Source organism: Dialister hominis, from assembly GCF_007164725.1.
Taxonomy (GTDB): Bacteria; Bacillota; Negativicutes; order Veillonellales; family Dialisteraceae; genus Dialister; species Dialister hominis.
The window spans coordinates 1737788-1968473 of the sequence record NZ_AP019697.1; the positions used below are offsets into that span (position 1 = coordinate 1737788).

A 230686-nucleotide genomic window follows, 5' to 3' on the forward strand; every position below is an offset into this window, starting at 1 on the left:
TTCTCAAGCCCTGCCACATGCGCGGAAAGTGTCTGCTGCGTCACGTGGAGCTTTTCCGCTGCTTTCGTGAAGCTCCCTTCTTCGGCCAGCACGACGAAGTATTTCATGGATAGAAAATTCATAGGCCCTCTTGTTACAACTATATACTTGTATTATAAACAAGAATTAACAGTTTTTAAATGGTTATGCGCCTTATTATAATTAAAGACAGATAAAGAAAAAATAACGGAACTCGGAAGGCCCGGTCTCCGGGCGCATGTGAGGCGGTATGCATTTTGGCAAAGGTATGGAAAATTCTCATCGGTCCGGCATCATTCTTCTTGTCGGCTTTTCTTCTTTGGGGCACGTTCACGCCCGCGGCCTCGTTCGCCATCGCAACGGCCGTCTGGATGGCGCTCTGGTGGATCATCAGGCCTGTATCTATTTACGTCACAGCCTTCGTGCCGATTGTCGTCAATGCCTTCTTCAACCTGATCCCGAATTCCCACGTCATCAGCCAGTACTTTTCGGAAATCGCCGTCATGCTCTTGGGATCCGATCTCATCTGTCTGACATGGACGACGACGGGCCTCGACAAGCGCGTGTCGGTCAAAGCGCTCTGCTTCATCGGGACTTCGATGAAAAACCAGATTTTCGTCTGGTTCCTCGCATCGACCGTCCTTTCCATTTTCCTTCCAAACGTCGTCGTGGCCGCTATCTTCTGTCCGATTGCCGTCGCCATGCTGCGCTCGGTCGGCGAGGATGACGTGACGGAAAGCCGCATGGCGCTCTCGATCCTGCTTGCCATCGGCTGGGGAAGCGGTATCGGCGGTTTCGGCTCGCCGATCGGATCCTCTGCGAACCTTGTCGCCGTTTCCTACATCGAAAAGCTGACCGGCCATGAATTCATGTACTATGACTGGGTCATCCGTTTCCTTCCGCTCCTTGCGATCGTCTTCCTCCTGAACCTCATCTTCCTCTGGCTCATCCCGGCTCCGGCCAAGGACCTTCCGGGGACGCGCGCTTACTTCCGTGAAATGTACAGCAAGTTCGGCACCATGAGAAGGGGCGAGAAGATCGGCCTTTACCTCTTTATATTAGCGACCGCCCTCGCCTTCATCCGTCCGCTCTTCGCTTCATTCCTTCCTGCCATGAAGCCTGCTTACGTCTTCCTCGTCATCGGCATGCTGATGTTCTTCCTGCATGATGAAAATGGCAAGACGATGCTTGACTGGCAGTACGCAGAAAGCCACGCCATGTGGGGCATGATTTTCCTCTTCGCAAGTGGTCTTGCTTTGGGCCGTCTCGTCATTGAAACGGGCGCCATCGACCGCCTCGCTGTCATCATCGTAGGCCTCCAGCTTCCGCCAGGACTCATGACCATGGCTATTTCCTGTACCTTCGCCTGCTTCCTCTCCGAACTTTCGAGCAACACGGCCGCCGCTTCGATTTCCATCCCTGTCGTGACCGGCATCACAGGCGTCATGGGCGTCAACCCCATCCCGTATATCCTGGGGACCATCGTTGCCGCCAACTGCGCATACATTCTCCCCGTTTCCACAAGAGCGATTCCAGTCGGCTACGGTTTGAATCCATCGCTGCAGATCAAGTACGGCATCCGCCTTTCCATCCTGACCTGCGCGACGACCATCATCATCTGCACGCTCTTCATGAATTATTCGCCGCTCTTCAACGAGCTGTAAATTTGCCCTCTCAATAGAAAAAGAGGCTGTAGAAATGTGCGATCATTTCTACAGCCTCTTTTTCTATTGGAATATTCGATTGGAGGATTATCCCACCCAAGTGTTTCGGGGCTTATAGGACATTTCGTGTTGGTTTTAATGCCGATGGAACCCGTATTTATCGGGATCCATCGGCATTTTAAGATTTTCAGTGATTCTTAAAGGGTGGACAAAACGTGTTGGTAAAAAGTCTCAGACACCTTGTAAATACGGGCTAAAATGGTATTTTATCTTTCCTAGGGAATGAATTATTTTCTAGGAGGTTATTTTATGAAAGAAGTTAGATGTCGTTATTGTGGTTTTACCTGCTACAAATATGGAAAAACACGGGCAGGAACACAACGCTGGAAGTGCCGAGAATGTGGGAATGTATTTACTCTTCCTATTAATCGTGATGCGAAGGATTTCAGTATGTTTCTTGATTGGTTATTCAGCAAGGATACACAGAAGGATATGACAGGTGAAGGGCGTAATTTCCGAAGAGAAACAGCGAAATTTTGGGATATCTGGGCCATGCCGCCGAAGATTGAAGAACTGAGGGAAACTGTATATGTTGATGGCATTTATCTTGCCAGAAAAGCCTGCATTCTGATCCGTTGTGATGAGCATCATGTATTAGGATGGTATTTATGTAGATATGAACGTGCTTTTGCCTGGGAAGCCCTGATGAGTCGTATTGCTGAACCACGTATAGTCGTTTCTGACGGTGGTCCGGGTTTCCAAAAGGCATTAAAAAAAGTCTGGCCAAATGCCAGACTGCAGCGCTGCATATTTCATGTATTTTGCCAGGTACGACGTTACACAACGACTCGTCCAAAAACCCTTGCCGGTGCCCAGCTGTATATGCTTGCCAGGGATTTGTTGGAGATAAAAACTCTTAAAAAAGCAGAAAAATGGGTAAGCCGATTTGAATCTTGGACAATGAAGCATAAGGAATTTCTAAAAGAAATGACAATGGACGATAGAGGCGTAATGCGACACACCCACGAACGCCTCATAAAGGCAAAAACATCGCTCATTAGCCTGATAAAATCCGGGAATCTTTTCACCTATCTGAAAGAGGCTGATGAATTCCCAAGTCCTTATCCGGCGACAAATAATCTCATAGAGGGCGGTGTAAATGCACAGCTTCGAGCGATGCTCAGAAACCATCGTGGATTATCCGTTGAAAGACGAATAAAAGCGGTTTTCTGGTGGTGTTACATGCACTCACCGAAACCGCTTTCACTCTCAGAAATACTCAAGGTTATGCCGACCGATAAAAGCATCTCTACTATCTATAATAGCATAAGCTCACAACAAAGACTGGCAGATTCAATCCCAGCTTGGGGTGATGCCATAATGTGGGACGAATTACATAATTCTGGATTTAATCCCAGCCATGACTGGGATTAATTACCAACACGTTTTGTCCTATAATCCTATTTCGGGCTAATTGAAAACCATACAACCGGACTTCGTCCGTGGAAATCAAGGGGACGCGGACAAAAAGTTGGACCAATTGACAGAGGTGTCAGGAGGTCAATTTATGTATTCGCATGAAGAGCGCTTAAAGGCAGTCAAACTGCACGTCGATTCGGGCATGGGGCTCAAAGGCATTATGAGAACGCTCGGCTATCCTCACGACATAAAAGTGTTGCGTCAATGGTGCCGGGAATTCAAGTTCTCCAGAGAGATTCACGAAGTAGACGGATTTGATGACGGATATTCTCTCAAACAAAAAACATTAGCCGTCAAATACTTCGTAAATTGCGGCGATCTGCGGCGCACCATCAGGGAAATAGGCTATCCCAGCAGCACGCAGAGATTGAAAATATGGGTTGAGAAATACAACCTTAACGAAAACGATCATTGGCAAGCTGACCAGAACCCTGTAAAATGGGGGCAAGATCGACAGACGGGAAGCAGTCCACTGATTCAGGAGAATCCATTCGAAGAAATTGAGATAGCCTCTAACGCTATCTACAAGGACTTAGGCTTCCTCGAGGAATTGTTCCAAAGGAGGCTGGCAACAATGTCTAAAAAGGACTCGGAAGTAACGATTGAATCTTTAAAAGAAGAAATGCAAGTACTGCTTAGAAATATGGAAAACCTCCGCAAAGAGAATAAAGCATTGCTGAAAGCCAATCAGTCACTGGGAGAGAAGACGAAGTCTCTTGATGAAAAGTGCCAGACACTTGCGAAAGAGTATAAGGAGCTTGGCGAGCAGACTCTTATTAAACGGATCGAGTACGAAGCCCTCGAGATAGCTGCAGAAACAATAAAAAAAGAAGAGGGCATCAGTCTAAAAACACTGACCAATCGGGAAAAAGCCATCGTGATTGATGCCCTTCTGAGCCGCAGCAAGTATCCCCTGAAGAAACTGCTGACGGTGCTAAATATGGCTAAAGCCTCATATTTCTACCAGAAATCCGCTATGAAGGCGGGAGATAAATATGCGGAAATACGCGAAACCATCAAAGACAAATTTAAGAAGAACCGGTCGGTTTATGGTTACCGGAGAATCTGGTTAGCGCTCAGAAAAGATGGGAAAATTCTTTCTGAGAAGCTCGTCCGCCGCTTTATGAAAGAGGATCATCTGGTTCCATACCGCAAAAAAGCTAAAAAGTATAGCTCCTACAAAGGAGAAATTTCACCTGCCCCTAATCTCGTTAACAGGAATTTTCATGCCGACGAATTAGGAAAGCTGCTTCTCACAGATATTACGGAATTCCACATATCTGCAGGGAAAGTATACCTGTCAGCTATAACTGACGTCTTTGACGGCAAGATTGTCGCATGGACGATCGGCACGTCGCCGAATGCCAAACTGGTCAATACCATGCTGGTAAAAGCGAGAGAGGCCCTGGGCGATGACAAGCATCCTATCGTTCATTCAGACCGCGGTATACATTACCAATGGCCTGGATGGATCGCCTTGATGAAGAAATTCGGCTGGACAAGATCCATGTCGAAAAAAGGGTGCTCGCCGGATAATGCTGCTTGTGAAGGTGTCTTTGGAAGAGTAAAAAACGAAATGTTCTATAATAGAAGCTGGATAGGTGTATCCATTAAAGAATTCATAGCTTACCTAGACGATTATCTTCATTGGTATAATGAAGACCGAATTAAAATTACCTTGGGCGGCATGAGTCCAGTAGAATACAGAGAAAGCTTAGGGATAATGTAAGTACTACCAGAATGGTCCAAAAAAATATCCGCACCCCCCAACCCTATCCCCCGCGTTCCGCGGTCCCCCTTCCCCGTCTGGGAAGGCAAGTCCGAACTCCTACAGCCCCTTTGAAATTGGTGCTGATCAGTAAAGAATATGAGCGATGATGAAGCCGGCAACGCAGGCTGTGAACACGCCGGTGAGGCCCGGGAGCATGAAGCTGTGGTTCAGTACGAAGCGGCCGATTTTTGTGGTGCCGGAACGGTCGAAGCCGATGCAGGCAAGGTCCGACGGATAGGTCGGAAGGAAGAAGTAGCCGTAGCAAGCCGGAATGAAGGACAGGACCATGACCGGGTCCATTCCTACGTTCAAAGCGATCGGCATGACGATGGCAACGGCTGCGCCCTGGGAATTGACGAGCTTGGATGTCAGGAACAGGACGAGCGCATACGCCCATGGGTATTCGGTGACAGCAGCGCCGAGGAATGTCTTCAGGACTGCCATGTGGTTGGCAAAGTATGTATCAGCCATCCATGCAACGCCGTAAACGGATACGAGTGCGACGATGCCTGCGCGGAAGACCTGGCTGTTGCCGACTTCCTTGGCTTTGGTGTGGCAGACGAAGAGGATAATCGAAGAAACGAAGAGCATGACCATCTGGATGACGGTTGTCATGGAAATGGCTTGCATCTTGCCTTTGGCATCAGCGAAGTGCGGGAGCAGATCCGGGAAATTGCCGAGGACTGCGATGCAGAGGATGCCGACGAGGAAAATGATGGTAGCGTGGTAGTAAGAAGACGGAAGTTCCTTGCCCTGCAGGGATTCGTTTTCACCGTACACATATTTCTTCTGTTCCGGATCTTTGATCATTTCCTGGAATTCTTTGTCGTCAGCGAGGTCCTTGCCTCTTCTGTAGCTCATGAGAGCAGCTGCGATGACGCCGATCAGGGTTGCCGGAATGGATACGGCAAGAATCTGGAGCAGGGAGTAGGTATAGCCTGCAGCTGCCATGAATCCGACGATGGAAACGACAGCAACGGATACCGGGGATGCAGAGATGCCCATCTGGGATGCGATGGAAGAAACGGCCATCGGGCGTTCCGGACGAATATTTTCCTTGATGGAAATATCATAAATGATCGGGAACATGGTGTAGACGACATGGCCTGTGCCGCAGAGGACAGTCAGGAGCCATGTGGTGACCGGAGCCAGAATCGTGATATGCTTCGGGTTATTTCTGAGGAAGCGTTCCGCATACTTCAGCATGACGGTCAGACCGCCGGATGTCTGCAGGAAGCCTGCGCAGGTAACAACTGCCATGATTGTCAGCATAACGCCGATAGGCGGGCTGCCCGGCTTGTATCCGAAAAGGAATGTATAAGCCATCAGACCGATGCCGCTGATGACCGCCAATCCGATCCCGCCATGCTTGATTCCAAGGAACAGGCAGGCAAGGAGCACCATAAATCCTAAAAACATTTCCATAATTGTTTCCTCCTGAATTGAAGAATATACTTATTCCTTCGGGTGATAATGTATAGTATACCGTATGTAAAATTTTTATCAAATTCTCTTTAATCATGAATTTTATGTTATGGATGCCTTTTTATCATCCATACTTGCTCTATGCGGAACTTACCTGCACATGAAATCTCCTTTATTCTCCTTTATCCTTCCATATTCATATCCATCTCTTTGATTTTCATGGAAACAGTTTCCACTTTTCATTTTCGCTTACTTTCGATACACTAAAAATTTTGGGCAGCCAAAAAGAGCCTTATTGGAGAATAATGACTCCAATAAAGCTCTTTCTTTGTACTTTTATTTTTGATTTTTACGCTTTCAATACAGTCAGGGTATGACCATTCTTCAAAATGGTGCCGTGGTTTTCAAGCGTCGTGACAGTGCTGTCGCCGGTGAGCGCCCAGGAGGATCCTTCATCGATCTTGACATTGACAGTTCCCTTGGGATCCGTGGCTGCTGCATTCTTATCAATGGAAAGAGCACCCGTCCAGCGGGTATTCTTGAGAGTAAGATTCAGCATCGAAATATCATCGGCTATGATGTTTCCCTTAATTTTTTCATTTTCAAGGAGAACGTCCGCATTGCCGCCGTTGGCGCCTTTCTTCCCCCAGCCTCTCGATGCGCTGTTCCCGACGACGCAAAGGAGAGCGCCATCTGCATCATCGCTCGTGATTTCCGTATCCTTCAGCTTGATATTGCAGTCCGTATTCGTCACGTAGATGACGTCGCCGGCTCTCGAATGGAGTGTGCTTCCTTCCATAGAGAAATCAGAGCGGCCCTTTTCCGCATCCCCGCTCATGGACTGGTAAATCATGACAGTGTGGACATTTTCTTCGGTCATGGTGCGGTCACCCATTTTGCAGACCGCATTCATGTGGCCGTCGAGCGTGGAATCCTTGAGGGAAATGCTGTTCTTCCCTTCAATGACAGCGCCTTCGGAAGATGTGGCTAAGAGGTCTGCCCCTTCCACGCGGATATCTGCTGTCGAGTAGATGGCAGGCGAGCCGGAACCGCCCGTCTTGAACGATCCGCCCTTCACGATGACCGTGCCGCCTCCGCGGTCGCTCCGGATAGCGGCCGAAGAATTTCCTTCGGTCACGATCGTCAGATTTCTGGCTTCGGTATATCCGCCGCCCGTCGTCTGGATGCCGCCGGAATTATCCTTGTGCGTCGTGATGACGGTATCTTCGACGTAGACCTTCGTTCCCTTGCCATAGCTGAATACGCCGTTCCCGTTCTGCGCATTCGAAGTGACAAAGGAATTCTTCAGGGAAACCTTTGCACCGTCAGTGGCAAGGAGGGCCGCGTTCTGTCCGTAGAAATCGCCTGCTTCGGTATTGGACGTAGCGCCCGATATCTTTTCTGCGACGATGCGGTCAAGAGAAACGTCTGCGCCCGTAATCCGAAGCGCATTCTCATTGTCTCCCTTGGACATGTAAACAGCGCCTTTGACGGTTTCATTTTTGGAAATCGTATTGGCAGAAGTCCCCTGCGTGACTTCTCCTGGCGGATTGAAACCTCCAGGCGGCATCATCCCTTCCGGGGGCTGTCCTTCTGGCATCTGTCCCTGCTGCATCCCCTGCTCCATGGCAGGAGCTGTGGCATCGGCAGCATCTGCTGCAAAAGCAGAACTAAAAGGCAGCGAAAGCAGGGCTGCTGTCACCCATATTGCTAAATGATTCTTTTTCATATGAATTCCTTCTTTCATCCAAAGAACCTTCCCTATCCATCTATTGTAACCCGATACCGGTCATAAAAAAAGACCCGCGGTCAATTCCGCGAGGCTTTTTTGCTGAATTTAGTGTAGATAAGCATATCATACATATAAGTATTATATAATAGCATTTTTACCGGTTAACTCTATTACATGATGTTTCTGCCGCTGCGCGAGGCTCCGCGGCAGCTTCCCCTAACAAATCTCACTTTCTGTTCTTACCAGTTAACTCTATTTACTCCACCCCTTCTGCCACTACGCACAGCTACGCGGCAGCTCCCCCGTGGGGGAGCCTTTTCTAAAGGAACACCCTAGTTCCTATAAACCACCCTAGCATGACGAAGAGGAGGCCGCCGGCGAGCTGGAGGAAGAGGTAGAGGAAGCCCTGGAGGATGTCGCCTGCCTGGAGGTACTGCATGGTTTCGTTCATGAAGGAGGAAAAGGTGGTGAGGCCGCCGAGGAAGCCTGTGATGAGGAAGGCGGCAGCGGCGGGATTGGGATAGGCTTTGACAAGAAGGACTGACAAGAGTCCGATCAGGAAGGATCCTGCGCCATTGACGGCAAGTGTCCCGAAGGGAAAGTAGGTGCCTGCCATTCTTGCCATGTAAATCGTCGTGCCATAGCGGCAGAGGGAACCTAGGGCGCCTCCAAGGGCTACCCAGAGTGGGAATAAGTAGTTCTGCATGTTGTCTCCTTAAACAAAAAACTCCTGCCCCGGTTAAGGGACAGGAGTCATCAGCGCGAAGCGTTCGGCATATGCCCGGCGAACTCCATCGCCGTCTTTCTTAAGTGAGCTCATTATAGCATGCGTGGATGCTTCCTGCAACTAAAGGGAGAACTCGCCCTTCCATTCTGCGCCGGAGAGGAGGTAGCGGAGCGCTTCTTCGAGCCTTTCTCCCCGATGGACGTAGTGTCCGCCCCGGTTCATTTGGAGAATGGCTTCCTTTCCTTCCTCCCTGACGATACCAAGGACATCCTCTGTTCTTTCCAGAATCGTATTCAATGGTTTCCTTCTCGTTTTCGGTTCCTTGGCACCGAGCGACAGGTAGACGCGCCTGACCGCAGGCGACAAAGGATGGCTCCTGTAATAGTCAAGGAGTCCTGTAAACCAGAAGGAACCTGAAATGGAGGCGATGCCGGAGAATGCATCGGTATGGCAGGCCGCATAAAGCGCAAACATGCCGGATAAGGAAATACCGACGAGCTGCCTTTCGGGATTATCAAGACCCGCTCTTTTTTCAGTGTCTGGAAGAATCGTTTCAAGGAAGAATTTTTCAAAGACGTCGGCCCCTCCTCCAAAATCGCCTTCCCTTTTGAAGATGCCAGGCGCTTCCCATGGCGAAAGGTCATTGCTCCAGTCAAGGCCGTCTATGGCAGCAATGGCGATTTCAAGCCTATCCGCCAGACTTTCATTCTCCGAAGCAATATCGGCAGGCTGGATGAAGTAGCAGATCCCCTTCGTATTCACTTCGGGCGTGTAGAGCGTGACCCGGTATGGTCCTTCCTGAAACGATTCCTTCTTCATGATTTCCTTTCTATTAACGTCCTTTGAACTGCGGTTTTCTCTTTTCGAGGAATGCGGTGATGCCTTCCTTGAAGTCTTCGCTGGCAGAGCATTCGCCGACGAGGCCTGCTTCCTGCTTGGAGTAGTCTTCAAAACCCTGATAGAGGCTGATGTACATGAGCTTCTTGATATTCTGGTAAGCAAGGAGCGGTCCTTCGGTCAGTTTCTTGGCAAAGGCATGGACGGTTTCATCCAGCTTCTCCTTTGGAACGACTTCTTTGACAAGGCCGATAGCAAGAGCTTCGTCTGCCTTGACCTGACGGCCGGAAACGAAGAGGTCGAGGGCGCGGTTGGCGCCGATGATTCTCGGGAGGAGGAAGACAGCTCCCGTATCCGGGCAGAGGGCAATGCCTGCAAAGGCCTGGATGAATTTGGCATCATCAGAGCAGATGACATAGTCAGCGCCCAGTGCCAGGTTCATTCCGCCACCGGCGCATGCACCGTGGACAGCGCAGACGATGATCTTGGAAAGTTTCTTCATATGGATGATGTCTTCTGCCAGTTTCCCTGCCAGGGCTGCCATGGATTTCGTGGCAAAGTCCGGTTCCTCGCAGTGCGCTTTCATGTAGCGGATGTCGCCGCCTGCGCTGAAGGCGCGTCCTGCACCTTCCATGACAATGACCTTCACTTCTTCGTCCTTGTCAGCTTTGGTGAGCGCATCTTCGAGTTCCAGTGCCATCGTGAGATCGACTGCGTTCAGCGTCTGCTGGTAGTCGAGTGTAATCGTTTCAATGCCGTCTTCGACTTTTGTCCTGATTCTCGTATAGTCCATGGATATTTCCTCCTGTCATGGCAGATCTGCCAAAAATGATTCCCGGATCTTCCGGGTTTCTCAACTGGATTCACTGTTTTTATTATATCACGGAGGGATTCTTTCATTTCCATTTCTCTATATAAAAAGGAAGGAACTCTTGATTTACCATGGTATAATAATGAGGTATCTCTGTCTCTCTTTCCAAAGGCGCACCGCCCCGGGCGGTCTCCTCTGCGCAGCAGAAAAAATGACGGGGTCGCATCCTTCGGACTTTCACTCCGATGAGATTTCTCCGGAAATGCTTCCGGGAATGATGGTTTTCAGAAAGGATTTTATTATGGCAGAAAAGAAGAAAGTCGTCGTGGCGATGTCCGGCGGCGTGGATTCCACGCTGACCGCGCGCCTCCTGCTCGATCAGGGCTATGAGGTTTACGGCGCTACCATGTATCAGTTTGACGGGCAGGACGAGGAGATCGAAGGCGCCCGCAAGATGGCGGAATTCATCGGGATTCCGTTCAAGGTCATCGATGTGAGAGAGGCGTACCAGAAGTTCGTCCTCAATTATTTCATCGAGTCCTACGCAGCAGGGATGACGCCGAATCCCTGCATGATGTGCGATTTCAAGGTGAAGTTCGGTCTCTTCTATGATGAAGTGAGAAAGGCATTCGACGCGCCTTACTTTGCGACCGGCCACTACGCGCGCATCGTCTACAATCCGGAAACGGAATTGTTTGAGGTCAGAAAGGGTCTGGACATCGCCAAGGATCAGTCCTACATGATGTACCACCTGACCCAGGAACAGCTTTCGCATATTATTTTCCCGCTTGGCCGCACGTTCAAGAAGGATACGCGCCTTATTTCCAAGGAAAAGGGCCTTCCGACTTACAACAAGGCAGAGTCTCAGGATATCTGCTTCCTGACCAGCGAAAAATCGTACGTGGAATTCCTCGAGAACCACGCGCCGGAAGCGTTCCAGCCAGGAAATATCGTCGACAAAAAGGGCCATGTGCTCGGCCAGCACAAGGGCATCCCTTATTATACGATCGGCCAGAGAAAGGGCCTGGGCATCGCTGCCAGGACGCCGCTTTACGTCATCGAGCTGCGTCCTGACACGAGAGAAGTCGTCGTCGGATCGAATGAAGATCTCTTCCGCACGCGCCTTCTCGCCAACGAACTCCATTTCTACGACGACAAGATCCCGCAGGAAGAGTTCCGCTGCCAGGCAAAGATCCGCTATGGCGTCCGTGTCCATGACTGCTCCGTGAAGGTCGGAGACGACGGACGCGCTGTCGTCACGTTCGATGAACCGCAGCGCGCTGTCACAACCGGCCAGTCTGTCGTCTTCTATGACGGCGACCTCCTCCTGGGCGGCGGCACAATCGTCAGAGCGCTCTAAAAGTCATCCCTTGTGGATACCGGATGGAAGATGACTCTCTTTTGAGAGTCATTTTTTCATTGCCCGGACTTTTAAAGAGGATTTTCAGATTATTCTATATGGGTTTATTAGTCACTATAAATTTTTTCCATATCGAAATATATCTTGTGAAACACACGGCAGGAAGGCGTTTCCGGCGTCCTTCTTAAAGGAGCTTCGCCGAACGTTACATTAGAAATAAAAAGAAGGGCTTTTTCTCTATTCCCTTTTTCCGCCTGTTGTTGTAGAATAGATTTCGGCACAAGATATTGTGCGTCATTATGTGCGCTTATCAATATTTTGTATTTATTTTAACTAGAATGAGAAACTTATATAAATAGAGAAAACAAAAGAAAAAATGGGATTTTGAAAGCATTAGGGGTGTTATGAATGGAAGAAATGGAAATGAACGTCAAGATGAATGTCATTAAGAGAAACGGCCAGGAAGTACCTTTTGACATCACCAAGATCGTGAACGCTATCGGCAAGGCCAATAACGAAGTCGATCACGTCCACCAGATGAATGATTACCAGATCCGCGCTGTCGCAGACAACATTGCGCACAAGATCGCAGGCTACTCCCACGCAGCCAATGTCGAAGACATTCAGGATATGGTCGAAACGGGCATCATGGAAATGCGCGGCTATGAAGTAGCGCAGAAGTATGTCCGCTATCGTTACAAGAGAGAAATCTCCCGCAAGAGCAACACAACCGATGACGGCATTCTTTCCCTGATCGACCTCTCCAATGAAGAAGTCAAACAGGAAAATTCCAACAAGAACCCTGTCATCAATTCCACCCAGCGCGACTACATGGCCGGCGAAGTGTCCAAGGATCTGACAAAGCGTCTGCTCCTCCCCGAAGAAATCGTGAAGGCGCATGAAGCAGGCATCATCCATTTCCACGACGCTGACTACTATGCGCAGAGAGAACATAACTGCGACCTGATCAATCTGGAAGACATGCTGCAGAACGGCACCGTCATCAGCCAGACCATGATTGAAAAGCCGCATTCCTTCTTCACTGCCTGCAACGTAACGACACAGATCGTCGCTCAGGTAGCATCCAACCAGTACGGCGGACAGTCCTTCACACTGGCGCACCTGGCTCCATTCGTAGATATCAGCCGCCAGAAGATCAAGAAGGAAGTCATCGCTGAACGCAAGGAAACCGGTGAATCCATGGACGAATCCATCATCGAAAAGATCGTGGAGCGTCGTCTGAAGGAAGAAATCAAATCCGGCATCCAGACCATCCAGTACCAGCTGATCACCCTCATGACCTGCAACGGCCAGGCTCCATTCGTCACCATGTTCATGTACCTGGACGAAGTTCCGGACGGACGTACCCGCAAGGATCTGGCCATGATCATCGAAGAAGTCCTCCGCCAGAGAATGCAGGGCGTCAAGAATGAAAAGGGCATCTGGATCACTCCGGCATTCCCGAAACTGATCTACGTTCTCGACGAAGACAACATTCATGATGATTCCCCGTACTATTACCTGACCAGACTTGCTGCTGAATGTACAGCAAAGAGAATGGTTCCTGACTATATTTCCGCCAAGATCATGAAGAACCTGAAGCACGGCGACGTTTACCCATGCATGGGCTGCCGCTCCTTCCTCACCCCGGATACCGAGGGCCTTGGCGAAAACGGAAAGCATAAATACTACGGCCGCTTCAATCAGGGCGTCGTCACCATCAACCTCGTCGATGTGGCATGCTCCTCTGGCGGCGATATGGATAAATTCTGGGAAATCCTGGAAGACCGCCTCGAACTCTGCCACAGAGCGCTCCGCTGCCGCCATGAAAGACTGCTCGGCACCGTCTCCGACGTGGCTCCGATCCTCTGGCAGTACGGCGCTATCGCTCGTCTCAAGAAGGGCGAAACGATCGACAAGCTCCTCTTCAACAACTACAGCACCATTTCCCTCGGCTATGCAGGCCTCTATGAAATGTGCGTCCGCATGCTCGGCGTATCCCATACAACGGATGAAGGCAGAAAATTTGCCCTCGCTGTCATGCAGAAACTGAACGACAAGTGCTCCGAATGGAGAGCTGCTGAAAACATCTCCTACTCCGTATACGGCACACCGATGGAATCCACCACCTACAAGTTCGCTAAATGCCTCCAGAAACGCTTCGGCATCATCCCGGGCGTAACGGACAAGAACTACATCACCAACAGCTACCACGTCCATGTTTCTGAACACATCGACGCATTCCATAAGCTGAAATTCGAATCCGACTTCCAGAGACTCTCCCCGGGCGGCGCTATTTCCTACATCGAAGTACCGAATATGCAGACGAACATCCCGGCAGTCCTGACCGTCATGAAGTACATCTATGAAAACATCATGTACGCAGAACTGAACACGAAGAGCGACTACTGCATGGCATGCGGCTATGACGGAGAAATCCGCATCATCGAAGATGAAACCGGCAAACTCATCTGGGAATGCCCGAACTGCGGCAACCGCGACCAGCACAAGATGAGCGTCGCAAGAAGAACCTGCGGCTACATCGGCACCCAGTTCTGGAACCAGGGCCGTACACAGGAAATCAAGGACAGAGTCCTCCACCTGTAATCTGAATATCTGAAGGGCGGCGTCCGCCGCCCTTTTTCTTTCTTTCATTCCAACATTTCAAAGGAAATCAACATGAACTACGCCAATTTCAAAGAATATGATATTGCAAACGGCCCCGGCATCCGCTTCTCTCTCTTCGTTTCCGGCTGCACCCATCACTGCAAGGGATGCTTCAACCAGGAAACATGGGACTTCAACTACGGAAAGCCTTTCACCAAAGAAACTGAAGACTACATCTTGAAGGAAGTCGGACAGGAATTCTATGAAGGCCTCACCCTCCTCGGCGGCGAACCGATGGAACCGGCCAATCAGAAGGCGCTCCTCTCCCTTGTCACCCGTTTCAAGGAAATGTATCCGCAGAAGAACCTCTGGTGCTTCACCGGCTACCTCTATGACAGGGATCTCCTTGATAACTTTGCCAAGAAGATGCCTGAAACTATGGAACTTCTGAAACGCATCGACGTTCTGGTAGATGGTGAATTCGTCCTTGAAAAGAAGGATGTCACCCTCCTCTTCAAAGGCTCCTCCAACCAGAGAACCATCGACGTGCAGAAGAGCCTGGCTTCTGGCACCGTCGTCCCGTGGGATCCGAGAGACACCAGCATGTCCCCGAACTCGAAGATCTGATTTACCAACTGAAAAGGAGCTGTGGCAAAATGATTACACATTTTGCCACAGGTCCTTTTTCTATTGGAATATGCCATTAAAGAATTATCTAGCATCTATATGCATTGATTTTGTTTGAACACCTAAAAACCTCGCTACGCTCGAGAACTACTGTATTCCCCGGCTTCGCCGGGACCTTCTCCTTCGGAGCAAGGTTAACACCCTTAAACCTCGCTTCGCTCGAGAATAGAAAAAAGCACCGTTTTAACGGATTTTGTCACAGCCCCTTTTTAATGTCTTCACTTATTCTTCTACTTCAAGGTCAGGCAGTCTTTCTGCTTTATCTCCGCCGCCTTTTCTGCCGCGCATGACGGTACGGTAACCTTCTACGGCAAGTTCAAGGGCAAGGACGATGAGGAGGGTGCCGATGCCGGCCTGTGCGTACGGGCCCCAGTCTGCTCCGCCTTTCATGATCATGCCGATCTGGTTCCTGACGATGATGACGAGGGATGCAAGGGTGACGATCATCATGAAGGTCATCGAGAAGAGGAACATCTTATTGTTCTTCCCTGCATTGCCCAGCCATGCGGCTACGGCAAGGAGGCCGATTCCGGCGAGGAGCTGGTTGGCTGCGCCGAAGAGACCTCAGATCTTCATGAAGCCGTTCATGCCAAGAAGGACGCCCAGGACAACGGTCAGGATCGTAGCAAAGTACGGATTGACCATCAGTTTCTTGAATCCGCCCTTGATGTCCTTCGGTGTTTCGCCTGGTTCGAGCCAGAATTCCTGGAACATGAAACGGGCCAGTCTTGTCGCTGTATCAAGGGATGTCAGGCAGAATGCGGAGTATGTCAGGACAAGGAGCGTGTACATCATCGTTTCTGCTCCTTCCAGGCCCGGAATCTTGGCAATCATGGCAGCGATGCCGCCGGCGAAGATATCCGTTGCGCCGTGGATATGGCCTGTTTCCCTGGCATACGCAATCGCGCAGAGGGTAATGATGGCAAGAACACATTCCAGAAGCATGCCGCCGTATGCGATCGGCTTGGCGTCGGATTCCTTATCGAGCTGTTTGGACGTCGTGCCGGAAGATACAAGGGAATGGAAGCCGGAAATCGCGCCGCAGGCAACGGTCGTGAAGAGGATCGGGAACAGGTACTGTACGCCGTTTCCATTGTCCACGGAGAAGCCTGTGTAAGCCGGGAAGAGGTTCGGATCGATATCAGGATGCGCGCCTACGATGCCGACGACGGCAACGATGAGCATCGCATAGAGAAGGAACGAACTCAGGTAGTCACGTGGCTGGAGCAGGATCCATACCGGAGTGACGGAAGCAATCGTAATGTAAAGGCCGATCAGCCACATCCATGTCGTCTAGGAGAAGTAAATCGGATGGAAGTTCATGCCGATGCCCATGCAGAGGACGATAGCGCCGATAGCCATCACTGTGGATACTGCCATGGATACATGGAAACGGTATACGATAAGGCCGAAAATGACGGCAGCCACAATGAAGAGCATCGAAACCATGGCAACGGATGCTTTGACAGCACTCTTTTCCATATTGACCGCGCCGTTTTCAATCGTTGCGCCGAACGTGGAAGCAACGATGGCAGCAAAGACTGCAACGACAAGGATCAGTGTCAGGTAAGAGAATATGATGAAGAGCTGCTTGGCTCTCTTAGACATATTCGCTGAAATGATTTCCCCGATGGACTGCCCGTTGTGGCGGACAGATGCAAAGAGCGCGCCGAAGTCATGGACGCCGCCAAAGAATATGCCGCCGACGAGAACCCAGAGCGTGACAGGCAGCCATCCGAACATGGCAGCCCCGATCGGTCCCGTGATAGGGCCTGCGCCTGCAATCGAGGAAATATGGTGCCCCATGAGCGCCGGAGCTTTAGCGGGGACTAGTCAATCCCGTCTTCCATTGTATGAGCAGGTGTCGGGATATTTCCCTCACCCACGCCCCACTGTTTCACCAGCCAGCGGCCGTAGAAAATATAGCCGCAGAGGAGAATAGCGAGACAAACCGCGAGCAGTACAAGCGTATTCAATGAAGTGACCTCCCTTCAAATCCCGGCCTCACGCGAGACCGGCCTTCCGTCCTTCCCACACCTTCATCATTTCCGGCTGCATTCTCCGCCCTGCCCTGTTGAAGAGGAATTTTTCCCTCGACAGGTCCAGGCAGCTGGCCCGGTACTCGAGCCATCCGTGGATCATGAAGCAGAACGTTTTCGTGTAACTTGATTTCTTCAATGCCTTTTCTGCTGCTTCATCAGCATCATCACAGATGATGACAGAGGAAACTCCTGTGCACATATGGCCCGGTCCTATATGAGCCATCTTCTTGCCTTCCCGGCAGACAAATTCCTTCACGGCCTCATGGACCGCCTCCGTCAGACGCGGGCAGGTGAAGAGGAAAATGAACTCCTCCTGCTCCGACGTCCATAGTTCGTTGGACCGAAGCAGGAAATAGCCGCCGTCCCTCTCATAGTATTCGCACACAGCCGTAAGCTCTGCGCCGCCCGGCAGGAGCGGAACAGAAAGCTTTAGAGCTTCCCTGACTCCTTCCGTCTCCGGAGCGTCCATCCCGTCGAAACGGGTGATTCCGTAAAATCTGCTGTACGATGCAAGCAGCCTCTCAGCAGCGTTTCTTCTTCGATCCATCGCGTCCTCCTTCCTTATCTCTTAATCTCATTATTTGATGAGATATAATTATATTAACTTGATTATACCTTACTTCAAATAATTTCTGTAATAAAAGATACTTATACCTATTCGCAAGTATTGAAAAGTATACTATATTTTAAAAATCAAATTTAAGTAGACATATGACATTTCACCACAGAATGTCTTGCAAAACATTTCTATTTTTATTTCTCTATATATCTAAAAACTTGAAATTTTCAAGTTTTATCCCCTTGTACATACTTCAAAATATGTTATAATAGTCATATAGAAAGAATTAAATGCAGCGTTGCTTTTTGAAGCGCGGACGAAAAGGAGCGATCGACTTATGATCACAGAAATTCACAACCAGGCAGATTTCGAAAGAGAAATTGTAAACCACAAAGGTTACAGCATTATTGACTTCTGGGCAACTTGGTGCGGCCCCTGCCGCATGATGGCCCCGGTCATGGACCATGCCTCCGAGCTGCTCGGAGATAAAGTCAACTTCACCAAAGTTGATACCGATGAAATGCAGGAACTCGCAGGAAAGTTCAACATCATGTCCATTCCGACCATCATCCTCTTCAAGGACGGCCAGGAAGTACACCGCATGATCGGCGCTGTACCGCAGGAAGCATTCCTCGAAGAACTGAAGAAGTTCCTCGCTTAATGAATTGCACTAAAAAGGAGTCCGGATATCCGGGCTCTTTTTTCATGCCTGATTTTATTCATATGTCTTTCGCTTCATTTCCATCCCCATCCATAGATTTTGATGCACATATACTCCATTATATATGCAATTTATTCGCATATTACAAATTTTTATAACTTAGAATCTTCCTTTAGTATTTTTTATGTAAAGTTTTGTTTATACTCTTGATTATTTGATAATATTTATTTATACTGATAATAGTAATTTAAGAATTTTCCGTATCTGAGTGGGTGACGATATGCCATTCATTCGCTTCACGGCCTGTATCACCGCAGTCACCCATTCATTCTGATTGATGTGCATGTATTGTTCGTTAAAAGATATGGATGATTTGCGGGCTTTTTAATTGTATCACCTTTGCACCACCGGTCATTCTGCCTGAAATTCTCAGCTGAACCGGTTTGTTTCCTGTCATGGAATTTCAAGGAGGCAATCGCTATGACACTTAATCAGCTGGAATACTTTTGCGCCGTGTGCCGTTATCACAGCATCACCCGCGCTGCGGAATCCCTTTTCGTTTCACAGCCGACAATATCGACTTCGATCCGTAATCTGGAAAAGGAGTTTCACCTTAGACTTTTCACCCATGGCCAGAACCGGATCACACTGACCAATGACGGCTCTCTTTTTTATAAGAAAGCCGAATATATCCTTCACAGAGCGCATGAGATGTACACGGATTTCTCTGACAAGGACACGAACAAGGCACCGCTTCGGATCGGCATCACTTCGACCCCGAGCGCCCTGCTTCTGCCGTCCCTTGCCATGGAGTTTGAAGAGAAATACGGCATCCCCGTGAAGCTCATGGAATGCTCTTCCATGCACGCCCGCGAGCTTGTCGATAATGATGAACTGGATGTGGCTATCGCCAATCTGGATTTCTACAATCTGGATAACTACGATTACCACACCGTCATTGAAGATACGTACGTGTACTGTGTAGACAAGAATCATCACCTGGCTAAGGAACCATCCGTTTCCTTCGAAACACTGAAGGAAGAGCCGATCATTCTTTTCAACACGGACTCCGTCCAGTCTCACACCGTCATCACCGGCTTCCGTTCCGAAGGAGCAACTCCGCATATCAAAATGTACTGCAGCCAGCTGACGACAGTCCTCAACTGTCTTTCTGCCGGCAACTGTGGTGCCTTCCTCTACTCGGCAATGACCCTTCCGGAAAACATCGTGAAGATTCCTGTCGAGCCAAGGATCAGCAACCAGTTTGGCCTGCTGTGGAAGAAAGGCGTCTTCATCACCGACCACCTCGGAAAATTCATCCAGTACATGGGAAATTACAAATTCACTTCTACGAATCTTCGCCCTGTCATTGCAGAACCTAGCGTTGCTGCAGCCAGTGCTGAGGCTGAGTAGAAGGGAAAAACGTCCGCTGAAAGGCGGGTGTTTTTGCTTTCCCTTCATATCCATTTTCCCCACAATAAAACTCTGCTGGTTTTCCAGCAGAGTTTCTTTAACCCCCGCGGCGGTCACTTTTTGTGGTTTGTATACAGGTCGTATGATACTTCTCTTTCATCAAAGCGGTTCAGTACGACTGGTTTCCTTTCGGCATAGCCGATGACTACGATGCAGAATGGATCAAGTTCAGTCGGGATATCGAGGATGTTGCAGAGGTGGATCTTTCTGTCCTGATATGGATAAACCTGCAGCCAGAGGCTCCCCAGCCCCAGGTGTTCCGCTTCGAGCAGGATGTTTTCTGCGGCAGCTGCGCAGTCGAAGGACCATTCGTCAGGGAAGCTGACGCCTTCTTTCTTGCCTACGATAACGATTGCAGCAGATGCTTTTCTCGCCGGGCCTGCTACGATGCTGTTGTGAGAAATGGCTTTGACGAGGTCTTCTCTTGTTACGATGATGAAGTCTCTGTCTTTCTGATTTCCTACGGATCTGGCCTGCATGCCTGCCTTGACGAGTGTCAGGAGCTGTTCATCCGGTACTGGTGTCAGCTCTTTGAAATTACGGCATTCGCCTCTTCTGAAAATTTCATCCATGCCCAATCTCCTCCTCCAATAAGCGTTACGCTTGGAAATATATTCAAATGAAATTCTTCATATTGTTATTATGTTTATTATGCCTTTATATTTATTATACCTTTTATTGATGAAACTGTCGACTGCTGAAAGGGACATACGCGCATCAAAAAAGGGGATGTGACAAAATTCATCCCAACAAAAAGGGCTCTGCCCCGGATCATTTGGTCCGGGGCAGAGCCTTTCGTGTTATAATTTTTTACAATGAAAAATAACAACACTAGCAATCATTTTACCGCAGAACAAGGCATTTTGCCAATGTTTCCCTCTGAGATTCTCAATGTCGATGATCCTGTTTTAATGTATGACAGATTTATGGAGGAAATCGATCTTAAAAAGTACCTTCGTTACATACCGACGCGTGGCGCTGGCAGACCCAGGTATAATCCCGTCAACATGCTGAAAACGATCATCTATGGTTTCGCAGAAGAAGGATATTGCTCTTTTAGAAAACTTGAAGATAATTGCAGGGTTAATATCAGATATATGTACCTGATGAATTATGAAGCCCCATCCTATCGGACATTCTGTCATTTCGTGAAGGGCTTTCTTAAGTATTCTCTCAAGGATATCTTTTATTCAATTACGAAAGAACTCTGCGGCAAACTCAACGTGGATTTGCAGCATATATATATTGACGGTTCCAAGTTTGAAGCGAACGCAAATAAATACAGCTGGGTATGGAAGAAATCCGCTGAAAAATCCCGCTACAAGCTTTTTGCCAAGATTACCAGCCTTTTTGAGTTACTCAATGATGATCTTAAGTATGACCATATGAGTGTAAACATCAATACAGAATACGCTCCGGACTATCTGCGTCTGGTATTGGATAAATTAAAAGAAATCTGGCAGATTGATGAGACGGCCTTTGTTCATGGAAGCGGGCATCGCAAGTCCGATCATCAACGCAAGTATGAGCAGCTTAAGGCATATACATCAAAACTTGAAGAATATGTTGAGAAGATACAGATATGCGGTACTTCCAGAAACAGTTATTCGAAGACCGATACGGATGCAACATTCATGCGAATCAAGTCGGACTACATGGGAAATGATCAGCTTCTGCCTGCATACAATGTCCAAATAGGTGTTGCCGATGAATTTATTGCCGTAATTGATGTTAACCAGTATCGTTCAGATATGGATTGCTTCGTACCGCTGATGGAGGAATTCCACGAAGTCTATGGGGCTTATCCTAAGTATCCTGTGGCAGATGCAGGATATGGATCTTTCAACAATTACATCTATTGCGAGCAGCACGGTATGGAAAAGTATATGAAATTCCCCATGTACAAGAAAGAAACGAAAGACAAGAAATACCATACCAATCCGTTTCGGCCAATAAACTTTAGAGTTGATGAGAATGGAACCATCCGTTGTCCAAATGACAGGGCTTTCAAATTTATCTATAGACATCTGGTCAGAGGGAACTTATACGGCAGGCAGGAGGAAGTATTTGAATGCGAAGACTGCCAAGGATGCCCGCTGGCAGAGCAATGTAAAAAGACCCCGAAGAACAAAAGAATCTCATTGAGCAGAGAACGGAATAACATGTACCAGGAGGTTCAGGATAATCTGGAAAGCATCCATGGAGCCCTGCTAAGAATGAACCGGTCAATCCAGGCTGAAGGAACTTTTGGAATCATGAAACATGACAGATGGTACAAAAGAATCGTCAGAAAAGGGATAGATTCTGTAAAAGCCGAGTTATACCTGGTAGCACTTGGCTATAATTTAAGGAAATACATCACAAAAATAATGCGTATAAGGATTGCCGCCTAAGACAATATAATTAAAAGTCTTATGGGGGTAAGGGGGCTTACGCGCATTTTTACGTAAAAGGCTTACAGCAGAGCTAAAAATGATGAAATAAAGACGCAAAAAAGAGGCTGCAACAAAATGATTAACCATTTTGTCACAGCCCCCTTTTATTTGATTAGAGATTTCTAGTCGTTTTGAGACGAACCAGGGCACGCATGAGCGCGAGTCTGGCGCGATCTACATCGACGTCTTCTTTCTTAAAAGCCAGTCTGTCTTCAGCGCGTTTCTTAGCTGCCTGAGCGCGGGCAACGTCGATGTTGTCTGCGAGTTCAGCAAGAGGAGCGATGATGTTGACGTGGTTGTCATTGACTTCAAGGAAGCCGCCGAATACGGCAACTCTCTGTTCCTTGTCACCTGTCTTTATGCGCACGCAGCACATTTCGAGAGCAGCAGCAAGGGGAAGGTGGCGCTTTTCGATACCGAATTCGCCGTCTTCCGCACGGGCAACCACCAGATCCACGCCGTCCTGTGTAAAAATAGGACCGTCTGGACTGATGACTTCGACGTGCATTGGATTTTCAAGGGTATCAGCCATGGCTTATTCCCCTTTCTTCATCTTTTCAGCCTTTTCCATTGCTTCGTCAATAGTGCCGACCATGTAGAATGCGCCTTCTGGCATGTCATCATGCTGGCCTGCAAGGATTTCCTTGAAGCCTCTGATGGTTTCCTTCAGCGAAACGTATCTGCCGGGGGAGCCGGTGAACTGTTCAGCTACGAAGAACGGCTGAGACAGGAATCTCTGGATCTTTCTTGCACGAGCAACGATGACTTTATCGTCGTCGGAAAGTTCTTCCATACCGAGGATGGCGATGATATCCTGGAGTTCCTTGTAACGCTGCAGAATAGCCTGTACGCCGCGGGCTACTTCGTAGTGTTCTTCGCCGAGTACGTTCGGGTCAAGAATACGGGAAGTGGAGTCGAGCGGATCTACTGCCGGGTAAATGCCGAGTTCGGCGATGGAACGGTTCAATACGGTGGTAGCATCCAAGTGGGTGAATACGCCTGCCGGAGCCGGGTCGGTTAAGTCGTCGGCCGGTACGTATACTGCCTGAATGGATGTGATGGAGCCGTTCTTTGTGGATGTAATACGTTCCTGCAGTTCGCCGATATCGGTTGCCAGGGTTGGCTGATAACCAACGGCGGACGGCATACGTCCGAGCAGTGCGGATACTTCAGAGCCTGCCTGAACGAAACGGAAAATGTTATCTACGAAGAGCAGTACGTCCTGTCCCTGCTTATCGCGGAAGTATTCAGCCATTGTCAGACCTGTCAGAGCAACTCTCATACGAGCTCCCGGCGGTTCGTTCATCTGGCCGTATACGAGGGCAACCTTGTTCAGGACGCCGGATTCTTTCATTTCGCCCCAAAGGTCGTTGCCTTCACGGGTACGTTCGCCTACGCCGCAGAATACGGAGCAGCCGTCATGTTCGGTTGCGACGTTGTGGATCAGTTCCTGAATCAGGACTGTCTTGCCTACACCTGCGCCGCCGAACAGACCGATTTTACCACCCTTTGCGTATGGGCAGATAAGGTCTACGACTTTGATGCCTGTTTCGAAAATTTCAGCTGCCGGAGACTGGTCTTTGAAGGCCGGTGCCTCACGGTGAATCGGCCAGTAGTCAGCTGCGTCGACTTTCGTCGGGTCGTTGTCTACTGTCTGTCCAAGGACGTTGAAAATACGTCCGAGGCAGCCGTCGCCTACCGGTGCTGCAATAGCACGGCCGGTGTCAACGGCTTTCATGCCGCGTACCATGCCGTCTGTGGAACTCATTGCAACAGCGCGGACGACTCCGTCGCCCAGATGCTGCATGGTTTCGCAGATGACATCAACAGGAACGCTGGCTTTATCATCTTTTACATGGATTGCGTTATAGATGGCAGGAAGTTCCTTATCATCATCGAAAGCAATATCAACGACTGCGCCGATGACCTGGACTACTTTACCTACCTGCATCTCCTGTTCATTTGCCATGAAGAAGCATTCCTCCTTAATATGTTAAGCGGTTTATTCAAGCGCAGCTGCGCCGCCGACGATTTCGGAAATTTCGTTGGTGACCTGAGCCTGACGTGCTTTGTTGTACGTGAGGTTGAGGTCGGCGATTCTTTCCGTAGCGTTGTCGGTTGCAGCGGACATGGCAGCCATACGGCTTCCAAGTTCGGAAGCAGCGGACTGGAGCATGGCGTTGTAAACCTTGACCTGTACGTATTCCGGAAGGAGTCTGGAGAGAACTGTGTGAGCGTCAGGCATGAAAATGTATGGCGCTTCTTTCCATTTCTTTTCAGATCCGTTGCCGGTTTCCTCATCTGCCTCAGGAGCTTCGACGGGAAGAATCTTCTCGACGAGTACCTGCTGATGCAGAGCGGTGATGAATTTCGTGTAAATCACATAAACTTCGTCCACTTCCTCGGTCACGAAGTAGTCAACCATTTCCTTCGCGAGATCGATGGAATCCTGGGCGGTAGGTTTATCAGAAAAGCCGAAATGATAGGAATCAAGATCGTATCCACGGAATTTCAGGTAGTTTCTACCCTGTTTTCCGCAAACGTAAAGAGCGTATTCGGAACGATCCCTTCCGGAGATTTCTTGCAGTGTCCGCTTCATAACGTTGGAGTTAAAAGCGCCCGCAAGGCCTTTATCGGCGCTGATGACCAGATAGCCGACCTTCTTTACCTTGCCTGTTCTGAAGAGCGAGCTGGTAAAATCGGGAGTTACCGAAGAAGCACGGCGCAAGAGCTCTCCGATCTTTTCAGCATAAGGACGAGAGCCGTTTGCTTTTTCTTCTGCTTTGCGCAGACGGGCAGCGGCAACCATCTTCATTGCTTTTGTGATCTGCTGGATGTTGGTGACAGATTTAATGCGCCCTTTTATATCACGCGTACTTTCCAATCAGATCACCCCTCTACCGTTTCAGACTTATCCTGGGATTTCGTAGCTGCGTAACGTTCCTTGAATTCAAGAATAGCTGCTTTCAGTTTCTCTTCGTTTGCTTCTGTCAGCTTCTTGTTCTTCACGATGTCTTCTCCGATTTCCGGATGGGTGCTGTGGAGGAATGCAAGGATGCGGTGTTCGAAATCAACGACTTCGTCAACTGCAACATCATCGAAGTAGCCTTTAACTGCTACGTAGAGGACCTGTACCTGGTCTTCGACCGGGTATGGGGTGTACTGCGGCTGTTTCAGGATTTCAGTCGTTCTCTGACCGCGGTCAATCTGTGCCTTGGTTGCAGCGTCCAGGTCGGAACCGAACTGAGCGAATGCAGCAAGTTCGCGGTACTGTGCCAGATCCAGACGCAGGGTACCTGCGACCTGTTTCATAGCTTTGATCTGTGCGGAACCACCTACACGGGATACGGACAGACCTACGTTGATAGCCGGACGGATACCGGAATAGAAGAGTGCGGTTTCCAGATAAATCTGGCCGTCGGTGATGGAAATAACGTTGGTCGGAATGTATGCGCCTACGTCGCCTGCCAATGTTTCGATGATCGGCAGTGCGGTGATGGAGCCGCCGCCCAGTTCATTGGAGAGGCGGGCAGCACGTTCCAGCAGACGGGAGTGCAGATAGAATACGTCGCCTGGATAAGCTTCACGTCCTGGCGGACGGCGGAGCAGCAGGGACATTGCGCGGTATGCTACTGCGTGTTTGGAGAGGTCATCATAAATAATGAGGACGTCTTTGCCCTGATGCATGAAGTGTTCAGCGATGGATACACCAGAGTATGGTGCGAGGTACTGCATCGGGGAACCTTCGGATGCGCCGGCATGAACGATGATGGAGTAATCCATAGCGCCGGCCTGTTTCAATTTTTCATATACACGGACAACGTTGGAGTTTTTCTGTCCGATGGATACGTAAATGCAGATAACGTTCTGACCCTTCTGGTTCAGGATGGTATCGATGCCGATAGCCGTCTTACCAGTACCACGGTCGCCGATGATCAGTTCGCGCTGGCCGCGGCCGATCGGAACCATGGAGTCAATGGATTTCAGACCTGTCTGCAGCGGTACATTAACTGGCTGTCTGTCAGCAATGCCCGGTGCTTTGATTTCAATGTCGCGATATTCGTCGGTTTTGATTTCGCCTTTGCCGTCGATTGGCTGTCCGAGCGCGTTTACTACGCGTCCGATAACTGCATCGCCTACCGGAACCTGCATCAGGTGACCTGTTCTCTTAACAACGTCGCCTTCCTTAATGGTTTCGGAGCGACCCAGAAGAACGGCACCTACGTTGCTTTCTTCCAGGTTGAGTGCCATGCCGTATACGCCGTTCGGAAGTTCGAGCAGTTCGCCGGCCATGCAATTCTGAAGGCCGTACACATGGGCAATGCCATCGCCGACTTCAAGAACCGTACCTACTTCATCGACATTGAGGTCTACTTTGTAGTTTTCAATCTGTTTTTTAATGACAGATGTAATTTCATCTGAACTGATTTTCATTTCCTAGAAGTCACCTCAATCTCTTTGTTTCATAATATGTTTCAAAGTCTGCAGCTGTCTAGCCACGGATCCATCGATCAGGCGATCGCCTACTTGGACGGTAAAACCACCAATCAACGCCGAGTCTACCTTCTGCTTCATGACAATCTTCTTTCCAGTGATTTCGGAAAGTTTTGCCTTCAGGGCTTCGACCTGGGTTTTGGTGAGCGGAAGAGCGGATGTAACCACTGCTTCTTCAATTCCCATGCCTTCATTAGCCAGAGCCTCATAGACGTCGACCATTGCCGGGAAATCGGTGAAACGGTCTTTGTCGATGACGACATAGCAGAACTGCAGAACTACAGGCTGAACCTTATCTGCAAATAATTTATTTAATGTATCTTTCTTGACATCCTTCGCAAGCAGAGGATGGAAAAGAAGCTGCTTCAGTTCATCGTTCCCCATGATGGTGTCAGCGATTAAGTGAAGTTCTTCTCCAGTTTTTTCAAGGCTGTTTTGTTCAGCGGCTATTTCATAGATGGCGCGACCGTATTTTCTTGCAAGAACTACGTTCTTATCCATGATTATTTACCCGCTTTTTTAGCATCCAGCTTGGCGATGCTTTCCGCGATGAGCCGGTCGTTTGCGTCCGGTGTCATGTTCTTACTGATGATCTTAGCAGCGATTTCGCAGGAAAGGTCAGCTACCTGAGCCTTCAGATCTTCGAGAGCGTCCTTACGTTCTCTTTCGATCTGCTGGGTAGCCTGGTCCTTAAACTTCTGAATAGCTGCATGTGCTTCGTCAATCTGTGCCTGCGCCTGTACTTTGGCTTCCTTGACTGCTTTGTCTACAATCTCCTGTGCTCTGACTTCTGCGTCACGGAGCTGAGCTTCATAGCTTTCTTTCAGCTTTTCAGCGTCTGCTCTGTTGTTTGCAGCAGAATCCAGATCATTTTTAATGTGCTGCTTGCGTTCGTCCAGCACTTTAATGACCGGTTTGTAGCAGAAATGGCCCAAAATGGCAACAAAGATGAGGAAGTTAACGATCTGAATCAGCAGTGTACCGTTAATGTCTACCAATGAGCTCCCTCCTTAGTGAAATAACTCAATCGTTATGAATTATTATCCAAGGAATGGGTTAGCGAATACGAGGACAATAGCGATGACGATAGCGATAATCGGAATAGATTCGATCAGACCGATAGCAACGAGCATGTTGGTGAACAGGGAGCCTGCCATTTCAGGCTGGCGGGTCATGCCCTCGAGAGCGGAGCTTGCTGCACGGGAGTCAGAGAATGCTGCTGCCAGAGAAGCGCATCCAGAGATGATTGCTGCTGCAATAAGAGAATACTGAACGATAATGGCCTGTTCCATAATGATTAATTCCTCCTGAGGATAATTTGAATTTTCCGGGGCATCCGGATGATTTTAAGTACCGTTTGGACGGACGGCGCCGTGTTAAACAAAATAGGTACCGGTTTACGCAGACGGCGCTGCCATGGACGATCACAAACTATGTTTCAGATACACAGAAGACAATGTCGTGAAAATATACGCCTGTACGCACCCTACAAAGACGCTGAATGCGATCCAGATGATCGGTATGAGCCAGGGGCACAGAGCGTACAGCAGTTCCAAAAGAATTTCGCCGGCCAGAATATTGCCGAATAGACGCATAGCCAGTGTAACTGGTCTTGAGATTTCTTCTACCAAATTGATGAAGACGAATACGGGGAACGGTTCAAAGAAGTGCTTGATCCATTTCCCAACGCCTTGATTGGCAATAAACAGGACGTGAATGAGGAGCGTGACCGCAAGCGCCAGGCCCAGTGTCGTATTGATATCACTGGTCGGTGATGCTGTCAGGTGTTCCGTCGGCAGAAGCCCGAGCTGGTTAGCTGTCAAGATGAACAGGAACAGCGTCAGCAGAGCCGGCACGACTTGTCTGTACTTAGGTCCTACGTTCTTTTCGAACTGGGAAAGCAGGCCCTCAACAAGGATTTCAACGCAGTTCTGAACCCCGGTCGGGACCAGTTTCTTTCCGCGGGATGCGGCAAAGACAACAAGGAAAACAATGAGTGCAGTCAGCCATGTTGTAAAAATGGTGTCCATGTTGACCTGCATCCCAAGCAACTGTTGTACAGCATGCGTACCTGTATGAAGATGCATAATCTCACCCCCTCTCTCTTACTGGAATGTCAAGAAAAAAACAGTTATTCCTTAATAGCACTGGCGATTCGCTCCCAATAGGTTGCAGCCACCAGTGATAGTAAGCCAGCTAAAAAACCTAAAATGTTCAGCGGCGTGAATACCACGACGAGAACACAAAGCAGGATTTCAATGAAAAACCGGCCGGAAGCAAATCCCGCGATGCGGCGGCCGATGAATAAGTTATCTCTGCCGGTTTCTGTCCAGAAGAGATACATTTTTCTAAGAAACAGGAAAAAGGCAGCGTGAAAAAGAGCCGCCAGCGAAAAAGCGACACTAACCCGCCACCCCCAGATCAACTGAGTGACGATCCCGCCAACAGCGGCGAGAACCAGCAGAAGATATGTAATTTTCTTTGTGTAATCCGGAAATGCAGAATCACAGTTCATTTTCAGTTTATTTCCCCAGCATCTGTTTCACGACGGACCAGAGTCCGCTGGCGGCACCTACAATGGACAGAACAATCAATCCGAAGGGCTTCGTGCCAAAATACTTATCACATTTAAGCCCAAGCCAGACGCCCACGCCGATCGACGACAGCAATGTGAATCCGGCGCCCGTAGCTACAGCTATACTATGGAGAGCATCAAAATCAGAAACAGGTTTGTTTTTCTTCTTCGGCTTCTCATCCATATTCGCTCCGGAACGGGATTATCTCATCAAATTGCGCCCCTTCAGTAATGAACAAGACGCAAAAAATTATTTATACTGTTTCAGTATATCATAATGATTCTTTATTGGCTATAAATTTCATAGGTTTTTTGCCGCTGATTCTTTCCTTCCAAAGTAAATAATCAACGATGCGTGCTGCAGATTTGCCGTCGCCATATGGATTGACTGCTTCTGCCATTGCTTTGTATTCTTTTTCATCGGTAAGAAGCTTGTACGCCGTCTGGAATACTTTTTCCTCATCCGTGCCGACTAAGCGGACCGTGCCGGCTTCGACGGCTTCGGGTCTTTCGGTCGTGTCGCGAAGGACGAGGACCGGTTTCCCGAGGCTCGGCGCCTCTTCCTGGATTCCGCCGGAATCGGTGAGGACGATGGCAGCGCGCGCCATGAGGTTTGTGAATGGTTCATATTCCATCGGGTCGACGAGATGGATGCCCGGAACTCCTTCGAGTTCTTCGGAAACAGCTTCGCGTACGAGCGGATTCCTGTGAACCGGGAAGACGACTTCCGTATCCGGCACGGATTCCACAAGGCGGCGGAGCGCTCTGTAGACGTGGTGCATGGGGTCGCCCAGGTTTTCTCTTCGATGCGTCGTCACGAGGATGACTCTCTTGTGTTCTTCAATGGCTTCGATTTCCGGATCTTCGAAATGGTAATCCTTCTTGACGGTTGTAAGGAGCGCGTCGATGACGGTATTGCCTGTTACGAAAATGGAATCATCGCTCTTGTTTTCACGGAGAAGGTTCTGACGGGCTGTTTCTGTCGGTGCGAAGTTCACATTAGCAAGAACGCCTGTCAGCTGGCGGTTCGCTTCTTCCGGGAACGGGGAAAGAAGATTTCCCGTGCGCAGGCCTGCTTCGACGTGTCCGATGCGGATCTGCTGGTAGAAAGCGGCAAGAGCGGCCGTGAAGGTCGTCGTCGTGTCGCCGTGGACAAGGACGTAATCCGGTTTTTCCTTCTTCAGTACATCTTCCAGGCCGCGGAGGACGCGGGCGGTGATGTCATAGAGAGACTGTCCGCTCTTCATGATGTCGAGATCATAGTCGACAGGCAGTCCGAAGAGGTCGACGACCTGATCGAGCATTTCCCTGTGCTGGGCGGTCAGGCAGACCTTGGTATCAATTTCTTCATGCTTCAGCAGTTCCCTGACAAGGGGCGCCATCTTGATGGCTTCCGGTCTGGTGCCGAATATCGTCATTACCTTTAACATATCCCTTATCTCCCTTGATTCCGGTCGCCCGGATTTATTTCAGTGCCGGCTTTTCTTCCGGCCCTTTCGACTTGGATTCTTTACCCTTTTCTTCCTTTTCCTTCTTCATTTTCATCTGGTAAGGGGAAGGAACGATTTCCTTCATGACCCCGAGTTTCCTTGCCCAGAGGATGAAGAGGATGAGAGCAGCTGCCACGATGGCAATCCCTGCCCAGAGGCTCAGGTGGATGACAACGAGAGCGATGCAGGAGAAGAAGGCGGTCAGTGCGTACATGATGAGGACAACCTGCTTCTGATTGAGGCCCTTGGCAAGGAGCCTGTGATGCAGGTGGTTCTTATCCGGCGAGAAAATCGGAACGCCGCTGCTCTTCCTGCGGACGATTGCAAGAAGCGTATCCGTGATCGGCACGGCAAGCGCAACGAGCGGAACGATCAGGACGGCAGCCGCAGCTGTCTTCATAGATCCCATGACGGAAACAGCCGCAATGATGTAGCCCAGGAACATCGAGCCCGTATCTCCCATGAAAATCTTAGCCGGGTTGAAGTTGTACTGCAGGAATGCCAGGCATGCGCCGGTCATGGCGACCATGGCTGCCGCTGCTGTCCACTGTCCCATCTGGAAAGCCAGAAGGGCGATGGCAATGGATGCGATCGTCGCAATCCCGGCAGCAAGGCCGTCGAGCCCGTCGATCAGGTTCACCGTATTGATGAAGCCGATGATCCAGAAAATCGTAAGCGGGATGGAAATGACAGCCGGCAGGTAGACGATGCCATGCCATGGCACATTGATCCAGTCAATATTGATGTTGAAAATCACGACAGGAATCGCTGCCGCAATGATCTGCCCCAGAAGCTTGACCTTCGGGCGCAGGGAAACGACGTCGTCCGCAACGCCGACAATGATCAGGAACGTAGCGCCGGCCATGATGCCGACCATCTCATACGTAAAACCGATCGTCGTGATCGCAGAGACCATGAAGCCCGCGTAAATCGCAAGGCCTCCGAGCCGGGGTACCAGCCCGTGATGCACCTTCCTGGCGTCAGGCTTGTCTACGGCTCCGATGCGGATGGCGAAGTTCTTCACGACAGGCGTCAGTACGAACGTGACGGCAAGCGCGACAAGAAACGTGAACGCATAAGCGAACAACGTAACACCTCCTAAAAAAGACATTTCAAGTCCATTCTACCACAGAGCGCGGTCAAGAGAAATGAGAAAAGCATACGCTTTTTAAATTTCTTTTTCCAAAAAGACAGGAAACATCGGATTTCATTTGCCTTTTCTCCTATCCATGAATACCGCTTTCCCGATAAAATCATAGCATGTAATGTAATTTCGATAATTCTTATCAAATTCTAATTGAAATATATTTTCAAAATCGAAAATTATATGATATACTCTCTTTGAAGGCAAATCCGGATGTACGGATCCTGATTTGTCCTCACAATTAGCAGCCTCTTACGTTTCTCACATAAGAGGTTCACTCCTTATATCCCTTTTCCTTTGTTTTATTTTTGGGGACCGGCGCGAACCGGTCCTCTTTTTCTTTGTCCAAAAGTTGATGAATCCTTCTTCCCATAACCTCCCCGTCATTGTTTTCGCTTTCTGATTGATGAATATGGATTTCTTTTATTTATTATTATCTACTATGTATAATATAAAGCAGGGATGTAAAAGAAATGCAAAAGGGCTGCAGCAGAATGTGAAATCATCCTGCTGCAGCCCTTTCTTTTATTCTTCTATGCCCATATGTTTCAGGACTCTGTCCATGAAAGCGCGGAAGAGGGGGTCCATGGTTTCCGGGTCCATGTTTTCCGGATGCCACTGGACGGCGGCAAGGAGGTCGCCTTCTTCGCTTTCGACGGCTTCGATGACGCCGTCTCTTGTCCTTGCGGCCGGGCGGAGGCCCTGGGCGAGTTTCTTGATGCCTTCTCTGTGGCGGGAGTTGACGTAGAGGCCCTCGCCTAAGATGTCCATCAGTCTTGTATCTTTCTCAACTTCGATATAGTGCGTCGCGATATTTCCCGGTGCTCTCTGCATGTGCTGGATGAAGGCGCCTGAATTCTGCGACTGCATGTCCTGCCAGAGGGTGCCGCCCAGAGCGACGTTCAGGATCTGCAGGCCGCGGCAGATGCCGAGGATCGGTTTTCCTGCCTTGATGCATGCCTGTATGAGGTCGATTTCGAACTTATCTCTCTTCTCATACGTCGGCCCGATGCTCCAGATCGGATCTTCATGGTAGAAGCGCGGCGTCGGATTCGGGCCGCCTGGAAGGACGAGGGCATCGAAGGTGCCGACGAGTTCTTCTGCTTCCGCATAGTCATTGTATGGAAGGATTACGGGAAGGAATCCATTGCGTCCCAGCGCGTCGATCAAAGGTCTTGGCGCATAGTCCGCCATTTTCTGATTGATTGGCTTCATTTCAGCCAGAAGTGTATCGGCCGTAACGGCCACGATTGGTTTTCTCATTTTAACCTCCGTTCCCTTGTAGGGGGCTTTTCCGTTCATTATACAGCAAAACGAAGAAAATGAAACTATAACTTGCGCAACAAAAAAGGATGCACCGCAAATCGTGTGCATCCTTTTCCCGCTTCTTATCAAACCATATCCAGATTCTTCGCAATCTGGCCAAGAACGCCCTTGAAAACTTTCAAATCGCTCTCTAATACGCCTTCATAGAAGGACTGGTCGAGTGTCTTGGCAGCCTGCAGGCTTGCCTTTTCGACCTGTTTTGCCTTCTCGGTCATGTACAGTCTGTACTTTCTTGCATCTTCCGGCACGCGTTCCTTGCGGATCAGGCCGTTGTCGATCATGGATTTGACCATGACAGTAATGGTCGGATTCGTCAGGTGCAGATGTTCTTCCAGTGTCTTCTGGGTGACAACATCTTTTTTATGCGTGGAAAGGTAAGCGATAATCAGCGACTGACGTGCGGTCAGGCCGAACTTCTTCATGATGCCCGACTGACGAAGAAGCATACGCTTGTGCACCTGCCCCAGGTTGTAGGTCAGCCCCAGCTTGTCGCTGTTGTTCAGATCTTCCGCTCTTAAATGAATCTGTTTCTTCATAGCTCTCACCCTTTCGATTATTGATTAACGCTCCATAAGGATAGGTATCCGGTCATGCGCTCTGGTCCATAGTCATGTAAATATGCAAATCATTCTTATAAAACAATTGCAATTATTATACTACGTTCCCCCGAATTAGAAAAGGCGGATTTCATGATTGTCATGAAGTCCCCTGTCACCGGGCCCGGCTTTTGTCAGGCATTCCACGATAATTCTATGGGATCCGAGGCAACGGGAAGACCGCTTTCCGTAACGGTCCACCGGTCATCACGGCCGATTTCAGCGGAATACTCATGTTGACCCATGCGTATCTGAAAATAAACACGTCCATTCGATTCCCTTCTATAGACTGAGAACCGGTGATCCGTGACGCGGCAGCTTCCCTGCCAGACGACGTTCATGTTCTGCCGGATGATCAGAAACATCCTCGCGCCTTCTGTGTACTCATGAAATTCCGTCAGACGGCCGAAACCGTCATTAAAGAAAAACGTAGTCTCCTGCTTTCCCGTCCCGTCTTCCGTGAAGAGTGAACGAGTGCTGAATTCCTGATTTCCTTTTTCTTCCAGATCGTAAGCGGAATGAGCAATCACCGCCCTGTCCCCCGCCGCTTCTGCCTGCGTCCCGGCTGCTGCCAGGCCAAGTATTAGCACGATGCTCCATACACAGCGAAATTTCATGCATACCTCCTGCATGATTGGTATATAAGTATACTGTATATATTATAAAATATCGAACGCGCTATAGGAAGAAAAATATACGATTTATTCACAGCGGATAAAAACCGCCAGAACATAGCTATCTATTATATATTTCACGTTTTCTTGTAATGGGGTATAAATAGATTTTATACAATGTGAAATCCTTTTGCACGTGATATCCTGCATCTTGCCCCTTGATCGTTGACAAATTTAAATTTCCCTAAATTGAGTCATTGTCAACACGGTCAATTCTGTCATTCTCAAAATGTGAGGCGCATCTGGTACCAGGTGACATTCCCGTGGGAGGAGTTTGATTTTCCTTCATTTTCAAAGCCGAACTTTGCGTAATAGTGAATGAGCTCTTCTTTGCAGGTGAGAACGATTCCTTTCCTGCCCTGTTTTTTCGCGTCTTCTTTCATGGCTTCGATGAGGCGGCCGGCAAGACCAAGTCTCCGATAGGATGGGAGTGTGTTCAGCCCGAATATCATCTGCCAGTCCCCCGCTTCATCATGGAGGGAGGCATCGGCATACATCTCATCCCTAAGGTCTTTCTCATTTGTCACCATGCCGTCAATGAAGCCGGTCAAAATTCCGTCCGCATAAAGAAGGAAGAAATGGGAAGGATAGACGGAAAGGCGCGCAGCGATTTCTTCAGCCGTGGCAGCTTCTGCCGGCGGAAAGCATGCAGTCTCAACGTCCGCTAAATCCGCGGCATCGTCTGCTTTCCCTTTTCTTATCATGATTTCCATCATTCATAACCTCCGCCAAACATTAATACATCTCGTATTATAGGTATGTATTCAGATACCCCATGGGTTATAATATACGTTTCATTTATATTGTATAAAATTTTATTATATCGCTTATGAATTTTTGCTATTAAAAATCATCCATTTTGAGTTTGTGGGTTTGTGCTTTCGTCACTCAAATTTCTCTTTGTGTGACGTTCCGTCAAAAGGTAAATCAATGGTACGACGACGAGTGTCAGAAGCGTCGAGGTTGTGAGACCACCGATCAAAACGACGCCCATGGACTGGCGGAGCTCTGCGCCGGCGCCAAGGCCGAGGGCGACAGGTAGCATGCCGAGGATGGTCGAGAGTGTTGTCATGCAGATCGGACGAAGACGGAGCGAGCACGCTTCAAGGATCGCAGACTTCACATCCTTGCCCCTGTCTCTTGCCTGGTTGGCATAGTCGACAAGGAGGATGGCATTCTTCGTGACAAGGCCGAGCAGCATCGTGAAACCGATGAGGGACATCATGTTTGCCGTCTGGTTGGCCAGAAGGAGCGCAAGCACGGCACCGATGACCGCGAAAGGAAGACTCATCATGATGACAAGCGGCTGGCGGAAGCTTTCAAATTCTGCACCGAGCACCATGTAAATAAGGATGATGGCAAGGATGACGGCTTTTGCAATTTCTTTGAAGACGCGGCCCATCATGTCCGAGTCGCCGATCAGCTTGTAATTGTAGCCGATTTCCATATTCATATCCGGAATAATCTTGTTCTGGATTTCACTCAGCAGTTCACCGGAAGAAATGCCGGCAGCATTCGCATAAACGGCAATCTGTCTCTGGCGTCCTTCGCGGCCGATACGGGTCGGGCCCGAGGAGAGCGTGACATCGGCAATATCACCCAGGCGGACGAAGGTGCCGTTCGTCGTGGAGACGCGAAGGTTCTGCACGTCGGAAAGCGTCCTTCTGTCGTCCTTTCCCATCTGGAGGATGATATCGTAGTCATCGTTTCCGATCGTGTAGGAATGACTCGTGCTCTTGCCCTGGAAGGCATACTGCACGACTTTGCCGACTTCTGTATTATCAAGGCCCAGCTGGCTTGCCTTGAGCTGATTCAGGCGAACAACGATTTCAGGCTCCGGAGAGATGCCGACGACTTCGACATCCGTTGCACCCGGCACCTGGCGGATGCGTTCGGCAAGATCGTTCGCATACCCCGTCAGTTTCTTCAAATCACTTCCGCGAAGGCCGATCTGGACAGGACGCGGATCATTGCGGCCGCCCTGGTTTGTGACGACACCGACCTGCATCGTGCCGATGTCCGAGAATTTATTTCTAAGGTCTGCCATGATTTCCGTCATGGAGCGGTCTCTTTCATCGAGCGGCTTCAGCTTGATATTGATGCCGCCTTCATTGACAGGCGTTCTTGTGCCGCCCAGCCACATAGAAGAAACGCGGACTTCCGGCTCTTCCAGAATCGTTTCTTCCAATGGCTTGGACCATTCCTCCATCTGGAGAAGGCCCACGCCCGGAGGCGCTTTCAAGTTGACACGGAATTCACCCGAGTCATAGACAGGCTGCAGCTCAGTCCCTACGAACGGGATGAGGAGCAGGTTGAAACCAAGCGTTGCCACGGCGATGAGGACGATCTTCCACGGACGCTCGACGGCATACATCATGAAACGGTTATAGACAAGACGGATTCTCTCAAACCCGAAATTGAACTTGCGAAGGATCATGCTGACGATTCTCGGCCGTCCCTTGGTACTCACATCAGGAAGCTTCAGCCAGTAGGCGGAAAGCATCGGCGTCAGTGTATAGGCGCAGATCGTCGAGAAGACGACGGCGCAGGCGACGGTCAGCCCGAACTGCTTGAAGTACTGCCCGATTGTCTCACCCATGCTGCCGATCGGCACGAATACCGCCAGAAGGGACATGGATGTGGCAAGGATGGCCAGCATCAGTTCCTTCGTCGCATCGGCAGAGGCAATCTTCGGCCGCTTGCCGAGCTCCATGTGGCGGAAAATATTTTCAACAAGGACGATGGCATCGTCGATCAAAAAACCCACGGCCAGCGAAAGGCCCATGAGGGACATGTTATTCATCGTGAAATCGAGCGTCCGCATCAGGAAGAAGGTCGAGATGACGGACACAGGGATGGCGAGGCCGCCGATGATCGTCGCGCGAAGGTCCCCTAAGAAGAGGTACGTGATGAGGAGCGCGAGGAACCCGCCGAAAATGATCGTGTTCCATACGTCCCCTACGTTCTCGCGGATGAAGAGGGACTGGTCATTGATGATATTGACTTTGATATCCGGAGGGAGGTCGCTCTTCTCGATGGCAGAGAGCTCTTCATTGACGCTGTCGATGACATTGACCGTATTCGTCCTCGACTGCTTCCTGACAGACATGAGGACAGACGGCACACCGTTCGTGCGGGAGTACGTTTCTTCGTCTTCCCAAGCATCTTCGACATCAGCGACATCGGTCAGGTAGACCGGCTTCCCGTTGATATTGGCCACGACGATGTTCTTGAAATCATCGATCGTATTGAGCTTGCCCATCGTGCGGACGGTAATTGTATTGTGGTCGTCACGGATCTTGCCGCCCGGGGTATTAAGGTTCGCATTATTGACCTTGGCCAAGATTGTCTGGAAAGAAATGCCGTATGCTTTGAGCTTTTCCGAATTGACATGCACCTTCACTGCGCGGTCGGATGCACCGTGGACATTGACATCAGCAACGCCCTCGACCATCTGCAGGCGGTCGACGACGGAATCATTCAGGAGGCGGCGGATTTCCCCCGTACTCCTTGTGTCCGAAGAAAAGGAATATGTAGCGACAGGGCTTGATGCCGAATCGAAACGCGCAACGACTGGTTCATCGATGTCGTCAGGCAGACGTTTCCTCACGCCTGCCACTTTTTCGCGTACTTCGGACGCCATCTGTCTTGGATCCGTACCAATCTCAAATTCCAGCACCGTCTGGGAATATCCTTCACGGATGGTGCTGGTGATCGTCTTGATGCCAGAGACCTGGCTGATGCGGTTTTCTATAGGTTTGGTGACGAGCGTCTCCATTTCCTCCGGCGCCGTGCCTTCGTAGGTGACGGTGACGGCGACGAGCGGGAGATCGACGTCCGGATAGAGGTCGACGCCAAGCTTCGGGTACGACCACAGCCCGAATACCACGAAGACCAGGATGAACATGGTCGTGAATACGGGCCTGTTGATGAATGTCTTGATCATAGGCTCCCCCTGAAATCAGCCTTCGCCTGATACTTTGACCTGGCCGCCTTCCTTGAACTTATTCTGTCCTCCCGTGATGACCTGGTCCTTCTCTGAAAGGCCCGACAGCACTTCGACAAGATTCTCTCCGATATAGCCCGTCGTGATGACCTTCCTCACGGCGTGGCCGTCTTCAATGACGTAGACCGTCCTCTGGTCGTCTCTCATGACGATCGCAGACATCGGAATCGTCAGCGCATTGTCCTTCGGGTTCGCCGTGAGCGTCGTATCGGCATACACGCCGCCGCGGAGCCTTCCATCCGAATTGTCTACGGAAACTTCCGCTTCAAACGTGCGGGCAGGCAGCGTCGCCACCGGGCTGATCCTTGTGATGATGCCCTGGACAGTCTTATTGTCCCCGCTCATGGACGGGATATGGATCTCGACAGGATTTCCGACAGCAATGCTCTGGACGTACCCTTCCGGCACATCTATCTTGGCAAGGAGCGTCGAAATATCTGCAATCTGGAAAAGGGCTGTGCCGACCTTGGCATAGTAGCCCTCCTGATAGTACCGTTTCTGGATGATGCCCGGACGCGGCGTCGTCACCCTCGTGCCGCCTGCCTGGGAGTCTGCGGAATTCAGATTTCCCTGTGCTGCATCCAGCTTGCCCTTCGCATTCTCCAGGGCGAACTGCTTATTGTCGAGGCTTTCCTTGGAAATAGCGCCTGCTGCGTAGAGCTTCGTATAACGCGCAAGATCTGCCTGCGCTTTTTCATAATCCGTCTTGGCATCCGCATAGAGCCCTTTGGCATTGAGAAGCGATGCATCCGTATCTGTCCGGTCAAGGATGGCAAGGACCTCGCCCGCGCTGACAGCATCGCCTTCATTGACGAGCACCTGTTCGATGCGTCCGTCCACCTTGGCGGCGACATCTGCCTGCCAGACAGGATCAAGCGTCCCCGAGAAGCGGAACTTCGGGACGATCGTCTTTCTCTCAGGATAAGCCGCCGTCACGACAGCGACCTTCTCCTTGCCGCTTCGGTTCGCCTCGGCTTTCTTCGCCTGGATATTCGCCCAGACGCGCCAGCCGATCAGCGCCAGAATGACCGCGCACACGATGAGCGCAATCGTTGTCTTTTTATTCTTAAAGTCCATGGTCATGCCTCCAGTCAAAAGGCAGCAGCCCGGAGCTGCGAATGCATCAGTTTTATTTATTGTACTATACAAGCCCCTTCTTCCATAGAAGGAAATGGAAATTATTCCATAAAGATTCCATGAAAAAAGAGGATGCACACTTTTCATGCACATCCTCTTCTATTAATTACTGATTACTCTTCGTTACCTCTCCAGATTAAGGGGTGGTACGTTCTTGACTGGCTGGGGAGCGCCCGGTGCCGGAGCATCCTCTTTGGGAGCTTCAGCGGGCGGGGTTTCCGGGACAGATGGAGCAGATGGAGCGGAAGGAGCGGATGGCGCGCTGCCATTTCCTTCGGATGCTTTCTTCTGTTCTTCTACGATGCCCATGAACTGTTCGCCAGTGATGGTTTCCTTTTCATACAGGAATTTCGCAAGAGCATCGAGTGTTCTTCTGTTGTTTTCCAGAATCTGGACAGCCTTTTCGTACTGCTTCTTGATGAGGGCAGATACGGCTTTGTCGATTCTTGCCTGAGTTTCAGGCGAGCATGCGAGTGTCGTGTCTCCGCCGAGGTACTGGTTCGTGACGGTTTCCATAGCGACCATGCCGAATTCATCACTCATGCCGAAGCGTGTGATCATGGCTCTGGCAAGGCGGGTAGCCTTTTCGATATCGTTGGAAGCGCCGCTTGTGGATGTATGGAATACGACTTCTTCAGCTGCGCGGCCGCCGGTCAGGGTAGCGATCTGGTTTTCCATTTCTTCCTTGCTCATGAGGTAATGGTTGCCTTCTTCGACCTGCATCGTGTAGCCGAGAGCGCCGCTTGTACGAGGAATGATTGTGATCTTCTGGACAGGAGCGGAATGTGTCTGCATGGCAGCCACGAGAGCGTGGCCGATTTCATGGTATGCGACGACGCATTTTTCCTTGTCTGTCAGGATCGCATGCTTCTTCTGGTAGCCTGCAATGACGACTTCGATGGATTCTTCCATGTCTTCCTGCGTTGCGACTTTTCTGTGGTCGCGGACAGCGCGGAGGGCTGCTTCGTTCACGATGTTCGCAAGCTCAGCGCCGGATGCGCCGGAAGCCATGCGCGCTACTTTGTCATAATCAATATTCGGAGCTGTCTTGATCTTGGCAGCATGGACCTTGAGGATTTCCACGCGGCCCTGAAGGTCTGGGAGGACGACCGGCACCTGGCGGTCGAAACGGCCCGGACGGGTCAGTGCGGGGTCGAGGGATTCCGGACGGTTTGTTGCCGCCAGAATGATGACGCCTGTGTTTTCTTCGAAGCCGTCCATCTCGGTGAGGAGCTGGTTCAGCGTCTGTTCACGTTCATCATTGCCGCCGATGGAGGTCGCGCCTCTCTTCTGGCCGATGGCATCGATTTCATCGATGAATACGATACATGGTGCTTTTTCCTTCGCCTGCTTGAAGAGGTCTCTGACCTTGGCTGCGCCCATGCCGACGAACATTTCTACGAATTCAGAACCGGAAATGGAGAAGAACGGTACGTTCGATTCCCCTGCGACTGCCTTGGCCAGCATGGTCTTGCCTGTGCCTGGCGGTCCGACGAGGAGGATGCCCTTCGGCATCTTCGCGCCGATTTCCTTGTACTTGGACGGATTGTGGAGGTATTCGACGACCTCCTGCAAGCCTTCCTTCGCTTCATCTTCACCGGCTACATCGGCAAAGCGGATGCCGTCTGTCGGTTTGACGAAGATCTTCGCATTGGATTTGCCGAGGCCGAACTGCATGGCTCCCGGTCCGCCTCCCATGTTTTTCATGAGACGCTTATTCATGTACTGGCCGATCCAGAAGAAAATCAGGATCGGGAGTACCCAGCTGAGCAGGATGGAAAGGATCGGGTTCATCTTGTCCACGATCTGTCCGGTGAATGTGACGCCGGAATCATGCAGACGGCTGACGAGCTGCGGGTCATTCATGAGAGCTGTCTTGTAAGTCTGCTTCGTGTCGCCCTTTTCCGTAAAGAGGATCTGGTTCTCATCCACTTCGACCTTGTCGATCTTCTTCTCATCCGTCAGGTTCATGAATGTCGAGTAGTCGACTTCCTTCACCTGCTGTTCACGCCATGCAGGCATGACCGCGGAGTTGAACAGAATCACCAGAAGGAAGATGATGACGTAGTACATCAAGACTGGCTTCTTCGGTGATTTCACCTCATTCATATTATTCATGGCTTTCCTTCTTTCCTTTACCTTCCACACCGAACAGGAATATGGTCTCCCAATAATCCGCCATCATCGCCGAAGCGATCCGGCCCCGGCTTTCTGCTTCAAACAAAGCGGCCATCTCGCCGCCGAAAATTTCCGCCATCACAGCGGCCGGCACATCGACGCGGAATTCGCCTCGCTGCTGGCCCTTCAGGAAAAATGCTCTCATCCTGTCGTCATACGAGCAGCGGCATGTGTCCACGCAGCTGTCGCCAGGAAGAGCCGAGCGGCAGAGGAACATCAGGTACTCGCGGTTGTCGCAGCACCAGCGCATCATTTCCGAAAGCGCATTGCGGCTCGTGATATCCTTCTCCGTAATGGCAAAAAGGCCTTCGACGACCTCTTCAGCCCTTTCCGTCAGGATTTCTTCTAAATGGTCTTTGGATGAATACACCCTGTAGAATGTCGCTTTGCTGATCCCGGCCGCCGCTGCCAGATCCCTGGCAGAGCCTCCCGGTTTCGTACAGAGCGCGGAAGCCAGCTTCTTCAATTCGTTTTCTCTGGTCCCCGTTTCCATAAAACACCTCTCTCATTTGCAACTATACTGTATCAAATAAGACACTTCTGTCTTAGATGAGACAATCATATCATACACATTGAAATGAGTCAATAGTGTCTCATGTGAAACCTGAGAGTCTTTTTTGAGACCCTCAGCTCTTGATGTGGAAGAAGTCTTCTGTGTTCTTTTTCGCTGCTTCGAGAAGCGGATCGAGGCGCACCTGCATGTACCTGGCAAGCGTTTCTGCCACGTAGGTAATGTTCTGCGGCACGTTCGTCCTTGGCAGGTGGTAGCCCCTCGGTGTGAGGTACGGCGCATCCGTCTCGATCATCACGCGGTCCAAAGGCAGGATGGAAACAGCGTCCTGCAGAGTCTCCCCGCGCCTTTCATCGCAGATCCATCCCGTGATGCCGATGTAGAAGCCCATATCGAGGAAGCGCTCAAGCGTTTTCTTGTCCCCCGTATAGCAGTGGACGATTGCACGGCGGCAGAGATCCTCATGGCCCTTGAAGCAGGCAATGAAATCATCCGCTGCATCCCTTTCGTGAAGGAAGAGCGGCTTTCCCGTTTCCTCAGCCACATCCAGAAGCTCTTTGAAGAAATGGATCTGGTTCTCCTTCTTCGAATACATGTGATCGTAATCAAGGCCCGTCTCTCCGACAGCCACGATTTTCGGATTCGTCATGACAAGCTCTCTGACGCGCTCAACATCTTCTTCCTTCGCCGTATCGGCGCTGTGCGGATGGATGCCCGCCGTGCCCCATACGTCATGATTTTTCACAAAATCTGCCACCAGCTCATTCTCACGCGCTTCCGAGCCGGTCAGGATGCAGCGCACCCCGGCCTCTTCCGCATTCCGTATGATCTTCTCCGGGTCCGGGAAGGAACGGGTGAACAGGTTCAAACCGATATCATAATATTTCGTTTCCATAATTCCTCCTTTTTTATTATTTTACCATGACATGAGGAAATCGTAAGAAACAGAGCCTTGCCGATTTGTATGGAAATAAAAAAGAACTGCGAGAAATGGTCATCCCATCTTTCACAGTCCTTTTATTATAAACTACTTATCATCTTTCTTTTCATCCGGCTTCATTCCCACATGCTTGTTTTTGCAGGGGTGCTTGTCCGAGCTCAGATTTTCAAGCTTCTGCTCGCGGTCATAGAGGGTTACATAGTGCAGGTTGCCGTAGAATGCATTGTGGCGCAGGCGCCCGATGGTTTCCACTTCCCTCACTCTGCCGTCCTTCGTGACGATGCGGTGGTTGACGAAGTGAATATTGTTCTTGTTCTTCTCAAGATGCGTCTGTCTCTTGATTTCCGAGCGGACATACTGGAGGTCTTCGGTATAGATGAGCTTCCAGACAGTGGTCCTGGTGTACTTCATGAAATCGTCCCAGTCCGTGCATCCGAAGAAATCGATGGCCATGTGGCTCGCAAAGAGAAGCTTGCCGCTCTTGTCTGCCTTGTAGACGATCATGGCACCAGGCATGCCGTTTGCCATATCGCTCAGGTTGAAGCCGAACTGGAAACGGTGGCGGAGTTCCGTCAGGGAAGAATCAAACTTCCTCCAGCCGGACTTGCCGTCGATCTTCGCGCCGTAGAGGGCGAAGTCTGCCTTGATGCAGAGGTTGCCGTAGTTGCTTCCCTGTTCAGGGTATGCAGCGCAGCCAAGCGACGAAGTGAAATGGATTTCCTTGTCGTTGAAACCGAAGATATGCGGTTCTTCCGTGAAGCGGCGCATATCATTGAAAACGCCTTCCTTATTATTGTAAGGACAGAAGATGACGAATTCATCGCCGCCGTTTCTGGTGATGATCGCATTGGCGCCGAAGATGCGCTTCATGTCGCGGACGAAGGTCTTCAGTGCAAGATCCCCTGCCGAATGACCGTAGACGTCGTTGATGATTTTGAAATTATCCACGTCGACGGCAATGACCATCGCCGATTTTCTCGGGTTCGTACGCAGGTACTTGTCGACGGCGATGTCGCCGCCCTTTCTGTTGAATACGCCTGTCAGCGCATCTGTCTCGCCGATGAAGCGGAGACGCTTATTTCTCTGCCAGAGCCATGCAATGATGAATGTGGTGATGAGGCCTGCCCATGTGGAAATGAAGAGCAGCCAGAAGTTCACCCATCCGCCTGTCGGATGCATGATGAGGCGCCATTCGTCCCCATCGACGGTGCCGGAGGACTGGATCGTGCTCCATGCATCGATCGCCCTGTGCGTCGAGTTCTGATTCGTGTCGATCAAAGTGTACTCGGACTCACCATAGCCTTTTCTCATCAGCGTATAGACGATGCCCATCTGGTCGAGGCGGTCGATATTCGCCTCGTGGACGAGCTTATCCTGGTCGACTGCTACCACGATGTAGCCCCAGAAGGATTTATCGGCAGTCCTGTCCATGAAAACAGGACGGACGACTGCCATACCCGTCGTGCCGTCTGCCATAGGAACGCCGGATTCAATGACGACGACATCCTGCGCTCTTCCATAAGCTGCGCGCTTGGCAAACTGGTTCTCTCCGAAAAGGTTGAAACCGGAAAGCACACTGCCGCTTTGCGGATAGATTGGGCGCACCTGTCCGTCCGGCGCCGTCTGGATCTCTATTTCACGCAAAGACTGGCTCATCGAGTAGAAGTAGAGATTACACATGTAATCCCCCGGGGGAAGTCCCCTGTTCTCCATCAAATGGTCCTCGATGGCCGCTGAAATATTGATATACCTGTCCATGGCGCGGTTCAGACGCAGGATTTCTGCATCCGCGATCTGCTGCATCCAGTTCTGTAGGGTTTTTTCCTCCTGGACATAGAGAGCCCAGTCGAAGACAATCGTGCAGAGCAAGCCGATAATAATGATCGGCAAGTAAAAGAAGAAACGAAACCTTTTGAATTTGTCCATTTCTCTATTCTCCGCTTGTCAATTTATCAAAAAGGAATACTCCGTATTGCTGAAATAATAAACAAAAAATATACTGATTTATTGGAAAATATTATATCAGTTTTTATCGAAAATTGCTATATGTTAGATTTTCTTCGATAAACTCTACTATGCTTAAAATTTTATAGATTTCTATCAATATAGATTTGAGTTTATTGTTAGTTTATATTTGGAAATAGTATGAATTATTATTGATTTTCATAATTTTTGTAAAATCGTATTCACTTTTCTGAATTCGCGATATATAGATTTCTCGCGTTTTCCGGGACTTAATGAAAATTTTTAGCGCTTTAAAGCATTCCCTGAAAACTCCGGTTTCTTCAAGCTTTATCGCAGCTTTGAGAGTGGGACTGGAAATTTTTCACAAAAAATGATATGATTACTTAGTAATTGAATATGCGGGTGTAGTTCATCGGTAGAACGCCAGCTTCCCAAGCTGGACAGGAGGGTTCGACTCCCTTCATCCGCTCCATGAAAAGCCAAGGAGGGCCCGACGGGTCCTCTTTTTTCTGTTATATCTATCTCGCAATTGTTCAAAAATAAATTGTTAACTCTTTATTCTTTGAATCTGATGAGAAAATAGGTCTACAATTCTTGTCAGCCCTGGAAAATATACTTTTTCTCAAAGAAATGAGCAAAAGCTGCTCCTTTTCTCCTTACAGAAATTTGACAAAATTTTTCTTGACACTCTTCGGTGATAGATGTACACTACTTTTATAGGAGAGCACTCCTTAGAGCATTTCCATAAGTACATAAGAGCGACAAGGGCGTCCGGCAGAGCAGTGCCGGACGCCCTTCTTCGTGGGGCAGAGCGGTCCGCTTCGTGCGGAAGCTCTGCCCCCTTTTCTTATGTAAAGCTCTGTTTTGCTATAAGGAAAAGTTATCCATTTCTATCAAATCTATCTATTTCATTTACAGGAGGCTTGCAAAATGAGAAAGGAACATGATTTTCTGGGAGAGAAACTCGTACCTGATGAGGTATATTACGGCGTGCAGACGATGAGAGCCATGGAAAATTTCCAGATCACCGGCGCGCAGCTTGACCCGGATTTCATCCAGTCCATGGCTGTCGTCAAAAAAGCTTCCTGCCTGACCAATCTGAAGACAGGACGGATGGATCCCGTAATCGGGGACGCCATCATACGCGCAGCGGATGAAATCATCGAAGGAAAACTGCTCGACCAGTTTCCTTTGGATCCCATCCAGGGCGGCGCCGGCACATCCGTCAATATGAACATGAATGAAGTCCTCTGCAACCGCGCGCTCGAACTACTCGGCTATCCGAAGGGCCGCTATGACATCATTTCACCGAACAACCATGCAAACATGGCGCAGTCGACGAACGATGTCTTCCCGACCTCGATCAAGGTCTGCCTCGTCAGGAAGGCATACCGCCTGATGGATGCGCTTTCTTCCATGGCAAAAGGCTTCGATGAAAAGGGAGAAGCATTCAAGGACGTCATCAAGATGGGACGCACGCACCTCCAGGACGCTGTGCCGATCACCCTTGGCGAGGAAATGGATTCGTATGCCGTTGCCGTGCGCCGCGGGATCCGCCGCATTTCCCTTTCCCTTTCTTCTCTGGAAGCGCTCAACATGGGAGGCACCGCCGTCGGCACCGGGCTCAATGCAGAACCGGAATACATCCGCCTCTTCCCGGAAATCCTTTCCCGGCTGACCGGCTTTTCCTTCAAGACAGCGGACAACCTGATCGACACGACGAATACGACAGACTGCTTTGCCGATGTCTCCGGCGCGCTCAAGGTCGTTTCCCTTTCCCTCATCAAGATTGCCAATGACATCCGTCTCATGGCATCCGGCCCGCGCTGCGGCCTCAATGAACTGAAGGTGCCCGCCCGCCAGCCCGGTTCCTCGATCATGCCAGGCAAAGTCAATCCGGTCATTGCCGAAGTCCTCGACCAGACCTGCTACCAGGTCATTGGGAATGACCTTACCCTGACACTGGCCGTCGAAAACGGGCAGCTCGAACTGAACGTCATGGAGCCGGTCCTTTCCTTCAACCTTTTCCACTCCTTCCTCTACCTCACGAATGCAGTCACCACATTCACTGAGAAACTGCTGAAGGACCTCGAGGCGGATGAAGAGCAGTGCAAGAGCTGGGTCGACCACAGCGTCGGCGTCATCACAGCGCTCCTCCCGCATATCGGCTACGAAAAGTGCGCCGCGACTGCGAGGGAAGCTTACACGACAGGACGGCCCGTGCGGGAAATCCTCCTTGCAAGGAAGCTCCTCTCTGAAAGCGCGATCCAGAAAATTCTCTCGCCCTATGAGATGACCCATCCGGGCATCGCAGGCGGCAAGGACGCGCTGGCCCGGTAAGACTTACGAATCATTGATTCATCGTATATAATAGAATAAAAATAAAATAAAGGGGGATGTGACAAAATTCATCCCAACAAAAAGGGCTCTGCCCCGGATCATTTGGTCCGGGGCAGAGCCTTTCGTGTTATAATTTTTTACAATGAAAAATAACAACACTAGCAATCATTTTACCGCAGAACAAGGCATTTTGCCAATGTTTCCCTCTGAGATTCTCAATGTCGATGATCCTGTTTTAATGTATGACAGATTTATGGAGGAAATCGATCTTAAAAAGTACCTTCGTTACATACCGACGCGTGGCGCTGGCAGACCCAGGTATAATCCCGTCAACATGCTGAAAACGATCATCTATGGTTTCGCAGAAGAAGGATATTGCTCTTTTAGAAAACTTGAAGATAATTGCAGGGTTAATATCAGATATATGTACCTGATGAATTATGAAGCCCCATCCTATCGGACATTCTGTCATTTCGTGAAGGGCTTTCTTAAGTATTCTCTCAAGGATATCTTTTATTCAATTACGAAAGAACTCTGCGGCAAACTCAACGTGGATTTGCAGCATATATATATTGACGGTTCCAAGTTTGAAGCGAACGCAAATAAATACAGCTGGGTATGGAAGAAATCCGCTGAAAAATCCCGCTACAAGCTTTTTGCCAAGATTACCAGCCTTTTTGAGTTACTCAATGATGATCTTAAGTATGACCATATGAGTGTAAACATCAATACAGAATACGCTCCGGACTATCTGCGTCTGGTATTGGATAAATTAAAAGAAATCTGGCAGATTGATGAGACGGCCTTTGTTCATGGAAGCGGGCATCGCAAGTCCGATCATCAACGCAAGTATGAGCAGCTTAAGGCATATACATCAAAACTTGAAGAATATGTTGAGAAGATACAGATATGCGGTACTTCCAGAAACAGTTATTCGAAGACCGATACGGATGCAACATTCATGCGAATCAAGTCGGACTACATGGGAAATGATCAGCTTCTGCCTGCATACAATGTCCAAATAGGTGTTGCCGATGAATTTATTGCCGTAATTGATGTTAACCAGTATCGTTCAGATATGGATTGCTTCGTACCGCTGATGGAGGAATTCCACGAAGTCTATGGGGCTTATCCTAAGTATCCTGTGGCAGATGCAGGATATGGATCTTTCAACAATTACATCTATTGCGAGCAGCACGGTATGGAAAAGTATATGAAATTCCCCATGTACAAGAAAGAAACGAAAGACAAGAAATACCATACCAATCCGTTTCGGCCAATAAACTTTAGAGTTGATGAGAATGGAACCATCCGTTGTCCAAATGACAGGGCTTTCAAATTTATCTATAGACATCTGGTCAGAGGGAACTTATACGGCAGGCAGGAGGAAGTATTTGAATGCGAAGACTGCCAAGGATGCCCGCTGGCAGAGCAATGTAAAAAGACCCCGAAGAACAAAAGAATCTCATTGAGCAGAGAACGGAATAACATGTACCAGGAGGTTCAGGATAATCTGGAAAGCATCCATGGAGCCCTGCTAAGAATGAACCGGTCAATCCAGGCTGAAGGAACTTTTGGAATCATGAAACATGACAGATGGTACAAAAGAATCGTCAGAAAAGGGATAGATTCTGTAAAAGCCGAGTTATACCTGGTAGCACTTGGCTATAATTTAAGGAAATACATCACAAAAATAATGCGTATAAGGATTGCCGCCTAAGACAATATAATTAAAAGTCTTATGGGGGTAAGGGGGCTTACGCGCATTTTTACGTAAAAGGCTTACAGCAGAGCTAAAAATGATGAAATAAAGACGCAAAAAAGAGGCTGCAACAAAATGATTAACCATTTTGTCACAGCCCCTTTTATTGTGTATCGTGCATTACGGTTTGCACTTTTGAACGAAAGTCATTAAAATAATAACCATACTTCCGAAAGAGACAAGAAAAGAGGGGAATTCATGAAACTACGCGATAATCACCATATCGTACTGACCACGCCGGACATCGACCGGTGTCTCCGCTTTTATCATGATGTCCTTTCCATGGAAGCGCATGAAAAAGACGGGCAAATCTGCCTATACTTCGGTTCCTGTGAAATCACGCTGAAAGAAGGACTGACGGACTTTGCTCCGAGCGCTGTGCGCATAGGCATCATCAATCTCTGCCTCATCACGGACGATCCAATGGAAGACGTGCTCCGCGAGCTGGAAGAACGCCATGCACCGCTTGTGACCGGCATCGTCGATAGAAACGGCGCCCGCGGACCGATGAAGAGCATCTACCTCATCGACCCGGATGGAAATTTCATAGAAATCGCACGCTATGCGGACAAGACGCTCCGCAAGAAGCCGCACTTTATAGATGAGGACGAGCTCGCAAGCGAATGAGCCCGTCCTGTTTTATTGGGAAAGGAACACTATGACACCTCATCAGGCCAATCTGTTTTTCATTGCCGAATACGTCCTCACCATCCTGATCCTCGCCTTCTTGGCATACAGGAAGAACGCATTCGACTGGAGAAAGACCATACGAAGGAAAACATTCATCAAAAGGATGCTCTTCCTTATCCCCGTCGCCCTCATTGCCATCGGCATCATGACAGCGGCTTATCTGCTCCAGCTGCCGCAGATGACGACGCTCGTCATCATCACAGGCGCGCAGCTCTTCCTGACGCTCATTGCGAACGTCATCCTCTTCTCCTCCTGGTTCCAGCGCTACCGCGTCTACCCCAGGGGAAAGGAACTCGCCGCCGTCGTCGTCCTGATGTACGCCGTCGCCGACCTCTTCATGCCCTCAGGCATCAAGTACGGCGTCCTCGTCGTGGGCATCCTCGTCGGCTGCCTCCTTCCGGACTCATGGAAAGTAGACGACTAAAAATCCCCATCATCTGCAAAAAAGCATCTCCTCAAAACGCGCAGCTGCCGCGCCGGGGAGATGCTTTTGTCTTTGATAATACACATAAAAAAGTACCTCGTCGCCAACGCGTAGCGAATAACGCGTCTATGGTGACAGAGGTACCTTTTGAAGTCAGTATAAAAGAAATGGTGACAAATATCAAGAGACCATTTTACTGGATGACGTAGGTGCCGTTGTCTTCGAGGGTGCCTTTGAGACCGAAGAGGGCAGCTGCTTCGTTGGCATTAACGTAGAGGGAGCCGCCTTTGGAGATGCCCGGTGCTCTTCCGTACTTGGTCCTGACCTGCTGCCAGTTCGGGGACCATTCGGCACGGACGCCTGCCGCATTGGCGACGGGCATGACGGGGATGTAGACAGCGCCGTCTTTGCCGAGGGCCTTGTCGGAAAGCTTCGTTCCTTTGACGTAAAGGTCGTAGACTTTGGCGACGTAGTTCGGCTGGCCGTCGGAGGATTCGATGGCTTCCCTGACCTGGTCTTCATTCACGAAAGCAGAGGCGCCGTAAGGAGCGAGCTTATTTTCGATATCCTTGACGGTCAGCGGTTCTCTGTGGTAACCGTCGGGATAGACGTAGTAGGTCAGCGTCTTGTCCGGCTGCACGTGGATGACGACGCGTTCGTAGATGATGTCGACGGGAATGCCTTTGACAATGTGCGCATAAAGGTCTTCGACGTCTTTTTCATTGAGGCGGACGCAGCCATGGGACGCATAGGTGCCGATGGCAGAGGGGACGTTTGTCCCGTGGATGCCGTAGTTGCCGCCGATGCCGATCCAGCGGTAGCCGATCGGGCAGTCAGGGCCGGATGGGATTTCCACTTCCGGATGGTCCGGATCGATCCATGTCGGATTGATTTCCATATCGACGACTTTTCTTCTGCCGACAGGCGTCGGAGAGTCAGGCTTGCCTGGAGCGACCGGGTACATGCGGATGCCCACGTCTCCCTGATAGAGCGTCAGGAGGCGGCTGGCAAGGTTGATTTCTATGCGCTTGTCTTCAAAGGCAGGCTTCTTCTTTCCTTCCTTTTCGGTCGTTTCTGCCTTGGTCTCTGCCTTGGCCGGCGTGATTTTGACCTGGACAGGCGCTTCTTTTTCAGGCTCTGCCTTCACTGTCTCTGCGGCAGGCGCGCTGGATGTGATCGTAACAATGGGAGCCGGCGCTTGCTTCCCCTTACTGGATGCCGGAGTCTTGGCCTCAATCCCGATGACGGGCGAGAGCGCGATCACGATCGATGCGGCCAGAATGATTTTCTTCAGCAATGCAATTTCCCCTTTTTATGAAAACCCTTCCCGGGTATAAAGAAACGGATGGATTCCATGTCTTGCGACATATTGACAGGATACCGCAAAGGCGGCCCCGTGTCAAAGGAATGCATCCGTTATTTTTCTGTCAGAAATGAGGCCCTCCCGCGTGGCGTTTCTCACGCTCGCCGGTAAGCTCCTCAAGAAGGTTCGGCGGTGTTTCACTCTTCCACACCCAGTCAGGCGCTGCTTCTCCAGCCCTTTCCTTCGCCGCTTTCAGGTCGTAGTAGACCTGCCACTTGGCTTCGACGAGTTCATGGCCGGCCTGGCGCAGGAGGTAGGCCGGATGGAAGGTCGGCATGACGGGTATCCCGTGGTAGTCGATCCAGTGTCCGCGCGAACGGACGATGCCCGCGTCTCTTCCCAGAAAGAAACGGAGGGCGACTTTGCCAAGGCCGATGATGACCTTCGGCTTTACTTGCCGGATTTCTTCAGCAAGCCATATGGATCCGCAGAAATGGCCTTCCTCGATCGTCGGCGTGCGGTTGCCGCGCGGGCGGCACTTCACGATATTCGTCACATAGACATGGTCGCGCGTGATGCCGACGGAGGCGAGAGCTTTGTCGAGGAGCTGTCCCGACGGACCAATCAGGGGTCCGCCGTAATCATCTTCCACACGCCCGGGGCCCTCCCCGACGATCATGAGCGGAGCATCGGCCGGGCCTGTCGAAAGGACGGGGCCGAGGCCTCCCTCATCACGGAGATGGCAGCGATGGCAGGCTTCGATGGCGCGTTTGATTTCCTCATGCGACGCATACGACATCTGCCTTTCCCTTGCCAGGCGGTCTTCGGGATCCTCATGTCCGAATAAATCCATAATATTTCCCTCTTTCCAAGGTCAGGATCACTGCATATCGGGCGGCGGTTCCTGATTCGTGATTTCATAAAACAGCGTGAACTGGCCGGCGAAGTGGAGCTTCACAGTGTCGACCGGACCGTTTCTGTTCTTGGCCAGGATGATTTCCGTTTCATTCTTTCTCGGGTCATCATCCTCGATTTCACGGTTGTAGTACGCTTCGCGGTAAAGGAAGCTGACCATATCGGCATCCTGTTCCAGAGATCCGGATTCACGGAGGTCGGAGAGGAACGGCCTGTGGTCCTGACGCGCTTCGACGCTTCGGGAAAGCTGGGAAAGCGCGATGACAGGGACATTCAGCTCACGGGCAAGGCTCTTCAACGATCGGGAAATCTCGGAAATTTCCTGCTGGCGGTTATCCCCGCTTCTTGCGGCGCTCTTGGCCTGCATCAGCTGGAGGTAGTCGATCATGATGATGTCGAGCCCCTGCTCGGCCTTGAGGCGGCGGCACTTGGAGCGGATCTCGGAGACCGAGACGCCCGGCGTGTCGTCGATATACAGCGGCGCATCCATGAGGACGCTGGCTGCATTGGCGAGCTGGTCCCATTCCTTCTGCGTGGAAATGCGGCCGGTGCGGAGCTTGGCACTGTCGATCAGGGCCGTGGAGCAGAGAAGTCTCTGCACGAGCTGCTCTCGGGACATTTCCAGAGAGAAGAAGGCAACATGCTTGTGCGCCGAGGAAATACTCATATTCTTTGCCATATTGAGGACGAAGGCCGTCTTACCCATGGACGGGCGGGCAGCGACGATGATGAAGTCGCCCTTCTGGAAGCCGCTCGTCAGAGCATCCAGGGACGGGAAGCCCGTCGCAATGCCTGTGATCGTTTCCTTATTGCGGAACTTTCTGGAAATTTCTTCCAGCTCGTTCTGCACGGCTTCCCCGATCGGCGTGAAGTCGCTCTTTCTTTCATCCCTCGTGACTTCGAGGATGGACTTTTCCGCATTGTCCGTGATGTCTTCGACCGCATCCTGCTCGGAATACGCTTCCTCGGCAATGATGCCGGCCGCATCGATCAGGCGGCGCAGCTTGGCCTTGCCTGCCACGATATCGGCATGGCGGTCGACGGACTTCGGGGAGATGACATTCATGGGGAGTTCATTGATGTAAAGAACGCCGCCCACATCGTCGAGGCGCCCCATGCGCTTCAATTCTTCCGTGACCGTCAGGATATCCGCCGGCTCGCCCCTGTGGGACAAGTTCAGGATCGCCTTGAAAATGACGGCATCCGCCTCGCGGTAGAAATCCTCCGGCGTCAGCTTGTCCTCTGCCATAAGGATCGCATCCTTGTCGAGGAGCATAGCGCCCAGGACGGACTTCTCCGCATCCACATTCTGCGGCGGGACGCGGGACAGGATCATCGAGCTCGTGTCCGGCTTCGGTTCACGCCGAAAGTCTCCCTGGCCGCGTTTTTTTGTATCTGCCAAACCAATTCCTCCTTATACCGGCAAAGGCTCCTCGCCTGCCGTCTTGGGTGTCCTGACAAGCATCTTGTCGAGTACTTCCCGGATATTCTTCACCGGCGTGACGGTCAGGCCCAGGTGCCCTTCCTCGATATCCGAACGGTTTCCCTCCGGAATAAGGATGCCCTTCATGCCCGCCTGACGCGCGCCGAATGCTTTTTCATACACGCCGCCGACCGGCTTCACTTCGCCGGAGAGGGAAATTTCCCCTGTCACAGCATAGTCCTGCCGGAGCGGTATCTTTTCCACGGCTGAAATGATCGCCGCCGTGATGGCGCTGCCCGCCGAGGGGCCGTCTATATTTCCGCCGCCCACGATATTGACGTGGAGGTCGTAATCGGAAAGGACCTTGTCCGTGAGCTCGCGCACCACCGATGCCGCCGTTGCGACGGAATCCTTGGCCATGGAACCGGCCGTTTCATTGAAATGGATCGTCCCTTTTCCTTCTTCCCTTGCCGGGAATGCGGTCGCTTCGATTTCGACCGTGCTTCCCCAGTACCCTGCAACGCCAAGGCCGTAAATATGGCCGACCTTCGGCACGTCGCTTGCCACCTTGTCATACCACGGGGAGAGGCGGGATGCCATCGCTGTCTTCTTCATGAGATCGAGCGTGATGACAGGCGCATCGGCGCTCCCCTTCTCATAGACGGCAAGCCCGTAGGCATCCGCCAGAAGGGACACGGCCTTTCTGCCTTCCATCGTGTACTCGCTGATGAGGCGGGCGACGCCGTCGTCCAAGTGCACCTTCAGCTTCTCGGCTGCATGATTGACGATTTCAATGACATGCTCCGGCTGGAGCGGGTCGAAGAAAACTTCTGCGCAGCGCGAGCGGATCGCCGGATTGATTTCCGACGGGTCCCTTGTCGTAGCACCGATCAGGATGAAATCTGCCGGTGCGCCTTCCTTGAAAAGTTTCCTGATATATTCCGGGATGCCCGGCGCATCTTCATCATAGTAAGCCGATTCGAAATGAACCCTCTTGTCTTCGAGCACCTTGAGGAGCTTATTCAGCATCATCGGATCGAGTTCGCCGATTTCATCAATGAAAAGGACTCCGCCATGCGCATCCGTCACAAGGCCGGGTTTTGGTTCCGGGATGCCTTCATCCGCCAGATCCCTCTGCGCGCCCTGATAGATCGGATCATGGACAGAACCGATCAATGGGTTCGTCATGTCCCGGCTGTCCCAGCGGAGCGTTGTGCCGTCGCATTCGACAAATGGCGCATTCTCGCCAAAGGCCGTGAAAGGAAGCTTCTTCGCTTCGTCCAGGACCAGCCTTGCCGCCGTCGTCTTGCCGACACCCGGAGGCCCGTAAAGGATGAGGTGCTGCGGATACGGGGATGCGATGCGGGAAGCCAGCGCCTTCACGGCACGGTCCTGCCCCACGATTTCAGATAAGCTCTGCGGACGGACGACCTGCATAACCGTGGAAGTCAGCTTCACCTTGTCCATCGCCTCGAGCTTTTCCATCTTCTTCCTGTTCGCAGGAGACTCGCCCTCGCCCATTTCTTCTTCAATGATTTCCTGACGGATCTCATTCACATATTCCTGATGACGTTCGTCCAGACGATCAGCGATCTTTTCCTCGAGCTGCTTTTCCACCGCCTGGCGCGCCAGCATTTCTGCCAGCTTGTCCTCCAGTTTATCCAGGATGGCGGGGATCTCATCGTCAGCTGGCTGGTGCGTGTATTCGCGGCTCTCCAGGATGAGCCGCTCCATTCCGATCAGCCGGATTCGCGGATTCTCGTCATGAATATATTTCAAAGCGTTGAACCGGCTCGCCTGCACGATGATCTGTTCCGATCCGACAGCGCTGGCGTAAATGCTGTAAATCGCATTGATCTGGCGGTTCAGATCCTCATCGGAAATCCCGCTTCCATCGACGCGGTTCAAAAGCCGGCCCAGCAAATCTTTCACATCTTCCATCTTGGTATCCCCCCATTCTTTCAGCCGCATGCTGCGACCTCTTCCTACTATTTTACACCATAAGGGAGCATCTATGCATCTATTGTCAAATCTGCCCTCTTCCTATAAGATAAGGGAAACAAGGAGGCCTCATGGAACCACATTTCATAGACAACGAAGAAAGACAACGCCTTCGCGCGAAAATAGAAAAGGAAGTCAGCGCCATGGGCTACCCTCCCGAATTCGGCACCGCCCTCGCCGCCGGACTTGGCACCGAACGCGCCATGGGAAAAATGCTCCACTACCTCACCCATGCCGACATGCCGAGCATGGAAGAAATCGCCGACGAAATGGTCGCCATCTGCGACGACCGCTCCTTCTGGCGCGAAAAGAAAGAAGCGGAATTCTATCAGAACAAGTACAACGAAATGCTCTGGCAGAGCAAATTCGAAGACGATGAAGATGAATAAGAAACAGGAAATAGAAAATAGGAAAGGACTGCGGGAATGATTGCTCATCCTGCAGTCCTTTTTGCTTGCCTTATTTCCCTATTTCCTTATGCATCATGGATGACGAGGAGGGATTTGATGGCTTCTCTTCTGTCCATGGCATCGTATGCTTCCTGGATCTGATCGAGGGTGAATCTCTTGGTGAAGACTTTTCCTGGATGGATGGTGCCGTTCAGGACGGCGGGGAGAAGGATGTTTCTTACATAGGTCGTGACTGGTGCGACGCCGCCTCTAAGTCCTACGTTCTTCCAGAAGAGGATGGAGGTATCGACGTCTTCTCCGTGCGGTACGCCTACGCGTCCTACGATGGCTCCCGGGCGGCATACTTTGGCTGCTGTATCAAGCGAGAGCTGTGTGCCTACGCATTCAAGGGCAGCGTCGGCGCCGGATCCGTGGGTCATCGCCATGACTTTGGCGACAGCTTCATCGCCTCTTTCTGCGACGATGTCTGTTGCACCGAATTCAAGGGCGAGTTCCTGGCGGTCTACGTGGCGGCTCATGGCAATGATGCGCTTGGCTCCGCGCATTCTGGCGGCAATGACGCCGCAGAGGCCGACAGCGCCGTCACCCATGACGACGACGGTATCCCCTTCCTTCACTTCAGCCGAAGCGGCGGCATGGTAGCCGGTCGCCATGACATCGGCCAGTGTCAGGAAGGAATTGAGGTCGGCATCGGTGTAGCCCGAAGCTTCGCCCGGTACTTTGATCAGGGCCCAGCCCGCATTCTTGAAGCGGACATATTCTGCCTGATACCCTGCATTCATTTCCTGCGGCGCATTGAGGCAGTTGCCGTCAAAGCCGGCCTGGCACGCAGCGCACCAGCCGCAGCCGTGGGTGAATGAAGCGATGACGAAATCGCCTTTCTTGACCGTCGTGACAGCGCTTCCGACTTCTTCGACGACGCCGATGGCTTCATGACCCGTGAAGCTTCCATGCGGACGCGGATTGATGCCGCGGAACCACCAGAGGTCCGAACCTCAGACGCATGCACGCAGCACGCGGATCACGGCTTCATTCTCGCCTTCTACCTTCGGGATCGGCACTTCATTATTGACCTCGACACGTCCTGGTTCTACAAATACTCCTGCTTTCATCTCTATTCCCCCCTTACCGGCATTCCTGCCGTAACAAATGCATTCTTTCCTACCTTAAGTATAAAAAGAAAAGACAGCCGAATCAATTCAAATCCGGCCATCTTTCTATAAGAAAAACTTATGAAATTCTATATTCCTTCATCTTTCCGAATAGCAGCAAGGAGTCCTCTGCATCCGTCCAGAATATCCCGGTACGTTTCCTTGAAATCTCCCGTGTACCAGGGATCGGCAACCTCGCCGGGCCTGTCCGTGTAATCCATCAGGAGGTGCAGCTTTTCCTTCCGACCGCCCGTCAGAAGAAGCAGGTGTCGCCAGTTCTCCTCATCCATCCCGATGATGATATCATTTTCCTCATAATCCGCCTTCGTCATGCGGCGGGCTTTCCTCTTCTCGAAAGGCACGCCCATTGCCGTCAGCATCCTCTTGGCCGGCGGGTACATATCATTTCCTATTTCCTCCGACGTCATAGCAGCTGAGGAAACGAAAATTTCCTGAGAAAGCCCTGCCTTCTCCACCAGATCCTTCATGATGAATTCCGCCATCGGCGAACGGCAGATATTGCCGTGGCAGATAAAAAGCACGCGGTACATAGTTCCTCCTTTTGGCGGATTTCCGCCTGACTTCTTTTCTTCCAATATACCACATTTATACTACATTTTTAGATAGTATAGTAAAGATGGTACAGTAATTGCCCATCTCCTTCGATTTATCCATAACTCCTATAATAATATTATATAGCACCAATTACATTTTTTATGGTATCCTTTAGTTGTTGATAGAGATATTTGAATTACCCGACATACCCCCGTATGCAGGTCCGGGACGTCTCTCTCCCGGCATAGACAATCCCCCATGCAGGAAATCCATTCGGTTTCGATCGGGTTCATCACGGCTGCATCTGGCCGGAGCTCTGGAGGGAGGAGGGATGAAAGAAAGGTTCCTTCCCATCCCCAGGTTTCGCAGGCAAGGCCCCCACCTTCCTGTATTCAGCCATTGCCGCGCATGAAATCGTTTCAACTTTCTTCTATTGAAGAGGCCGGAGACCTTTCCGCTTATGATTGTGTTTTCCTTGGTTTCTGGATCGAGGGAGGGACGGCTTGCGAAGAAGCGGCGAACGTGCTTCGCCATTTGACGAACCGTCACATATTCCTCTTTGTCACGCTGGCAGCCGACCCGGAATCGGCGCACGCCATCGCCAGCATGCAAAATGCCAAAAACCTTCTCCCCTCGGACAGTTTCCCGAAAGGAACCTTCCTCTGCCGGGGAGCCGTATCGAAAGAGACGGTACGGAAAATGTTTGAAAAATATCCATTCGGAAATACGGAGACGAGAATCCTGAGTGAGTGCTGCCTCCTCTCAGGTTCAGCGAGGCATCCGAATGATGAGGATTTGGCCAAGGTCGAAACTTTTGCAAGGGTCATGTACCAGCATCTCAAGGATCAGTAAAAAGGAGGGAGAAATGAATCGATTCTTCCTTCTGAAAATGAAAAGGATGTACAGCGGGAAATCCCATGTACATCCTTTTTTTGTATCTCAATTATTTTCTTTTGCTTTTTCGATGGCCTTCAGGAGGAATGCCATGTTTTCTCCGAGGTTCTGCATGTTGGCCATGCCTTCTTTGTCTTTTTCGACTTCGCCCGGGAGTCTTCCGTAGGCCATGTTCCAGTAGGTCGATCCTGCCACGACCATTTCATGGTTCAGGAAGAAATGGTTCATGGTATCGATGGCCTGCAGGGGGCCGGCTCTTCTGGCAGCGGCGACGGCGGCGCCTACTTTGTGTTTCACGAGGCCCGGGTTCAGGTCGCAGACGACGGCCGCTCTTTCGAGGAATGCCTGCATGTTGGCGGATACATTGGCGGAATAGGACGGGGAGCCCAGAAGCACGCCGTCTGCTTCTTTCATTTTTTCGAAGACTTCGCGGAAGCAGTCGTTCTTATGGACGCAGTTTCCTCTTCCTGCGCATGCCCAGCACGCTTTGCACGGCTCTATGACGGTCCCGGCGAACTGGACGAGCTCGGTCTCGATGCCTTCCTTCTCAAGGGCTTCGAAGACCTTCCGCATCATGATTGCTGTGTTTCCGTTCTTTCTTGCGCTTGCACAGATGCCCAGTACTTTCATCATGCCATCTCCTTTTCCCATTCACGAAGCGTGGAAATGCCGGCTTTATCCGCCAGACTTTCCAGGCTGCTGATTTCATCTCCGGTCAGATGGATGTCCGCCATCTTTGCGGCTTCTTCTACCTGATAGACTTTCGTCACGCCGATAATCGGAAGCGTCCCTTTGGCAATCGCCCATGCGCCTGCGATCTGGGATGGCTTTGCTCCATGCGCCTTTCCGATTTCTCTCAATGCTTCGACGAGTTTCCCGATTTCCTTCCAGTACGAATTGTAGGAATTGCCGCGCCCTGTTCCTTCAGGAAATGGATGTGCTTCGTTGTACCTTCCGGATAGCGCGCCCTGCTCCAATACCATGTAGGAGAAGAATGTGATGCCATGCTCTTTGCAGTAATCCAGGATGCCTGCTTTTTCGGAGGAGCGGTGCAGGAGACTGTAATGGTTCTGGATGGCGGAAATGGAAAGTCCGCCTTCTGCCAGGATTTCCTGCGCTCTCTTGATTTCAGCAAGGTTATGATTGGAAACGCCAATTTTCCTGATCTTTCCGCTCTTGGCGAGAGGAATGAGGTCCTTCGTCCAGCGTTCGACGTCCATCGGGTTGTGGATCCAGTAGATATCCACGTAGTCCGTGTGAAGACGGGAGAGGCTTCCCTCCAGCATCTTTTCCATGGCGTCATCCCCGGGGCCTGCAATCTGCGGGGTGAATTTCGTGGAAATGAGGACATCTTCTCTTGGCACATCCTTCACGAAATTGCCCAGGATTCTTTCGGACGTTCCTTCTCCGTAGTCGGCTGCTGTGTCCCAGAGGGTCAGTCCTTTTTCCATGGCTTTATCAAAAACGGGACGGAGGTCGTCCTCGAAGTAGTGATTTCCGAAAACCTGGTCTCCGCCAGCCATGCCGGTGCCCCAGGACCATGCGCCCAGTGCGAGGGGCGGTAATTTCTTTTCTGTCATGTCGTTCACCTTCCATATTTCACTTAGGACTTTATTCTACTCATTTCCGCGAGATATTTAAAATACTCTTTAATTATCCCTAGATATTCATATTTCAAATATCTTCTCTTTCCTGTACAATGAAGAAATAAGGAGGTGTTCCATGGAAATCCGTGTATTACGATACTTTCTGGAAGTGGCGAGGGAAGAGAATATCACAAAGGCGGCGGCTTTTCTCCACGTGTCGCAGCCGACGCTGTCCCGGCAGCTGAAGGAACTGGAGGAGGAACTGGGCCGGCCTCTTTTCGTCAGGAGCAGCCACCGCATCCATCTGACGGATGAAGGACAGCTTCTCCGGAAACGCGCGGAGGACATCCTCGACATGGTAGACAAGACGGCCTCTGAATTCAAATCGCTGGATGAAATCACCGGCGGCGACATCCGCATCGGGTGCGCGGAATCGTCCGGGCTGTCCTTTTTCATGCATGCGGCGCGCGCTGTGCAGAAGCGCTACCCGAATATCCATTTCCATTTCTACAGCAGTGGGACGGATGCCGTGACGGAGCGCATCGACAAGGGTCTCCTCGACATGGCCGTCATCGTGCAGAGCGCCGATCTTTCCAAGTACAACTGCATCACTGTCCCCTACAAGGACCGCTGGGGAATCCTTGCCAGGGACGATGATCCGCTGGCCGGGAAATCCTGCATCACGCTCGATGAATTGAAAGACCTTCCTCTCATCGTCTCCCGTCAGGGCATACAGGAAGAACTGCTCTTCTGGTTCGGGGAAGAAACACCCCGCCTCCACATCGCGGCGACGTATGATCTTCTTTTCAATACGACGCTCATGGTGAAGGAGGGACTGGGCTACCCCATCGGTTTTGACAATCTTGTCCATACAGGAAAAGGAAGCGGCCTCGTCTTCATCCCGCTCTCCCCCGAGCTATCCTCGCCCATGCATGTCATATGGAAGAAATACCAGGCATTCACGCCGGCGTCAAAGATACTGCTGGAAGAGCTGGAGAAGGAGCTGAGGTGAGGGGGAGAAAAACCTTTGAGGATTGGAAAACCGTAAAACCAGCCTTCGGCTGTGGTAATCAACCCTTTTGAAAACCATAAAACCAAGGCTTCGCCTTGAGGAAATGCAACTCATCCGCCCCGTACACTAACTTATGAGACATTTGTGTTGCTACCGCTACTGTCAACTGGTATACGGCGCACCTTCCCTTCCAGGGCAAGGTCAAGGGCATTCTTCCCCGTCTGGGAAGGCGAGTATAGAAACCCATATAAAAAAGATGCACAGCGTTTTGTTGTGCATCTCTTTTTTGTTTCTTTTATCTTCTGCCTGGTTTTCTGAATCCGGGTCTTGGGGGTCTCGGGCCTTTGGGGCCTTTGCCTTCCTGTGCTTTGGCGATGGCTTCCTGGGCTTCGCCGCCTTTGCCCAGACGGCCGGTCTGGACGGAGGTTTTCTTGGCTGTCATGTACCATACGTGGAGTTTGTCTGTCTTGCCTTCTTTGATGCCCTTGGCTGTGGGATCGTACGGGTAGAGTTTCACGTAGTTGGACATGGATTTCTTCGCGTTTTTCTTGTCATCAGAGGAGACGAGTTTGATGTCCATCGCCAGTTTGATGAGGAATACGAGAAGAAGGAAGGGGTAGACGGCCAGGATGTAGATGTCCTCTACGTAGGCAAGGCCGATCATGACGAGAGCGCCTACGATGCTGAATACGCAGACGGCTGCTTTCAGCGTGAGGGATTTCCTGAACATCGGCTCCATAGCGGAGAGCCAGATGTTGCCGTTGGATTTGTAGTAGTGCAGGAATTCCTGGTTCTTGAAGTTTTTATCGCGGCTGTGGGCTGCGACGATCTGATCCACGATGTTCGTCACGTTCTTCTTCATCTGCAGCATGCGGTAGTTCAGAACGAAAAGGACGGTCGTGAGGATAATGACAAGGATGACTGTCAAATTCATGAATGGTGCTCCTTCTTTGGCTTTAGGTGTGAGAAATCCGCCCGCGTTGGCAGGCGGATCCTCATAAGCCTTCAGCTTTTTGATTAAAGTCCGAATCTGGCAAAGATTTCATCGACATGGACGAGCATCGGCTTGTAGTCGAAGCATGCCTTGATTTCTTCTTCGTTCAGATACTTTCTGACGTCTTCGTCTTTGCAGAGGTTTTCATAGAAGTCTTCACCCTGCAGCCAGCGTTTCATAGCGTTTCTCTGTACCCAGCGGTAAGCGGTGTCTCTGTAAGCGCCTTTGGCAACGAGGGCCAGGAGTACTCTCGGGCTGTAAATGAGGCCGCCGGTGAGGTTCAGGTCAGCCATCATCTTTTCCGGATAAACGAGGAGCTTGTCGATCAGGCTGGTCGTCTGGTCCAGGATGTAGTCAAGAGCGATGGTAGCATCCGGAATGATGACACGTTCTACGGAAGAGTGGGAAATATCTCTTTCATGCCAGAGCGGAATGTCTTCGAATGCCGGTACGCTGTAGCCTTGGATGACTCTTGCCATGCCGCAGATTCTTTCAGATTTGACCGGGTTTCTCTTATGTGGCATTGCGGAGGAGCCTTTCTGTTTCGGGCTGAAGTATTCTTCTGCTTCTCTGACTTCGGTTCTCTGCAGGTGGCGGACTTCCAGAGCGATCTGGGAAAGAACGCCTGCAATGACGCCGAGTGTGGAGATGTATTCAGCATGGTGATCGCGCTGAACGACCTGGGTAGCTACGACTTCAGGAGTGAGGCCGAGTTTCTGGCATACGTAGGTTTCTACGAATGGATCGATATCCGCATAGGTGCCAACGGCGCCGGAGAGTTTGCCGACTGCCATTTCTTCAGCAGCACGTTTCATTCTTTCGATGTTGCGGAGGGTTTCGGAGTACCAGAGCAGAATTTTCAGGCCGAAGGTGGTCGGTTCAGCATGGACACCGTGTGTTCTGCCGATGGTTGGTGTGTACTTGAATTCCACAGCTCTTCTCTTCAGAACTTCTGCGAGTTTTTCCAGATCGGCAATGAGGACCTGGGATGCCTGTTTGATCTGGACATTGAGTCCGGTATCCTTGACGTCGGTGGAGGTCAGGCCCATGTGGATGTACTTGGCTTCATCGCCTACGTATTCGCCGACGTTTGTCAGGAAAGCAATGATGTCATGGTTGATTTCATGGTCGATTTCATGAATGCGGTCTACGTCGAAGTTTGCCTTTTCCTTGATGACCTTTACTGCTTCTTCAGGAATGCGGCCCAGTTTCGCGTTTGCTTCGCAGGCTGCGATCTCGACATCCAGCATTGTCTGCCATTCATTTCTTTCGTCCCAAATCTTGCCCATTTCAGGACGTGTGTACCTTGGAATCATTTAAATATCCCCTTTCGGTTGACCAATGCGGGCGCAAATTTCACGACCCACGACTACGCCGGCTGCGGAGGCCTGTGCAAGACCCCTGGTGATGCCGGCTCCATCACCAATAGCAAAGAAATTAGGAATCACTGTTTCAAGCTTGTTTGACAGCTCGATCCGGGAGGAATAGAACTTCACTTCCACGCCATAGAGAAGCGTGTGGCGTGAATTGGCTCCCGGCGCTACCTTATCCAGCGCTTCGAACATCCCCATAATATCCTTTAAGAAGCGATATGGCAAGACCAAAGATAAATCTCCCGGTGCAGCAGATGGCATTGTCGGCTGGACAAGGCCTCTCCTGATGCGTTCCGGCGTCGAACGGCGTCCGTCGCGAAGGTCGCCCAGACGCTGTACGATCGGGCCGCCGCCCAGCATATTGGCAAGGGATGCGATGTACTTGCCGTATTCGATCGGTTCATGGAAAGGTTCGGTGAACTGCTTGGAAACAAGGATCGCAAAGTTTGTATTCTGGCTCTTCTTATTCGCATAAGAATGGCCATTGACCGTCATGAGGCCATTGTTATTTTCCGTGACGACGAAGCCGTACGGGTTCATGCAGAAGGTGCGGACGCGGTCGTCGAAGTCTTCGGAGAAATAAACGAGCTTGGACTCATAGCAGAGATCGGTGATCGGTTCATAAATTTCAGCCGGAGATTCTACGCGGACACCGATGTCGACAGCATTCGACTTCGTCTTGAGGCCCAGTCTCTTCGCCTCGCCGGCAAACCATTCAGCACCGTCACGGCCCGGAGCGGAAACGAGGTACTTGCAGTGGTACGTTTCTCCGCCAGCCACAACACCAAGGGCGCTGCCGTCCTTATCCGCCAGAATCGTGTCGACCGGCGTCTTAGCGATGACAGTCACATTATTCGGCAGGCTGTCTCTCATATGGGAGAGGATTTCGCTGTTCACGTCCGTCCCCAAATGACGGATGCGGGCAGGAATGAAAGCCAGGTCAGCCGCAGCTGCCTTTCTCTTCAGCGCATGGAGTTCCTCCAGATGCTCATCCCCGTAGACCTTCCTGTCTGCCCCGCCGAACTGGCAGTAAATGGAATCTACGTAGGAAATCAGGCGGGACAATTCGCCCTTATTCATGTAATCGTCCAGATTGCCACCGTAATCCGTCGTCAGCGTCAGCTTCCCGTCAGAGAAAGCCCCCGCTCCGCCCCAGCCGGAGACAATATTCGCGCGCCTGTCGCTCGCCGGCGCCGTCCTGTTCTTGTTCAAAGCGATACGATCGCGGATATCCAGCCCTTTTTCAAGAATCAGCACAGAAAGGCCCGTATCTGCGATTTCCAGCGCAGTGAAAATCCCCGCAGGGCCTGCACCAATAATAATCACATCATAATTCTTAGCCATGTAACGCACTTCCGATTTCATCAAATCCGGCGAAAAGCGCCGTTCCCGCCCGCCTCTGGGAAAACAGGCAACAAAAAAGCCCCGCATGGGGGCCGGATCATCTGTAAAAGATTATCCCTTTTTTTATTTTACAGAAGTGAAGAAGGAAATGCAAGGGAAAAGGAAATCTGAAATCGCTGAATGCAAAAAAGGATGGTGAAGGAAATCCTCCCTCATCATCCTCTTTTTATTTTTACTTCATTAGTCGTCGTCAACGAAAATCTGCTGTGCTGCCTTGTAGCTCAGGGAAATATCCCCGATCGGCGTGGAAAGAAGAATCGGACCTTCGTACGGTTCCTTCTCCTTCACAGTCACTTCCATGTCGATGCCGATATTCTTGCCCTGGACATAATCCATCAGCGTGTAATCTTCCATGACACGGCGGATGTGGCTCATCTCGCCCACTTCCAGATCGCTCAGGAGGCGGTGCGTAATGCCGGAACGGCTGCCGTCCTTTCTCGGGATCGGATCACCGCGCGGTGTGTGGACCGGATGATCCAGGAAATTGTCCAGTCTTTCAGACAATGGTTCCGTCGTCTGGTGTTCCAGACCCTCTGCGATTTCATGTGCCTCGCTCCAGGAGAAATCCAGTTTCTCTACGAGGAACACTTCCCACAGAGAATGATAACGCAGCAGGCGGCCTGCCTCGCGGCGGCCCTTCCTCGTCATCTTGCTGCCCTTGTATGCCGTATAGTCCACATACCCCTGCTTCTGCAGCTTCGTAATCATTTCACTAACAGACGGAGGCGATACATGGAGCATGTTTGACAGTTCCTTGTTCGTCACCAGCTCATGGGATTCGCTGATGAGATAAATCGCTTTCAGATAATCTTCCTTGCCGGATGTCATTTTCTTTATACCCTCTTTCTCTCATCATCACCGGGAAAAATAGTCATTCCCTAAATTTTTATACCGATACTCTTGTTTAATTTTATTATATGCCATCCAGTAATTTTTTTACAGTATAAAAATTGATTTTTGGGAAGAAAATCGAAATATAAAGCGGCATCTTCTTCGAAAATTACAGGTTAACCATAAAATGTTAAATAATTAATAAACAAATCTTTATACAGGTTAATTCAGAACAATTTCCATTTCAAGTGCCTTATTCCCCGATATTTTCGAAAGAAATAAAGAGTGCAGAACCATTTCTCTTCGATTTCAGGCCGCTTTCCTGCGTTGACAATCCCTGCCATCCACTTTATAGTAAAAGATACCCGTTTCCATTTTAGCCATGATAGAAAATTTCCTTTTATCAGGCTGGAATATTTTCTGAATCATATGATTCGACAAAGGAGAAGTATATGAAGAAACTCATCGCAGCAGCAATCCTTTTCTCGGCCCTCTTTGCAGGCGCCCAGACCGCATCCGCTGATGTCTATGTCAATGGCTACCGCAATCAAAACGGCAACTACGTCCAGCCTCATCACCGCACGTATCCAGATGGCAACCCAAACAATAACTACAGCCACAGAGGAAACTACAATCCCTGGACAGGACAGCCAGGAGACAGATAACCTGGAATGAAAAAGAGAAGCCTCTTCACGAGACCTCTCTTTTTTTATTTTTACTATTCTCTTCTTCCTGCCTTGATGCGTTTCAGGATGTCGCTCCCGATTTCCAGATTCAGGTACGCATAGCAGTATGCATTCAGGACGAAAATCAAAGCCACCATGATGATGCCCGACGTCGTGAAGACTGTCTTGCCGGGATCCGGGTCGAAGCCGAAAATCTGGGACAGCGGCTGCCATGCCCAGCGGACGAACGTCACCAGACGGTCGATCATCGACGAAAGCGCATCTGCGATTCCCAGAATATAAATGGAGAAAACAATCTTGTACGACATTTCCACGATATAGGCAAGCGCTGTCAGGTTCAGCGTCTTTGCATACGACAGCTTATGGCGGAAACCATACCCCATCGCAAGACCGAGAGCCGCCGCATAGAAAGCCGTCGTCAGCCCGATTTCAGGTCCGCCGAACATATTCACGATCAGAACCTCAGCCACGCAGGTGCCAAGTCCCCATTTCATGCCATGGAAATCACAGATGATGGCAATCGGCACTGCCGCCGCAATCATCGTGACGAAAACCAGGAACGGCGCCAAAAGCTTCAGCAGCACCAGGAGCGCCGCAATCGCAGCAGCCGCCGCTGCCTCCGTCAAATACTTCGTTCTTCTAACAGCAGGATTCACGTTTTCTCCTCTCCGAAAGAAGCCGCCATGGCCTCCTTCTCCTCTTTCTTCATACGTTTCAAACGGTATTCCATCGAACGGGCCTCATGCTCCGTTCCCCACTCACGATACCACGCCAGAACCACAGGAAGCCGGCTCCTCGTATACCGCGCGCCCTTCCCGGAATTATGCACTGCCACGCGCCGATGCACATCATCCACCGTGAATCCCGTATAAAGACTCCCGTCCGCGCACCGCACCATGTAAGTGAAATACTTCCGCTCTTCCTTCTCCGTCGTTTCTTCGCTCATGTCCGTTTCTTCTCATTACCACAGGAAAATAATATCCTTTATTATACCATGGAGTGCATAGAGGAAATTCAGGGATGATTGCTGTCATTAGTAATCGGAATATACTTCATCACCTCTGACACGCATCCTTCCAGGTCTTTCTTGATGTCTGTCTCCCAAAAGCGAAGAACCAGCCATCCCATTTCCGTTAAATTATCATTAACCTCTTTATCCCTTTCGACGTTTCCTGTTAATTTTCTTTTCCAAAAATCCTTATGCGTGTCAATGTGATTCGTCAGGGATTCCAAATTCCTTCCATGCCAAAAATCCCCGTCAACAAAGATTGCAATATGGCTTTTAGTTATGGCAATATCAGGTATTCCTGGCAAGCGCCTGTCATTTTTTCTATAACGGACACCCTTATGCCAAAGTGCTTTTCGTAATAGGATTTCTGCTTTAGTGTCACGGTTCCGAATATGTGTCATATTCTTATGCCGCTGTTCTTTTGTCAAGACGTCCAATGAGTCCGCCCCCCCGTTTTTGCAGGTGTCTATAGCAAAAACCGGCCCTTGCAGGACCGGTCTTGATAACTAAAAATGAAGTTCAGTTTGTGCCTCTTCCTTGTTTCCTTTTACTTTCTTCTCATGATAAATATCAAAATCTCTTTGGTATGAATCAGGATGCACAAAGCACTCATTAATTGCCTTAGCCAGGGAATAAGCAAGTCTTACAGGTACCGCATTCCCGATTTGCCGGAAGATTGGGCCAAATGCGGGCTTTCCCGTCGACGTTTCAAAATGGAAATTATCAGGAAATGTCTGCAATCTGGCTGCTTCACGCGGTGTAATTGACCGGTTCTGTTTAATGTCCGGATGAATAAAGAAGTGACCGTCCTTGGATAAATGTGCGACAACCGTCTGTGCATATGAAAGATTATCTGCAACGACGTTGAATCTGTCCAGGAAAGAAGTGGTATTCTTATGAGTCAACATTTCTTTAGGAAGGTCCGTATATTTCAGGCGCGTTTGATTTCGATTCCATGCCTCGACAACCCTGCGGTAAATGTCTTTATCATGATCATTGACATATCTGGCATAGTGAAGAGTGACTTCTTCCTCATCCTTTTCTTTAATTCCGGCATCATACAGATATTTGCCTTCATAATGTCTGGTTTTAGTAGGAAGCGGCGTTCCTTCATTTGCGTGAAGCGGAGGCAGGTCGTTAAATATTTCACTGACGCAGATTCCATCCTGCTCTGTCGGATGACGTTGAACTAATGGATAGAAGCCATGATCGTCCCCGAGTTTTCCTATCAGAATTAAACGTCTTCTGCTTTGTAGAACACCATAATCAGAAGCAAGAAAAATTTTTGTTTCGACTGAATAGCCGCATTCTTTGAATGTTCTGCACATTGCATCAAAATGTCTTGTTCCATCAGGTTCTTTGGCAGATAGAAGCCCCAGAACATTTTCAAAGAGAAAATATTTTGGTTTATATCTGCGCAAAAATTCTGCATAAATCTTATACAGGTAATTCCTTTCATCACCAATCATATTATTGGCATCTCTGGAACGTCCCGCCAGAGAATAAGCCTGGCATGGCGGTCCACCTATAATCAGATTAATTCGATTGTCTCCCAGACGTCCATCAATTTTGTCAAATATTTCCTCTAAATTATCTTTGGACATCTGATAATTCATGACCGACTCAAGAACATCTTGCGGTATTTTTGCATAAAAGGAATTTCGATCTATACGTCCATGAAGGTAATCGTGATAAATATCCAGTCTGCCCTGCTCTTTAAGCCAATGATAGGCAGCTCTTGTTTTCAGCGTGTAACAAGCGGCCTTATCCATTTCAATATGAGCTGCAGGACTAAATCCTGCCATAACGAAGCCTTCCGATAATCCGCCAGCGCCGGCAAACAAATCCAGAAATTTCATCACATCACCTCCTCTGCAATGTTTTAACCACTGGTTCATTATACCAGGGCTGAAAGTGGAAATAAAGTCCTAATAATGTCTGCGTCTCCACGATATCAGTCCGGATAACTTTCCTCTTTGGCTTTCTGTAAAACCTCCATAATTTTGACTGCCTGCTTGTCACTAGGCACCTTGCCACTTGTTGAAGCAATTTTCAGGAAACTAATATCCCTGTCATTGAAAATATGGTTTGCTATTCCCCAATCCATAACCTTTTTCCAGTTAGCAGTGCCGTAGTTATATACATCAATCAGTGCGGTTGCCTTGTTTATTTCTTTTTGTTCTTTTTCAGCCGCTTTATTCCGCTCTTTTTCCAATTCTTCCGGAATGAGTTCGCTCACGAATTCTGGTGTAAGACCAACTTTCTTATCCTTTAATCCATCCCAGCAAGCAGCCCTCTTTGCCCATTCAGTGACATTGTCTACGCCTCTTGACGGATCCAGCAATGTATCATTCACAATTCTCGAGAGTTCCTGCAGCTGCGTTCTTAAATGAGCGCTTACACTCTGTTTTAACCAAATATCTTTGAAATTTAAAACATACCCTGGATGTTCCTCTTTAATCAAATAGAAGAGCCAGCCCATTGTATAGGCATCAATTTGGGCTTTATAACCGGAGTTATACCAAGGTGCATGACGTACTATGTCATCAATGGTCTTAAACAAAATATCTAAGCAAATGATTTTTGTATAAAATTCATCATTGAAAACCGCTTCATGATTTTTCCATTCATCAGCAGCCCAATTCGCAAACTGTATAAAATTCTTCTGTGCTCCTAAGCTAACCTTATCCGGCTTCATTTGGTAAAGATTATAGTATTTAGACAGATCCGTCTTAGTAATGACTTGTTTGGGAGGATTTTCCATGCGGAACTTATCCTTAGCAGATTTAGTCATTTTAGCCTGATCTTGTTTGTACTGACCACGTATGCGCTCATAATACCAGTGTGTTCTGTATTGATTACCGTTTACTGCAGGTGCCAATAAACGACGTGATATCTCTTCCATACGTATATGGAATGGTGAGTTAGAGAAGAAGTCCGCTTCACTAACTTTATTCTGACTATTGGCATATCTTGAAATTTCAGGAATCAACACCGCAGCATCTTCAGGATCTACAACAGACAATTTCATCGGGACAAATATATTTTCCAAATTGTTGGCTCTTGCCTTATCGACAATAATAGCATTAGCCAATGATGCTGTCGTCTGACCGCCATTTACTATCTGCAATCCGGTAATTTCGGTAATCAAAAGCGAGTGTGTTCCTGGTTGTGTTGAAATATTATATGCGGTTGCGGCTATACCATTGTTATATGCAAAAAATTTACCTGGTTCATTAAGTATGGTATTGCGGATTCCCTTATTGACTTTCCCTTTTGCAGTCAGGAATGACCGAACATTCCCTTCCAGGAGCCTTCCACCGTATTTATTATAAATATCAGCCAGTACCTTGCCTGGAATGTTGCACAAATACGCGGTATAATCATCACCTTTGCTGGCTTCCAGACATGGAATCCCGTCAACGCCGAAATCTTCCAGATTGATAACAATATCCTCTTTCCCCGACTTTGACTCAATTAATCCTTGCAGGCGGGTGATATCCCAGATAAAATATTCTGTTTCTGCATCTTCAAGAGTAGCCCCCTGAATATCTTTGATTCGACTACTCATTATCATATCTGTCAAAATATAAAATTTGAATTTTGATACCGTACTGTACCGTTTTGATATATCATAAGCCAGCCCGTACCCTGCAGAACTTTCTTCCCCATTCTTTAGAATAAAGCCATTTCTTGAATCTCTAACGAAATTCTTCATCCTTCCAAAAAGTGTTTTGGAATCAGTCACATTCAAAGTTTTGGGCTGCGGGCTGTCATCAAACTGGCACAGAAATAGACCCAGGCAGTCCTCCAGCTCATCATAATAATACCCATCAAGTTGTAGTCGTGCATTTCGCGAGCCGGTACTTTCGTATTGCAATAGATTGAAATCGGTAAACTCTTCGGCATCTATTAAGATTTGAACATATTTATTCAAAAACTCTTCCTTTGGATTTGAATCATTCTGCTCACTATCTAAGTGGACATCCTGTAAAAATCCGTTCCTGAAATCATAAACGCTTTGTGCCTCTGTACTCATGTCGCTGACCCGCCTTTTCTGAATCTGTCAATGGCCGAAAGTGATAACTGATACTGCACTTTTGTAATTGCATTGGGTAAATTTTTCCGCCTTATAGCTGGAAAATCGCAGTTAACCTCATAATGATTCTGCTGTTCAAAACGGTATACACATCCATCATAATATGGATTCGGATAATATCCGGCCTCTAACATCTTTCCCTTAAACGAAAATCTGAGTTCCGGATCGTTCTCCAACTTTACTAAAATCCTTTTATATAGTCCATTTAATGTACAGCCAGATGAATCTTTGGGCCCTGTTGGACTTACTTTCATTACCACCAGTTCGCCTGGGACATCAGTATCAAGCTGATCAATGGAAGATATACTAACAACCTCTGCATCGGCTGATACAGTTTTCACTTCAAACCAAGTATTTTCAAGTACAAAATCCTGTTTAGCAAAATCAGGTCCACTCCAGGACAGTACGGCATCTTTTAATCCATATTTTGGCATCATAAAGTCTTGGAGAAATTTCATTTCTCCCAGTAAGCCTTTTATTCTCTCAGTTGAAAGCTTGGTCTTTCTGCCTGAGGCCATAATTTTTAGCCACTGCTCGTATCTTTTTTCAAGAAACGAAACAGCCTTTCTTTCTGAGCTGATATGCGCCGAAGATTCCGCCATATCCATGCAAAACTGGCAAAAAACATCAATTAAATCCGGCTCGTTCAGTGAGAAGGTAAGTGCCCATAATTTATCTTTGCGCCGCCCTACCGTAACATCAATAGCCCCTGTAGATTTCAAAACTTCTGGGGAATACTGCGTCACCAAAAGCAGCATGGGACGCCCTTTTTCATCTAAGCCAATGAACAAACTTCTATTAGGGCAAGTGTCAATACGTGAACAGGTATCATTTTTGGTGAAAGTACTAAATATATTTTCCCCATTCATTTTCGATACATCTCCTAATCTTCCTCGTAGTTCTCAGAAATATCATCATCATCCAAATCGCCATCTTCTTCCAGCATCATTCGCTGCATGGTTTTATTAATTTTATATTTATGTCTGACAGGAGTATGACCTTTGAGGAACGGAATGCCGACGCTAAGACCAATTACCGGTACTTCCGTATTTTCTATCAGCTCAATTTTTTCCGGTGTATCATTATCTCGATTTCTGGAGTAAAGTTCTACCGGATAAATAACTAACATCGGATTTCTTTCAATACCTTCGTCAAAATAGGATTTTTCACTTATCAGCTTCCTTCCGCTGCTCTCTAAAGACTGAAGCATATCTTTAGTTAATCCAGCTCTTGCCATCCCTTTATCTCCCAAGCGGGCCTTTGCTCCGGAAACTTGTATCACTTTTTGATCTTCTTTGTAGACAAAGCCACGGAGTACAGGAGATAGTTCAATTCCTCCCAACTGAATTGTAGTAGAACCCGATTTCGCAGCATCAGTCTTAGCTAACTTATCAGATTTCGCTTTTCTGCCTGTTGCGATTGCAATATCCCATTTCCCAAGTTCTTTTTCTGAATCTTTGATTATTCTGCAAAGCTCTTCCGTCTGAAAATCCATATTCCTTAAATCACTTTTATAATTTCCCAGATAATGTATTACTTTTTCGGCTGGAACATTAAGGAACTGCGGATTGGCTAAAGCAAGATCATCATTATTTCGCTGCATTTCGTATTGACTAGAAATTTCTCTAATAAAGTCCTCGGTTAAGTCCCGATTATCATCTATGTATTCTGTGTTTAAGTATTTAGTTTCGACAACTTCGCCACTGATTACAATGGTTCTCTCATAGTCTCCAGCAGTCCTCATTTTATTTCTGGCAGTAACCATTAATGCAGTTTTGTCCTGACGTACACACAAGCCAAAATCTTTTGGAGTCTTTCCTTGATCTCTCATTACAAGGATCTTATTTCTCAGTTCCTCGGTGGCTACAGTAATTTGTGAATACCAATTTCTGGATTCATCAGACATCCACACACGGCAAAGATCATCATAGTTGTTCCTATAACCAAACCAACGACCCATCTGCATAAGGGTGTCATACATCTTAGAATTTCTATAGAAATAACTTGTGCAAAGTCCTTCAAGGGTTAATCCTCTTGACAGACTGAGTCCGCCAACAGCAATCAGTCTTAATCCTGTTTCCTTATATTCATCATAATTCAGTTTCTTTGTGGCATTTCCTTTATGAATAGACTCAACCTGAATTGGAATTACCGCCGCTTTGAGTCTCTTTTGGATTGTGTCCCAAGAATAAGTTATTCGACTTTTTTCACCATCTACATGAAAATTCAGGAATTCCTCTTCATAAACTTCTTTCAGATTTTGGAATTCTTCATGTTCCAGTGCACGCTTCCCCATCTTGTAATAGCTTTCTATTGCATTTTTATAGTCTTCCACAAAATTGTAGACCTGTCTTTTTACTCTATCCTGGACATCCGTAAACTTTGAAACGTTTATCATCATTGTACGATGAGCCTTTGTATCTCCACGAATATCTCTTATAGCATTTGCCAGGAAGAAGGATAATATGGCACATTTAAGGCTCTTTGGCATATCTTCTTTAACCGGGTGAAAATTGATTTTATGTCTCAATGGTAAATATTCTTCACAGTCATCATTATCTCTTAATATACATGCGTATTTACCGACAGAGCTGCCGTCATCAACCTCGTCCTCATCAAGAAACATGGATTTAGCGCCTATATAATTTGATGGTGTCGTTAATGCATAAATAAAATTTTCAGGAAAAAGATCATCCCCAATCATCTCTTTTTCTGAATCTGGATCTATAAAAATATTGGCATAGGGCGTAGCCGTAAACCCTACATAACTTGTTTTAGAAAATAATTCAAGCAGTTTTCGAATAGATTTATTTATCGCAGTTGGATCTTCTGATGTTTTAGTGTTAATTGATGCATTATCAGCCTCATCATCAATTAACAGCATGGGAAGCTCAATCTTTCCACTTGCTGATTTATTATTTCTGGTAAGCCATTTTACCAAATTATTTAATATCCTATTATTTTTCTTAAGAACAAAAATGACAGGACATTTTAATTGATCAAGCTGGCCAATAATGGCTTTAGCCGTTGAAGCCTTAAAATCTTGTTCTCTCGTCGTTACGGTCCATACCTGGGCATCTGATCCATATAAACCAACCCCTATGTGTCCCGAAACCTGATCACTTTTAGGTGACGAAACGCTATCAGCGCCAATAAATCCTAAATCAATACGTTCCTGTGTTTGTGACCTTAATTTCTCTATACTTCCCGTAAGCAGTATAAAAATTTTATATCCTGCATCAGCAGCTTTGTTGATTAAAGCAATATAATTAGACGTTTTTCCTGATTGAACTTCTCCAATGCATAACCCTCTAACAAGAAAATTCCCTGATTGTTGAGGATTTCCAAGCTCGTCCATCATCTCATTAGTAGCTGAATTAAGTTCCCTGATAACCGGAAGTACCCAGCCACTCATTTTAAGGTATTTTTCGTATCTATTCCAAAACTTAGGATCAATTTCTGCTCTTGCGGAGCTATACCATGGAGCATGCTCTTTTGCTACGACATAGGTCCCTCTGTCTATGTGAATCTGAAAAATCTTCTGAAGCTCCCTTATTACTTCTTGTTTCTGTCCATCAGTCAATCCCCCTGGGATAAGCGCTGAGACTGAGCACTTATCCACTTCTTCCTTTATCTTTTCCTCGGTTGGATTTTCATCCTTACCTAACATATACTGAACAATTGTCATAACATCTTTCTGCGCATCAGTCATCCCCATATACCTCCGCTATTTTATTTATAACTTCAGGATGTTTCGCAAAACGTTCCATATGTCTCATCGCCTCGATAAAAGTAGGAATATCCTCGCCGCAGCTCTCCATATCATGAACCATTGATAATGCCCTATTATAGAGTTCCTTCTCATTATCTTTATCTTTATCGTCTATCATTTTCTCTTTAGCCATACGATAATATACATCGTGATAAGGAAATTCCTCTTCAACCATTTTCAGCATATTTTCAAGAGCATCCGCCTCATCTTCACCCAAATGGTTCATAAGCGCTTTTAATGACGGCATATTACGATTAATCTGATATCGGATTTTTCCCCTGTCATCACATACATCCCATGTATGAATTAAGCCATCATCTTTTTTGGGATTTCTTCCTCTATATTTGATTACCTTTTCACTTTTCCCCATGGCATCTTCGATAACGTTTCGCAACTTATCCCTGATCATATGCGGAATATTTGCTTTCGATTTTTTTACATCAATTCCCCATAAAGTATCTAATGTATTAGGAATATCGACACGAATCCTGGCAAGTTTTCCTACTTCACTTTGGCTGATAATTCTAAACCAGGTTCCCCATATAATTAATCGTTTATTTCTATAGACATAAAATCCCTGGCGCTGCCGGATAGATTCCTTTCCGCCCAATGCATCTATATCCTTTTTCCTTAATTTACTGATAATTGGAAGGATGAATGGTTTAACCAAAATCTGTTCATTACCAACAGGTATCGGATAGTCGGCTAATCGCTGGGTCGCCGGATGATTTTCCAAAAAGGGGTCGATCCCTTCTACTTCATCATTATTGAAGAATATCCTGATTTTTTTTATACCAGGCTCATTCCCCCTTATAAAACGATGGAATACGAGCGCGACGTGTTCTCTGGCCGCCTTCACCTTTTCAAGAAATGCCGTCCCAAAATCTCTCCTTGAATCGCTGCATTCCGTACGAAGATAATCAAATTCCTGCCAAACCACCACAGTCCCCGTATCATGATCCTTTAAATAATCATATCCTAACATTCCTTTAATTTCTTTTTCAGAAAATCTTTTCAGAGCCCAATTATTTTTTTGAATTATGTGGTCCAAATCCCAACTCGCCGCGCTGATGATTCCACTCTTCTTCGTGATAACCGTCATCTTTCTGCATTGGGACATTGAAGCCATTTTCATCCCCAGCCCGAATCGTCCCATATCATTCTTACCACGCGTTTCCAATGAACTCTGACTCCCATATCTCATGGCATTTTCCAGTTCATCCGCTGTCATTCCGCATCCGTCATCAGCAATACAGAAAAAAGGTGAGGTTGTTGAATCAAAAGTTATATTCACTTCACGTGCACCAGCACTGATACTGTTATCTATAATATCTGCAACAGCCGCTTCAAATGAATAACCGACTGATCGGGTTGATTCAACGAGAATGGGAGCATATGGAACAACGATCTTATCTTTCATTACGGTATCCTCAATAATCTCAATAAAGCTAAGAATTAAATAAAGACATGATTAATATAAGTTAATTTAATTATAGCACAGGGATAGGACTGATTCTGTCATATGTATGATCCTCTACGATTTATTACATGAGTTTTAATCAAAACTTTTTAGGTTATTCTCCTTAAATTGCAAAGGCATTATAATCTTTCACAAGAAAAGATTTCTTCAATCAATGTATGAAAAATACAAATCTGTCTTTAAAGGAGTTGTTTAATATGAGCAACCTTGGTCTTACGTTTGATGAACTTATTGATACTCTCGCATATGGGCACGAGATAGACTTCTCGTATGCAGGAAAAAATTATGTACTCATGCCTGACATCAACGAAAAAAATGAATGGGAATATATAGTGTATCAAGTGTTACCACCCGAAAATAAGCCTGAGATTAAGGTTCTGTATCACACGCCTCTTCATCGTGATCCTTCTTTTTCCGAGGATGATGTTGTCTGGTGGCCGGTTGGAGAAAAAACAGCCCGGGCCATGCTGGACGTTAAATGCATTGACGGAAAATCTTTTATGGATTTGATTGATGAAATCCATGTAGATAATATTAATTAGACACATAGACACACAAAAAGACCACATTTGGCACAAAGCCAGTAATGTGGTCTTTTTTATTTCATCTCGGGATTCCTCTATGAAATTTCTTATTTCACTAGAACCATTCGTTGATCCAGTTGCGTTCTCTTGGGAGCATGGCTACGGCGAGGTCCACCGCTTTTTCTGCTGCTTCATCGTCAGAGAGAAGGATCTTCGCTCTTTCTGCTTCGACGAGTTCGGAGAGGTCGGCTGCGCCCATGAAGAGTTCGGCGAGGCTTCCTGCGTCGATGCTGAATACGGGATCGGGAACGGAGCCCAGGCGGAGGCCTGAGATGTCTTCGATGTGGCATTTCAGATCGTAGAAGACGTCTTCCTTCAGGGCATGGATTCTGCTGTCCTCGGCGCGGAGGACGTAGATGCCGCTGTTTTCAGGAAGGAAGGAGTCGATGAGCTGGAATGCGATTTCTCCCTTGATTTCCTTGCTGCAGGGAAGGCCGTCAAAGGCGATGACAGGGTCGATGACGCGTCCGAGCATGAAGGGGAATGTGCGGTTCTTGATATATGTATGCTCGGCGCCGTCCTGCCAGTAACGGAAGGAGTGGTCGTCAAGCGGTTCGTACCATACGCAGGTATCGACGGAGCCCTGATGCCCTGCCATGAAGGCATAGAGCGCTTTGCGTCCTGCTTCGTTCTTGAATGCCATTTCAGAGGCGATCATTTTTCTGTCGTCCAGGGTGTAGAAAAGGTATCCGGATGGGCCTTTTCTGTCATAGGTGACAGCGATATAGCCTTCAAGAAGCTGTGCATCGATGTGCTTTTCCCAGGATTTTTCATCCCTGTAAGCCCAGCCGTTTCTCTTCTTTGTGTATTCTCTGTAAATCGAAGCGAGGTCTTTCCAGTCATTGGAGCTCGTGAGAGTCCGGCAGGATTCAGCTCTTCTTCCCAGAGCTGCGAGCCTTTCAGGTGCTGCGCTTCTTTCCCACTGGTGGGCATAGAAGCCAAAGCCCATCGGAAGGTAGAAGGAAGCGGCCGACGGCATCAGGATGACGAAGGGCTTGTCTTCTTTCAGTGCGAGGTGGAATTCGCCGCGGATGAGTTCCTTGGCGTATCCTCTCATGCGCGCTGCCGGATGGGTCGCAACGCCGACGATGTAGTCGACGGGATAGCGGAGCCCTCTGATGGAAAGGTCATAAGGACGGCGGTGCAGGTCGCATGCGATGCTGCCCTGGTTCTCGCCTACGAGGATTTCCTCCGGCTTGGCAAGCTCTTTGAAGTACCATTGAAAGAACGGATCTGTCGGCGGTTCGAAGCAGTAGCCCCAGAGCGCCTTTACATCAGACTCGTCGGAGAGTGTAGATTTGCGGATTTTCATCTTTCCTCCTTGTCAACAGGTCAGTCAGATGATTTCTTCAGCACGACATCAAACTTTTCAGTCAGATGATCCGGGTTGTAGCCCATCTTCGCCTCACGCAGGCCTTCGATGCCCAGGTCTTCTTCGCGGTTGACGAATTCCGTGTCGGCAAATTCATGGATCAGGAAATCCCTGTTGATCGCCTGATATAATCCCCTGATATTCGGATTTGCCTTTTCAAAAATAATATGCGCCATTCTTTCATTGACAAGGTCGCCATTGGTGAAGGCTTCCACCTTGCCGTAAATACGAATGATCGCGCCTTTGACGCCCAGTTCATCCCAGTTGTCAAAGCAGATCTTCATGGCTTCCTCTTCTTCCTCGATGTCGCCATGACGTTCGAACCATTCATGGATGCCCGCTTTCGCATCTTCCATGTTTTCCTTCGTGATCGATTCGTAGGTGTAATCCCCGCCGTACTGACGGAGGAATGCATTCAGGTGATTCTTCTTCATGCGGAGCTTCTTGCCCGGCAGGCTGATCATGTCAGCGGTACGGTACACGTACTCCTCATTGTCTCTGTCTTCGATGAAATCATACTTGCCCGGCAGCAGTCTTTCGATCTGTTCCGTCACCCAGCGGGATGCGGACTTCAGGCGGAAAGGCATGCCCAGCTTATCGAGTTCTTCATGAATCAGGTCAAGGCCATGCTTGAATTCCTCTTCTTCCTTGGCAAATGGCGGAAGGAAGAAAAGGTCCTTGCCATGTCCTGCACGGATGAAAAGAATATTATCCTGAACAGCCCAGGACGTGTCGTGCGCCTTCTGCCAGATGAAAAGCGTATTGAATGTGCAGTCGATCTGCTCATAATGGTGAATGCGGAAGAATCCGTCGATCATTTTCTTATCTTCTATGCGAAACGGATGAAATTCTATGATGCCCATCTCCTTATAAATTTGTTCTGTATACATTGTTTCGTATATATTTAAATTTTTGAATACTATCTGTTTCTATTCTACCACATATAGCAAGGAAAGGAAAAAAGAAGGCCAGGAAATACGAATGGATGCGGCGCCGAATGCAGTGCAAAAAGCCCGCGCCAAGACAGCACGAGCTTCTCACATTGCATGAATTATGCTTTTATTTATTCAAAGAAAACAGTCATCAGCCTGTTAATGGCATCCTGATCATCAGCGCCCATTGTTTCACGTGCAGAATGCATTCCGAGAACCGTAACACCAATATCCATTGTACGGATTGGAAGATTTGCCGAAAGCAGAGGTCCAAGTGTGAATCCGCCGGCAATATCGGAACGATTCAGGAATACCTGGCAGGGAATATTGTGCCCGCTGCACAGGGACTTAGCAATGGCAATCGCCTCCGCATCGCCTGCATAAGACTGAGAGCAGGCAATTTTAAGTGTCACGCCGCCATTTAGAACTGGGAAATTTGTAATATCGTTTTTCTCAGGTACATTGGGATGCAGCGCATGTGCCACATCCAGGGAGAAGAAGAATGCCTTCCCCAAATCCGCCAGATATTGTTCTGTCGTAAAGCACTGATTCAGATAGATCCTTTCCAGAATATCCGGCAGAACCATTGACGCAGCACCCTGTTTGGATTTGCTGCCTACTTCTTCATTATCAAAAAGTGCAACTGCATGAAGACCATCTTTCTTGCTTCCGTTGATGATGCCATTCAGGCAGGCCATTACGGATGTCAGATTATCCAGACGGGATCCTGAAATAAATTCATTATGAATGCCCACGAGGCATGGCGGATCGCAGGGATACACAGTCAGCTCATAAGAAAAGATATCTTCAACCGGCAGCTTGAACTCGCTTCCAAGGAAGTTCATGAAGAATGGTTCAGACAAACGATTCCCGTCAAGCATTGTAATCAAAGGAAGCATGTCTTTCTGCTGATTGAAGGATTCCCCATCATTCATCTGACGATTCATATGAATGGCCAGATGCGGAATTACCATCAGCGGACGGCGTGCATCTACGAAAACGGTCTTAGGATGATAAGGATCATTCGACTTCAGAACAATCTTTCCTGCAAGAGAAAGCGGCCTGTCTATCCAGGTGCTTCTGATCATACCGCCATATACTTCTACATTGAGTTTGCCATAGTTTCTTGTGGTCGTTTCCGCATTCGGTTTGATCCTGAGACAGGGAGAATCTGTATGAGCGGCTCCCAGGTGAAGACGGCTTCTTAAATTTTTACCAAAATGGAATGCAACCAGTGTGGAGCCATAAACCTTGACAAAATAATCTGTCCCGGGTTCCAGCTTCCAATCCTGATCCAATTCCAGCTCTTCAAATCCATTTTCTTTCAAAATTTCTGCGCTCTTAATCACCGTCTGATAAGGGGATGTCGCCTCAGATAAAAATTTAAGAGGATCAATGAAATGATAATTTTCCATGTCAGAGCTCCTTTCCTTCGTTATATAGTTCTGCAATAAAACGTGCTGCCACTGTGCGCCCGAGAATGGCAGGAATATCTACGGCTTCATGAAGCGCCTGCTTCATAGCCTCTGAATAGCCAATGCAGTCAAGGACAATCATGTCTGCGCCTTTATCTTTCAGACGTTTTGCGGCCTCTGGAACTTTGTCCGCTTCCGTATACGGAGATACTGCCTCGACAAGAACATTCTTCACTCCATTTTCTTTCCATCTCTGGATGGACTGTGGGAACTGGCTTTCATCAGGTGTCAATACGCCCAGTGTCTTTTCACCAATAACCGCTTCCGCAAAGTATTGAAGAAGTACCTGCGGATAGAAAAGTGGCACTTTGGATTCGAAATGAGGAAATTGCCCTGTGCAGAGCATAAGGATAGCTTCCATGCCTTCCTCATTCAGCTCTGTGATGATCTTCTGGATACGAGGCAGAATATGCTTTTCAGCCATTTTGACCGAAGTCCCGTCCTTAAGGCGGGATACAAGAACATAATCGCCCTCTTCCGGTTCAATTGCTTTCAATTCCTCTTTCGTCATTCCATCAAGAGCGCCTCTTTGAACAAGGGTAATTCCTCTGAGAAGCGGCTCTATATCCGGGGTCACATCTACGCGGGGTGCCTGCCCGACTGTAATTGCGCCAATCTTTTTCATGAGAACTCCTTTCACGGGCAGAACCACCGGGAGATGCTCCCGGTGGTCGTCCATATTTTATGATAAAATTACTGATTTCCTCTTGTCTGAAGAACTTTCATGGATCCATAAAGTTTCTGGATCATTTCGAACTCATCCTTATCATAGAAGCTGCACTTCCCTGCCGTAAATTCCTTAGCAGCTTCGACGCAGAATTGAACAACTTCAGCGACGTCAACTTCGTGAGTTGCTCCTGTTGCACATCCCGGTACAGAAGATTCCGTCGTGATTGCCACACCTACGACCGGAGCATCCGTCCCGCAGCAGGGCTGAAGAATGCTGTTCATATGATAGAGCCCATTGCCATATGGTGTTATATCCTGCGTTGTCAGAGCCAGCACGCATGGGAGTTCTCCGGTAGAAGTCTGCTGGATCTGCAGGAGATCTTCGCTGATATGCAGAATATAGCCGGCTTTGACGGTAGGAGTCAGCGCGAATCCTCTCTTATTGAGAATTCTGTTTCCCTTTGTCGTATCAACAGAAAGAATAGCGTCCATGTCCGGATCAACGGTCAATTTGACGTTTGTTGCCATATCAACAGGGGATCCCATAAAAGGAACCGGATCATGCGGCATTGTAGGAGCGGTCGGGCAAATATGAGTGGATACAATAACATCCCCATCGATCTGATCGCCTTTTCCGACCATATCAATCAGCTTAATGGCAGTTGCAACGGCAGAAAGTGCACCGTCACCGTCAGATACAAATCCGATTCTCTCTGGTCTTGCGCCGATTCCGCCGAGCTGGCCGATAATGCCAAGTGTCGGAGCTTTGCCACCGTTTAATTTCCCGTTTCTACCCGGAATAACGAGGCGGATAAAATCAGTCGGACCTTTTCCTTCATCAACGCGAGTGTATGTGGCGTCCAGGATTCCTTTGCTTTTTGCATATTCAGTAACAACTTCACCATTAACGTGGATGTCATCTAAAATTTCATAAACGTCTAAAACCTGTTTTAAAGCCATTATTTTACCTCCCCAAAAAATTCATCTGTATTATTTCTTAAGGCTTACACGAACCAAAGAATTGAAGAAGCCATAGAGTGCATCGCCCGCGATACAGCCGGCTGCCATGACGGTGACCGGTATCATTGCTTCCTCACCCTTAGTCTTAATGATAATCAAGCGGACCAGGAGTCCGGCAACAACGGTCAGTCCGGCTATCGGGCTGACAATCAGGAGCCCTGTCGCCATCATGATTCCCATCTGCCTTGCAGAACCGCCAAAGAACTGAAGCAGTGCACCAGGAATAGCCCAAAGAAGAAGATTCTTGACAATTCCCGGATCAATGCCTGCATTGATTGTTGCCACGAAAACATTAGCAACCGGCGGGAATAAGCTCTGCGAGAAATACATATCATGTGTCAAGGCAACGGTAATAGCACTGACACCAAACCCAACGAAAGCAGAAATGAACTGTTCGCGGCGTCCTTCCATTTCAAATGCAGGATCCTTGCCAAATCCACGAAGAATCCAGCCTGTACGGAAATCGAAGCCGCCGTCGGCAAATGCCGGACCGCCGCTGGAAATGAACCCTACAAGAATTGCCAGAGCAACAGGCGGGAATCCAAGAAGAATTCCGATAATCAGGAAAATAAGGGATGTTGCAAAAGCAGGGAACCATCCGGAATGCATTGCAGAAAGACCGATAATAAATTCAGCCAGGATGCAGGCAACAGCAGCATACAGGATCCAAAGACAGAGATATGGAAGAGACATGCCTGTATAAAGACCTGCTACAAAAGACAGAAGAATTGCAGAAAGAATATAGAGAACGAACCCGCGGATAATGCTGTGTTCAACTGCATTATCGCTTCTTGTGTACTGATAGGGTTCCACATCATCTTCTACTGCTTTCTTGCCTTTCTTCTCCAGGAATACCATCAGGATCTGGAATGCAGCGACGAGGCCGGCACCAATCATGAATCCATGCGGCATGTAGAGCGCATTGAGATCAATCCCGAAGAACATCTTGGAATAGCCGCGGAGCAGAAGGCCAATGGCAAACATCAGCATAGCCCACATATTGGCAATCATGGTGATTCCAAGTGCTGACATAGGAATCTTGAAGAAAGAGCCGACAATGCCGGCACCAATGCCCCACATAAGAAGCATTGCCTGCTTTCCGCCTTTATTTCCTGCCTTAATGGCCTCAGCAGCTGCGATACCTGCCGGCCATGCAGCCTTGCCGGGAAATGCCTTGGAGTCGAAGAGCCAGTACAGCATGCACATATCAATGGACATCCCCAGAACCGCACCCATCAGCATCGGCCATACAAGTTCAGCATGTCCCAGCAGATAAGGAATGGCGATTGGCAGCAAGAGTGAATTCGCTGCGCCGAAAGTCGCACTGGATATAGCAGTCTGCACTAAATTCTGTCGATGCATATCCTTGAATTTCATGAAAGCACCGATAGGAATCCTAGAAACAATCAGCGAGATCAATACCCCGATAATTGCTGTGTTCGGCGTTACGCCCAAAGATGTGATGATTTGCAGGCCTATGATTGCCCCAAAAAATGAGAGGAGCACGTTCATAGTCAGCACGCCGGGCTCTAGGGCACTCGGATGCTTTTCCTGCACGGTCTGTACGCTCATATACTGCCTCCTGAACCATAAAAAATAAGGTACCCTCAGTCTGTCTCAGGAACAAAGGATTCCCATTACATGACCTTAGTGTACCTTAAAACCTTCTTTTCATCCTAGATTGAGATGAATAAAGAATAGTTCAGTTTTTGTGCAAACTGCACAATTATGACCTTTTACTATAATAATTCATGAGCTTTTAAAAGAAGCCAGAGAAGCGTCTTCGTCTCAGCGCTGTCCATCGGCTGTCCAATCAGCTTTTCTATCTGCTTAAGCCTGTACTGCATCGTATTCCGGTGAATGAAGAGCTTCTCCGCAGCTTCAGACACATTGCTGTCACAAGCAAGATAAGTCCGGAGTGTCAGAAGATATTCATCCTTTTTCTTTGACCGAAGAACCGGGGCAAGGAGCGAGTTGGATAAAGAGATCGAATCGATTTTTTCAAGAATCAGGTACAATTCCGCATCTTTCTGGCGGATTGTATGCCCTTCTCCATAAATTTTCCTTGAAAGTGTAATAAGGTGCTGAGCAGTTTTATAAGCATGTGGAATTTCCATGATATTTTTGACATCATTACTGATTGCACATGTTGCAGTCACTCCATTCCCCAGCTTTCCCAGCTTCTCACGAATAATCCGAAGAATCTTATCCCAGTCCATAGAGATGTCGTCACCCGATGGGCAGAGAAGAATAATCTTATCGTTTTGCTGGGCAGTCAGGAAGTTGAGCCCAATATGCCCATAGACGCGTACGGTATCCTGCACGATATGATAGAAACTTCTTCGGAACATCATAGATTCTCTTTCCGTCAGCTTGTTCCTTAAAAGGTAGGCCGAGTATCTGTCAATATCAATTATGCAAACACACTTTTCACCCTCCAGGGAAAAACCGAATTCCGCTGCACGCGCAGAGACCAGGTCCCAGTTTACAGGTTTTCCACTGATTAAATCATCAAGAAGATCACGCCTCTCATTCCAATGAGATTCTGTTGCCAGCTCATAATTGATTCGCTGAAGAGCCGCCAGAACTTTAGCATGCTCGATGGCGATCATTTCTTTCTCTGTCAAAGGAATCAATGATTTTACAGCGATATACCCATAATTGGATGACTTTATCATAATCGGAAAGACCTTGAATTTATCCATGGAAGACAGAGCTTCCTTGCTCAGATTATGCGGATAAATATGGACTTCCTTTCCCAGTATGCCGGATAATTCTTCTGCGATTCTCTCAATGCTGTTTGTTTCCAGGGCTACTTTCGTCAGCTTCTTATATACATCATCTGAATATGCAAGCTCTTCCGCCTGCAAATTAATAATCCCTGTCATAATGGGATGCGTGATGTCGATATACGGAATCTCATCCGGGAGTGCAATGAGCGGAAAGTCCAGTCGGTTGCAGAGTTCAATCATTTCAGACGGCACCTTGCCTATATACCTTCCAAATTTGATAGCAAGTCCTGCTGCATCATCTGCCCACGCCTGACGGGCCAGCCGGAGCTGTGCATCCAGATCTTCCCGAATGGTATACCCAGTCGTAATAATGAGCTCATTCTTGCGAATCCACTTATATGCATCCGGTGTCTCCATGATATCCACATACTGAATCACACGATCCTCACCATTAAGACCTGCCACAACTTTTGCGCTTTTCAGATTATCCAAAGCCAGTGCATCTTTAACCGTGAATGCCATCGGCCCGCCTCCTTCCTTTTCTATTCATTTTCAATGCTTTCCTGCTTATTGTCAATCAAATTCCCTGTCCATTCTTACAGTGGTTCCCCTTTGGGTACTTCTTGCTTTTATATCTATTTAAGGTTTATATTTAGGTCAGAATCTTTATATTTTTCCATTGGAGGGATTTCTATGAAGACTATTGAAACGAAGCATGCTCCGGCTGCGCTGGGACCGTATTCTCAGGCTAAGAAGGTCGGAAATCTTGTATTTTTATCCGGTCAGATCGGAATCAATCCGGAAACGGGAAAGCTTGCTGAGGGTCTGGAGGCTCAGGCTGAGCAGGTTTGCGCAAATATCGAGGCTGTGCTGAAGAAGGCCGGCGCCGATATGGAAGCTGTCGTGAAGACGACTTGTTTCCTGACGGATATGGAAAATTTCGCAGCTTTCAATGAAATTTACGGGAAGCATTTCATCAGCAAGCCCGCCAGAAGCTGTGTGTCTGTCCTGGCTCTCCCTGCCGGGGCGCTTTGTGAAGTGGAAGTCATCGCTCACGTCAAATAAGGAGGATTTCTTATGGATTTCAAGACGCTTTGCACCGGATGCCGTACGTACCGCCGTTTCACGCAGGAAAAGATCGCTCCGGAAGTATTGGATGAATTGATGGACAATGTCCGCATTGCGAACAGCGCGATGAACGGGCAGGTGCTCCGTTATGTGCTGGTGAAGGATCCGGATCTTGTTGCCAAGATGCAGCCGATGATCCACTGGGCCGCTGCTCTTCCAAAGGAGCTCGGCACGCCGAAGGTAGGCGAACAGCCGACGGCTTTCGTCCTTATCTGCAAGGAAGGCCGCGGCAATCCGTGGGCTGATGTGGATGTGGGCATCGCAGCAAGGACGATTACGCTGAATGCGTACAGCTACGGCATCGGCTCGGCTATGCTGGGTGCTGTCGAATTCCCGAAGATGACGGAGCTCTTGGGCGTTCCGGAAGACTGGAATCCGCGTCTCCTGATTGCTCTGGGATACCCGGGCTGCAAGAGCACGATCGTCGACGTTCCTGAGAATGGTTCGATCAAGTATTATCTGGATGAAAACAAGGACTACTGCGTCCCGAAACGTCCGCTTGATGAAATCTGCATCAAGAAATAAGGAAATAGAAAAGGACTGCGGAAATACAGTTTCGTGTATTTCTGCAGTCCCTTTTGGGTGGGGGGGGAAAACCGTTCTTCTGATAAAACCATACAACCGAGCTATGCTCGTGGAACCTTTTCATATTTTAAAAACCAATGAATACTGCACTCCTTTCCCGGCAACATTTTAATGATTAGCCGGTACTCCTTCCCCAATGGGGCAGGTCAAAACCTTCCGTACCGGCGAGAACGGCTATTATCAATCGCAATGTACTGAGTTCTGTTCTTTTCGAGCGAAGCGAGGTTTAAGGGTGTTAACCTTGCTCCGAAAGGAGAAGGGGAACCGCGGAACGCGGGGGATGAGATGTAGTTATCGAGCGAAGCGAGGTTGTACGGTTTACTCTCAGTTGCCGCGCCATCGCTAAAAGTGCCAAGGTACGCCTTATTATCTAAAGGCTCTTATATAGAGACCACACAACCGCGACGGGGCGCGAATTAAAAAACCGTAAAACCAGCCTGCGGCTGTAGAACTGCATCTCATCCGTCAGGCAACAGAAATTCGGAGCCTGACACCTTCTCCTGGCGGCGCAAGGTCAACACCATTTCCTTGCTTCGCAATCTGAAAACAAGCCAACCTCGTTCCACTCGCAGAACCTTTTATAAAAACCAATGAATACTGCACCCCTTTCTCTGGCGATATTAAAAAATTTCACAAAATAAAAACCATACAACCAGACTAAAGTCTGTCCGAACTACTGTATCCACCACAAAAGTGGTCCCCCTTCTCCTGACGGAGCAAGGTCAAAGGCATTCTTCCCCGCTGGGGCAGGTCAAAACCTTCCGCTTCGGCGTGTAAGGATATTATCAGTTTTCATGTTTTATGATTTGAGTGATGGGAACCATACGACTCTTTCTCCTCTTTCTTTTATTTTTTTGTTTCTATGGACATGTCGTACCAGGTTTTGTTGCCGTATTTGAGGGCGTTAATGCCGTCTAATGTGTAGCCTAGTTTCTTATAGAGCGGGATGAGGTGGTCTTCGCAGATGAGGGTGAGGCGGGTGCAGCCGAGGGTTGCCGAGAGGTGTTCGGCTTGTCTCAGGAGCTCTGTGCCTATGCCTTTTCCCTGGTACTTGGGATCGATGGCGAGGTAGAGTCCCATGAAGGTGGTGGGGTTTTCTTCGGGGCGGGCTTTCTTTTCGTACATCCAGCCCTGTATGGATGTTTCTCTGGCACCAAGGCGCAGATGAATCCCAGGATTTCTTTTCCTTCTCTGGCAAGGAGGAAGCCTTGCGGGAAGTGTTCTACGTGGGTGGTGAGGATGGGCTTGGCGTAGTAGACTGTGCTTTTGAATGCCGCGGTTGCGATTTCTTCGATGCGGTCGATGTCTTCTATGGATGCGTTTGTGCTTTCCATTTCTTTCTTCCTTTTTGTTTTTTTATTATTCTAGACACTTTTCCTCAAAATTTGCAAGGAAAAAGGACCGTGGCGAAATGATTATCCATTTTGTCACAGCCCTTTTTTCTTTTTATATAAAATTATCCTCAGGCAATTTCAAAGACGATGGTGACGTGGCTTTCCATTTTGGAATCACTGGGGTCTACGGGTGTCGTCGTTTCCACGTTGTCGCGGGCGGCGGCTTTGAAGGACATCAGGCGGTACGGGACGACGTTCACGCTGTCTTCGTTGACGGAGATGACGTTCACGACGGTGCGTCCGAGGGCTGATGCCAGGATGTTGGCTTTGTTCTTGGCATCAAGGGCAGCGGCTCTTAAGGCTGCGTCTTTGAATTTCTGTGTATCGTTCACGCCGAAATCGACGGAGTCGAGGCGGGTGGCGCCTGCATTGATAGCTGCGTCCATGACTTCACCTGTCCTTGCAATGTTGGTGACGGTGACGTTCATGGTGTTGTTGCAGATGTATTTCAAGTCGGTTTTTCTTCCCTTGTTGTCGTAGTTCTGCTGCGGATAGACGCTGTAGTTCTGTGTTTCGATCTTGGAAGCGTCGGCGCCTGCTGCAATGACGGCGTTTCTGACGGCGGTCATCGTGTTCGCATTTTCACGGACGGCAGCTTTGCTGTTGGCGGATTCTGTCTGTACGGAAATATGAAGGGTGGCAATGTCGCTCTTGGCGGTCACTTGTCCCGATCCGGAAACGGTGATGCTTCTTCTGGCAGGTTCTTCTGCCTGCGCTGTCATGGTAGAGAATACGAGAAAACTTGCGGCCGCAAGGGCCAGCCATTTCTTTTTCATGGGAACCTTCCTTTCGTTTGTAAAATAATTGACTATAAGTCATATTATACACTCTTAGGGGCTCAGGGTCAAATTTCCCGCCAGAGCACCGCTGAAAATGATATAATAATTGAAATTTCCTTTTGAGGAGGCGAAGAGATGGATTTAGCGAATTACTTGTCTTTCCTTGGCGCGGCGATCCTGCTGACGCTGGCTCCGGGGCCGGATAATATGTACATCCTGACAAAGAGTCTTTCGGCAGGACCCAGGCAGGGTGTGACGCTGGCGATGGGGCTCGCAACGGGTCCTCTCTGGCATACGCTTCTTGTCATGGCAGGTGTGGCGGCTTTCATCCAGAGCTCGCCGGCATCTTTCATGGTCTTGAAATACTGCGGCGCGGCTTACCTCCTTTATCTCTCCTACGGCGCTTTCCGCTCGAAGGGCGCTTCGATCAAGGCGGGCGACGTGGTGGATAAGTCGGAAAGTTTTGCACTCTACAAGAGGGGCTTCCTCATGAATGCGTCGAATCCGAAGGTGCTTCTTTTCTTCCTCGCGATTCTTCCGCAGTTCGTCCAGCCAAATGGTTTCCTCTCTCCCAGTCTTCAGATCGGTCTTCTGGGCCTGACGTTCTCCATCCAGGCAGCCATCCTTTTCTCAATCGCCGCCATCTGCGCCGGCCAGCTGAAGGATACCCTCATCCGTCATGAGAGTTTCCCGCTCATCATGAGCCGCGTGGAGGGCACGCTTCTCCTCCTGATCGCCATCGGGCTGATGTTCCTGTAATGAAAATGAAATAAAAAGGAAGTGCGTTCTTTGATAGATGTACTTCCTTTTTTGATGCTTATTTCTCCGGGACTTCGCCCATGTCTATGACGATGAAGCCTGCGGCATAGGGAGCGATGGCGTATTGCTGGAAGACGAAGTAGAGGTGATTGTTTTTGTCAATGTAGAAGGTTTCCGGGAATTTGTTGATCTTGTAGTCCTTGAAGAGGAAGAGGTGGTTGGCTTCTGCCTGAAGGGCGGTCTGGCGGCGGAGTTCTTCCAGAGTGAGGTTCGGCATTTTCTTCTTGAGGTCTTCGAAGGTGACTTTATGTCCCATCTGGTCGAAGGTCAGTCCTTTGGCATAGGTCAGAGGATGCGCCGCATGGTAATAGTAAACGGATTCGAAGAAGAGAAGGCTGGTGTACGGGTCGTTTTCTCCAGTCATGCCTTCTTTGTAATTGATCCATCCCTTTGTGCCGCCTCCGGTGCGCTGATTGGCTTTTGCCACATAGTTTCCAAAGCGGTCGATTTCCGTATCGATGGCGCTGTTGATTCTTGCGCGGCGAAGGAGATTTGCGTCTTTCGAGACGGCTTTGCGTACTTCCATGGTGCCGTCTTTGTAGGATTCAGAAACAATGGCAGGGCCTTGCGCCTGTTTCAGTGTCTCGGCGGTGTACGCTTCAGCGGTGCCAATGGCTGGAAACAGGAGCAGGGCAGCCATAAGGCCGATTTCCAATTTCTTCATCGTGATTCCTCCTTGATGGAATGCCGGGTCAGACTGTCCCTATCGGGACGCAGAAGACGCCGTACTTATAAAGCGTCCTTTCGCCCGGCTGGTAAATGGCATAGACGACGCCTTTCTTCGACACGTAGTAGTTCGTGGGAAGGGCCGCCTTTCTATGAGGAAGCAGCATGATCCCTGCTTTGGATGCATATGCCTGAATCCTTTCCTCCGCATCGCCTGCTGTCATGCGTGGAAAGAGACGCTTGAAGGGAATGAGATTTCCTCCCGCGTCAAAGTTGAGTCCCTTCACGAAGAGGGAGGAGCCGCTTGCGCTCTTCCATTCCTCGATGAGGACGAGGCTTGTGATCCCCTGCAGGTTGCTGTAGTAGTTTGCGATAAGACCTTCATTCCACGTCATGATCCCCGTGATGCCGGCAGGTTCCCTGGAAAGTTCGTCCAGGAAATTTCTTTTCTCCCTGGCAATCGCCGCATTGACGTAGCCTGCGAAGTTTTCATTGATGCCGTGCGCGATCAGGTACGGGCTTTTGAGGTAAGCACGTGTAAGATGGTAGTCGTCGGTGCGGAATGCCCCGGACTGCTCCGCCGGATTTCCGGAAAGTCCTGGAAGGGAAATGGTGGCAGCATCCGCTCCGATGCTTCCCCCGAGTGCGAGTACAAAAACGGCCGCTGCAGCAGCTTTTTTCCAATTCATACAAGGTCCCCCTTTATTTTCCTCATATCTATTTCTCATTATATACTAAAAAACGCTTTGCCAAAACAGGAAAAATTCTCATTTATCATTCTTGTTTCTATTTTAAGTATTGTTTAAAACCGTGTGCCTCTCTCTGAATTATAATAGAGAAAAAGGAAGAATTCAGGAAAGAAAGAAGATTATTATGAAGAAATATACGCCCTCGGATCTTCTCTATTACTTTGCGGGAGAGAAGAAGGTCCTTTTGTACGTGACGATCAGCGGGCTCATCTACAATGTGGGCATGACGCTCTCCCCCTGGTTCGAAGGGCAGCTGGCCCAGTACGTGATCGACATCCTGGGCGGCGAGCGGGCGCCATCGGCGATGCTGCGCCTCGCTTCGCTCTACCTTCTGACGATCATGATCGTGCAGGGCTGCCGCGCCCTCAAGCGTCTTTACGTGCGCCATTTTGCCAACGACATCTCCCTTGCGATGAAGGCGATCCTTTACCGCACGCTCATCCATCAGGAAACGGCCAAGGCGGGCGAGACAGAAGGGTCCCTCATGACGCGCGTCGTCTCGGACGTCGATGCCTGCGTGGAAGGCATGCGCAAATTCACGACGGAAGTCTTCGACACGGGCGTCGTCATGGTCGCTTATGCCGCGCTCCTTTTTTACTATGACTGGAAATTGACCTTCCTCGTCCTTCTCTTCCCGCCGATTGCCTACTTCATTGCCGGCCGGCTCAAGAAAGTCGTGACCGACAGCGCACGCGCCGGGAAGGAATCGAGCGGCCGCCTTTCTGACCGCACGATGGACCGCATCAGGAATGCGCTCACTTACCGCATTTTCGGCGAGGAGACGGCGCAGGACGGTATCTATGAGACGTATCTTGCCGATTATGAGAAGAAGACGGTCCGCGCCAATCTCTGGGGAAATACCATGGAGCCTCTTTATGAAGTCATTGCCATGACAGGCGCTTTCTTTATCATCGTCCATGGCGGCAGGAACGTCATGGGAACGGGCTGGGCTTCCTGGGACATCGCTGCCTTCTCGGCCTACCTTGCCTGCTTTGCCCGCCTGGCCGTAAAGGCCTCCCATGCGGCGCATCTTTTCAATGCCGTGCAGAAAGCGAAGGTGTCATGGGTCCGCGTCCGTCCCTACCTGAAGGATATCGAGGAGACAGAACAAAAGGTGTCCCCGTCTGCCACTCTTTCCGTTAGCCACGTTTCCTTCACCTACCCGGGCGGCGACCACCCGATTTACAAAGATTTCAACCTCGAAGCCAAGCCCGGGGAATTCATCGGCGTCACAGGGAAAGTCGCCAGCGGGAAATCGACGCTGGGCCGCACGTTCCTCTGCGAGTACCCTTATGAAGGCACGATACTTTACGGTGGAAAGCGCCTTGGAAGCGAAATCGACCCCATCGGCACGGTCGGCTACATGGGTCACCGCCCCGAGCTTTTCTCGGGAACAATCGAGGACAACATCCGCCTCGGAAAGCCCGGCGATCTCGATGCTGTCCTTAAAGCCGTCGAGATGGACAAGGAAATTTCCTCCTTCCCGGATGGCATCCACACGATGATCGGAGAAGGAGGCCTCCGCCTTTCCGGCGGCCAGCAGGCGCGCGTGGCTCTGGCCCGTACACTCTACCACAAGCGCCCGCTCCTCATCCTGGACGATCCCTTCTCCGCCGTCGACAGAAAGACGGAAGAGGAAATCCTCACCAACATCCGCCCGATGCTGAAGGATTCAATCGTCATCCTCATTTCCCACCGTCTCCATTTCTTCAAGGACTTCGACCGCGTCGTCTGGATTTCAGGAGACGGGAGTGTAGAGGTCCTTCCCCACGAAGAACTTCTCAGCAGGAACAGGGAGTACCGCCGCCTCTGGAAGATGCAGCACGCCCTCGCGGAAGGAGGGGACGATAAATGAGCCAAAAGAATCCCGTCGACACGAAGCGCCCGCTTTACTCCATTTTCCGCTATGCTGCCCTGCATAATAAGAAGCTGACTATCGGGCTCGTCCTTGCCATCCTCATCTCCGTCACCGTTTCCGTCACGCCGCCGCTGATTCTTAGGCGCATCGTCGATGAACTGACGGCAGAAAATGCGACGCTTCCCTTCCTCATCCAGGCAGGCCTTCTCTACTTTGCCCTGACAGCCGTCTCGGGCATCGCGGACTCGGTCAAGGAAACGATCATCACGATCTTCGGCCAGCGCTCGACGCGTCACATCCGCTCCTTCATGGCGGACAAGCTCTCGCGCCTGCCCTCCTCCGTCTTCATAGAAAACGACAGCGGATCGCTCGCCTCGCTCTTCGTGAACGACGTCGACACGCTCGAAGACCTCTTCGACTCGGGCATCATTTCCATGATTTCCGACGTCTTCCGCATTGTTTCCATCCTCTGCGTCGTCTATTTCCTGAGCAAGGGCCTCATGATCCTGCTCTTCTTATCACTGCCGATTCTCTTCCTCCTCACGAGGACATTCCAGCGCCGCATGCTTTCCGCGCAGCTCGACAACAGGAAAGCCGTCGCGGGCATCAATCAGGCCATCCCTGAAACGATTGCCAGCATCCGCACGATCCGCCTCTACCACCGCGAATCCTTCATGGAAGAAAGGTACGGAAAATCCGTCCGCGCGGGGTTCGACGCGATGAACAGGAGCAACTTGTATGACTCGATTTACTCGCCGATCATCATCACGGTGAGCTCGCTTATCATCGCCATCACGGTCGTCCTCTCCGTCAGCAGGAGCGACTTCCAGGCACTCTTCGGCATGAGCGCGGGCACCGCCGTCGCCCTGATCGCCTACGTCGGGAAAGTCTTCTCTCCACTGGAAAGCATCGGCATGGAAATCCAGAATATCCAGTCCGCCATCGCAGGCTGCAAGCGGATCGGCGATTTCCTCTCCGAAAAAGAAATGGAACCGCCTTCCGCAGCAGTGTCCGAAAAGGAAGAAAATATCCCGATTTCCATCCGCCATCTTTCCTTTGCCTACGAAGATGGAGAGCCCGTCTTCCACAATTTCGACCTCACCATCCATGAAGGCGAGAACGTCACGCTGATCGGGCGGACAGGCTCGGGCAAGAGCACGCTCTTCAAGCTCATCTGCGGCCTCTACCAGCCATCGGAAGGCACCGTCCGCATCTTCGGGCGCGCGCCGGAATCCATCCCTGAAGAGGAAAGGAGAAAGGTATTCGGCCTCGTCGAGCAGCAGTTCAAACCTGTTTCGGGAAACATGAGAGACCAGATCACACTCTCCGATCCCTCCATTTCTGAGGAAGATGTCAGAAGAGCACTTGCCGAGACAGGCATCCTTCCTGCCATCGAAGACTTGCCGGAGGGCCTTGATACGCCTTACGACCCGGGACTCCTTTCACAGGGCCAGTTCCAGCTCCTTTCCATTGCCCGCGCAACCGTCACGAATCCGCCGCTTCTCCTTCTCGATGAAATTACGGCGAACCTTGACTCCGTCACGGAAAAGCAGGTCTTAGACGCCCTCCGCGCCGCTTCTGAAAAGCGCACCGTTCTCTCCATTTCCCACCGCCTCTTCGAAGCCGCAGGTGGCAGGCAGGTCCGCATCGGTCATTGATTCTTGAAGAGACCATCTGATTCGACTATAATACCTGTATACATTCCAAGGCCATGAGCCTTTTACATAAGAGAGGGGATCATTTATGAATAGTACGTATTTTCCGCACTTCACCATCGGCAGCGATGCCTATGACAAGATTCCGGATATTTGCGGCGAATATGGAAAAACCGCTGTCATCATCGGCGGCACCAAGGCCAGAATCGCCGCTGAACCGCTGATCAGAAAAGCAGTCAGCGGAAAGATCGACATCACCGGATCCTTCCTCTACGGCGACGACGCTACATTTGAAAACGCCGAAGCTCTGACAAAGATCCCGGAAATCCAGGAAGCCGACATGATTTTCGCCGTCGGCGGCGGCCGCGCGACCGACACCTGCAAATGGGCTGCGCACCTCCTGAAGAAACCGATCTTCACATTCCCGACGCTCGCATCCAACTGCGCCTCCGTCACTGCCGTCTGCATCATGTACAACCCGGATCACAGCTTCAAAGGCTCCATTTACAGAGAACGCGGTGCATGGCACACCTTCATCAATACGGAAATCATCGCACACTCCCCGCGCCAGTACTTCTGGGCAGGCCTCGGCGATGCTCTTGCCAAACAGTATGAAGTCCCCTTCTCCGCCAGAGGTATGGACCTCACATGGATCCAGCAGACCGGCGTGAACAACGCACAGAACGTGGCACCAGGCATCCTGAAATACGGCAAAGAAGCCCTCGCTGACGTAGACAAGGGAATCGTGACAGACGCTCTCGAAGCAGCCACACTTTCCATCATCGTGGCTCCCGGCATGGCCTCCGTCTGCATCGAAGACGATCTCGACTCCAGCCTCGCGCACGCCATCTACAACAGCCACACCCGCACTCCGCACAAAGGCGAGCACCTCCACGGCGCCGTCGTCAACTACGGCCTGCAGGTCATGCTCACCATGGACGGCCAGATCGAAGAAAGAGACAAGATCTACAACTTCGCCAAATCCATCAACCTTCCGCACTGCCTGGAAGACATCGGCATCGACCCCAAGCATCCCGATGAACTCGTAGAAAACTGCCTCCATACCAAGGATATGAGAGTCAAACCATACGACATCACCTTCGACATGGTCTATAAGGCTATGATGGATGTTGAAAAACTGAAGGATAAGTAAAGATAGGAAAAGATAGGGAAAAAGGACTCTTGGCGGGTCCTTTTTTTGTGGGGGATGGACAAGAATAGGATAAAAATAAAAGTACCTGATTCTATTACCGTGAATCAGGTACTTTTATTTAATTACTTGTTTTAGTAAACATTGCCTTTATAAAAATCAGCAACATTTACTTCATCTAAAAGTTTATTTGTCGCACGGCTATAAGCTCTATCATAGCTGCCAGATGTCTTTCCGATCTCTGTATAACTCTGGTCAGCAAGATAATCTCCAGCTTTCGCATCATAAAGTACAATATTTGTCAGAACGGTAAGATTCTTTCTCTGTCCAGTGAAGAAATTTGCTTTTACTTCTGCGGAAGTTGTTCTTGTAGAAACTAAAAGGACATACTGAACATTTTCTTTTGCAGCTAAAGCCTTAAAATCTTTTGATTTTAATACTACTCCGAGATCCTGTTCACGCTGAGTATCTGTATCGGCTTCTTCACGAAGATAAATACGAAGATCTTTCTGCGCCTGAGCAAATGGTACTACGGTGTGTCCTGCTTTTTTGACCTCATCAGCAAATGAATCAAAAATTCTTTTTTCAATTTCTCCCGGTTTACCAACATAATTCGGATCCAATTGAATAATAAGTAATGTATCCGGTCCCTTAGCAGATGCAGTCTTGGATCCTAAAGAAATTGCCTGTGCTGGTGCAACCTGTAAGAGGAACAAAGCAAATAAAGCCGATAGAAAAATAAATAATCTCTTCATAAATAATTCTCCCTTCCGTTTAAAATTGTTCCGGATTTAGATATTTACAGCATATCATAGGGAATTTGTATTCTCAAAAGCCAAAAAATCATAATTGTTACAATAATTAATAGAATTTTGTTATAGCTAATTTAAATATATATTTCCTATTCACAAACTTTCTTTAAAGGGTTTCGGTTAAATTTGATTAGAGGATTATCTAACACAAATACATTTGTATTAAGCTTAGAACCGCACAACCGAGCTTTGCTAGTAGGAAAAGTAAAACATGAAAAACCATACAACCGGCTTGCAGCCTGGGAAATGAACCTCCTCAGTCGGCTCCGCCGCCAGCTCCCCCTACGGGGCGAGCTCTGACATCCTGAGCGATGATGCTTCGCCTTTTTAGAAACTGCACCCCTTTCGCCCTTCGGGCACTTCCCTCCGTTGGGGGCAGCCCTGCGATGAGAAATGAAAAATATCCAATCTGATTTGTCTTAAACTTATATAACTTCGTTCGTGGAAAAAGAGAAAACCGGACGACCGAGCTTCACTCGAAGGAACTGCACCCCTTTCTCCAGCATCAGTATAAATGTAGGCTGGATCCTTCCCCGACGGGCAGGTTAAAACCTTCCGTACCGACCCTTACCGATATTATCACTATCATTTAAATACGTTCACCGTAAATGAAAACCGTAAGATACTCATTCGATACTATCCGTTAGCATCGTAGTGGAGGAACTTGACCTGCCTCAGCGGGGAAGAATGCCTTTGACCTTGCTCCGTCAGGAGAAGGGGGACCACTTTTGTGGTGGATGAGATGTAGTTCCTCAGCCGCAGGCTGGTTGTGAAGGTTTTTAAAGAATGCATTTTCTAAAGTTGCCAGGGAAAGGGGTGTAGTATTCATTGGTTTTTATAAAAAGGTTTCACGAGCGCAGCGAGGTTGTGTGGTTTTGCACTTGACCTTGCCCTGGAAGGGAAGGTGCCCGACCCCAATTTCTGATGTCGGGCGGATGAGTTGCAGTTCCTTCGAGCGTCAGCTCGATTGTATGGTGTTCAGCCGCAGGCTGGTCGTCCTGTTTTAATTTCTTCATCCCACTAAAAAAGGGGATGTGACAAAATTCATCCCAACAAAAAAGGCTCTGCCCCGGATCATTTGGTCCGGGGCAGAGCCTTTCGTGTTATAATTTTTTACAATGAAAAATAACAACACTAGCAATCATTTTACCGCAGAACAAGGCATTTTGCCAATGTTTCCCTCTGAGATTCTCAATGTCGATGATCCTGTTTTAATGTATGACAGATTTATGGAGGAAATCGATCTTAAAAAGTACCTTCGTTACATACCGACGCGTGGCGCTGGCAGACCCAGGTATAATCCCGTCAACATGCTGAAAACGATCATCTATGGTTTCGCAGAAGAAGGATATTGCTCTTTTAGAAAACTTGAAGATAATTGCAGGGTTAATATCAGATATATGTACCTGATGAATTATGAAGCCCCATCCTATCGGACATTCTGTCATTTCGTGAAGGGCTTTCTTAAGTATTCTCTCAAGGATATCTTTTATTCAATTACGAAAGAACTCTGCGGCAAACTCAACGTGGATTTGCAGCATATATATATTGACGGTTCCAAGTTTGAAGCGAACGCAAATAAATACAGCTGGGTATGGAAGAAATCCGCTGAAAAATCCCGCTACAAGCATTTTGCCAAGATTACCAGCCTTTTTGAGTTACTCAATGATGATCTTAAGTATGACCATATGAGTGTAAACATCAATACAGAATACGCTCCGGACTATCTGCGTCTGGTATTGGATAAATTAAAAGAAATCTGGCAGATTGATGAGACGGCCTTTGTTCATGGAAGCGGGCATCGCAAGTCCGATCATCAACGCAAGTATGAGCAGCTTAAGGCATATACATCAAAACTTGAAGAATATGTTGAGAAGATACAGATATGCGGTACTTCCAGAAACAGTTATTCGAAGACCGATACGGATGCAACATTCATGCGAATCAAGTCGGACTACATGGGAAATGATCAGCTTCTGCCTGCATACAATGTCCAAATAGGTGTTGCCGATGAATTTATTGCCGTAATTGATGTTAACCAGTATCGTTCAGATATGGATTGCTTCGTACCGCTGATGGAGGAATTCCACGAAGTCTATGGGGCTTATCCTAAGTATCCTGTGGCAGATGCAGGATATGGATCTTTCAACAATTACATCTATTGCGAGCAGCACGGTATGGAAAAGTATATGAAATTCCCCATGTACAAGAAAGAAACGAAAGACAAGAAATACCATACCAATCCGTTTCGGCCAATAAACTTTAGAGTTGATGAGAATGGAACCATCCGTTGTCCAAATGACAGGGCTTTCAAATTTATCTATAGACATCTGGTCAGAGGGAACTTATACGGCAGGCAGGAGGAAGTATTTGAATGCGAAGACTGCCAAGGATGCCCGCTGGCAGAGCAATGTAAAAAGACCCCGAAGAACAAAAGAATCTCATTGAGCAGAGAACGGAATAACATGTACCAGGAGGTTCAGGATAATCTGGAAAGCATCCATGGAGCCCTGCTAAGAATGAACCGGTCAATCCAGGCTGAAGGAACTTTTGGAATCATGAAACATGACAGATGGTACAAAAGAATCGTCAGAAAAGGGATAGATTCTGTAAAAGCCGAGTTATACCTGGTAGCACTTGGCTATAATTTAAGGAAATACATCACAAAAATAATGCGTATAAGGATTGCCGCCTAAGACAATATAATTAAAAGTCTTATGGGGGTAAGGGGGCTTACGCGCATTTTTACGTAAAAGGCTTACAGCAGAGCTAAAAATGATGAAATAAAGACGCAAAAAAGAGGCTGCAACAAAATGATTAACCATTTTGTCACAGCCCCTTTTTTTCCCATTTAGAGGACGCGGCCTAGGTCGCGTGCCATTTGTTTGTCCTTTTCCGGGGGACGGCCGGCGATGGTGAGGTAGCCTCCTATCATGGCGCCATTGAGGCCGGCGGCGAGTGCGAAGGACTGCATGTCGCGGAGGCCTCCTTCTCTTCCTGCGCATACGCGGATGATGGCGTGGGGCAGGATGAAGCGGTAGACGGCGAAGTAGCGGAGGATTTCAAGCGGCTGCGGCGGCTTGGTTTCTCCCATCGGGGTGCCCGGGATCGGGTTGAAGATGTTTAAGGGGACGGAGCGGATGTCTCTTTCCTTCAGGGCGAAGGCCATGTCGAGGCGGTCCTTTTCCGTTTCTCCCAGGCCGAAGATGCCTCCGGAGCAGACGTCGAGTCCTGCGGCATGGATGCGGCGGATGTGGTTCATTTTCTCGTCATAGGTATGCGTGGTGCATATTTCGGAGAAATAATCTCTCGACGTTTCCAGGTTGCAGTGGATTCTTTCGCAGCCTGCTTCCTTGAGTCTCTTCAGCTGTTCGTCGGTAAGGAGCCCCAGTGAGCAGCAGACGGAAAGTCCGGTGTGCTGTGTCACGAGGCGTACTGTTTCGACGATGGATTCGAATTGTTTGGGATCGGTCTGGCCTCTCCCGCTGGTGACGATGCCGAATCGTTCGGCGCCATAGGCTTCTGCCTGACGGGCTTCTTTGAGAAGTTCTTCAGGACGGCGGAGCGGATACTCCTTGACGCCTGTGTTGTACCAGCCTGACTGCGCGCAGAAGCGGCAGTTTTCGCTGCAGCGTCCGCTTCTTGCGTTGACGTCGCTGCAGAAGTGCATCTCATCTCCGCAGAAAGTGCGGCGGATGCGGTCGGCGGAGGCTATGAGGAAATAGGGTTCGCGCTTCCCGCAGTCGAGAAGTTTCTCCGCCATTTCCCTTGTTATTTCTCCGCCTTCCAGGACTTTGTCCATATACTCGGTAATGAGCGCTATATCCTGATTCATTGTCCCTCCCATTGGTTCTTCCCGGTATGATCAAGGAAAAAGGCACGCCCTGCGGCATGCCTCTTCCACTTACTGTACGTTCGGCATGGTTCTTGTACGACCGAGGTCGCGCAGCATGGTGAGATCATCATGCGGGTCAGATCCCTTGCTGGTGAGGTAGTTGCCGATCATGACGCCATTCATTCCGCCTGCCAGAGCCATGGACTGCAGGCTTCTTAAGTTCAGCTGGCGGCCGCCTGCTGTACGGATCTGTGCCTTTGGAAGCACGAAGCGGAACATAGCGAATGAACGGAGGATTTCCAATGGAGCCAGAGGCTCGTTGTGTTCATAAGGGGTTCCCGGAATCGGGTTCAGCACGTTGAGCGGAATCGCATCAATGTGCAGTTTCTTTAGATGGAAAGCCATCTCGACTCTCTGGTCGAGGGTTTCGCCCAGACCGAGGATGCCGCCGCAGCAGACGCGGATGCCGGCTTTCTGAGCACGCTGGATGTTCTCAGCTTTTTCCTCGGCGGTATGTGTGGTGCAGACTTCCTGGAAGAAGGAAGGTGCGGATTCAATGTTGCAGTGAAGACGGTTTACGCCGGCTTCACTGAGCTGGTATGCCTGTTCCTGTGTGAGGAAACCAAGCGAGCAGCAGACTTCGATGCCGATTTCCGTGCGGATACGGCGGATGAGATGCAGAATTTCTGCGAAGTCTTTCGGATTTCTCTGATCCCGGCCTGCGGTAACGATATCGAAGCGGGCAGCGCCTGCTTCTTTCGCTTTCTGGGCTGCTTTCATGACTTCTTCTTCCGGCAGGAAGGTGTAATTGTCTATGCCTGTGTCGTAACGGGCAGACTGGGCGCAGAACTTGCAGTCTTCCTGGCAGCGTCCGCTTCTTGCATTGACGATGGCGCAGAGGTCGACGCTTCTGCCGGAGAATTTCTGACGGATCTTATCAGCGCATGCCAGAAGAAGCATGGTGTCTTCGTCTGTCGCACGAATCAGTGCTTTTGCTTCTTCTTCGGTGATTTCTCCGCCGTCCAGAATTCTGTCTGTAATTTTTAAAATCTGTTCACAACCGCTTTCCATGAATGACCACTCCTTAAACGAATACATCCTGTTGTATAGTAACAGGGTCTCTCCTTGGTGAAACCTTACGCGTCAAATGCGTAATTCTGACCTCTCGGAAATCGGGAAATTTCCGTGAGGCTTAAAGCTGTGGCTGGGTTCTGCTTCTTCCCAGATCGTTGACCATGGTCAGGTCTTCTCTCGGATTTCTACCGCCGGTGGTCAGATAACCGCCGACCATGATGCCGTTCAGGCCGCCCGAGAGAGCATGTGCCTGGAGGCTGCGAAGATTGACTTCACGTCCGCCTGCTGTGCGGATGAGCGCTTTTGGAAGTACGAAGCGGAATACTGCAAATGTACGGAGCACTTCCAGCGGAGCCAGACGTTCGTTCGTGTAGAACGGTGTCCCTTCGACAGGGTTGAGGATATTCAACGGAACAGAGTCGATGTGGAGCTTTTTCAGATGGAATGCCATTTCCACACGCTGGTCGAGGTCTTCGCCCAGTCCGATGATGCCGCCCGAGCATACGCGGATGCCTGCCTTCTGCGCTGTCTGGATGATGTCTTCCTTATCTTCCATCGTGTGCGTGGTGCAGATTTCCGGGAAATACGACGGTGATGTTTCGATGTTGCAGTGGATTCTTGTGATGCCTGCTTCGCGAAGACGGATGGCCTGTTCCTCAGTGATGAGGCCCAGGGAGCAGCAGACTTCAATGCCCACCTGATCGTGAATCTTCTTCACGACATCGATGATTTCCTCGAATTCATTCGGATTATCCTGATTTCTTCCGCTCGTTACCAGAGAGAAACGGACAGCGCCCGCATCCTTGGCTTTCTTGGCAGCGGCCAGAATCTGGTCCTCCGGCAAAAGACGGTAAGTCGTAGCTCCCGTCCTGTAATGACCGGACTGCGCGCAGAATTTGCAGTCCTCCTGGCAGTGTCCGCTGCGCGCATTGATGATGGCGCAGAAGTCAACAGCATTGCCGTTGTACTTCTGACGGATCTTATCTGCCATAGCCAGAAGCAGCATGGTATCTTCATCCTTTGTACGGATCAGACGGCCTGCTTCTTCTCTAGTGATCTCTCCCCCGTCCAACACTTTGTTGGCCAGGCGGATGATTTCCTCACAAGAGCTTTCCATATGTAATTCCTCCCGAATAAAAAAATGGTTTCCCAGGTATTGGAGATTAACCTGTAAAATGACCGCAGGAATCTGCACTGTCACTTTATGAAATAGTATATTCTATAAACGGTTTATTTGTCAATTTCAGTATTTGCTTCAGTTCACAATAGGTTGACAAAGTAGACATTTAATCAAGCGTCTGGAATACACTGTGAAATCTTCGGTTTTATCGAAGGAAATGGGACATAGCTCCATAAAAATAAGGGCTCTTCTGACACGTGATGCATTGTCAAAAGGGCCCTTGATCGTCTACTAAGGAAATATGTATAAGTTGTCATACAAGATTTATATAACTTCAGGCGCTGCCTTGAGCGCTGCTGTTTTTGGACGCGAAAAAGTCCCGGCAAGGATTTTCGTCCTTGCCGGGACCTCCTCAGGAGTATATGCATCCGGCGGGAGAATCATCTCCCATGCGGCTCACCGGTCAGTCGATCTGAATTTTATGGGACGGTTCGATTTCAGGTTTCCCGGATTTCGGGAGCTCTACTTTCAAAACGCCATCCTTCAGGCTGGCTTTGATGCCCTCTTCCTTGACGCCACTCACGGCGAACTGACGCTGGAAACCGGCGAAGCTGCGTTCACGGCGGATAAACTTACGATCTGCGTCTTTCGTTTCCTTCGTGTCTTCTCTCTTTGCGGACAGGGACAGGATACCGTTTTCGTAAGTGACCTGAATCTCATCTTTCGTGTAGCCCGGCATGTCACAGGTTACTTCATAGTGATCTTTCAGATCTTCAATATCCGCTTTTGGAACGGAAACATAATCTTTGTAAATGGTCGGAACATCATCAAAGAAATGATCCAGGACCGTATCACCAAACAAACCATCAAATGGAATCAAGCTTCTCATAATAATGACCTCTTTCCTTTTGCGCTTACATTTGCGTTGTCAAACTTTTAGGATTCCCGGGGCCCCTTTCCTCCTGACAACTATAGTATAGCACTTTTAGCACTTAAATCAAGAGAGTGCTAAAAAATTTTTGACTTTTATTTTTCGATTTTTGAAAGTCCGCATATTTACGGAACATTCACGTTCTAAACTTATTGATTTTTTGACTTTTATCTTGTCAAAGTTAGCCATAAAGCACCATTCATTTTTCTTTTGAAAAGGAGAAATTGCATCAAAAAGATAAAAGAAGAAGCTGTGGCAAAATGTACAATCATTTTGCCACAACCCCTTCTTTGTGTTGATATAGCTGCCCAGAGAATTAATCTAACATAGATATACAATCTCTACAATCTAAAAACCTCAAAACCTCGCTACGCTCGTGGAACTACTGTATTCCCCGGCTTCGCCGGGACCTTCTCCTTCGGAGCAAGGTTAACACCCTTAAACCGAACTTCGTTCGAGAAAAGGAGAAAGAGCGTCTTGGCGGATTTTGCCACAGCCCCTTCCTTTTTCAATTCTCAAATCAATCAAATCAGTTCAGCGCAAGTCCTTTGTCGATTTTTTCCAGGTTTTCTTTCATGGTCTTGACATAGTTTGCGTCTTGTTCGCCGCTTTCTATGGTGTCAAGGGTTTCGACTTTGGCGCCGGCTTCTTTGGAGATAGTCTCGGTCAGAGCCGGGCTGATCATGTCTTCGGTGAAGATGGTCTTGACGTTGTGCTTCTTGCAGAAGTCGATGATGTCTGCAAGTTTGGCCGGGGACGGTTCGCCGGATGCGAATGCGTCTTCGACGCTGGCCTGTGTCAGGCCGAAGTCACGGCAGAGGTAGCCGAAGGCTGCATGGCCTGCAACGAGTTCTTTGCTGTGGCCGGTGGAGAGTTTCTTTTTGTACTCTTCGGTCATAGCCGTGAGGTCTTTGTCGAGCTTCTCATAGTTCTTTTCGAAGTATTCCTTGTTTTCAGGAGAAGCGGCAGCAAGGGCATCAGCGATGTTCTTTGCTTCTTTTCTTGCTTCTTCCGGTCCGAGCCAGACGTGCGGGTCAAAGTCGCCGTGTTCCTTGATTTCATCCTCATCCGTCAGGCGGATGGGGTCGATTCCCTTGGATGCAACGACAGCGACGGGGCCGTCTTTCATGCTCTTGAGCATCTCTGGCGCCCAGCGTTCCATGCCCATCCCGTTGTAGATGAAGACTTTGGAATCTTTGACGCGCATCATGTCGGATGCTTTAGGTTCAAATTCGTGGGGTTCTGTGCCGTCCGGTATGATGACAGTGATAGCTACGCGGTCTCCCCCGATGGCCTGCGTGAGCTCTTTCATGGCTCCAAAGGATACGGTGACGGGAACTTTCCCTGCCGGGGCAGATGCCGCCGGTTTCTCTTCCTTGCCACAGCCTGCTGTAATGATGAGGCAAGCTGCCGCGCCAGCTAAAGCCAATTTTTTCCACAATTTCATGATAGAGATACTCCTTTTTCTTCTAATGGCGGCCGGGCCGCCGGATCCGAGTACCGGAGACGCATTCCCTTCCTCCCAGGAAATGCGGACTCATCAGCGCAGGACTTTTTTCGCCAGGATCGTCACAAGGAGCAGTCCGGCGGCAAAGAGCGCTGTGACGCCGCCCGGTGCTGCGCCTATGTAATAGGCTGCGAAGAAGCCCCCCAGTATGGACAGGAAACTGTACACCATCGCGGCGAGGAAGGTTGCGCGGAAACCTTTCCCCAGCTGCAGCGCCGAGGCCACCGGAAGCGTGATCATCGAGGTAATGACTAATATCCCGACAGATCGGATGGAAACGGAGATGACAGCCGCCACAAGGAAGGCGAAGACATAATTCAGTACTTTGACGTGCGCGCCGGCAACGCGCGCTGCTTCTTCATCGTAGGTGATGTAGAGAAGCTGGTGATAGTTCAGGATAACCGTCAGGACGGCGGCAAGGCTCAGGAGCCCTGTGATCGCCATGTCCTCATTGCTGACCGTCAGCATCGAGCCGAAGAGGTAGGCGTCGGCATTGGCATGGAGACGCCCGGAGCTGATCAGCGTGATGGCGATGCCCACGGAGACGGAAAGGACGACGGACAGGATGAGGTCGGTATATTTCTTGAAATACTGCCGGAGAAATTCGATCATCATCCCCGCAAAGGCGGTGAAGACGAAGGAAATGAGGACAGGACTCTCCCGGAAGAGAAGCCCGAGCGTGACACCCGCCAGAGACGAGTGCGCCAGGGTATCCCCGATCATCGAGTACCGTTTCAGCACCAGGAAAAGCCCGATGCATGGGCAGAGAACGGCGATGCAGATGGAAATGATGAGCGCATTCTGCATGAAGGTATAGCTAAACATGGCCGCCCTCCTTTTCTATGTATTCTTCTATATAATGGCGGACACTGCAGAGGTGGCCGTGTCCGTGTTCGACGTGGTAGAGGCGGTCGGATACTTTGCCTGCCTCAGCGAGGTTGTGCTCGACGGCAAGGATGGTGACGCCCTTGTCCTTATGGAGGGTATCGAGTTCCTTGTAGATGTCGCGCTGGCTGGTCAGGTCGACGCCGGTCGATGGTTCATCGAGGATGAGGAGATCAGGGCTTCCCATGAGCGCCCTTGCGATCAGCACTTTCTGATGCTGGCCGCCCGAGAGGCTTCCCATGAGCTGTTTCTTGTACCCTTCCATGCCTGTCACGGAAAGGACCTGATCCACGTCGATTTTCTTCAAATGCAGCAGTTTCCCGTAGGAATGGATGACTTCTTCCACGGTGATGGGAAAGGAGGCATCCGAGGCGGACCGCTGCGGTACGTAGCCGATGCGGCGGGCGCGGCGCGTGACCGTCCCGGAGACCGGTTTCAAGAAGCCCAGTATGATTTTCAGAAGGGTGCTCTTGCCGCTTCCATTATTTCCTACGATGGAAATATACTCTCCGCCCGCCAGATGGAAATCGACGTTTTCCAGGAGCCAGGGAGCGCTCCCCGTGTAGGAAAAATATAAATTCTCAATGGTCAGCATGATGGATCCCTCCGGACCTGCAATGAAAAGGGCGGCTGCCAATCCCGCCGCTCTTTCGTAATCAATCTAATTCTTCTGCCGCTTTGCGGACAGCTTCAAATACTTCATGGAAGGACGCTTCATTTTCTTCCGCCAGTGCTTTCACGGATTCGTATTCCGGATAGTTGCGGACGGTATCGGAAAATGTGACCTGCTTCACAAGTGCCTGCCCGAAAGGTGTTTCGACTTCCCTTTCTTCGCGCTTCAGGATGACGCGCATGACGCTTGGAAATTCGCGGACGCCGATGGTCGTCGTTTCGCGAAAAATGATGTCTTCCAGTGTTTCACGGATTTCCTTCTTGCAGATAACGGTCAGTTCCCATGCAGGACGGTTCTTCTTCATGAATACCGGCGCATAGTGGACGTCGAGCGCCCCTGCCTGCATCAGCTTTTCAAGGGTGTAGCCCAGGACTTCGCCCGAGCAGTCGTCGATGTCGGTTTCAATCTTCAGGACTTCGTCTCTTTCTCCTTCTCCCTGATTGTCGGAAACGAGGAGTGCGCGGAGAATGCCGGCTCTTTCGGTGTAAGCGCGTTTGCCTGCGCCAAGGCCGATGCGTTCGATGCGGAAAAGGGACGGAAGCGTGTGGGATGTAGCCAGTGCGCATGCAATCGCAGCACCAGTCGGGGTGACGAATTCCCCTGTGGCATCCATGATTTCAAGCGGCATGCCGCAGGCAGTCACGATGTTCAGCGTAGCTGGCACCGGTACGGGCAGGCGGCCATGCTGGCAGCGGACAGTGCCTGTGCCTTCGGAAAGCTTTGGCACGATGACTTCGGAAATGCCAAGGCTGTCGAAGCAGACGGCAGCGGAAATGATATCCACGATGGAATCGGCAGCGCCGACTTCGTGGAAGTGGACCTCATCGATCGGAAGGTTGTGTGCTTTCGCTTCTGCTTCCGCAATGAGCATGAAAATCTTCTTTGCGATTTCACGGGCATGATCCGTCATGGAAGCGCCGTCAATGACCGCCATGACATCCGCCAGATTGCGGTGTTCATGATGGTGGTGATGGCCATGAACGTGGTCATGATCATGATAATGGCCCTCTTCGCCATGGAAATGCGGGCAGTGATGTTCTTCATCATGGTGATGATGATGGTGTCCTTCCTCGCCATGGAAGTGCGGGCAATGGTGTTCTTCCTCATCATGATGGTGGTGATGATGATGTTCTTCACCGTCTTCATGGCAGTGGCAGTGGTGCTCGCCTTCTTCGTCATGGTGATGATGATGTTCGCCGTCTTCATGGCAGTGGCAATGATGTTCGCCTTCTTCGTCATGATGATGATGATGTTCGCCTTCTTCGTCATAATGATGATGATGTTCGCCTTCTTCGTCATGATGATGATGTTGTTCGCCTTCTTCGTCGTGATGGTGATGATGTTCTTCCGGGACATCGGAAGAAACGACCGGATCAGGGCCGTAGAGGTATGCCATGTCATGGTCGTGGTTTTCATGTTCTGCATCGAGGATGACATTGAAGTCGCAACAGTTGATGCCGGATTTCTGTACGCGGGAGATTTCTGTCTTGAAGCCCTTCACCGGAAGGGAAGCGAGTGCTGCTTCCAGTGCTTTCTGGTCAGCGCCCAAATCAAGCATGGCAGCAACGAACATATCTCCGCTGATGCCGGAACCGGTTTCCAGATATAATTTTTTACTCACTGCTTTTTCCCCTTTCTGCAAGCCTGTTAATTTGGGTCGCCACGTAGCCGGCACCAAATCCATTATCAATATTGACTGTGACGATGCCGTTCGCGCAGGAATTGATCATCGTCAGAAGCGCCGAAAGGCCGTGGAAGCTGGCGCCATAGCCGACCGATGTCGGAACGGCGATGACGGGATTCTTCACGAGGCCTCCGATGACAGAAGCAAGAGCCCCTTCCATCCCGGCGACGGCGACGACGCAGTTCGCGCTCCTGACCAGGGTTTCCTTGGAAAGGATCCTGTGGATGCCGCTCACGCCCACGTCGTAAATGCGCTCGACATGCGTGCCGAAGTATTCAGCCGTCTGGGCCGCTTCTTCGGCGACGGAAATGTCCGCCGTGCCGCCTGTGCAGACCGCGACGCAGCCGATGCGTTTCTTTCCTTCTTTTTCCTTCTTCAGGATATGGGAGACGGGGTCATAGGAAATGTCGGGGATCCTCTCTTTCACGAGTTCATACTGGTGGGAAGAAGCACGCGTCCCGAAGACTTCCCCGTCCAGCTCATAGAGCTTCTGGAAAATGTCTGCTATGAACTTGTCGGACTTTCCCTGGCAGTATACGACCTCGGCAAAGCCGGACCTTTCTCTTCTGTCCGTGTCGAGCTTTGCATATCCCATTTCCTCATACGAACGCGAAGCAGGGTTGGCGCGGAGCAGCTCTTCGGCCGCTGCCGTATCCATCGTCCCCTTCTTCACTTCTTCGAGTATTTCCCTGACATCCATCGTCTCACCGCTTTCTTACATTTCCAACTGATCCTTGCTCAATACTTCATCCATGCTTCCCATACGGTAGCCCAGAAGATCCATCGTCACATACGTGAAGCCGATCGCTTTGAATACGCGGGAGACTTCATCGTGCAGCTTGAAGAGCTTGAAGAGTTCTCCCGGGAGCACTTCGATACGCGCCAGATTTCCTTCATGCACGCGGACGCGGAGCTGTGTGAAGCCTTTGGAGAAAAGGAAATTCTCTGCTGCTTCGACCATCGCAAGCTTCTTGGCCGTGATGCCTTCGTTGTAAACGAAACGTGTCGCCATGCAGGCAAAGGACGGCTTGCTCCATGTGGCAAGGCCGGCTTCTTTGGAAAGGGCACGGATGTCTGCCTTGTAAAGTCCGGCATGACGGAGCGGGCTCTTGATGCCGAGCTCTGAAAGCGCTGTGAGACCAGGCCTGTACTGCGATGCATCGTTCATATTTGTCCCGTCGATGACGTAAGCGAAGCCTTCTTCTTTGGCAATCTGCTGCAGCGTGCTGAAAAGGAAGTGCTTGCAGAGATAGCAGCGGTTCGTCGGATTTTCAGCGAAGCCTTCGATGGCGAACTGGTCCATCCTGATGACCTTCTGGCGGATGCCTTCCTTCGTGCAGTATTCCATCGCGTCAGCCACTTCCCTTTCAGGAACGGATGCGAGATTCATCGTGACAGCCATGGCTTTGTCGCCGAGGACTTTATGAGCTTCATGCATAAGGTATGTGGAATCCACGCCGCCGGAGAACGCCAGCATGACGCTGCCGAGCTCCTTCAGGTATGCTTCCAGATCGTCTTGTTTCTTCTGTAATTCCTTAGTAAGCATAAGATTTCTCCATTCTTTTTTTGAAAAAGACCGCAGACTTCAGGCGCATGGCCGGAAGGAAAGAGAGCGGCTCTGTAACGCGGGGATTTCCCGTACTTTTTATTATAACATTTCATAGAACAGAGAAAACATGACAGATATGAATGTATAAAGAAAGCGGCTGTGGAAATGTAAAATCATTTCGTCACAGCCGCCTTTCGTGACGGTTTATTTGACTAGAGGATACCCGCAAGTATCTTGGGATTAGCTGAAGACAGAAAACCATACAACCAGCCTTCGGCTGAGGAAATGCAACTCATCCGCCCGACATCAGAATTTGAGGTCGGGCACCTTCCCTTCCAGGGCAAGGTCAAAACTGCCATAAAACTATTTTTCTTCCATCATCTTGCGGATTCGTTCCCTGCGTCTTCTTGCTGCTTCTTCATCGACGATGATATGATGTCCTGCCGGTGTCACGACTTCCATAGGCTTTTCGGGAACGGCTTCCCTGCCATAAGTGCCGTAATCGAAATCGCCGCCAAGTGCGCAGCTTGCGCAGTCAGCGCCTCTTGCACCGCGCCACATGCGGTACAGGCAGTATCCGAACCAGCCTGCAATGACAGCGATGATGAGTCCTACAAATATATTGTTCATAGATGCCTCCCCTAGTATCTTTTGGAACGAAAATTAAGAACAAATCGAGTGAAAACCTTTCTCAATATGATTATAGCACGAAAGGCAACTTGGTCAAATGCGAAACGATTGCAGTTTCCTCAAAATTTCATGCGCGCCTTACTTCGAAATTCATCTATATCAAAGTGGGCAAACTCCCGTCTCTGTCTAATTTCTACGCCCTTTTAACTTGTACTGAAATACAAAACAAGGTATAATGAAATAATTGTAAAACGGAATTTAATGTAAAGGGAGCAAATTGTGAAAAGAAATCAGCACACCATCGGGAAAGATGTCACGTACAAGGGCCTGGGTCTCCACTCCGGCATGCCTGTCACCATGACCATGCATCCCGCCGCTCCGGGGGCAGGAATCATTTTCAAGCGAAGCGACCTGCCCGGAGGACCGGAAGTGCCGGCACAGTCCCGGTACATCACCAATACGCTGCGCGCAACGACACTGGAAAAAGGCGAAGCAAAGGTCTTCACCGTCGAACATGTCCTCTCCGCGCTCTACGCACTCCAGATCGACAACTGCGTGATCGAAATGGATTCACCTGAACCGCCCGTAGGCGACGGCTCTGCGAAAACCTTCTGCGACATGGTTCAAGAAGCAGGCATTGAAACACAGGATGAGATGATCCCGATCCTGACACTCGATACAAGCGCTGCTGTCTACGAAGACAACAAATTCATCACAGCCCTTCCCTATGACGGGCTCCGCATCACATTCACCTCGATCAATCCGCATCCCCTTCTGGGCACACAGATGAGAGACGTCGTGATTGACCACGACTCCTATATGAAAGAAATCGCGCCGGCAAGAACGATCGGATTCACATGGGAACTCGAAGCCATGAGAAAGATGGGCCTTGGCAAAGGCGGCACACTGGAAAACGCCGTCGTTTACTCCGAGACCGAATGCCTCTCTCAGCTGCGCTTCCCCGACGAACTTGTCCGTCATAAGATACTCGACATCCTGGGAGACATTTCCCTCGTCGGCCCGCTTCATGCGCACATCATCGCCGTCCTCGGCAGCCATAAGCTGAACGCCGAACTTTCTGAGAAACTTCAGGCTTTGAAAAAAGACCTCAAGGAATAAAGGAATAAATCCGTACGCACCACCCACATTTCAAGGAGGAAATTATTATGGAAGAAACACAGGAAAAGTTACATCTGAACGTTGAAGAAATCATGGAAATCCTGCCGCACCGCTATCCGATGCTTCTCGTCGACAAGATCACGGAAATGGTACCGATGGACTATGCGATCGGGCAGAAATCCGTCACCATGAATGAACCGTTCTTCCAGGGCCACTTCCCGGGCCGTCCGATCATGCCGGGCGCCCTCATCTGCGAAGCTATGGCTCAGGTAGGCGGCGTTGCCCTTCAGTATCCGGAAGAAAACAGAGGACTCATCCCCATGTTCACAGGCATGGAACGCGTCCACTTCCGTTCCCCGGTCGTACCGGGAGACGTTCTCGTCACCAAAGCTGTCATTGAAAAGATCAAGGGCCGCATGGGCAAAGTCCACTGCGAAGGCACCGTAGACGGCGTCCGCAAAGCAGATGCTGACTTCATCTTCTACCTGATGGATCAGAACAAATCTAAGAAATAAGACTCACCAATAAGCAAGACCGTCCAGGCCGCTTCCCCGCAGCAGGAAACAGCCGATTTCAAAATCATGGACAATCATTCAGGGACCCGCCCGGCTCCGCTGCCCGGCCGCCCGTAAAACAAAGGGGAAATATAAGAACATGGAATTAAAAGTGATCAAACCGATAGATCCGGCGATTCATCCGACTGCCATCATCAATCCTACCGCTATCATTCATAAAAACGTCACCATCGGACCATACGTAGTCATCGGTCCGAGATGCGAAATCGGAGAAGGCACCATCATTGAATCTCACGCCGTCATCGCGGAAAACGTCCGCATGGGCAAGAAGAACCACATCTTCCCGCACGCCGTCATCGGAGAATCACCGCAGGACCTCAAGTATGCAGGCGAGTACAGCACCGTCGTCATCGGAGATGAAAACGACATCCACGAATTCGCTACCATCCACCGTGCAACCGGTGAAAACTGCGAAACCCGCATCGGTTCTCACAACATGCTTCAGGCATACACCCACGTAGCCCACAACAGCAACTTCGGCGATTACATCGTCGTATCCAGCTTCTCCGGCGTTGCCGGCCACGTCACTGTCGAAGACCATGCTGTCATCGGCGCCATGAGCGGCGTCCACCAGTTCGTCAAGATTGGTGCTTTTGCCATGATCGGCGGTATGTCCAAGATCGTTCAGGACGTATGCCCCTTTGTCATCGCTGACGGCAACCCTGCCAGAGTCGTAGGACTCAACGCAGTCGGCATTGCCAGAAACAAGATCCCGGCCGAATCCAAGAGCGCGCTCAAAAAAGCATACCGCCTCATTTTCCGCTCGGGCTTGAAACTCAACGATGCTATCCAGGAAATGGAACAGGAACTCCCGTCCACTCCGGAAATCGAACATCTTCTCCGGTTCCTCAGGAACTGTGACCGCGGCCTCTGCCGTACAAGAGACAGATAATACAGAAACCTCCCGTCGTCCCCTTTCGACCGGGAGGTTTTTTCGTGCCCGGAATACCCGCTATTTCCGACCCGCCATTGAACGTCAAAAAACTGACCGTCTCGAATCTGTAAAAATTTTCACGATTTCATATCGCATCTATTATGATATGATGAGAATTTATCACAATTGCAGAATTATTTGACAAACAGGTCTATAATATAAGAAAGTGTCCGACAGTCAATTTTTAACGTTACTAATGAAATGGGGAATGGATCATGGAACTTAAAGCTATCAGACCAATAGAGCCGGACATTCATCCGACGGCCATCATCGCCCCGACGGCAATTCTGCATCACAACGTGAAAATCGGACCGTACGCCGTCATCGGCCCAGGGTGTGAAATCGGAGAAGGCAGCATCATCGAATCCCATGCAGTCATTGCGGAAAACGTGCGCATGGGCAAAAACAATCACATCTTTCCGCACGCCGTCATCGGAGAAGCGCCGCAGGACCTGAAATTCAAAGGTGAATACAGCACCGTCGTCATCGGGGACGAAAATGAAATCAGAGAATTCGCCACCATCCACCGCGCGACCGGCGAAAACTGCGAGACCCGCATCGGATCCCACAATATGCTTCAGGCATACACCCACGTAGCCCACAACAGCTGCTTCGGCGATTACATCGTCGTATCCAGCTTCTCAGGCGTAGCAGGCCACGTCACCGTCGAAGACCATGCCGTCATCGGCGCCATGAGCGGCGTCCACCAGTTCGTCAAAGTAGGAGCCCTCGCCATGGTAGGCGGCATGTCCAAGATCGTTCAGGACGTATGCCCCTTCGTCATCGCCGACGGCAACCCCGCCAGAGTCGTAGGCTTGAACAGCGTAGGCATCGCAAGAAACAACATCTCTGCCGACGTCAAGAGCGCCCTCAAGGAAGCCTACCGCCTCCTCTTCCGCTCGGGCTTGAAACTCAACGAAGCCATAGAAGAAATGGAACAGGAACTCCCCTCCACCCCGGAAATCGAGCACCTGCTCTACTTCCTGAGAAACTGCGACAGAGGCCTCTGCCGTACAAGAGACAGATAAAAGATTGTAATAAGAAGAGGCTGTGCCAAAATCCGCTAAAACGCTGCTTTTTCCTTTTCTCGAGCGAAGCGAGGTTTAAGGGTGTTAACCTTGCTCCGAAGGAGAAGGTGGTGCGGATTTGTTAATACAGACAAATAAATATCATAAAAAATCTAATCGTACCTTAATCTTAATCATGCAGCCATTGGAGCTGCGTTGAATACTTCCATTGGGGCTAAAAGATGTAATTTGCGCTGAATGCGTTTGTTGTTGTAGAAGTAGATGTAGCCGTTGATCATGCTTACCACTGCTTTGCGGCTGGTGAATTTACGTGTGTAGTAACGTTCGCGCTTCAGCATTCCCCAGAACCCTTCCATCAGACCGTTGTCTGCACAGTAGCCTACGCGGGACATGCTGTGAACCAGTCCTGCTTTTTCAACGATCTTATGGAATCCGTTGCTTGTATACTGGAATCCGCGGTCAGTATGAATCATTGGATGTGCTCCTGGATTCTCTTTAAGCGCCTTTTCCATTGTCTCAAAAGCCAGTGCAGTATTGTTTCTGTCGCCGATGACATAAGAGACAATCCGACGGTTATGGCCATCAATAATGGCGCTTAAATATAACTTATGCAAAACTCCATCAGCCGTTGTGTATTTGAATTCGGTGACATCCGTCATCCATCTTGCATTGGATACGCCTGCATCGAAATCACGGTTCAGCAGGTTTTCAAAAATGTACTTTGGATCCTTTGCGTTACGAGTGCAGCCATCGGTCTTGTATTTGATCACGGACTTAATATTAAGTATCCGCCTGACACGAAGAACCAGACTGTCACTTACCATAAGGTGGCTCTCGCTATACTTCTTGATCCAATCGTTCATCCGGCGGTATCCCATATCCGGATATTCCTGATGGATTTTCACGACCTCCTGTGCGACCTTTTCTCTCAGCAGTTCACGGCCGCTCTTAATATGATTCAGCCAGCCGTAATAAGCTGCCCTGGAGACCTTTGAGAGTCGGCAGAGACTTTCTATGGAGATGTTGGTTTCTTCATGGACTTCTTTTATGGCTTTAAAATCTCTGAGAAGGTGAGTAAGGCTGAATCCTTCGAGGAACGCAACCTTTCCTCTATCTCCATCTTTTTTTTTAGCAGGGCAATCTCTGCTATAAGATCCTTCTTCTCTTCAAGAAGTCTGGCATTCTCCTGACGCAGCCGTTCTTCTTCGGTCCGGGGCGTTTGGAGCCTGATTGGCTTTCCTCTGTAATCCTCAAGACCAACTTCTCCCATCTCCTTGAACTTTTTTACCCATGTGTAGAGTGTTTGGTAGGACATGTTGTACTTCTTGGCTATCTTGTTGTAATCGCATCCACTGGCGATGCACTCCTGAACGATTCTGACTCGCTCTTCCTTGACCGATTGCTGGCGTTTGCCCATAAGATCTCCTCCTTCAGAAACGAGGTCTGTCAACTTATGCTCATTATACGCCTCAATCCATGTTTTAAGGGAGAGAGTGCCGGAAATTCTGTATTTGGCACAGACGGAAAGCATGGAAACGCCGCCTTTAAGATATTCCTTTACGGCCTGGATCTTCATCTGATTGGAGTAGTAAGACAAATGCTGCCTGGGCCGCAATCCCTTAAAGCCCTCCTCTTTATACCGGAGAACCCATTTTCTGAATGTTATGCGGCTCATATGAAGATTTTCAGCTGCCTGGGTAATCGTAACACCTTGATAGAGATATGAAGCAATCTGGTCTAACATTTCCTCCGGGGACGCTTTGGTTTTACATGGCATAAGAATGACCCCCTAATATATTTATGATATTATTCTGTCTTTCTTGTTGAATCATACCAAGGTGTCAGCGTAGCTGACGGATACAGTAGTTCTCGAGCGAAGCGAAATTTTATGGTTTTCAAGCAGAACCAATAAATACAGTTGTTAGATAACCTTTTAATGAAATATCCCAACACAAAAGGGAGCTGCAGAAATGATTGTACATTTCTACAGCCCCTCATTTTTACTGGTTATACGATTCTGATACTGCCATTTCTGTTTTTTCCATTTCGTCTTCTGCTCTTCCAATGCCTTTTGGAATCAGGGTGACGATAGCGAGGATGGCGAGGAGGCCGAAGGCTACGTTGACGAGGATGCCGGCGGTAGCAGCGGCGGCGAGGTTTGTGCTTTCGGCGAAGGCTCCGTAGACAGCGGCGGAGATGGCTACGCCGAAGGCGCCTCCCAAGGAGCTGGCCATTTTATAGACACCGGCCGCCTGGCCGACTTTGTCGGACGGTGCATTGGAGACGGAGGTGTCGGTGGACGGGGTCGCGTAGATGCCGAGGCCAAATCCGAAGAGGCAGAAGCCTACGAAGACGACGACGGTATAGGTGAGGTCCGGGAGGAAGGTCAGGCCCATCATGGCGATGCCTGCTGTGGTGATGGAGGCGCCCCACTGCATCGGTTTTCTGGCACCGACTCTCTGGAGGATCTTTTCTCCGACGCGGATCATGGCAAGGACGGCGACGAGGTAGCCGAGGGAGAGCATGCCGGACTGGAAGGCGGTGAAACCGCGGCCTACCTGCGCATAGGTATTGGCGACGATCAGTGTGCCTGCGACGGCATTCAAAAGGAAGTTCGACGCGGCAGCACCGGCATAGGGCTTGCTCCTGAAGAGTTTGAAATCAAGGAGTGCGTTGTGTTTATTTCTTTCCACTTTCACAAATGCGGCAAATCCGATCAGGATGGTGGCAAGAAGGCCGAGTGTCCTTCCGCTCGTCCAGCCAAAAGCAGCGCCGAAGTTGATGAATATATTCAGTGCGACCATGGTCACGATGAAAATGGAAAGGCCTGCAAAGTCGAAATGGAAGGGTTCGTCGGAATCTCTTTTGCTTTCCGGCGTCGCCCAGAGGAGTATCATGCCAAGGGCAGCGAAAATGATGGAAAAGACGAAGATGCCTCGCCAGCCGAAGCTGGATGCAATGGCGCCGCCCGCGAAGGATGCGATGCCGCCGCCTCCCCGGGAGCCGATAGACCAGAAGCTCAGGGCTCTCTGGCGGGCTTTCCCTTCGAAATAGGCATTCATGAGGGCAATGGTCGAAGGCATGATGCATGCGGCCGACAAACCCTGAATGATGCGGCCCGCGATGAGGAGCACCGCGCCCTGCGAAAGGACGAGGCAGGAAGAGCCGATGATGCTCAGGACAAATCCCAGGTAAGCAATCTTCTTCCTACCGGTCTTATCCGCCAGACCTCCGGCAGCCACGATGAAGAGGCCCGAGAAAAGAGCCGTCAGGCTGACCGCAATATTCAGCGTATCCAGCGGAATCCCAAGATCCGCCTGCACGGCAGGTCCGACATTCACGATGGCCTGCGCGAAAAGCCAGAACGTAATCACGCCAAAAACAATCCCGGCGATCATCCGGTCTGTCCCTTTATACCCCATTTTCATACTTTCGACATTCCTTCTTCTCAGACGGATTTCCAGAAGATCCGCTGAGCTTTGACCATAAGAAATTCCGAAAAAAAGATGTTCCCGCATCCTCTTTCGGTTGTCTAAGGCATCCCGCCTTAGAGCGCATACGTCTATTATATGAAAAAAAAGAGCCAATCACAAATTTGATTTGACAAAAACGCATGATTGCATGGAACGATGTGGGAATTAGAAGGATGGGTGGGGAAATGGAAAACCATACAGCCTCGCTTCGCTCGTGGTAATCAACCCTATCCGCCCTTTTTAGAAACTGCACCTTTGGGAAACCCTAAAACCAGCCTACGGCTGAGGAAATGCTGTTTCCGCCCGGCATAAGAATTTAAGGCCGGGCACCTTCCCTTCCAGGGCAAGGTCAAAACCGGCCTACGGCCCTTCTTCTCCGTCTGGGAAGGCAAGTATTAGCGGCGCTCAGGGAAATACACCGGCCCTACCGCCCATTTCCCTACGCAAAAAGGGCTGTGATGAATGGTTTCCCATTTACCACGGTCCTTCTTTTTATTCTTTATTCTGCTTTGTTTTCGGCTGTTTTCAGTTCTGGTTTGTCGTCTTTGATGTATTCCTTGAGGACGTGTTTGCGGAGGGTCTCGTCGTCCAGGGGCGAGAGTTTCGCGGTGTAGAGGAATACTTTGCCATTGGTCTTCGGGATGGAGATGATGGTGTGGACGTCCCAGGTGAAGTTGCCGTCGGCGCCTTTGGTTCTGAAGTAGTCGGCAATCATGCCTTCGGGGCTGTCTTCGATGCGCTGTTCCATGTTATCGAGACGGACGAATTCGAGGAAGCGTTCCTGGTCATCCGGGTGGATGTTCTGCCTTGCGTAGCTCAGGCGGACTTCTTCAAGGCCGTAGGTCTTCTGATGGAGGAATTCCCAGGAGCTGGCGGAGGCGACGATCGGGTTACAGGAGTTTTCGTCGAAGTTGATGATGAAAACGGTATTGTAGAGGTAGTAGATACTTCTGACAAGGCCGTCGAGCATGTCCTGCTGGCGCTGGTCGCTGTTGAATGTGACGTTGATAAGTTCAGCCCTGTGGATGTGCTTATTTCCGCAGGAGGCGATGGTCTTGCAGCGCAGGCGCATGTACTGGTTCTTGGATGTATAGGTAAGGACCTGCTCTTTCCCGGATTCCGCGATTTCATTGGCAAAATTCCTGAAAAGGTGGGACAGCGGCGAGGCATTGTCGTTGATCGTATGCTCGGACATGTCCGTAGAGGTCGTCCCGGCAGTAGCGAGGGATTTCATGAATTCATTATTGACGAAGAGGTATCTGAATTTCGTTCCGTCGTCTTCCAGAAGGGCAAACGGGCAGTTCGTCAGGAAATCTTCTCTTCCTGCTGCATCATAGTACTGCGCCATTTCTCTTGTTTCCGTGACCCAGTGCTGTTCTTTGATGCGTTCTACGACGTTATCGTAGGGCATTGGTTTTCCGAAGTAGTAGCCCTGGATTTTTTCGCATCCGATGCTCTTCAGGAAATTGAGCTGTTCTTTCGTCTCGACGCCTTCAGCGAGTGTCTGCACGCCGATTTTTTTGGCCATGCGGACGGTGCTTTCGATGACGCTCTTCGCTTTTTCGGTGAAGTGCGCCAGGAATTCCATATCGATCTTCAGTTCATCGAAGCTGTAGTCCTTGAGGACATTCAGCGAGGAATAGCCGCTGCCGAAGTCGTCCATCCAGACCTGGAAGCCTGCTTTATGGAAATTGTCGATTTCTTCGCTGATCTTGCGGAAGTCATGGACGAAGACGCTTTCAGTAATTTCCACATTCAGCATGTAGTGCGGGACGCAGTACTTGTCGGTGATGCGGTTCAGTTCCTCGAGCACTTCGCAGGTGAAGAAGTCGATGCGGGAAAGGTTGAAGGAAACGGGCACAACCGGTTCTCCGCGGTTGACGCGTTCCCTGTAGTTCTGGCAGACATGCTCGATCATGTACATATCGAGCTTGCTGATTTGACGGCTGTCTTCGAGAGCCGGGATGAAGATGCCGGTCGAAATGAAGCCCTTCTCAGGATCTTCCCAGCGGGCCAGTGCCTCCAGGCCGCAGAGCGTGCCGGAAAGGGAACGCATGACAGGCTGGTAGTAGACCTTGATATATCCGTTCTTCAGCGCTTCGTCGATATGGTAGACAGCGTAATTTCTGAGCTCGGACAGGTTCCAGACTTCATCGGTATATTCGAGGATATGGACATCGAGGCGGTCGCGGATGCTGTCGCAGGCAAGCTTGGCCAGATCGCAGGCAAGTTCCGGATTGACATTGAAATCGGTGACATGGTACACGCCGAATTTCGCATCGAGGCGTACGCCGCTTCTGAGGCTCACAAGCTTCTGATAGACCTCGCGGGCCCTCAGCTTCAGATCCACATAATCGGTCAGGACGACGAAATGGTCGTCAGCAAAACGCGCGATGTAATCATGCGGGAATACTTCCTTCAGTATATCCGCCACATCACGCAGCAGCTGGTCGCCTTCCTTGCCGCCGTACTGCACGTTGAACATTTTGAAATTCTTGATATTGAAATAGAGGATTGCCGTCTCGGGCGCTTCTGTATTGAAGCTGCGGTGCTTGAGTTCATTGCCCGCATGTTCCAGGAATCGCTTCTGCCCGGGGAATCCCGTCAGCGAATCAATGTCCCTCGTCAGATCCTTGACACGCGAGTCCATGACAAAGGCGCAGAAAACATCTCCTTCGCCGGGCAGTTTCACCCTGCGTCCGAAGTTTTCCACGTACACAATTTTCCCCGTGATGGTTCTCACTCTGTAATTCACGTAATCATGGAGGTCCTTGCTGGAACGCATCTGTTCGTCGATCTCGCGTTCCACGCGGCCTACATCATCGATATACACAAAATGACGGAATGAGCCGAAAGTGTAATTGATAAATTCATGCGCATCTTTGCACTCCAGCATCTGAATGACGCCCTTGCTCGCATAAAGGATTTCCTTTTCCCGGGTACCCCGATACACAAGCACACCACCCGGGAGTTCGTCCAGAACACTTCTGAACGCATCCGGGATACCGTTGCCCGGATATGTTAATTCTCCCATCGCTCTTCACTTTCCTATTCTTCTGAAATTGACGCCGGCCTTCCCTTGCCGCGTCTTTATAATGTCCGGACTCTTCCGTTCCATGACAGCTTTTTGCCTTTATAAGTATATCGAATTATATCGTTCTTGTATAGGTTATTATCGCTGCCAATACACCTCGCATACCCTTTCCGCGGGAATCCGCCATCCGCGAGAAAACCTCGGAGACGCGGAAAAAGCGGGACAAAAAGCCCCTCCGCATTTCCGGTAAACGTACCGTTCCCTTCCTTATAGAATATTTAAGGAATTAGATATACTAAATGTTTATAACATTTCTATTAATAAATATCTCTAAATAGAATTTATTTACATGGTTCCGCAATAATATTTTTATGAATTATTTATATTTATCTATAGTATATATGTTTTTCAGGGAAATTGCAAAGGAGGAAAGCGCAGCAGAATGAATTTTGCTCAACTTTCCTCCCTTTTATTTCCGATTCCTCAAGATTTCAGCCAATCATAGCCCATGCGGCAGGCACCGGCAAGTCCTGCATCGTCTCCCAAAGCGGGCGGGACGATGTAGTCCGAGAGGTCTCCGTCAAGGATCGGTGCATGGACGTAGCCGTGCATCTGGTCCTTTACCCTTTCCCTGACCATCGGGAAGAGGGATGCCTGGTGCATGACGCCGCCTCCCAGGATGATGATATCCGGCGAGCAGAGAAGCGCGATCTGTGATACGCCCTGCGAGAGATAGAACGCTTCCGTCTCCCAGACTTCGCTGCGGCTTCCCAGGTTTTCCCCCTTCTCGCCCCATCGTTTTTCGATGGCAGGCCCTGCGGCATACCCTTCGAGGCATCCGGCAGGCAGGAAGGAATCCCTGTGGAAGGTGCAGCAGCCTTCATACGTATCTCCAGGCGCGCGGACGACAGGCATGTGGCCGGCCGCCTTCGGGATGGACGAGGCCGTGGAGAGGCTTGCCGCCGATCGAAAGGCCGACACCGATGCCGGTCCCGACGGTGATGTAAGCGACGACGGACTTCCCCTTTCCTGCGCCGTAAGCGCCTTCACCAAGCGCCGCGCCGTTCACGTCCGTATCGAGCACGGCCGGCACGCCGATTTCCTTTTCGAAAGGTCCCAGAAGATCGAAATGCTCCCAGCCCTTCTTCGGTGTCGCCATGATATGGCCGTAAGTCGCAGAGTCCTTCCGGAGATCCAGCGGTCCGAAGCAGGCAACGCCCAATGCTTTGATCGGGAAATCTTTGAAATAGTCCGCCGCTTTCCTGACTGCCTCTTCCGGGCGCCCTGTCGCAAAGCGCATCCGGTCCAGGATATGGATGCCTTCCTCCGTTACCTCTGCCGCTCCGCAGACGATCTTCGTCCCGCCGGCCTCAATTCCTCCGATCAGCATTTCTTTCCTCACTTTCTATATCCATCGGAATCCGTCCTGCTGCCAGATCTTCCTCATCATAGACAGGGATTCCGGCCTCCTTCAGCATCGCGGCAAAGACGCCTTCTCCGGGCACCCTTGTCCCGGAAAATGTACCGTCATAGACTTCATGCACGCCGCAGGTCGGGCTTCTTGCTTTCAGAATGGCAAAGGCAATGTCTTCACCCTCGATTTCTTTCATGATCTTTCTTGCGCCGGCTCTGTAGATTTCATCCATATCCGTCCCGTCTTTCCGGACGATACGGCCGCGTAGGATCTCCACGGGCGGACGCGGAATGGGCATGCCGGCAGCAACTTCGGGGCAGACGGGGATGACGTCCATCCCTGCTACGAAGGAAATGACGCCTTTATCCGTATTCGCGCCTCCCTTGTAGCGGCAGGGAACGCCAAGGAGACAGGCACTCACGATGACCTTCATGATTTTGCCACCGAGAAATGCAGACGGGAAACGGCTTCCGTCAGCGCATCATACGGCAGGTACGTCGCGGCATAGAGGTACGTGTCATTTCCGATCGGCTCGATGTAGTAATTGACCAGTCCCTGCGGTCCTGCCATGCCGTAGCTGAACGTCTCGCCGTCCTGCTTGTAAATGTCTGCTACGCCCATCTCATTCACACGGTCGAGGAGCTGCGCCTTCTGTGCTTTCGTGAGGAATGCGCAGGTCAGCATGACTTTCTTCGCCTGATGGACGATGAGCGAATCGCTCGTATACTCCATCGAATAATCATCCTTCGTGTCGAGCTTGACCTCCAGCTTCTCGCCAGCCGGTGTCTTGAAGGAAAGCGACTGCGTATTCCCGCAGCCCGCCATCATGAAGACCGCCACAAGGACGAGAAGGAAGGACAGCGCTTTCTTCCAGGATTCTCTTGCCAGTTCCGTCATATATACTCCATTTCTATTTCTATTTCTAGTAAAAAGATAAGCTGCGGCAAAATGCGCAATCATCCTGCCACAGCCGCTTTTTCTCTGAAATTTATCTATCGAGGAAATAGACAAATTCAGTCCTAACAAAAATCTGATAAAAATAAGAAGGGCTGGTCTGCTCAAATAAAGAGCGAATGGAAAAATCATACAACCGGACTTCGTCCGTGGTAATCAGCCCTATCCGCCCGGTCTTTTTAGAAACTGCACCTTTGAAAACCATAAAACCAGCCTGACGGCTGAGGAACTACATCTCATCCGTCTCGTACACTAACTTATTAGGCATTTGTGCAATTACCATTATTGTCAACTGGTATACGAGCCACCTAGTACAATAGAAGTGTAGTAGATAGGTCGCTCCTATCCGCTGCACTTATTGCATATAATTAGGGGAGTAGATGGCTTGACGGCGACCCACCGGTCCGTTTACTGGACGTGGAGAAGAGGGTCAGCCTTCCCCTTATTATGTGTGCTCGCGTTAGGCAGGTTTATCTCCGTGTTCGTGTAAAAAAACTAGTTTGAGTGGTAATAAGTGTGTGAAGGATTAGCGTCTACCAACTACAAATATCTTTTATAGGAGGTCACTTATGATCTGTGTAGGTATTGATGTATCCAAGAGAAAAAGTACGGTGTGTTTCATGGCGCCTGGCGACAAGATCATCCGCAGGCCCTTTGATGTTAAGCACACAAAAGAGGAACTTCAGCCTCTGGTCGATGAAATTCGGGTACAAGCAAAGTATGACGAGATAAAAGTCGTCATGGAATCAACAGGTGTCTATCACCTGTCGATAGCCTATTTCTTGCAGCAGAATGGGATTTTTGTATCTGTCGTCAACGCTCTGAAGGTTGCTAATTTTAATAAGGCAGAGAACTTCAGACACACAAAGACAGACTCCATCGACTCCACGAATATTGCCAGATATGGAATCGCTTATTGGGCAAAGTTACCGCAATTCGATCTTAATGGAGATAAGTATTTCCTCTTGAAGAGACTCTGCGATGCTTATCTTAACTTTTCGGAGGAAAGAAGCCGCATCCTTCTCCAGCTGCAAAGTCAATTGGAGCAGACCATGCCAGGAATCTTCGATCTTTTTGGAGGATTCGACATAAACAGCGGTAAAGGCAAACTGCTGGATTTCCTGGAAAGGTATTGCCACATTGAGGATATTATTGCTAAATCGGAAGCAGAATTTGTCTCATCTTATCGCGAATGGGCAAAAGAAAAAGGATACCGTTCCAATGAGAGTAAAGCAGCGACGATCTACGCTCAAGCAAAGAATGGTATCCCTTCCATCCCCAATAATCCAATTGTTAGAGAAACCATCATGTGGTAAGCCGACGAGGCTCTTATGGCTAGTTTAACACGAATGGAAGATATAGCCAAGGATCTGCCGGAATATGAACTCGTCGGCGAGATGGGCGGAGTCGGAAGAGTTACCAGAGTAGCGCTTATTGCCCAGATCGGAGATGTGAGACGCTTTAAAAACAAGCATCCTCTGATCTGCTTTGCAGGCCTGACCCCATCAATACATGAATCAGGGAAATTCCGAGCCTCGCAGAATCACATAGTAAAGAAAGGTCCTGCGCGGCTGCGGAAAGTATTGTATCAAGTAATGATGTTGTTAGTTATGCATAAAATCCCCAAAGATGATGCAGTATATAGGTTCATAAAGAAGAAAGAGGCAAAAGGAAAGTATAAAAAAGTAGCAAAAGTAGCAGGAATGGCTAAGTTTTTACGAATATACTACGGCCGGGTGATGCATTTGTATCGCGACTTAGGCCTTGCTGCGTAAATAAGGCAAACAAGTGAAGAAAAGCGAAAAAAGCCGAGTGTGAGATCGGCTTTTTCGTAGTGCAATGAATTAGTCGGCCAAACTCCAAAATCTAATCAGTTAGGATCAGTCAGGAAATCCGACAAGAAATTCTATAAGAAATTCAAAAAATACCAAAAAATTAAAATTGGGGCTTGTTCTTGTGTAGCAGGTCTTCTCCTTCGGAGCAAGGTAAAAGGCAATTCTTCCCTCCGTGGGGGGCAGCTTCACAAGGAATAAGGAAAAGAGTTCAGTTCTTATTTGTTTTGGACCTTTTGTACCCCATCCCATACGCCCTTCCCCGTCTGGGAAGGCGAGTTTAAACCGGACAGCCGGCTTGCAGCCTGGGAAATGCAACTCATCCGCCCCGTACACTGGCTTATGAGACATTTGTGTCGCTACCGCTGATATCCTTTCCTATTTACTGCACCCCTTTCGTCGCCTAACGGCGCCGCTTCCCTCCGTCGGGGGCAGCTTCACGAGGAATAAAAGAAAAAGCTCGACTCTTATTTGTTTGAAACCTTTCTTAATCTTATCCCGACCTTCTCTTCCAGAGCAAGGTCAAGAGCATTCTACCGCAAGCCCTCCCTCTTTATTCAATTATTCTTTGGTGAATTTGGTTCCTTCTCTCCATGCGCGGCCTGCAACATCGCCTAAACGGATGTAGGTGCCGTGGACGGGGTCGAATGTCAGGGGTTCGATAAGAGACGGGTCGAGCTTGCCGCCGGTCAGGACGGATTCATCAGCCAGGATATTGACGATTTCTCCTACGATGTACCAGTCTTCGCCTTCCTGTGTGGTCTTCACGACCTTGCATTCGAAAGTGAGCGGGAATTCTTCAATGACAGGAGCGTCTACATGCTCGCTCTTGACGGCATGGAAGCCTGCCTTCTCGATTTTCCCTTTTACCTTGTGGCCGCTGACGGTGCCGAAGTAGTCAGCTTCTGCCATCGTCTTCAGGGTCGCCATGCTGACGGTGAAGGCGCCGGTTTCCAGGATATTGTCCGTCGTCTTGTGGTTATGGTCGAGCATGAAGCCAATCTTGTTCGTGTCATAGATGCCGCCCCAGGCAGCGACCATGGCATCAGTCTCCCCTGCTTTGTCCTGGGAAACGATGACGAGCGCCGGCTGCGGATAAATCCATGATGCGGGTTTGAAACTTTTCTTCATAGAAATCCCTCCTGTATCCAAAATTCCCTTTATTTTATTTATACATTCTAAAGATTATTATACCACGGGCGGGGAGCGTGAGCGCCCTTCCCCGTTGGCCCCGCGCAGTAAAAATCCCGATGGAATCCGGGAAGAGATTCCATCGGGAGGAAGGGATTATTTATGTATATCCTCAGGAGAGGAGGTACATATAAAAGGGAATGAAGAAGATCCCCAGCATCAGGGAGACGCAGTTGATCATCGTCGAGTAATCAGCATCGGCGCCGACGGAATTGGCGAGAATCGTCATGTTCGTCATAGCCGGCATGCCTGCCTGCATGAGGAAGACCTTCGCGGACATCGCGCTGACCGGAATGAACGGCAGCAGGATGAAAAGGCAGAGCGGTGAAAGGACGAAGCGCCCGAACATCGCGCCCACAAGATCGCGGTCGAGACGGATCTCGGAGAACGGAATATGCGCCATCTGGATCCCGATGACGATAAGGGCCATCGGCGTTGCGATATTTCCTACGTAATGGCATGCCGTCAAAAGGAAGTGCGGCAGCGGAATATTGAGGAGAATGAGGAGAACGCCTGTGATGAATCCCATGAGCGGCGGTGTGCGCAGCTTCAGGAGCATTTCCTTCACAGTGAATTTATGGTCACCGCCGGCATCCTTGACGATGAGGTACGCGCCAAGAAACCAGAACATCGCGGTATTTGCGATATAGTACAGCATGCAGGAAGGCACGCTCGCTTCACCGAAGAGTGCCATATTGACCGGAAGGCCGATGAAGATGGCATTCGCAATGCAGCAGGTGCAGGTGAAGACGCCGCGGCGGCTCTTCGTGATATTCAGCACTTTGGCCAGGACGCGGCCGGCGAGGTACGCCACGAAAATCGAGGCAAAAGGAAGAAGCATGTCCGGCGCTGTTTCGATCAGCTGGTCATGCGTGAAATTCGAGTATAAAGAGTAAATCATCAGAGGCGGCAGCGCCACTGACATCGTAAACTTCGTCAGATCTTTCCCGGCGGACTCCCAGAAGAAACCCATCCGGCTCAAAAAGAAACCTAGACCCGCAATCACAGCTACTTCAAAAATACCTGACAACCCCTGCAGAATCGCATCCATACCCCAAATACCTCAAATTTTCTAAATTTTCAATAACTAACCCAAGATTTATACAAAATTGCACTGAAATTCTGTTTACAGCATAGCCTATCTTGTCATATAATTCAAATTAAGATAATGAATTTCACTTATAACGATTCAGTATAATTAAACATCTCGATTGTTCTATGTTCATTATTTTTTCGAATAAGCGGAATCGCGTATTCGCATAAGTTCTTTTTTATCAATAGAATAGGGGGGAATTCACTTGAATCTGGAATTTTACAAAAATTTCATTGCGATCGTCGAGGCGGGGGGCCTCAATAAGGCATCGCGCCAGATCCATGTCGCACAGCCTGCACTGACCCGTCAGCTCCAGCTGATGGAAAAAGAATACGGGGCTGCGCTCGTCGACCCAAGAAGAGGCCGGCACAGTTTGAAACTCACGGAAGCCGGATGGATCTTCTATCGCCAGGCAAAACAGATTTATGAGACAGACCAGACAACGCACGCGGAAATCGAAGCGCTCACAGCAGGCCTCACAGGCACCCTGCGCATCAGCGTCTTCCCGTCGTACGCGCCTTTCCTGTTCCAGAAAATCATTCCGCAGTTCCATGAGAAATACCCGGACCTCTGCTTCCGCATCCGCGAATCCTATCACACTACGCTCGTCGACGACATCCGCACCGGCGTCTCTGAAATAGGCATCGCCAATGCGCCGCTTCCTGATCCGTCCTTCTTTAAGATCCTCAGAAAGGAAGAATGCCAGATCATGATCGCAGGCCCGAAGGGAAGCCCGCTTCTTGCAGAAAACGAGACCATCACGCCCGACATGCTCGCCGGACAGCCTCTCGCCGTCAGCAGAAGCACCGAAGAAATCATCAAGAAACTCTTCCGCTCCCACAACATCGTCCCGAGAATCCTCTTCTCCCTCGACACACGCTCCTCCGCCATGGACGCCGCTGAAAGCAAAATGGCATTCGGCATCGTCGTCAGGGACGAAGGCGATATCTATCCGACAGAAACCCTCACCTTCCGTCCGCTCGCCATGCCAGACGTACCGATTGGAAAGACCTTCTTCTGCCAGAAAGGCCACCGCCTGAGCAAAGCCATGGAAGAATTCCTGGCAGCATTCCCGGAAACCGCTGAAATCGAAGAATAATAGAACATAAACATAAAAAGAGCACATAAAGCCAGCCTGCTTTCGTGTGCTCTTTTTGCGTGGGGAATGCGGAGCATCGCGAGTTCCGTATTTTCCTGACCGCAGCGAGGTTGTATGGTTTAGGCGTCCCCGTCAGGGGAAGGAGTATGGCAGGGATGGGGACATAAGGTTTCAAACAAATAAGAGCTGCGCTCTTTCTTTTATTCCTTGCGAAGCTGTCCCCGTCAGGGGAAAGTGGCGCGCATGCGCCGAAAGGGGTTCATTTTTGCCAGCAATGCAAGCACTCGCCTTCCCTGGCAGTAAAGTTCTTCCTTTTACGCCGAAAAGGGTTCATTTCCCCATCTTATCCACAAATATTATAAGTCGCTCCACTAACCAAAAAGGAGCTTTGACAAAAATGATTGCACTTTTTGTCAAAGCTCCTTTTGTGTGGGTATATTCGATTAGAGGATTATCCAACAAAATAAAAACCTGAGCGATGATGCTTCGCCTTCTTAGAAAATGCAACTCTTTCGCCCAGCATCGGAAAAGTGATAGGCTGGGCACTTTCCCCTCCGGGAACAGTTCGGCGATGTGAAATATAAGAAATCAGTTCTGTTTTGTTTTGAACTTATATACCTGCGGCTGAGGAAATGCAACTCATCCGCCCGACATCAGAATTTGAGGTCGGGCACCTTCCCTTCCAGGGCAAGGTCAAAGGCGTTTTGCCACAGTTCCTTCTTCTTTTTCTTACAGTCCTGATTCTCTTATGTTTCCTTCTACCTGGGCTGCGCCAAGCATTTCTGCCAGGTCGTAGAGTTTCTGGTTGAAGGGTTTCTTTATATGTTTTGCATCTTCGTAGGATACTTTTCTGACTTTGCCTTCCCACATACCGACGAGGGCGGCTGTTTCTCCATCAAGGAGTGCTTTGACGGCTGCGGCTCCCAGGGTGGATCCAAGGATGGCGTCTTTGGCGCTTGGCTGGCCGCCTCTCTGGATGAAGCCCAAGATAGTGGTGCAGATGTCGATGTCAGTGCGTTCCTTGAGCCATTCGCCGAGGGCTCTTCCGTCATCGGCGCCTTCTGCGCAGATGATGATGCTGTTCGTCCTGCCCTCTTCCATCTGTCGTTTGAGGCTTCTGGCGAGTTTCTCGCGGCTGAAGGGAACTTCAGGGACGAGGATGTATTCGGCGCCGCAGGCAAGGCCTGAGTCTAAGGCGATGTTTCCTGCAAAGCGTCCCATGACTTCGACGATGGCAGCACGGTTGTGGGCGCTGGCGGTGTCGCGGATGCGGCTGACAGCGGATACGACGGCATTCACGGCGGTATCGTGACCGATGGTTTCATCGGTGCCGTGCATGTCGTTATCGATAGTGCCCGGAATGGTGACGGTCGAAATGCCCAGTTTCGAAAGGACTTCGGCGCCTTTGATGGAGCCGTCCCCGCCTACGACGACGAGGCCGTCGATGCCTCTATGCTTCAGCGTTTCTGCCGCTTTGATCTGGTTTTCTTCTTCCAAGAATTCCTTGCATCTGGCCGTTTTCAGCATGGTGCCGCCATGGAGGACAACGCCGCTCACGGAGGAGGATTCCATGCGGACGAAGTCATCGTCCAGAAGTCCTGCATAGCCTCTGTATATTCCATAAATCTGGCATCCAAGCGCCAGGGCTGTCCTTACGACCGCCCGTACGGCCGCATTCATGCCCGGCGCATCTCCGCCGCTTGTGAGCACAGCTAGTCTTTTCATGAAAATCCCTCCCTGCGGCCGACTACTGGGATCTTCTCCCATGGGAAGAGGGCCGGCCGTTCCGCTCTCTCTTCTCGGTATGTTCCTCACGGCCGGGATACCCCGGTCCCCGCCGTGCTGCAAATCCTATATTGTGCTTGTCAATGTAGCGCGCAATCATGAGCGCTGTCTGTTCCGGATGGCAGTTCGTCGTATTGATGACAAGATCGACCCTGTCTCTCCATTTCGTCCATTTCCTCAGCATCTGACGGACGTATCCGTCCACATCGGAGTAGTCCATCGTCGGACGTTTCCCGATGCGGCGCCTCACGCGCTCGGCCAGGCGGAATGGTTTCGCATAGAGCAGGATGACGACACCATGCTCGGAGAGGAGATGAAATTTCTCCTCCGTCATGGGATAATTTCCGCCCATCGCAATCACCGCCTCATGGTAGAAGCGCACTCTGTTGATGATTTCCTTTTCCTTGGCAGTGAACGCATCCGGCCCCGCACTCTGGTAGTACTCGGCGATGCGCATCCCCGTGTCCTTTTCCATCATGCGGTCCGTATCGGCCAGCTGCCAGTCCAGGCCGTCAGCGAGAATCCTCGCCGCGCGGCTCTTTCCTGTCCCCATGGGACCGATCAGAACTATATTTCTCTTTTTCATAGGTACCTCGGCTTTGGAAGGTACGGATCTCCGCGTCGAAGGACAACTGTCCTCCCTCTCTTTTCAATGATTTGAGATCCATCGCATTCCATCTCTCTTTGCCTTTTATTATATCAAAGCCGCGGACAATTTGGGCAAAGCTTCCGGTACCTTGTACACGTATTTTTTGAAATTTTCCGTTTTCGTCGATAGTTCCTTCACTTTCCGAGATATTCGTCACGGTGGCGCCGCTCTCCTCGAGCGCTTCCGCAAGCTCCGGCGCGCTTGCTTTCCCGAAAAGCTCCGTCAGAAACGGCAGGTACGTCCCCTCTTCCGGCGCCCTGAAATGGAGCGCCTTCTGGTTCTCTGCCGCCATGAGGCCGGCCGATTCTTCCTTGTCCCATGAACGCTCGACGAAAAAGCAGCCCGTCAGGGCGAGGAGAAAGGCGAGCGCGAGGTACTCTCTCTTGTACTTCGTATCATGCAGGATTGGTTCGAGCCTCATTTCTTCACCGTCCTTTTGACTGCTTTTCTGGGCGCATCCGTCTTCGGCGTTTCATCAGCCCTCGTCCAGATGATTGTGAAATCGGTGAGCTTCGTCAGCGGATTTCCCTTCCGCTTCCCGATTCTCGTCTCACCGCCCCAGGAAGAGGCGACGACATCGCGGAGAAACCCGACGGCCTCAGGTGTCTGCGCCGTTCCTTCAAGGCGCACTTCCCCGCTCTCCTCAGCGATTTCCCTCAAGACGACACCGGACGGCATCGATTCTCCGAGGTACGCGAGCTTCTGTTCCCAGCGCATGTTTTCCTTCTCCAGCTTCCGCAGCATGCCTTCGAGCGCCCGCGCCTCATGCTGCTCCTTCTCATACGCTTCCATTTCCTTCCTGACCGGCGAGAGGGAAATGGAAAGCTCCTTCTCATGGAGGAAATCCTTCTCGGCAGAGACGAACATTCCTAGGCCCGTCAGGCAGAAAAGGAACGATAGTACCGCCGCTCCCTGCGCCATGCGAAGGCCGCGGTTCTCTTCCGTGAAGAGCCTCCGCACCGCGCCGGAGGGGATGACCGTCCCTGCCTTATCCGCGCCCATGAGGAGACGGAATGCCGTTTCATGAAGAAATCCTTCTTCCTCGGCTGGAATCATCACTTTGAGATTCGCAGATGATTCTTCTTCCGAGAAATCCCTGATGTCAGGCGCATCCTCATAGGCAAGCACCGCCGAGAAAGTATCCTCATCCTCGTACTCTTCGCTGTCCGGATTTTCCTCAGGGACTTCCCCGCCAGAAATGGCGGCAAGCAGGGCTGCCTTCCAGTACACCATCTCTTCTTCCGTGCAGGAGAAAAGCGGGATGAGGAAGCATGGCACTTCCCCTTCCATGCCGTCTGCCTCCCTCAAAAAGAAGCGGCGTATCTTGTCCCTCTCGCTCTGCCTGGCCTTGAGGCTTCTGACCTTTTCGCCGCAGTAGAAGAAGAGCTGCGCCGTCGATTCCGCGGCGAAGCAGACGCCGTAAGGACCATCTGCAAGCGGGATATCCGTCACGGGGAGAATCGAAACGAGGCGTTTCTTTACCAGACGCGCGCCTTCTATCCAGCGCGTGACCGTGATTTCATAGACAGAAGAAAAGAGGATGTGCCAGGCCTGCGGCGTGTGCGAGAGGACGCGAAGACCGGTCCGGAGCGGCTCATCACCGGGGAATATCCTGTCCTCTTCCCAGGATAGCGACTCGTGCATTTCATCCTCATCCATTTCCGGAAGATTCAGCACCTTCGTTCGAAGATCACGGCTCGTCGCAATGAGCATCAGGGACTTTCCGCGGATGCCCTTCTCTGCGAGCGCTTCCAGAGCTTCGGCAATCTTTTCCGGCTCCTTGTCGTGGGGAAAGGGAACGGAGGCGAAACGGAGGAACTTCCCCTCCTGCATGTCCACTCCATAAAGACGGCCTGCCATCGGAAGGAGTATCGTTTTCTTCGTACCCGAAAAGAAGCGCCTTGCCCGCATGAGCAGCGCTTCCTTCGCAAGAACTGAGGTATCAAAATGGAACACTTGAAATATCCTCCACCGTCAAAATGCGCTTTCCATCCACCGTTTCCGAAGAGAAATCAATCGTCAGGAACCGGCGGTGATCCCCCTTTTCATTTTCCGAGCGGACCTTGATCCTGCCGCTCTCCCCGTCATCTGTGATCCTCACAAGGATCGTCCGGTCTCCCTCCTCCAGCGTGAGCGCCGTGCTTCCGCCTGCGCCTGAGGAAAGGCGAGAAAGAGCCCAGTTCGCCCCACTCTCTGCCGCATAGACCGAGCGGAGCCCCTCTTCATGCGACACCGCCGCGGCGCTGCCCCTTGTGAGGAAAAAGACGAGCGCCGTCGATGCTGAAAGGAGCGCCGAGAAGAGGAGAATCAGGATGATTGAAAGCGTCCCCTTCCTCCTACACATACGGCTGCCCCTTCTTATACAAATCCGCATAAGGAATGACCGACGTCTCGCAGTCCACCTGGTCGATCCCGTTCTTATGCTCCATCAGGAAATGAAGATGCAGCGCGCCCATTTCCTGGGAAAATACCGGATCCTCAGACGGCGAGAAAATGATCGTCTCGCCCGTTCCCGTCTTCTCGCCCGTTACCGGTTCCGAAAGGCCGTTGTAGAGGAGAAGCTTCAGCTTTTCCCTGTCGATATAAAACGTATACCGTGCCTCGACGTCCCTTTCATTCAGATCGTAGTACGTGTACCGGTCGCCGGAGACCGGTGCCTGTGCCATCCGACTGCCGTTCCTGATCTTTTCCGTCATGTAGTCGGAAACCGAGAGCGCCTCGCTCGAAAGCCGTCCGCGCCTTGCAAGGCTATCGATCACCCGCGCCGTCTCCGTGGCCAGCGGGAAGATTGAAAGCGCCAGCGAGGTCAGTATGAAGAGGGAAATCAGAGCTTCCAGAAGAAGAAATCCTTTTCGCTTCATTGCGGATCCTCCATCAGGACGGAAAAAGAAACGGACTTCCCGGACGAATCTGAGACCTCCGCCTTTATCCGCCTCATCGGGACAGATTCGACATAAACGGGCTCCTCAGTCATATCGACCGTATACGTCCGGCCATTTTTCACGATTTCTTTCGGCATAGAAACGGGCTCACCCAGACGCACGCTGGCCTTCATCTGCTCCATGGCATCCTGGGCAATCAACGTTTCATCAAGGGAAATTTCCCTTTCCGCCTCCCGCCTTGCCGCCACGGACACTGAGAGGAAAACGCCCGCGCCAAGTGTCATGACAATCGCCAATGCTGCGGCCGCCCACACCAGAAGAAAGCCTTCTCTCCTCATGCGTCCCTCACGATCCGAACGCGTCCCGTGTACGCCGCCACCACGATCTGGCGCGCATACTTTCCGTCCTTCGTCCTCAAATACATCGAATACTTGCTGCTCTCCCCGGCATAGCCGTCTTTGCGGAGCGTCAGGTTCAGATTTCCCGTTCCGCGGATGTTTTCAGGAAACGAGCCTTTCGGGCGGATCGTCGTCGTGCCCTTTCTTGTGAAATACGAGACGTGATCGCCGTCCTGCGCACAGAAAAAGTACGTCCGCGCCACGACATTTCCATACCGCGACGTCTCGCTCCTTGCCTCTGTCTCTGCCTCACGGATGGCCGAGGCCAGCTCTTCGGCCGCCAGATCGAGCTGCCGCTCCTCCTGCCAGTCGGAAAGCGAGGGGACCGCCATCGCCATCCCCAAGGAGACGATCAGGAGCACGATGAGCGCCTCAGCGAGAACAAAGCCACGATGCCGCCAGAAGCGTAAGCCCCGTTTCCTCGAAGAAGAAAGCCGCGATCCCTCCGGCAGCAAGGAACGGCGCGAAACGGATCCCGTCATCAAGCGACCTCCTTCCTGAAATCAAAAGAGGCAGGGAAAAGAGCGCGCATGATGCCGATGCGGCCCAGAGGAAACCGAGCGTTCCCACCGGCGAAAGCCAGGATGCAATCGCAGCGGAGAGGAATATATCTCCCTCGCCTGCGCCTCCGCCGGACGCCAGGCGCAGCACGAAGAAAACACCGCCGGCCAGCGATGCCGAAAGGATACCAAAGTAAATCATCCCCGCTTCATACGAAGTCAGAAGACCGCAGAGAAGAAGAAGCGCGCTCCAGCCGTCCGAAATATACCCCGTCCGCCTGTCCTCCATCGCGGGGAAGAAGAGCAAAAATGGCAGCAGAAAACGGGCCTTCCCCTCCGTCATGAAAAGAAGACCCGCATACAGGGCGCACGAAATCACGAGCAGAAGGAATCCTCTCCCGCCCTGCCAGACATTCTCCCACAATAACCGGTCTTCCACTCCGCTTCTCATGGGAACCTCTTACGACTGCTGCGTACTTGTGCTCGTCGTTCCGTAAGACGAGTACGTCACAGAATTGAAAACAGCCGTCACTTCACCTTTGGAACCCATCGTGTACGTCACACTCTTATCCGGCGGCTCCGGTATTTTTTTCAGATACCCATTCGCCCCTGTCGTATCCACCAGCTGCGAAAGCGCCGTCGGGTACTCGCCATTCTTCACGTAATACATCTCTGACGCCGTTCCGATCGCCGACAGATCCGCCTGAATACGAGCCGCCTTCGCATCATTTGTCATGCCAAGGATATCCGGCATAGCCACCGCCGACAAAATCCCCACAATCGCCACGACGATGATGAGCTCTAGGAGCATGAAACCTTTCCTTTTCCTTCCCAATCCACTGCCCTTGTAATTTTCCATTGTACCTTCCATCATGGACCAACCTTTCCCACAACACACCGGCCCCGCCGGTTTTTGAGCACAACAAAAAGGCGGCACTTTGACTGGCGCCCGCCTGCAAAAGACCTATCACTCCTCCCCGCACGAAACCCGACGCAGCCTTCCCGCTGCCAGCTCCCTTCCACAGAGCTCGTCAAGAAACATAAACAGAACAGCCAGACCTTCCGCAGCCGGCCAGTCCTTTATTGATACCAGCCCTTCCCTCCATCGGAAAGACACGGATCAATCACGTAATTTTCCTATATTATCCAAAATGCTGTATCAATATTCAAATAGAAAATAATCATAAAGATTATAAACTCCATGAAGCCGATGCATAGCAGAATAAAGATTTGGGAATGAGGAGAAAAGAGTAGCAAGGAAATAAAAAACCGCCCGTGAAGGGCGGTGAAATTATTGTTTTTTATTTTGAACCAGCTTGGAAAGAAGTTTCTCCCACTCATCCCATACTCTTTCAGGAGAAAATTCTTCCATTTCCAATTTTGCCGCATGACCCATTTTCTTCCTAAGCATCGGGTCTGCCATCAGTTTTCTAAGGGCTTCCGCATAGGCCTCCGGCCCATCATCTGTCAAAAATCCTGATACTTCATCCCGAATGATTTCATTCACTGCATCACAGCTTTTAAAACCAACTGCCGGGAGGCCTGCACTCATTGCTTCTGTCATGGCAAGGCCAAATCCTTCAAATGAACTGGGAATAGCAAAAATATCTGAATTCAGATAAACAGAAAGAACATCCGTCGTTACACCACGGAAGAAAACCCGATCGTTTAATCCTAATTTCCCTACGAGATCACTAAGATACTTTTGATAAGATCCATCACCGGGATCAACTCCCCAGAATTCCAAGTCCCAATCAGGAAATTCTTTTGCAAGCAGGCTGAATGCTGTAATTAAAACATGAGGCTGTTTCTGCTCCCTGGTTAAACGGGCAACATCAATAATCGTGTGTCGCGTTCTTTCTTTCCCGGGGTCTGCTTCCTTGCTATATTGCGGAACAGCATTGGGAATACGAAAAGCCCGAGCCTTCGGCAGCCTTTTCTTTAAACTATCGATATCTGCATTCATCAAGACCTGAACTACATCACTGTCTAAGAGAGCCTGTCTTTCCTGCGGATCATCCCAATTCACCGCCATAGCTGTCGGGAAATGGAACATAGTCACAAGAGGGAGATGATTCTTTCCCATAGCATCCAGGAAAAGTGCACTGGAAGAGGCCTCAAAAGAAACGATAACATCAGGATTTGCTTCTTCCAGTGCGCGTTGGATGGACCCTCTCATGCGAAGTGCACGCCCACGGTTCTTCCAGCTCATAGCAGCTCCCTTGCTTACCGGCCTGGCAAGTTCACGCATCACTTTAAAAAGGGCCTGCCTGACAGGCGCCTTTTCTTCTCCATAATCCGCTAAATTCACAAAATGAGTACTTTCATCATATTGGAAATACATCATTCCGCCATCGGGATCATCAGAGATAACCGTAACATCATGGCCGCGTTTAATCATTTCATTAGCCATTCTGGCACAGACATTTTCCATGCCGCCGTTCAAGCCACGCATCTGATGAACACGTCCCAGCACAATTTTCATTAAATTCAGCTCCACTTTATTTCAACTTATGGCGCGCATACAAGCGGCAAATCCATTCCTTGCGATGAACGATTGCATAACGCAGAATTTTGTCTCTTGGGCTGATGCTCGCAGGATGATTCTCCATATGGGAAAGCCAGCGGAAAAGTCCTTGTTTTCTCTTATCCTCAAGATCACGCAGAACGACAGAGATACAATAACTTTTAATTGCTGCTTTAGACGCATTTAAGCAACAATAGGAAAATATTTCCGGGAAGCGGCATTTGGCAATCATGGCTCTTTCCTTCCACATCCAGAAACTTCCCCAAAACTTACGCGACGTAACACGATGCGTTGAAGATGCTTCATTTGCTACATCCTGATAATACATTCCTCCACAGCCATGTACAATATTTCTGGCCCTGTAAAAGAGATGCAGTGATAAGTATCCGTCTTCTCCGGAATATGTTAATTCAACAGGAATTTTTAGACCTTTCCACAGACTCCTTCTAGATGCAAACATCCAAAGGACAGAGCAATCTGCCTGAACAGCCCGGCGCTGCCATCCCCTTAAATCTGATTCAGTAAAGTGAACCTTCCTGATTTTGCCATTATTATCATCTGCAATATCATATACAACTATATCTGCATTTTCTTCTTCAAAAAGAAAATACGTTTTTTCTAGTAGATCTGGACTAATATAATCATCCGCATCAATCCAATAAAGAATATCTCCGGAAGATTTTTCAAAGCCAGCTTTTCTTGCAACACTTACACCGCCGTTTTTCTGATGGAATACATGAAATCGGGAATCTCTTCTCGCATATGCATCACAAATTTCAGGAGACCTGTCTTCTGACCCGTCATCAATGACAATAACCTCAAAATCTTTATATGTCTGATTCAAAATACTGTCAAAACAGCGTGCCAAGTACTCCTCTGCCTGATAGACTGGTACGATAAGCGAAATTTTCGTATTTCCGTTGCTCTCCATCAGATCAATCTCCTTTGGCGGTAACTCTCATAAGCAATATATCCTGCATACCATCCGAGAATCATATAGTACATACGGCCCGGTATTTTATTAATAATTGTCGTATCCACCAGACCATGCAGTGTAAATATCAAAAAAGAAAGCATCATTGCGGATGCAAGGGCCTTATTCTGAGAGGTACGAATAGCTCTATACAAGTATCCATATGTCAAAAGCAGAAATGCAAAGTATGCTGCCACGCCAAATATGCCATCTTCCGTCAGGAAAAGCATAGGCATATCATGCGGCATGGTATGTCCTTTTTCATGCCCGTCTTTCGGATGATACTTGGGACTGTAATAATACTCTCCCCACTTGCCAGGACCTACACCAGTCAGCTTATGATCATTCCACATCTCCCAGCTGGCTTCCAGCATCATAAGGCGTTCTCCGCCGACCCTCTCTGGATCAAGGCCTGTTTTCTTATCATGTGATAAATACAAAAATCCGCCGGCACATACAGCAGTAACAAGTGCAATAACAGCAAGCCCTTTAAAAATCAGGCCTAAATTAAATTTTCCGCGCAAAGCTGCTATGAGAGTGATGCCGGTCAATATCAAGCCACCCGAAAGAGCTAACACCGCACCTCTTGATTTAGAAGTGTAAAGAGCTCCCGCCATCAACACAAGCAAAACAGCCCACATGACTTTTTTCTTTGTATCCTGCGTCCTATACATCATGTACAGTACGAAAGGCCACATGAGATTAATACCTGTGCCTAAATGATTTTGCTGTGCATAACCGGCCATGGCTGGTACATTGGGGTCAGCGTGAAACTGAACAAAGGCCCAGATGCAGTTGACAAGAGCCCCTGCGGCCATACCACATAAAAATCCCTTATCAATATCATAACGAGCACGCCAGAAAAGCATCAGAAAAAACGGTATCGTCAGATTAAACTGCCATAGAACCGTATTAACGCTTCCTTTGGTACCATGGAGAAAAGCAGAAATCAGAAGAACTCCATAAAAAATAACGATACCAGTAAACAGCCATTTAGCTGAACGAACATCTGGAAGGAAGCTGCGGTCAATGGGTCTTGACATATATAAATCATAAAAGAGGAAAAGAAGAAAAGCAGCCAAAGCATATGAGAAATAAGAGGCACTAAAACCATTCTCAGCGATTCCCGCAAAAAGTGCCGCAGCAACTCCTGATGCTTTAATTAAATACCTCTGTTTATCCATGCTGACATCATTCATGTCCCGCTCTCCCTTTTCGTCTATATTGATTACTTATTTTACCACTTTGGGATGACTCCTGATTCTTGCCTCGCGTCGTCTGCACTGCCACTCAACGAGTTTCCCCTGAATTCCGCCGAAAATAGTTATAAATGCACTGTTATTCAGGATCATATTTTTCATCAAATTCATAATAAAACTCATAGGTATATCTTTATGACCGATCACATAGTCATGAATATCCTGAATTTGAACCTCTGTTAGAATAGGAAATCTTTCATTCAAATAATAGGAACGAATCGCTGCATGCAAAGCCTTAGCTGCACACTCTTCAGCATATTTCGGGGCATAAAGGAGTGCGAGTTTTTCATGTTCTCTCCAGGCTAAGTACTTACCATAACGTATTTTCAGATATCCAGTACCCGAAATACTAGTAATACTCCCCGCATTTTCATGACTGTAGTAATAGAGCGGATTCTTTCTGACAACAACCTTATTGGCAATATACATTGCCTTACCTATGACATACATGTCCTCCATAACAACACCAACAGGAAATCGTAAATCATTCCAAATCCAGCTACGGAAGAGCTTGCTGCAGACAAAATTGGGAATTTTATTTCTAAGCACAGCCAGTCTCGCTTCTTCAGTTGAATGAATCTCTGGCCAGACCGCAGCGTCATCACGAATTTCCCCACTAGATTCCACCCGATAATGGCCGGAAATAACAATATCGGCATCTTCATTCTTGGCAGTGTCGACCAAAACAGAAATCGTATTTAGATCTATATAGTCATCTGAATCGAGAAAATAAATAAAGTCACCCTTTGCAGCATCCAGACCAGTATTTCTTGCAGCCGACGACCCTGCATTTTCCTGATGAATGACAACAATCCTATTGTCTTCCTTGGCATGTCGATCACATATATCCCCGCAACGATCCGGTGAACCATCATCCACCAAGACGATTTCAAGATTTTGATATGTCTGGTGGAGCGCGCTTTCTATACAGCGGTCAAGAAACTGTTCTGCATCATAAACAGGAACAATGATTGACACCAAATCCGTTTCCATAAATTCTCCTCTCCTACGCCCCCATTGAGATTTTTATACTTTTATGAATTAGACAATTTAGATCTCGTAGAAGTCTAAATCCAAGAAATTACTTTAAATCCCCTAACAATCAACGGTTTGTCCGAAGGAACTCCGCCATTACAGTTTTGCGGCAAAATACTTCAAATACCAACCAATCATAGCACCATACTGGCCATTCATGCGTGCTGTTCTTGCTGCCTGATGAAGGTTCTTTGTCCCCTTCGGAGGAACAAGAGGTACGTCTTTCCAGGGCGAAGATTTCTGGATAGCAGCATATTCTTTCACAACCGGCCATCCCTGGACCCAACTGTGCCATGGCTTAGCATGCCCGGCAAAATGAATGATGACCTGATTCTTATAATCTTCATTCACTGGCTGTTTCTTGAACAATGACTGGCGATCCAAGTTGTAGAGGTAGTTATATTTCTTTTCAATATAGAGACACTTACCATCCAGCATCTCATTATGGATATCCTGATCATGATGAGAAAGACGGTTGCCTACACGCTTTACATTTTCCTGCGCACGGCGGACAATGTCATCAAAGCAGCCCTGCTCCATCCACGGACCGAGGTTCATCAGCATCATACCTGCATTGAAATAACGACTTGTATGCATGCGTTTCATCTGTGCTTTTTCATTTCTGTCCGATACGACGGCAACAATCTTATCTCCAAAGTCGAGTTCTTTCAGGTAACGAAGCGATCCTCGGCACATCATATCCCCATCCAGGTAAAGCCCACGATCTGTCAAAGGCGCCAGTGTCGGTGCTACCAGGAAACGATAGAAGAAAGCAGGATTGCCATCTGAGAGAAGCAGAGTCTTGAATGCTCTGTCATCGATCAGATGAACCTGCACAGGGCATCCTGTAATCAACGCCATTTCCTCCAAATGCTTTTTCTCTTCATCCACAAGCTGATTCACAAAGAAATGAAAACAAAGCGGGAGATCCTTATTATGCTCACGCACCGTCAAAGCCACAACACCCATATGCGGAATATAGTCTGCTGTCCCGGTCAGCGCAATATGAAAGGCATCTTTCTCAGGCTCTCCGCCAATAAAGACCGTATCTTTCACAGCATGAAGAAGTACATTTTCCATAAGTTAATTAAACTCCTTAATCATATGAGAAAGCATACAATATAAAATGCTTTCTCAAGCATTCATATTGTATACGAACACAGCAGTAGTTGTCATTACATCAAAATTACTGTTGCTTTATGACTCACAAAATCCGTTTAAAGTAAAAAATACCAATTTATATTATCCATAGAGAATCTTCCTTTTTCCATGAGAATATACGGCGCCTAAAGCATATTGCGTTTTCCGCACTTCAAATCTTTCACTTATGAAGATTCATTTCTATGTAATGTGGTATGATAAATGCGTATATCTTAAGGAGGAATCTGAATGCTGAAAAAAGATATAGGCGAAATCCTATCTGTTCGAAATATAACTAAAAAAGATGCTGCGTGGTATTGTTTAGTTTCCATTATTTTTACAGCAGTCCTTTGGGGCTGGTTTGCATTCACCGGAATTAAATTTCTGTGGGAATGGAACCTCAGTTTAAGGGATGCTTTATTAACTTTCGTAACTATATTTTTGCTGGAACTAACTTGTGGTCAGGATATTCGCGGGCGTCTCTGGCATGCGGCATACCCCGGATTTCTTGCTTTAATGCTTGTTTTCCCTTATGTAATCGGTACTGGAAGCGGAAATCGTGACCCGGATTTCCGTCATCTTTTAAATCCATATGTTATGGAAGCACTGGGATTCTTGAGCATTTCTGTCATTACTGCATTCTGGCAGCAAAAAGCAAGACGCCCTTTATCCATCCTGATTGCCATAGGCACCTTTCTCATCACAACATTCCAAATCATTTGCGCTTTGATATATTTCTCATACTTCCTCATTTATGGCAGTACGTTTGCTACGGCTGATTTTCTTCCTTTTGTACAGACTCATCTTTCTGAAGCGATTGGATTTCTCAAATCCTTTATCAGCGTGAAGACACTTTGCCTCGGTGTTATTCTCCTTCTTGTTTTATTTGTGCCAACGATTACACTTCTTGTCCGCAACATAAAAAACGGTGGAATGTCATCCGCGAAATGGCCAAAATGGATCATTGCCCTTTCTGTTCTTCTTTTTGCAGCTGGGATCATCAATGTTCGTCATTGGATTCCACGTTCGTTTCCTGTTCTTGACTACCAATTGTCGCAGGCATACATCCACAGCATTCGTGATGCAAAAAAATTACACACTATCAATGCCGCTAAGCTGGTCTTAGCAAATGGCATAAATAATACTCTTGCATCCCGTGTTCCAGGCACTGTTCTTTTAGTCATCGGAGAGAGCGAGACAAGCGACTTAATGACTGCATTCACCCCTTCTCTTCCTGTTGATACGACGCCCTGGCTTACCTCTGAAAAAGAAAATAAAGATTTTTATCTCTTTAACCATGCTTATACCAATTTCCCAGCAACTGCTGGCGCACTCTCCATGGCTTTGACCGGTATTAATCAGTATAACGAAAAAGAAATTGGTCAGGTTGTCACACTGCTTGATGTTGCTAAGAAAGCAGGTTACGACACCTGGTGGATCAGCAATCACCGTCAGTTGGCAGCCGGCAACCCTAGTGTGGATCTCGTTTCATCCGGTGCTGATCATACGTTATGGACTACACATGCCGAAGGAGCTGATATTGATCTCATTTCTCTCCTTAAAAAAGTACCGAGAAACGGCAATCATTTTATAATCCTTCATCTCATGGGCAGCCATGCTAAATACGACAGCCGCATTCCTGACGACTGGCCCTATCTGTCTCTTCCCGGCGCTGATGAAACGGAGAATGATTATGCAACAACTGTAGATTATACAGATTATGTTCTCAAAAATATCTTCAACTACTCGAAAGAAAATCTTCATATGACAGCCATGGCTTATCTTTCCGATCATGGAGAAGATATGAAATATGGTCACGGTGAAGGGCACGTCACATGGTCTATGCTGCACATTCCTTTATTTTTCTATTTATCCCCTGAGTATGAAACTGCTTTTCCGAATACGGCCAAAGCACTTCGTAATAACAGAGAAAAGATTTTTACCAATGATCTTCTCTTTGATACCATGTGTGGTCTTATCCAAGCACCAAATAATGACTATTCTCCCACGTATGATCTCACCTCCCCTCTTTATTCTTTAAACGCAGATCAGGCTTTGGCAGTAAATGGAAAATGGATTGTAGCAAATGATCCATCCCTGCACGATATAAAGTGAAATAAAAAACGGACGAGCCTTTCCGGGTTCGTTCGTTTTTTTGTTTCATTTATCCCCGCCTTTGCTATAATTAAATCACCATGGGAAGATTATATCTTTCCTTCATCAGGAGGTTCATATGGCTGACAGTTCATTTTCATATACATCCATCTTCAGAGGAAAGACATTGATGGTCGTCATCCCTCATGAGGATGATGAAATCAACGTTGCCGGATCAACGATTCACGGCGCCATTCTGGAAGGGGTTCACGTTATCTGCGTTTTCTCCACATGGGGCGATGATTTATATACGCCAGATATCCGGAGGAGAGAAGCTGTAAAGGCACTGAAAACATTAGGCGTCAAGGAGGATGATGTCATATTCCTTGGCTATCCGGATGGAGGGCGTTATGGGGAATCTGACCCTTACATATACGGTCTAAATGAACCAATTACCGTTCGCGGCCGCCATGAAACGTACGGGACAAAAGCTGCTCCTGATTTCTGTATGGCAGCACATGGATTCCACCGTCCTTTCACGCGGGAAGGCATGATTCAGGATATGGAAGATGTCGTCCTTGCTCATAAGCCGGATGCCATTCTCTGCATTGATTATGACATCCATCCGGATCATCGTGCCTGTTCGGCTGCCTTCGAGACAGCTATGGGACGGATCCTTCAGCGCCCGGGAAATGAATATTTCCCTGTCATTTTCAAAGGATTTGCTTATAAGACCGCTTTTGAATCCGTACCGGATTTCTATGCGCCTCACATGCTGTCCACCGTTTTCGCACGGGATAATCTTCCCGAACCTTCCTGGGAAACGTCAAATCCTGCCTATGCATGGGATGAGAGAATCAGGCTTCCTGTTCCCGAGGAATGCAGAAGGCCTCTTCTTTCTGATAACCTCATTCATAAGGCTTTTTGCTGTCACGTATCACAAAAAGGCTACCGATATGCCGCTAAGGTCGCCAATGGTGATCAGGTCTTCTGGAAACGCCGCACGGATAATCTCTCCATGCAGGCTGCTGTTTCAGCATCCTCTGGAAATATCAAGTATCTGAATGACTTTCTCCTTCTGGGCAGTTCAGACATGGCAAAGCCCGCCATGCCGATGGATGACTGCCTCTGGGCACCTCCCGAAGATGACAAAGTAAAAACCTGCCGCCTTACATTTACCCATCCGGTGACCATCCGCGAAGCGGTTCTCTATGGGAACATTGATACGGAAAGCCGCATCCTTGACGGTACGCTTCGGTTCAGTACAGGATATGAATTCCGCACAGGACCATTCCGAAAGAACGGCCTCCCTAATGACTTTTCCATCGAAGTGCAGAAATCTGTAGACTGGGTGGAATTTACCATCAATGAAGCAGAAGGATCCACTCCTGGTCTCACGGAACTTGAACTCTATGAAGAAGAAGATACTGCTTCAATGATCCATATTCTTGCCGATGGAAACTTTGCTTATGACTGGACCGTTTGGCCTGGTGAAAAGCCCAAGATTTCTGCATGGACTTATGGCTCGGATGATGATGTATCCTGGGAAATGAACGGAAGTCCATCAAGCATCGGGCAAATCCAAGAAGAGCTGAATCGACTAAAGAAACCGATTACCATCTGTGCTTTTCTTACAGAGCATCCAGACATTTGGGATGAAGCCGTTTTTGCTCCGGGCTCTTCCGCTGCTCTCCGCTCTTTACGTTTCCATCAGAAACTGGATCGTTGGAAAAATACATTTGAAAGGTTCCGCCAGAAATCTCAGCATCACGCACTCCGTAAAGAAGCAAAAAAAGAAAAATCGAAGAAATAAGCGCAGCAAAAAATCTGTGATAACTCAAATAAAAGGTTGTGCCCTGGATCATTGATCCGGGACACAACCTTTTTGGCTGGAATGAATTTTGTCACATTCCTTTTTTACTATTATTCTCTCTCCTTTAGTCTCTTGTGAAGAGGTCTCTTGTATAAACCTTTTCCTTCACATCTTCGAGGTCTTTTTCTTCGCGGTTGGTGAGGATGATGTCGCATTCATCCTTGAGCTGCTGGAGGTCTTTCGTGACGGGGATGCCCATGAAGGAGTCTCCCTTATAAGACGGTTCGTAGATGAGAAGGGGAATGTCCTTGTTCTTCAGACGCTCGATGACGCCCTGAATGGCGGAGGAGCGGAAGTTGTCGCTGCCGCTCTTCATGATGAGGCGGTAGATGCCGGCTTTCTTCGGATTTCTGGCGGCAATGCGGTCAGCGATGAAGGATTTCCTTGTCTCGTTGGAATCGACGACGGCGCGGATCATGGTTTCCGGGATGCCTTCGAAGTTCGAGAGGAGCTGTCGGGTGTCTTTCGGCAGGCAGTATCCGCCGTAGCCGAAGGAAGGATTGTTGTAGAAATCGCCGATTCTGGGGTCGTAGCCCATGCCTTTGATAATGTCGGCGGTCTTCAGGCCCTTTTCTTCGGCATAGGTGTCGATTTCATTGAAGTAGGCGACGCGGATGGCGAGGAAGGTGTTGGAGAAGAGTTTGATGGACTCTGCTTCAGACGATCCTGTGATGAGGACCGGAATGTTCTCGCGGACGGCGCCTTCCTGTTCCAGGGCTGCGAATTTTTCTGCTTCGGGGCGGAGGGCTTCTTTTCCTTTCGGGATCCCGACGATGATGCGGGACGGGTAGAGGTTGTCGTAGAGAGCTTTGCCTTCGCGGAGGAATTCCGGTGCGAAGAGAATGGAAAGGTCAGGATAGACGGCAGAAATTTCCTGGGTGTATCCGATCGGAATGGTGGATTTGATGACGACGATGGCCTTGGAACCGACGCGCTGGATCTGGGAGAGGATGGCTTCGACGGCCGATGTGTCGAAGTGGTTCGTCTCCGTGTCGTAGTTCGTCGGAGCGGCGATGACGATCAGGTCTGCTTCCCTGTATGCGCTGTCACCGTCCATGGTGGCGGTGAGGTCGAGATCCTTGTGCGCCAGGTAGTCTTCGATATAATCGTCGACGATCGGGGATTCCTTCCTGTTGACCATATCCACTTTTTCCTGGATGACGTCCACGGCAGTGACCTTATGGTGCTGGGAGAGGAGGATGGCATTGGAGAGGCCGACGTAGCCTGTGCCTGCAATTGCGATTTTCATGGTGAGCCCTCTTTCTGAAGAAATTATCCCTTTTATTATACACTTTTTTCTGGCCTTCAGTCATGAAGAGTCGAATGAAAACCGTAAGGCTTTTACGCTTATGCAAGAAAATATGAGGATCTAGGCCGTATTAATCTGATCATCCCATGTAATATTTCAAAATTATCCGGAACACTAAATCATTCTCCTGCTTGCATAATCAAAAAACTGTGAAATTAGGATTTCTGATTTCACAGTTTTTTATTACCTTTATTCTTTTACCTTCTCTCGCTTGCGTGGTCGAGATTGGCGGCGTCTTCTATGACGGCTTCCTGGCCATCTCTTTCTTCGAGGATTTTTCTCAAGCGTTCTCTCTTGGAGCGGTCGATGAACTGGTGGGCTATGACGTCGGGGAGTGTGGCTCCTAAGGCTATGCCCAGGATGACGAGGGCGGCTTCGACGCCGTTTTGCATGGCTAACATGAATTCATCGGTGGTCAGTGTATGGATACGGATGACGGCGAAGAGGAAGCGGTAGAGGAGGACGCCGGGGATGAGTGGGATGATGGCCGGTGTGGTCAGGACGAATACCGGGGCATGCAGGTTGCGTGCGACGATCAAGAGGAAGAGTGACAGTGTGGCAGCGCCTATGAAAGAAGCGGTGGCCATGCCTGTTCCGAAGTCGACCATGAGGATGTTTCTCATGTCGACGGTGATGATGGCGCCTAAGCATGCGAGCGGTATATATCGTTTCGGGATGTTGAACATGACGCAGAAGCCGGCGGCTGCCATGGCGGCGGCGAGGGCCTGCGCGATGTAGAGGCTTTCAGGGGCGATGCGGACGCCGGTGAAGTTCGGGACGCTTGTCATGACGGCGACGGCGGAGAGGCCGAATGTCATGGCGGTCATGACAAGGATGGTCTGCGTAAATCGTGTCATGCCTGAGTTCAGATAGTTCGACAGGAAGTCATCGACGCAGTTGATCAGCGGGACGCCTGGTATAAGTGTCAGCGCACAGGCGACGACGGGCAGCCACGAGCAGGGCGGCCCCGGTATGTAGAGTGTGAGGTAGGCTGTCGCGGTCGCAAAGAAGGCGCTGGCGGCGATGCCGATGTAAATATTGACACCGAAGCGTTCGCAGAGTGTCTTGACGTAGGCACCCACGACAGCGGCGATGAATGTGTAGAGGGCTTCGTACCAGTGCCCGCCAAAGAGGAGGCAGAAGGCGCTGGATGCCATGCCGATGCAGAAGAGTGTCAGCCACTGGGGATAGAGTCTTTTCCTTGCCATCTGCTGGATGGTCATCATCTGATTCCGGTAGATGAGGTAGGATTCATTGCTCGTCAGTGCGTCCCAGCTGAGCTGGTTGGCGAGAAGCGTCGTCATCATGTTGACGCCGTGCTTGTAGCATTTGCGGAACATGGTTTCCGACGTGACGCCGTCATCCACATTGATCATGATGGTGCTGTATGTGATGTGGATCTGGACGTTTTCCCAGTAAATGCCAAGGTAAGCGGCGGCACGGAGCATGTCTCTGACGACACGCTTGCTGCTGGCGCCGTTTTCCATCATGAGCTGTCCGATGTCGAGGATGAGCTGCATCTTGTCCCTGACGGTCAGCTCTGCTTTATCTGATTTCTTATACAAAAGGCATCACCTCTGATAACCCCTAACGGGATGCGCTGCCTTAGAGCGGCGTATTCCTGATGATATCGAAATACTCCTGGTACTGCCTTGCCTGTTCGTAGTCGTGGAGCGGGAAGCATTCGCTCACCCAGCGGATGAGGAGCCATGCGCAGCCGAAGAATACGAGGAACTGGAGTGTCCTGTGAATGGCGGAATAGGACGCTGTGTCCTTCCTGATCCATTTTTTGTCCAGATTGTACGCGCTCTGGTAAATCCAGCGGGCATAGAGGATGACGAAGGCCAGGATCCCGAGGTTCATCAGGATGAGGCTCATTCCCCCGATGTGCGTCAGGACGACGTGGGAGAACCACTTGCCCGGGCTGTACAGCGCGAAGAACATTTCCCTTGGCGTCATCATGATTCCCATGTATGCGTAATGCGTGAGGAAGATGAAGGCGCTGAAGGAAAAGAAACACACGGCTATGAGGCAGATGAGGACCGCCAGTTTCCGTCCCATGACGACGCGGCAGATGACGTTCATGATGAAGAAGATCAGGAGCAGGATCGCGATCGCTGTCAGGAAGTACGGGCTCAGGTGGTTGAAGGAGGCGTCCTTCAGTCCGTTCACCGCGTGCAGGAGTACGTAAGGAAATATGACTATCCATGAGAAGAAAGGAATGTAGCCGATCCGCCAGAACGGATGGAGAAGGCTCTTCCTTGTCATAAATTGTGTCAGGAAAAGGAGAATGAAGCATTCCCCCATGCTCCTCTGGAAGCGGTACCATTCGAAAAGGCCGGTGATTCCGAGGGCAAAATAGTAAATGAAAACGAGGAACAGGAGAAAAATGGCACCAAAAAAGTACGTCCCGATTTCGCGTTTCGAGACACCTTCCCACCAAAGCTTGAGTTTTTCCTGCTCCTGCTCCCAGAAGTTCATTATGTTCACTCCCCTGTCCTCCCGGAAAAGTGCCGGAAGGGACGGTTATTGTTATCGATTTCTATCTGTTTCTATCTTTAAGTATATAAGGCGCGGGCCCTGCGGGCAATAGCAGGAGGCCTGTCAGGTCAGAAGATGGTCATAAATTTTTCTGACGGATTCGATGTCCTTCATCTTGAAGGGCGCAAGCTGGCGTGTCAGGGATCCGACGATAGAATGCTTCATCAGGAAACGGCGCGCTTCCTCTCTCGTCTCTTCGCCGCCGTTTTTGACGTAGCCCCGTTCAAGGGCGTCTGCTCTTTCGCGGGCTTCAGGATAGTTTTCGCGGTAGATTCCCTGAAGAAGAAGGATGAAATCGAGCGCTTTCTGCGTAGCCGGGTCCTGGGAGTACATGCGGTTTTCCCAGTCAAGGAAATGGATGACTCCGTCGTTCCATGTGATGTCGCGGAGAGCCGGACGGCCATGGACGATGCCGTTCTTGTGGAGGGCAGCGAGCGCTGCACCCGCCTCTTCCAGGATGAGTTCCTTCTCTGCTTCGGACTTGTCCGAGTCGAGCCAGTTTTTCACGGTAGGACCGCCGTCCTTTGTCACCATGTAATCCGGCGTGAGGACTTCGATCTCCGGAACGAGGTCAGGATTATTTCTCCCGGCAATCGTCATGCGGGCGATTTCATAATAAAATTCCTTTTCGACGGAGTACTTCACGAGCTGGTTTCTTCCGTTCCCCAGCTTTCTTTTGATCCAATACTTCTCCCCGTCCAGTGTAAAATTCAGGACGCGGTCAGAGGGTCTTTCCGAGATCACCCTGTCCGCCATCCGTCTCAAACGTTCCATTAAAGTTCCTTCCATCATCCTTTGTCTCCTGTATCTTTCAATCATGCATTTACCCTTTATTTTAACATGTGGAGTGTTTCTCGTCAGCATGGAGGAAGGAAATGGGATAGAGAGAATGAAACGGGAGGGAAATTAAAACCATACTACCGGACTTCGTCCGCGGAAATACAACTCATCCCTTTACTTATTAACTTCTGTTTTCGCGCAGCCCTTTTTAGAAACTGCACCCCTTTCGCCCTTCGGGCACCTTCCCCGTCTGGGAAGGCAAGTATAAATGCCGGCCCCGTTCCTCTCTCTCCGCCCTTCTAAAATAAGGATTTTTTATGGATTGATTGCCTTTTCATAACATTTCTTTATTTATTTTAATCATATAATTTAGTGTCTTATACTCTTTTTCGATTTACATTTCTTTAATCTATGATAAAATAGCATAAAATACGTTTCACTCTGCAGTAAAGATGGGGTATCGCTTATGAAAAAATCATCACAGGAATCTTCCCGAGAGTTTATCTCGATCGGGCTCATGCTTTTCGCGCTGTTTTTCGGCGCAGGGAATCTGATTTTCCCGGTATTCTTGGGCCAAAATGCTGGCTGGAATACGCCCTGGGCTACGATCGGCTTCCTGATTACGGGTGTCGGCCTTCCTTTTGCGGCTGTGCTTGCGATTTGTTATTCGGGCGCAGGTCTTAAGGAGCTGGCTTCGCGTGTCCATCCGGTGTACGGTGTGCTGTTCAGCTCTCTTCTGTACCTGACGATCGGACCGTTCTTCGCGATTCCCCGTACGGCTACGGTTTCTTTTGAAATTGCGGCGGCTCCATTCCTGACGGATGCACAGAAAACAATCGGGCTGTATGTCTTCGTTTTCATTTTCTTCCTTCTGTCCTGGTGGCTGGCTGTCACTCCTTCCAAGCTTGTTCCGCGTATCGGCAAGGTCATCACGCCGATGCTGCTTCTTTTCCTCTTCATTCTGATCGGTTCTTCTATCCTCTTCCCGATGGGACCATGGATGGAACCTTCCGCTGCTTATTCGGCTCCGTTGAAGGCTTTCACGAATGCACTGGTTGAAGGCTACAACACGATGGACTGCCTGGCTGGTCTTGTCTTCGGCGTCATTGTCGTGGAATCGATTCGTTTCTTCGGCGTAAAGACGAATGAGGAAGTGGCTCGTTCTGCTATGAAGTCCGGCCTCATTTCCACATTCTTCATGTTCATCATCTATGCATCCCTGGTCGTTCTGGGCGCTGATGCTGTCAGTGTTCTGGGCCATATGGAAACAGGCGCTCCGGTTCTTTCCGGCGCTTCTGCTTACTACTTCGGCACTTCCGGTGCTGTCCTCCTGGGACTCATCGTCATCCTGGCATGCCTCACGACTTCCATCGGCCTGATTGCTTCCTGCGCTGCTTATTTCCATCAGCTCTTCCCGATGCTGCATCGTCAGACCTGGGCTGCTCTCTTTGCAGGCTTCTCTTTCCTGATCGCTCTCTTCGGTCTTTCTGCCATCATCAAGGGCGCTATCCCGGTACTGCTTTTCCTGTACCCGCTGGCTGTTTCCCTGATCATCCTGGCATTGCTCGACAAGCGTTTCGACGGAAGCCAGAAGGTCTATGCACTAGCAACGGCTTTCACCTTCGTTCCGGCTCTCTATGACGGACTCAAGATGCTGAAGCTCACGACCCCTGCCATGGATCAGTTCATGCATTCCCTGCCGCTTGCTGAATACGACATGGCATGGACACTCTTCTTCATCACAGGCTTCGTCCTCGGATTCATCTGGCACAAGGCCGCTGACAAGGCGCCTGCCACAGCAGAATCCAATTAAGTGTATACTCTTTCAAGTTTCTAAAATTTTTCTAAAATATATGCAATATTCCCTTTGACATTCTCATTTCCTCATGCTAGAATATCTCTAAATCATTAGAGACGATGATCGGAATCAGGCTAGGGATCTTCTCAGAGAGGCGATGGATGGTGCAAATCGCTGAAGTTGAATCAGCCGCGTCACCCGTGAGTTCCTTTTTCGTACTCCAATTGGAGGCAGGGAAAGGCGGGAGCCCCGTTAGCGGCGAATTGAGTAATTGGACAAGGTGGTACCTCACAGCATATGTGCCCTGTCGGAGTTTTTCCGGCGGGGCTTTTTTGTACCTACCGGAAGTAGAAGGCGAGTCCTTCGGAAAAGGAGATGTTATTATGGAGAAATCTAAGAATTCCTTCATCGCCATCGGGCTGATGCTGTTCGCGCTGTTCTTCGGCGCCGGCAACCTGATCTTCCCGGTATTCATGGGGCAGAATTCAGGTGTGGAAACGATTCCCGCTACGATCGGCTTTCTGCTCACAGGCGTGGGTCTTCCGATCCTTGGCATTGCAGCCATCGGTTACTCCGGGGACGACCTGCAGAAGCTGGCTTCCCGTATCTGCACACCGTACGCCATTTTCTTCACCGTCGCCCTGTACCTGACCATCGGGCCGGCCTTCGCTATCCCCCGTACGGCTACGACATCTTTTGAAATCGCCTTCGCTCCGCTCTTCTCGGAAGAAAGCCGTCAGATGGCTCTCTATGGCTTCGCTTTCGTCTTCTTCGCCGTTTCTTGGTGGCTCTCCGTCACCCCGTCGAAACTGGTCGACCGTATCGGCAAAGTCATCACTCCGGTTCTTCTGGCATTCCTTGCCCTGCTCTTCATCTTTGCAACGATCGCTCCGATCGGACCCTGGCAGGCTGCTTCGAAGGACTACATCGATCCGATGAAAGCTCTTTCCCAGGGATTCCTTGACGGCTACGGCACTATGGATGCCCTCGCCGCTTTCGTATTCGGCATCATCGTCGTCAATTCCGTCCGCCAGTACGGCGCCACGACAAATGAAGAAATCGCATTCATGACCCTGCGTTCCGGTCTCATCGCAGGCCTCTGCCTCGGCATTATTTACGTATTCCTCTGCTTCATCGGCGCCTCCTCTGTCTCTGAACTGGGACATCTGGAAAACGGCGCTGAAGTCCTCGTAGGCGTTGCACTTCACTACTTCGGTTCTTACGGCAGTCTCATCATGGGCGTCATCGTCCTCCTCGCCTGCCTAACCACAAGCGTCGGCCTCATCACCGCATGCGCTGAATACTTCGGCCGCCTGATTCCGGTCCTCTCTTACAAAATCTGGGTGACCGTCTTCGCATTCACTTCCTTCTGCGTTGCACTCTTCGGCCTGACCACCATCATCCATGCCGCTATTCCGGTCCTGATGTTCCTCTATCCGCTGACGATCTCCCTCATGATCCTCACCTTCACGGATAAACTTTTCCACGGCCACAGAGCTGTCTATGCCTGCGCTACCCTCTTCACTCTGATCCCGTCCCTCTACGACGGCATCCACACCGCAGGCCTCCAGATCACCACCCTCGACAACGTCATGTCGAACCTTCCGTTCGCACACTACGGCCTCGCATGGGTTACCTTCTGCGCCGCCGGCTACATCGTAGGCCTCATCATCGCCCACATGTCGCCGTCTAAAGAAAAGACTGCATAAGGAAATAGAAAAAGGAGAGGGCTGTGACAAAATGTGTAATCATTTCGTCACAGTCCCTTTTTCTATTGGAATATTCCAGTAAAGGATTATCTAACAAATGTATTTATTGGGTCTATCTGAAAATTTCAAAACCTCGCTGCGCTCGAGAACTACTGTATCCGTCGCCTCCGGCGACACCTTCTACTTTCGGAGCAAGGTTAACACCCTTAAACCGAACTTCGTTCGAGAAAAGGAAAAAGCAGAGTTTTAACGGATTTTGTCACATCCCCTTTTTGTGGGGGAACATGGTAAGACCCGATAGCAAAGAGAGAGTAAGCCGGACAACCAGCCTGATGGCTGGAGAAATGCTCTATCCGTTTACACCTTCCCTTCCCAGGGCAAGGTCAAGACCGGCCTACGGCCCTGGTAATCGTCCCTAACCGTCACTCCTCATTTTCAGTTAATACCCCATTTTTTGTTTTGATTGTTCTTCATTTGCAAATTGTTCCTGCATGATTCTATAATAGGTAAAATATATTACTTTATTAATGAATCAAGATTTCAGGATTTTTTCTTCAAGGAGGAGTTATGGATAGACAGGATTCTCTTCGGAAGTGGATTTTCTCGGCGCTTTTGGTGGCGGCGGGGGTGCTGCTTTCTCCGCTTTTTTCTTTCCCTCTGGGTGTGACGAGGGCTTTTCCTTTGCAGCATATGATTAATATTTTCCTCGCGGTTCTTTGCGGGACAAGGTTCAGTACGTCGGCTGCGTTCGGGACGGCTTTGATCCGGAATATTCTTGGCACGGGCAGCCTCCTGGCTTTCCCGGGTTCCATGATCGGTGCTTTCCTTTCTGGTTATCTTTACAGCAAGACGCAGAAGCTCTGGTGCGCTGTGCTTGGTGAATTCGTCGGGACTTCGATTATCGGCGGCCTGGTTTCCTATCCGATTGCCGCTCTTCTCATGGGTTCTTCGAAGGGTGCGCTCTTCTATGTGTCCCTCTTCTCCATTTCCTGCGGCGCCGGCTGCGTCATCGCTTTCTGTGTTTTAAAAAGTGCTAGCTTAATTCAAACAGAATTACTCAAAAACAGATAACATCTTTATCTATAAGTCTCTATAAACTATTATTTATAATAATAAAATCTCATGCTTAGCGTATATTTTTTCCGCAGAAAACTTCGATTTTCTGCGGTTTTTTCGTGCTCTGACTATGAGTCAAAGTTTTAGCACCTGCTGTTAACTGCTATTGACACCCCTCTAAAATAAAATGTATAATGTTTTAGTTTCTAAAGTATTTTATCACTCAAAGTGAGTGTTTTGTATAAAAATAATCCTGGGAAGGATTGATAAGGGAGTTTCCACTGGGAGGGATATCCCTGGAAAAGAGGGGAATTTTATGAAGCACCGTCTACTGAAAGCCGCGGCCGCCGTCGTATTTACGTGCGCCGCGTTCCATGTACAGGCAGCCAATCCGTTCACGGACGTCGATACGAACTCCTGGGCTTACCAGGCAGTTTCCAAGCTGTCCGCTGAAAACGTCGTCGAAGGATATCCGGACGGCACGTTCCGCGGGGAAAAGAATATTTCCCGTTATGAAGTTGCACAGATCATTGCGCACCTTGTCGCAAGAAAGGACAGCCTGACTGCTGATCAGCAGGCTACCGTCGACAAGCTCGCTCAATCTTATAGAGACGACCTCGCCAATCTTGGCGTCCGCGTCACTGAACTTGAAAAGAAGACCGGTCACACAGAACTCATCACTGAACTCCGTATTCAGGATGTCGACCGCTATGGCAATATCTTCAAAGGTCACACGGAAAAGGACAATGAGCTCAGCACCCGCGTCCGCCTGAATACGATCACCACCGTCAATGACAGAAGCACCGTTTACGGACAGCTCGAAACCTTCCTCGGTTTCTCTGGAAATGATGTGTACAGTGTCAACAAGTACAGCTATAACTCTGATGGCTCCCGCTATCAGAATAATGGCTACGGCGAAGGTGAAGTCCATCTGAACCGCTTATGGACGACCTACCAGTTCGGACCGAAGCAGGATACGACAGGGCTTCCATTCGGACCGTCCAAGAACCTCATCGGTATCGGCCAATTCCCCGTCAAGATGGGCGTCACTGGCTACACCTATGATGGCGAATTCAAGGGTGCATTCCTTACCCTTGGCGATTACAGAGAAGGCGGCCACTTCACGCTCGCATACGGCCGCTCAACAAACATCAACGTCGACTACACGGCGCCAATGATGCATGGATTTGGAATAACGAATGATGAAGTTACCGATCTCGCTAACAAAATGGCAACTCTAACCGCCTACAATCAGGCCGTTGCTGCTGGCCCTAACAGTCAGCAGACCGCAGCAGTCATTTCACAAGCTCAACAAAAGGTTGCAGCCATAACTTCTCAACTTTACAGCAACGACGCTCAGACAAGAGCAACCGCAGCTGCAACGATAAAAGGCATGATTGCAGCCAGCGGCTCTGATCTGGCATCCATGGCCAATGACCTCGTAGCTACCGCTGACGGCAATATCGCTCTCACTCTTTACCCGATGGGCGATAAGGTCCAGATGGCATGGGGCGAAGATGAAGATATACCGATTGCTTACGCATCCTACATCTACAAGAAACCGCAGCAGTATGAATTCCATGTCTACGGCATGAGAGCCGTCGGACCAGTCAGCCACATCGTCGCTGCTTACGGCCTTGCAGGACAGTACTACGTCACCCCGATGTGGAACGTCCACGCTGAATACGTCAAGAACATGAGAAAGCTTCCGCTGAACAACGAGCGCCCGTACTCCTTCAACTACGGCGTCGCTTACGGCACAGCTGATGTACTGAAAGCCAAGTCCTACTCCATCGGCCTTGACTACATCTACAGCCAGGCAGGCACCTACTTCGGCGGATCTACCAATGACATCGCCGACCAGTACATGGGCCATGTCTACAAAGACTGGAGAGGCAGAAGCAACGTCCCGGCTTACTTCGCCGACAAGATGGACGCAGTTCTCGATGGCACCGACAACCCGAACAGAAACTACGGCGGCGCGAAATTCTTCCTCGCCAAAGCAGCCTACGTTCCAATGAAAGGCCTCATCATCGAAGCCAACTACGGCTTCAACGCCCAGGACATGGGCGGCAAGAAGATGGACAACATGTTCCTCCTCAAAGCCACCGCCTATATTAAATAAGAAATAAAAAGAAACCCCGGAAAGCCGAAAGGCCCGGGGTTTTTGATTGTGATTTTTCAGAGAGCGGCACGAGGCCTCATGGTTTTCTATCGAACGTAGTTCGGTTTAAGGGTGTCAGAGCTCACCCCGTAGGGGGAGCTGATTGCCTTTGACCTTGCTCTGGAAGAGAAGGTCGGGATAAGATTACGAAAGGTTTCAAATAAATAAGAGTCGAGCTCTTTCTTTTATTCCTCGTGAAGCTGCCCCCGACGGAGGGAAGTGGCGCCGTTAGGCGACGAAAGGGGTGCAGTAAATAGGAAAGGACATCAGCGGTAGCACCACAAATGTCTCATAAGTTAGTGTACGGGGCGGATGAGTTGCATTTCCCAGGACATGGGCCGGTTGTACGGTTTTATCATATTTTACGTTTCCCACGAGCGAAGCGAGGTCGTGTGGTTTCGAATAAACACCGGACAACCTCGCTAGCGCTCGTGGAACTACACCCCTTTCTGCCGCATTCGCGGCGTCCTTCCCCGACGGGCAGGTCAAAACCTTCCGTACCGGCACTTAACGATATTATCACTATCATTTAAATACGAACCGTAAATGACAATCGTAAAATACTCATTCGATACTATCCGTCAGCAACGAAGCGGAGGACTTTAATCTCCCCGTCGGGGGAGAATGGTCAGCCTATCTTTTTACTGTTGCTGACAAAAGGGGTGCAGTATTCATTGGTTTTTATAAAAAGGTTCCATCGAGCCCCGCGAGGTTGTATGGTTTTATCTTCTTTCCCTCGCATCAGCGAGGTCGTATGGTTTTTCATAGCTGTATGGTTTTATCATATTTCTCCCACGCAAAACCCGCCGCAGTCCAATTCCTGCGGCGGGTTTCCTTACTATTTCCTTATTTCAAGTTTGTCTTGAAGAATTCTGCAATCTTGGCGAATGGGATGACGTCCATATGATCGTAGAGGTCGGTGTGGACGGCGCCCGGGATGATGAGGAGTTCTTTGTTATTTCCTTTCATCTTCTTGTAGACGTCTTCGCTGAAGTAGCGGGAATGGGCTTTTTCTCCATGGATGAGGAGGACGGGTGTCTCGATTTCATCGGCGTAGATATTGATCGGCATGCCGGCGAAGTCCGGGAGGGAGCTCAGTGTCGCACCTGTGGTGGAGCCGAAGGATCTCGGGCTGTAGCCTCTCTTTGTCTGTTACAGGCAATTACGTTTCCCTGGCCTTGTGGGCGGCAGCGACGATATCCGCTGCTGTGAGGCCGTATTTCTTTAAGAGGTCGGCCGATGAGCCCGATTCGCCGAAGGTGTCCTGAATGCCGACGAATTCCTGGCGGACAGGATAGCGGCGCACCAGCGTTTCAGCTACGGCCGAGCCCAGGCCGCCGATGACGGAGGCTTCTTCTGCCGTGACAAAGCAGCCTGTTTAGCGGGCTGCTTTGTCGATGAGGTCTGCATCGATGGGCTTCAGCGTAGGCATGTTGATGACCATGGCCTGAATCCCTTCTTGGGCCAGCGTGTCTGCTGCTGCCAAGGCTTCTGCCGTCATGCGGCCTGTGCCGATGAGGGCTACGTCTGAACCGTCACGGAGGATTTCCCCCGTGTTGATTGTGCCATCAGCCTTCACCTCCCAGTTCCTTCAGTGCCGTTGCGGCATCCTTGGCATCTAAGGCTTTATTGTGCCATTCCTTGTTATTTTCCATAAAATCGACGCCCTTGCCCTTGACCGTTTCGGCAATGATGACCGTCGGCTGGCCTTTGTGGGCCAGGGCTTCCTGCAAGGCGCTTTTGATTTGCGTAAAGTCGTAGCCGTTAATGGTAATCGTGTGCCAATGGAAATCGCGGAATTTAGCGTCGATAGGCATGATGTTCATGACGTCTTCCGTCGTGCCGCCTAGCTGCAGCTTATTATGGTCGATGATGAGTGTCAGGTTATCGAGCTTGAAGTGGGCACTGGTCATAGCCGCTTCCCAGATAATGCCTTCTTCAATTTCTCCGTCGCCGCAGAGGACATACGTATGCCAAGCGGCATGGTCGAGACGGGCGCCGAGGGCCATGCCGTTACCGGCCGACAGGCCTTGGCCCAGAGAGCCTGTAGACATGTCGATGCCCGGCGTGCGGTTCATATCCGGTACGCCCTGGAGCATAGCACCGCACTGGCGCAATTGCCAAAGCTCTGCTTCCGGGAAAAAGCCCTGCAGCATAAGCGTGGCGTAGAGGGCCGGTGCGGCATGGCCCTTGGACAGGATGAGCCGGTCCCGGTCAGGCCAATGGGGCTTTTGGGGATCGACATGCATGAATTCGCCGTATAATACCTGCAGTATTTCGACGATAGACAGAGAACCACCGGGATGGCCGGCGCCTGCAGCAGCCAGCATCTTGACGACGTACGAGCGCACCTCGGCGGCCCTGTGCATCAGTTTTTCGTTAGTCATACGATTCATCTCCTTATGAAAACAAAATCATATATAGCATACGTACAGCATAGACCTTTTTGGCCCTGCCGTAAAGTGTCGGCACGCCGGGATCGGCAGTGTTAAACAAACTATAACTTCCTGGGAAACTGCTTGACAATATGGGCCGTTTAGCCTATTATATGCGGATGATATATGGCGCCGCACGACGGTGCCGGAAAGTTTCAATATCCCTTTCTTTGGGGCAGGAGGAAATATATGGATGTACTGAAATACGGGCGGTCCCTGTCGCCGGCGCAGATCATCGTGTACAGCTTTGCGCTCTTTATCCTGGCCGGGACGGCCCTGCTTATGCTGCCTGCAGCCACTGTCGATGGCGCCGGTGCGACCTTTACGGATGCCCTCTTTACGATCGTTTCCGCCGTCTGCGTAACGGGCCTTTCCGTACAGGATACGGGGACCTACTGGACCTTCTTCGGCCAGGCGGTCATTCTTTTTGCCATTCAGGTCGGCGGCCTGGGCGTCGTCACGGCGGCCATTTCCCTGACCGTCTTTTCAGGCCGTAAGATCGGCCTCATGCAGCGCAATACCATGCAGGAAGCACTGGCGGCGCCACAGCTCAAGGGCATCGTCCAGCTGGTGCTCTTCATCCTGAAGTATGTCGCCATCATTGAGCTCGTAGGCACACTGCTTTTGTATACGGTCTTTGCGCCGCAATACGGCTGGGTCACCGGCTGGTGGTATGCTATGTTCCACGCCATTTCGGCCTTTTGTAATGCCGGCTTTGATATTATGGGACCGGCTGGCGGCGGCTCCCTTACGACGTATGAATTCAACCCTGTCGTCAACACGGTCATCATGCTGCTCATCATCATCGGCGGCCTGGGCTTTATGACCTGGGCCGATGTGCGTACCCACGGCTTCCACATCCGGGCGTACCGCCTGCAGTCCAAGATCATCCTGATCATGACGGCTGTGCTCATCATCGTGCCGACGCTCATCTTTTACGCTACGGAATTTGGCCAGAACCACGATACGATGTACCTCTTCCCGGCCATGTTCCAGGCCGTGACGACGCGTACAGCCGGCTTTAACAGCGTCGATCTCATGACCCTTTCCGAATCCAACCGGGCTATCCTGATCCTGCTCATGCTCGTCGGCGGGGCGCCGGGCTCGACGGCCGGCGGCATTAAGACGACGACGGCCTTTGCCCTCTTGGCATCGGTGTGGGCCATGATGCGGCGCAGCTCCGATATTTCCTGCTTTGGCCGGCGTATTTCCGAGGATACACTGCACAAGGCAACGGTGCTCTTCATGATGTATCTCCTCTTGATCATCTTCAGCACCATCTTCATTTCCGCCTTGGATGATTTTTCCATCCTCGATTCGTGTTTTGAAACGGTTTCGGCTATTGCGACAGTAGGCCTTTCTATCGGCATTACAGATCAGCTGAGCACGCTCTCTAAGTATATTCTGATCTTCCTTATGTTCTTTGGCCGTGTCGGTGCCTTGACCTTTGTCTTTGCCGTTCACTCCAAGTTTGACGGCACGCGCAGCCATTACGTCAAGGAAGACGTCGTTATCGGTTAAGAAAGAAGGACAACCACGTGAAATCTATTTTAATCATCGGCTTAGGCCGTTTTGGCAGCCATATTTGCATGATTCTCCATGACATGGGTCATGAAATCCTCGTCGTCGACACGTCAGAAGAACGGGTACAGAAAATGCTGCCCTATGCGACGAACGGCCTCGTTGCGGACAGTACGGACAAAAGCTTCCTCGAATCTCTGGGGATTCCTAATTTTGATATTTGCCTGGTGACCATCGGTGATGATTTCCAGAGCTCTATGGAAACGGCGGCACTCCTCAAGGACTTGGGCGCTAAGCTCGTCGTATCCCGTGCCTCCCGGGGGATTCATGAAAAACTCTTGCGCCGCTGCGGTGCTGACGTCACGGTCTACCCGGAAAAGCAGACGGCCTTTCTGACAGCCCTGCGCTACGGCTCGGATTCCCTCTTTGAATACTTCATCATCAGCAAGGATTACGCCGTTTGTGAAGTGGCTATTCCCCAGGCCTGGATCGGCAAGACCGTTGGTGATCTGAATATCCGCAAAAACTACCATATCAATATCCTGGCCCTCAAGAAAGGCGAAGAGCTTACGGCTGAAATCACGCCGCAGACGGTCTTTACGGAAGATCACACGATTCTCATCTTGGGTAAAAAGGAAACACTCGAACAATTCTATTGAGCTTAGCATATAGGAAAAGACCTGCATAACGCGCTATGCAGGTCTTTTTGTAAGAAATTCTCAATATCGTTGTAATAACAACAGATTCATTTTTCTCCCTATCGTATACTACAGCCATAAGGATGAAGCAGTCCTAACAAGCTAGATAAAATACCAACCGGAAACGGTGAAGGGAGCGATATATATGAGCTTTATCGATTGGCAGGATAAAATTAAGGATTTTAAAAAAGTAGACGTACGGGGCATTCAGGGAAACTTCTTTCCCGGACTGAAACAGCAGGCAGCCAAGCTGCCCGTTGGCGCCGGCCTGGAAGTGGTCCAAAACTTTGACCCCATTCCCTTGTACGAAGTTATGCAGGAATTAGGCTTTGAATATCATACGGAACAGACCGGTGATGCTGAATTTCATGCGTACTTCTATAAGACGACGGCTAGCAGTGATCCCGGTGACATTCCCATGCGCCCGGCCGCACTGACCAACATGCCCCTCATCGATGATGAACTGGGCAAGCTGTCCGTCTCCTTCTGGGATCTCACCTGGAATGATTCGAAACGCTTTTTGCCCTATGAATTCCGTCTCCTCTTGTCCCCGACCAATGCCGTCGGTGCCGGCCGCATGCGTCAGGCTACGCAAGAATTGGTCAAAGCCTATATCCACGGCTTGCCGTCAGCTGCCCTGGACGACGTCTTTGAACTCTTGGCGTGGAACCAGAGGATCGGCTTCTTCAGTTCTGAAATCGGTCCGTCCACCCTGTTCCAGGCTTATAAGACCGTAAGAAACCTGGAAAAACAGGGGAAGAGCCGGGCAGAAATCGGCGCTGTCCTGAAGGAAAAATTCGGCGAAAAGAATCCCGACATAAAAGTGCAGTAACAACGTATTCTAGATAAAATGCGTGAGATAGTGTATACTAAACAATAAGTATAACTATTGGAATTTCAAAGAGGCAAGTGTTATGAGAAAACATGTAAAAGGTAATGTCAGCTGGATTGGCTATGTCGATTGGGAACTGGAAAGCTTCCACGGCGATGATTATTCGATTTACAACGGCTCCAGCCAGAACGCCTATCTGATTGAAGAAGAAAAGACGGTCCTCGTCGATACGATCTGGGTTCCCCATCGTTTCGACTTTATCGAAAACCTGAAAAAGGAAATCGATCTGCACAAGATCGACTACATCATTGCCAACCACGGCGAATGCGACCATTCCGGCGCCTTGACGACGCTCATGGAAGAAATTCCTGATACGCCTATTTATTGCACGGCCAACGCTGTCCGCAGCATTGAAGGCCAGTACGGCAAACGGGGCTGGAATTTCCACGTCGTCAAAACCGGCGACAGCCTCGACATCGGCAATGGCAAAAAGCTTATTTTCGTAGAAATGCGTATGCTCCATTGGCCTGATTCCATGGCAACGTACATGACCGGCGACAACATCCTCTTCTCTATGGATGCCTTCGGCCAGCACTATGCCGTAGAAGAACTGTTCAACGACAAAGCCGACCAGTGTCTCCTGAACCGCGAAGCCATGAAATACTTCGCCAACATCCTCAACCCCTTTGCCCCCATTTTGACAAAGAAACTCGAAGAAATCGGCAAACTCAACCTGCCCATCGGAATGATCGCTCCGTCCCACGGTGCTATTTGGCGCACCGATCCCTTGCAGATCGTCGAAAATACGCCCAGTGGGCTGATGCCTACCAGGAAAACCAGGTTACCATTGCCTACGATACCATGTGGAACGGCACAGAATCCATTGCCCACAAGATCGCTTCGGAAATCCATGCCCAGAGCCCGGATACAGTCGTCAAGGTCTTCAATATCGCCAAGTCCGATAAGAATGAAGTCATGACGGAAGTATTTAAATCCAAGGCCATTGCCGTCGGTTCGCCGACCGTCGGCTGCAGCATCCTTTCCAGTGTTGCCGGCTGGCTGGAATTCCTGAAACAGCTGAAGTTTAAGAATAAGAGAGCCGCTGCCTTCGGCTGCTATGGCTGGAGCGGTGAATCCGTCAAAATTCTCCAGGCTAAATTGAAAGAAGCTGGCTTTGACGTCATTGACGACAATATCCGGTCCCAGTGGAATCCGGAAGAAAGCGATTACGCCGCTGTACCGGAACTGGTAAAACACCTCTTAGGTTAACACCCATACCTCCTCTCACGTAGTGTCAGGGCACGGTCGTGCCGGGTTATCCCGGCGCGGCCGTGCTTTTTTTGTCAGCCTAAGATGATGTTGTCGATAAGGCGCGTCTTGCCAATGCGTACGGCCAGGGCAAGGAGGCTCTTTTCATCGACCGTTTCGATTGCTTCAAGGGCCGGGAAAGAAAAGAGATCTACGTAGTCGATAGCGGCTAGCGGTTCCCCTGCGATTTCTTTCGTGACCAGCGCCTTCAGGACGGCTGCGTTGCGTTCGCCCTTTTCATAGGCGTCCTTTGCCAGGCGCAGGCTGCGCGACAAGACGAGAGCTGCCGTCTTTTCCTCCGGCGACAGATAGACGTTGCGCGAGCTGCGGGCCAGGCCGCTTTCTTCCCGCACGATGGGGACCATGTTGATATGAACCGGCAAGTTCATATCCTGGACAAAGCGGCAGACAACGACGACCTGCTGGGCATCCTTTTGTCCGAAAAAGGCTTCGTCTGCCTGGGTAATGTTAAAGAGCTTCGTTACGACTGTGGCGACACCGCGGAAGTGGATAGGCCGCTGGGCACCACAGAGCTTGTGTGTGATATCGCCGTCGACGTTGACGTACGTACAAAAGCCCTGGGGATACATGTCTGCCGCTTGCGGATGAAAGACGGCATCGACGCCGACGCTTTCGAGCTTCCGGCAGTCTTCTTCAAAACGGCGTGGATAGGCGTCAAAATCTTCATTGGGGCCGAACTGGGTTGGGTTGACGAAGACCGATGCGATGACGAAATCCGTCGCTTCTTTTGCCGCCCGCATCAGCGTCAGATGGCCTTCATGTAAGGCTCCCATCGTGGGTCCAGGCCGATCCGGCGGCCTTCCTGCTTCAGGCGCAGGGCAAATTCCTGCATTTCTTTGACTGTGCGAAAAATCTTCAAGGTTCATACACTCCTTTTGATGGTTTTGGGGCAAAAGAGTATAAAAAAAGGGTTATAGGACAAAACGTGTTGGTAAAAATTTATATTATGCTTGTATTAAGGGCAGAATACAGGGCATACTGGAATACGCCCGAGTTGCACTGTAATCCATCTCATTACAATTAGCTGGAAGCGTAAAAGGCCCATATTCTCAGCACTTCCAGGTTTGTGTTCAAATGCGCACTTTTCCGCATCAGCAGCAGATAAAGACACAATAAGGGCATCTATTTTTCATAACGATAATCTTTCCAGAAGATTATTCACACTGAAAAGATAAAATCCCATTTTAGCCTGTATTTATCAGGGGTTTGAGGCTTTTTACCAACACGTTTTGTCCACCCTTTAAGAATTACTGAAAGTCTTAAAATGCCGATGGAGCCCGATAAACGCGGGGCTCATCGACTATAAAAACAACACGAAATGTCCTATAAGCCTAAAAAAAGCACCCTTCAGCGCAGACTGAAAGGTGCATGGGACATGCAGACGTCAATACGCGCAACTCTTGCTCCTTTTTTGGCGTAAAAGGGCGCAAAAAGAGCGCGGTCTTTGATGAGTATCCTTTCTGTCTCGGTCTAAAAAGATCCAAGCAGCTGACAATCCATCCATTCAAAATATAAAACCGAAAAGTATAACTCACGTAACGTGATGCTATCTTTTGCCTCGGCCGTATCATATCACACTTATTCTGTTTTAGCAACAAGTGATTGAAATTTTCCGTTTCTTATACAGCTTGCAGAAATATTCTGTCAAAGGGGAGGGAAGCTGCCTGCAGGGAAAAAGGCACAATGGGCACCTTAATGAGGAAAATTTTTTTTCGGCGCCCTTATATGATTAGATTATATACACGTGAAAATTATCACTAATAACCCTCTTGTCAGGGTCAGTCTGTCTGTGTATAATGGACGCGACATGCTGACATCCAACCAATAGTTCCCACGGGAGGAAATACGCCGATGGAATATGTACGTGAGTTGGATACAAGAGCGGCGGGCACTGCCGCCACCCAAAGTGCCTTGAAGGTGCATCGTCTTACCTTTATGGAGGCAGCCATGCTGGTCGTCGGTTCGACCATTGGCTCCGGTGTCTTAGGACTGGCCTACGCGAGCCGTTTAGCCGGCTGGCCTGTCCCATTCGTCTGGCTCGTCGTAGCCGGGATTTTTTCCGGTATTTCCATGCTGTATGTCGCGGAAACAGCCTTGCGGACACAAGAGCCGTTGCAGCTTTCCGGCCTGGCTGAAAAGTACGTGGGGAGAATCGGTTCCTGGCTGATTTTTTTCTCCGTTGGCGCTACGTCCTTTTGCAGTCTCATTGCCTATACGGCCGGCTGTGGCCGGATCCTCAGCGAGTGTACGGGCCTTACGCCGGAGCTGGCCGGCATTCTCTTTGCTGCCGCTGCGACCGTTGTCGTCTGGGGCGGCCTGAAGGTGACCGGTGTAGCCGAAAAATTTCTCAGTCTGGGCATGATCATCATGCTGCTGCTCCTGGCCGGGGCCTCTGTCGTATCAGCCCGCGTGCCTCTGGCAGATATTTTTTATACCCACTGGGCCCATGCCGTCCCGGTTTTTAATATTGCCGTTTTCTGTTATGCCGTTCAATATATTGTGCCGGAGCTGGCTCGCGGCTTTACCCATGCGCCACAAAAATTGGTGCCGTCCATCCTGACCGGCATGGGCATTTCCTTTCTCATCCTGGCCAGCGTGCCCTTGTCTGTTTTCCTCATGCTGCCTGTAGCAGAGATTACGGAAGTAGCGTCTCTCTCGTGGGGACGGGCCCTGCAGCCGGATATTTTCTTTTTCCTGGTCAATGCCTTTGCCTTTTGCGCGATGCTGACGTCCTTTTGGGCTATTTCGGAAAGCTTTTTGACCAATATGGTAAACCGCCTGCACCTGGCCTCGGAAGGGGCTGTAAAGGGCCGTGCCCTGTGCCTGGCCGTCATCGTTATACCGCCTGTTTTTCTGGCGTCAGGCAATCTCGTAGGCTTTGTCAACGCCTTGTTTAGTGCCGGTACCTTTGGCGGTATTATCATGTCCGTCCTGCCTGTGTTCATGCTGCGCCAGGCCCGGCGCCAGGGCAACCGGCAGCCCTGCTGGCAGTGTGGCCGTATTGCCAGCCTGCCTGTGCAGCTCCTGGTCGTGGCCCTCTTTAGCGGTGCCGGCATCTATGCCTTGTGCAGCCTGGCAGGACTGCTGCCGCCGGCGTGGTAATCGATGTACTAGCGAAGTCTGGACTGCGTGTGATGACGCGGACCAGGCTTCTTTTTTCTAAATGAGAAGAATAAGGATGCACGGGCACTGTATTTGTGGTAGGATGGAATAAACATAACGCTATATACTATGCTAAAACCTTCCGGAGGAGGTGCCTCATTATGCTAGGAGATTGTGCGAATTGCAACTGTGGCCATATATGTGCGACGAAAGGTGTGAGCTGTACGCCTGTCGACAAGGAAGCCGTCCTGAGCCAGTATTCGCCAGAGGAACGGAAAATGATGGAAGCCGCTGCCTATGTCGAAGCGACGTATTATATGCAGTATACGCGCATTCAGGAAACGGCGGCCTTTGCCCAGCGCATGGGCTACAAAAAAATCGGTTTGGCCTTTTGCGTCGGCATTAGCCACGAAATGGAGCTCATTGCCAGCTATTTCTCGAAATTTTTCGACGTCTATTCTATTTGCTGCAAAAACTGCGGTATTGCCAAGGACGAGCTGGGCCTGTCCCGGGTCACGCCGGAAAACCCCATCGAAAGCATGTGCAACCCGAAAAACCAAGCCCATTTTCTGAATGAACAGGGCTGTGAGCTCTTCGTCTCTGCCGGGCTCTGCGTCGGCCATGATGCCATTTTCAATGCGTCCTGTAAGGGACCGGTGACCAACCTGATCGCTAAGGACCGCGTCCTGGCCCATAATCCCATGGGCGCCGTGTATTCGAACTACTGGCGCAATAAGCTGGGCCTGAACGGAGAGGACTAGGGCTTGTTGCACCAGCCGTACAGACAAAAAAAGAACTCCACTACAAAGTAGTGAAGTTCTTAGACTTTGGAGCCACTAATAGGATTTGAACCTACGACCCTCTCATTACGAAGAATAACATAATAAAATTGGTTGACAATACGGCATGAATTACTATTCATTTGCACTTAAACAGAAATCGGCTGGTAGAAGTCGTGGTAGTTTCTGACGAATTCAGGCATGTCCGGGGTGACGGTTTCCGGGACGCCGCCTGCCATCTTGTAGGTGCCGTTCTTGTAGTCGAGCGTTCTCTGCGCGCTGACCATTTCACGAAGGGCTTTTCTTTCTGCCTTGATCTGTTCCGGTGTCTTGTCATAGTCGAAGTAGCCGTTGGCGATGACGCGGCTCATGTCGTACATGGTGGATGTCACGGTCGCTTTGATTCTCGGGTCCATGGATGCCGCATTGATGGCAAAGCCGCCCCAGCCGCAGATGCCGAGGACGCCGATTTTCTGCGGATCAACATCAGGCCTGTTGGACAGGTAATCGACAGCTGCCAGAAAATCTTCGGTATCAATGTCCGGGGATGTGGTGTTTCTCGGCTGTCCGCCAGATTCCCCTGTGTAAGACGGATCGAAGGCGAGTGTCAGGAAACCGCGGGCCGCCAGTTCCTGTGCATAGCGTCCGGAGACCTGTTCCTTCACGGCGCCATACGGGCCGGCCACGGCAATGGCATCCAGTTTTTCACCCGGTTTCATGTCTTTTGGCGTATAAAGGTCGCCGACAAGAGTGATGCCGTATCTGTTGTGGAAGGTCACTTTCTTATGGCTTACCCTTGCATCTTCAGGAAATGTCTTGTCCCATGCGTTCGAAAGCTTCGAAGCGTCGATCGTTTCAGCCGGCGCTTTGGAAGCTGCGACGGGCGCGCGGTCCATAGCAGAAGCATTCATCATGCCGCCTGCCATGAGAAGTCCGAATGCAGCGAGCGTGAGAGCGCGTTTCATCATTTTCTTATTCATCTTGGTTCCTCCTGTGGTTGAATTCCATACCTTGCTTCTTTTACGAATAGAGTGTAACATTAGACTTAACTCTAAGGTTGATAGCATTTTCAAAAAAATGGGAGGAAATATGTCATATACCATCCAGCAAGTTTCCAAAATGACGCGCATCCCGGCGACGACGCTCCGTTATTATGACAAGGAAGGCCTTCTCCCCTTCCTCGAAAGGACCGAGTCCGGATACCGCCGCTTCTCTGACGTCGACCTCGCCGCTCTCCAGATTGTCCAGTGCCTCAAGAGTGCAGGGCTTTCCATCGAGGAAATCCGCCAGTTCTCCGAATGGGTCCACGAAGGCGACAGCACGCTTCAGAAACGCCTCGACCTTTTCCTCCGCCGCAAGGAAGAAATGGAAAAGCAGATCGAGGAATGGAAGAAAATCCTCGACGTCATCAATTACAAATGCGAGTATTACCAGAAAGCTGTCGAAGCAGGAACGGAAAAGCATCTCTTCGCCAAGGACAAACTGCCCCACGCAGATGAATTCATCACAGCCATGCCCTCTTTACCAAATCCTCAGACATCTGAAAATTGAGAGCATTAAAAAATCTCCCTTTGGAATCCAAATTTCCTGGACCCAAAGGGAGATTTCTATTTTTACAATTCATGTCTTCCGACGGTTTCTGCTGTCTGGGCGAACCAGTCTGGTTTTTCTTCGTGGATCTGTTCGACGATCCACTGTCCTTCTTCGTGGCTTCCGGGGATGAGGTAGAAAGCGGAGCCTGAGCCGGTCATGACGGCGGGGCAGTCGAAGCTCTGGACATAGCGGGCGGCTGAGAGGAGTCCCGGGGAGTTCGGGAAGAGTCCGAGTTCGAAGTCGTTGGAGAGGGAATCGGCGAGGCCTTCCCAGTCTCTTTCTTCGAGCGCTTTGAGGCAGTCTTCTGTCTTGTCGATGCTGAGTTCTTTTCTTTCATCGAGCTTCTGGTACGCAGGACCGGTCGGCATGAAGAGCGGCGGCATGGCGATGACGAGCGGCAGGCCTTCCCAGGCTCTGGCCGGTGTCAGGATTTCCCCGATGCCCTGGCAGCGCGATGCCCCTCCTTCTACGCAGAAGGGAACGTCGGCGCCGATCCTGGCTGCGACTTTAAGGAGATCTTCTTTGCTGAGCGGATGCTCGTAAGCTTTGGAAAGTCCGCGCAGGACGGCGGCTGCATCGGCAGAGCCCCCTCCCATGCCGGCACCTGAAGGGATTCGTTTCTTCAGCGTCAGGAAGACGCCTCCTTCCAGTTCTGTCACGGCGAAGAATGCTTCAGCGGCGCGGACCATGAGGTTTTCCTGTCCTGCCGGCGCATCGCCTTCGAGGACTGTCAGGAGGATCTCATTCGATTTCTCCAGTGTAATTTCATCTGAGAGCGATATGCTGTGCATGACGGAATCGATCGAGTGGTAGCCGTCCGGCCTCTTCCTCCCGACCCAAAGCGTCAGATTGATTTTCGCGCGCGCTGTTTCCGTGATCATGATTACCTCTTTTCCTGCCATTTCCGGCATTTTTTTTCTTCATTTTATAGTGATCTATCTTCCGTACTCATTATACCATTCCTTTGAATTATTAATATTTAAACATTTAAATTTGTTGTTGTATTTTTCAAGAGAACTATGTATAATAGTGATTGTTAAAACTGTATGTAACTATTTTGTAAAACAGTATCATTAAAATGTCCCACTTTGAAAGGAAATGGTCGTATGCCAGGATTATTTTTTGACGACTACGAAACCCCAGTTTACCGTCCGCCGAGTGAAGCAGAAAGCTTCATCCTCCGCGTGACTCGTGGATGCGCGCACAACCACTGCACTTACTGCAACATGTACCGCGGCGTCCAGTTTGAAAAACTTACCGATGAAGAAATCATGCGCCAGATCGCCATGGCTTACTCCGTCGACCGCGATGGTGTCCGCCGCGTATTCCTCGCTGACGGCGATGCGCTTGTTCTCGAAACCGAACGTCTTCTGAAAATCCTGAATACGCTCAAGAAATATTTCCCGAACCTGGAAAGAGTCGCATCTTACGCCGCTCCTGGAGATATCCTCAGAAAGTCCGTGGAAGAACTGACCCAGCTTCGTGAAGCAGGCCTGCAGATCCTCTACTACGGCATGGAATCCGGCGATTCCCAGACCCTGCGCGATATCCGCAAAGGCGTCGACGGCCCGCAGTCCATCGAAGTCGGCAAGCGCGTACGCGCAGCCGGCATGCAGCTTTCCATCATGATCATCCTTGGCATCGCAGGCGTTCCGGGCAGTGAAAGACATGCCCTGGCCACCGCAAAAGCCATCAATGAAATCAAACCGACCCATCTTTCCGCACTCTCCCTCATGCTCTACCGCGGAAGCGAACTGAAGGACCAGTTCGAACGCGGCGAGTTCACACCGCTCACCCCGGCAGGACTCATGGAAGAGCTGAAGGTCATCATCGAGCACCTTGACCTTCCGGAAACGGAACACATGATTTTCAGAAGCAACCACGTTTCCAACTACATCCGCCTCGCAGCAACATTGCCGAGAGACAAGGACCAGCTCCTTGCGGATATCGATGAAAGCATCGCTTACCTGAAGAAACAGAAGCACTGGGATATCTACAACCACGACTGGAGCAAATTCTAAGTCCGTCGTTTGATTTTTCACCTTCAAACTCCTATAATAAAAACAATCAGAAATGATTCAGAGAGAATGAAATGCCGCGGATTGGAAGACGATCCGCGGCTCTTTTGTTAAGGAGGAATAATATGGTATCCAAGAAATGGCTCGCCCTTTCAGCCGCTGTGCTGATGGGCCTCGCTCGCGTATCCTTCGCATCTGCTGCTGATGAGACGCCTTCAGCAGCACAGGTCTTCAAGACCACAGCTGCCTTTGTACAGACGGCTTCAAAGACAGACAAGGCAGACTCCAAAGAAACGGCCAAGGCTCCGCTCACGGCTGAATCGATCAAAGTGAACCCCGCCAAGTGGAATTACGATGAGAAGAATGATATTTACTACCAGATCGGCCTCGTCTACTGCACAAAGCCGGCTGCGACGGAATATGAGCAGCTCGCTGTCTACGTCCCGGGCGCTTATATGAAGGGCACGAAAAATCAGGACGGCACGTACACGGCCGTTATCAATGACAAGGCAAAGGTAGGAAACTACACAGCTAAGACTGCACCGATCGTCATGCCGGTCAATACGGGCGGATACGCCGCGCAGAAAGCGCCGTCCGCTTACTATTCTAACGGTCTCAATACGTACCTCTCCGAAGGCTTCGTCTATGTCTTTGCAGGATGCCGCGGAAGAGAAAACGGCACGAACCCGGACGGTACGGAATTCGTCGGCGGCGCTCCCTGGGGCGTCACGGACCTGAAGGCCGCTGTCCGCTACCTCCGCTACAATGACAGTCTCATCCCGGGCAGCAAGAACCGCATCTTCACCTTCGGCCACAGCGGCGGCGGCGCGCAGAGTGCACTCATGGGCGCGACCGGCGACAGTGATTTCTTCGGACCGTACCTTTCCTCCATCGGCGCACTCATGACCGATGCAAAGGGAAAGCCTTTGAGCGATGTTATCGACGGCGCGCAGGCATGGTGCCCGATCACGAACCTTACGCAGGCCGATTTCTCCTATGAATGGATGATGGGCCAGTATGCGAACGACGGCGAGAGAGCCTACGGCACATGGACCCGCGCGATTTCTCAGGACATGGCAAGAAATTATGCCGCTTACCTGAACAACATGCAGCTCAAGGATGAAAATGGAAATCTGCTCACCCTTTCGCAGGGCTGGGACGGAAACGGCATCAATGCGAGCGGCACATACTATGACTACATGAGAGGTGTCATTGAAACATCGCTCAACCATTTCCTCTCGGACAACAAATTCCCGCTCACCTTGGGAGGCAGCGATTTCCATATGGACGGCGGCTTCCCGGGACAGGGCCCGCAGCAGCGCCCGACCTCCATGGTCCCTGGCGGCAAGCCTTTCCCGAAGGACACACCGACCGAGCCTCATACCTACCAGACCCCGCAGGACTACATCGACAGCCTGAACGGCGACGACCCGTGGATCACCTATGACGCCAAGACGAATACGGCAAAGATCACATCCATCGGCGCCTTCACGTCCCGCCTCAAGAAAGCATCCAAAGGCATCGGCGCCTTCGACAGCACCACGCTCTCCCAGGCAGAAAACCTCCTCTTCGGCAATGGCAAGGTCAGCGCCATGCACTTCGACGGCGGCATGTCCTGGCTCATGGAACACAACAAGGACCGCTACAGCGCTTACGCGGACTACAATGACAACATCAGGAAATCTTACTATGACGAAATGGACAATGTCGACAGCCTCGGCGTCCCCTCCATCATCCGCCAGATCATGTACGATCCGATGACATTTATCCTCGTTCCGAACGATGAAGAAAAGCCGTCCGTCCTTGCCAACCACTGGCGTATCAATACCGGCCTCTTCCAGGGTGACACCGCTCTCAATACCGAGCTCAACCTTTACCTCGGCCTGAAGCAGAGAAAAGACGTGAAGGACGTCCTCTTCACGACCGTCTGGAACCAGAAGCACACCATGGCAGAACTCACCGGCAATTCGACCGACAACTTCATCGCCTGGGTCAAAGAAGTCACAGCAAAAGAATAAATGCTCACGGAAAAGCCTCCATCGGGGGCTTTTTCCTATGGACCCACCAATGAGGCAACCGGAAATCCCGCACTTTTGCCTGATTTCCTTATTTCCATGCATCCTGCGCCAAATAAAATTACCATGCTTGACATCTTCTGATATAATGAGATGAATGTAATTCCGCGGGCTGCTTTGTTGACTATGGCCTGCGTTTCTTGCGCCCTGCAGAAAGGAACCAAAATGGCAGCTCTTTCGATGTCCGAATACCGCACACCGCTCTTCTGGAAACGTCTGGCTTTCATTATAGCGATTACGATCCTAGGCACTTTCATTTATTCCGTCGGCGTCAATGCCTTCTTCGTCCCGCACCAGTTCCTGGCTGGCGGGCTGACAGGTATCGCCATGATTGTATACTACCTGACCGGCATTCCGATCGGCGTCACGAACCTTGTCCTGAACCTCCCAATCCTCGGTCTTTCCCTGAAATTCATGGGGAAATTTTACACCATCATCACGATCCTCGGGACCGTTCTCCTTTCCCTTTTCATCGACCTCACGGCCTTCCTGGCTGACTACCACGTCGTCAAGGACCCGATCGTCGCTGCCATCTCCGGCGGTGTCGTCCTGGGCGTCGCCATGGGTATCCTTTACCGTTACAACAGCAACACCGGCGGCCTCGACGTCATCGGTGCCATCATCAAGAAGTACTACAACCTGGAAATCGGCTACGTCGTCTTCGCACTGAACTTCATCATCGTCATGGCCAGTGCATGGATCTTCGCTCTGGAACCAGCCATCTGCACCCTGATCGGCATGTACATCAATGCGAACCTCGCCAGCCGTCTCGTCCTTGGTTTTGCCCAGAGAAAAGCAGCCTTCATCGTCTCCGACAAGCCGCTTGAAATCTCTGATGCCATCCTGCGCACCATCCACCACGGCGCGACCCTCCTCTACGGCCAGGGCGCTTTCTCCGGCGCTGACAAGAAAATTATCTTCGCCATCGTCGACCTCACCCAGGTCACCCGCGTCCGCCACCTCGTAGAAGACATCGACCCGCACGCCTTCGTCTTCCTCATGAACACCACCGACGTCATCGGAAGAGGCTTCACCAGCCCCCTCGCCGCCGGCCGCAATATCCCCCAGTCCATCCGCTACACCTGCGACGAAAAAGGCGACGTCGTCCCCACCCGCATGTGGCAGTTCGAAATGGACGCAGAAGCCCATCCCTACAAAGGCGAACAAACACCACCCAAAGTCGACCAGAAATAAAAATGAAGGATGTACACGACAAAATGTACATCCTTTTTTGATGCAGGGAGGATGATCCTGCGAGCGAGGCGAAATACTCGCCTTCCCAGACGGGGAAGTATGCCTTTGACCTTGCTCTGGAAGAGAAGGTCAAAGGCATCCATTTTTACAGTCCCTTTTCCTCTTGACTGAAGTCTGCTTTCACTTTTTATAATAAAGGAAAAGACTACTGAAGGAGGCTCTCATGAACGAATCAAAGGTACCTTACATCACACTTTCAGACGGCGGGATGATCCCGCAGCTTGGTTTTGGCACATGGACACTCAGGGATGATGCTGAAGATGCGGTGGATACAGCCATCAAAGCAGGCTACCGTCTCATTGACACCGCATCCATGTATGGCAATGAAGAAGCCGTCGGCCGCGGCATCCGGAAGAGCGGCATCGATAGGGAATCCCTCTTCGTCACAACGAAGATCACGCCAAGTGAAATGAGCCAGCGCCCGCAGAGCCAGTGGATTGAAGAGAGCCTTGAAAGGCTCGACATCGGCTGGATCGACCTCATGCTCTTCCACTGGCCGGCAGCGAACGAAAAGTATCACAGAGAAACATGGGACGTCCTGGAAGAATACGCAGCCAAAGGCCTCATCAAGCACCTCGGCGTATCGAATTTCAACCCGCGCCAGATCGACGACCTCCTCATCCACGGCCATCTTCCGCCCGTCGTCAATCAGATCGAGCTCTATCCCTACCGCCAGCAGATCGGGAACGTCAAAGCAGACGGTGAAAGAAACATCGCCATCGAATGCTATTCCCCTTTGGCCGAAGGAAGAGCCGCCAAAGATCCCGTCCTTGAAGAAATCGCCAAAGCCCACGGAAAAACCGCCGCGCAGGTCACCCTCCGCTGGGAAATCCAGAAAGGTTTCATCACCATCCCCAAAGGCAGGAACCCCGCCCACATCCAGAGCAACATGGACATCTGGGACTTTGCGCTGACAGAAAAGGAAATGGAAACCATCGCCTCCCTCAACGAATACACCAGCACCGACCCCGAAGACTCACCGTGGTGAGACTGCCGAGGAGCATGCATTCTCGAGAGCGCCGCTAACACTTGCCTTCCCAGACGGGGAAAGGGAACCGCGTGCGGTGGATAGGGTTGATTATTGACAGCCGAAGGCTGGTTGTATGGTTTTCTGCTTTCCTATGACTCCGTACACTTGCATTAGATATTCTTTTAATCTTATCCCACCGCAAAAAGAGGCTGCAGAAATGATTGCACATTCCTGCAGCCTCTTTTTAATATTCCCTACACTTCCAAATCTTCAATTCTTTTTATGGTGTCTTCTCGAATTTCTCTGTATCCTGCGTGGCCGTCCTGACGGAAGAGGATGGCGCCCTTTCCTACTCTTTCTTCCGTGCTGACGTAAGCGCCGAAGAAGCCGGCGATGTCTTCGCCTGTCCAGAGGTAGAGGCGTACTTTATGGTTGACGTGGCTTGCCATTTCCTTTTCGGGGATGATTCTCGGCGCCTGGATTTCGCCGAGGCCGTCGTCATCGAGTTTCTTGAGACGGATGAGCCAGCGGCGGACGGAGCCGTTCCGCATGAATTCGGTGAGGCTTCCTCCGTAGGATTTCTCTGCTTCCACGGCCGCGACGAGAAGGGCCATGATGGTACGGGAGTCGAGGTTTCCGACTTCGGCTTCGCTCATGGATTTCGCGCTCCATGTAATGTGGGATTCCCAGAGGATATCGCGGAAGTCATCGAGTTTCAGTTCAGGATGAGCAGCTTTGAAATCTTCAATGGTCCTCATGAAGCTCTGGCCGGCAGCGGAGTAGGATGCTTCGATTTCCGCATCCTCGTCTTTCTTTCTGGCCGTGATAGCCCATGTGCCTACGCCCAGGCGGTCGAGGTCGTCGAGGTATCTTGTAATTTTTTGGAAAGCCCTGCCATGCCCGGCGGATTTCCTTCGTTTCTGTGCCAGCAACGTCTCGAAGCGGTCGACGACTTCGAGCATGTCTTCAGGTAGGCGGTGGCGGCATTCGGCTATGAGGTCGACGGGAATGATGTAGTAGGCCGATGCCATGGCGCCTGTCATCGCTCCGCTGGAGTCGGTATTGCCGCCTAAGAAAATGACGGTGCGGAGGGCGTCTTCAAAATTTTTGGATTCGAGGAAGGCAGTGATGGCTTGAGGAACCGTTTCCTTGCAGGATTCCTGATGTTCGTAGGTCTTGCGGATTTCTGCGCAGCTGCGGCTCAGGTCATAGCCGAAGATCCTCTGGACGTAGTCCTTGATTTCCTCTTTCGTCGAGCCTGTTCTTGCCATGTAGACGACGGAGGCGACGGCGTCGGCGCCTCGGATGCTGTCCGGATTGACGTGCGTCGTCATGGCGGAGAGGCGTGCCATTTTTCTTGTCTCGTCGATCGTGTCGTAGAGCCAGCCGATGCAGGAAATGCTCATAGCCGCATCGACAGTATCGACGTCGAGGGGCTTGTGATCCTTGAAGAGCCAGCGGAGGTACTGCGCGCTGTAGCCTGCCTTGGGGTATTTCCTGCCCCAGCGCAGCATCGTCTCGGCGATGCATTTCTGGATCTCCTTGTCGCTTTCTCCTTCTGAATCCATCAGGGCTTCCGCCACAGCGACTGTCATGACGGTATCATCGGTGTAGGTCGACTCCGCAGTAAAAAGCGGGAAATCCTTCGTCTTTTCACCCCTGTCGAACTCATAAGGCGCGCCGATCATATCGCCCAAAGCTGCTCCGTACATCGCACTGCCTCCTTCTGAAATGCGCTTGTCGCATCTCGATTGCACTCTATGTCATCTTAATCATAGCACGGAAAAGCGCCGGCTGCTCTTAGTTTATTTCTATATTTTCCCCTTATTTTTTAAGAAATTGATAACCTCCTGTTTGACTCATTCCTGCATGAAAAAAGAGCCCGAAACCAGGAAGATAGTTTCAGAGCTCTACTTGATGCCGGCAACGACGGTCGCGATGATGATGAGTGCCATGCCTGTCAGTTCGTACATGCCAAATGTCATGCTGAAGAGGAGGAAGGAAAAGATGACGGAGGAAACTGGTTCGAGCGCCGAGATGATGCTTCCTCTTGACGGAGAGACGTAGGCAACGCCGCCCAGGTAGAAGACGAAGGATAGGATGGTACCGAAAACGACGACGTAGGCAAATGCCAGAAGCGTGTTCGTATCGACGACGCCGGTGAAGGTGGTCATAAGCGTCACGGGCATGAGGACAAGGGATCCGAGGAACATGCCCCAGCCGACGACGACGGGCTCGCTGTATTTCAGGATGAGGCCGACCGGGGAAATCGTGTAAAGCGCGCAGACAAAGGCGGAAAGGAGGCCCCAGAAGAGCGCCTCGGGAGGAAGCGCCAGAGACGTCAGGTCTCCGGCTGTCGCGATGAGGACCGTACCGACGATGGCGAAAACGGCACAGAAGACTTCCTTCCCCCGCGGAAGCCGTTTTTCACGCATGCAGTACCACATGATGATGAGGACCGGCATGATGTATTCGAGAACCGTCGCGGCCGCCGCGTTGCTGACCTTGATGCAGGCGAAGTAGCAATACTGCGTCCCCAGCATGCCGAGGCATCCGAAGATGATGAGCCGCAGCCTTTCGGCTGAACTTTTCTAGACGGAAACAATGCCCTTCCCCATCAGATGGGAAATAAGAAGGAGGAGCGATCCGGCAACGAAGAGGCGGAAGAATGTCAGCCACTCCGGAGATATGCCCTGCCCCTGCAGAATGTACTGCCCTGCGATGCCGCTGGAACCCCAGAGAATGGAACCTGCGGCGACGAGCAGCACGCCGTGACTGGATAAATTTGCCATGATCTCCCTCCTTTCGTTTTGTCTTATCATTGTAGCACGGAAACAATTTTTGAAAAACCCGCAAAGGGATGAAAAATTTCCTTTCCAAAAAAGTGTCACGAAATACGGCCCCCGCGCATTTGCGGAATCGTCAAATTCGATGCCCCTTCCCATTTATTTAGGGACTGCCGCGCTCCTGTGGAGCAGGGTATTTTCGCCGCTTTCCCCTGTTTTCTCTTCCGCAGTCTCTCCTGCACCTATGATTAAATGTTCTCAATATGTAGAACATTATTTCTTTTTTGCATTTGACTCAGTTTTTGATTCTGCCTATACTGTGGATAGAGGCAAAGGCAGAGCCCTCTGTCTCCTGCACTTAGCCGGCGGACCCTTACTAATGTCTGCACATATACCCCAATATTTGCGGTACTTCTAATTGTTTTCACTGCTTTCGTTCTTCTCAAGATTTTTTTCATTTGATCGTAGTATGAAAATATGCCTCTTGAATGAATCATAGTGACACAGTAAGGAAAAATCCCCTCCATCCGCCGGCAATTCAAAATAGGACTCTTACCCAAGGAGAGTCCGGAAAATCCCCGTCGCCCGCACGACGGGGATTTTTCCTGCCCGTTTATCATACCTTGTAGCAGGGTATTGTATGAGCGTAGTATAATGAGGAGTAATGTCCGAGGGGAATTTCTCCTCCATATTCCCATAAGAAAGCAAGCCAAATGGCTGCCATAAGGAGTCAAATTATATGCGTATCGCTATTATCGGAGCGGGGCATCTGGGCTATATTATCGCGGAATTTCTTTCCAACGAGCAGTATGACGTCGTCGTCGTCGATTCGGGTGAATCGAAGCTGGATGCGATCCGCGACGCGCTGGACGTACTGACGATCCATGCCGACGGCACGAGCCCGTCTTTTATGCGTGACGAAGATATGAAAGGCACGGATATCGTCGTCGCCGTCACCGCCATCGATGAAGTGAACATCATCGCCTGCATCCTCGCCAAGAAGAACGGCATCCCCCATACCATCGCGCGTATCAGGGACCCGAAGTTCCTTGCCGAACCGCCGTCCTACATCAGAGAAAATTTCGACATCGACCTTCTCTTAAGTCCTGAGCTCATCACCGCGCGTGAAATCAACCGCATCCTGATGACGCCTTCGGCACTGAATGTCGAAGACTTCGCAGAAGGCAAGGTACGCCTCATGGAAACGAAACTGGGACCGCGTTCCCCGCTTCTCCATATCCCGCTGAAGGATCTGCGCCTGCCGCAGTCTGTCCTGATCGCTATGATTTTCCGCGATCACAGGATGATCATCCCTCACGGCAATGACGTGCTGCTGCCGCTCGATAACGTCTATTTCCTGGGAAATCCGGAAACTGTCGCCGAGCTTCCGCAGAATGTCGGGGCCGCCAATTACCAGCACCGCATCCGCCGCGCTCTCATCATCGGGGCCGGCCGCACGGGGCAGATTCTCGCCCCCATGCTGGAAGAACAGGGCATTTCCGTCAAAGTCATCGATAACGACAGGGACCACTGCCGCCTCGTCGCTTCCCGCCTGAAGAAGGGCATCGTCCTTTACGGCGACGGGACCGACATCGATCTTCTGAAGCAGGAAGGCGTTGAGGATGCGGATATCGTCATCTGTATCACAAGCGACGAACGCCTGAATATGATGATGGCGCTCCTGGCCAAGCACCTCGGCGCCCGCCAGACCATCGTCCGCGTCGTCCGCACCGAGTACGTCGCCCTCATGCAGCAGGTCGGCGTCGACATCGTCCTTGCGACCAGGCTTCTGGCTGCCGGCGAAGTCCTCTCCTTCGTACGAAGCGGTTCCATCGAACGCGTCAGCCTCCTCGAAGGTGCGTGCGTCCAGGCTGCCGAAATCATCGCATCGTGCAGGAAGGCTCTCCGCTCGACGGACGCCGCCTGATGGACGTCGATCTTCCGAAGGGCTGCCTCATCGGCACGTACGTCCGTGACGGCAAAGCCTTCATCCCTGACGGCCGCTCTGCCCTCCATGCCGGAGACAGGGCCATCGTCATCGTCGAAGCCGACCAGGCCTCCGACGTCCTTTCCTTCTTCAAAGGCGGGGATTAAGCAATGAATCTTAAAGTCATTTACACCATGCTTTCCCGCATCATGCTCGTCAGCGGGGCTATGGTGGCGCTGCCTCTGGCCATTTCCCTCATCATGGGAGGCCCGATCCTCGCCTTCATCTTCTCCATGGCCGTCGCGGGTCTTGCAAGCGTGGTTCTCAAAAAAAGAGGCGTCGCGCAGGAAAACAGCCTGACGCCCAGAGAAGGCACGGCCATCACCGCGCTCTCCTGGCTCTTCGTCTCGCTCCTCTTCGCGCTGCCTTATATATTCAGCGGAACACTGGGGCCCCTGGACAGCCTCGTCGAAAGCATCTCCGGCCTCACCGGCACCGGCGCGACCGTCATCGACGACCTTGGCGCTGTCCCGCAGAGCATCCTCTTCTTCCGCGCCATGACGCACTGGCTGGGAGGCCTCGGCATCATCGTCATCTTCGTCGCCATCTTCCCGCAGATCGGGCGCGGCAGTGCGAAGATGGTCAATGCGGAAAGCACCGGCCCCACCTCCTCGAAAGCCCTTCCAAGGATCAAGGAGACAGCCTCTGCCCTCTTCACCGTCTACCTCATTTTCACGATTGCTGCCGCCGCGGCCTACATGCTCTGCGGCCTCACCTTCCTTGATGCGATAGACACGTCGTTCTCGACGATTGCGACCGGCGGCTTCTCCACGAAGGACGCCAGCATCGCCTACTATAACAACCCCGTCCTTGAGCTCGTCATCGCTTTCTTCATGATCATCTCGAGCGCCAACTTCGGGATTTACGTCGAAGCAAGGAAACGCGGCCTTTCCGCCATTACCGGCGATATGGAATTCCGCACCTACATCGGCATCGTCCTGGCAGCGACGGTCCTTATGACGATTTCCTTAGTCCTTCAGGGAAATTACGGATTCGTGGAAGCACTCCGTGAGACCTTCTTCCAGTCCGCCTCCCTCTCCTCGACGACAGGTTTCGTCTCTGCGGACTTCGACCAGTGGCCGTCCTTTGCGAAATTCATCATCCTGCTCATTATCATCGTGGGCGGTTGCGGAGGTTCTACCGCAGGCGGCCTGAAAGTCATCCGCCTCATCCTCCTCGTGAAGAGCTTCACCTCGATTCTGAAGCTCCACATCCACCCGAGAGCCGTCCTCCACGTCACCGTATCCCACGAAAGATACTCCCAGGACACCATATTCCGCGTCCTCTGCTTCTTCTTCATCTACATGGCCCTCTCCACACTCTGGGCCGCATGCATGATGATGGACGGAGTCGCCTTCATGGACGCCATCGGAGTCTCCTTCTCCACCATGTCCAACGCAGGCCCGGCCTTCGGCCAGTTCGGAGCCACCTGTACCTACTCGGCACTCCCCGATTTCAGCAAATTCGTCGTCTGCCTCTCCATGCTCTTCGGCAGACTCGAATCCGTCACACTCCTTGCCATCTTCATCCCTTCCTTCTGGAAAAAGAGCGGATGGTAAGAAAAATGAAAAGGGCTGTGGTAAATGGATAATCATTTATCACAGTCCTTTTTGATGAAAGAAATTATCAGATTTCTTTACATTTCCTTTTGACAAAGTCTATTATTGTCACACTAAAAGTTATAATTAGGATAAGAAGGAAAAATGCATGACACAGATGAATCCTTCTTAAAGATAATCATACGTTGATGAAGAAGGGATGAAGGAAATGAAGTACGGAGTATCGGGGACAGGCGATGTGGGACATGTCATCGCAAGCAAATTAATCGACCTCGGCCATGAAGTCATGATGGGTGCCAGAAGTGCATCGAGCGAAAAAGCGCAGAAATGGGCTGAAGAACATGGCAGCCATGCCTATTACGGAACATTTGAAGATGCTGCCAAATTCGGGGAACGCGTCTTCAACTGCACGCAGGGAATTCATGCTATCGAAGCACTGGAACTGGCAGGAAAAGATCACCTCAATGGAAAAATTCTGATTGACACTTCGAATCCATTCCACTATGAAGACGGCCATATTTCCCTTGATCCTAAGTACAGCGGAAACACAAGCCTTGGCGAAGAAATCCAGAAATTTCTCCCAGAGACCAGAGTGGTAAAAACCCTGAACTACATCGGCAGCTCCATGATGGATTTCAATTATGATGATAATGACTCTGACTATGCTCCCTTTACTGCTTTCTACTGCGGCAACGACTCTGATGCCAAGAGGGAGACAGCCATACTCCTCTATGACTTCGGCTGGCGAGACCTCCTGGATATCGGAGACATTTCCATGTCCCGCTATACGGAGATGCTGGGCGCTTTTTGGGTACCGCTCTATAAGAAATTTAATTCCATGAAATGGGGCTTCGCATTATCCAGAAACTTTGAAAAAACGCCGGAAAAAATTGCCTTATCAAGAGGATACCTGGGAGCAAAGCCTACGGGGAAAAAATGGCATGGTCACGAGATCTATATACCGATTCCCAATCCCGCACATAAACAGCCGGAGGGCATCGATATGAAACAATATATCCTTGATGGTGATGGCACAAATAATATTTGTACAGATCTGCAAGGTGATATGACTAAAGCTCTTAATGATGAAAATTAAGTGAACGAAACAAAATAGGGTAAAAGAACACCGCTGCATGACTTGGAATGAGCCATACAGCGGTGCTTTTTTAGTATCCTTCGCCTTACCGGATATTCAATTCTTTAATCAGTGCCTGCTGGAGGACATTTGAGAAATTGACGCCTTTTTCCTGCGCCATCGTATCAAGCCACTGCGGGATGCTCAGCGTCTTCTTGATGGCTTTTGTATCGTACTTTCTCCGATACGCCAGTGTATCCGCTTTGACCAAAGTGACGATATCATCTTTGTTTTCTTTATGCACCTCATTGATTGGCGTCGGAGACGGTGCTGAAATGTGATTTTCTTCCATATCCCAGAGCATCAATGTCAGTGCATCTTCTGCCATCTCGCAGCATTCCTGAATCGTTTCTCCCTGAGAAAGACAGCCCTCTATATCCGGAAAGGAAATCGTATACCCGCCCTCCGGTTCAGCATGAAAAACAGCTGGATAAACATATTTCATGAGAATCCCTCCATCGCACCATTTTCTTTATTATATACGTAATCATACGTATCGAAAACAGGACGAATCCTCTCAGGATATCATCATCCGCCCCGCTTAAACATTTCTTTGCCTGAATTAAAGAAAATTTTAGGAATTGTTTGCATTGAGTCAATCACCTCATGGTATCTTTATTTCATCGAGGTGATTACCATATTTGCACTGAACAATTTTGATATAGGAGTCCTGTACCTGATCCAGGACTCCCTCCGCTCGCCGATTCTGACGAGCTTTCTGGAATTCATGACTGACCTGGGGAATAACGGCTATGTCTGGATCGCCCTTGCCGTCCTTCTGATGACCATCAGGAAATGCAGAAAAGCAGGACTTACGACGATGCTCGCGCTTGTCATCAATGTCATTCTTGCCAACGGCATCCTGAAGCACCTGGTCCAGCGTCCCCGCCCCTTTGACACCTACGGCGGCCTTCAGGTCCTGATCCACCGCCCGGCCGACTGGTCCTTCCCGTCCGGCCATGCATCAGCGTCCTTCGCTGCTGCTTTCGTCCTCTACCATTACCTGCCGAAGAAATTCAGCATTGTTATGTTCGTTCTCGCCGCGCTCATCTCCTTCTCGAGACTTTACCTCGGCGTCCACTATCCCACCGACGTCTTCGCCGGCGTATTCGTCGGATACTTCTCCGCATGGCTCTCTGAAAAGATCACCGGCTTCTTCGGCAAAGACACAGGAACCAAAGTCACCGCCATCATGGCCAAACGCCCCGGCAGGAAATCTGCCGAGAATGCGTGACCATTTTATCGCATAGATGATTAATTCCAACCCCTCCGAAAAAAGGAACCGTGAAAGAAAGCGATACCTTCACAGCTCCTTTTTTCAATGCAGGAAACCCCTCCCATATTTAAACAAAATTTTATCGTTTATTAGATTTTCAGAAAGCACCTCATGATATACTTAAAATGACGAAACGAGGTGATGGCAGATGTTCGCTTTTGATAACTTTGAAATAGGCGCGCTTTACCTGATTCAGGACTTCATGCGCACTCCGAAGCTGACGGATTTCCTGGAATCCATGACGGATCTGGGAAATGCGGGCTTCATCTGGCTGGCTCTCGCCATCGTCCTCATCTGCACGAAGAAATACAGGAAGGTCGGGTATGCCACTTTTCTATCCCTGGCAATGAACCTCATCCTGACGAACGGCATCCTGAAGCATATTTTCAAAAGGGCCCGCCCCTTTGACACGTATCCGGATCTGCAGCCGCTCATCCATGAGCCGACGGACTGGTCGTTCCCATCCGGCCATTCCTCTGCTTCCTTTGCCGCTGCTTTCGTCCTCTACCATTACATGCCGAAGAAATTCAGCATTCCTGCGCTCATCCTCGCCACGCTCATCGCCTTCTCGAGGCTTTACCTTGGCGTCCACTACCCCAGCGACGTCATCGGAGGCGCCGCAATCGGCTACCTCACCGCCTGGGCGTCTGAAAAATTCATGACCTACACGGAGAAAAAAACGGGCGCGAAATCGCAAAATCTGGCTCATAAGAAAAGGGCAGAAAGCGCATGAATTTCCACTACCATCCAATTCATAAAAAGAAGCCGTAAAGAGACAAAAAATCCCGTCTTTTACGGCTTTTTTCATGTCTATTCTTCCTGCGTCTGACACCCATTTCAAACTTCATAAAAACTTTAAAATCTATTATATTTCATGAAAAAAATTCCATGTATATTATAGTCAGGCGAAAGCAAAGGAGCCTAAAAGGAAATAAGGCATCATCCGGAATACCCCGGAGCACCTCCCTGGAACCTGCCTGCGGCGCCATATCGCAGGTCGCTTCTCTTTCGCTGATACATTCCACAGCCAAATGTTTTGAAGGCCGTTAACTTCTGCCAGCACCACCTTCCGCAGGCAGGAGCCTTCCCAATTGTCCGGCGCGCCCACGCCCAGGACACGGCCGAAAGAATCAACTGGCTGGATCCATCCTATGGTCCGGACTCCCGAACGCCGGACCTGGAGAGACAGGTGCTCCCACATTTCCTGTCTCTCCGTATCACTCTTTTTCCAAACTACCTTTCAAAAACGAAAACGGACCCTGTTTCTGGAGTTTCCACCAGAGCAGGGTCCGTTTTCAATTGTTTATTCTTCAATATAAGCACCGAGAAGGTTGTCTATATCCGTCTTCGCATAGACATCGGCATCAGCCACGATGTCCCATTCGCCATTCATCATGCACCAGATCGTGAGGACGCCGAAGAAATGGCTCATCAGCAGTTTGGAGAGCATATCGAGCGGGGCATCTGCACGGAGCTCGCCTTTTCCCTTGCCAAGGCCGGTCACGAAGATATCCATGACCGTATTGCGGATGCCGTCGAGGCATTCCCTCGTCCGGGAATCCGGCGTTTCCGCCTCCATCGTTTCCTTCATCCACTGGCGCACCAGGCGCACGCCCGACCAGGAAGCATCCTTGTAAAGCTCGATGAAGTAGTAAAGGCAGCGTTCCCTGACGTCTCCGTCATAATCGATCGCCTTCTTGATGATGGTCTGGATCGACTGGAAGGAAAGCTCCGCCACGACCTCTTCCTTGCATTCGAAATAGTGGTAGAATGTACCCTTCGCCACGCCGCTGTCTTTTGTGATATCCTCTACAGACACGTGGTCAAATCCTCTCTCACTAATCAGCCGTCTTGCGGATTCCAAGAGCCTTGAACGCGTCTTTTCCGCCTTCTTCGTTAAAGCCATGATGCCTCCTCACTGTCACTAAGCATACTATTTCTTACAGTATACTAAAAAAGCATTTGTCTTGCAATGACTTATGGTCAATTTCTATAGCCGGTCACTTCCCTGTCAGGAAAACGCATCGTTTCTATTTCGATAAAAATCATAATAGATTGCGAAAATGCCAACCTTGAATACCCCCTATTTCCTTGAGAGCCATCCTCATTCAATGCTATACTTGAATTACCCGGCAGCGGGAAATCCCGCGATCTGCCGTTTTTCGAATCAATAGATTCCGAGTACTGAGAGGATGTGTCCATATGGGAACAAGAAACGTACCGCCGTTCCGCAATGACGTCGTAGGAAGCTTCCTGCGTCCACAAGTCATTCATGAAGCGCGCCGCAATCTGGAAGCAGGCAAAATCACAGCTTCCGAACTTCGCCAAATCGAAGACGAAGAAATCAAGAAACTTGTCGCCAAGGAAATCGAAAATGGTCTCCATGCCGTGACCGACGGAGAATTCCGCCGCACTTACTGGCATCTGGACTTCCTTGAAAACCTTGAAGGAGTAGAAAAGGTCAAGGCCGAAGAATGGTCCGTCCATTTCAAAGGCCACCAGCCCAAAGCCGCTACCGTGAAGATCACCGGCAAAATCGGCTTCGGCGATCACCCCTTCGTCAAAGACTTCGAATACCTGAAGAGCGTCGCAGGAGACACCATGGCCAAGATGACCATCCCGTCCCCGAGCATGCTCCACCTCATCTGCTGCGTCCGCGAAGAAAACTACCAGCCGATCGACCTTTACAAGAACGAAGATGACCTCTACAGAGACATTGCCCTCGCTTATCAGGAAGCCATCCGCACCTTCTACAAAGCAGGCTGCCGCTACCTCCAGTTCGACGATACCTCCTGGGGCGAATTCTGCGATCCTGACAAGAGAAAAGCCTACGAAGCAAGAGGCCTTGATCTCGACAAGATCGAAAAGAACTACGTGAAAATGATCAACCTCGCCCTCGAAGCCAAACCAGCTGACATGAAAATCACCATGCACATCTGCCGCGGCAACTTCAGATCCACCTGGTTCTCCTCCGGCGGATACGACCCGGTCGCTGAAATCCTCTTCGGCCACTGCAACATCGACGGATTCTTCCTCGAATACGACTCCGACCGCGCAGGCGGCTTCGAACCGCTGAAGTACATCCAGAAACAGCAGGTCGTCCTCGGCCTCATCACCTCCAAATTCCCGCAGCTCGAGAAATTTGAAGACGTCAAGGCACGCGTAGAAGAAGCCTCCCAGTACGTCCCCAAAGACCAGCTCTGCCTGAGCCCCCAGTGCGGCTTCGCCTCCACCGAAGAAGGCAACGCCCTCACCGAAGAAGAACAATGGGCCAAAGTCAGACTCATCCGCGACTACGCAGATAAAATCTGGGGAGAATAAAAGAATCAACCTGGAACAAAAAAGGGACTCGAAAGAGTCCTTTTTTTGATGCGGGAAATCGAAAATAGCGGTGAACGCCAAAGTGGAAGACCTTTCACCTTGCCCTGGAAGGGAAGGTGCCCGGCCATAAATTCTGATGCCGGGCGGATGAGTTGCATTTCCTCAAGGCGCTCGCCTTGGTTTTATGGTTTTCAAAGAGGGTTGATTTCCTCGGACAAAGTCCGGTTGTATGATTTTCTCCTTCTCTCCTTAAAGAAAATTTTTCCCTCTCTCTCCTCTCGACAGTTCCTGTCATCCTTTTCCTTATAATGAAGATAGCAAACCAGACCGATGAACCACTGTCAAACGAAAGGAGAACCCATCATGAAAACCGTACAAAAAGAACTTATCGCCAAACGCCAGGAAATCGAAGAAAAATTACAAACCATCCTATACGAAGACGAAAAACTCGAACTCCTCTATTGCGGCCGCCAATACGCCTCCGCCTATGCCCTCATACGAAGAAAAGACGGCATGTACTACAGCTTCCGCTTCAGCGACCACAAAACCACGCCCTATTACTCAAGCAAAACCTTCGACATATACGCGCCGATCACGGGCGAAGTCCTAAGAAATATACGAGAAACCCTGGACAAAGTCTCATGGTGTCCCTTCACCCTATACGACTACCTCACCCTCCGCACCATCTACTATTTCAATAACCTGAGACAGCCCTTCTGTATCGACAACACCATGAACATCTTCGTAGGCAACAAAATGGGCCTCCTCTTCTACCGCAGAAAACGCATCGGAAAAGACAACTGGGAATTCGAAACCGTCTCCGAATCCTTCCAAAAAGAACTAAGAAAACTCTTCGCCACAGGCCTCCTGCACGCCTATACCTGCAAGAAAACCAGAAGCATCCAGGTCTACATCACCGAAGCCGGCCTATCCATGATCAAAGACACCGACCTCGAAAACAACAACTTCGTCAAACACTACCTCCAATTCAAAACCGACCCCACATTCTCCAGCTGCCTCCAGCTCCCGACACAAAACAAAAAATACAAACCCTTCCGCTCCCCCATGGACAATCCGCCAGAACAAATGGTGGAATGAAAGGAAGCGTAAGGATCCAACCACAGAAAAAGACCCGCGAGGGTCTTTTTTCTTGGAAGATATGAGAAGATTGCTTTTCAGGGCCGAAGGCCGGTTTGCCTATTTTCCCTTTGCGAAGCAAATAAGTGGTGTTAACCTTCCCAGACGGGGAAGGAGGGCCACGAAGTGGCGGTTAGGGTTGATTTCCGCGAGCGCAGCGAGTACCCGCCTTCCCAGACGGGGAAGGCGCCCGAAGGGCGGATAGGGTTGATTTTCCTGGACAAAGTTCGATCCCATGGTTTTCTCTTTTCTCCCCTCAAAAATTTTTCGCCTTTTCCCCCCCAATCTTCCCGAACACTATAGTCATTTATATTAGATATATATATAAATTATTTATATATTCTGGTAATTAGTCTTGGCGCTAGAATAAGTTTAGATAATTACTAAAAGGAGATGCTCTCGATGAAAAAGATTCTACTGCTCTTACCTGGACTTATCCTGATTCTTTTCTCTGCCTTTGCCATTTCACTTTCCGAAATCCAAAGTGATCCCGGACGCTATGTAAAAGTAGCTGAAGGGCAAACTACCACTATGTATGTAGATTCTTACTCCATTCAATCACTCCGCTATGCTCCTCCCTACTATACAATTCAAGGAAAGATATACTATGTCTCATATACAGGTAATTGTATTGAGAAATCTACAGTTATATTTAATTATGACTATGATAGAAGCTCAGTAAATTTAAGAAAAGATCTTATGCCCAATAATCCATATATCACAGATGCCGATCGTGGGAATGCCTTATGGAATGAAATCAAAGCTAATACTGGAATAAAATTTACCGAAACGGATGTATATACCTATTCTCTTTCCGGTGACTACATAGAAACTGAAAAGAATTTTTTTGATCAATCTGTTGGTGGTAATTCTCCGGCTTATCACGCTGCTAACTATATGTTCTACAAATGCTATAATATTTACTTCGATCCTAAATATGACTCAAAAAACCTGTATTAAGACATATTTTCAATTTTTTGATAAGGATGGTATTTATGAAAAAGATCTTTTTACTCTTACTCACTTTTTTCTTTATTCCATTCTCTGCCTTTGCGATTTCTCTATCTGAGTTGCAAAGCAATCCGGATAAATATTTCCTGATTGATAAAGACCTACATACAACAAGCTATATTGAGCCCAAAACAATTTATATTAAAAACTTCCATAATCTCACTATTGATGATCAACCTATTTTCTTTATGATTCGAATCCAAGGTACTGCTTATCTAGTAAACCATGAAACTAATATGATAGTCCAATATAATCAAATATTCACCTATAACTGCGATAAAAATGTGATTCCTATTATTGAAAAATTACATCGACACCATAGCCAACAGTCTGACTCTGATTCAAGAAACTTAGCCTACTATGACTTAGAAAAAAGCGGCGGTATAAAGGTAAATAACTCCGCGGGATGTTATTATCACTATGATGGATCCCTTATTCCTTCAAGTTCCATACATTATCCATTCCCGCTGCCAAGCTCGCCAAATTATAAAATGGCTGATTACTACTTTTACCATGCTTTTATTCCCCTTTTTCAATTAACTCTTCCTGGGGAACCTTAACATATTGAATAATTTTTCAAAGAATCCCCCCCAAAATAATCAAATAAATCATTTACCCTGCATAATTTACAAATCAAATACATTTATATCCTGTTTATCAATCTCCCAGTAAGAAACTGATTGTTCTAATTCCGTGCAAAGTCGATTTTCAATTGCCTATTGTACTCTAATGGGGTGTTTTTATGCGAAAGAGCTTCTTTTCAATCTTACTTTGTTTTATATTGATTCCTTTTACTATATCTGCCATTTCCTTATCAGAGATAGAGAATGATCCAATTCGTTATGTAAAAGTTTATGAAGTAATGGATGAAACTGGATGTTATTATACGGGAAGTATGTATGTAGATAAAGATTCTGTAGAAGTCTTACTTTGCGCTCCACCTCTTTACACAATCCGCGGGAAAACATATTTTATTGACCACGGCGCAATTATTCAAGATACAAGAATTATTAATTACGACTATAATCAGTCTATGGAGACAATAACAAAACGTTTGATCTTAGATAACCCTAAAATATCTAGAGATGAGTTCATAAAGAAATACCTAGATATAATACATATTAATTCCGGGATTACATATTCAGAAACTTACTCTAAAATGTATAATAGTGATGGCACTATAGCCCTAGATAACCTGCCGGATATTCCCTTACAAAAGTGTGGGTCCTTCTCAGGGATTGGAAGAGCTGCTAATTATATGTTCTATAAATGCTATAACCACTACTTTCAATTATAGTGTTAATTTCCGAAATGGAAGTACCTCCCTTTATCTCTCTATTCCGCAGAAAGGTTTCTATAAAAATAATCTATAGAATTTTCATCTCTGATTTATAGATTCCTCATTTACAACAAAGCGAGGTCCTCACTATGTCTCTCAAGAAGATTATATCCGCCCTCTTATTTGCTATTCTTGTTGTTTTTGCAGGCATGACGTGCCGTGCTGCGGAAGTTAATAGTAATTATTTAAACGGAAATAAGAATTTCCCTATGATTGATTGGAAACAGGGAGTAAGTTCCTTCTTAGATAAAAGCTCTCTTGTTTGTGAAAGATACGATCCTCCCTACTATATACTTGCAGTTAATGTACTTTATGTAGATCACGCTGACAAAGGTAATACAACTCCTAATGTTATTAGAACTTTCCGCATTTTTTATGACTATAATAAAACAGAAATGTATAACATAACTAAAGACAAGAGAGGTTTAACCACTTCTTACTATATCGATCCCAATGGCTGCGAAGCTCAAAAGAGTGTTGTTATGCCGGCTGGTGAAGCCGCATTTTATTTATGCTATAATCTTAAATTTTATGGAACTCTATATCAGAAATTTGGAAATGAATATTATCCAGTATTTTCTGATGAATTCTACGATCATCTGAAATAACCCATCAAAACTCCCCACGCAGCTTTTGCTCATGGGGATTTTTCTTTACGCCGTTATCGTAGGCTCTCCTTATTCTATATTCAACTCACTTTAACTCCTGCTAACATCTTTCATTTTTCACCTGTTTCATGCTATACTATTAACAGATTCTAAAAAACGTACAGTAATCGTACAGCATAGTAACCTGCAGTCCCGTGATTTTATATCTAGGAAGTATTTGGGTTGCCGGCTAAGAATCCGATAAATACTGGTATTTTTATTATATTTTCACCAACAAACGGCTTGAAAATTCCTTCTGATAGGTACATAATTATATCTAGCGAGGAGGAGATTCTATGAATATACCAGCTAACGCCAAGACGCAGACTATCTCGGGGGAAAAGTATGTTTTTATAGATACCCCATATTGGAACGCAGAGAAGCATCGCGGAGAGCATAAACGCCGCTATATTGGGAAAATAGTAGAGGGGCAGTTCGTCCCGAACGGAAGGTATCTGCTGTCACTGGAGAAGTCCGGGACAATAAAGCCTGGACCGGTTCCTGTCACAGAATGCAAGCGGCAGTTTTATGGGGCCACTTATCTTCTTGACCAAATCGGTGACAAACTGGGAATTGTGGATGATTTGAAGGCTTCCTTCCCCGATAGGTATAAGCAGCTCTTGTCTCTTGCCTATTTCTTTGTCCTGGAGGAAGGCATGTCTGCTTACCGTCTCCGTAAGTGGGCGTTGACTCATAAGCATCCCTATGGCCGGGATATCCCCTCCCAGCGTATCAGTGATCTGATGGGCTCTATTGATGAGGCTTCAAAGATGAATTTCTTCCGCAGGCAGGCCAAGCGCAGGGCGGAGAAGGAGTACCTTGCTTTTGACACCACATCAATTTCCTCCTATTCTGAGCTGATTAAATTAGCCAAGTATGGAAAGAACAAGGAAGGAGACCACCTTCCGCAGGTTAATCTTGCTTTGTTGTATGGGGAAGTTTCACGGCTTCCGGTTTATTTCCGCAAGCTTACAGGAAATACGGCAGACGTCAGTTTGATACGGAATCTAATGCTGGACATCGATTTCCTGGATATGAAGAAGCTGAGCTTCGTTATGGGCAGAGGCTTCTACAGTGAGAAGAACATTAATGACCTGATGAAGCGCCATTATAAGTTTCTCATAGGCATCCGCTGCGGGTTAAAAATTGCAAGAAAGCATCTGGACGAGATTCGTGGAGAGAAGATGATCAGCTGGGAAAATTACCACGATGATGTGGGGCTGTATGCCATGAGCTTCACTGATGAATGGGACTATAGGGAAGAGCAGCCAAGGACGGGGAAATGTATATGTGACAAGCGGAGAGTCTATGTCCATATATACTTCAACGACCAGCGCTGTACCGATGAGCGGCTGAGCTTTGCCAGGTATCTGACCTGTCTGCAGGATGAACTTAAAAGCGGCAGGAAGACAGACGGGCACATGAAGGACTATGACAAATACTTCATAGTGACCGAAACGCCTAAGAGGGGACTGCACATTGTCCCCAAAGGTGATGCAATTCGTGAGCGCCAGCGCGATTTCGGCTATTTCGTCCTGCTGACCAATGGGATAAAGAATCCGGTGGAAGCCATAAGGCTCTACCGTGTGAGAGACCTGATTGAAGAAGCTTTTGCAAACCTGAAGGAACGGCTGGATATGAGGCGCATGTCCGTCTCCTCCTCCGAGAATTTCGAAGGAAAACTCTTTGTCCAGTTTCTGGCCCTAATCTGCCTTTCCTACATCAAAAAGCAGATGGATGAGAAGGGCCTGTACAAGAAGTACACGATGCAGACACTGCTGGATGACTTGGATATAATTGAGCTTTACCAGCAGCCGGGGAGGGCCCATCACCTTTCAGAGATAACGAAGAAGCAGATAGCTCTATATGACGCAATGAGAGTCCCATTTCCGAAATAGATATAATTTCACGGGACTTCAGGTTTGTAATCAATGACAAGTCGTACGTGATCGAGTGGTTTCATAGGGAGCTCCTTTGTGGAAATGGGGCTTTGCCTCCAAGGGATGATGGGTTCGCGGTGAAAAGGGAAAAAGGTGCCTTGGGCAGTTAGTGCCTTCGCTGGATGAGGCAGCGTCCTGTCGATCGGATTTCCCGGTATTTCATCTTCATAGCGCGCCTTCCCTTTATGAACAAACTGCGATACGAATGTGATTCTCCCGCCATTATATCCTATCCGATTTTATCGAGAAATACGGGCAGGCGTAAGATGCGGTCTTCCTTGATTCACATGCAAAAAGCTCTGGCGGTTCCGTTCCGCCAGAGCTTTATTTATTAGTATTCACCGTTATCGCAGATGAGGCCTCTGCGCTTGAGTTCGCGGCCGTATCCCCAGATGCACCACTTATCTCTTTCCTTGCAGGTATTGTTGTACCTCCGGATGGCTGCCTGATAGACGACGAAAAGTTCTTCATTGCCATACCATTTCGCTTCTGCCTGACAGTCTTTGATGATATCTGCCTTTTCAGAGAAACCTTCTTCTACGCTTTTTACACAAAATCTTGCGATGCTGCCCACTGCATCCAAAACGCTCATCCTGCTCTACCCTCCCATCCTTTTCCGCTCTGGCAGCCCTGCCTCCCATGCAAAACTCCCAACATACGGTTTTAACGATTCGTTTATATATTCTCTATCATTGTAGCACAGTGGATTTTTATGTCAAATCGCGAAAAGTAATGCGAAATCTCTCGAAATAGTGCGGCAAAAGCGAAGATTTTCCATTTCCAGAGACATACGAATGTCCGAAGAGGTATCGCTAAACATGAAAATGTCATTGATTTAGGAACCTTTTGCATATGTAATAAACGAAATAAAATTTTAATAGTTCGATACTGTATTTTTTATAAGGCATGCAAAAAGGACAGTAGAAATGTATAGTCATTTCGTTACTGTCCTTTTTCGGTCTATTTCTTTTCAAGTTCTTTTATCTTCTCGTCGATGGCGTGTTTCATGTCTCTTTCATAGGTATCGAAGACTTTCTTGAACATGTCGTCGAACTTGATGTCTTTGGAAATCCCTTCATTGATTCCCTGAATGAGGTCTTTGCCGTATTCATCGACGAGGGCTTTGTACTGGTCGATGACGTAGGCGCCGTTGGAGCGGAAGAATCCTGTATCCTCTTTCAGTTCCTTGATTTCATAGGCATGGGAGTACGGCTCATCGCTGCTGCTTCTTACACTGTCCTCAACGGTTTCTTCTAAATCATCCATGCCCCATGCGGAGGTCTCGAAATCGCTGAAGCAGGTCTCGTCCGCCGAGGGAGATACGAGGATTTCCTTCCATGATTCGGGCGGGTCGCTTTCATCGGGTGAGACGGCATCCCATCTGGCATAGACGGCGCCGAGGAGGTCCTGCGCTTCTTTGTTGTACTCGTAGAAATAGCTCCACGGGTTGTCTGCCGGAAGGTAGTAGGCGCTGAGGCGCTCTGCCTTGTAGCGGGCCAGGATCTGCCTGGTCATCATGCTGCGGATGTCTTCATCATAGACATGGTTCTTGAAGCATTTCCTGAGAGCCTCGTCTGCGTCGTCCCAGGAGGAAAATGTTTCTTCCGGATAGTCATAATCAAGCGGAAGGTCGGTGATGTCATACCCGGGATCGGGATGGAATTCCGGTCTTTTCAGCTTGAAATGATCTCTGAAATCTCTCATTTCTTCCAGAAGGCGTTCCTTTGATTCGGAAAGGACGCGCGAATCGGCGGTTTCCTTTTTGAGTGGCGAGAGGTGCAGTTCATGGATCGGACAGATTCTCTCTATTTCTTCCAGGTCGGGAAGGTCTTTATCCGTGACCATCATTCCCGGGATGGCCCGGGCGATGCCGTCTGTCGTTTCTTCTATGTATTTCTTATTGTGCAGGCAGATGCCGCAGCCGATGCACTTTTCTCCAATGATGACTCGTTTCATGATTCCCTCCCGTTAAATGCCCGCTTCGAGGCACATGGATTGGGCTTCGGTGAGGAGTTCCACCCCGCTGGCTATAAGTTCCTGTCCGTTTTCTGCAATCTTGCCCTGGCTGTCCATGATGGGAACGGTCAAAATGGTGCAGACGGCGCCGGCGAGATTGGCGCAGGTCATGAGGATATTGACGTCTTCGTCGGTGTAAGCGTATTTCTCCGTGCCTTTTTCCTGAATCAGCTGGTCGCAGGCAGCAATGGCTCTTGTGAAGAGAAGGTTCATGGCGGCGGTGATTTCTGCGATCCTGTCTGCGAACTGGCAGATGGCGCGGCAGATCTGCGCATGGCTTTCTGCCTGGGCATAGACGGCATTGGCCGCTCTCATCTGCCTGCCGGCTGCAATGAGGGCTCTTTCGGAATCCTTTTTCATGGACGCACCCACGCCAAGGGTCAGAAATGCGATGCCGCCGGAAGCAGCGATTGAGGCAAGCGTCACGCCGGCCGTTGCGCCAATTGCAGCGGCGCCGATTTCAAGTCCGCCGCCGGCCGCAAAGTTCACCGGGCCTTCGAGAAGCCATGTGGAAGCGAGTTCATTGCTGCTGAGACCCTCATACGACTCGATTGCCGAAACCGGCAGGTCCCCGATGCGCGCCAGATCCGTCGTATGGATGACGGCAGGCGGGAGGGATTCGTAGAGGACGGTCTGGATTTTCCCGTAGACTTTGACGAACCGGGGAAGCGTGTACTCCATGATGGCCTGACGTTTCCGCACGATATTATTCGGCCGGCGCTGCATGCGGTCAGCTTCCTGTTTTTGGAGGAGCCAGCCTTCTGCTTCCCTGGCAATGGCCTCGAGCCGTTTTTCCTCGGCTTCCTCCTCCATGCTGTGGCTTTCGTTGATATCGTAAAGAAATTTCCCGATAATTCCTGCACCTACGATTGATGGAATCATGATGCCGCCCCCTTAGAATTTCAGGATCAATGGCTGATCCCACTGCGCCTTGTATTCGTCCTTGGAATGGAAAAGGACGGTCTTTCCCCAGTAAGCAAGGACCTTGTCTATGCCCTTCGTGACAGCGTCATAGTCTGTATCTGAGGAAAGGGCGCCGGTGAAGACTTCATGAAGTCCATCCCCCATGACGGAATCGAAATGAGCAAGCTCTTCTTCGGTCATCTTCTGGTATTCATCCTGGCGTTTGCGGATGATTTCTTCGACCTTCTTATAGATTTCATTAATCGTCTCGGATTTTTCGTTATACACTTCGATGGATTCCTCGCCCGCCAGAAGCTGGTTCCCCGTAAGGCCCATGGCGATCGATGCGATCATGCCGCCAAGGAGCGCGCCTCCGGTCATGCCGAGCGGTCCCAGAATGGCGCCTGCAGCAGCGCCGCATTCAGCACCTTACCATGATGCGGCAAGGGAAGTGACGCGGTAACCGGCATCCTGGGCAAATTTCTGCCCGGTGATTTCCCCGTTCACGTACTGCTTCAAAGGCTGGCTGAGCTCAATGCCCGCCTGAAGGACGAGGACGCCTACATTCGAGCGCAGGAGCGTATTGACCAGATGGCTCGTCGTCCCTCTTGTCATCGTCAGTGCTGCCTGATAAGCACCGCCGGCTGCCGTGATCGTCCCGACGGTCTTAGCCATATCCTTGGCCGCATCATCAGCATCCTTCTTCCCCATGATGACATCGGCCGCCTGCATGCAGCTTTTGATGATCAGGGCAGGAGCTGCGATGCGGATTGTCAGGGATCAGGACAGCGTCGGCCTGCTTGATTTTTTCTGCAATTGCCTGATAATCCATTTCTTACTCCTCCCCCTTTCTTTTTGACAGCCGCGGTCAGGACTTCTGCAATATCTCCCAGGATGGTCATGCCCTTATCCTCGATCTGGCGCGGAAGGAAGTCGAACTGGTTGTTCACGCCGATGTACCTCGCATGCGGCAGGCCCATGGTGAGCTGCCAGAAGGGTTCCTGGATGAACATCGGTGTCATGCGGCCGACACCGAGCTCGATGAAGAGGATCTTTGCATCCTTGTGTGATGCAATGTAGCTGGATGCCTTTTCATACTGTTCTTTATACTTCTTTCCCTGCAGGAAATTGCCGTATCCTCTGACCCAGGGGAAGGCTTCGCCGCCGCAGTGCGGACAGCGCGGAATCATGCCCTTTGGGATCTTGATGCCGTCTCCCATGGCACGGATCATGTCTTCTACCGGCTGCACGGCATCCCACGTGTCATCCTGGCAGCAGGAGGCGCACTGGAAGAAACGGTGGTCGCCCTGCAGCTCTGCGACTTTATTTTCCGGATAGAGTTTGATGAACTGCGTATCCTGGTTCGTCGTGATGACGAAGAAATCCTTACCCTTGAGCAGGGCGTCCAGATCATGGTACGGCGCGCGTATGGGCGCAGTGAGCGTCGTATGAAGGAATGTCGCAAGGAATGCCCAGAAAGCCGCACGGTCATTCCAGTGACGGAACATGCCGTCGAAGGCGCCGTTGAAGTGGTAGACTTCCTCGAACTTGCCGAAGTATTTCTTGAAGGAATCGTTGTTTTCATAGTAGAAATTGCCGCCGCCAGCCGCAGAAAGGCCGGAAGCGCCGCCCACGATGACGCAGTCCGCATCGCGGATTTCCTGAACGAGACGATCAATCTTCTCATCCATGGAAAGCTTGGAAGGGCCGGCCAGCTCGTAGGGCGTACCGCCTCTTCTGTAAATACCGTAATATTTTTGGAAATTCATCTGTGTCTGCATGACAAGATCTTCATAAAAGCTCATGGTTGTTCTCCTTATTGCTGTAAATATTATTCTTACATCCATATACTACAGATTTCTTGCTATCGTGTCAATCTGTTGTTATAATTTAATATACAGCAAAGGAGCGATTCCCATGAAATACTCGACAAAAGTGAGCGATGCCGTCCACATTCTTTCCTTCATTGCGCTGAACGCGAAGGAAAGCCTGACGAGCCAGGCCATCGCAGAAAGCGTCAAAACGAACCCTGCCTTCGTGAGGCAGCTGATGTCATCGCTTAGAAACGCAGGACTTTTGACCAGCGTCAAAGGCCACGCCAAGCCGGCTCTCTCCCGGGATGCGAAGGACATTTCCCTTCTGGACGTGTACCGCGCCGTCGAAGGCGACAAGCCCCTCCTGCATCAGGACACGCACACGAATCCGGAATGCGGCGTGGGTGTCAATATCCAGCTCGTCATCCGCGACTGCTACGACCAGGTGCAGAAAAAGACCGAAGAGGAAATGGCCTCCATCAACATGCAGGATATCCTGGACCAGTACGAAAAACGGCTGGAAAAGCAGGGACTCTGATCAGCGGCGCAAGATGCCGGGGCCTCCCCGCCTTTCCTTCCGTCTGGCAGAATCGTATAATGAAAGTAATAGTAATTACAGGATCTTATGCATATCTGTTTGTTTCAAAGCGGGGTGTCTTACATGCGGAAATTAAAAGCGATTGTTTTGGCCGGCATTTTATCTGTCACGTGTGCCTTCAGTGTTTCGGCGGCAAGCGGTTACGTTCAGATCGTAGGCAATACAGCGTATGACAGCAATGGCAATTCTTATACCACCGTCGGAAATACGACGTACTCTTCCGATGGTACTTCCTATACACAGGTCGGAAATTATGTCTATGGGAGCAATGGCGTTTCATACACGACCATCGGCAATACGACCTTCGACAGCAATGGCGGATCCTATCAGGCGGTAGGCAATAACATCTTTGGCTCTGATGGCAGCCACGCACAGGTCGTTGGCAATCAGATCTACTATGATGAACCCGATGATCAGGATCAGGACCAGGATGACGTCTTCCCCTACCTTTATTAAACAAAAGAGCTGAGACGAAATGTGCGGGCATTTCATCTCAGCTCTTTTTTTATTTCCATTCTTTCTGGATTTTCTCTTTCAGGTCCAGAATGCGCTGTTCTATGATTCTTATAGTTTTCTCGTATTCTTCCCTGGATTTCCCGGAAGGATCGTCAAACCCCCAGTTCTCTTCGTAAGCGGCCTTCATGGCCGGGCAGGCTATGCCGCAGCCCATGAGAATGACGATGTCCGGCGCCGGGATATCCCTGAGCGTCTTGCTCCTCTGCGTCTTTTCCATGTCTACGCCATGCAGCTCTTTCATCCATTTGACGGCGCCCGGGTCAAGGTGATCCTGCTTTTCCGTACCCGCTGAAAAGGGTTCGAACGCATCTCCCGCCAGTTTTCTTCCCAGGGCTTCTGCGATCTGGCTTCTGCATGCATTATGCGTGCAGAGGAAAGCCACTTTCGGCTTATTTTTATTCATCTTGTTTTCCTCTTTGGGAAATAGTCCTGCGTCGAATTGGCGATGAGGACAAGGGTGAGCATGACAGGAACTTCTGTCAGCACGCCGACGGTGGTTGCCAGCGCGGCAGGGCTCGTCGTGCCGAAAAGGGCAATGGCGACGGCCACGGAGAGCTCAAAGAAATTGGATGCGCCGATCAAGGCTGCCGGAGCGGAAATATCATATGGCAGCTTCAGGATGCGGCAGGCACCATAGGCGATAAAGAAGATAAGGAATGTCTGAAGAATGAGCGGCACGGCGATGAGGACGATGTGCAGCGGATTCGACAGGATGACTTCAGTCTGGCCGGCAAAGATGAGGATCAGCGTAAGGAGAAGTCCGATGGTCGTCGCATTATCGAATTTGTGGATGAATGTCTTTTCGAAGTACTCCCTGCCATGGCTCTTGATGACGCTGATACGTGTCAGGATGCCTCCTGCAAGCGGAATGACGACGAAGAGGAGGACACTTAGGAAAAGCGTGCTGTACGGGACTTCGACATGGGACACGCCCAGGAGGAATTTCACGATCGGCACGAAAAGGACAAGGATGATGAGATCATTCGTTGCGACCTGGACGACAGTATACGCCGGATTTCCTTTTGTCAGAGAGCTCCAGACGAAGACCATGGCCGTACAGGGAGCCGCCCCCAGGAGCACGGCGCCGGCAAGGTACTGCGTCGCAATGTCCGGCGCTATCCACGCTTTGAATACGACGAAGAGGAAGAAACTGGCGATGCCGTACATGGTGAACGGCTTGATGAGCCAGTTCACGATCCATGTGACGATGAGGCCCTTCGGATTTTTCCCGATTTCCCTGACGCTTTCAAAGTCGACCTTCATCATCATGGGATAAATCATGACCCAGATGAGGATGGCGATCGGTATGGAAATCCCTGCAATCGTCATATTTCCAAGAAAAGCCGTCACGGACGGCGCGGCTTTACCAATAAGCACGCCGGCGGCCATGCAGAGAAATACCCAGACCGTCAGGTAGCGGTTGAAGAAGCTGATGCCTTCCTGTTTTTCCTGGCTCATTTTCCGGCTTCCTTTCCGTCATCCTGGCAGGGATCCCCTGCTCCGTTATCCCTGCAGGATTCGCAGGTCTTGTAATCCGCATAAGCTTCTTCGCTGATGGTGTAGCGCTCTACCAGTGCGCGCAGCGTCCTGCCGCCTTCCAGCGACAGCGAATAATACATCCACTTCCCGCACTTGCAGGAATCGACAAGGCCTGTATCGCAGAGAATTTTCATGTGGTGCGAAAGCGTCGGCTGCGTGATGTGCAGCTCCTCTAAAATAACGCAGGCACATTTTGAACCGTCCTGCAGCATATGGAGAATCGCCAGACGGTTCTCATCCGTCAGCGCTTTTATGATCCGTACATCGTTTTTATAATCCATCTCGAACCCCCCTCTTGTGATATATGGTAAGTATAAAGCATACATTCACGCTTGTCAATGTATCAATATGAAGAAAGAGCATGAAAAGAGCAGCCCATAGCGAGCTGCTCTTTTTTATTCCCATTTTTTATTGATCAGATCAGGATCATGCTGCCTGCTGCGAGAAGTAAGCAGTAAGTCAGGCGGTTGAACATTTTCTGGTTGATCATGTCATGAATCTTGTTCCCGAGCCAGATGGCAAATACGAGCGGAATGACGCCGAGTGCCAGGAGCTGGAGGAACTGCGCATTGTAGAGGCCTTTGGAGTAGTCGTTGAACATCAGGACGAGGTTCAGAATCGACCATACGGAAGCGACGTTGGCGCGGAAGGAGTCTTTGTCACGGAAGGTGGCAACCAGGTAGACGACCAGGAGGGCGCCGCCGGAAGCGAACATGCCGTGGATAATTCCTGCTCCGAGGAGTACCGGGATGGCAATCCATGCCGGGAGGGAAGAATTAGACTGCTTCATGAAGAGGTTCTTCAGTGCGACGGCTACGATGATGCCGCCGTAGAGAGGAACGAGGATGGCCTGGTTCACGACGTTGTAGAGGTGAATGCCAATAGCCATGCCGACGAGCATGAAGGCAACGATTCGGAAAAGTTCCTTCGGGTTGATATATTTGCGGTTCTGCACCATGAGCAGAACGCATACGAGCCAGCAGATGACATTTATGACCGCTTTGGCCATATCTGGTCCGTAGAGGAGGATGGTCGGCGGAATGGAGAGCATCACGCCGGCAAATCCGGTCAGGGCCTGTATTATATTTGAAATAAATACGGCTGCCATAAAGAGAGCTAATTTTACAAATTCTGGAAGCATCATAAGATCCATCTCGTTCACCACATTTCTTTGTTTTAATATTCGGCTTGGGATTTCTCGTATCCTGGAAGCCCGATAACTTGTATGTTTTCCATTATATTCTCTTTTTTCGAATTGTATAGTAGGCTTGACCATTCTCTATTTATTGATATGTTTAAGTCATAGCAAGATAGCATATCAATCTTATTAGGTTATACAGTTTTAAGCAGCTATCCTATTACTCAAACTCATCTGAAAGCCTTTGGATGAGTTTGAGTTATATCCGATACAATCGAGCTTTTTTCAAAATGACCATGATTTTAAGTGTTTTGAAAATTGACCGGGCGTTCAAAACCTTTATGCATAATGTATAAAAAAGTGATAGCTATAGAATATTTCTATGGCTATATCGTTTGCCGCTTATACCTTATTTCATCATGAAGATGCAGAACAAAGTGTAAGGAATTGGAGGCAGGATTATTTCCCCTTCTCGCTGCCATCTGCCTGCTTCCAGAGCTTTGCCGGGCAAAGGCTTTCGCGATTTCCTTCCCCACTGCTTTTGCAGAAAAGACTTCGAACGCCTGAAGTGGTATTACCTGCACCTGCAGCATTCCTGGAAATCACGGGACCGGTTACGCTCTTTTGGCTATTTCTTCCGTATCCTGTATAATAGATGTAATACTTAATGAATTTACTGAGCGTGGAGGTTTTTTATGGCAGATAATGTGACTCCGTTCCCGCAGGGGGTTCGGCATAAGAATTTGAAAGCGGATGCTTTCGAAAAGTATATGAAGGCAGAAGGGCTGAATTTCTTCCGCCGTCAGGATGTGCATGATTCTTTTGATACGGTGATTTTCATGACAGCACTGCCGGCCGGCGCAAGCCACAAGGTCGTGACGGCTGTCATTACGAATAACAGCATGTACCTTCTCGTCCGCGTGCATCTGGGCACCTGCCCGAAGGGGCCGGCCCGCCAGACGTTCCTGGACTATATCAACCAGCTGAACGGCCATCATGCGATCGTGAAATATTCCGTCGAACGGGATGACAATGTATTCCTCGATGTCTGCGTGACATCCCGCGACGAACGCTTCGATCCGTCCGTCGTCCGCACGTCGCTCGACCTTCTTGTTTTCCACCTGAAGGAATACTATGATGACATCGCACGCCGTCTGGACAAGACAAGCGATCAGACGAACGGCTTCACCATGTAAAAAATGGAAATAAAAAAGGGGCTATGACAAAATGTGCAATCATTTTGCCACAGCCCCTTGTGCATTGTTATATTCGATTTTTGGGGATTATCCAACATATTTATCTATCTGTTTTATCTGAAAACCTCAAAACCTCGCTTTGCTCGAGAACTACTGTATTCCCCGGCTTCGCCGGGACCTTCTCCTTCGGAGCAAGGTTAACACCCTTAAACCGAACTTCGTTCGAGGAAAAGCAAAAGCAGCATTTTGTTGGATTTTGTCACAGCCCCTTTTCTTATGATCAAATCATTTTAGATCTTTTTCAGTTCTTCGATGAGTTTCTGAGCGCTTGCTTTGCAGTTATCTACGATCTTCTGCTTGTCTTCCTCGGTGGAAAGGCCTGGTACGTACATGCAGCCGTAGGTGATGATCGGTTCATGCTTCTTCATGCCGGTGAATGTTGCGAGCTGATCGAAGTTGAAGAAGAATTCGCTGATCGGATGGTTCTGCGGGCCTTCATGGCTGTAGGATTCTTCCGGGCCGCCAGTGGTGCTGGAAATGAAGAAATCCTTTCCCTGCAGAGCTGTTCCGCCGGTGCCGTATGCGAAGCCGTGAGCGAGGACTTCTTCGACCCATTTCTTCAGGAGTGCCGGATAGGAGTACCAGTAGAGCGGGAATTCAAATACAAGAGCATCTGCGTCTACGACAGCTTTTCTTTCAGCTTCGATGTCGAAGTCCCAGCCAATTTCGGAGAGGTCTTCGATGGTGATATCGAGGCCGGAATTCTTGAGTTCGGTGAGGATAGTCTGGTTTGCCAGAGACTGATCAAGATGCGGATGTCCGGAAATAACTAAAATTTTTGCCATAATTGAATCCTTCTTTCTGAAATATGATTTATTTGATACTATAATGTAAAGGTATCTTTACATTTAATATGTTCAATATAATAGTATTATAACACAGTGTCAGTTTTTGGGATATAGGGGGATTTCTATGATAAAAGATATTGTAAGAGACATTCTTTTCCTGCAGAGGAAGGCAGAACCGGCGACAAAGGACGACTGGCAGGTCGGAAGGGACCTTGTCGATACGCTGGAAAGCAAGCTCGATACCTGCGCAGGCCTTGCCGCCAATATGATCGGGAGCACGAAGGCAGTCATCCTTTTCCGTCAGGGAAATAAGTCCGTCGTCATGTACAATCCGGAAATCTTAAAGACCTCCCCTGCCCCGTATGATGCCGAGGAAGGCTGCCTGTCCCTCGACGGCCGCCGCCCTTGTAAAAGGTACGACAAGATCGAGGTCAAGTTCATGGATTCCCTCTTCAGGAAGAAGACGAAGACCTTCACGGGATTTACGGCAGAAGTCATCCAGCACGAAATCGACCACCTGCATGGGATTTTGATCTGAAATGAAAAAGAAGTGGTTGGGACAAAATGTGTAACCATTTTGTCCTAACCACTTTTTCTATTGGAATATTTCATTAGAGGATCATCCAGCATCTACATGCATTGGATTTGTCTGAGTGCCTGACGGATGCTTCATCTCCCTAGAGAATGAACCCCTTTCGGCGCATGCGCGCCACTTTCCCCTAACGGGGACAGCAATAGCTGCAGCCTCTTTTTTATTGATTATCCGTTTCTGAGTGCTCTCTTCAGGATCTTGCCTGTTGCGTTTTTCGGGAGGGCGTCCATCGGGATGAAGCGTCTTGGGATCTTGTAAGTGGCGATGTTGCCTGCCATGTACTTGCGGATCTTGTTTTCGTCGTATTCGTATCCGTCTTTCATGACGACATAAGCCCAGACTGCCTGTCCTCTCAAAGGATCAGGATGTCCGACGACAGCGCATTCGCCTACGCCTTCGACTTCATAGATGCAGTCTTCGACTTCGCCCGGATAGACGTTTTCGCCGTTGACGATGATGAGGTCTTTCAGGCGGTCTACGATGTAGATGTAGCTGTCTTCATCCATGTAAGCCAGGTCGCCGGTTCTGAGCCAGCCGTCTTCGGTGAAGACCTTCTTCGTTTCTTCCGGCTTGTTCCAGTAGCCCTTCATGACATTGTCGCCGCGGACTAAGAGTTCGCCGACGGTGCCCGGTACGTACGGGCCGCCGTTTTCAGTGAGGATCATAGCTTCGACGCCCGGTATGGCAGGGCCGCTGGTCAGGTATTTCGGCTTGTTTTCCGGAAGGACGCTGACGACCGGGGATGCTTCTGTCAGGCCGTATCCTTCGCGGACAGGATGGCCGAAGCGATCATAGAATGCCTTGGCAACCGGCTGCGGGATGGATGCGCCGCCGGAGATGAAATCATGGACGGTTTCCATGACGGACGGTTCGCCTTTTCTGGCAAGCAGGTTGTACATCGGCGGAACCATGATGGCGATGGTGACAGAGTGTTCGACGATCGTATTTATGATTTCAGACGAGCTCTTAAAACGCAGGATGACGATCGTGGAATGATGGTACAGGCTGGAGTTCACGACAGTGGTGAGGCCGTAGCAGTGGAACATCGGCAGGATGCAGAGGACCTTGTCTTCCGGCATGAAGATGACCTGTTTGGTGAACTGTTCCACGTTGGAAATAAGGTTCTTGTGCGTCAGCATGGCACCCTTCGGGCTTCCGGTCGTGCCGGAGGTGTAGACGAGGGCGCAAACGTCGTCTTCTGTCAGATCAGACGGGAATGGCGGTGCTTCTTCGAGCGGGCCGTCCTTGGCTTCGTAGTCGTAATCATGCAGGTCGATGACGCGGCAGGAAACGGTCAGCGGCACATCGGAGACGACGAGCTTGGAACCGGAGTCCTTCAGGATGAAATCGACTTCGCGGTCGACAAGGGAATTGTTGATCGGGATGATGATGGCTCCCAGGGAAATGACTGCCATGTATGTATAGATGAAACCAGGGCGGTTGGCGCAGTAGAGGCCGACTCTGTCGCCTTTCCTGACACCTTCTCTGTAAAGCAGATTTCTGAATCTTCTGATGGTTTCGGCCAGCTGGCCATATGTGATTTCTACGTCGCCGTCAAGGGCTATATGGGCGGGATCCGCTCCGTTGATCATTTCATGTACAAACATCCAGGTCACCTCTCTGAAATTACCTTCCGCAAGGCGGAATCGGCCGTCTTTGCAGCCTTTGCACCGGCCGCATCTTCCCTTCCCGGAAAGGTTTCTTTTCTCGTATAATAGGCCGTATTTGTATTATTATAGACCTTTCCGCGTCCGTTCTCAATGTTAACGGCCAAAATCGCCCGTTTTCAGGGTGACAATTTGATATTTATCGTTGAGTGCCGATGGGCGCTGCATTATAATATATATATAACTATGAATCGAAATCGTAATGCGTTAAAATAGTTGAAATCGTGGAGGGTTCTATGCTGTCAATCTATCCGGTGTTTTTCCCTTACTTCAAGTGCAAGGCGGATGCCTGCAGTCATACCTGCTGCCAGATCTGGGAAATCGATATCGATCCCGACAGTGAGGCACGCTACCGAAGCGAAAAAGGGCCTCTTGGCGAAGAACTGGCCCAGTGGATGCAGAAGAGTGAAGACGGGTCCACCTGTTTCAAACTGAATGATGAAGGATACTGCCATTTTCTCACCAAGGAAGGGCTCTGCCGCCTCGTCCTTGAAAAGGGCGACGACTATCTCTGCGACATCTGCAAGATGCACCCACGTTTCTTCAAGTACATCGACGACTGGGAACTCTGCGGGACAGGGCTTTCCTGTGAAAGGACCGTCGAGCAGATCATGGAAGAAAAAGGCTCGCTCACCTTCCGCGCGGACAAGGCCGACGGCTTCTATTCGCTCGAAGACCTCGTGAATGCGCTCGGCTGGGACATGCAGACATCTGCCTACGTCTTCCGCCCGAGCCTTGAGGAAAAGCGCGTGAAGACAGTCCTTTCGCGTCTCGAAAAAACGGAGCCGATCGACGAGGCATGGACGAACCGCCTGTCCCTCATGACGAGGAAGACGGATTCGCTCATCCGCCTGGCCAGGGCCTACCTTTCGAAATATGATCCGTACTTCTTCAACCGCCTTTACCAATACATCTGGTACCGGGCGCTCGATGAATCAGATGCGTACGGCATGGCAGCCGTTTCGGACTTTGCCCGCGACGCCGCCGAATACATTTTCCTTGAAGCGGCGCTGACGGACGATCCGATCCGCTCAGCCGCACGCTGGTCGGAACAGGTCGAGTATGACACGAAAAATCCTGCCATTCTCCTGAACCTGATCGCCAATGCAGAGGAGGAAGGCAAAGATGTTTGATTCCCAGGCTCACCGCGGAGGGAGAGACGCGCGCCCGGAAAACACACTGTATTCCTACCTCTATGGCATGGAAATCGGAGCCAACATCGAGTGCGACATGCAGCTCGCGCGAGACGGCATCGTAATGAGCCACAATCCGGTCCTGAATCCGGATATCACAAGAGATATCCACGGTTCGTACCTCCGGACGGGCATCTACGACATCCGTTTGATGACCATCGAGGAAATCAAGTCTTTTGACGTTGGCGCCATCAACCCGGAGAGCGAGTACTTCGGCCTTCACGGCTCACAGACTGCGCTCCACGCCAAAATCCCGACGCTTGAAGAAATGTTCCAGCTTGCGGTCGATACTGGCCACAACACAACGGAATTCAATATAGAAACGAAATCGTACCCGGATCCGCAGAGCCCTTTCTATGAGAACAATGCGGACCCGCACAAATTTGTCGACGAATTTCTCCGCATCGTACGCAAGTACAAGATGGAGAAACGCGTCATCCTGCAGTCCTTCGACTGGAGGACGCTGCGCATCATGAAGGATGAGGCCCCGGAAATCCGGACGTCCGCCCTCTACCAGCTGTCCCCCGATAGTCCCGTCGACGGGGATACGATCCATATGACAAGAAGAGAGCCTTCGCCATGGCTGGCAGGCCTTTCCATCCACGACTACGACGGCCACATCGCCGCCTGCGCCTATGCAGCGGGAGCTGATATCCTCTCGCCGAACTTCCGGGAATTCACGGAAAAAGATGCTTACGAAGCCCATGAACTGGGCATGAAAATCCTGCCCTGGACCGTGAACTCGAGGAACGACATGCTTGAAACGATTGAAAAAGGCGCTGACGGCATCATTTCCGACCGCCCGTGGATCTTGAGAGAGCTTCTGGAACGAAGGGGCATCCCCCTCCGTCCGCTTTCGCCTTCGCCTGAAAGCCCGTACCACATCGAAGGCACCATGCTATAATATAAGGAGGTTTTCATGCCGCTTTTCACTGATTTTGATCCGGAAGAAGGGCTCATCAGCCCCGGCTTTGAGAAACTGGGCCTTGCCCTTCCCGAATACGCCGTCATGGCATTTCTTTCTGAAAGACATATCCAGTCCTTCGCCGAAGCGCACGAAGGATACCAGGCAGGGAAATTCATGTCGCTGACAAAAAACTTTCCCGTCTGGGTCGTAAAAATAGGAGAAGAAGAAGTCACTCTCATCCAGGCCCCGGCCGGAGCACCGGCTGCCGTCCTCATGGAAGAGAGACTCTTTGCCTACGGCACTGAAAAACTTCTCACCGTCGGCTGCTGCGGCGCCCTCACCGACCTTCCCGAGAACACCTTCCTTCCCGTTAAGGAAGCCTTCCGGGACGAAGGCACCTCCTTCCACTACCTCCCCGAATCCGACTCCATCGTCCTCGATGAAGAACCGCTCGCGCATATAGAGGAAATCTTTGCCAAAAGAAATATCCCCTGCATGCCCTGCACCGTCTGGACCACCGACGCCTTCTTCCGCGAAACGAAGGAAAAGATCGAACAGGTGAAAGAAGCCGGCTGCCAGGCCGTCGATATGGAATGCAGCGCCCTTGCCGCCTGCGCCAGATTCAGAGGAAAGACCTTCGCCCAGATCCTCTTCACCGCAGACACCTTAGCCTCCATGAGGCACGATGAAAGAAACTGGGGAAAAGACAGCAGAAACGCCTCCCTCGCACTCGCCATGGAAGCCGTACTGGGAATGTAAGAATGAATTGAAAAAGGACCCGCCAGGGTCCTTTTTGCTTTGATATATTTGATTAGAGGGTTTATCTAACATAGATATACAAATGGACTACCTAAAAACTAAAAGGATGCTTCGCCTTTTTAGAAACTGCCCCCCAAATAAACCGCTAAACCAGCCTGCGGCTGAGGAAATGCAACTCATCCGTCGCCTCTGGCGACACCTTCCCTTCCAGGGCAAGGTCAAAGGCATACTTCCCCGTCTGGGAAGGCGAGTGTTAGCGGCGGCCCCGCCTCTCCCTCCCTCCTCAGTATTGATTGAATAAAAGAAGTTTTTATATGATTCGAAATATTTTATTACGAGATTCTATCTAAAATGATATAATAATAACATAAAACAAGTATATGCTAATAAGAAGAGGGACGGGAAGTCCCCTTGCCTGCTTAGGAGGCACTATCATGAGTCTGGATACTGAATTTGATCCGTCGGAGGGCCTGATTTCGCCGGATTATGAGAAACTGGATCTGCAGCTGCCCGAAAGGGCTGTCTATGCCTTCCTTTCCGAAGCGCGGATTGGAAGCTATATCGAGATCCGCGGAGGAAAACTGATCGGCCACCTGCCTACGACGATGAAGAATATCCCGATCTGGATCGTCAATGATGACGGCGAGGATGTAGCTGTCATGGAGGCGCCATTGGGCGCGCCTGCTTCCGTCATCACGCAGGAGAGGCTCTTTGCGTACGGTGTCGAGAAAATGCTCATGATTTCCTGCTGCGGGATGCTTGTCGACATGCCGGAGAATACGTTTCTCCCTGTCGAAAGGGCGTATAGAGATGAGGGCACGTCGGCCCACTACATGCCGGCTTCCCATTTCATAGAGCTCGATCCGAAACCCCTTTCCAAGATCGAAGCTCTTTTCATGGACCTGGGCATTTCCGTCGAGCCATGCACGACATGGACGACGGATGCCTTCTTCCGTGAAACAAGGAATAAGGTGGAAATGAGGAAAGCGCAGGGCTGCCAGGTCGTCGACATGGCCTGCAGCGCACTCGCTGCCTGCGCCCGTTTCAGACATAAGGAATTTGCTGAAATCCTCTTCACGACAGACACCCTGGCCACTGTCAGCCACGATGTCCGCACATGGGGCAGGGAAGCAAGAAATGCAGCGCTCAATCTGGCGCTGATGGCAATCAGAAGGATTTAAGGAAATAGAAAAAGGCTGGAGCGGAATGTGATATCATTTCGCTCCAGCCTCTTTTTTGCATAGCAATCAATATCTGCCCGGGTTCCCTGCTGTTAGTAATCAACCCATTCCATTTCAGACTCCGCTTCCCAAAAGGTTCTTCCATCCCAGAGTCTGGCCATCAGAAATTCCTGCACAGGGTAGGTTTTATCTCCTTTGCCAACCCAGATATAATCGGTTCCCGGAAGTTCCCAGCGGTCCAGATAAGTCGTGAATTTGTTGTCATCCTGAAAGAGACCTTCCAAAAAGAATTTCTGTCCTCTATACATGAAAACCAATTCGTCACCATAATGGATCCTATCTACAAAATCTCTGACATCACCATTCATCAATTTCCGCCACCCCCTTAAAGTATTTTCTATACTTATTATATCCTTCCTTGGAATATAAAAGGAGCAGGAAAACGATAATCCGTTTCCCAGCTCCTTTTTTGCTTTCCTTATTTCCCGACGAGGTCTTTCAAGAGGTCCCCCACGTGGGAGGCTGCTTTGACTTTGCGGTATTCTTTTACGAGATTTCCTTTTTCATCGATGATGAAGGTGGATCTTTCGATGCCCATGTATTTCTTGCCGTACATGCTCTTTTCCTTGAGGACGCCGTAAAGGTTGACGACGACTTCATCGGCATCCGAGAGAAGCGGGAAGTTGAGTTCGTTCTTGTCCCTGAAGTTGCAGTGCTTCTTGACGGAGTCGCGGCTGACGCCAAGGACGACGTAGCCGAGTTTTTCGAAGTCGGCAAGGTGCGTCCGGAAGGCCTGTGCTTCGAGTGTGCAGCCGGAGGTATTGTCCTTCGGGTAGAAGTAAAGGATGACTTTCTTTCCGAGGTAGTCGGAGAGGGACACATCTTTGCCGCTGTCGGAGGGCAGTGTGAAGTCCGGCGCTTTCTTTCCAATTTCCAATGCCATAATAGTTCTCCTTTCTAGAGAAAAAGGGACCTCCTGCGAGGCCCCTCTTTATTATTCCGGAATGACGGAAACGTGTACTGTGCTGGTGACGTTCTGGTGTACCCAGACTTCGACATCGTATTCGCCTGTAGCTTTGATCGGGCTTTCGAGACGGATGTTTTTCTTGTCGAGTTTGAATTTGTACTGAGTCTGAAGGGCTTCGCTGATGTCTTTTCCTGTGACGGAGCCGAAGACTCTTCCGTCTTCGCCGCACTGTACTTTAATGACGACTTTGACTTTCTTCAGCTGGGCAGCCATGATGACTGCTTCATCGGCAGCGACCTGGCTCTTGAATTCCTTGGCTTCCTGGCGCTGTGCTGCTGTATTGAGGTTCTGGCGTGTGCCTTCTACGCCGAGGCCTTTGCGGATGAGTACGTTGCGGCCGTAGCCGTCGGAGACTTCAATGACGTCTCCCTTTTTCCCCATTTTCTTGACGTCCTGCAGTAATACTACTTTCATTCTTTTTCCTCCTCTATTTGTTTTTCGGCCTCCTGGATGAGCGTCTTGGTGATGGCTTCCTGATCGGCTTCATCTCCGACCTGGGCGCCGGCTACGGTCTGGTGACCGCCGCCTCCCACGGCTTCCATGATGACCTGCATATTGATGGACCCGTCAGACCGGGCGGAGATGCAGAGACCTTTTTCTGAGTGGTAGAACACGAAGCTGGCCCTGATTTCCTTCACGGTGACAAGGTAATCGGCAATTTGTCCCGCCAGAATCTGTGATTCTTCTGCGTCCTTGGGGCATTCGGCAACGGCGATGCACCCGTGGGCGATTTTCATCTGGGCAAGGATCTGCGCTTTCTTCTGGATGAAACCGATGTCTTCGGCAAAGAGCCCGTGGACGAGCTGCGTGTTCGCACCGCAGCGGCGGAGGTAACTTGCCGCGTCGAAGGTGCGGACGCTCGTCTGCACGGTGAAGCTCTTCGTGTCGACAACGATGCCTGCATAGAGGCAGGATGCTTCGATTTCATTCATTTCCTCATCGCCGCCATAGTACTGGATGAGTTCGGTGACGAGCTCGGATGCGGACGATGCGGATGGTTCCATGTATGTCAGAAGAGGCGTTTCAATGATGCTCTTCGCTCTTCTGTGATGGTCGATAACGACTCTCTTCTTGACCTTCTTCAGGAGCTCAGGCGCTGCCACGAGTTCCGGAATGTGGGTATCGACGACGACGAGGACGGTCTTGTCTGTGACAAGGCTCTTCGCTTCACCGGCATCGATGATGAGGCCTTCGACTTCGCCGCTCTTTTCGATGGCTTCTGCCATCTTGCGGCAGGTGTCTCTTTCCTTGGAAAGGACGATATGCGTCTCGATGTGCGAGGAACGCGCGAGGTGGGTGACGCCCACAGCGGATCCGAGCGCATCGAAGTCTTCGTGATTATGTCCCATGACGAGGACGAGGTCTGCGCCTTCGATGATTTCCTTGAGCGCCTGGGCAACGACTCTGACCCTGACTCTTGTCGAGCTGACAGAGGTCGGTGCCTTGCCGCCGAATGCTTTCGTGTCCTTGCCGATCCTGACGATGGCCTGGTCGCCGCCGCGGCCAAGAGCGAGGTCTAAGGAAACCTGCGCTTCGTCATACTGTTTGGCAAAGGTATCGTCAATCTGCGCGACGCCGATGGAAAGCGTCACAGGAATGCGGTTGACGGTATGGATGGCACGTACGGTATCGAGGATATCGAAATTATGCTCCATCATTTCCACAAGCGCCTTATGCGAAATGCATGCGACGAAATCCGTATCATTGTACTGCTTGATGAACCCGTCCCTCTCATTGAAGTAAGAGAGGACTTTTTCCGTGACATCGCTCAAAAGCGAGGAGCGTTCCACGTCCGTCATTTCGGAAGTGACTTCGCTCATGTTGTCGATGCGGATGATGCAGAAAACAGGGCGTGCGTCAGCGCATTCGCGCACAGCCACTTCCACATCGGTGCGGTCCATGAAGTAGAGCACCATGAAGGGGTCTTCCATACCTTCCGTGTCAGACACGTACTTATGGAAAACGCGGAAGAACGTGCCATTGGCATGGCAGTCGAACCATCCGGTCTTGCCCCATATTTTCGAAATTTTCTGACCTGTGATCAGGTCCTGGAGACTTGCGCCTTCCTGCGCATCATCTCCCAGCCAGCTCCGGAATACGCCATTCGTCCAGACGAGCTCCTTGCCGCTGTCCATCATCGCAATCCCGATAGGCAGGTTCTTGACGGCATAGACAGTCCCGGCCGACACGCCAGCCGACAGATCGTCCAGGTACTTCATCAGCTTCTTTTCCTGCGTGAGGTCGCACCGTTTCGTATAGACGATGCATCCTGCGACGATGATGAAAAGAAGGACACCGAGCTGCCAGTTCTGGGTCGCCAGCATGATGACTGCCAAAAGCAGCAGCGTCACGTAGATCCGGCTGGTTTTCTTATAAACCCAAATATCACCGAGCATTTTGCTTCTCCCTTTTATACCTTTTTGAGCCGCGGCTCATACCAGCGTGGATAGTTTCCCTATCCCTTCTGATATCTATAATCGTACCCGAAAAGCACCCCAAATGCAAATAAAAGGGCGCTGATTTATAGTTTCCTACAAGACAGCCCCCTTCATCTCCACTTCTTATTGATAATTTCTTTTTTTACGGTAGTTGACCGCCATATCCGCCATTCCAAGGAAGACCATCATCATCTGGAAAAGTCCCACGAAGAAGGACAGCAGAACGATCAGCACGCGGAAGGGACGGACCCTCGGATACTTGTGCGGCATCCACCAGAGCGTCGCAAGCCCCTGCAGCCAGAAGATCAGGACGCAGCCGACTTCCACATTGTAGAGGACATAGTCCATCATGCCCTGCGGCTTCAAGAAATATCCTGCCACGACGACAGCGATGTACACATAAAGAACCGGTCTTGGCATTTCCCAGCGTTCCAGAGCCGGAAGCATCGGGATATCCTTGATGCCCATCTTCTGGAAAATCATCTTGCCAAGCGTCATGGACGCCCAGGAATAGAAGAAGGACGCTGCCACCATGGCAAAGGGAATGGATTTCCTGATGGATTCCATCATGACATCGACGCGTTCCTGCGCCTGCGTCAGCGCTTCGCCCGAATAGAAGGACGGAAGCATCTCATTCATCGACTGCTCCATCTGCGTGAAACCTTCCCCGCCTAAAATCGGAGAGGAAATCCCCAGGACATAGAGCGCTGCCAGCCCTTCGGCGACAAGTGCGATGAGAACGACGACGGCGCCTGCAATCAGCGCCTTCCACGCCGCAATCTTATGCTTGTAGCAGATCCCCATCACGATGCCCAGGATCCCGAAAATCGCGCAGAGGAAAGCGGCAGAAACGATGCCGAAGAAAACCGAGTCCAGGATCAGGATCCCGCTCGTGACGATGACCGACCACTGGATCCCCTCGCGCATCCCCAGGTATGCGATCGGAAGAGGGATCAAAAGAAATACGATAGTGGAAAAAAGCGGCATGTAGAGCCCAATCATAGAAAGGACTACGGCCAGAGCCGTACACATCCCTGCCAATACGACCGCGTTGGTGCTGCCTGCCTTGAAATCTCCCATACTGTCTCCTTTACTGTAAACCTATAATGTGATACCTCTATTCTAACATAAAAACAGGAAAAATCCGCATGACAGAAATTTCGAAAAGGGTATAGATTTGCGCAGATGGGAATGAAAATGAATCTCCAATTTCATTTTTCTTCTACTATCGCTCTGCATGCCTTGTGTTATAATAGGAGTAACGACTATGGAACGGCTTATTTTTTTATCTATATAAGTTTTTAAAATGTTTTTTTGATCGATTGATTCAGCTTATGATACGGAACACCACATATGCATGAAACAAAATCACACAGGAGGTATTTTTCTTGTCCAAAACCAGATTACAAATTATTCCCTTAGGAGGACTAGGGGAAATCGGAAAGAACATGACTGTCTTCCGTTACGACGACGAAATTATCGTAATTGATGCAGGCATGGCATTTCCTGATGAAACCATGCCGGGGATTGACATCGTCATCCCCGATTTCAGCTATTTGATTGAGAACAGAGACAAGGTCAAGGCGATTCTGATCACCCATGGTCACGAAGATCACATCGGCTCCCTGTCTTATCTTTTAAGGGATGTCAAAGCGCCAGTCTATGCGACACGCCTCACCTGCGGCCTCATCGAAGGCAAGCTCAAGGAAGCGAAAGTCAATGACGCTGATTTGCACGTCGTGAAGTCCGGGGACGAATTCAAAGCCGGTTCGTTCAAATTCGGATTCTTCCACGTCTGCCATTCCATTCCGGATTCCTGCGGCATCTACCTCAGGACCCCGGTCGGCACCATCGTCCACACGGGCGACTTCAAATTCGACCATTCACCGGTCGATGGAGAACAGACCGACATGTACAAACTGGCTGAGCTCGGCCACAGAGGCGTACTTGCCCTCTGCGCTGACTCCACCAATGCACAGAACCCGGGCTACACCCCGTCCGAAGCCGTCGTCGCCAAGTCTCTCATGAGCTCCTACGCCGACGCCAAGGGCCGCATTATCCTTGCCACATTCGCATCCAACGTATCCCGTATCCAGATGGCAGTCGATGCCGCTCTGGCATTCAAGAGAAAAGTCTGCGTCTTCGGCCGTTCCATGGTCAATGTCGTAGGCATCGCCCGTGAAATGGGCTACCTCAAAGCGCCGGAAGGCACATTCATTGAACCGGAAGAACTTAACCGCTACAGAGACGACCGCATCTGCATCCTCACCACAGGAAGCCAGGGCGAACCGATGGCAGGCCTCTCCCGCATGGCAGACGGCAGCCACCGTCAGGTACAGATTCATGCCGGCGACACCGTCATCATCTCTGCATCCCCGATCCCGGGCAACGAAAACAGCGTAGGCCGCACCATCGACAACCTCATGCGTCTCGGCGCACACGTCGTCACCAGCCACAACACACGCGTCCACGTTTCCGGCCACGGATCCCAGGAAGACCTGAAAACCATGCTCTCCCTCGTCCATCCGAAATTCTTCATTCCCGTCCATGGCGAATACCGCATGCTCTGCAGCCACGCAGAACTCGCTGAAAGCCTTGGCGTCAAGAAACAGAACATCCTCATCGGAGAAAACGGCTCCGTCTTCGAACTCACTAACCGCAGTGCGAAGATCAATGGCAAAGTCCAGGCAGGTGCCGTATTCGTTGACGGCTTAGGCGTAGGCGACGTAGGAAACATCGTCATCAGAGACCGCCAGCAGCTTGCTCAGGACGGCGTCGTCATCGTCGTCATCGCCCTCGAAAAAGGCAGCAACCAGGTCCTCGCAGGCCCGGACATCGTCTCCAGAGGCTTCGTATACGTCAGAGACAGCGAAGGCCTCCTGACCGAAGCCAAAGACCGCATCGAATCCATCCTCGACCGCTGCGAAGCAGGCAACGTCACCGAATGGAACGCCATCAAGACTCAGATCAGAGACTCCCTCGGCAAGTACTTCTTCGAACGTACCAAACGCAGACCGATGATCCTTCCGATCATTCAGGAAGTCAAATAAAAAGAAAAAAGAAGGGGGCTGTGGCAAAATGGTTAATCATTTTGCCACAGCCTCTTTTGTATTGGAAAATCCCGTCAGAGGATTATCTAACAATTATATGCCTTTTGTTTAGGCTTATAGGACATTTCGTGGTGTTTTTAATGCCAATGAAGCCAGTGTTTATCAGGCTTCATTGACATTTTAAGATTTCCAGTCATTTTAAAGGTGCATCTGCGGGATCTGAAAAACAGACAATCAGCTTAAGACGGAAGGAAAACCATACAACCGCAGCTCTGCTGCGTGGTAATGAACCCCTTTCGTCGCCTAACGGCGCCACTTTCCCCTGACGGGGACAGCTTCTTGTCATAGGGACTCCCGAATTCTCCATCAAAAAAGAGGCTCTTCACGCTTTTTTGTGGGATAAAAATAATAACATATAAAATTGGCATTGAAAAAGAGCATTATCTACTCCAAAATGTAAGTTGCCTAAAACTACGCACGGAGGTCGAATAATGCTCTTTTATTACCATAATGAAATCACTTTTAATTGTCAATATTATCGCACAGAAAATATCACTAACCATCCAAATCCTCATTGCCATACCCGAGTTACCAGTCTACGGACTGCCAGAGATTTTTCCTGTCCGCACTGTCACTCCCGTATGTATAGTTATGGGGCTTTTTCTGTACTCATCAAGGATTTTCCAGATCTTCCTAAGCAAAAGAAGTATATAGAGTTCTCGGGGCACAGATTCCGCTGCACATCCTGCGGGGAGGCCATAACGGAAGATATCCCCTGCCAATGCCCTTTCACACGCGTTACTTGGGATATGGCCTTGTGGATTATCCATCTGCTTAAGTGTCATACATCCATTTCTGCCATTTCGGCCATGCTCTCTGTACATTGGAGTGCCATACAGAGAATACAAAAGCATATCATGGATAAGGCGTTGGCTGCCTTTGAAACCTGCCTGAAGAAAAGTAACTATCGCCCACGGTATTTGGCCGTAGATGAGTTCGCTATCCATAAGGGCCATCGCTATGCCACCTGCGTTATGGATTTGGAAACGGGATTCATCTTGTGGGCCGGCCTGGGTCGCTCTATGGCAGATTTTGAGCACTTCTTTAAGAGCATTGACCTTTCGCTTCTTTCCAAGCTAAAAGCGGTGGCCATGGATATGAACGCATTCTTTAACAGGCTGTTCCAGAAATATTGTCCGAAGGCCCCCATCGTTTATGACCGGTACCATATGCAGGCACAGTTTGGGCGTGATGTTATGGGAGCCGTGCGCCTGGAGGAAGCACAAAAGCATAGGCAGGAAGCAGAAGCATTAAAGAAATATACGAAAGAAACTAATAATCCAGAGCTCCAGAAGATGGCCAGGGAAAAGAGCCATGAAGAAAGGAAGCTTTATACCGAATTAAAGAAATCCCGATGGATACTGTTAAAGAAGGACGACCACCTGAATGAAAGGCAGAAAACTCATCTGTTGGATATCCTGAGCGAGCATAGGGATTTGGCGATTTGTTATGCCATGAAGCAGGAGATGACTCGTCTGTTCACATTGACTGACTATGAAGAAGCTCTCGCCGGATGGACAAAATGGATTCAGGCTGGACTGGAGAGCGGGATTCCTGCCCTGGTAAAGTTTGCCCGGCAAAAGCAGAAGCGAATCAAGGGACTGGCTGCTCATGCCCTGTATCCTATCAATACGGGGAAGCTTGAAGGATTTAATAATAAGATCAAGGTACTAAAAAGAATCGGATATGGGTACCGAAACATGGATTATTTCTTTACCCTTATCCGATTCCATTCTTTACCTAAAAATTATTCATCCCCCAAATTTCCGTGAAGAGCCAAAAAAGAATCATGAAGATCAATGTTCATTTTCATGGCTCTTTTACTTTTATATTCTTTTTTACAATCCTTCAATGATTGCAAGGATCTTTTCGAGGACTTCTTCTTTGGTTCCATGGTTTCCTATGATGGTGTCGGCGGCGTTCCGGTAGAGGGTGATTCGTTCCTGATAGAGGTCGTAGACTTTCTGGGGGCCGTCTTTGAGGAGCGGGCGTTTTTCTACTTCTACGTCGCTGGCAATATCTTTGGCGTCGCGGTCAAGGAAGAAGATGTGGCCATTTTTCTTGAGGTTTTCTATGCTGGCACGTCTTTTGATGACGCCGCCTCCGGTGGCTATGACGAGGTTTTCCTTTTCGGAAAGGTCACGGATGGTTCTTTCTTCGGCATCGCGGAAGGCGTCTTCGGAAATGGCGAAGAGGGAGGCGATGGTTCTTCCTTCTTTTTCTTCGAGGTAATCGTCGGCATCGATGAAGGGGCGGCCGAGTCTTTCGGCGATGGCTTTGCCGAAGGTGGTCTTGCCGCTTCCGGGCATGCCGATCAGGATGATGTTCCTCATAGGCCTGCCTTCTTTTCTTTCGCTCTTTCTGCTTCGACGCGTTCTTCCTGGAGCTGCTTCATTTCTTCGACGATTTCCATGGCGACGAATTCAGGGATGTCGTGGCCGAGCCATATTTCTTCGGCGCGGACGGCCTGCATGACGAGCATGTAGAGGCCGTTTGATTTATCGGCATTCATGGCATCGGAGAGGAGTTTTGTCTCGGAGGGGTTGTAGATGAGGTCGATGACCTTGTCGAAGCGTTCAGCGACCTCGGCAGGCACGGGGGAAAAGCCTGCTTTCGGGTACATGCCTACGGGAGTGGCATTGACGAGGAGGTAGCCGTCTTCCTGGTTGAGGATGCTGTAGTCGATGATGAGGCAGTCTCTCTTTTCCGCAAATTCCTGGAAGGATTCATCAACGGCTTCAGGGCAGCGGCTGACGATGAGAATAGCGCCTGCGCCTCTGTCGTGGAGGCACTGGACGACGGCGCGGGAGGCTCCGCCATGGCCCATGACGAAGACTTTCTCGCCTTTGACATCGGCCGCGATCTTGTCGAGCGTCCTCGCAAATCCATCATAGTCAGTGTTGTAGCCGTACCGTTTGCCGTCATGGACAGCGACGGTATTGACGGCGCCGATGGTCCTGGCTTCGGGGGATATTTCATCCAGGAAGGGCATGATGTCTGTCTTGTAAGGGATGGTGACATTGAAGCCGTCCATGCTTTCAAGGAGGGTTTCGACAGTATCCTTCAGATTCATCCTGGCGATGGGAAGCAGGTTGTAGGTGCCGCAAATGCCCAGTTTTTCAAAAATTTTCTGATGTATTTCAGGGGAAAGGCTGTGTCCCAGCTTTTCTCCGATAAGCCCAAGTTTCATCGCTGCTCCTTTCTTTCCTCTTCACTGATACAGGAAGGATAGTTTCCCAGTATTTTGAAATAGGTGCACATCGATTCGAGGCCCTTCAGCGTGTGCTGGTTGGACGGGTCCATGAGCCGGCCGGTGACGTCGATGTGGAAGAAATATTCGAAGGGCCGCCCTGCCATGGGACGGGATTCGAGGTGTGTCATGTTCATGCCGCCGTAGAAGAAGTAGCCTAGGACGTGGTAAAGGGCGCCCGGCTCGTGGCGTACGGCAATGACGAGGGTGATCTTGTCGGACTTCTCCGTGATTTCCATGTGCGGTCCGATGACGAAGAAGCGGGTGCAGTTGCTGTCGTTGAAGAAAATATTTTCCTTCAGGATGGAAAGGCCGTACAGCTTGGCAGCAGCCCTTCCTGCAACGGCCGCCTGGTTCTTCTTCCCGTCCTCTGCAACCTTCTCGGCACTCCTTGAGGTCGAGAAATACGGCTTCAGCGTCCAGTCCCTGTGCTCATTGAAGAAGGGACGGCACTGGGCAAAGCCCTGCGGGTGCGAGTAGACGGTGTCGATATCCTCGATCGTCGCGCCCGGCACGCCCAAAAGGTTGTGCTCGATCTTGATCAGCTGCTCGCCGACGACGGCGCAGTCATACTTCATGATGAGGTCATAGACTTCAGTGATGCCGCCGGTCGAGGAGTTCTCGATAGGAACGACGCCGTAGTCGATGGCGCCTTCGGAGACAGCTTTGAGGACATCCTCAAAGAGCGGGTAGTAGTGCTCTTCCCTCTCTCTTTCTCCGAACTGGCGCTCCATGGCTTCATACGTGTAAGAGCCCTTCGCGCCGTAGCATCCGACGCGGAGTTTTTTCATTTCATCGGCCATAGTGGTACCTCCTTCCCGTGAGAAGCAGGTCCAGCAGGACGAAGGCAGCGGCATTCTCGACAACGGGAATGGCACGCGTGACGATGCAGGGGTCATGGCGTCCGCCGATCGACAGCATCGTGTCTTCCTTCTTGGAAATATCGACCGTCTCCTGCCTTTTTCCGATGGAGGCCGTCGGCTTGATCGTGACGGTGAAGCGGAGCGGGTTCCCGTTGGAAATACCGCCGAGGACGCCACCATTATGGTTCGTGATTGTCTTCACTTTACCGTTTTCATAGCGCATGGGATCGTTTGCTTCCGAGCCTCTCATGCCGGCGAGCGTTTCTCCGTCGCCAAAGGAAATGGATTTCACGGCCGGAATGGAAAATGCCATGTGCGCCATTTCGCTTTCGAGGGAATCAAAGAAGGGTTCGCCCATGCCGACAGGAAGTCCAAGTGCCATGCATTCGATCTGCCCGCCGACGGAGTCCCCTTCCTTCTGCGCAGCAAGGATAGCTTCTTCCATCGCTGCCCCCTGCTCGCCGTCAATGACGGGAAGGCGCATGGAGGAAAGTTTCTCAAAGAGATCCGGTTCTTCTCCCAGCGGGTCGAAGGGGAAATCCATGATGCCTGCGACGGAAAGCGCATGGGCTCCGATCACGATACCTTCTTTGGCAAGGATCTGCTTCGCAATGGCTCCGGCAAAGGTGAGGGGCGCGGTGATGCGTCCGGAGAAGTGGCCGCCTCCCCTGTAATCGTTGTATCCGTCATATTTCACATGGCCCGTGTAGTCGGCATGACCCGGGCGCATGGCATCTTTGAGACGGCTGTAGTCTTTCGAGTGCTGGTCGCCGTTTCTGATCTGCATGGCAAGGGAATCCCCTTCCGTGTGGCCGTCAAAGTAACCGGAAAGGATTTCAAATTCATCCTTTTCCTTCCTTGGCGTTGCCAGAGGGGAAGAACCCGGCGCGCGGCGGCGCATTTCAAAGGAGACCTTGTCCCAGTCGATGGCTATCCCGGCAGGAAGGCCGTCGATGACGCAGCCGATGGCGGTCCCGTGGGATTCGCCGAAGATAGTGAGATGAAGCGTGTTTCCGAATGTATTTCCCATGAGCCCTCCTTATTCTTTGATGACTTCAGGCGGAATGCGGGAAATCGAGGCAAAATCGTCCCAGAAGCCCGGGTACGACTTGGCGACAACTTCGGCGCCTTCAATGATGAGCGAATCTTTGCAGCGAGGCGAGATGGCAGCAAGCGCCATGGCGATGCGGTGGTCGTTCCAGGAGGAAACGGTGCCGCCGGTAAGGGCCGGCACGCCTTCGATGATAAGGCCGTCCTTTGTTTCTTCCACCTTCGCGCCGATCTTATTCAGCTCGACGGCCATCGCATGGAGCCGGTCGGATTCCTTCAGGCGGACGCGGGCTGCATTGACGATTTCCGTCTTTCCTTTGCTGACGGAAGCCAGCGCGGCCAGAACGGGCACGAGGTCCGGGCAGTCCCTGGCATCGATCACCGTTCCCTCTGTCTGGCTCTCGACGGCAATGATGTCGTCATGCTCAAAAGCTAGGAACGCATTCATGCGGATCAAAATATCCAGGATGGCACGGTCGCCCTGACGGGAATTTCTTGTGAGCCCTGTCAGCTTGACCGTTCCTCCGGAAAGCCCGGCTGCGAGCCAGAAAGCGGCCTGCGAGTAGTCGCCTTCTACCGCCGTGTCAGCCGCTTCGTACTCCTGCGGGCCGAAGACTTCATAATGGCCTGCCCGGCGGAGCGTCAGCGCGATATTTCTCTTCCGCATCGTGTCGATCGTCATATTGATGTAGCCTTCCGATTCGACCTCGGTCGTGCTTTCCAAAGCGGAGCCTCCTGCAAGGAGCGGAAGGATAAAGAGGATGCCCGTGAAGAACTGCGAACTCACATTTCCCGGGAGCTCGAAAAGGCCACCTTCCCATTTTCCTTCAACGGTGAGAGGCAGTCCGCCGGATTCAGCCTGGTACGCAATGCCTTTTTCATCGAAAAGGTCGTAGTAAGGCGTGAGCGGTCTTTCAGACAGGCGTCCGTGTCCGGTCCACTGGACGCGGTTTCCTGAATAAATGCCGATCGGGATGAGGAAACGAAGCGTCGAGCCTGATTCGCCGGCATCGGCGATGATCGTCCCTTCCTGCTTTTTGAGGCCGCCCGTGACATGGATAAGGGTTTCCTTCTCTCCCTTTTCCACATCGATGACAGCGCCGAACTGGCGTAGGATGCGGATGGTCGCTTCGATGTCCTTGGACATGGTGACGTTCCGAAGAGTCGACGAACCTTTGGCAAGCGCGGAGGCGATGAGTTCCCTGTGCGTCATGCTCTTTGACGCGGGAACGTGGATCGTGCCGTCCAATGTCTGCGGTGTGATTTTGATAATCATGATGCACCTGCTATTCTGTGACGATGTATTTATCAAGCTCGCTCGTCTTCACTTTGAGAAGGTGAGCTTTTCCGATCTTATCCAGTACGACGAGGGTGATTTCTCCGCCGCGCCGCTTCTTGTCATGCATGATCTGCGGGATGAGTTCCAGAGCGGGAACGGCGATCGAAGTCGGAAGGGAGAGATGATGGACGGCGCGGATGACGCGTTCTGCCGTTCCCTTTTCCGTGATGCCCAGCCGCTCCGTCTGCTCAGTCAGAAGGCACATGCCGATGGCAACGCCTTCGCCGTGGGTGTAGGTCGAGTAGTTGAAATACCTTTCAATGGCATGGCCGATCGTGTGGCCGAAGTTCAGCATCTGACGGCTGCCATTGTCGTAGCGGTCTTCCTCGACGAATTTCTTCTTCTGAAGGACGCTCCTCAGGATGATTTCTTCCATATGATTCCGGAGATCTTCCTCGCTTCCGATATTTTCCAGAAGCTCAAAGAGCTCAGGATCGCCGATGCATCCGTACTTCAGGGCTTCTGCGAGGCCGTCATGGACGTAGCGCGTGGGAAGCGTATCGAGGAGGTCGGGGTCGATGAAGACACCCTTTGGCTGGTAGAAAGCACCCGCCAGATTCTTGCCGCCGGGAAGGTCGATGGCGACTTTTCCGCCGACCGAGCTGTCGATCTGCGCAAGAATCGTCGTCGGCACCTGGAAGAAGGGCACGCCTCTCATGTAGGAAGCCGCCGCAAATCCGCCAAGGTCGCCCGGGACGCCGCCCGAGAAGGTGACGATTGCATCGTCCCTTGAAAGGTTGAAGTCGCAGAGCTCATTGTAGACGCCTTCCAGGACGTGGATATTCTTATTCTCCTCGCCGGCCGGCATTTCAATGATGCGCACGTGGAAATCGCCCTGCTGCAGAGATTCGCGGATCTTGTCCCCGTAAATCGCCTGGACATGGTTATCCGTGATGACGGCGATCTTCTGCGCCTTTGTCAGTTTCCTGATCTTTTCCCCGATATGAGGGAGAAGCCCTCTTTCGATTTCAATCTTGTACGATTCTTTCCCGAGATCCATATTCACTACTGCCATGGCTGTCCCATTCCCTTCTTCTCCGGCCCGCTTCCGAAAGGAAGGTCCGTATGCTGTCTTCATTCTTCTCTTCGATGGCACGCCTGAGCGTTTCAAGCGCCGCCTCGAATCGTTCTATTTCCGTAAGGACATTTTCCCTGTTCGACAGGAAAAGCGATGTCCAGAGTTCTTCATTGATATCTGCCACGCGCGTCTCGTCCCTGAAGGATCCGCCGGTGAAACGGTTCGTGTCCTTCCTGTAGGAGGCGCTGTTCATCAGAGCCGCTGCCGCCGCGTGGGGCAGGTCGCTCGTGTATGCGATGATTTCATCATGCTCATGGGCCGTCACGGCCGGTGCATGCGCGCAGCCCAGCGCCCTGATCATCTCTTCGATGAGTGCGACATTTTCCTTCCTGTTTGATTTCCTCGGGATCACGATGTAATTCGCGCCCTTGAAAATATCTGCCGATGCCTGCGAAAGGCCTGCGCCTTCCCTGCCGCACATGGGGTGGCCGGAAATGAAATCCTGCGTCGGAAGGATCAAAGACTCTGCGATGTCTGCAAAGCCGTCCTTGACGCCTGCGATGTCGGTCAGGATGGCATCCCTGGCAAGAAGAGAAAGATTCTCTTCCAGAAATGCTTTCGTCGCTTTCTCCGGCGTGCAGGAGACGACGATCCTGCACTCTTTGAGATCCTTAGGATCTGCGGAATCGATGATTCCCATCCGGAGGGCTTCCTCTTCCGCACTCTTCGTGCGGTTGATTCCGATGACCCTGTTTCCGATTTCCTTGAACCGTTTGGCGAAAGAACCTCCCATAAGGCCCAGCCCGATGACGCCGACGGTAATCTTGCTGAAGTCACTTGTACTCATATTCTCCCTTTTCTTTCTGCCTGACTATGAAATTCACTGATTCTTACTCTATTGTATACGAAAATGAAAATCCGTGGAAATAGTATTTTTTCCTGTTCTGCTCTGCTTCTATATTTATTTTTATACTATATATACTGCGGATTTCCTTCTTACAGTTCGCGTCCGACGATCGGTGCGATCTCGCGGAGCTTCTTCATCATGTGGTCGAAGGTCTCCGGCGTGATGGATTCAGCGCCGTCGCACCATGCATTTTCCGGATCGTTGTGGACTTCGCACATGATGCCGTCCGCGCCGGCTGCAATGGCTGCCATGGCCATGGATTCGACCATCCATCTCTTGCCCGTCGCATGGCTTGGATCGACGATGATCGGCAGGTGGCTCATGCGCTTGACGGCGGCGATGGCGGAAAGGTCAAGCGTATTTCTTGTCGCCTTTTCGAAGGTGCGGATGCCTCTTTCGCAGAGGATGACATTGTGGTTGCCCTCGCTCATGATGTATTCGGCGCTCATCAGCCATTCCTCAATCGTGGCGGACATGCCTCTCTTCAGGAGGACCGGCACATTCAGACGGCCGACGGCTTTCAGAAGGTCGAAGTTCTGCATGTTTCTCGCACCAATCTGGATGAGGTCGATCTTCTTTTCAAGGAAAGTGCCGATCTTGTCTGCGCTCATGAGCTCGGTGACGACCGGAAGGTCATTGTCGCGGGCGGCCGAGAGAAGAAGGTCGAGCCCCTTTTCGCCAAGTCCCTGGAAAGAGTACGGGGACGTTCTCGGCTTGAATGCGCCGCCGCGAAGGATAGCTGCGCCGGATTTCTTCACTTCTTTGGCAATGCCGTGGATCTGATCGGGCGTTTCAATCGAGCACGGTCCTGCCATGACGACGAGCTTCTTTCCGCCGACCTTGACGCCGGAGACATCGACGATCGTGTCCTCCGGATGGAAAGCGCGGCTCGCTCTCTTGTACGGCTCCTGCACGCGCATGACGCGGTCGACCCATTCGTGGCCCATGAAATCCCTTTCATCGAGGGCCGATGTGTCTCCCACAAGTCCCAGTACGACTTTTCTTGACCCGGTGCTCTTGTCGATCTGGAATCCTCTGTCCTCGAGAGATTTCACCATACGTTCAATTTCCAGTGCCGGTGTGTTTTCCTTCATAACGATAATCATAATAATCCTCCTTGCCCCTTGGGCGCTCCATCCGCTACTGCGGTTTCTTTGGTCTTGCTCTATGCTTCCATCCTGCTTCCGGGTAATAAAAAAAGGACAGGCTCTCCTGAGTCTGTCCTGATCGTCCGGTAAAGGGTAGGGTTATGGCTCATGAGACGGGTACGCTAAATAGCCGCGGGTAAAGTAATAACCGCGGTAATAAACGTATGCTGCTGCCATAGCTGCCTGTCTCATGATGACCCCTCCCTTCTTAGATGTTGGTTTAGTATAGGCTGATTTCAGAAACTCTGTCAAATAGTATGCATAAATCGCATGAAATATTTGTCATATGCCGTGCAAGGCATGGAAATTCATTTCCTGAACGAAATGTTTCCTACGGGACGGTGAGTTCTCGTCGGTGTATATCGACCGTTTTAGATTGAAAAAGTTTCTCATTTAAGATAGAATACAACTAGAACGAATTGCCCGATTTCACAAAAGAGACCGGGCTTTTTGTCAGAAATGCAAAAAGAAGCGAGAATCTTATGACCAATTCTTACGATAAATCCTATTTGAAAATCGCACTGCCGGCCGCCTTCGAAGGGCTCTTCATGATCCTTCTCGCCTCGACGGACCTCATCATGGTCGGCACGCTCGGAGCTTTCCCGATCGCAGCGGTCAGCATCTTCGCCCAGCCAAGGCTCGTACTCCTCTGCTTCTCAAGGTCGCTGGCCTCCTCGGTGACGCTCCTTGTTTCGAGAAAGGCAGACGAAGCAGGAAAAGAGGCGGCTTCTTCCATCATGAAGAAATCCCTCACCGTCTGCGCCCTGCTCCTCGGCATGCTCCACATCCTTTTCTTCCTTTTCCTGGAAGATATCCTTTACCTTATGGGAGCGACCCCTGATTACATTTCCCTGGCCATGGACTACAGCGTCCCGGCCCTCATTGCGACATACTTCACTTCACTGACGCTGATCCTCCAGGCCGTGCAGCTTGGCTATGGCAAGACGGCTGTCATCATGAAGACGAATGTGGCAGGAAATATCATCAACGTCATCCTGAGCTTCATCCTGATCTTCGGCATCGGCCCCGTCCCTGCGATGGGCGTCGCCGGAGCCGCAATCGGCACCGTCTTTGCCACCCTCTTCACCCTCATTGCGACAGCGGCAATCCTTAGGGGCGACGGATTCTTCGCCGAAAGCTCCTATGTCCCTGACAAGGATTATTTCCGCCAGATACTTCCAATCTTCGGCAGCATCCTTAGCGAGCAGGGCAGCGAAAGAGCCGGCATGGTCATCTTCTCCCGCATGGCGGCAGGCCTTGGCCCCATCCCCTTTGCCATCCACAGCGTCTGCATGAATATCTGCGACATTTACTGGGACTTCATCACAGGCTTCGGCAAGGCAAGCATGGTCACCGCCGGACAGTCCTGCGGCCGCGGCAGCGAAGAAGACTGGAAAGCATACAAGAAGAGCGGCATGCGCCTTTCCTTCTACATGTCCTGCGCCGTCTTCGTCCTGACGCTCATTTTCAGGAATGAAATCTTCACCATCTATTCCGGCGACGGCATCGCGCCTGAAGCCGCTTCCATCATCATGATCTTCGTAGCCTTCGTTTCCTTCCCGGAAGCCTACGGCGTCATCGGATCCTCCATCCTGCGCGGCAGCGGAAGGACAGCGGAAGTCGCTGCTTACTCCTTCTTCTCCGTGACACTTCTGCGCCCGATTATGACCGGCCTCTTCCTCTACGGCTTCGGCCTCGGCCTCACCGGCGTATGGATGGCACTCGTCCTCGACCAGATGATCCGCGCCACCTGCGCAATCTATTTCATGAGGAAACTCAAAGCCCGCGGCTGGGACAGGATCCTCGCCGATATGGCCTAATATGGCACAGCATTTACGCCAATTTCATGGGCGTTTTTTCTTTCTTCATGCTATAATGAAAGCAAAGAGAGCGTACTTGAAGGAGGAACGGATTATGGAAAAAATCCACATCAATCTGGGAAGCGATTCCTACGACGTCCACATTGAAAGCGGACTGATCGACAAAGCAGGCTCCGCCATCGCGGACCTGACCGGCGCTGAAAAAGCAGCCGTCATCACAGAAGACACCATCGACAAGCTGTACGGCATGCGTCTCGTCAGCTCACTGGAAAAAGCAGGCATCAAGGCGAAAATGATCGTCGTGCCGGGGACGGAAAAATCCCGCTCCCTTCCGATCGTCAACAGCATCTACGGAGCGCTGGCAGACTTCGGCCTTGGAAATGACGACATCCTGATCGCATTGGGCGGCCGCATCGTCGGCGACGTCACCGGATTTGCCGCAGCCACCTGGCACAGGGGCGTGCGCTACATCCAGTTCCCGACATCCGTCCTCTCGCAGATCGGAAGCGCCATCGGCGGAAAGGTCACCCTGGACATCACAGCCGGCAAGAACCTCGTAGGCATGTTCTACCAGCCTGCTGCCGTCTACATCGACCCCTCCATGGCGAAATCCCTCCCGCGCCGCTACCTCCACAACGGACTTGGCGAAGCTGTGAAACTGGGCTGCGTCGCTGACAAGGACCTCTTCGAACTCTTCGAAAAAGCAGGCTCTGACATGGACATCCTCCGCGTCCTTCCGGAAATCATCCAGAGATGCGTAGCCATCAAAGCCCACTATGTAGAAATCGACCCGGGCGCGAAAGGTGAACGCCGCATCCTTGACTTCGGCCATACCATCGGAGGCGCTATCGAACGCTGCTACCGCTATGACGATGCCAAGATCACCCACGGCGAAGCCACAGCCATCGGCATGAACCTCATGACCCGCCGCTCCGAACTCCTGGGCCTCACCGAGCAGGGCACCTCAGAACGCCTCGAATACGTCCTGAAATCCCTCTCCCTTCCGACGACTGTCAACATCCCGGATGAAATCCTCACCGCCCAGATGTACAAGGACAAACGCATCACCGAAGGAAAAATCCAGCTGACACTCCTCAAGAGAATCGGAGAAGGCTTCCTCCACACCGTACCCGTCGAAGAACTTCCAAGGTACGTGAAGACGAAATAAGAAATCGAAGAAAG

Annotated in this window: 216 protein-coding genes, 2 tRNA genes, 2 pseudogenes and 1 riboswitch (1 of these 221 only partly in view); of the genes and pseudogenes, 77 read left to right on the plus strand and 143 right to left on the minus strand. The window is 50.1% G+C overall.

The features are described from left to right. Positions 1–122 carry the start of a LysR family transcriptional regulator gene (locus Dia5BBH33_RS08060; protein ID WP_143332726.1) on the minus strand. Its footprint begins 829 nt before the window's first position, so the window shows 122 of its 951 coding nt (coding positions 1–122); its start codon is at positions 120–122; its stop codon lies off the left edge, out of view. Between the two features lie 153 nt (positions 123–275). Here Dia5BBH33_RS08060 and Dia5BBH33_RS08065 point away from each other — a divergent pair, with 153 nt between their 5' ends. The 3 genes from Dia5BBH33_RS08065 (at position 276) to Dia5BBH33_RS08075 (ending at position 4890) form a co-directional block, all read left to right on the plus strand. Further along, a complete protein-coding gene (locus Dia5BBH33_RS08065) occupies positions 276–1682 on the plus strand; it encodes an SLC13 family permease (protein WP_143332727.1) in 1407 nt (468 codons plus the stop codon). A gap of 309 nt (positions 1683–1991) precedes the next feature. Then, positions 1992–3116 carry an IS1249 family transposase gene (locus Dia5BBH33_RS08070; protein WP_143332728.1) on the plus strand — a complete coding sequence of 375 codons (1125 nt, stop codon included), beginning with the start codon at positions 1992–1994 and terminating at the stop codon, positions 3114–3116. Between the two features lie 133 nt (positions 3117–3249). Next, positions 3250–4890 (plus strand): IS3 family transposase, encoded by a 1641-nt coding sequence (locus tag Dia5BBH33_RS08075; protein WP_108850122.1) that lies wholly within the window; start codon positions 3250–3252, stop codon positions 4888–4890. A gap of 126 nt (positions 4891–5016) precedes the next feature. Here the strand turns inward: Dia5BBH33_RS08075 and Dia5BBH33_RS08080 are convergent, their stop codons facing one another. The 5 genes from Dia5BBH33_RS08080 to Dia5BBH33_RS08100 form a co-directional block, all read right to left on the minus strand. Next, on the minus strand, positions 5017–6357 hold the full coding sequence (locus tag Dia5BBH33_RS08080; RefSeq protein ID WP_143332729.1) for an anaerobic C4-dicarboxylate transporter: 1341 nt from the start codon (positions 6355–6357) through the stop codon (positions 5017–5019). Between the two features lie 349 nt (positions 6358–6706). Next, complete coding sequence (locus Dia5BBH33_RS08085; protein ID WP_143332730.1) at positions 6707–8086, minus strand: hypothetical protein; 1380 nt, start codon at positions 8084–8086, stop codon at positions 6707–6709. Between the two features lie 322 nt (positions 8087–8408). Continuing rightward, on the minus strand, positions 8409–8795 hold the full coding sequence (crcB, locus tag Dia5BBH33_RS08090) for a fluoride efflux transporter CrcB (RefSeq protein ID WP_022381994.1): 387 nt from the start codon (positions 8793–8795) through the stop codon (positions 8409–8411). 34 nt (positions 8796–8829) lie between these two features. Continuing rightward, positions 8830–8897: riboswitch (Fluoride riboswitch) on the minus strand. 39 nt (positions 8898–8936) lie between these two features. Next, positions 8937–9635: an alpha/beta hydrolase gene (locus tag Dia5BBH33_RS08095; protein ID WP_143332731.1), complete on the minus strand. Its 699-nt coding sequence runs from the start codon at positions 9633–9635 to the stop codon at positions 8937–8939. 13 nt (positions 9636–9648) lie between these two features. Next, positions 9649–10446 carry an enoyl-CoA hydratase/isomerase family protein gene (locus Dia5BBH33_RS08100; RefSeq protein WP_022381996.1) on the minus strand — a complete coding sequence of 266 codons (798 nt, stop codon included), beginning with the start codon at positions 10444–10446 and terminating at the stop codon, positions 9649–9651. A 292-nt stretch (positions 10447–10738) separates the two neighbouring features. Between Dia5BBH33_RS08100 and mnmA the strand changes: the two genes are divergently transcribed. The 3 genes from mnmA to nrdG all read left to right on the plus strand — a co-directional run bounded on the left by mnmA (position 10739) and on the right by nrdG (position 15058). Next, a complete protein-coding gene (gene mnmA, locus Dia5BBH33_RS08105; RefSeq protein WP_232518033.1) occupies positions 10739–11824 on the plus strand; it encodes a tRNA 2-thiouridine(34) synthase MnmA in 1086 nt (361 codons plus the stop codon). Positions 11825–12232: 408 nt separating this feature from the next. After that, positions 12233–14431, plus strand: coding sequence for an anaerobic ribonucleoside-triphosphate reductase (gene nrdD / locus Dia5BBH33_RS08110; RefSeq protein WP_022381998.1), 2199 nt, complete (start codon positions 12233–12235; stop codon positions 14429–14431). Between the two features lie 72 nt (positions 14432–14503). Then, complete coding sequence (gene nrdG / locus Dia5BBH33_RS08115; protein ID WP_022381999.1) at positions 14504–15058, plus strand: anaerobic ribonucleoside-triphosphate reductase activating protein; 555 nt, start codon at positions 14504–14506, stop codon at positions 15056–15058. 282 nt (positions 15059–15340) lie between these two features. Here nrdG and Dia5BBH33_RS11305 read toward each other — a convergent pair whose 3' ends face one another. From Dia5BBH33_RS11305 to Dia5BBH33_RS08125, 4 genes and pseudogenes are all read right to left on the minus strand, one after another. Continuing rightward, positions 15341–15568, minus strand: coding sequence for a hypothetical protein (locus tag Dia5BBH33_RS11305; RefSeq protein ID WP_232518133.1), 228 nt, complete (start codon positions 15566–15568; stop codon positions 15341–15343). 36 nt (positions 15569–15604) lie between these two features. Then, positions 15605–16924, minus strand: a pseudogene (locus tag Dia5BBH33_RS08120) (carbon starvation CstA family protein); the annotation flags it as partial. A 23-nt stretch (positions 16925–16947) separates the two neighbouring features. Beyond that, positions 16948–17094: a carbon starvation CstA family protein gene (locus Dia5BBH33_RS11395; RefSeq protein ID WP_269776990.1), complete on the minus strand. Its 147-nt coding sequence runs from the start codon at positions 17092–17094 to the stop codon at positions 16948–16950. Between the two features lie 28 nt (positions 17095–17122). Then, the gene (locus Dia5BBH33_RS08125) at positions 17123–17707 is read right to left on the minus strand and encodes a hypothetical protein (RefSeq protein WP_143332732.1); all 585 of its coding nucleotides are present in this window, start codon (positions 17705–17707) and stop codon (positions 17123–17125) included. A 349-nt stretch (positions 17708–18056) separates the two neighbouring features. Between Dia5BBH33_RS08125 and trxA the strand changes: the two genes are divergently transcribed. Both trxA and Dia5BBH33_RS08135 read left to right on the plus strand, forming a co-directional pair. Continuing rightward, positions 18057–18380, plus strand: a complete 324-nt coding sequence (trxA, locus tag Dia5BBH33_RS08130) for a thioredoxin (RefSeq protein WP_022381934.1) — start codon at positions 18057–18059, stop codon at positions 18378–18380. Between the two features lie 480 nt (positions 18381–18860). Next, positions 18861–19793: a LysR family transcriptional regulator gene (locus tag Dia5BBH33_RS08135; protein WP_143332733.1), complete on the plus strand. Its 933-nt coding sequence runs from the start codon at positions 18861–18863 to the stop codon at positions 19791–19793. 113 nt (positions 19794–19906) lie between these two features. Here Dia5BBH33_RS08135 and Dia5BBH33_RS08140 read toward each other — a convergent pair whose 3' ends face one another. Then, positions 19907–20425 carry a nitroreductase family protein gene (locus tag Dia5BBH33_RS08140; RefSeq protein WP_022382451.1) on the minus strand — a complete coding sequence of 173 codons (519 nt, stop codon included), beginning with the start codon at positions 20423–20425 and terminating at the stop codon, positions 19907–19909. 243 nt (positions 20426–20668) lie between these two features. On the opposite strand from Dia5BBH33_RS08140, the gene Dia5BBH33_RS08145 reads away from it, so the two are divergent. Beyond that, a complete protein-coding gene (locus tag Dia5BBH33_RS08145; protein ID WP_143332102.1) occupies positions 20669–22246 on the plus strand; it encodes an IS1182 family transposase in 1578 nt (525 codons plus the stop codon). Positions 22247–22400: 154 nt separating this feature from the next. Here Dia5BBH33_RS08145 and Dia5BBH33_RS08150 read toward each other — a convergent pair whose 3' ends face one another. From Dia5BBH33_RS08150 to Dia5BBH33_RS08255, 22 genes are all read right to left on the minus strand, one after another. Continuing rightward, the gene (locus Dia5BBH33_RS08150; RefSeq protein WP_143332734.1) at positions 22401–22820 is read right to left on the minus strand and encodes a F0F1 ATP synthase subunit epsilon; all 420 of its coding nucleotides are present in this window, start codon (positions 22818–22820) and stop codon (positions 22401–22403) included. Between the two features lie 3 nt (positions 22821–22823). Then, positions 22824–24257, minus strand: coding sequence for a F0F1 ATP synthase subunit beta (atpD, locus tag Dia5BBH33_RS08155; RefSeq protein WP_022382453.1), 1434 nt, complete (start codon positions 24255–24257; stop codon positions 22824–22826). Positions 24258–24290: 33 nt separating this feature from the next. Next, positions 24291–25172 carry an ATP synthase F1 subunit gamma gene (atpG, locus tag Dia5BBH33_RS08160; RefSeq protein ID WP_022382454.1) on the minus strand — a complete coding sequence of 294 codons (882 nt, stop codon included), beginning with the start codon at positions 25170–25172 and terminating at the stop codon, positions 24291–24293. Positions 25173–25177: 5 nt separating this feature from the next. Continuing rightward, positions 25178–26722 (minus strand): F0F1 ATP synthase subunit alpha, encoded by a 1545-nt coding sequence (atpA, locus tag Dia5BBH33_RS08165; protein WP_143332735.1) that lies wholly within the window; start codon positions 26720–26722, stop codon positions 25178–25180. Positions 26723–26737: 15 nt separating this feature from the next. Beyond that, positions 26738–27283: a F0F1 ATP synthase subunit delta gene (locus tag Dia5BBH33_RS08170; protein ID WP_179951942.1), complete on the minus strand. Its 546-nt coding sequence runs from the start codon at positions 27281–27283 to the stop codon at positions 26738–26740. Between the two features lie 2 nt (positions 27284–27285). Continuing rightward, positions 27286–27780: a F0F1 ATP synthase subunit B gene (atpF, locus tag Dia5BBH33_RS08175; protein ID WP_143332737.1), complete on the minus strand. Its 495-nt coding sequence runs from the start codon at positions 27778–27780 to the stop codon at positions 27286–27288. Between the two features lie 42 nt (positions 27781–27822). Further along, the gene (gene atpE / locus Dia5BBH33_RS08180) at positions 27823–28074 is read right to left on the minus strand and encodes a F0F1 ATP synthase subunit C (protein WP_143332738.1); all 252 of its coding nucleotides are present in this window, start codon (positions 28072–28074) and stop codon (positions 27823–27825) included. 132 nt (positions 28075–28206) lie between these two features. After that, on the minus strand, positions 28207–28869 hold the full coding sequence (gene atpB, locus Dia5BBH33_RS08185) for a F0F1 ATP synthase subunit A (protein WP_143332739.1): 663 nt from the start codon (positions 28867–28869) through the stop codon (positions 28207–28209). A gap of 44 nt (positions 28870–28913) precedes the next feature. After that, positions 28914–29297 carry a hypothetical protein gene (locus tag Dia5BBH33_RS08190; RefSeq protein WP_143332740.1) on the minus strand — a complete coding sequence of 128 codons (384 nt, stop codon included), beginning with the start codon at positions 29295–29297 and terminating at the stop codon, positions 28914–28916. 7 nt (positions 29298–29304) lie between these two features. Next, on the minus strand, positions 29305–29541 hold the full coding sequence (locus Dia5BBH33_RS08195; RefSeq protein WP_143332741.1) for an AtpZ/AtpI family protein: 237 nt from the start codon (positions 29539–29541) through the stop codon (positions 29305–29307). A gap of 88 nt (positions 29542–29629) precedes the next feature. Continuing rightward, positions 29630–30787: a non-hydrolyzing UDP-N-acetylglucosamine 2-epimerase gene (gene wecB, locus Dia5BBH33_RS08200; RefSeq protein WP_143332742.1), complete on the minus strand. Its 1158-nt coding sequence runs from the start codon at positions 30785–30787 to the stop codon at positions 29630–29632. Between the two features lie 34 nt (positions 30788–30821). Further along, positions 30822–31934, minus strand: coding sequence for a glycosyltransferase family 4 protein (locus Dia5BBH33_RS08205; protein ID WP_022382463.1), 1113 nt, complete (start codon positions 31932–31934; stop codon positions 30822–30824). Positions 31935–32516: 582 nt separating this feature from the next. Further along, the gene (locus Dia5BBH33_RS08210; protein WP_143332744.1) at positions 32517–33254 is read right to left on the minus strand and encodes a gamma-glutamyl-gamma-aminobutyrate hydrolase family protein; all 738 of its coding nucleotides are present in this window, start codon (positions 33252–33254) and stop codon (positions 32517–32519) included. A gap of 128 nt (positions 33255–33382) precedes the next feature. Beyond that, entirely contained in the window at positions 33383–33853 is a 471-nt protein-coding gene (locus tag Dia5BBH33_RS08215; RefSeq protein WP_022382465.1) for a MarR family winged helix-turn-helix transcriptional regulator, read from the minus strand. 194 nt (positions 33854–34047) lie between these two features. Then, positions 34048–34530, minus strand: coding sequence for a hypothetical protein (locus Dia5BBH33_RS08220; RefSeq protein WP_143332745.1), 483 nt, complete (start codon positions 34528–34530; stop codon positions 34048–34050). A gap of 281 nt (positions 34531–34811) precedes the next feature. Then, positions 34812–35300, minus strand: a complete 489-nt coding sequence (locus Dia5BBH33_RS08225; RefSeq protein ID WP_370797049.1) for a GNAT family N-acetyltransferase — start codon at positions 35298–35300, stop codon at positions 34812–34814. A 137-nt stretch (positions 35301–35437) separates the two neighbouring features. Further along, positions 35438–38533 (minus strand): efflux RND transporter permease subunit, encoded by a 3096-nt coding sequence (locus Dia5BBH33_RS08230; protein ID WP_143332746.1) that lies wholly within the window; start codon positions 38531–38533, stop codon positions 35438–35440. Between the two features lie 15 nt (positions 38534–38548). After that, positions 38549–39670, minus strand: coding sequence for an efflux RND transporter periplasmic adaptor subunit (locus Dia5BBH33_RS08235; RefSeq protein ID WP_162501780.1), 1122 nt, complete (start codon positions 39668–39670; stop codon positions 38549–38551). Positions 39671–39853: 183 nt separating this feature from the next. Then, on the minus strand, positions 39854–41848 hold the full coding sequence (gene ftsH / locus Dia5BBH33_RS08240; RefSeq protein WP_232518034.1) for an ATP-dependent zinc metalloprotease FtsH: 1995 nt from the start codon (positions 41846–41848) through the stop codon (positions 39854–39856). After that, positions 41841–42401 carry a TetR/AcrR family transcriptional regulator gene (locus tag Dia5BBH33_RS08245; RefSeq protein WP_143332748.1) on the minus strand — a complete coding sequence of 187 codons (561 nt, stop codon included), beginning with the start codon at positions 42399–42401 and terminating at the stop codon, positions 41841–41843. Before Dia5BBH33_RS08245 ends, ftsH begins: the two co-directional genes overlap by 8 nt. 133 nt (positions 42402–42534) lie before the next feature. Beyond that, positions 42535–43314 (minus strand): TatD family hydrolase, encoded by a 780-nt coding sequence (locus tag Dia5BBH33_RS08250; RefSeq protein WP_143332749.1) that lies wholly within the window; start codon positions 43312–43314, stop codon positions 42535–42537. 132 nt (positions 43315–43446) lie between these two features. Beyond that, positions 43447–45285, minus strand: a complete 1839-nt coding sequence (locus Dia5BBH33_RS08255; protein ID WP_143332750.1) for a diguanylate cyclase — start codon at positions 45283–45285, stop codon at positions 43447–43449. 437 nt (positions 45286–45722) lie between these two features. Here Dia5BBH33_RS08255 and Dia5BBH33_RS08260 point away from each other — a divergent pair. The 5 genes from Dia5BBH33_RS08260 to Dia5BBH33_RS08280 all read left to right on the plus strand — a co-directional run bounded on the left by Dia5BBH33_RS08260 (position 45723) and on the right by Dia5BBH33_RS08280 (position 50540). Continuing rightward, positions 45723–45796: transfer RNA gene (locus Dia5BBH33_RS08260), tRNA-Gly, on the plus strand. 458 nt (positions 45797–46254) lie between these two features. Further along, positions 46255–47664: an aspartate ammonia-lyase gene (locus tag Dia5BBH33_RS08265; RefSeq protein ID WP_143332751.1), complete on the plus strand. Its 1410-nt coding sequence runs from the start codon at positions 46255–46257 to the stop codon at positions 47662–47664. Between the two features lie 142 nt (positions 47665–47806). Then, complete coding sequence (locus Dia5BBH33_RS08270; protein WP_143332102.1) at positions 47807–49384, plus strand: IS1182 family transposase; 1578 nt, start codon at positions 47807–47809, stop codon at positions 49382–49384. A 240-nt stretch (positions 49385–49624) separates the two neighbouring features. Then, complete coding sequence (locus Dia5BBH33_RS08275; RefSeq protein ID WP_143332752.1) at positions 49625–50053, plus strand: VOC family protein; 429 nt, start codon at positions 49625–49627, stop codon at positions 50051–50053. A gap of 31 nt (positions 50054–50084) precedes the next feature. Continuing rightward, complete coding sequence (locus Dia5BBH33_RS08280) at positions 50085–50540, plus strand: hypothetical protein (RefSeq protein ID WP_143332753.1); 456 nt, start codon at positions 50085–50087, stop codon at positions 50538–50540. 193 nt (positions 50541–50733) lie between these two features. Here Dia5BBH33_RS08280 and Dia5BBH33_RS08285 read toward each other — a convergent pair whose 3' ends face one another. From Dia5BBH33_RS08285 to lonC, 4 genes are all read right to left on the minus strand, one after another. Beyond that, entirely contained in the window at positions 50734–51837 is a 1104-nt protein-coding gene (locus tag Dia5BBH33_RS08285; RefSeq protein ID WP_162501781.1) for a L,D-transpeptidase, read from the minus strand. A gap of 130 nt (positions 51838–51967) precedes the next feature. Beyond that, on the minus strand, positions 51968–52696 hold the full coding sequence (locus tag Dia5BBH33_RS08290; RefSeq protein WP_143332755.1) for a uracil-DNA glycosylase: 729 nt from the start codon (positions 52694–52696) through the stop codon (positions 51968–51970). A 27-nt stretch (positions 52697–52723) separates the two neighbouring features. Then, on the minus strand, positions 52724–54094 hold the full coding sequence (gene dnaB, locus Dia5BBH33_RS08295) for a replicative DNA helicase (protein ID WP_179951957.1): 1371 nt from the start codon (positions 54092–54094) through the stop codon (positions 52724–52726). A 78-nt stretch (positions 54095–54172) separates the two neighbouring features. Continuing rightward, positions 54173–56152, minus strand: a complete 1980-nt coding sequence (gene lonC, locus Dia5BBH33_RS08300; protein WP_231939281.1) for a Lon family ATP-dependent protease — start codon at positions 56150–56152, stop codon at positions 54173–54175. A 101-nt stretch (positions 56153–56253) separates the two neighbouring features. Here lonC and Dia5BBH33_RS08305 point away from each other — a divergent pair, with 101 nt between their 5' ends. Then, positions 56254–56571, plus strand: a complete 318-nt coding sequence (locus tag Dia5BBH33_RS08305) for a hypothetical protein (protein WP_022382481.1) — start codon at positions 56254–56256, stop codon at positions 56569–56571. A gap of 86 nt (positions 56572–56657) precedes the next feature. Here Dia5BBH33_RS08305 and Dia5BBH33_RS08310 read toward each other — a convergent pair whose 3' ends face one another. Continuing rightward, the gene (locus Dia5BBH33_RS08310) at positions 56658–57560 is read right to left on the minus strand and encodes a zinc-binding dehydrogenase (protein WP_408609036.1); all 903 of its coding nucleotides are present in this window, start codon (positions 57558–57560) and stop codon (positions 56658–56660) included. Positions 57561–57832: 272 nt separating this feature from the next. Further along, positions 57833–58294: a low molecular weight protein-tyrosine-phosphatase gene (locus tag Dia5BBH33_RS08315; protein ID WP_143332756.1), complete on the minus strand. Its 462-nt coding sequence runs from the start codon at positions 58292–58294 to the stop codon at positions 57833–57835. Positions 58295–58706: 412 nt separating this feature from the next. Here Dia5BBH33_RS08315 and Dia5BBH33_RS08320 point away from each other — a divergent pair, with 412 nt between their 5' ends. Next, positions 58707–59150 (plus strand): flavodoxin family protein, encoded by a 444-nt coding sequence (locus tag Dia5BBH33_RS08320; RefSeq protein WP_162501782.1) that lies wholly within the window; start codon positions 58707–58709, stop codon positions 59148–59150. Between the two features lie 87 nt (positions 59151–59237). On the opposite strand, the gene Dia5BBH33_RS08325 is transcribed toward Dia5BBH33_RS08320, so the two are convergent. Next, positions 59238–59825 (minus strand): flavodoxin family protein, encoded by a 588-nt coding sequence (locus tag Dia5BBH33_RS08325; protein ID WP_197710315.1) that lies wholly within the window; start codon positions 59823–59825, stop codon positions 59238–59240. Next, entirely contained in the window at positions 59822–60772 is a 951-nt protein-coding gene (locus tag Dia5BBH33_RS08330) for an aldo/keto reductase (RefSeq protein ID WP_143332758.1), read from the minus strand. The genes Dia5BBH33_RS08325 and Dia5BBH33_RS08330 overlap by 4 nt, the downstream gene beginning before the upstream one ends. 142 nt (positions 60773–60914) lie before the next feature. Here Dia5BBH33_RS08330 and Dia5BBH33_RS08335 point away from each other — a divergent pair, with 142 nt between their 5' ends. Next, the gene (locus Dia5BBH33_RS08335) at positions 60915–61790 is read left to right on the plus strand and encodes a LysR family transcriptional regulator (RefSeq protein ID WP_143332759.1); all 876 of its coding nucleotides are present in this window, start codon (positions 60915–60917) and stop codon (positions 61788–61790) included. 295 nt (positions 61791–62085) lie between these two features. On the opposite strand, the gene Dia5BBH33_RS08340 is transcribed toward Dia5BBH33_RS08335, so the two are convergent. From Dia5BBH33_RS08340 to Dia5BBH33_RS08355, 4 genes are all read right to left on the minus strand, one after another. After that, entirely contained in the window at positions 62086–62724 is a 639-nt protein-coding gene (locus Dia5BBH33_RS08340) for a hypothetical protein (protein WP_143332760.1), read from the minus strand. A gap of 83 nt (positions 62725–62807) precedes the next feature. Then, on the minus strand, positions 62808–64100 hold the full coding sequence (purB, locus tag Dia5BBH33_RS08345) for an adenylosuccinate lyase (RefSeq protein ID WP_022382489.1): 1293 nt from the start codon (positions 64098–64100) through the stop codon (positions 62808–62810). Continuing rightward, positions 64101–65501, minus strand: a complete 1401-nt coding sequence (locus tag Dia5BBH33_RS08350; protein WP_143332761.1) for an NAD(P)/FAD-dependent oxidoreductase — start codon at positions 65499–65501, stop codon at positions 64101–64103. 240 nt (positions 65502–65741) lie between these two features. After that, complete coding sequence (locus Dia5BBH33_RS08355; protein ID WP_022382491.1) at positions 65742–66389, minus strand: metal-dependent transcriptional regulator; 648 nt, start codon at positions 66387–66389, stop codon at positions 65742–65744. A gap of 455 nt (positions 66390–66844) precedes the next feature. Between Dia5BBH33_RS08355 and Dia5BBH33_RS08360 the strand changes: the two genes are divergently transcribed. Then, positions 66845–67057, plus strand: coding sequence for a hypothetical protein (locus Dia5BBH33_RS08360; protein WP_022382492.1), 213 nt, complete (start codon positions 66845–66847; stop codon positions 67055–67057). 53 nt (positions 67058–67110) lie between these two features. On the opposite strand, the gene Dia5BBH33_RS08365 is transcribed toward Dia5BBH33_RS08360, so the two are convergent. The 8 genes from Dia5BBH33_RS08365 to Dia5BBH33_RS08400 all read right to left on the minus strand — a co-directional run bounded on the left by Dia5BBH33_RS08365 (position 67111) and on the right by Dia5BBH33_RS08400 (position 77378). Beyond that, complete coding sequence (locus Dia5BBH33_RS08365) at positions 67111–67734, minus strand: DUF2232 domain-containing protein (RefSeq protein WP_022382493.1); 624 nt, start codon at positions 67732–67734, stop codon at positions 67111–67113. Then, entirely contained in the window at positions 67731–68024 is a 294-nt protein-coding gene (locus Dia5BBH33_RS08370) for a GIY-YIG nuclease family protein (RefSeq protein WP_143332763.1), read from the minus strand. Before Dia5BBH33_RS08370 ends, Dia5BBH33_RS08365 begins: the two co-directional genes overlap by 4 nt. A gap of 68 nt (positions 68025–68092) precedes the next feature. Beyond that, complete coding sequence (locus tag Dia5BBH33_RS08375; protein ID WP_232518035.1) at positions 68093–68515, minus strand: very short patch repair endonuclease; 423 nt, start codon at positions 68513–68515, stop codon at positions 68093–68095. A 78-nt stretch (positions 68516–68593) separates the two neighbouring features. Beyond that, a complete protein-coding gene (locus Dia5BBH33_RS08380; RefSeq protein WP_232518036.1) occupies positions 68594–69946 on the minus strand; it encodes a DNA cytosine methyltransferase in 1353 nt (450 codons plus the stop codon). A 95-nt stretch (positions 69947–70041) separates the two neighbouring features. Beyond that, a complete protein-coding gene (locus Dia5BBH33_RS08385) occupies positions 70042–72126 on the minus strand; it encodes an AIPR family protein (protein ID WP_143332766.1) in 2085 nt (694 codons plus the stop codon). After that, positions 72123–73055 (minus strand): PD-(D/E)XK motif protein, encoded by a 933-nt coding sequence (locus Dia5BBH33_RS08390; RefSeq protein ID WP_143332767.1) that lies wholly within the window; start codon positions 73053–73055, stop codon positions 72123–72125. The genes Dia5BBH33_RS08385 and Dia5BBH33_RS08390 overlap by 4 nt, the downstream gene beginning before the upstream one ends. 14 nt (positions 73056–73069) lie before the next feature. Beyond that, positions 73070–75898: a Z1 domain-containing protein gene (locus Dia5BBH33_RS08395; protein WP_143332768.1), complete on the minus strand. Its 2829-nt coding sequence runs from the start codon at positions 75896–75898 to the stop codon at positions 73070–73072. Beyond that, the gene (locus Dia5BBH33_RS08400; protein WP_143332769.1) at positions 75891–77378 is read right to left on the minus strand and encodes an ATP-binding protein; all 1488 of its coding nucleotides are present in this window, start codon (positions 77376–77378) and stop codon (positions 75891–75893) included. The genes Dia5BBH33_RS08395 and Dia5BBH33_RS08400 overlap by 8 nt, the downstream gene beginning before the upstream one ends. A 218-nt stretch (positions 77379–77596) precedes the next feature. On the opposite strand from Dia5BBH33_RS08400, the gene Dia5BBH33_RS08405 reads away from it, so the two are divergent. After that, positions 77597–77980: a hypothetical protein gene (locus Dia5BBH33_RS08405; RefSeq protein ID WP_143332770.1), complete on the plus strand. Its 384-nt coding sequence runs from the start codon at positions 77597–77599 to the stop codon at positions 77978–77980. Positions 77981–78077: 97 nt separating this feature from the next. Here the strand turns inward: Dia5BBH33_RS08405 and Dia5BBH33_RS08410 are convergent, their stop codons facing one another. The 7 genes from Dia5BBH33_RS08410 to Dia5BBH33_RS08440 form a co-directional block, all read right to left on the minus strand. Continuing rightward, entirely contained in the window at positions 78078–79334 is a 1257-nt protein-coding gene (locus tag Dia5BBH33_RS08410; protein ID WP_143332771.1) for a GNAT family N-acetyltransferase, read from the minus strand. A 20-nt stretch (positions 79335–79354) separates the two neighbouring features. Then, positions 79355–80284 carry a DUF2156 domain-containing protein gene (locus tag Dia5BBH33_RS08415; protein ID WP_232518037.1) on the minus strand — a complete coding sequence of 310 codons (930 nt, stop codon included), beginning with the start codon at positions 80282–80284 and terminating at the stop codon, positions 79355–79357. 173 nt (positions 80285–80457) lie between these two features. Then, on the minus strand, positions 80458–81741 hold the full coding sequence (locus Dia5BBH33_RS08420) for a M18 family aminopeptidase (RefSeq protein WP_143332772.1): 1284 nt from the start codon (positions 81739–81741) through the stop codon (positions 80458–80460). Position 81742: 1 nt separating this feature from the next. Further along, a complete protein-coding gene (locus Dia5BBH33_RS08425; RefSeq protein WP_197710314.1) occupies positions 81743–82426 on the minus strand; it encodes an AroM family protein in 684 nt (227 codons plus the stop codon). Positions 82427–82494: 68 nt separating this feature from the next. Further along, positions 82495–83430, minus strand: a complete 936-nt coding sequence (locus tag Dia5BBH33_RS08430; RefSeq protein WP_108850575.1) for a DUF1177 domain-containing protein — start codon at positions 83428–83430, stop codon at positions 82495–82497. Between the two features lie 30 nt (positions 83431–83460). Then, the gene (locus Dia5BBH33_RS08435; protein ID WP_143332773.1) at positions 83461–85062 is read right to left on the minus strand and encodes an OPT/YSL family transporter; all 1602 of its coding nucleotides are present in this window, start codon (positions 85060–85062) and stop codon (positions 83461–83463) included. A gap of 167 nt (positions 85063–85229) precedes the next feature. Further along, positions 85230–86744, minus strand: a complete 1515-nt coding sequence (locus tag Dia5BBH33_RS08440) for a PucR family transcriptional regulator (RefSeq protein WP_143332774.1) — start codon at positions 86742–86744, stop codon at positions 85230–85232. Positions 86745–86915: 171 nt separating this feature from the next. Between Dia5BBH33_RS08440 and Dia5BBH33_RS08445 the strand changes: the two genes are divergently transcribed. Then, positions 86916–87287: a RidA family protein gene (locus Dia5BBH33_RS08445; RefSeq protein WP_108850572.1), complete on the plus strand. Its 372-nt coding sequence runs from the start codon at positions 86916–86918 to the stop codon at positions 87285–87287. Between the two features lie 12 nt (positions 87288–87299). After that, a complete protein-coding gene (locus Dia5BBH33_RS08450) occupies positions 87300–87875 on the plus strand; it encodes a nitroreductase family protein (protein ID WP_108850571.1) in 576 nt (191 codons plus the stop codon). Positions 87876–88781: 906 nt separating this feature from the next. On the opposite strand, the gene Dia5BBH33_RS08455 is transcribed toward Dia5BBH33_RS08450, so the two are convergent. Continuing rightward, on the minus strand, positions 88782–89060 hold the full coding sequence (locus tag Dia5BBH33_RS08455; RefSeq protein ID WP_143332775.1) for a GNAT family N-acetyltransferase: 279 nt from the start codon (positions 89058–89060) through the stop codon (positions 88782–88784). Positions 89061–89074: 14 nt separating this feature from the next. Here Dia5BBH33_RS08455 and Dia5BBH33_RS08460 point away from each other — a divergent pair, with 14 nt between their 5' ends. Further along, positions 89075–89350: a hypothetical protein gene (locus Dia5BBH33_RS08460; RefSeq protein ID WP_143332776.1), complete on the plus strand. Its 276-nt coding sequence runs from the start codon at positions 89075–89077 to the stop codon at positions 89348–89350. Positions 89351–89397: 47 nt separating this feature from the next. On the opposite strand, the gene Dia5BBH33_RS08465 is transcribed toward Dia5BBH33_RS08460, so the two are convergent. Continuing rightward, positions 89398–90105, minus strand: a complete 708-nt coding sequence (locus Dia5BBH33_RS08465; protein ID WP_108850569.1) for an SIMPL domain-containing protein — start codon at positions 90103–90105, stop codon at positions 89398–89400. Positions 90106–90243: 138 nt separating this feature from the next. On the opposite strand from Dia5BBH33_RS08465, the gene Dia5BBH33_RS08470 reads away from it, so the two are divergent. Further along, positions 90244–90867 (plus strand): LysE family translocator, encoded by a 624-nt coding sequence (locus tag Dia5BBH33_RS08470; protein WP_143332777.1) that lies wholly within the window; start codon positions 90244–90246, stop codon positions 90865–90867. 58 nt (positions 90868–90925) lie between these two features. On the opposite strand, the gene Dia5BBH33_RS08475 is transcribed toward Dia5BBH33_RS08470, so the two are convergent. Together Dia5BBH33_RS08475 and Dia5BBH33_RS08480 are read right to left on the minus strand one after the other, a co-directional pair. Further along, a complete protein-coding gene (locus Dia5BBH33_RS08475; protein ID WP_143332778.1) occupies positions 90926–91591 on the minus strand; it encodes a DUF3298 domain-containing protein in 666 nt (221 codons plus the stop codon). 28 nt (positions 91592–91619) lie between these two features. Beyond that, positions 91620–92282 carry a hypothetical protein gene (locus Dia5BBH33_RS08480; RefSeq protein ID WP_108850565.1) on the minus strand — a complete coding sequence of 221 codons (663 nt, stop codon included), beginning with the start codon at positions 92280–92282 and terminating at the stop codon, positions 91620–91622. Between the two features lie 184 nt (positions 92283–92466). Here Dia5BBH33_RS08480 and Dia5BBH33_RS08485 point away from each other — a divergent pair, with 184 nt between their 5' ends. From Dia5BBH33_RS08485 to Dia5BBH33_RS08495, 3 genes are all read left to right on the plus strand, one after another. Then, positions 92467–94197 (plus strand): ABC transporter ATP-binding protein, encoded by a 1731-nt coding sequence (locus Dia5BBH33_RS08485; RefSeq protein ID WP_108850564.1) that lies wholly within the window; start codon positions 92467–92469, stop codon positions 94195–94197. Continuing rightward, positions 94194–95858, plus strand: a complete 1665-nt coding sequence (locus Dia5BBH33_RS08490; RefSeq protein ID WP_143332779.1) for an ABC transporter ATP-binding protein — start codon at positions 94194–94196, stop codon at positions 95856–95858. The genes Dia5BBH33_RS08485 and Dia5BBH33_RS08490 overlap by 4 nt, the downstream gene beginning before the upstream one ends. A gap of 85 nt (positions 95859–95943) precedes the next feature. After that, positions 95944–97008, plus strand: coding sequence for an iron-containing alcohol dehydrogenase family protein (locus Dia5BBH33_RS08495; protein WP_108850562.1), 1065 nt, complete (start codon positions 95944–95946; stop codon positions 97006–97008). A 131-nt stretch (positions 97009–97139) separates the two neighbouring features. On the opposite strand, the gene Dia5BBH33_RS08500 is transcribed toward Dia5BBH33_RS08495, so the two are convergent. Further along, the gene (locus tag Dia5BBH33_RS08500; protein ID WP_022383165.1) at positions 97140–97760 is read right to left on the minus strand and encodes a hypothetical protein; all 621 of its coding nucleotides are present in this window, start codon (positions 97758–97760) and stop codon (positions 97140–97142) included. A 1175-nt stretch (positions 97761–98935) separates the two neighbouring features. On the opposite strand from Dia5BBH33_RS08500, the gene Dia5BBH33_RS08505 reads away from it, so the two are divergent. Beyond that, positions 98936–100513 (plus strand): IS1182 family transposase, encoded by a 1578-nt coding sequence (locus Dia5BBH33_RS08505; RefSeq protein WP_143332110.1) that lies wholly within the window; start codon positions 98936–98938, stop codon positions 100511–100513. Positions 100514–100668: 155 nt separating this feature from the next. On the opposite strand, the gene bioB (Dia5BBH33_RS08510) is transcribed toward Dia5BBH33_RS08505, so the two are convergent. From bioB (Dia5BBH33_RS08510) to Dia5BBH33_RS08560, 11 genes are all read right to left on the minus strand, one after another. Beyond that, positions 100669–101652 carry a biotin synthase BioB gene (gene bioB, locus Dia5BBH33_RS08510; protein ID WP_143332780.1) on the minus strand — a complete coding sequence of 328 codons (984 nt, stop codon included), beginning with the start codon at positions 101650–101652 and terminating at the stop codon, positions 100669–100671. A 69-nt stretch (positions 101653–101721) separates the two neighbouring features. Then, entirely contained in the window at positions 101722–102723 is a 1002-nt protein-coding gene (bioB, locus tag Dia5BBH33_RS08515) for a biotin synthase BioB (RefSeq protein WP_143332781.1), read from the minus strand. A 121-nt stretch (positions 102724–102844) separates the two neighbouring features. Next, entirely contained in the window at positions 102845–103843 is a 999-nt protein-coding gene (bioB, locus tag Dia5BBH33_RS08520) for a biotin synthase BioB (RefSeq protein ID WP_022382299.1), read from the minus strand. Between the two features lie 466 nt (positions 103844–104309). Further along, positions 104310–104735, minus strand: a complete 426-nt coding sequence (locus Dia5BBH33_RS08525; protein WP_108850559.1) for an Hsp20/alpha crystallin family protein — start codon at positions 104733–104735, stop codon at positions 104310–104312. Between the two features lie 571 nt (positions 104736–105306). Further along, positions 105307–106224, minus strand: a complete 918-nt coding sequence (locus tag Dia5BBH33_RS08530; RefSeq protein ID WP_108850558.1) for a metal ABC transporter solute-binding protein, Zn/Mn family — start codon at positions 106222–106224, stop codon at positions 105307–105309. Positions 106225–106317: 93 nt separating this feature from the next. Beyond that, positions 106318–107109: a metal ABC transporter permease gene (locus tag Dia5BBH33_RS08535; protein WP_143332782.1), complete on the minus strand. Its 792-nt coding sequence runs from the start codon at positions 107107–107109 to the stop codon at positions 106318–106320. Next, the gene (locus tag Dia5BBH33_RS08540) at positions 107102–107764 is read right to left on the minus strand and encodes a metal ABC transporter ATP-binding protein (RefSeq protein ID WP_108850954.1); all 663 of its coding nucleotides are present in this window, start codon (positions 107762–107764) and stop codon (positions 107102–107104) included. Before Dia5BBH33_RS08540 ends, Dia5BBH33_RS08535 begins: the two co-directional genes overlap by 8 nt. Before the next feature lie 61 nt (positions 107765–107825). Beyond that, the gene (larC, locus tag Dia5BBH33_RS08545) at positions 107826–109463 is read right to left on the minus strand and encodes a nickel pincer cofactor biosynthesis protein LarC (RefSeq protein WP_143332783.1); all 1638 of its coding nucleotides are present in this window, start codon (positions 109461–109463) and stop codon (positions 107826–107828) included. After that, positions 109456–110226, minus strand: a complete 771-nt coding sequence (gene larB, locus Dia5BBH33_RS08550; protein ID WP_143332784.1) for a nickel pincer cofactor biosynthesis protein LarB — start codon at positions 110224–110226, stop codon at positions 109456–109458. The genes larC and larB overlap by 8 nt, the downstream gene beginning before the upstream one ends. A gap of 15 nt (positions 110227–110241) precedes the next feature. Further along, entirely contained in the window at positions 110242–111072 is an 831-nt protein-coding gene (gene larE, locus Dia5BBH33_RS08555; protein WP_143332785.1) for an ATP-dependent sacrificial sulfur transferase LarE, read from the minus strand. Positions 111073–111438: 366 nt separating this feature from the next. Beyond that, positions 111439–111705, minus strand: a complete 267-nt coding sequence (locus Dia5BBH33_RS08560; protein ID WP_143332786.1) for a FeoB-associated Cys-rich membrane protein — start codon at positions 111703–111705, stop codon at positions 111439–111441. A 279-nt stretch (positions 111706–111984) separates the two neighbouring features. On the opposite strand from Dia5BBH33_RS08560, the gene lpxC reads away from it, so the two are divergent. From lpxC to lpxA (Dia5BBH33_RS08580), 4 genes are all read left to right on the plus strand, one after another. Continuing rightward, the gene (gene lpxC, locus Dia5BBH33_RS08565; protein WP_143332787.1) at positions 111985–112824 is read left to right on the plus strand and encodes a UDP-3-O-acyl-N-acetylglucosamine deacetylase; all 840 of its coding nucleotides are present in this window, start codon (positions 111985–111987) and stop codon (positions 112822–112824) included. A gap of 47 nt (positions 112825–112871) precedes the next feature. Further along, entirely contained in the window at positions 112872–113339 is a 468-nt protein-coding gene (gene fabZ / locus Dia5BBH33_RS08570) for a 3-hydroxyacyl-ACP dehydratase FabZ (protein ID WP_108850554.1), read from the plus strand. Between the two features lie 139 nt (positions 113340–113478). Next, positions 113479–114291, plus strand: a complete 813-nt coding sequence (gene lpxA, locus Dia5BBH33_RS08575; RefSeq protein ID WP_108850553.1) for an acyl-ACP--UDP-N-acetylglucosamine O-acyltransferase — start codon at positions 113479–113481, stop codon at positions 114289–114291. A gap of 257 nt (positions 114292–114548) precedes the next feature. Then, the gene (lpxA, locus tag Dia5BBH33_RS08580) at positions 114549–115361 is read left to right on the plus strand and encodes an acyl-ACP--UDP-N-acetylglucosamine O-acyltransferase (RefSeq protein WP_143332788.1); all 813 of its coding nucleotides are present in this window, start codon (positions 114549–114551) and stop codon (positions 115359–115361) included. A 173-nt stretch (positions 115362–115534) separates the two neighbouring features. On the opposite strand, the gene Dia5BBH33_RS08585 is transcribed toward lpxA (Dia5BBH33_RS08580), so the two are convergent. The 8 genes from Dia5BBH33_RS08585 to Dia5BBH33_RS08615 form a co-directional block, all read right to left on the minus strand. Next, the gene (locus Dia5BBH33_RS08585) at positions 115535–116410 is read right to left on the minus strand and encodes an IS3 family transposase (protein WP_143332789.1); all 876 of its coding nucleotides are present in this window, start codon (positions 116408–116410) and stop codon (positions 115535–115537) included. Beyond that, entirely contained in the window at positions 116407–117105 is a 699-nt protein-coding gene (locus Dia5BBH33_RS08590) for a helix-turn-helix domain-containing protein (RefSeq protein ID WP_162297576.1), read from the minus strand. Before Dia5BBH33_RS08590 ends, Dia5BBH33_RS08585 begins: the two co-directional genes overlap by 4 nt. A 256-nt stretch (positions 117106–117361) precedes the next feature. Beyond that, positions 117362–118789, minus strand: coding sequence for an MFS transporter (locus Dia5BBH33_RS08595; protein ID WP_143332790.1), 1428 nt, complete (start codon positions 118787–118789; stop codon positions 117362–117364). 544 nt (positions 118790–119333) lie between these two features. Then, positions 119334–121868: an EAL domain-containing protein gene (locus tag Dia5BBH33_RS08600; protein WP_143332791.1), complete on the minus strand. Its 2535-nt coding sequence runs from the start codon at positions 121866–121868 to the stop codon at positions 119334–119336. A 483-nt stretch (positions 121869–122351) separates the two neighbouring features. Beyond that, complete coding sequence (locus tag Dia5BBH33_RS11310; protein ID WP_232518038.1) at positions 122352–122783, minus strand: ROK family protein; 432 nt, start codon at positions 122781–122783, stop codon at positions 122352–122354. Continuing rightward, positions 122749–123258: an ROK family protein gene (locus tag Dia5BBH33_RS11315; protein WP_232518039.1), complete on the minus strand. Its 510-nt coding sequence runs from the start codon at positions 123256–123258 to the stop codon at positions 122749–122751. Before Dia5BBH33_RS11315 ends, Dia5BBH33_RS11310 begins: the two co-directional genes overlap by 35 nt. Further along, positions 123239–123715 (minus strand): DUF523 domain-containing protein, encoded by a 477-nt coding sequence (locus Dia5BBH33_RS08610; protein ID WP_108850546.1) that lies wholly within the window; start codon positions 123713–123715, stop codon positions 123239–123241. The genes Dia5BBH33_RS11315 and Dia5BBH33_RS08610 overlap by 20 nt, the downstream gene beginning before the upstream one ends. Further along, positions 123712–124179: a hypothetical protein gene (locus Dia5BBH33_RS08615; protein WP_143332792.1), complete on the minus strand. Its 468-nt coding sequence runs from the start codon at positions 124177–124179 to the stop codon at positions 123712–123714. Before Dia5BBH33_RS08615 ends, Dia5BBH33_RS08610 begins: the two co-directional genes overlap by 4 nt. 626 nt (positions 124180–124805) lie before the next feature. On the opposite strand from Dia5BBH33_RS08615, the gene Dia5BBH33_RS08620 reads away from it, so the two are divergent. Both Dia5BBH33_RS08620 and Dia5BBH33_RS08625 read left to right on the plus strand, forming a co-directional pair. Beyond that, positions 124806–125552, plus strand: coding sequence for an IS110 family transposase (locus Dia5BBH33_RS08620; protein ID WP_143332793.1), 747 nt, complete (start codon positions 124806–124808; stop codon positions 125550–125552). A 15-nt stretch (positions 125553–125567) separates the two neighbouring features. Next, the gene (locus Dia5BBH33_RS08625; RefSeq protein ID WP_143332794.1) at positions 125568–126011 is read left to right on the plus strand and encodes a transposase; all 444 of its coding nucleotides are present in this window, start codon (positions 125568–125570) and stop codon (positions 126009–126011) included. Positions 126012–126116: 105 nt separating this feature from the next. Here Dia5BBH33_RS08625 and Dia5BBH33_RS08630 read toward each other — a convergent pair whose 3' ends face one another. The 3 genes from Dia5BBH33_RS08630 to Dia5BBH33_RS08640 all read right to left on the minus strand — a co-directional run bounded on the left by Dia5BBH33_RS08630 (position 126117) and on the right by Dia5BBH33_RS08640 (position 128232). Further along, the gene (locus Dia5BBH33_RS08630; RefSeq protein WP_143332795.1) at positions 126117–126419 is read right to left on the minus strand and encodes a hypothetical protein; all 303 of its coding nucleotides are present in this window, start codon (positions 126417–126419) and stop codon (positions 126117–126119) included. A gap of 210 nt (positions 126420–126629) precedes the next feature. Continuing rightward, the gene (locus tag Dia5BBH33_RS08635; RefSeq protein ID WP_108850545.1) at positions 126630–127199 is read right to left on the minus strand and encodes a flavin reductase family protein; all 570 of its coding nucleotides are present in this window, start codon (positions 127197–127199) and stop codon (positions 126630–126632) included. A 172-nt stretch (positions 127200–127371) separates the two neighbouring features. Then, positions 127372–128232: an AEC family transporter gene (locus Dia5BBH33_RS08640; RefSeq protein ID WP_232518125.1), complete on the minus strand. Its 861-nt coding sequence runs from the start codon at positions 128230–128232 to the stop codon at positions 127372–127374. A 325-nt stretch (positions 128233–128557) separates the two neighbouring features. Between Dia5BBH33_RS08640 and Dia5BBH33_RS08645 the strand changes: the two genes are divergently transcribed. Continuing rightward, the gene (locus Dia5BBH33_RS08645; RefSeq protein WP_143332797.1) at positions 128558–129451 is read left to right on the plus strand and encodes a LysR family transcriptional regulator; all 894 of its coding nucleotides are present in this window, start codon (positions 128558–128560) and stop codon (positions 129449–129451) included. 729 nt (positions 129452–130180) lie between these two features. On the opposite strand, the gene Dia5BBH33_RS08650 is transcribed toward Dia5BBH33_RS08645, so the two are convergent. The 15 genes from Dia5BBH33_RS08650 to Dia5BBH33_RS08720 form a co-directional block, all read right to left on the minus strand. Beyond that, complete coding sequence (locus Dia5BBH33_RS08650) at positions 130181–131176, minus strand: ATP-dependent 6-phosphofructokinase (protein WP_143332798.1); 996 nt, start codon at positions 131174–131176, stop codon at positions 130181–130183. A 22-nt stretch (positions 131177–131198) separates the two neighbouring features. Next, positions 131199–131822, minus strand: coding sequence for a shikimate kinase (locus tag Dia5BBH33_RS08655; RefSeq protein ID WP_231939273.1), 624 nt, complete (start codon positions 131820–131822; stop codon positions 131199–131201). Beyond that, positions 131749–132306: a hypothetical protein gene (locus Dia5BBH33_RS08660; protein WP_143332799.1), complete on the minus strand. Its 558-nt coding sequence runs from the start codon at positions 132304–132306 to the stop codon at positions 131749–131751. The genes Dia5BBH33_RS08655 and Dia5BBH33_RS08660 overlap by 74 nt, the downstream gene beginning before the upstream one ends. Beyond that, complete coding sequence (locus Dia5BBH33_RS08665; RefSeq protein ID WP_143332800.1) at positions 132303–133841, minus strand: hypothetical protein; 1539 nt, start codon at positions 133839–133841, stop codon at positions 132303–132305. The genes Dia5BBH33_RS08660 and Dia5BBH33_RS08665 overlap by 4 nt, the downstream gene beginning before the upstream one ends. Next, complete coding sequence (locus tag Dia5BBH33_RS08670) at positions 133828–134229, minus strand: hypothetical protein (RefSeq protein WP_143332801.1); 402 nt, start codon at positions 134227–134229, stop codon at positions 133828–133830. Before Dia5BBH33_RS08670 ends, Dia5BBH33_RS08665 begins: the two co-directional genes overlap by 14 nt. Further along, on the minus strand, positions 134222–134746 hold the full coding sequence (locus Dia5BBH33_RS08675) for a type II secretion system protein (RefSeq protein WP_143332802.1): 525 nt from the start codon (positions 134744–134746) through the stop codon (positions 134222–134224). The genes Dia5BBH33_RS08670 and Dia5BBH33_RS08675 overlap by 8 nt, the downstream gene beginning before the upstream one ends. Then, positions 134743–135105: a hypothetical protein gene (locus Dia5BBH33_RS08680; RefSeq protein WP_143332803.1), complete on the minus strand. Its 363-nt coding sequence runs from the start codon at positions 135103–135105 to the stop codon at positions 134743–134745. Before Dia5BBH33_RS08680 ends, Dia5BBH33_RS08675 begins: the two co-directional genes overlap by 4 nt. Next, positions 135102–135497, minus strand: a complete 396-nt coding sequence (locus tag Dia5BBH33_RS08685) for a pilus assembly FimT family protein (protein ID WP_108850537.1) — start codon at positions 135495–135497, stop codon at positions 135102–135104. The genes Dia5BBH33_RS08680 and Dia5BBH33_RS08685 overlap by 4 nt, the downstream gene beginning before the upstream one ends. 40 nt (positions 135498–135537) lie before the next feature. Beyond that, a complete protein-coding gene (locus Dia5BBH33_RS08690) occupies positions 135538–136116 on the minus strand; it encodes a prepilin peptidase (RefSeq protein ID WP_022381624.1) in 579 nt (192 codons plus the stop codon). Between the two features lie 9 nt (positions 136117–136125). Beyond that, the gene (locus tag Dia5BBH33_RS08695) at positions 136126–136524 is read right to left on the minus strand and encodes a type II secretion system protein (RefSeq protein WP_143332804.1); all 399 of its coding nucleotides are present in this window, start codon (positions 136522–136524) and stop codon (positions 136126–136128) included. Between the two features lie 432 nt (positions 136525–136956). Continuing rightward, positions 136957–138150 (minus strand): glycosyltransferase, encoded by a 1194-nt coding sequence (locus tag Dia5BBH33_RS08700; protein WP_143332805.1) that lies wholly within the window; start codon positions 138148–138150, stop codon positions 136957–136959. 16 nt (positions 138151–138166) lie between these two features. Next, positions 138167–139123: a glycosyltransferase family 2 protein gene (locus Dia5BBH33_RS08705; protein ID WP_143332806.1), complete on the minus strand. Its 957-nt coding sequence runs from the start codon at positions 139121–139123 to the stop codon at positions 138167–138169. After that, positions 139123–140364, minus strand: coding sequence for an O-antigen ligase family protein (locus Dia5BBH33_RS08710; RefSeq protein WP_143332807.1), 1242 nt, complete (start codon positions 140362–140364; stop codon positions 139123–139125). The genes Dia5BBH33_RS08705 and Dia5BBH33_RS08710 overlap by 1 nt, the downstream gene beginning before the upstream one ends. A gap of 33 nt (positions 140365–140397) precedes the next feature. Then, positions 140398–141417 (minus strand): glycosyltransferase family 2 protein, encoded by a 1020-nt coding sequence (locus tag Dia5BBH33_RS08715; RefSeq protein ID WP_143332808.1) that lies wholly within the window; start codon positions 141415–141417, stop codon positions 140398–140400. Between the two features lie 138 nt (positions 141418–141555). Further along, a complete protein-coding gene (locus Dia5BBH33_RS08720) occupies positions 141556–142539 on the minus strand; it encodes a glycosyltransferase family 8 protein (protein ID WP_143332809.1) in 984 nt (327 codons plus the stop codon). Positions 142540–142848: 309 nt separating this feature from the next. Here Dia5BBH33_RS08720 and Dia5BBH33_RS08725 point away from each other — a divergent pair, with 309 nt between their 5' ends. Beyond that, positions 142849–144714: a phosphoethanolamine transferase gene (locus Dia5BBH33_RS08725; RefSeq protein ID WP_143332810.1), complete on the plus strand. Its 1866-nt coding sequence runs from the start codon at positions 142849–142851 to the stop codon at positions 144712–144714. Between the two features lie 118 nt (positions 144715–144832). Then, positions 144833–146506 carry a PIG-L family deacetylase gene (locus Dia5BBH33_RS08730; protein ID WP_143332811.1) on the plus strand — a complete coding sequence of 558 codons (1674 nt, stop codon included), beginning with the start codon at positions 144833–144835 and terminating at the stop codon, positions 146504–146506. Between the two features lie 124 nt (positions 146507–146630). On the opposite strand, the gene Dia5BBH33_RS08735 is transcribed toward Dia5BBH33_RS08730, so the two are convergent. From Dia5BBH33_RS08735 to Dia5BBH33_RS08750, 4 genes are all read right to left on the minus strand, one after another. Further along, on the minus strand, positions 146631–147815 hold the full coding sequence (locus tag Dia5BBH33_RS08735; RefSeq protein WP_108850528.1) for a nucleotide sugar dehydrogenase: 1185 nt from the start codon (positions 147813–147815) through the stop codon (positions 146631–146633). Between the two features lie 257 nt (positions 147816–148072). After that, positions 148073–149440: a threonine/serine exporter family protein gene (locus Dia5BBH33_RS08740; RefSeq protein ID WP_143332812.1), complete on the minus strand. Its 1368-nt coding sequence runs from the start codon at positions 149438–149440 to the stop codon at positions 148073–148075. 40 nt (positions 149441–149480) lie between these two features. Further along, complete coding sequence (locus Dia5BBH33_RS08745; protein ID WP_143332813.1) at positions 149481–150365, minus strand: hypothetical protein; 885 nt, start codon at positions 150363–150365, stop codon at positions 149481–149483. A gap of 114 nt (positions 150366–150479) precedes the next feature. Beyond that, complete coding sequence (locus tag Dia5BBH33_RS08750; protein WP_143332814.1) at positions 150480–151208, minus strand: BUD32 family EKC/KEOPS complex subunit; 729 nt, start codon at positions 151206–151208, stop codon at positions 150480–150482. Positions 151209–151662: 454 nt separating this feature from the next. Here Dia5BBH33_RS08750 and brnQ (Dia5BBH33_RS08755) point away from each other — a divergent pair, with 454 nt between their 5' ends. The 4 genes from brnQ (Dia5BBH33_RS08755) (at position 151663) to Dia5BBH33_RS08770 (ending at position 157884) form a co-directional block, all read left to right on the plus strand. Next, complete coding sequence (gene brnQ, locus Dia5BBH33_RS08755; protein WP_143332815.1) at positions 151663–153009, plus strand: branched-chain amino acid transport system II carrier protein; 1347 nt, start codon at positions 151663–151665, stop codon at positions 153007–153009. Positions 153010–153377: 368 nt separating this feature from the next. After that, positions 153378–154703, plus strand: coding sequence for a branched-chain amino acid transport system II carrier protein (gene brnQ, locus Dia5BBH33_RS08760; protein ID WP_143332816.1), 1326 nt, complete (start codon positions 153378–153380; stop codon positions 154701–154703). A 567-nt stretch (positions 154704–155270) separates the two neighbouring features. Beyond that, complete coding sequence (thiW, locus tag Dia5BBH33_RS08765) at positions 155271–155774, plus strand: energy coupling factor transporter S component ThiW (RefSeq protein WP_143332817.1); 504 nt, start codon at positions 155271–155273, stop codon at positions 155772–155774. 301 nt (positions 155775–156075) lie between these two features. Next, positions 156076–157884, plus strand: a complete 1809-nt coding sequence (locus Dia5BBH33_RS08770; protein ID WP_143332818.1) for an S-layer homology domain-containing protein — start codon at positions 156076–156078, stop codon at positions 157882–157884. A gap of 885 nt (positions 157885–158769) precedes the next feature. On the opposite strand, the gene Dia5BBH33_RS08775 is transcribed toward Dia5BBH33_RS08770, so the two are convergent. From Dia5BBH33_RS08775 to Dia5BBH33_RS08785, 3 genes and pseudogenes are all read right to left on the minus strand, one after another. Further along, positions 158770–158994 (minus strand): alpha/beta hydrolase, encoded by a 225-nt coding sequence (locus Dia5BBH33_RS08775; RefSeq protein ID WP_022383107.1) that lies wholly within the window; start codon positions 158992–158994, stop codon positions 158770–158772. A gap of 91 nt (positions 158995–159085) precedes the next feature. Beyond that, positions 159086–159424, minus strand: a pseudogene (locus Dia5BBH33_RS08780) (transketolase C-terminal domain-containing protein). A gap of 67 nt (positions 159425–159491) precedes the next feature. Next, entirely contained in the window at positions 159492–160310 is an 819-nt protein-coding gene (locus Dia5BBH33_RS08785) for a transketolase (protein ID WP_108850520.1), read from the minus strand. 237 nt (positions 160311–160547) lie between these two features. Between Dia5BBH33_RS08785 and Dia5BBH33_RS08790 the strand changes: the two genes are divergently transcribed. The 5 genes from Dia5BBH33_RS08790 (at position 160548) to Dia5BBH33_RS11320 (ending at position 164678) form a co-directional block, all read left to right on the plus strand. Next, on the plus strand, positions 160548–161879 hold the full coding sequence (locus Dia5BBH33_RS08790; protein ID WP_108850519.1) for a TrkH family potassium uptake protein: 1332 nt from the start codon (positions 160548–160550) through the stop codon (positions 161877–161879). A 17-nt stretch (positions 161880–161896) separates the two neighbouring features. After that, complete coding sequence (locus Dia5BBH33_RS08795) at positions 161897–162538, plus strand: potassium channel family protein (protein ID WP_022383110.1); 642 nt, start codon at positions 161897–161899, stop codon at positions 162536–162538. Positions 162539–162722: 184 nt separating this feature from the next. Further along, positions 162723–163409 (plus strand): DUF2249 domain-containing protein, encoded by a 687-nt coding sequence (locus Dia5BBH33_RS08800; RefSeq protein WP_108850518.1) that lies wholly within the window; start codon positions 162723–162725, stop codon positions 163407–163409. Between the two features lie 82 nt (positions 163410–163491). Beyond that, positions 163492–164388, plus strand: coding sequence for an oxygen-binding di-iron domain-containing protein (locus tag Dia5BBH33_RS08805; protein ID WP_232518040.1), 897 nt, complete (start codon positions 163492–163494; stop codon positions 164386–164388). Next, on the plus strand, positions 164271–164678 hold the full coding sequence (locus Dia5BBH33_RS11320; RefSeq protein WP_231939271.1) for a flavodoxin domain-containing protein: 408 nt from the start codon (positions 164271–164273) through the stop codon (positions 164676–164678). Before Dia5BBH33_RS08805 ends, Dia5BBH33_RS11320 begins: the two co-directional genes overlap by 118 nt. A gap of 74 nt (positions 164679–164752) precedes the next feature. Here the strand turns inward: Dia5BBH33_RS11320 and panC are convergent, their stop codons facing one another. Continuing rightward, positions 164753–165604 carry a pantoate--beta-alanine ligase gene (gene panC / locus Dia5BBH33_RS08810; RefSeq protein ID WP_232518041.1) on the minus strand — a complete coding sequence of 284 codons (852 nt, stop codon included), beginning with the start codon at positions 165602–165604 and terminating at the stop codon, positions 164753–164755. Positions 165605–166589: 985 nt separating this feature from the next. Between panC and Dia5BBH33_RS08815 the strand changes: the two genes are divergently transcribed. Both Dia5BBH33_RS08815 and Dia5BBH33_RS08820 read left to right on the plus strand, forming a co-directional pair. Beyond that, positions 166590–167840 carry an aromatic amino acid transport family protein gene (locus tag Dia5BBH33_RS08815; protein ID WP_022382731.1) on the plus strand — a complete coding sequence of 417 codons (1251 nt, stop codon included), beginning with the start codon at positions 166590–166592 and terminating at the stop codon, positions 167838–167840. Between the two features lie 278 nt (positions 167841–168118). Beyond that, positions 168119–168601, plus strand: a complete 483-nt coding sequence (locus Dia5BBH33_RS08820; protein ID WP_231939270.1) for a DUF1847 domain-containing protein — start codon at positions 168119–168121, stop codon at positions 168599–168601. Between the two features lie 67 nt (positions 168602–168668). On the opposite strand, the gene Dia5BBH33_RS11065 is transcribed toward Dia5BBH33_RS08820, so the two are convergent. Continuing rightward, positions 168669–168746 (minus strand) — tRNA-Tyr (locus Dia5BBH33_RS11065). A 22-nt stretch (positions 168747–168768) separates the two neighbouring features. Further along, positions 168769–169599 carry an alpha/beta hydrolase gene (locus Dia5BBH33_RS08825; protein WP_022381501.1) on the minus strand — a complete coding sequence of 277 codons (831 nt, stop codon included), beginning with the start codon at positions 169597–169599 and terminating at the stop codon, positions 168769–168771. Positions 169600–169708: 109 nt separating this feature from the next. On the opposite strand from Dia5BBH33_RS08825, the gene Dia5BBH33_RS08830 reads away from it, so the two are divergent. Beyond that, the gene (locus tag Dia5BBH33_RS08830; protein ID WP_143332819.1) at positions 169709–170170 is read left to right on the plus strand and encodes a MerR family transcriptional regulator; all 462 of its coding nucleotides are present in this window, start codon (positions 169709–169711) and stop codon (positions 170168–170170) included. A 62-nt stretch (positions 170171–170232) separates the two neighbouring features. Here Dia5BBH33_RS08830 and ispE read toward each other — a convergent pair whose 3' ends face one another. Further along, positions 170233–171093, minus strand: a complete 861-nt coding sequence (gene ispE, locus Dia5BBH33_RS08835) for a 4-(cytidine 5'-diphospho)-2-C-methyl-D-erythritol kinase (protein WP_022381499.1) — start codon at positions 171091–171093, stop codon at positions 170233–170235. A gap of 225 nt (positions 171094–171318) precedes the next feature. Here ispE and Dia5BBH33_RS08840 point away from each other — a divergent pair, with 225 nt between their 5' ends. The 4 genes from Dia5BBH33_RS08840 to Dia5BBH33_RS08855 all read left to right on the plus strand — a co-directional run bounded on the left by Dia5BBH33_RS08840 (position 171319) and on the right by Dia5BBH33_RS08855 (position 176547). Next, complete coding sequence (locus Dia5BBH33_RS08840) at positions 171319–172233, plus strand: radical SAM protein (protein ID WP_022381498.1); 915 nt, start codon at positions 171319–171321, stop codon at positions 172231–172233. A gap of 122 nt (positions 172234–172355) precedes the next feature. Further along, complete coding sequence (locus Dia5BBH33_RS08845) at positions 172356–174248, plus strand: subtype A tannase (RefSeq protein WP_143332820.1); 1893 nt, start codon at positions 172356–172358, stop codon at positions 174246–174248. A gap of 222 nt (positions 174249–174470) precedes the next feature. Further along, complete coding sequence (locus Dia5BBH33_RS08850) at positions 174471–175499, plus strand: YitT family protein (RefSeq protein ID WP_232518042.1); 1029 nt, start codon at positions 174471–174473, stop codon at positions 175497–175499. A gap of 223 nt (positions 175500–175722) precedes the next feature. Continuing rightward, positions 175723–176547 (plus strand): aldo/keto reductase, encoded by an 825-nt coding sequence (locus tag Dia5BBH33_RS08855; RefSeq protein WP_143332821.1) that lies wholly within the window; start codon positions 175723–175725, stop codon positions 176545–176547. Between the two features lie 236 nt (positions 176548–176783). Here the strand turns inward: Dia5BBH33_RS08855 and Dia5BBH33_RS08860 are convergent, their stop codons facing one another. The 3 genes from Dia5BBH33_RS08860 to Dia5BBH33_RS11505 form a co-directional block, all read right to left on the minus strand. Continuing rightward, positions 176784–178241 carry an ADP-ribosylglycohydrolase family protein gene (locus Dia5BBH33_RS08860; protein WP_143332822.1) on the minus strand — a complete coding sequence of 486 codons (1458 nt, stop codon included), beginning with the start codon at positions 178239–178241 and terminating at the stop codon, positions 176784–176786. Positions 178242–178439: 198 nt separating this feature from the next. Continuing rightward, positions 178440–179072: a DMT family transporter gene (locus tag Dia5BBH33_RS11420; RefSeq protein ID WP_143332823.1), complete on the minus strand. Its 633-nt coding sequence runs from the start codon at positions 179070–179072 to the stop codon at positions 178440–178442. A 48-nt stretch (positions 179073–179120) separates the two neighbouring features. Then, positions 179121–179321, minus strand: a complete 201-nt coding sequence (locus Dia5BBH33_RS11505) for an EamA family transporter (protein WP_162501783.1) — start codon at positions 179319–179321, stop codon at positions 179121–179123. Positions 179322–180054: 733 nt separating this feature from the next. Here Dia5BBH33_RS11505 and trkA point away from each other — a divergent pair. The 4 genes from trkA to Dia5BBH33_RS08885 all read left to right on the plus strand — a co-directional run bounded on the left by trkA (position 180055) and on the right by Dia5BBH33_RS08885 (position 183957). Beyond that, positions 180055–181242 (plus strand): Trk system potassium transporter TrkA, encoded by a 1188-nt coding sequence (gene trkA / locus Dia5BBH33_RS08875; protein ID WP_332835630.1) that lies wholly within the window; start codon positions 180055–180057, stop codon positions 181240–181242. Continuing rightward, a complete protein-coding gene (locus Dia5BBH33_RS11425; protein ID WP_331813085.1) occupies positions 181242–181409 on the plus strand; it encodes a TrkA C-terminal domain-containing protein in 168 nt (55 codons plus the stop codon). The genes trkA and Dia5BBH33_RS11425 overlap by 1 nt, the downstream gene beginning before the upstream one ends. 3 nt (positions 181410–181412) lie before the next feature. Then, positions 181413–182861 (plus strand): TrkH family potassium uptake protein, encoded by a 1449-nt coding sequence (locus tag Dia5BBH33_RS08880; RefSeq protein ID WP_022383057.1) that lies wholly within the window; start codon positions 181413–181415, stop codon positions 182859–182861. Between the two features lie 208 nt (positions 182862–183069). Beyond that, positions 183070–183957: an NADPH-dependent F420 reductase gene (locus Dia5BBH33_RS08885; protein ID WP_157952085.1), complete on the plus strand. Its 888-nt coding sequence runs from the start codon at positions 183070–183072 to the stop codon at positions 183955–183957. A gap of 85 nt (positions 183958–184042) precedes the next feature. On the opposite strand, the gene Dia5BBH33_RS08890 is transcribed toward Dia5BBH33_RS08885, so the two are convergent. Continuing rightward, positions 184043–184441, minus strand: a complete 399-nt coding sequence (locus Dia5BBH33_RS08890) for a type II toxin-antitoxin system HicB family antitoxin (RefSeq protein WP_108850514.1) — start codon at positions 184439–184441, stop codon at positions 184043–184045. Between the two features lie 183 nt (positions 184442–184624). Between Dia5BBH33_RS08890 and Dia5BBH33_RS08895 the strand changes: the two genes are divergently transcribed. Together Dia5BBH33_RS08895 and Dia5BBH33_RS08900 are read left to right on the plus strand one after the other, a co-directional pair. Next, positions 184625–185230 carry a phosphatase PAP2 family protein gene (locus Dia5BBH33_RS08895; RefSeq protein ID WP_198419602.1) on the plus strand — a complete coding sequence of 202 codons (606 nt, stop codon included), beginning with the start codon at positions 184625–184627 and terminating at the stop codon, positions 185228–185230. A 190-nt stretch (positions 185231–185420) separates the two neighbouring features. After that, on the plus strand, positions 185421–186005 hold the full coding sequence (locus Dia5BBH33_RS08900; RefSeq protein WP_143332825.1) for a phosphatase PAP2 family protein: 585 nt from the start codon (positions 185421–185423) through the stop codon (positions 186003–186005). Positions 186006–186575: 570 nt separating this feature from the next. On the opposite strand, the gene Dia5BBH33_RS08905 is transcribed toward Dia5BBH33_RS08900, so the two are convergent. Beyond that, positions 186576–187178 (minus strand): TetR/AcrR family transcriptional regulator, encoded by a 603-nt coding sequence (locus tag Dia5BBH33_RS08905; protein ID WP_022383063.1) that lies wholly within the window; start codon positions 187176–187178, stop codon positions 186576–186578. Positions 187179–187474: 296 nt separating this feature from the next. Between Dia5BBH33_RS08905 and Dia5BBH33_RS08910 the strand changes: the two genes are divergently transcribed. The 7 genes from Dia5BBH33_RS08910 to Dia5BBH33_RS08940 all read left to right on the plus strand — a co-directional run bounded on the left by Dia5BBH33_RS08910 (position 187475) and on the right by Dia5BBH33_RS08940 (position 194625). Next, positions 187475–188593 (plus strand): 5-methyltetrahydropteroyltriglutamate--homocysteine S-methyltransferase, encoded by a 1119-nt coding sequence (locus tag Dia5BBH33_RS08910; RefSeq protein ID WP_143332826.1) that lies wholly within the window; start codon positions 187475–187477, stop codon positions 188591–188593. A gap of 363 nt (positions 188594–188956) precedes the next feature. After that, a complete protein-coding gene (locus Dia5BBH33_RS08915) occupies positions 188957–189691 on the plus strand; it encodes a hypothetical protein (protein WP_143332827.1) in 735 nt (244 codons plus the stop codon). Between the two features lie 441 nt (positions 189692–190132). Continuing rightward, positions 190133–190690, plus strand: coding sequence for a hypothetical protein (locus Dia5BBH33_RS08920; protein ID WP_143332828.1), 558 nt, complete (start codon positions 190133–190135; stop codon positions 190688–190690). 35 nt (positions 190691–190725) lie between these two features. Beyond that, positions 190726–191301 (plus strand): hypothetical protein, encoded by a 576-nt coding sequence (locus Dia5BBH33_RS08925; RefSeq protein ID WP_022383068.1) that lies wholly within the window; start codon positions 190726–190728, stop codon positions 191299–191301. A 221-nt stretch (positions 191302–191522) separates the two neighbouring features. Next, the gene (locus tag Dia5BBH33_RS08930; RefSeq protein WP_143332829.1) at positions 191523–192038 is read left to right on the plus strand and encodes a hypothetical protein; all 516 of its coding nucleotides are present in this window, start codon (positions 191523–191525) and stop codon (positions 192036–192038) included. 131 nt (positions 192039–192169) lie between these two features. Further along, positions 192170–192688 carry a hypothetical protein gene (locus Dia5BBH33_RS08935; RefSeq protein ID WP_108850507.1) on the plus strand — a complete coding sequence of 173 codons (519 nt, stop codon included), beginning with the start codon at positions 192170–192172 and terminating at the stop codon, positions 192686–192688. A 335-nt stretch (positions 192689–193023) separates the two neighbouring features. After that, positions 193024–194625, plus strand: coding sequence for an IS1634 family transposase (locus tag Dia5BBH33_RS08940; RefSeq protein ID WP_143332830.1), 1602 nt, complete (start codon positions 193024–193026; stop codon positions 194623–194625). Between the two features lie 373 nt (positions 194626–194998). Here Dia5BBH33_RS08940 and Dia5BBH33_RS08945 read toward each other — a convergent pair whose 3' ends face one another. From Dia5BBH33_RS08945 to Dia5BBH33_RS08980, 6 genes are all read right to left on the minus strand, one after another. Then, positions 194999–195259 carry a hypothetical protein gene (locus Dia5BBH33_RS08945; RefSeq protein ID WP_108850505.1) on the minus strand — a complete coding sequence of 87 codons (261 nt, stop codon included), beginning with the start codon at positions 195257–195259 and terminating at the stop codon, positions 194999–195001. A gap of 368 nt (positions 195260–195627) precedes the next feature. Further along, positions 195628–196623: a hypothetical protein gene (locus Dia5BBH33_RS08950; protein WP_143332831.1), complete on the minus strand. Its 996-nt coding sequence runs from the start codon at positions 196621–196623 to the stop codon at positions 195628–195630. Between the two features lie 12 nt (positions 196624–196635). Then, positions 196636–197565: a hypothetical protein gene (locus Dia5BBH33_RS11075; RefSeq protein WP_162501784.1), complete on the minus strand. Its 930-nt coding sequence runs from the start codon at positions 197563–197565 to the stop codon at positions 196636–196638. Between the two features lie 12 nt (positions 197566–197577). After that, the gene (locus Dia5BBH33_RS08970) at positions 197578–197967 is read right to left on the minus strand and encodes a hypothetical protein (RefSeq protein ID WP_143332834.1); all 390 of its coding nucleotides are present in this window, start codon (positions 197965–197967) and stop codon (positions 197578–197580) included. A gap of 48 nt (positions 197968–198015) precedes the next feature. Next, on the minus strand, positions 198016–198318 hold the full coding sequence (locus Dia5BBH33_RS08975) for a hypothetical protein (RefSeq protein ID WP_143332835.1): 303 nt from the start codon (positions 198316–198318) through the stop codon (positions 198016–198018). Positions 198319–198359: 41 nt separating this feature from the next. Next, positions 198360–199391: an SIR2 family NAD-dependent protein deacylase gene (locus Dia5BBH33_RS08980; RefSeq protein ID WP_198419603.1), complete on the minus strand. Its 1032-nt coding sequence runs from the start codon at positions 199389–199391 to the stop codon at positions 198360–198362. Between the two features lie 112 nt (positions 199392–199503). Here Dia5BBH33_RS08980 and Dia5BBH33_RS08985 point away from each other — a divergent pair, with 112 nt between their 5' ends. Together Dia5BBH33_RS08985 and Dia5BBH33_RS08990 are read left to right on the plus strand one after the other, a co-directional pair. Next, positions 199504–199938: an Rrf2 family transcriptional regulator gene (locus Dia5BBH33_RS08985; protein WP_143332836.1), complete on the plus strand. Its 435-nt coding sequence runs from the start codon at positions 199504–199506 to the stop codon at positions 199936–199938. 123 nt (positions 199939–200061) lie between these two features. After that, complete coding sequence (locus tag Dia5BBH33_RS08990; RefSeq protein ID WP_108850498.1) at positions 200062–200454, plus strand: hypothetical protein; 393 nt, start codon at positions 200062–200064, stop codon at positions 200452–200454. Positions 200455–200503: 49 nt separating this feature from the next. On the opposite strand, the gene Dia5BBH33_RS08995 is transcribed toward Dia5BBH33_RS08990, so the two are convergent. From Dia5BBH33_RS08995 to Dia5BBH33_RS09010, 4 genes are all read right to left on the minus strand, one after another. After that, complete coding sequence (locus Dia5BBH33_RS08995; RefSeq protein WP_143332837.1) at positions 200504–200917, minus strand: arsenate reductase ArsC; 414 nt, start codon at positions 200915–200917, stop codon at positions 200504–200506. After that, positions 200914–201972, minus strand: a complete 1059-nt coding sequence (gene arsB, locus Dia5BBH33_RS09000; RefSeq protein WP_143332838.1) for an ACR3 family arsenite efflux transporter — start codon at positions 201970–201972, stop codon at positions 200914–200916. Before arsB ends, Dia5BBH33_RS08995 begins: the two co-directional genes overlap by 4 nt. Further along, positions 201969–202334 carry an ArsR/SmtB family transcription factor gene (locus Dia5BBH33_RS09005; protein ID WP_143332839.1) on the minus strand — a complete coding sequence of 122 codons (366 nt, stop codon included), beginning with the start codon at positions 202332–202334 and terminating at the stop codon, positions 201969–201971. Before Dia5BBH33_RS09005 ends, arsB begins: the two co-directional genes overlap by 4 nt. Positions 202335–202468: 134 nt before the next feature. After that, complete coding sequence (locus Dia5BBH33_RS09010) at positions 202469–203197, minus strand: sulfite exporter TauE/SafE family protein (protein WP_022381915.1); 729 nt, start codon at positions 203195–203197, stop codon at positions 202469–202471. 689 nt (positions 203198–203886) lie between these two features. Between Dia5BBH33_RS09010 and Dia5BBH33_RS09015 the strand changes: the two genes are divergently transcribed. Beyond that, the gene (locus Dia5BBH33_RS09015; protein WP_022381916.1) at positions 203887–204387 is read left to right on the plus strand and encodes a hypothetical protein; all 501 of its coding nucleotides are present in this window, start codon (positions 203887–203889) and stop codon (positions 204385–204387) included. A 290-nt stretch (positions 204388–204677) separates the two neighbouring features. On the opposite strand, the gene Dia5BBH33_RS09020 is transcribed toward Dia5BBH33_RS09015, so the two are convergent. After that, entirely contained in the window at positions 204678–205232 is a 555-nt protein-coding gene (locus Dia5BBH33_RS09020; protein WP_022381917.1) for an NAD(P)H-dependent oxidoreductase, read from the minus strand. Positions 205233–205359: 127 nt separating this feature from the next. On the opposite strand from Dia5BBH33_RS09020, the gene Dia5BBH33_RS09025 reads away from it, so the two are divergent. Continuing rightward, positions 205360–205773 carry a peptide deformylase gene (locus Dia5BBH33_RS09025; protein WP_143332840.1) on the plus strand — a complete coding sequence of 138 codons (414 nt, stop codon included), beginning with the start codon at positions 205360–205362 and terminating at the stop codon, positions 205771–205773. Positions 205774–205994: 221 nt separating this feature from the next. Here Dia5BBH33_RS09025 and Dia5BBH33_RS09030 read toward each other — a convergent pair whose 3' ends face one another. After that, the gene (locus Dia5BBH33_RS09030) at positions 205995–207434 is read right to left on the minus strand and encodes a class I adenylate-forming enzyme family protein (RefSeq protein ID WP_143332841.1); all 1440 of its coding nucleotides are present in this window, start codon (positions 207432–207434) and stop codon (positions 205995–205997) included. 296 nt (positions 207435–207730) lie between these two features. Here Dia5BBH33_RS09030 and fliB point away from each other — a divergent pair, with 296 nt between their 5' ends. The 4 genes from fliB to Dia5BBH33_RS09050 all read left to right on the plus strand — a co-directional run bounded on the left by fliB (position 207731) and on the right by Dia5BBH33_RS09050 (position 211534). Then, the gene (gene fliB, locus Dia5BBH33_RS09035) at positions 207731–208627 is read left to right on the plus strand and encodes a flagellin lysine-N-methylase (protein ID WP_143332842.1); all 897 of its coding nucleotides are present in this window, start codon (positions 207731–207733) and stop codon (positions 208625–208627) included. Next, positions 208620–209591 carry a glycerophosphodiester phosphodiesterase family protein gene (locus Dia5BBH33_RS09040; protein WP_162501785.1) on the plus strand — a complete coding sequence of 324 codons (972 nt, stop codon included), beginning with the start codon at positions 208620–208622 and terminating at the stop codon, positions 209589–209591. The genes fliB and Dia5BBH33_RS09040 overlap by 8 nt, the downstream gene beginning before the upstream one ends. Positions 209592–209606: 15 nt before the next feature. Continuing rightward, positions 209607–210353, plus strand: a complete 747-nt coding sequence (locus Dia5BBH33_RS09045) for a nucleoside phosphorylase (protein ID WP_022381922.1) — start codon at positions 209607–209609, stop codon at positions 210351–210353. Positions 210354–210787: 434 nt separating this feature from the next. After that, complete coding sequence (locus Dia5BBH33_RS09050) at positions 210788–211534, plus strand: nucleoside phosphorylase (RefSeq protein ID WP_143332844.1); 747 nt, start codon at positions 210788–210790, stop codon at positions 211532–211534. Between the two features lie 92 nt (positions 211535–211626). Here the strand turns inward: Dia5BBH33_RS09050 and Dia5BBH33_RS09055 are convergent, their stop codons facing one another. The 5 genes from Dia5BBH33_RS09055 to Dia5BBH33_RS09075 form a co-directional block, all read right to left on the minus strand. Beyond that, positions 211627–211905, minus strand: coding sequence for a hypothetical protein (locus Dia5BBH33_RS09055; RefSeq protein ID WP_157952081.1), 279 nt, complete (start codon positions 211903–211905; stop codon positions 211627–211629). A 107-nt stretch (positions 211906–212012) separates the two neighbouring features. Beyond that, the gene (gene bcp, locus Dia5BBH33_RS09060) at positions 212013–212477 is read right to left on the minus strand and encodes a thioredoxin-dependent thiol peroxidase (protein ID WP_022383050.1); all 465 of its coding nucleotides are present in this window, start codon (positions 212475–212477) and stop codon (positions 212013–212015) included. 51 nt (positions 212478–212528) lie between these two features. Next, positions 212529–212975 (minus strand): 50S ribosomal protein L9, encoded by a 447-nt coding sequence (gene rplI, locus Dia5BBH33_RS09065; protein WP_108850485.1) that lies wholly within the window; start codon positions 212973–212975, stop codon positions 212529–212531. After that, on the minus strand, positions 212972–214957 hold the full coding sequence (locus Dia5BBH33_RS09070; RefSeq protein ID WP_143332845.1) for a DHH family phosphoesterase: 1986 nt from the start codon (positions 214955–214957) through the stop codon (positions 212972–212974). Before Dia5BBH33_RS09070 ends, rplI begins: the two co-directional genes overlap by 4 nt. Positions 214958–215122: 165 nt before the next feature. Further along, complete coding sequence (locus Dia5BBH33_RS09075; protein WP_022383047.1) at positions 215123–216079, minus strand: YybS family protein; 957 nt, start codon at positions 216077–216079, stop codon at positions 215123–215125. 308 nt (positions 216080–216387) lie between these two features. On the opposite strand from Dia5BBH33_RS09075, the gene Dia5BBH33_RS09080 reads away from it, so the two are divergent. Both Dia5BBH33_RS09080 and Dia5BBH33_RS09085 read left to right on the plus strand, forming a co-directional pair. Then, on the plus strand, positions 216388–218049 hold the full coding sequence (locus Dia5BBH33_RS09080) for a ribonuclease J (RefSeq protein WP_108850483.1): 1662 nt from the start codon (positions 216388–216390) through the stop codon (positions 218047–218049). A gap of 491 nt (positions 218050–218540) precedes the next feature. Continuing rightward, positions 218541–219881, plus strand: coding sequence for an ISL3 family transposase (locus Dia5BBH33_RS09085; RefSeq protein ID WP_143332846.1), 1341 nt, complete (start codon positions 218541–218543; stop codon positions 219879–219881). A gap of 66 nt (positions 219882–219947) precedes the next feature. On the opposite strand, the gene Dia5BBH33_RS09090 is transcribed toward Dia5BBH33_RS09085, so the two are convergent. From Dia5BBH33_RS09090 to aroF, 8 genes are all read right to left on the minus strand, one after another. Continuing rightward, a complete protein-coding gene (locus Dia5BBH33_RS09090) occupies positions 219948–220442 on the minus strand; it encodes a shikimate kinase (RefSeq protein ID WP_143332847.1) in 495 nt (164 codons plus the stop codon). Beyond that, on the minus strand, positions 220439–221299 hold the full coding sequence (locus tag Dia5BBH33_RS09095) for a shikimate dehydrogenase family protein (protein WP_108850479.1): 861 nt from the start codon (positions 221297–221299) through the stop codon (positions 220439–220441). Before Dia5BBH33_RS09095 ends, Dia5BBH33_RS09090 begins: the two co-directional genes overlap by 4 nt. Further along, a complete protein-coding gene (gene pheA / locus Dia5BBH33_RS09100) occupies positions 221296–222162 on the minus strand; it encodes a prephenate dehydratase (protein ID WP_108850478.1) in 867 nt (288 codons plus the stop codon). Before pheA ends, Dia5BBH33_RS09095 begins: the two co-directional genes overlap by 4 nt. Then, positions 222152–223252: a chorismate synthase gene (gene aroC, locus Dia5BBH33_RS09105; protein ID WP_022381949.1), complete on the minus strand. Its 1101-nt coding sequence runs from the start codon at positions 223250–223252 to the stop codon at positions 222152–222154. Before aroC ends, pheA begins: the two co-directional genes overlap by 11 nt. Positions 223253–223261: 9 nt before the next feature. Further along, positions 223262–224548 carry a 3-phosphoshikimate 1-carboxyvinyltransferase gene (gene aroA, locus Dia5BBH33_RS09110; RefSeq protein ID WP_143332848.1) on the minus strand — a complete coding sequence of 429 codons (1287 nt, stop codon included), beginning with the start codon at positions 224546–224548 and terminating at the stop codon, positions 223262–223264. A gap of 10 nt (positions 224549–224558) precedes the next feature. Next, on the minus strand, positions 224559–225626 hold the full coding sequence (aroB, locus tag Dia5BBH33_RS09115) for a 3-dehydroquinate synthase (RefSeq protein ID WP_143332849.1): 1068 nt from the start codon (positions 225624–225626) through the stop codon (positions 224559–224561). Then, the gene (locus tag Dia5BBH33_RS09120) at positions 225580–226476 is read right to left on the minus strand and encodes a prephenate dehydrogenase (protein WP_143332850.1); all 897 of its coding nucleotides are present in this window, start codon (positions 226474–226476) and stop codon (positions 225580–225582) included. Before Dia5BBH33_RS09120 ends, aroB begins: the two co-directional genes overlap by 47 nt. Positions 226477–226625: 149 nt before the next feature. After that, positions 226626–227642, minus strand: a complete 1017-nt coding sequence (gene aroF, locus Dia5BBH33_RS09125) for a 3-deoxy-7-phosphoheptulonate synthase (protein ID WP_108850474.1) — start codon at positions 227640–227642, stop codon at positions 226626–226628. A gap of 524 nt (positions 227643–228166) precedes the next feature. On the opposite strand from aroF, the gene Dia5BBH33_RS09130 reads away from it, so the two are divergent. Continuing rightward, positions 228167–229504, plus strand: coding sequence for an MATE family efflux transporter (locus tag Dia5BBH33_RS09130; RefSeq protein ID WP_143332851.1), 1338 nt, complete (start codon positions 228167–228169; stop codon positions 229502–229504). A gap of 94 nt (positions 229505–229598) precedes the next feature. Beyond that, the gene (locus Dia5BBH33_RS09135) at positions 229599–230672 is read left to right on the plus strand and encodes a 3-dehydroquinate synthase family protein (protein ID WP_108850473.1); all 1074 of its coding nucleotides are present in this window, start codon (positions 229599–229601) and stop codon (positions 230670–230672) included. Positions 230673–230686: the final 14 nt, after the last annotated feature.

Coding starts and splice junctions, on each gene's coding strand:
- Dia5BBH33_RS08070 (WP_143332728.1), top strand. CDS start 1,992: ATGAAAGAAGTTAGATGTCGTTATTGTGGTTTTACCTGCTACAAATAT.
- Dia5BBH33_RS08075 (WP_108850122.1), top strand. CDS start 3,250: ATGTATTCGCATGAAGAGCGCTTAAAGGCAGTCAAACTGCACGTCGAT.
- Dia5BBH33_RS08080 (WP_143332729.1), bottom strand. CDS start 6,357: ATGGAAATGTTTTTAGGATTTATGGTGCTCCTTGCCTGCCTGTTCCTT.
- Dia5BBH33_RS08085 (WP_143332730.1), bottom strand. CDS start 8,086: ATGAAAAAGAATCATTTAGCAATATGGGTGACAGCAGCCCTGCTTTCG.
- crcB (WP_022381994.1), bottom strand. CDS start 8,795: ATGCAGAACTACTTATTCCCACTCTGGGTAGCCCTTGGAGGCGCCCTA.
- Dia5BBH33_RS08095 (WP_143332731.1), bottom strand. CDS start 9,635: ATGAAGAAGGAATCGTTTCAGGAAGGACCATACCGGGTCACGCTCTAC.
- Dia5BBH33_RS08100 (WP_022381996.1), bottom strand. CDS start 10,446: ATGGACTATACGAGAATCAGGACAAAAGTCGAAGACGGCATTGAAACG.
- mnmA (WP_232518033.1), top strand. CDS start 10,739: ATGATGGTTTTCAGAAAGGATTTTATTATGGCAGAAAAGAAGAAAGTC.
- nrdD (WP_022381998.1), top strand. CDS start 12,233: ATGGAAGAAATGGAAATGAACGTCAAGATGAATGTCATTAAGAGAAAC.
- nrdG (WP_022381999.1), top strand. CDS start 14,504: ATGAACTACGCCAATTTCAAAGAATATGATATTGCAAACGGCCCCGGC.
- Dia5BBH33_RS11305 (WP_232518133.1), bottom strand. CDS start 15,568: ATGATGATCGTCACCCTTGCATCCCTCGTCATCATCGTCAGGAACCAG.
- Dia5BBH33_RS08125 (WP_143332732.1), bottom strand. CDS start 17,707: ATGGATCGAAGAAGAAACGCTGCTGAGAGGCTGCTTGCATCGTACAGC.
- trxA (WP_022381934.1), top strand. CDS start 18,057: ATGATCACAGAAATTCACAACCAGGCAGATTTCGAAAGAGAAATTGTA.
- Dia5BBH33_RS08135 (WP_143332733.1), top strand. CDS start 18,861: ATGACACTTAATCAGCTGGAATACTTTTGCGCCGTGTGCCGTTATCAC.
- Dia5BBH33_RS08140 (WP_022382451.1), bottom strand. CDS start 20,425: ATGGATGAAATTTTCAGAAGAGGCGAATGCCGTAATTTCAAAGAGCTG.
- Dia5BBH33_RS08145 (WP_143332102.1), top strand. CDS start 20,669: ATGAAAAATAACAACACTAGCAATCATTTTACCGCAGAACAAGGCATT.
- Dia5BBH33_RS08150 (WP_143332734.1), bottom strand. CDS start 22,820: ATGGCTGATACCCTTGAAAATCCAATGCACGTCGAAGTCATCAGTCCA.
- atpD (WP_022382453.1), bottom strand. CDS start 24,257: ATGGCAAATGAACAGGAGATGCAGGTAGGTAAAGTAGTCCAGGTCATC.
- atpA (WP_143332735.1), bottom strand. CDS start 26,722: ATGAAAATCAGTTCAGATGAAATTACATCTGTCATTAAAAAACAGATT.
- Dia5BBH33_RS08170 (WP_179951942.1), bottom strand. CDS start 27,283: ATGGATAAGAACGTAGTTCTTGCAAGAAAATACGGTCGCGCCATCTAT.
- atpE (WP_143332738.1), bottom strand. CDS start 28,074: ATGGAACAGGCCATTATCGTTCAGTATTCTCTTATTGCAGCAGCAATC.
- atpB (WP_143332739.1), bottom strand. CDS start 28,869: ATGCATCTTCATACAGGTACGCATGCTGTACAACAGTTGCTTGGGATG.
- Dia5BBH33_RS08190 (WP_143332740.1), bottom strand. CDS start 29,297: ATGAACTGTGATTCTGCATTTCCGGATTACACAAAGAAAATTACATAT.
- Dia5BBH33_RS08195 (WP_143332741.1), bottom strand. CDS start 29,541: ATGGATGAGAAGCCGAAGAAGAAAAACAAACCTGTTTCTGATTTTGAT.
- wecB (WP_143332742.1), bottom strand. CDS start 30,787: ATGTTAAAGGTAATGACGATATTCGGCACCAGACCGGAAGCCATCAAG.
- Dia5BBH33_RS08210 (WP_143332744.1), bottom strand. CDS start 33,254: ATGAGAAAACCAATCGTGGCCGTTACGGCCGATACACTTCTGGCTGAA.
- Dia5BBH33_RS08215 (WP_022382465.1), bottom strand. CDS start 33,853: ATGAAGAAACAGATTCATTTAAGAGCGGAAGATCTGAACAACAGCGAC.
- Dia5BBH33_RS08220 (WP_143332745.1), bottom strand. CDS start 34,530: ATGAAATTTCGCTGTGTATGGAGCATCGTGCTAATACTTGGCCTGGCA.
- Dia5BBH33_RS08225 (WP_370797049.1), bottom strand. CDS start 35,300: ATGGAAATCATGATAAGAAAAGGGAAAGCAGACGATGCCGCGGATTTA.
- Dia5BBH33_RS08230 (WP_143332746.1), bottom strand. CDS start 38,533: ATGATCAAGACATTCATCAACAGGCCCGTATTCACGACCATGTTCATC.
- Dia5BBH33_RS08235 (WP_162501780.1), bottom strand. CDS start 39,670: ATGGACTTTAAGAATAAAAAGACAACGATTGCGCTCATCGTGTGCGCG.
- ftsH (WP_232518034.1), bottom strand. CDS start 41,848: ATGAATAATATGAATGAGGTGAAATCACCGAAGAAGCCAGTCTTGATG.
- Dia5BBH33_RS08245 (WP_143332748.1), bottom strand. CDS start 42,401: ATGGAAACGGGGACCAGAGAAAACGAATTGAAGAAGCTGGCTTCCGCG.
- Dia5BBH33_RS08250 (WP_143332749.1), bottom strand. CDS start 43,314: ATGGAAACGAAATATTATGATATCGGTTTGAACCTGTTCACCCGTTCC.
- Dia5BBH33_RS08255 (WP_143332750.1), bottom strand. CDS start 45,285: ATGGACAAATTCAAAAGGTTTCGTTTCTTCTTTTACTTGCCGATCATT.
- Dia5BBH33_RS08265 (WP_143332751.1), top strand. CDS start 46,255: ATGAGAAAGGAACATGATTTTCTGGGAGAGAAACTCGTACCTGATGAG.
- Dia5BBH33_RS08270 (WP_143332102.1), top strand. CDS start 47,807: ATGAAAAATAACAACACTAGCAATCATTTTACCGCAGAACAAGGCATT.
- Dia5BBH33_RS08275 (WP_143332752.1), top strand. CDS start 49,625: ATGAAACTACGCGATAATCACCATATCGTACTGACCACGCCGGACATC.
- Dia5BBH33_RS08280 (WP_143332753.1), top strand. CDS start 50,085: ATGACACCTCATCAGGCCAATCTGTTTTTCATTGCCGAATACGTCCTC.
- Dia5BBH33_RS08290 (WP_143332755.1), bottom strand. CDS start 52,696: ATGGATTTATTCGGACATGAGGATCCCGAAGACCGCCTGGCAAGGGAA.
- dnaB (WP_179951957.1), bottom strand. CDS start 54,094: ATGATCCTGTCCCGCGTCCCGCCGCAGAATGTGGATGCGGAGAAGTCC.
- lonC (WP_231939281.1), bottom strand. CDS start 56,152: ATGCGGCTGAAAGAATGGGGGGATACCAAGATGGAAGATGTGAAAGAT.
- Dia5BBH33_RS08305 (WP_022382481.1), top strand. CDS start 56,254: ATGGAACCACATTTCATAGACAACGAAGAAAGACAACGCCTTCGCGCG.
- Dia5BBH33_RS08315 (WP_143332756.1), bottom strand. CDS start 58,294: ATGTACCGCGTGCTTTTTATCTGCCACGGCAATATCTGCCGTTCGCCG.
- Dia5BBH33_RS08320 (WP_162501782.1), top strand. CDS start 58,707: ATGAAATCGTTTCAACTTTCTTCTATTGAAGAGGCCGGAGACCTTTCC.
- Dia5BBH33_RS08325 (WP_197710315.1), bottom strand. CDS start 59,825: ATGATGAAAGTACTGGGCATCTGTGCAAGCGCAAGAAAGAACGGAAAC.
- Dia5BBH33_RS08330 (WP_143332758.1), bottom strand. CDS start 60,772: ATGACAGAAAAGAAATTACCGCCCCTCGCACTGGGCGCATGGTCCTGG.
- Dia5BBH33_RS08335 (WP_143332759.1), top strand. CDS start 60,915: ATGGAAATCCGTGTATTACGATACTTTCTGGAAGTGGCGAGGGAAGAG.
- Dia5BBH33_RS08340 (WP_143332760.1), bottom strand. CDS start 62,724: ATGAATTTGACAGTCATCCTTGTCATTATCCTCACGACCGTCCTTTTC.
- purB (WP_022382489.1), bottom strand. CDS start 64,100: ATGATTCCAAGGTACACACGTCCTGAAATGGGCAAGATTTGGGACGAA.
- Dia5BBH33_RS08350 (WP_143332761.1), bottom strand. CDS start 65,501: ATGGCTAAGAATTATGATGTGATTATTATTGGTGCAGGCCCTGCGGGG.
- Dia5BBH33_RS08355 (WP_022382491.1), bottom strand. CDS start 66,389: ATGACATCCGGCAAGGAAGATTATCTGAAAGCGATTTATCTCATCAGC.
- Dia5BBH33_RS08360 (WP_022382492.1), top strand. CDS start 66,845: ATGAAGAAACTCATCGCAGCAGCAATCCTTTTCTCGGCCCTCTTTGCA.
- Dia5BBH33_RS08370 (WP_143332763.1), bottom strand. CDS start 68,024: ATGAGCGAAGAAACGACGGAGAAGGAAGAGCGGAAGTATTTCACTTAC.
- Dia5BBH33_RS08380 (WP_232518036.1), bottom strand. CDS start 69,946: ATGAAATTTCTGGATTTGTTTGCCGGCGCTGGCGGATTATCGGAAGGC.
- Dia5BBH33_RS08385 (WP_143332766.1), bottom strand. CDS start 72,126: ATGAGTACAGAGGCACAAAGCGTTTATGATTTCAGGAACGGATTTTTA.
- Dia5BBH33_RS08390 (WP_143332767.1), bottom strand. CDS start 73,055: ATGAATGGGGAAAATATATTTAGTACTTTCACCAAAAATGATACCTGT.
- Dia5BBH33_RS08395 (WP_143332768.1), bottom strand. CDS start 75,898: ATGACTGATGCGCAGAAAGATGTTATGACAATTGTTCAGTATATGTTA.
- Dia5BBH33_RS08400 (WP_143332769.1), bottom strand. CDS start 77,378: ATGAAAGATAAGATCGTTGTTCCATATGCTCCCATTCTCGTTGAATCA.
- Dia5BBH33_RS08405 (WP_143332770.1), top strand. CDS start 77,597: ATGAAAAATACAAATCTGTCTTTAAAGGAGTTGTTTAATATGAGCAAC.
- Dia5BBH33_RS08410 (WP_143332771.1), bottom strand. CDS start 79,334: ATGAAAATCCGCAAATCTACACTCTCCGACGAGTCTGATGTAAAGGCG.
- Dia5BBH33_RS08415 (WP_232518037.1), bottom strand. CDS start 80,284: ATGTATACAGAACAAATTTATAAGGAGATGGGCATCATAGAATTTCAT.
- Dia5BBH33_RS08420 (WP_143332772.1), bottom strand. CDS start 81,741: ATGGAAAATTATCATTTCATTGATCCTCTTAAATTTTTATCTGAGGCG.
- Dia5BBH33_RS08425 (WP_197710314.1), bottom strand. CDS start 82,426: ATGAAAAAGATTGGCGCAATTACAGTCGGGCAGGCACCCCGCGTAGAT.
- Dia5BBH33_RS08430 (WP_108850575.1), bottom strand. CDS start 83,430: ATGGCTTTAAAACAGGTTTTAGACGTTTATGAAATTTTAGATGACATC.
- Dia5BBH33_RS08435 (WP_143332773.1), bottom strand. CDS start 85,062: ATGAGCGTACAGACCGTGCAGGAAAAGCATCCGAGTGCCCTAGAGCCC.
- Dia5BBH33_RS08440 (WP_143332774.1), bottom strand. CDS start 86,744: ATGGCATTCACGGTTAAAGATGCACTGGCTTTGGATAATCTGAAAAGC.
- Dia5BBH33_RS08445 (WP_108850572.1), top strand. CDS start 86,916: ATGAAGACTATTGAAACGAAGCATGCTCCGGCTGCGCTGGGACCGTAT.
- Dia5BBH33_RS08450 (WP_108850571.1), top strand. CDS start 87,300: ATGGATTTCAAGACGCTTTGCACCGGATGCCGTACGTACCGCCGTTTC.
- Dia5BBH33_RS08455 (WP_143332775.1), bottom strand. CDS start 89,060: ATGTACGAAAAGAAAGCCCGCCCCGAAGAAAACCCCACCACCTTCATG.
- Dia5BBH33_RS08460 (WP_143332776.1), top strand. CDS start 89,075: ATGTTTCTCTGGCACCAAGGCGCAGATGAATCCCAGGATTTCTTTTCC.
- Dia5BBH33_RS08465 (WP_108850569.1), bottom strand. CDS start 90,105: ATGAAAAAGAAATGGCTGGCCCTTGCGGCCGCAAGTTTTCTCGTATTC.
- Dia5BBH33_RS08470 (WP_143332777.1), top strand. CDS start 90,244: ATGGATTTAGCGAATTACTTGTCTTTCCTTGGCGCGGCGATCCTGCTG.
- Dia5BBH33_RS08475 (WP_143332778.1), bottom strand. CDS start 91,591: ATGAAGAAATTGGAAATCGGCCTTATGGCTGCCCTGCTCCTGTTTCCA.
- Dia5BBH33_RS08480 (WP_108850565.1), bottom strand. CDS start 92,282: ATGAATTGGAAAAAAGCTGCTGCAGCGGCCGTTTTTGTACTCGCACTC.
- Dia5BBH33_RS08485 (WP_108850564.1), top strand. CDS start 92,467: ATGAAGAAATATACGCCCTCGGATCTTCTCTATTACTTTGCGGGAGAG.
- Dia5BBH33_RS08490 (WP_143332779.1), top strand. CDS start 94,194: ATGAGCCAAAAGAATCCCGTCGACACGAAGCGCCCGCTTTACTCCATT.
- Dia5BBH33_RS08495 (WP_108850562.1), top strand. CDS start 95,944: ATGAATAGTACGTATTTTCCGCACTTCACCATCGGCAGCGATGCCTAT.
- Dia5BBH33_RS08500 (WP_022383165.1), bottom strand. CDS start 97,760: ATGAAGAGATTATTTATTTTTCTATCGGCTTTATTTGCTTTGTTCCTC.
- Dia5BBH33_RS08505 (WP_143332110.1), top strand. CDS start 98,936: ATGAAAAATAACAACACTAGCAATCATTTTACCGCAGAACAAGGCATT.
- bioB (WP_143332780.1), bottom strand. CDS start 101,652: ATGAATCAGGATATAGCGCTCATTACCGAGTATATGGACAAAGTCCTG.
- bioB (WP_143332781.1), bottom strand. CDS start 102,723: ATGGAAAGCGGTTGTGAACAGATTTTAAAAATTACAGACAGAATTCTG.
- bioB (WP_022382299.1), bottom strand. CDS start 103,843: ATGGAAAGCTCTTGTGAGGAAATCATCCGCCTGGCCAACAAAGTGTTG.
- Dia5BBH33_RS08525 (WP_108850559.1), bottom strand. CDS start 104,735: ATGAGAAGCTTGATTCCATTTGATGGTTTGTTTGGTGATACGGTCCTG.
- Dia5BBH33_RS08530 (WP_108850558.1), bottom strand. CDS start 106,224: ATGAAATTGTGGAAAAAATTGGCTTTAGCTGGCGCGGCAGCTTGCCTC.
- Dia5BBH33_RS08535 (WP_143332782.1), bottom strand. CDS start 107,109: ATGTTTAGCTATACCTTCATGCAGAATGCGCTCATCATTTCCATCTGC.
- Dia5BBH33_RS08540 (WP_108850954.1), bottom strand. CDS start 107,764: ATGCTGACCATTGAGAATTTATATTTTTCCTACACGGGGAGCGCTCCC.
- larB (WP_143332784.1), bottom strand. CDS start 110,226: ATGGATGTCAGGGAAATACTCGAAGAAGTGAAGAAGGGGACGATGGAT.
- larE (WP_143332785.1), bottom strand. CDS start 111,072: ATGCTTACTAAGGAATTACAGAAGAAACAAGACGATCTGGAAGCATAC.
- Dia5BBH33_RS08560 (WP_143332786.1), bottom strand. CDS start 111,705: ATGAACAATATATTTGTAGGACTCATCATCGCTGTCATTGCAGGCTGG.
- fabZ (WP_108850554.1), top strand. CDS start 112,872: ATGGAAGAAACACAGGAAAAGTTACATCTGAACGTTGAAGAAATCATG.
- lpxA (WP_108850553.1), top strand. CDS start 113,479: ATGGAATTAAAAGTGATCAAACCGATAGATCCGGCGATTCATCCGACT.
- lpxA (WP_143332788.1), top strand. CDS start 114,549: ATGGAACTTAAAGCTATCAGACCAATAGAGCCGGACATTCATCCGACG.
- Dia5BBH33_RS08590 (WP_162297576.1), bottom strand. CDS start 117,105: ATGTTAGACCAGATTGCTTCATATCTCTATCAAGGTGTTACGATTACC.
- Dia5BBH33_RS08595 (WP_143332790.1), bottom strand. CDS start 118,789: ATGAAAATGGGGTATAAAGGGACAGACCGGATGATCGCCGGGATTGTT.
- Dia5BBH33_RS08600 (WP_143332791.1), bottom strand. CDS start 121,868: ATGGGAGAATTAACATATCCGGGCAACGGTATCCCGGATGCGTTCAGA.
- Dia5BBH33_RS11310 (WP_232518038.1), bottom strand. CDS start 122,783: ATGCCTGTCGTCCGCGCGCCTGGAGATACGTATGAAGGCTGCTGCACC.
- Dia5BBH33_RS11315 (WP_232518039.1), bottom strand. CDS start 123,258: ATGCTGATCGGAGGAATTGAGGCCGGCGGGACGAAGATCGTCTGCGGA.
- Dia5BBH33_RS08610 (WP_108850546.1), bottom strand. CDS start 123,715: ATGAAGGTCATCGTGAGTGCCTGTCTCCTTGGCGTTCCCTGCCGCTAC.
- Dia5BBH33_RS08615 (WP_143332792.1), bottom strand. CDS start 124,179: ATGACGGAACTGGCAAGAGAATCCTGGAAGAAAGCGCTGTCCTTCCTT.
- Dia5BBH33_RS08620 (WP_143332793.1), top strand. CDS start 124,806: ATGATCTGTGTAGGTATTGATGTATCCAAGAGAAAAAGTACGGTGTGT.
- Dia5BBH33_RS08625 (WP_143332794.1), top strand. CDS start 125,568: ATGGCTAGTTTAACACGAATGGAAGATATAGCCAAGGATCTGCCGGAA.
- Dia5BBH33_RS08630 (WP_143332795.1), bottom strand. CDS start 126,419: ATGTCTCATAAGCCAGTGTACGGGGCGGATGAGTTGCATTTCCCAGGC.
- Dia5BBH33_RS08635 (WP_108850545.1), bottom strand. CDS start 127,199: ATGAAGAAAAGTTTCAAACCCGCATCATGGATTTATCCGCAGCCGGCG.
- Dia5BBH33_RS08640 (WP_232518125.1), bottom strand. CDS start 128,232: ATGGGTTTCTTCTGGGAGTCCGCCGGGAAAGATCTGACGAAGTTTACG.
- Dia5BBH33_RS08650 (WP_143332798.1), bottom strand. CDS start 131,176: ATGAAAAGACTAGCTGTGCTCACAAGCGGCGGAGATGCGCCGGGCATG.
- Dia5BBH33_RS08655 (WP_231939273.1), bottom strand. CDS start 131,822: ATGAAAAAGAGAAATATAGTTCTGATCGGTCCCATGGGGACAGGAAAG.
- Dia5BBH33_RS08660 (WP_143332799.1), bottom strand. CDS start 132,306: ATGAGGCTCGAACCAATCCTGCATGATACGAAGTACAAGAGAGAGTAC.
- Dia5BBH33_RS08670 (WP_143332801.1), bottom strand. CDS start 134,229: ATGTGTAGGAGGAAGGGGACGCTTTCAATCATCCTGATTCTCCTCTTC.
- Dia5BBH33_RS08675 (WP_143332802.1), bottom strand. CDS start 134,746: ATGAAGCGAAAAGGATTTCTTCTTCTGGAAGCTCTGATTTCCCTCTTC.
- Dia5BBH33_RS08680 (WP_143332803.1), bottom strand. CDS start 135,105: ATGAGGAGAGAAGGCTTTCTTCTGGTGTGGGCGGCCGCAGCATTGGCG.
- Dia5BBH33_RS08685 (WP_108850537.1), bottom strand. CDS start 135,497: ATGGCGGTCCCCTCGCTTTCCGACTGGCAGGAGGAGCGGCAGCTCGAT.
- Dia5BBH33_RS08690 (WP_022381624.1), bottom strand. CDS start 136,116: ATGAGAAGCGGAGTGGAAGACCGGTTATTGTGGGAGAATGTCTGGCAG.
- Dia5BBH33_RS08695 (WP_143332804.1), bottom strand. CDS start 136,524: ATGGAAAATTACAAGGGCAGTGGATTGGGAAGGAAAAGGAAAGGTTTC.
- Dia5BBH33_RS08700 (WP_143332805.1), bottom strand. CDS start 138,150: ATGAAAATTGTGCTGGGACGTGTTCATCAGATGCGTGGCTTGAACGGC.
- Dia5BBH33_RS08705 (WP_143332806.1), bottom strand. CDS start 139,123: ATGGAGAGCAACGGAAATACGAAAATTTCGCTTATCGTACCAGTCTAT.
- Dia5BBH33_RS08710 (WP_143332807.1), bottom strand. CDS start 140,364: ATGAATGATGTCAGCATGGATAAACAGAGGTATTTAATTAAAGCATCA.
- Dia5BBH33_RS08715 (WP_143332808.1), bottom strand. CDS start 141,417: ATGGAAACGGATTTGGTGTCAATCATTGTTCCTGTTTATGATGCAGAA.
- Dia5BBH33_RS08720 (WP_143332809.1), bottom strand. CDS start 142,539: ATGGAAAATGTACTTCTTCATGCTGTGAAAGATACGGTCTTTATTGGC.
- Dia5BBH33_RS08725 (WP_143332810.1), top strand. CDS start 142,849: ATGCTGAAAAAAGATATAGGCGAAATCCTATCTGTTCGAAATATAACT.
- Dia5BBH33_RS08730 (WP_143332811.1), top strand. CDS start 144,833: ATGGCTGACAGTTCATTTTCATATACATCCATCTTCAGAGGAAAGACA.
- Dia5BBH33_RS08735 (WP_108850528.1), bottom strand. CDS start 147,815: ATGAAAATCGCAATTGCAGGCACAGGCTACGTCGGCCTCTCCAATGCC.
- Dia5BBH33_RS08750 (WP_143332814.1), bottom strand. CDS start 151,208: ATGATGGAAGGAACTTTAATGGAACGTTTGAGACGGATGGCGGACAGG.
- brnQ (WP_143332815.1), top strand. CDS start 151,663: ATGAAAAAATCATCACAGGAATCTTCCCGAGAGTTTATCTCGATCGGG.
- brnQ (WP_143332816.1), top strand. CDS start 153,378: ATGGAGAAATCTAAGAATTCCTTCATCGCCATCGGGCTGATGCTGTTC.
- thiW (WP_143332817.1), top strand. CDS start 155,271: ATGGATAGACAGGATTCTCTTCGGAAGTGGATTTTCTCGGCGCTTTTG.
- Dia5BBH33_RS08770 (WP_143332818.1), top strand. CDS start 156,076: ATGAAGCACCGTCTACTGAAAGCCGCGGCCGCCGTCGTATTTACGTGC.
- Dia5BBH33_RS08775 (WP_022383107.1), bottom strand. CDS start 158,994: ATGCCGATCAATATCTACGCCGATGAAATCGAGACACCCGTCCTCCTC.
- Dia5BBH33_RS08785 (WP_108850520.1), bottom strand. CDS start 160,310: ATGACTAACGAAAAACTGATGCACAGGGCCGCCGAGGTGCGCTCGTAC.
- Dia5BBH33_RS08790 (WP_108850519.1), top strand. CDS start 160,548: ATGGATGTACTGAAATACGGGCGGTCCCTGTCGCCGGCGCAGATCATC.
- Dia5BBH33_RS08800 (WP_108850518.1), top strand. CDS start 162,723: ATGAGCTTTATCGATTGGCAGGATAAAATTAAGGATTTTAAAAAAGTA.
- Dia5BBH33_RS08805 (WP_232518040.1), top strand. CDS start 163,492: ATGAGAAAACATGTAAAAGGTAATGTCAGCTGGATTGGCTATGTCGAT.
- Dia5BBH33_RS11320 (WP_231939271.1), top strand. CDS start 164,271: ATGTGGAACGGCACAGAATCCATTGCCCACAAGATCGCTTCGGAAATC.
- panC (WP_232518041.1), bottom strand. CDS start 165,604: ATGAACCTTGAAGATTTTTCGCACAGTCAAAGAAATGCAGGAATTTGC.
- Dia5BBH33_RS08815 (WP_022382731.1), top strand. CDS start 166,590: ATGGAATATGTACGTGAGTTGGATACAAGAGCGGCGGGCACTGCCGCC.
- Dia5BBH33_RS08820 (WP_231939270.1), top strand. CDS start 168,119: ATGATGGAAGCCGCTGCCTATGTCGAAGCGACGTATTATATGCAGTAT.
- Dia5BBH33_RS08825 (WP_022381501.1), bottom strand. CDS start 169,599: ATGAATAAGAAAATGATGAAACGCGCTCTCACGCTCGCTGCATTCGGA.
- Dia5BBH33_RS08830 (WP_143332819.1), top strand. CDS start 169,709: ATGTCATATACCATCCAGCAAGTTTCCAAAATGACGCGCATCCCGGCG.
- ispE (WP_022381499.1), bottom strand. CDS start 171,093: ATGATCACGGAAACAGCGCGCGCGAAAATCAATCTGACGCTTTGGGTC.
- Dia5BBH33_RS08840 (WP_022381498.1), top strand. CDS start 171,319: ATGCCAGGATTATTTTTTGACGACTACGAAACCCCAGTTTACCGTCCG.
- Dia5BBH33_RS08845 (WP_143332820.1), top strand. CDS start 172,356: ATGGTATCCAAGAAATGGCTCGCCCTTTCAGCCGCTGTGCTGATGGGC.
- Dia5BBH33_RS08850 (WP_232518042.1), top strand. CDS start 174,471: ATGGCAGCTCTTTCGATGTCCGAATACCGCACACCGCTCTTCTGGAAA.
- Dia5BBH33_RS08855 (WP_143332821.1), top strand. CDS start 175,723: ATGAACGAATCAAAGGTACCTTACATCACACTTTCAGACGGCGGGATG.
- Dia5BBH33_RS08860 (WP_143332822.1), bottom strand. CDS start 178,241: ATGTACGGAGCAGCTTTGGGCGATATGATCGGCGCGCCTTATGAGTTC.
- Dia5BBH33_RS11420 (WP_143332823.1), bottom strand. CDS start 179,072: ATGCTGGGGACGCAGTATTGCTACTTCGCCTGCATCAAGGTCAGCAAC.
- Dia5BBH33_RS11505 (WP_162501783.1), bottom strand. CDS start 179,321: ATGGCAAATTTATCCAGTCACGGCGTGCTGCTCGTCGCCGCAGGTTCC.
- trkA (WP_332835630.1), top strand. CDS start 180,055: ATGCGTATCGCTATTATCGGAGCGGGGCATCTGGGCTATATTATCGCG.
- Dia5BBH33_RS11425 (WP_331813085.1), top strand. CDS start 181,242: ATGGACGTCGATCTTCCGAAGGGCTGCCTCATCGGCACGTACGTCCGT.
- Dia5BBH33_RS08880 (WP_022383057.1), top strand. CDS start 181,413: ATGAATCTTAAAGTCATTTACACCATGCTTTCCCGCATCATGCTCGTC.
- Dia5BBH33_RS08885 (WP_157952085.1), top strand. CDS start 183,070: ATGAAGTACGGAGTATCGGGGACAGGCGATGTGGGACATGTCATCGCA.
- Dia5BBH33_RS08890 (WP_108850514.1), bottom strand. CDS start 184,441: ATGAAATATGTTTATCCAGCTGTTTTTCATGCTGAACCGGAGGGCGGG.
- Dia5BBH33_RS08900 (WP_143332825.1), top strand. CDS start 185,421: ATGTTCGCTTTTGATAACTTTGAAATAGGCGCGCTTTACCTGATTCAG.
- Dia5BBH33_RS08905 (WP_022383063.1), bottom strand. CDS start 187,178: ATGGCTTTAACGAAGAAGGCGGAAAAGACGCGTTCAAGGCTCTTGGAA.
- Dia5BBH33_RS08910 (WP_143332826.1), top strand. CDS start 187,475: ATGGGAACAAGAAACGTACCGCCGTTCCGCAATGACGTCGTAGGAAGC.
- Dia5BBH33_RS08915 (WP_143332827.1), top strand. CDS start 188,957: ATGAAAACCGTACAAAAAGAACTTATCGCCAAACGCCAGGAAATCGAA.
- Dia5BBH33_RS08920 (WP_143332828.1), top strand. CDS start 190,133: ATGAAAAAGATTCTACTGCTCTTACCTGGACTTATCCTGATTCTTTTC.
- Dia5BBH33_RS08925 (WP_022383068.1), top strand. CDS start 190,726: ATGAAAAAGATCTTTTTACTCTTACTCACTTTTTTCTTTATTCCATTC.
- Dia5BBH33_RS08935 (WP_108850507.1), top strand. CDS start 192,170: ATGTCTCTCAAGAAGATTATATCCGCCCTCTTATTTGCTATTCTTGTT.
- Dia5BBH33_RS08940 (WP_143332830.1), top strand. CDS start 193,024: ATGAATATACCAGCTAACGCCAAGACGCAGACTATCTCGGGGGAAAAG.
- Dia5BBH33_RS08945 (WP_108850505.1), bottom strand. CDS start 195,259: ATGAGCGTTTTGGATGCAGTGGGCAGCATCGCAAGATTTTGTGTAAAA.
- Dia5BBH33_RS08950 (WP_143332831.1), bottom strand. CDS start 196,623: ATGAAACGAGTCATCATTGGAGAAAAGTGCATCGGCTGCGGCATCTGC.
- Dia5BBH33_RS11075 (WP_162501784.1), bottom strand. CDS start 197,565: ATGATTCCATCAATCGTAGGTGCAGGAATTATCGGGAAATTTCTTTAC.
- Dia5BBH33_RS08970 (WP_143332834.1), bottom strand. CDS start 197,967: ATGACCGGAGGCGCGCTCCTTGGCGGCATGATCGCATCGATCGCCATG.
- Dia5BBH33_RS08975 (WP_143332835.1), bottom strand. CDS start 198,318: ATGCAGGCGGCCGATGTCATCATGGGGAAGAAGGATGCTGATGATGCG.
- Dia5BBH33_RS08980 (WP_198419603.1), bottom strand. CDS start 199,391: ATGAGCTTTTATGAAGATCTTGTCATGCAGACACAGATGAATTTCCAA.
- Dia5BBH33_RS08985 (WP_143332836.1), top strand. CDS start 199,504: ATGAAATACTCGACAAAAGTGAGCGATGCCGTCCACATTCTTTCCTTC.
- Dia5BBH33_RS08990 (WP_108850498.1), top strand. CDS start 200,062: ATGCGGAAATTAAAAGCGATTGTTTTGGCCGGCATTTTATCTGTCACG.
- Dia5BBH33_RS08995 (WP_143332837.1), bottom strand. CDS start 200,917: ATGAATAAAAATAAGCCGAAAGTGGCTTTCCTCTGCACGCATAATGCA.
- arsB (WP_143332838.1), bottom strand. CDS start 201,972: ATGAGCCAGGAAAAACAGGAAGGCATCAGCTTCTTCAACCGCTACCTG.
- Dia5BBH33_RS09005 (WP_143332839.1), bottom strand. CDS start 202,334: ATGGATTATAAAAACGATGTACGGATCATAAAAGCGCTGACGGATGAG.
- Dia5BBH33_RS09010 (WP_022381915.1), bottom strand. CDS start 203,197: ATGATGCTTCCAGAATTTGTAAAATTAGCTCTCTTTATGGCAGCCGTA.
- Dia5BBH33_RS09015 (WP_022381916.1), top strand. CDS start 203,887: ATGGCAGATAATGTGACTCCGTTCCCGCAGGGGGTTCGGCATAAGAAT.
- Dia5BBH33_RS09020 (WP_022381917.1), bottom strand. CDS start 205,232: ATGGCAAAAATTTTAGTTATTTCCGGACATCCGCATCTTGATCAGTCT.
- Dia5BBH33_RS09025 (WP_143332840.1), top strand. CDS start 205,360: ATGATAAAAGATATTGTAAGAGACATTCTTTTCCTGCAGAGGAAGGCA.
- Dia5BBH33_RS09030 (WP_143332841.1), bottom strand. CDS start 207,434: ATGTTTGTACATGAAATGATCAACGGAGCGGATCCCGCCCATATAGCC.
- fliB (WP_143332842.1), top strand. CDS start 207,731: ATGCTGTCAATCTATCCGGTGTTTTTCCCTTACTTCAAGTGCAAGGCG.
- Dia5BBH33_RS09040 (WP_162501785.1), top strand. CDS start 208,620: ATGTTTGATTCCCAGGCTCACCGCGGAGGGAGAGACGCGCGCCCGGAA.
- Dia5BBH33_RS09045 (WP_022381922.1), top strand. CDS start 209,607: ATGCCGCTTTTCACTGATTTTGATCCGGAAGAAGGGCTCATCAGCCCC.
- Dia5BBH33_RS09050 (WP_143332844.1), top strand. CDS start 210,788: ATGAGTCTGGATACTGAATTTGATCCGTCGGAGGGCCTGATTTCGCCG.
- bcp (WP_022383050.1), bottom strand. CDS start 212,477: ATGGCATTGGAAATTGGAAAGAAAGCGCCGGACTTCACACTGCCCTCC.
- rplI (WP_108850485.1), bottom strand. CDS start 212,975: ATGAAAGTAGTATTACTGCAGGACGTCAAGAAAATGGGGAAAAAGGGA.
- Dia5BBH33_RS09070 (WP_143332845.1), bottom strand. CDS start 214,957: ATGCTCGGTGATATTTGGGTTTATAAGAAAACCAGCCGGATCTACGTG.
- Dia5BBH33_RS09075 (WP_022383047.1), bottom strand. CDS start 216,079: ATGGGAGATTTCAAGGCAGGCAGCACCAACGCGGTCGTATTGGCAGGG.
- Dia5BBH33_RS09085 (WP_143332846.1), top strand. CDS start 218,541: ATGCTCTTTTATTACCATAATGAAATCACTTTTAATTGTCAATATTAT.
- Dia5BBH33_RS09090 (WP_143332847.1), bottom strand. CDS start 220,442: ATGAGGAACATCATCCTGATCGGCATGCCCGGAAGCGGCAAGACCACC.
- Dia5BBH33_RS09095 (WP_108850479.1), bottom strand. CDS start 221,299: ATGAAACTTGGGCTTATCGGAGAAAAGCTGGGACACAGCCTTTCCCCT.
- pheA (WP_108850478.1), bottom strand. CDS start 222,162: ATGGCCGATGAAATGAAAAAACTCCGCGTCGGATGCTACGGCGCGAAG.
- aroC (WP_022381949.1), bottom strand. CDS start 223,252: ATGGGAAATACATTCGGAAACACGCTTCATCTCACTATCTTCGGCGAA.
- aroA (WP_143332848.1), bottom strand. CDS start 224,548: ATGATTATCAAAATCACACCGCAGACATTGGACGGCACGATCCACGTT.
- aroB (WP_143332849.1), bottom strand. CDS start 225,626: ATGGCAGTAGTGAATATGGATCTCGGGAAAGAATCGTACAAGATTGAA.
- Dia5BBH33_RS09120 (WP_143332850.1), bottom strand. CDS start 226,476: ATGAGTACAAGTGACTTCAGCAAGATTACCGTCGGCGTCATCGGGCTG.
- aroF (WP_108850474.1), bottom strand. CDS start 227,642: ATGATTATCGTTATGAAGGAAAACACACCGGCACTGGAAATTGAACGT.
- Dia5BBH33_RS09130 (WP_143332851.1), top strand. CDS start 228,167: ATGACCAATTCTTACGATAAATCCTATTTGAAAATCGCACTGCCGGCC.
- Dia5BBH33_RS09135 (WP_108850473.1), top strand. CDS start 229,599: ATGGAAAAAATCCACATCAATCTGGGAAGCGATTCCTACGACGTCCAC.